This is a genomic window from Hyphomicrobium sp. 2TAF46 (assembly GCF_052114865.1).
Taxonomy (GTDB): Bacteria; Pseudomonadota; Alphaproteobacteria; order Rhizobiales; family Hyphomicrobiaceae; genus Hyphomicrobium_B.
The window spans coordinates 1-227132 of record NZ_JBFRFO010000008.1 but is presented as its reverse complement, the minus strand read 5'-3'; the positions used below and the strand labels follow the sequence as shown (position 1 = coordinate 227132).

215 protein-coding genes, 1 tRNA gene, 1 other RNA gene and 1 pseudogene (1 of these 218 running past the window's edge) are annotated in these 227132 nt (G+C 60.3%); 104 read left to right on the top strand and 114 right to left on the bottom strand.

The genetic code is table 11. The features are described from left to right. From AB4Z24_RS17735 to AB4Z24_RS17715, 5 genes are all read right to left on the bottom strand, one after another. A protein-coding gene (locus AB4Z24_RS17735; protein WP_441710373.1) for a Tex family protein crosses the window boundary here: on the bottom strand, nucleotides 1–505 show its 5' portion. The gene continues 1796 nt to the left of window position 1, outside the view; 505 of the gene's 2301 nt are visible here — the first part of the coding sequence; it begins with the start codon at nucleotides 503–505; its stop codon lies off the left edge, out of view. Nucleotides 506–707: 202 nt separating this feature from the next. Next, nucleotides 708–872, bottom strand: coding sequence for a hypothetical protein (locus AB4Z24_RS17730; RefSeq protein ID WP_441710372.1), 165 nt, complete (start codon nucleotides 870–872; stop codon nucleotides 708–710). A gap of 98 nt (nucleotides 873–970) precedes the next feature. Further along, a complete protein-coding gene (locus AB4Z24_RS17725) occupies nucleotides 971–2014 on the bottom strand; it encodes a cupin domain-containing protein (protein WP_441710371.1) in 1044 nt (347 codons plus the stop codon). Between the two features lie 236 nt (nucleotides 2015–2250). Further along, nucleotides 2251–2667 carry a response regulator gene (locus AB4Z24_RS17720; protein WP_441710370.1) on the bottom strand — a complete coding sequence of 139 codons (417 nt, stop codon included), beginning with the start codon at nucleotides 2665–2667 and terminating at the stop codon, nucleotides 2251–2253. 6 nt (nucleotides 2668–2673) lie between these two features. Next, nucleotides 2674–3033, bottom strand: a complete 360-nt coding sequence (locus AB4Z24_RS17715) for a response regulator (RefSeq protein WP_441710369.1) — start codon at nucleotides 3031–3033, stop codon at nucleotides 2674–2676. A gap of 284 nt (nucleotides 3034–3317) precedes the next feature. Here AB4Z24_RS17715 and AB4Z24_RS17710 point away from each other — a divergent pair, with 284 nt between their 5' ends. Continuing rightward, complete coding sequence (locus tag AB4Z24_RS17710; protein WP_441710368.1) at nucleotides 3318–5711, top strand: PAS domain S-box protein; 2394 nt, start codon at nucleotides 3318–3320, stop codon at nucleotides 5709–5711. A gap of 30 nt (nucleotides 5712–5741) precedes the next feature. Continuing rightward, on the top strand, nucleotides 5742–6086 hold the full coding sequence (locus AB4Z24_RS17705; protein WP_441710367.1) for a response regulator: 345 nt from the start codon (nucleotides 5742–5744) through the stop codon (nucleotides 6084–6086). On the opposite strand, the gene AB4Z24_RS17700 is transcribed toward AB4Z24_RS17705, so the two are convergent. The 3 genes from AB4Z24_RS17700 to AB4Z24_RS17690 are packed head-to-tail and all read right to left on the bottom strand — an operon-like array spanning nucleotide 6081 to nucleotide 9038. After that, nucleotides 6081–7109 (bottom strand): response regulator, encoded by a 1029-nt coding sequence (locus AB4Z24_RS17700; protein ID WP_441710366.1) that lies wholly within the window; start codon nucleotides 7107–7109, stop codon nucleotides 6081–6083. The genes AB4Z24_RS17705 and AB4Z24_RS17700 overlap by 6 nt on opposite strands. Before the next feature lie 2 nt (nucleotides 7110–7111). Then, complete coding sequence (locus tag AB4Z24_RS17695; protein WP_441710365.1) at nucleotides 7112–7525, bottom strand: response regulator; 414 nt, start codon at nucleotides 7523–7525, stop codon at nucleotides 7112–7114. A gap of 31 nt (nucleotides 7526–7556) precedes the next feature. Continuing rightward, entirely contained in the window at nucleotides 7557–9038 is a 1482-nt protein-coding gene (locus tag AB4Z24_RS17690; RefSeq protein ID WP_441710364.1) for a sensor histidine kinase, read from the bottom strand. 229 nt (nucleotides 9039–9267) lie between these two features. Here AB4Z24_RS17690 and AB4Z24_RS17685 point away from each other — a divergent pair, with 229 nt between their 5' ends. Next, the gene (locus AB4Z24_RS17685; protein WP_441710363.1) at nucleotides 9268–9537 is read left to right on the top strand and encodes a hypothetical protein; all 270 of its coding nucleotides are present in this window, start codon (nucleotides 9268–9270) and stop codon (nucleotides 9535–9537) included. After that, nucleotides 9534–9809 (top strand): hypothetical protein, encoded by a 276-nt coding sequence (locus AB4Z24_RS17680; RefSeq protein ID WP_441710362.1) that lies wholly within the window; start codon nucleotides 9534–9536, stop codon nucleotides 9807–9809. The genes AB4Z24_RS17685 and AB4Z24_RS17680 overlap by 4 nt, the downstream gene beginning before the upstream one ends. Nucleotides 9810–10033: 224 nt before the next feature. On the opposite strand, the gene egtD is transcribed toward AB4Z24_RS17680, so the two are convergent. The 9 genes from egtD to AB4Z24_RS17635 all read right to left on the bottom strand — a co-directional run bounded on the left by egtD (nucleotide 10034) and on the right by AB4Z24_RS17635 (nucleotide 18314). Then, the gene (egtD, locus tag AB4Z24_RS17675; protein WP_441710361.1) at nucleotides 10034–10999 is read right to left on the bottom strand and encodes an L-histidine N(alpha)-methyltransferase; all 966 of its coding nucleotides are present in this window, start codon (nucleotides 10997–10999) and stop codon (nucleotides 10034–10036) included. Further along, a complete protein-coding gene (gene egtB, locus AB4Z24_RS17670; RefSeq protein WP_441710360.1) occupies nucleotides 10999–12333 on the bottom strand; it encodes an ergothioneine biosynthesis protein EgtB in 1335 nt (444 codons plus the stop codon). Before egtB ends, egtD begins: the two co-directional genes overlap by 1 nt. 119 nt (nucleotides 12334–12452) lie before the next feature. Beyond that, nucleotides 12453–12635, bottom strand: coding sequence for a VOC family protein (locus AB4Z24_RS17665; RefSeq protein WP_441710454.1), 183 nt, complete (start codon nucleotides 12633–12635; stop codon nucleotides 12453–12455). Beyond that, a complete protein-coding gene (locus AB4Z24_RS17660) occupies nucleotides 12620–12895 on the bottom strand; it encodes a VOC family protein (RefSeq protein ID WP_441710359.1) in 276 nt (91 codons plus the stop codon). The genes AB4Z24_RS17665 and AB4Z24_RS17660 overlap by 16 nt, the downstream gene beginning before the upstream one ends. Next, complete coding sequence (locus AB4Z24_RS17655) at nucleotides 12865–14319, bottom strand: glycosyltransferase (protein ID WP_441710358.1); 1455 nt, start codon at nucleotides 14317–14319, stop codon at nucleotides 12865–12867. The genes AB4Z24_RS17660 and AB4Z24_RS17655 overlap by 31 nt, the downstream gene beginning before the upstream one ends. 36 nt (nucleotides 14320–14355) lie before the next feature. Beyond that, a complete protein-coding gene (locus tag AB4Z24_RS17650) occupies nucleotides 14356–15381 on the bottom strand; it encodes a glycosyltransferase (RefSeq protein ID WP_441710357.1) in 1026 nt (341 codons plus the stop codon). Nucleotide 15382: 1 nt separating this feature from the next. Beyond that, entirely contained in the window at nucleotides 15383–16132 is a 750-nt protein-coding gene (locus AB4Z24_RS17645; protein WP_441710356.1) for a class I SAM-dependent methyltransferase, read from the bottom strand. Between the two features lie 81 nt (nucleotides 16133–16213). Beyond that, entirely contained in the window at nucleotides 16214–17479 is a 1266-nt protein-coding gene (locus AB4Z24_RS17640) for an ABC transporter ATP-binding protein (protein WP_441710355.1), read from the bottom strand. A gap of 19 nt (nucleotides 17480–17498) precedes the next feature. Next, nucleotides 17499–18314: an ABC transporter permease gene (locus AB4Z24_RS17635; RefSeq protein WP_441710354.1), complete on the bottom strand. Its 816-nt coding sequence runs from the start codon at nucleotides 18312–18314 to the stop codon at nucleotides 17499–17501. Between the two features lie 547 nt (nucleotides 18315–18861). On the opposite strand from AB4Z24_RS17635, the gene AB4Z24_RS17630 reads away from it, so the two are divergent. Further along, nucleotides 18862–19893, top strand: coding sequence for a hypothetical protein (locus tag AB4Z24_RS17630; protein WP_441710353.1), 1032 nt, complete (start codon nucleotides 18862–18864; stop codon nucleotides 19891–19893). Here AB4Z24_RS17630 and AB4Z24_RS17625 read toward each other — a convergent pair. Together AB4Z24_RS17625 and AB4Z24_RS17620 are read right to left on the bottom strand one after the other, a co-directional pair. Next, on the bottom strand, nucleotides 19877–20917 hold the full coding sequence (locus tag AB4Z24_RS17625) for an LLM class flavin-dependent oxidoreductase (RefSeq protein ID WP_441710352.1): 1041 nt from the start codon (nucleotides 20915–20917) through the stop codon (nucleotides 19877–19879). The two genes, AB4Z24_RS17630 and AB4Z24_RS17625, sit on opposite strands and share 17 nt — an antisense overlap. A gap of 169 nt (nucleotides 20918–21086) precedes the next feature. Beyond that, on the bottom strand, nucleotides 21087–21755 hold the full coding sequence (locus AB4Z24_RS17620) for a TetR/AcrR family transcriptional regulator (protein ID WP_441710351.1): 669 nt from the start codon (nucleotides 21753–21755) through the stop codon (nucleotides 21087–21089). Between the two features lie 197 nt (nucleotides 21756–21952). Here AB4Z24_RS17620 and AB4Z24_RS17615 point away from each other — a divergent pair, with 197 nt between their 5' ends. From AB4Z24_RS17615 to AB4Z24_RS17600, 4 genes are all read left to right on the top strand, one after another. Beyond that, on the top strand, nucleotides 21953–23986 hold the full coding sequence (locus AB4Z24_RS17615) for an FUSC family protein (RefSeq protein ID WP_441710350.1): 2034 nt from the start codon (nucleotides 21953–21955) through the stop codon (nucleotides 23984–23986). Further along, nucleotides 23983–24186 (top strand): DUF1656 domain-containing protein, encoded by a 204-nt coding sequence (locus tag AB4Z24_RS17610; RefSeq protein ID WP_441710349.1) that lies wholly within the window; start codon nucleotides 23983–23985, stop codon nucleotides 24184–24186. The genes AB4Z24_RS17615 and AB4Z24_RS17610 overlap by 4 nt, the downstream gene beginning before the upstream one ends. Then, nucleotides 24186–25088: an efflux RND transporter periplasmic adaptor subunit gene (locus tag AB4Z24_RS17605; RefSeq protein ID WP_441710348.1), complete on the top strand. Its 903-nt coding sequence runs from the start codon at nucleotides 24186–24188 to the stop codon at nucleotides 25086–25088. Before AB4Z24_RS17610 ends, AB4Z24_RS17605 begins: the two co-directional genes overlap by 1 nt. A 119-nt stretch (nucleotides 25089–25207) precedes the next feature. Beyond that, entirely contained in the window at nucleotides 25208–26098 is an 891-nt protein-coding gene (locus AB4Z24_RS17600; RefSeq protein ID WP_441710347.1) for a dienelactone hydrolase family protein, read from the top strand. A 109-nt stretch (nucleotides 26099–26207) separates the two neighbouring features. On the opposite strand, the gene AB4Z24_RS17595 is transcribed toward AB4Z24_RS17600, so the two are convergent. The 3 genes from AB4Z24_RS17595 to AB4Z24_RS17585 all read right to left on the bottom strand — a co-directional run bounded on the left by AB4Z24_RS17595 (nucleotide 26208) and on the right by AB4Z24_RS17585 (nucleotide 30244). Further along, on the bottom strand, nucleotides 26208–26615 hold the full coding sequence (locus AB4Z24_RS17595) for a hypothetical protein (RefSeq protein WP_441710346.1): 408 nt from the start codon (nucleotides 26613–26615) through the stop codon (nucleotides 26208–26210). Nucleotides 26616–26754: 139 nt separating this feature from the next. Beyond that, the gene (locus tag AB4Z24_RS17590; protein ID WP_441710345.1) at nucleotides 26755–27846 is read right to left on the bottom strand and encodes a TonB family protein; all 1092 of its coding nucleotides are present in this window, start codon (nucleotides 27844–27846) and stop codon (nucleotides 26755–26757) included. Nucleotides 27847–27949: 103 nt separating this feature from the next. Continuing rightward, complete coding sequence (locus AB4Z24_RS17585) at nucleotides 27950–30244, bottom strand: TonB-dependent receptor domain-containing protein (protein ID WP_441710344.1); 2295 nt, start codon at nucleotides 30242–30244, stop codon at nucleotides 27950–27952. Nucleotides 30245–30693: 449 nt separating this feature from the next. On the opposite strand from AB4Z24_RS17585, the gene AB4Z24_RS17580 reads away from it, so the two are divergent. From AB4Z24_RS17580 to AB4Z24_RS17540, 9 genes are all read left to right on the top strand, one after another. Beyond that, a complete protein-coding gene (locus tag AB4Z24_RS17580; protein ID WP_441710343.1) occupies nucleotides 30694–32136 on the top strand; it encodes an HlyD family secretion protein in 1443 nt (480 codons plus the stop codon). Nucleotides 32137–32148: 12 nt separating this feature from the next. Then, nucleotides 32149–34119 (top strand): glycosyltransferase, encoded by a 1971-nt coding sequence (locus AB4Z24_RS17575; protein ID WP_441710342.1) that lies wholly within the window; start codon nucleotides 32149–32151, stop codon nucleotides 34117–34119. A gap of 365 nt (nucleotides 34120–34484) precedes the next feature. Further along, nucleotides 34485–34781, top strand: coding sequence for a hypothetical protein (locus tag AB4Z24_RS17570; protein ID WP_441710341.1), 297 nt, complete (start codon nucleotides 34485–34487; stop codon nucleotides 34779–34781). 12 nt (nucleotides 34782–34793) lie between these two features. Next, entirely contained in the window at nucleotides 34794–35180 is a 387-nt protein-coding gene (locus AB4Z24_RS17565; protein ID WP_441710340.1) for a hypothetical protein, read from the top strand. Between the two features lie 9 nt (nucleotides 35181–35189). Further along, complete coding sequence (locus AB4Z24_RS17560; RefSeq protein ID WP_441710339.1) at nucleotides 35190–35375, top strand: hypothetical protein; 186 nt, start codon at nucleotides 35190–35192, stop codon at nucleotides 35373–35375. Next, entirely contained in the window at nucleotides 35372–36757 is a 1386-nt protein-coding gene (locus tag AB4Z24_RS17555; RefSeq protein ID WP_441710338.1) for an APC family permease, read from the top strand. The genes AB4Z24_RS17560 and AB4Z24_RS17555 overlap by 4 nt, the downstream gene beginning before the upstream one ends. 61 nt (nucleotides 36758–36818) lie before the next feature. After that, nucleotides 36819–37499 carry a hypothetical protein gene (locus tag AB4Z24_RS17550; RefSeq protein WP_441710337.1) on the top strand — a complete coding sequence of 227 codons (681 nt, stop codon included), beginning with the start codon at nucleotides 36819–36821 and terminating at the stop codon, nucleotides 37497–37499. Next, on the top strand, nucleotides 37496–37789 hold the full coding sequence (locus AB4Z24_RS17545) for a hypothetical protein (RefSeq protein WP_441710336.1): 294 nt from the start codon (nucleotides 37496–37498) through the stop codon (nucleotides 37787–37789). Before AB4Z24_RS17550 ends, AB4Z24_RS17545 begins: the two co-directional genes overlap by 4 nt. 28 nt (nucleotides 37790–37817) lie before the next feature. Further along, on the top strand, nucleotides 37818–38747 hold the full coding sequence (locus AB4Z24_RS17540; protein WP_441710335.1) for an ankyrin repeat domain-containing protein: 930 nt from the start codon (nucleotides 37818–37820) through the stop codon (nucleotides 38745–38747). Nucleotides 38748–38749: 2 nt separating this feature from the next. Here the strand turns inward: AB4Z24_RS17540 and AB4Z24_RS17535 are convergent, their stop codons facing one another. The 3 genes from AB4Z24_RS17535 to AB4Z24_RS17525 form a co-directional block, all read right to left on the bottom strand. Continuing rightward, nucleotides 38750–39361, bottom strand: a complete 612-nt coding sequence (locus AB4Z24_RS17535) for a c-type cytochrome (protein ID WP_441710334.1) — start codon at nucleotides 39359–39361, stop codon at nucleotides 38750–38752. A gap of 94 nt (nucleotides 39362–39455) precedes the next feature. Further along, entirely contained in the window at nucleotides 39456–41180 is a 1725-nt protein-coding gene (locus tag AB4Z24_RS17530) for a pyrroloquinoline quinone-dependent dehydrogenase (RefSeq protein WP_441710333.1), read from the bottom strand. Between the two features lie 242 nt (nucleotides 41181–41422). Beyond that, nucleotides 41423–41980, bottom strand: coding sequence for a histidine phosphatase family protein (locus AB4Z24_RS17525; protein WP_441710332.1), 558 nt, complete (start codon nucleotides 41978–41980; stop codon nucleotides 41423–41425). A gap of 203 nt (nucleotides 41981–42183) precedes the next feature. On the opposite strand from AB4Z24_RS17525, the gene AB4Z24_RS17520 reads away from it, so the two are divergent. From AB4Z24_RS17520 to AB4Z24_RS17495, 6 genes are all read left to right on the top strand, one after another. After that, a complete protein-coding gene (locus AB4Z24_RS17520; RefSeq protein ID WP_441710331.1) occupies nucleotides 42184–42396 on the top strand; it encodes a CbtB domain-containing protein in 213 nt (70 codons plus the stop codon). An 18-nt stretch (nucleotides 42397–42414) separates the two neighbouring features. Beyond that, nucleotides 42415–43131 (top strand): CbtA family protein, encoded by a 717-nt coding sequence (locus AB4Z24_RS17515; protein ID WP_441710330.1) that lies wholly within the window; start codon nucleotides 42415–42417, stop codon nucleotides 43129–43131. A 106-nt stretch (nucleotides 43132–43237) separates the two neighbouring features. Further along, nucleotides 43238–44110 (top strand): DUF1289 domain-containing protein, encoded by an 873-nt coding sequence (locus AB4Z24_RS17510; protein ID WP_441710329.1) that lies wholly within the window; start codon nucleotides 43238–43240, stop codon nucleotides 44108–44110. A gap of 143 nt (nucleotides 44111–44253) precedes the next feature. Further along, nucleotides 44254–44712 (top strand): hypothetical protein, encoded by a 459-nt coding sequence (locus AB4Z24_RS17505; RefSeq protein ID WP_441710328.1) that lies wholly within the window; start codon nucleotides 44254–44256, stop codon nucleotides 44710–44712. A gap of 91 nt (nucleotides 44713–44803) precedes the next feature. Further along, a complete protein-coding gene (locus AB4Z24_RS17500) occupies nucleotides 44804–45115 on the top strand; it encodes a hypothetical protein (RefSeq protein ID WP_441710327.1) in 312 nt (103 codons plus the stop codon). A 44-nt stretch (nucleotides 45116–45159) separates the two neighbouring features. Continuing rightward, nucleotides 45160–45453, top strand: a complete 294-nt coding sequence (locus tag AB4Z24_RS17495) for a hypothetical protein (protein ID WP_441710326.1) — start codon at nucleotides 45160–45162, stop codon at nucleotides 45451–45453. 52 nt (nucleotides 45454–45505) lie between these two features. On the opposite strand, the gene dxs is transcribed toward AB4Z24_RS17495, so the two are convergent. After that, a complete protein-coding gene (gene dxs, locus AB4Z24_RS17490; protein WP_441710325.1) occupies nucleotides 45506–47440 on the bottom strand; it encodes a 1-deoxy-D-xylulose-5-phosphate synthase in 1935 nt (644 codons plus the stop codon). Nucleotides 47441–47702: 262 nt separating this feature from the next. Between dxs and AB4Z24_RS17485 the strand changes: the two genes are divergently transcribed. After that, nucleotides 47703–48338 carry an ABC transporter substrate-binding protein gene (locus tag AB4Z24_RS17485; protein WP_441710324.1) on the top strand — a complete coding sequence of 212 codons (636 nt, stop codon included), beginning with the start codon at nucleotides 47703–47705 and terminating at the stop codon, nucleotides 48336–48338. Between the two features lie 191 nt (nucleotides 48339–48529). Here the strand turns inward: AB4Z24_RS17485 and AB4Z24_RS17480 are convergent, their stop codons facing one another. Beyond that, nucleotides 48530–49480, bottom strand: coding sequence for an MlaA family lipoprotein (locus tag AB4Z24_RS17480; RefSeq protein WP_441710323.1), 951 nt, complete (start codon nucleotides 49478–49480; stop codon nucleotides 48530–48532). Nucleotides 49481–49611: 131 nt separating this feature from the next. Here AB4Z24_RS17480 and hpnI point away from each other — a divergent pair, with 131 nt between their 5' ends. Continuing rightward, nucleotides 49612–50745 (top strand): bacteriohopanetetrol glucosamine biosynthesis glycosyltransferase HpnI, encoded by a 1134-nt coding sequence (gene hpnI / locus AB4Z24_RS17475; RefSeq protein WP_441710322.1) that lies wholly within the window; start codon nucleotides 49612–49614, stop codon nucleotides 50743–50745. Nucleotides 50746–50756: 11 nt separating this feature from the next. Further along, complete coding sequence (gene hpnJ / locus AB4Z24_RS17470) at nucleotides 50757–52181, top strand: hopanoid biosynthesis associated radical SAM protein HpnJ (RefSeq protein WP_441710321.1); 1425 nt, start codon at nucleotides 50757–50759, stop codon at nucleotides 52179–52181. Between the two features lie 163 nt (nucleotides 52182–52344). On the opposite strand, the gene AB4Z24_RS17465 is transcribed toward hpnJ, so the two are convergent. After that, nucleotides 52345–54966, bottom strand: a complete 2622-nt coding sequence (locus AB4Z24_RS17465) for an MMPL family transporter (protein ID WP_441710320.1) — start codon at nucleotides 54964–54966, stop codon at nucleotides 52345–52347. Nucleotides 54967–55318: 352 nt separating this feature from the next. On the opposite strand from AB4Z24_RS17465, the gene ispH reads away from it, so the two are divergent. Together ispH and hpnH are read left to right on the top strand one after the other, a co-directional pair. Continuing rightward, the gene (gene ispH / locus AB4Z24_RS17460; RefSeq protein ID WP_441710319.1) at nucleotides 55319–56248 is read left to right on the top strand and encodes a 4-hydroxy-3-methylbut-2-enyl diphosphate reductase; all 930 of its coding nucleotides are present in this window, start codon (nucleotides 55319–55321) and stop codon (nucleotides 56246–56248) included. Nucleotides 56249–56294: 46 nt separating this feature from the next. After that, nucleotides 56295–57443: an adenosyl-hopene transferase HpnH gene (gene hpnH, locus AB4Z24_RS17455; protein ID WP_441710318.1), complete on the top strand. Its 1149-nt coding sequence runs from the start codon at nucleotides 56295–56297 to the stop codon at nucleotides 57441–57443. On the opposite strand, the gene AB4Z24_RS17450 is transcribed toward hpnH, so the two are convergent. From AB4Z24_RS17450 to AB4Z24_RS17410, 9 genes are all read right to left on the bottom strand, one after another. Beyond that, complete coding sequence (locus AB4Z24_RS17450) at nucleotides 57387–58067, bottom strand: phosphorylase family protein (protein WP_441710317.1); 681 nt, start codon at nucleotides 58065–58067, stop codon at nucleotides 57387–57389. The genes hpnH and AB4Z24_RS17450 overlap by 57 nt on opposite strands. Before the next feature lie 47 nt (nucleotides 58068–58114). Beyond that, on the bottom strand, nucleotides 58115–60115 hold the full coding sequence (gene shc, locus AB4Z24_RS17445; protein WP_441710316.1) for a squalene--hopene cyclase: 2001 nt from the start codon (nucleotides 60113–60115) through the stop codon (nucleotides 58115–58117). Between the two features lie 30 nt (nucleotides 60116–60145). Continuing rightward, nucleotides 60146–61399 carry a hydroxysqualene dehydroxylase HpnE gene (hpnE, locus tag AB4Z24_RS17440; protein WP_441710315.1) on the bottom strand — a complete coding sequence of 418 codons (1254 nt, stop codon included), beginning with the start codon at nucleotides 61397–61399 and terminating at the stop codon, nucleotides 60146–60148. Beyond that, nucleotides 61400–62242 carry a presqualene diphosphate synthase HpnD gene (gene hpnD / locus AB4Z24_RS17435; RefSeq protein WP_441710314.1) on the bottom strand — a complete coding sequence of 281 codons (843 nt, stop codon included), beginning with the start codon at nucleotides 62240–62242 and terminating at the stop codon, nucleotides 61400–61402. Next, nucleotides 62232–63122, bottom strand: coding sequence for a squalene synthase HpnC (gene hpnC, locus AB4Z24_RS17430; RefSeq protein ID WP_441710313.1), 891 nt, complete (start codon nucleotides 63120–63122; stop codon nucleotides 62232–62234). Before hpnC ends, hpnD begins: the two co-directional genes overlap by 11 nt. Further along, entirely contained in the window at nucleotides 63119–64282 is a 1164-nt protein-coding gene (locus AB4Z24_RS17425) for a glycosyltransferase (RefSeq protein ID WP_441710312.1), read from the bottom strand. The genes hpnC and AB4Z24_RS17425 overlap by 4 nt, the downstream gene beginning before the upstream one ends. Further along, nucleotides 64279–65280, bottom strand: a complete 1002-nt coding sequence (hpnA, locus tag AB4Z24_RS17420; protein ID WP_441710311.1) for a hopanoid-associated sugar epimerase — start codon at nucleotides 65278–65280, stop codon at nucleotides 64279–64281. Before hpnA ends, AB4Z24_RS17425 begins: the two co-directional genes overlap by 4 nt. A gap of 33 nt (nucleotides 65281–65313) precedes the next feature. After that, a complete protein-coding gene (locus AB4Z24_RS17415; RefSeq protein WP_441710310.1) occupies nucleotides 65314–66624 on the bottom strand; it encodes a PQQ-dependent sugar dehydrogenase in 1311 nt (436 codons plus the stop codon). A 131-nt stretch (nucleotides 66625–66755) separates the two neighbouring features. Continuing rightward, on the bottom strand, nucleotides 66756–67373 hold the full coding sequence (locus AB4Z24_RS17410; protein ID WP_441710309.1) for a TetR/AcrR family transcriptional regulator: 618 nt from the start codon (nucleotides 67371–67373) through the stop codon (nucleotides 66756–66758). A gap of 469 nt (nucleotides 67374–67842) precedes the next feature. Between AB4Z24_RS17410 and AB4Z24_RS17405 the strand changes: the two genes are divergently transcribed. The 5 genes from AB4Z24_RS17405 (at nucleotide 67843) to AB4Z24_RS17385 (ending at nucleotide 74849) form a co-directional block, all read left to right on the top strand. After that, a complete protein-coding gene (locus AB4Z24_RS17405; protein WP_441710308.1) occupies nucleotides 67843–69051 on the top strand; it encodes an efflux RND transporter periplasmic adaptor subunit in 1209 nt (402 codons plus the stop codon). 33 nt (nucleotides 69052–69084) lie between these two features. Beyond that, the gene (locus tag AB4Z24_RS17400; RefSeq protein ID WP_441710307.1) at nucleotides 69085–72300 is read left to right on the top strand and encodes an efflux RND transporter permease subunit; all 3216 of its coding nucleotides are present in this window, start codon (nucleotides 69085–69087) and stop codon (nucleotides 72298–72300) included. Between the two features lie 52 nt (nucleotides 72301–72352). Next, complete coding sequence (locus AB4Z24_RS17395; RefSeq protein WP_441710306.1) at nucleotides 72353–73102, top strand: SDR family NAD(P)-dependent oxidoreductase; 750 nt, start codon at nucleotides 72353–72355, stop codon at nucleotides 73100–73102. A gap of 62 nt (nucleotides 73103–73164) precedes the next feature. Beyond that, a complete protein-coding gene (locus AB4Z24_RS17390; RefSeq protein ID WP_441710305.1) occupies nucleotides 73165–74091 on the top strand; it encodes an ABC transporter ATP-binding protein in 927 nt (308 codons plus the stop codon). Beyond that, nucleotides 74088–74849 (top strand): ABC transporter permease, encoded by a 762-nt coding sequence (locus AB4Z24_RS17385; protein WP_441710304.1) that lies wholly within the window; start codon nucleotides 74088–74090, stop codon nucleotides 74847–74849. The genes AB4Z24_RS17390 and AB4Z24_RS17385 overlap by 4 nt, the downstream gene beginning before the upstream one ends. Before the next feature lie 51 nt (nucleotides 74850–74900). Here AB4Z24_RS17385 and AB4Z24_RS17380 read toward each other — a convergent pair whose 3' ends face one another. After that, complete coding sequence (locus tag AB4Z24_RS17380) at nucleotides 74901–76238, bottom strand: aminotransferase class III-fold pyridoxal phosphate-dependent enzyme (protein ID WP_441710303.1); 1338 nt, start codon at nucleotides 76236–76238, stop codon at nucleotides 74901–74903. A 258-nt stretch (nucleotides 76239–76496) separates the two neighbouring features. Here AB4Z24_RS17380 and AB4Z24_RS17375 point away from each other — a divergent pair, with 258 nt between their 5' ends. The 8 genes from AB4Z24_RS17375 to fabG all read left to right on the top strand — a co-directional run bounded on the left by AB4Z24_RS17375 (nucleotide 76497) and on the right by fabG (nucleotide 85009). Further along, nucleotides 76497–78779, top strand: coding sequence for a propanediol/glycerol family dehydratase large subunit (locus AB4Z24_RS17375; RefSeq protein ID WP_441710302.1), 2283 nt, complete (start codon nucleotides 76497–76499; stop codon nucleotides 78777–78779). Beyond that, the gene (locus tag AB4Z24_RS17370) at nucleotides 78776–79204 is read left to right on the top strand and encodes a diol dehydratase small subunit (protein WP_441710301.1); all 429 of its coding nucleotides are present in this window, start codon (nucleotides 78776–78778) and stop codon (nucleotides 79202–79204) included. The genes AB4Z24_RS17375 and AB4Z24_RS17370 overlap by 4 nt, the downstream gene beginning before the upstream one ends. Before the next feature lie 10 nt (nucleotides 79205–79214). Beyond that, entirely contained in the window at nucleotides 79215–79910 is a 696-nt protein-coding gene (locus tag AB4Z24_RS17365; protein ID WP_441710300.1) for a cysteine hydrolase family protein, read from the top strand. Between the two features lie 231 nt (nucleotides 79911–80141). After that, the gene (locus tag AB4Z24_RS17360) at nucleotides 80142–81296 is read left to right on the top strand and encodes an ABC transporter substrate-binding protein (protein WP_441710299.1); all 1155 of its coding nucleotides are present in this window, start codon (nucleotides 80142–80144) and stop codon (nucleotides 81294–81296) included. Between the two features lie 133 nt (nucleotides 81297–81429). Beyond that, the gene (locus AB4Z24_RS17355) at nucleotides 81430–82494 is read left to right on the top strand and encodes an ABC transporter ATP-binding protein (protein WP_441710453.1); all 1065 of its coding nucleotides are present in this window, start codon (nucleotides 81430–81432) and stop codon (nucleotides 82492–82494) included. Beyond that, nucleotides 82491–83351: an ABC transporter permease gene (locus AB4Z24_RS17350; protein WP_441710298.1), complete on the top strand. Its 861-nt coding sequence runs from the start codon at nucleotides 82491–82493 to the stop codon at nucleotides 83349–83351. The genes AB4Z24_RS17355 and AB4Z24_RS17350 overlap by 4 nt, the downstream gene beginning before the upstream one ends. Before the next feature lie 4 nt (nucleotides 83352–83355). Then, nucleotides 83356–84165 carry an ABC transporter permease gene (locus AB4Z24_RS17345; protein WP_441710297.1) on the top strand — a complete coding sequence of 270 codons (810 nt, stop codon included), beginning with the start codon at nucleotides 83356–83358 and terminating at the stop codon, nucleotides 84163–84165. A gap of 64 nt (nucleotides 84166–84229) precedes the next feature. Further along, nucleotides 84230–85009, top strand: a complete 780-nt coding sequence (fabG, locus tag AB4Z24_RS17340) for a 3-oxoacyl-ACP reductase FabG (protein ID WP_441710296.1) — start codon at nucleotides 84230–84232, stop codon at nucleotides 85007–85009. 31 nt (nucleotides 85010–85040) lie between these two features. On the opposite strand, the gene qhpR is transcribed toward fabG, so the two are convergent. From qhpR to AB4Z24_RS17305, 7 genes are all read right to left on the bottom strand, one after another. Then, nucleotides 85041–86120: an AraC-like transcriptional regulator QhpR gene (gene qhpR, locus AB4Z24_RS17335; RefSeq protein WP_441710295.1), complete on the bottom strand. Its 1080-nt coding sequence runs from the start codon at nucleotides 86118–86120 to the stop codon at nucleotides 85041–85043. Nucleotides 86121–86249: 129 nt separating this feature from the next. Then, nucleotides 86250–87314: a phosphotransferase enzyme family protein gene (locus tag AB4Z24_RS17330; RefSeq protein WP_441710294.1), complete on the bottom strand. Its 1065-nt coding sequence runs from the start codon at nucleotides 87312–87314 to the stop codon at nucleotides 86250–86252. A 162-nt stretch (nucleotides 87315–87476) separates the two neighbouring features. After that, on the bottom strand, nucleotides 87477–88904 hold the full coding sequence (locus tag AB4Z24_RS17325) for a gamma-aminobutyraldehyde dehydrogenase (RefSeq protein ID WP_441710293.1): 1428 nt from the start codon (nucleotides 88902–88904) through the stop codon (nucleotides 87477–87479). A gap of 23 nt (nucleotides 88905–88927) precedes the next feature. Beyond that, a complete protein-coding gene (locus tag AB4Z24_RS17320) occupies nucleotides 88928–89746 on the bottom strand; it encodes an ABC transporter permease (protein WP_441710292.1) in 819 nt (272 codons plus the stop codon). Continuing rightward, nucleotides 89736–90641 (bottom strand): ABC transporter permease, encoded by a 906-nt coding sequence (locus tag AB4Z24_RS17315; RefSeq protein ID WP_441710452.1) that lies wholly within the window; start codon nucleotides 90639–90641, stop codon nucleotides 89736–89738. The genes AB4Z24_RS17320 and AB4Z24_RS17315 overlap by 11 nt, the downstream gene beginning before the upstream one ends. 29 nt (nucleotides 90642–90670) lie before the next feature. Further along, the gene (locus tag AB4Z24_RS17310; protein WP_441710291.1) at nucleotides 90671–91681 is read right to left on the bottom strand and encodes an ABC transporter ATP-binding protein; all 1011 of its coding nucleotides are present in this window, start codon (nucleotides 91679–91681) and stop codon (nucleotides 90671–90673) included. A 56-nt stretch (nucleotides 91682–91737) separates the two neighbouring features. Next, nucleotides 91738–92889 (bottom strand): ABC transporter substrate-binding protein, encoded by a 1152-nt coding sequence (locus tag AB4Z24_RS17305; protein ID WP_441710451.1) that lies wholly within the window; start codon nucleotides 92887–92889, stop codon nucleotides 91738–91740. 337 nt (nucleotides 92890–93226) lie between these two features. On the opposite strand from AB4Z24_RS17305, the gene AB4Z24_RS17300 reads away from it, so the two are divergent. Continuing rightward, entirely contained in the window at nucleotides 93227–93619 is a 393-nt protein-coding gene (locus AB4Z24_RS17300) for a winged helix-turn-helix domain-containing protein (RefSeq protein WP_441710290.1), read from the top strand. Nucleotides 93620–93626: 7 nt separating this feature from the next. Here AB4Z24_RS17300 and modC read toward each other — a convergent pair whose 3' ends face one another. The 5 genes from modC to AB4Z24_RS17275 form a co-directional block, all read right to left on the bottom strand. Further along, on the bottom strand, nucleotides 93627–94313 hold the full coding sequence (gene modC, locus AB4Z24_RS17295) for a molybdenum ABC transporter ATP-binding protein (RefSeq protein ID WP_441710289.1): 687 nt from the start codon (nucleotides 94311–94313) through the stop codon (nucleotides 93627–93629). Next, a complete protein-coding gene (gene modB, locus AB4Z24_RS17290; RefSeq protein ID WP_441710288.1) occupies nucleotides 94310–95008 on the bottom strand; it encodes a molybdate ABC transporter permease subunit in 699 nt (232 codons plus the stop codon). The genes modC and modB overlap by 4 nt, the downstream gene beginning before the upstream one ends. 43 nt (nucleotides 95009–95051) lie before the next feature. Beyond that, nucleotides 95052–95858: a molybdate ABC transporter substrate-binding protein gene (gene modA, locus AB4Z24_RS17285; RefSeq protein WP_441710287.1), complete on the bottom strand. Its 807-nt coding sequence runs from the start codon at nucleotides 95856–95858 to the stop codon at nucleotides 95052–95054. Nucleotides 95859–96113: 255 nt separating this feature from the next. Further along, a complete protein-coding gene (locus AB4Z24_RS17280; RefSeq protein ID WP_441710285.1) occupies nucleotides 96114–97061 on the bottom strand; it encodes a carbon-nitrogen hydrolase family protein in 948 nt (315 codons plus the stop codon). 26 nt (nucleotides 97062–97087) lie between these two features. Then, nucleotides 97088–98476, bottom strand: a complete 1389-nt coding sequence (locus AB4Z24_RS17275; RefSeq protein ID WP_441710283.1) for an aminotransferase-like domain-containing protein — start codon at nucleotides 98474–98476, stop codon at nucleotides 97088–97090. Nucleotides 98477–98718: 242 nt separating this feature from the next. On the opposite strand from AB4Z24_RS17275, the gene AB4Z24_RS17270 reads away from it, so the two are divergent. From AB4Z24_RS17270 to recQ, 3 genes are all read left to right on the top strand, one after another. Then, nucleotides 98719–99108 (top strand): DUF983 domain-containing protein, encoded by a 390-nt coding sequence (locus tag AB4Z24_RS17270; protein WP_441710281.1) that lies wholly within the window; start codon nucleotides 98719–98721, stop codon nucleotides 99106–99108. 48 nt (nucleotides 99109–99156) lie between these two features. Then, the gene (locus tag AB4Z24_RS17265) at nucleotides 99157–99804 is read left to right on the top strand and encodes a pyroglutamyl-peptidase I family protein (protein WP_441710279.1); all 648 of its coding nucleotides are present in this window, start codon (nucleotides 99157–99159) and stop codon (nucleotides 99802–99804) included. 364 nt (nucleotides 99805–100168) lie between these two features. Next, nucleotides 100169–102352, top strand: coding sequence for a DNA helicase RecQ (recQ, locus tag AB4Z24_RS17260; RefSeq protein ID WP_441710277.1), 2184 nt, complete (start codon nucleotides 100169–100171; stop codon nucleotides 102350–102352). 1 nt (nucleotide 102353) lies between these two features. On the opposite strand, the gene hisG is transcribed toward recQ, so the two are convergent. The 12 genes from hisG to AB4Z24_RS17200 all read right to left on the bottom strand — a co-directional run bounded on the left by hisG (nucleotide 102354) and on the right by AB4Z24_RS17200 (nucleotide 116237). Then, on the bottom strand, nucleotides 102354–103079 hold the full coding sequence (gene hisG, locus AB4Z24_RS17255; protein ID WP_441710275.1) for an ATP phosphoribosyltransferase: 726 nt from the start codon (nucleotides 103077–103079) through the stop codon (nucleotides 102354–102356). Then, nucleotides 103076–104257, bottom strand: a complete 1182-nt coding sequence (locus AB4Z24_RS17250) for an ATP phosphoribosyltransferase regulatory subunit (protein WP_441710274.1) — start codon at nucleotides 104255–104257, stop codon at nucleotides 103076–103078. The genes hisG and AB4Z24_RS17250 overlap by 4 nt, the downstream gene beginning before the upstream one ends. Nucleotides 104258–104414: 157 nt before the next feature. After that, nucleotides 104415–106034 carry a histidine--tRNA ligase gene (gene hisS / locus AB4Z24_RS17245; RefSeq protein ID WP_441710272.1) on the bottom strand — a complete coding sequence of 540 codons (1620 nt, stop codon included), beginning with the start codon at nucleotides 106032–106034 and terminating at the stop codon, nucleotides 104415–104417. Nucleotides 106035–106176: 142 nt separating this feature from the next. Next, nucleotides 106177–107349, bottom strand: coding sequence for a GNAT family N-acetyltransferase (locus AB4Z24_RS17240; RefSeq protein ID WP_441710270.1), 1173 nt, complete (start codon nucleotides 107347–107349; stop codon nucleotides 106177–106179). Nucleotides 107350–107387: 38 nt separating this feature from the next. Further along, nucleotides 107388–108155: an adenosylcobinamide-GDP ribazoletransferase gene (cobS, locus tag AB4Z24_RS17235; RefSeq protein WP_441710268.1), complete on the bottom strand. Its 768-nt coding sequence runs from the start codon at nucleotides 108153–108155 to the stop codon at nucleotides 107388–107390. Next, nucleotides 108152–109198 carry a nicotinate-nucleotide--dimethylbenzimidazole phosphoribosyltransferase gene (cobT, locus tag AB4Z24_RS17230; RefSeq protein WP_441710266.1) on the bottom strand — a complete coding sequence of 349 codons (1047 nt, stop codon included), beginning with the start codon at nucleotides 109196–109198 and terminating at the stop codon, nucleotides 108152–108154. The genes cobS and cobT overlap by 4 nt, the downstream gene beginning before the upstream one ends. Continuing rightward, nucleotides 109195–110559 carry a glycolate oxidase subunit GlcF gene (glcF, locus tag AB4Z24_RS17225; protein ID WP_441710264.1) on the bottom strand — a complete coding sequence of 455 codons (1365 nt, stop codon included), beginning with the start codon at nucleotides 110557–110559 and terminating at the stop codon, nucleotides 109195–109197. Before glcF ends, cobT begins: the two co-directional genes overlap by 4 nt. A 26-nt stretch (nucleotides 110560–110585) precedes the next feature. After that, complete coding sequence (locus AB4Z24_RS17220; protein ID WP_441710263.1) at nucleotides 110586–111809, bottom strand: FAD-binding protein; 1224 nt, start codon at nucleotides 111807–111809, stop codon at nucleotides 110586–110588. 2 nt (nucleotides 111810–111811) lie between these two features. Continuing rightward, on the bottom strand, nucleotides 111812–113284 hold the full coding sequence (locus AB4Z24_RS17215; RefSeq protein ID WP_441710261.1) for an FAD-binding oxidoreductase: 1473 nt from the start codon (nucleotides 113282–113284) through the stop codon (nucleotides 111812–111814). A 189-nt stretch (nucleotides 113285–113473) separates the two neighbouring features. Beyond that, nucleotides 113474–113875 carry a hypothetical protein gene (locus AB4Z24_RS17210; protein ID WP_441710259.1) on the bottom strand — a complete coding sequence of 134 codons (402 nt, stop codon included), beginning with the start codon at nucleotides 113873–113875 and terminating at the stop codon, nucleotides 113474–113476. Between the two features lie 130 nt (nucleotides 113876–114005). Next, nucleotides 114006–115388, bottom strand: coding sequence for a glutamate--cysteine ligase (locus tag AB4Z24_RS17205; RefSeq protein WP_441710257.1), 1383 nt, complete (start codon nucleotides 115386–115388; stop codon nucleotides 114006–114008). Nucleotides 115389–115490: 102 nt separating this feature from the next. Then, nucleotides 115491–116237 (bottom strand): 16S rRNA (uracil(1498)-N(3))-methyltransferase, encoded by a 747-nt coding sequence (locus AB4Z24_RS17200; protein WP_441710256.1) that lies wholly within the window; start codon nucleotides 116235–116237, stop codon nucleotides 115491–115493. A gap of 126 nt (nucleotides 116238–116363) precedes the next feature. Here AB4Z24_RS17200 and ubiA point away from each other — a divergent pair, with 126 nt between their 5' ends. The 3 genes from ubiA to AB4Z24_RS17185 all read left to right on the top strand — a co-directional run bounded on the left by ubiA (nucleotide 116364) and on the right by AB4Z24_RS17185 (nucleotide 119689). Then, entirely contained in the window at nucleotides 116364–117326 is a 963-nt protein-coding gene (ubiA, locus tag AB4Z24_RS17195) for a 4-hydroxybenzoate octaprenyltransferase (protein WP_441710450.1), read from the top strand. A gap of 276 nt (nucleotides 117327–117602) precedes the next feature. Then, the gene (locus tag AB4Z24_RS17190; protein WP_441710254.1) at nucleotides 117603–117881 is read left to right on the top strand and encodes a DUF4170 domain-containing protein; all 279 of its coding nucleotides are present in this window, start codon (nucleotides 117603–117605) and stop codon (nucleotides 117879–117881) included. Next, nucleotides 117878–119689 carry an ABC transporter ATP-binding protein gene (locus AB4Z24_RS17185; protein WP_441710252.1) on the top strand — a complete coding sequence of 604 codons (1812 nt, stop codon included), beginning with the start codon at nucleotides 117878–117880 and terminating at the stop codon, nucleotides 119687–119689. The genes AB4Z24_RS17190 and AB4Z24_RS17185 overlap by 4 nt, the downstream gene beginning before the upstream one ends. Nucleotides 119690–119740: 51 nt before the next feature. Here AB4Z24_RS17185 and AB4Z24_RS17180 read toward each other — a convergent pair whose 3' ends face one another. Beyond that, entirely contained in the window at nucleotides 119741–120481 is a 741-nt protein-coding gene (locus AB4Z24_RS17180; RefSeq protein WP_441710250.1) for a fused DSP-PTPase phosphatase/NAD kinase-like protein, read from the bottom strand. Between the two features lie 207 nt (nucleotides 120482–120688). Here AB4Z24_RS17180 and AB4Z24_RS17175 point away from each other — a divergent pair, with 207 nt between their 5' ends. Both AB4Z24_RS17175 and lpxK read left to right on the top strand, forming a co-directional pair. Next, nucleotides 120689–122692, top strand: coding sequence for a glycosyltransferase N-terminal domain-containing protein (locus AB4Z24_RS17175; protein ID WP_441710248.1), 2004 nt, complete (start codon nucleotides 120689–120691; stop codon nucleotides 122690–122692). A gap of 3 nt (nucleotides 122693–122695) precedes the next feature. Continuing rightward, a complete protein-coding gene (gene lpxK, locus AB4Z24_RS17170; protein WP_441710247.1) occupies nucleotides 122696–123721 on the top strand; it encodes a tetraacyldisaccharide 4'-kinase in 1026 nt (341 codons plus the stop codon). A 13-nt stretch (nucleotides 123722–123734) separates the two neighbouring features. Here the strand turns inward: lpxK and AB4Z24_RS17165 are convergent, their stop codons facing one another. Further along, nucleotides 123735–123980 carry a DUF2093 domain-containing protein gene (locus AB4Z24_RS17165; RefSeq protein ID WP_441710245.1) on the bottom strand — a complete coding sequence of 82 codons (246 nt, stop codon included), beginning with the start codon at nucleotides 123978–123980 and terminating at the stop codon, nucleotides 123735–123737. 108 nt (nucleotides 123981–124088) lie between these two features. Next, complete coding sequence (gene xseA / locus AB4Z24_RS17160) at nucleotides 124089–125495, bottom strand: exodeoxyribonuclease VII large subunit (protein WP_441710243.1); 1407 nt, start codon at nucleotides 125493–125495, stop codon at nucleotides 124089–124091. Between the two features lie 152 nt (nucleotides 125496–125647). Here xseA and purD point away from each other — a divergent pair, with 152 nt between their 5' ends. Next, nucleotides 125648–126925, top strand: coding sequence for a phosphoribosylamine--glycine ligase (purD, locus tag AB4Z24_RS17155; protein WP_441710241.1), 1278 nt, complete (start codon nucleotides 125648–125650; stop codon nucleotides 126923–126925). A 42-nt stretch (nucleotides 126926–126967) separates the two neighbouring features. Beyond that, on the top strand, nucleotides 126968–127960 hold the full coding sequence (locus AB4Z24_RS17150) for a patatin-like phospholipase family protein (RefSeq protein WP_441710239.1): 993 nt from the start codon (nucleotides 126968–126970) through the stop codon (nucleotides 127958–127960). 88 nt (nucleotides 127961–128048) lie between these two features. Here the strand turns inward: AB4Z24_RS17150 and AB4Z24_RS17145 are convergent, their stop codons facing one another. Beyond that, the gene (locus tag AB4Z24_RS17145) at nucleotides 128049–128510 is read right to left on the bottom strand and encodes a nucleoside deaminase (RefSeq protein WP_441710237.1); all 462 of its coding nucleotides are present in this window, start codon (nucleotides 128508–128510) and stop codon (nucleotides 128049–128051) included. Nucleotides 128511–128632: 122 nt separating this feature from the next. On the opposite strand from AB4Z24_RS17145, the gene AB4Z24_RS17140 reads away from it, so the two are divergent. Continuing rightward, nucleotides 128633–129427 carry a pseudouridine synthase gene (locus tag AB4Z24_RS17140; protein ID WP_441710236.1) on the top strand — a complete coding sequence of 265 codons (795 nt, stop codon included), beginning with the start codon at nucleotides 128633–128635 and terminating at the stop codon, nucleotides 129425–129427. Next, complete coding sequence (rsmD, locus tag AB4Z24_RS17135) at nucleotides 129427–129993, top strand: 16S rRNA (guanine(966)-N(2))-methyltransferase RsmD (RefSeq protein WP_441710234.1); 567 nt, start codon at nucleotides 129427–129429, stop codon at nucleotides 129991–129993. Before AB4Z24_RS17140 ends, rsmD begins: the two co-directional genes overlap by 1 nt. 9 nt (nucleotides 129994–130002) lie before the next feature. On the opposite strand, the gene AB4Z24_RS17130 is transcribed toward rsmD, so the two are convergent. The 4 genes from AB4Z24_RS17130 to AB4Z24_RS17115 form a co-directional block, all read right to left on the bottom strand. Next, nucleotides 130003–130599: a DUF2239 family protein gene (locus AB4Z24_RS17130; protein ID WP_441710232.1), complete on the bottom strand. Its 597-nt coding sequence runs from the start codon at nucleotides 130597–130599 to the stop codon at nucleotides 130003–130005. 97 nt (nucleotides 130600–130696) lie between these two features. Further along, on the bottom strand, nucleotides 130697–131419 hold the full coding sequence (locus AB4Z24_RS17125; protein ID WP_441710230.1) for an HD-GYP domain-containing protein: 723 nt from the start codon (nucleotides 131417–131419) through the stop codon (nucleotides 130697–130699). 66 nt (nucleotides 131420–131485) lie between these two features. After that, entirely contained in the window at nucleotides 131486–131767 is a 282-nt protein-coding gene (locus AB4Z24_RS17120) for a response regulator (RefSeq protein ID WP_441710228.1), read from the bottom strand. Between the two features lie 115 nt (nucleotides 131768–131882). Further along, nucleotides 131883–133169, bottom strand: coding sequence for a sugar MFS transporter (locus tag AB4Z24_RS17115; RefSeq protein ID WP_441710226.1), 1287 nt, complete (start codon nucleotides 133167–133169; stop codon nucleotides 131883–131885). A gap of 275 nt (nucleotides 133170–133444) precedes the next feature. Between AB4Z24_RS17115 and AB4Z24_RS17110 the strand changes: the two genes are divergently transcribed. Both AB4Z24_RS17110 and bfr read left to right on the top strand, forming a co-directional pair. Continuing rightward, the gene (locus AB4Z24_RS17110; protein ID WP_441710224.1) at nucleotides 133445–133780 is read left to right on the top strand and encodes a (2Fe-2S)-binding protein; all 336 of its coding nucleotides are present in this window, start codon (nucleotides 133445–133447) and stop codon (nucleotides 133778–133780) included. A gap of 149 nt (nucleotides 133781–133929) precedes the next feature. Then, a complete protein-coding gene (gene bfr, locus AB4Z24_RS17105; RefSeq protein WP_441710223.1) occupies nucleotides 133930–134427 on the top strand; it encodes a bacterioferritin in 498 nt (165 codons plus the stop codon). A gap of 22 nt (nucleotides 134428–134449) precedes the next feature. Here the strand turns inward: bfr and AB4Z24_RS17100 are convergent, their stop codons facing one another. The 10 genes from AB4Z24_RS17100 to AB4Z24_RS17055 all read right to left on the bottom strand — a co-directional run bounded on the left by AB4Z24_RS17100 (nucleotide 134450) and on the right by AB4Z24_RS17055 (nucleotide 146855). After that, the gene (locus AB4Z24_RS17100; protein ID WP_441710221.1) at nucleotides 134450–134590 is read right to left on the bottom strand and encodes a hypothetical protein; all 141 of its coding nucleotides are present in this window, start codon (nucleotides 134588–134590) and stop codon (nucleotides 134450–134452) included. A gap of 61 nt (nucleotides 134591–134651) precedes the next feature. Further along, the gene (gene mutL / locus AB4Z24_RS17095; RefSeq protein WP_441710219.1) at nucleotides 134652–136484 is read right to left on the bottom strand and encodes a DNA mismatch repair endonuclease MutL; all 1833 of its coding nucleotides are present in this window, start codon (nucleotides 136482–136484) and stop codon (nucleotides 134652–134654) included. Nucleotides 136485–136511: 27 nt separating this feature from the next. After that, nucleotides 136512–137867, bottom strand: coding sequence for a glucose-6-phosphate isomerase (locus AB4Z24_RS17090; protein ID WP_441710217.1), 1356 nt, complete (start codon nucleotides 137865–137867; stop codon nucleotides 136512–136514). 101 nt (nucleotides 137868–137968) lie between these two features. After that, entirely contained in the window at nucleotides 137969–139264 is a 1296-nt protein-coding gene (locus AB4Z24_RS17085) for a M16 family metallopeptidase (protein WP_441710215.1), read from the bottom strand. 128 nt (nucleotides 139265–139392) lie between these two features. Beyond that, a complete protein-coding gene (locus AB4Z24_RS17080; protein WP_441710214.1) occupies nucleotides 139393–140754 on the bottom strand; it encodes a M16 family metallopeptidase in 1362 nt (453 codons plus the stop codon). 302 nt (nucleotides 140755–141056) lie between these two features. Next, nucleotides 141057–141533, bottom strand: coding sequence for a hypothetical protein (locus AB4Z24_RS17075; protein ID WP_441710212.1), 477 nt, complete (start codon nucleotides 141531–141533; stop codon nucleotides 141057–141059). A gap of 62 nt (nucleotides 141534–141595) precedes the next feature. Further along, complete coding sequence (gene lspA / locus AB4Z24_RS17070) at nucleotides 141596–142105, bottom strand: signal peptidase II (protein WP_441710210.1); 510 nt, start codon at nucleotides 142103–142105, stop codon at nucleotides 141596–141598. Beyond that, a complete protein-coding gene (gene ileS / locus AB4Z24_RS17065) occupies nucleotides 142102–145251 on the bottom strand; it encodes an isoleucine--tRNA ligase (protein WP_441710208.1) in 3150 nt (1049 codons plus the stop codon). Before ileS ends, lspA begins: the two co-directional genes overlap by 4 nt. A 185-nt stretch (nucleotides 145252–145436) precedes the next feature. Next, a complete protein-coding gene (locus AB4Z24_RS17060) occupies nucleotides 145437–146363 on the bottom strand; it encodes a bifunctional riboflavin kinase/FAD synthetase (protein ID WP_441710206.1) in 927 nt (308 codons plus the stop codon). Between the two features lie 54 nt (nucleotides 146364–146417). Next, nucleotides 146418–146855 carry a MaoC family dehydratase gene (locus tag AB4Z24_RS17055; RefSeq protein ID WP_290995010.1) on the bottom strand — a complete coding sequence of 146 codons (438 nt, stop codon included), beginning with the start codon at nucleotides 146853–146855 and terminating at the stop codon, nucleotides 146418–146420. A gap of 244 nt (nucleotides 146856–147099) precedes the next feature. Here AB4Z24_RS17055 and AB4Z24_RS17050 point away from each other — a divergent pair, with 244 nt between their 5' ends. Further along, a complete protein-coding gene (locus AB4Z24_RS17050; protein WP_441710204.1) occupies nucleotides 147100–147849 on the top strand; it encodes a DUF1013 domain-containing protein in 750 nt (249 codons plus the stop codon). Here AB4Z24_RS17050 and AB4Z24_RS17045 read toward each other — a convergent pair. Further along, entirely contained in the window at nucleotides 147834–149576 is a 1743-nt protein-coding gene (locus AB4Z24_RS17045) for a SulP family inorganic anion transporter (RefSeq protein WP_441710202.1), read from the bottom strand. The two genes, AB4Z24_RS17050 and AB4Z24_RS17045, sit on opposite strands and share 16 nt — an antisense overlap. A 73-nt stretch (nucleotides 149577–149649) precedes the next feature. Next, nucleotides 149650–149967: a helix-turn-helix domain-containing protein gene (locus AB4Z24_RS17040; RefSeq protein ID WP_441710200.1), complete on the bottom strand. Its 318-nt coding sequence runs from the start codon at nucleotides 149965–149967 to the stop codon at nucleotides 149650–149652. 237 nt (nucleotides 149968–150204) lie between these two features. On the opposite strand from AB4Z24_RS17040, the gene AB4Z24_RS17035 reads away from it, so the two are divergent. Beyond that, a complete protein-coding gene (locus AB4Z24_RS17035; protein WP_441710198.1) occupies nucleotides 150205–151830 on the top strand; it encodes an acyl-CoA synthetase in 1626 nt (541 codons plus the stop codon). A gap of 20 nt (nucleotides 151831–151850) precedes the next feature. On the opposite strand, the gene AB4Z24_RS17030 is transcribed toward AB4Z24_RS17035, so the two are convergent. Then, complete coding sequence (locus AB4Z24_RS17030) at nucleotides 151851–153806, bottom strand: acyltransferase family protein (RefSeq protein ID WP_441710197.1); 1956 nt, start codon at nucleotides 153804–153806, stop codon at nucleotides 151851–151853. 656 nt (nucleotides 153807–154462) lie between these two features. Further along, nucleotides 154463–154768, bottom strand: coding sequence for a hypothetical protein (locus tag AB4Z24_RS17025; RefSeq protein ID WP_290995023.1), 306 nt, complete (start codon nucleotides 154766–154768; stop codon nucleotides 154463–154465). Nucleotides 154769–155064: 296 nt separating this feature from the next. On the opposite strand from AB4Z24_RS17025, the gene AB4Z24_RS17020 reads away from it, so the two are divergent. The 3 genes from AB4Z24_RS17020 (at nucleotide 155065) to AB4Z24_RS17010 (ending at nucleotide 158500) form a co-directional block, all read left to right on the top strand. Then, nucleotides 155065–155871 (top strand): DUF1236 domain-containing protein, encoded by an 807-nt coding sequence (locus AB4Z24_RS17020; protein ID WP_441710195.1) that lies wholly within the window; start codon nucleotides 155065–155067, stop codon nucleotides 155869–155871. Nucleotides 155872–156026: 155 nt separating this feature from the next. After that, the gene (gene zigA / locus AB4Z24_RS17015) at nucleotides 156027–157286 is read left to right on the top strand and encodes a zinc metallochaperone GTPase ZigA (RefSeq protein ID WP_441710193.1); all 1260 of its coding nucleotides are present in this window, start codon (nucleotides 156027–156029) and stop codon (nucleotides 157284–157286) included. Between the two features lie 227 nt (nucleotides 157287–157513). Continuing rightward, the gene (locus AB4Z24_RS17010; RefSeq protein ID WP_441710191.1) at nucleotides 157514–158500 is read left to right on the top strand and encodes a catalase family peroxidase; all 987 of its coding nucleotides are present in this window, start codon (nucleotides 157514–157516) and stop codon (nucleotides 158498–158500) included. Between the two features lie 68 nt (nucleotides 158501–158568). Here the strand turns inward: AB4Z24_RS17010 and AB4Z24_RS17005 are convergent, their stop codons facing one another. The 3 genes from AB4Z24_RS17005 to AB4Z24_RS16995 form a co-directional block, all read right to left on the bottom strand. After that, entirely contained in the window at nucleotides 158569–159582 is a 1014-nt protein-coding gene (locus AB4Z24_RS17005; RefSeq protein ID WP_441710189.1) for an SRPBCC family protein, read from the bottom strand. Beyond that, entirely contained in the window at nucleotides 159560–159919 is a 360-nt protein-coding gene (locus tag AB4Z24_RS17000; RefSeq protein ID WP_441710187.1) for an ArsR/SmtB family transcription factor, read from the bottom strand. Before AB4Z24_RS17000 ends, AB4Z24_RS17005 begins: the two co-directional genes overlap by 23 nt. A gap of 558 nt (nucleotides 159920–160477) precedes the next feature. After that, complete coding sequence (locus AB4Z24_RS16995; protein WP_441710449.1) at nucleotides 160478–160654, bottom strand: YdcH family protein; 177 nt, start codon at nucleotides 160652–160654, stop codon at nucleotides 160478–160480. 246 nt (nucleotides 160655–160900) lie between these two features. Here AB4Z24_RS16995 and AB4Z24_RS16990 point away from each other — a divergent pair, with 246 nt between their 5' ends. Genes AB4Z24_RS16990 through AB4Z24_RS16980 form a run of 3 tightly spaced genes read left to right on the top strand, consistent with a single transcriptional unit; the run spans nucleotide 160901 to nucleotide 164179 of the window. Next, entirely contained in the window at nucleotides 160901–161107 is a 207-nt protein-coding gene (locus AB4Z24_RS16990; RefSeq protein WP_290995038.1) for a DUF465 domain-containing protein, read from the top strand. A gap of 49 nt (nucleotides 161108–161156) precedes the next feature. After that, nucleotides 161157–162176, top strand: coding sequence for a ligase-associated DNA damage response exonuclease (locus tag AB4Z24_RS16985; protein WP_441710185.1), 1020 nt, complete (start codon nucleotides 161157–161159; stop codon nucleotides 162174–162176). Between the two features lie 2 nt (nucleotides 162177–162178). Next, entirely contained in the window at nucleotides 162179–164179 is a 2001-nt protein-coding gene (locus tag AB4Z24_RS16980) for a cisplatin damage response ATP-dependent DNA ligase (RefSeq protein WP_441710183.1), read from the top strand. Nucleotides 164180–164484: 305 nt separating this feature from the next. Here AB4Z24_RS16980 and AB4Z24_RS16975 read toward each other — a convergent pair whose 3' ends face one another. Then, nucleotides 164485–165687, bottom strand: coding sequence for a pyridoxal-phosphate-dependent aminotransferase family protein (locus AB4Z24_RS16975; RefSeq protein WP_441710181.1), 1203 nt, complete (start codon nucleotides 165685–165687; stop codon nucleotides 164485–164487). 233 nt (nucleotides 165688–165920) lie between these two features. On the opposite strand from AB4Z24_RS16975, the gene AB4Z24_RS16970 reads away from it, so the two are divergent. Then, complete coding sequence (locus AB4Z24_RS16970) at nucleotides 165921–167267, top strand: amidase (protein WP_441710179.1); 1347 nt, start codon at nucleotides 165921–165923, stop codon at nucleotides 167265–167267. A gap of 12 nt (nucleotides 167268–167279) precedes the next feature. On the opposite strand, the gene AB4Z24_RS16965 is transcribed toward AB4Z24_RS16970, so the two are convergent. The 3 genes from AB4Z24_RS16965 to AB4Z24_RS16955 all read right to left on the bottom strand — a co-directional run bounded on the left by AB4Z24_RS16965 (nucleotide 167280) and on the right by AB4Z24_RS16955 (nucleotide 169743). Then, nucleotides 167280–168188 (bottom strand): NAD(P)/FAD-dependent oxidoreductase, encoded by a 909-nt coding sequence (locus AB4Z24_RS16965; RefSeq protein WP_441710177.1) that lies wholly within the window; start codon nucleotides 168186–168188, stop codon nucleotides 167280–167282. Then, a complete protein-coding gene (locus AB4Z24_RS16960; protein ID WP_441710175.1) occupies nucleotides 168178–168642 on the bottom strand; it encodes an RrF2 family transcriptional regulator in 465 nt (154 codons plus the stop codon). The genes AB4Z24_RS16965 and AB4Z24_RS16960 overlap by 11 nt, the downstream gene beginning before the upstream one ends. 132 nt (nucleotides 168643–168774) lie before the next feature. Beyond that, entirely contained in the window at nucleotides 168775–169743 is a 969-nt protein-coding gene (locus tag AB4Z24_RS16955) for a 2-hydroxyacid dehydrogenase (RefSeq protein WP_290995051.1), read from the bottom strand. A gap of 193 nt (nucleotides 169744–169936) precedes the next feature. Between AB4Z24_RS16955 and AB4Z24_RS16950 the strand changes: the two genes are divergently transcribed. The 9 genes from AB4Z24_RS16950 (at nucleotide 169937) to AB4Z24_RS16910 (ending at nucleotide 179551) form a co-directional block, all read left to right on the top strand. Continuing rightward, entirely contained in the window at nucleotides 169937–170326 is a 390-nt protein-coding gene (locus AB4Z24_RS16950) for a hypothetical protein (RefSeq protein ID WP_441710173.1), read from the top strand. 213 nt (nucleotides 170327–170539) lie between these two features. Further along, nucleotides 170540–172195, top strand: coding sequence for a Wzz/FepE/Etk N-terminal domain-containing protein (locus AB4Z24_RS16945; RefSeq protein ID WP_441710171.1), 1656 nt, complete (start codon nucleotides 170540–170542; stop codon nucleotides 172193–172195). Nucleotides 172196–172516: 321 nt separating this feature from the next. Then, nucleotides 172517–172975 carry a hypothetical protein gene (locus AB4Z24_RS16940; RefSeq protein ID WP_441710170.1) on the top strand — a complete coding sequence of 153 codons (459 nt, stop codon included), beginning with the start codon at nucleotides 172517–172519 and terminating at the stop codon, nucleotides 172973–172975. A gap of 15 nt (nucleotides 172976–172990) precedes the next feature. Beyond that, nucleotides 172991–173656 carry a MotA/TolQ/ExbB proton channel family protein gene (locus AB4Z24_RS16935; RefSeq protein WP_441710168.1) on the top strand — a complete coding sequence of 222 codons (666 nt, stop codon included), beginning with the start codon at nucleotides 172991–172993 and terminating at the stop codon, nucleotides 173654–173656. After that, nucleotides 173656–174105, top strand: coding sequence for an ExbD/TolR family protein (locus AB4Z24_RS16930; protein ID WP_441710166.1), 450 nt, complete (start codon nucleotides 173656–173658; stop codon nucleotides 174103–174105). Before AB4Z24_RS16935 ends, AB4Z24_RS16930 begins: the two co-directional genes overlap by 1 nt. 17 nt (nucleotides 174106–174122) lie before the next feature. Then, nucleotides 174123–174848: an energy transducer TonB family protein gene (locus tag AB4Z24_RS16925; RefSeq protein ID WP_441710164.1), complete on the top strand. Its 726-nt coding sequence runs from the start codon at nucleotides 174123–174125 to the stop codon at nucleotides 174846–174848. A 300-nt stretch (nucleotides 174849–175148) separates the two neighbouring features. Beyond that, the gene (locus AB4Z24_RS16920) at nucleotides 175149–175985 is read left to right on the top strand and encodes a sensor histidine kinase (RefSeq protein ID WP_441710163.1); all 837 of its coding nucleotides are present in this window, start codon (nucleotides 175149–175151) and stop codon (nucleotides 175983–175985) included. A gap of 19 nt (nucleotides 175986–176004) precedes the next feature. After that, on the top strand, nucleotides 176005–177945 hold the full coding sequence (locus AB4Z24_RS16915; protein WP_441710161.1) for a helicase HerA domain-containing protein: 1941 nt from the start codon (nucleotides 176005–176007) through the stop codon (nucleotides 177943–177945). Between the two features lie 160 nt (nucleotides 177946–178105). Continuing rightward, on the top strand, nucleotides 178106–179551 hold the full coding sequence (locus AB4Z24_RS16910) for a mannose-1-phosphate guanylyltransferase/mannose-6-phosphate isomerase (RefSeq protein WP_441710159.1): 1446 nt from the start codon (nucleotides 178106–178108) through the stop codon (nucleotides 179549–179551). A gap of 47 nt (nucleotides 179552–179598) precedes the next feature. Here the strand turns inward: AB4Z24_RS16910 and pssA are convergent, their stop codons facing one another. The 7 genes from pssA to AB4Z24_RS16875 all read right to left on the bottom strand — a co-directional run bounded on the left by pssA (nucleotide 179599) and on the right by AB4Z24_RS16875 (nucleotide 186027). Beyond that, nucleotides 179599–180546, bottom strand: a complete 948-nt coding sequence (gene pssA, locus AB4Z24_RS16905) for a CDP-diacylglycerol--serine O-phosphatidyltransferase (RefSeq protein WP_441710158.1) — start codon at nucleotides 180544–180546, stop codon at nucleotides 179599–179601. 47 nt (nucleotides 180547–180593) lie between these two features. Then, complete coding sequence (locus tag AB4Z24_RS16900; protein ID WP_441710156.1) at nucleotides 180594–181307, bottom strand: phosphatidylserine decarboxylase; 714 nt, start codon at nucleotides 181305–181307, stop codon at nucleotides 180594–180596. A 44-nt stretch (nucleotides 181308–181351) separates the two neighbouring features. Next, nucleotides 181352–182818 (bottom strand): Do family serine endopeptidase, encoded by a 1467-nt coding sequence (locus AB4Z24_RS16895; RefSeq protein WP_441710154.1) that lies wholly within the window; start codon nucleotides 182816–182818, stop codon nucleotides 181352–181354. A gap of 156 nt (nucleotides 182819–182974) precedes the next feature. Next, a complete protein-coding gene (locus AB4Z24_RS16890; RefSeq protein ID WP_290995075.1) occupies nucleotides 182975–183160 on the bottom strand; it encodes a DUF2065 domain-containing protein in 186 nt (61 codons plus the stop codon). Continuing rightward, complete coding sequence (gene hflC, locus AB4Z24_RS16885; protein WP_441710152.1) at nucleotides 183157–184056, bottom strand: protease modulator HflC; 900 nt, start codon at nucleotides 184054–184056, stop codon at nucleotides 183157–183159. The genes AB4Z24_RS16890 and hflC overlap by 4 nt, the downstream gene beginning before the upstream one ends. Before the next feature lies 1 nt (nucleotide 184057). Beyond that, on the bottom strand, nucleotides 184058–185257 hold the full coding sequence (gene hflK, locus AB4Z24_RS16880) for an FtsH protease activity modulator HflK (protein WP_441710149.1): 1200 nt from the start codon (nucleotides 185255–185257) through the stop codon (nucleotides 184058–184060). Nucleotides 185258–185502: 245 nt separating this feature from the next. After that, the gene (locus AB4Z24_RS16875) at nucleotides 185503–186027 is read right to left on the bottom strand and encodes a dihydrofolate reductase (protein ID WP_441710147.1); all 525 of its coding nucleotides are present in this window, start codon (nucleotides 186025–186027) and stop codon (nucleotides 185503–185505) included. Nucleotides 186028–186268: 241 nt separating this feature from the next. Here AB4Z24_RS16875 and AB4Z24_RS16870 point away from each other — a divergent pair, with 241 nt between their 5' ends. Then, the gene (locus tag AB4Z24_RS16870) at nucleotides 186269–186682 is read left to right on the top strand and encodes a hypothetical protein (protein WP_441710145.1); all 414 of its coding nucleotides are present in this window, start codon (nucleotides 186269–186271) and stop codon (nucleotides 186680–186682) included. 7 nt (nucleotides 186683–186689) lie between these two features. Here AB4Z24_RS16870 and AB4Z24_RS16865 read toward each other — a convergent pair whose 3' ends face one another. After that, nucleotides 186690–187484 carry a thymidylate synthase gene (locus tag AB4Z24_RS16865; protein WP_441710143.1) on the bottom strand — a complete coding sequence of 265 codons (795 nt, stop codon included), beginning with the start codon at nucleotides 187482–187484 and terminating at the stop codon, nucleotides 186690–186692. Nucleotides 187485–187531: 47 nt separating this feature from the next. Then, the gene (locus AB4Z24_RS16860; RefSeq protein ID WP_441710141.1) at nucleotides 187532–188314 is read right to left on the bottom strand and encodes a CPBP family intramembrane glutamic endopeptidase; all 783 of its coding nucleotides are present in this window, start codon (nucleotides 188312–188314) and stop codon (nucleotides 187532–187534) included. A 180-nt stretch (nucleotides 188315–188494) separates the two neighbouring features. Between AB4Z24_RS16860 and ssrA the strand changes: the two genes are divergently transcribed. From ssrA to AB4Z24_RS16840, 4 genes are all read left to right on the top strand, one after another. Continuing rightward, nucleotides 188495–188873, top strand: a transfer-messenger RNA (tmRNA) gene (gene ssrA / locus AB4Z24_RS16855). Between the two features lie 104 nt (nucleotides 188874–188977). Then, entirely contained in the window at nucleotides 188978–189661 is a 684-nt protein-coding gene (locus AB4Z24_RS16850; protein ID WP_441710139.1) for an SspB family protein, read from the top strand. Nucleotides 189662–189849: 188 nt separating this feature from the next. Continuing rightward, entirely contained in the window at nucleotides 189850–190083 is a 234-nt protein-coding gene (locus AB4Z24_RS16845) for a hypothetical protein (RefSeq protein ID WP_441710137.1), read from the top strand. 402 nt (nucleotides 190084–190485) lie between these two features. Continuing rightward, nucleotides 190486–191163 carry a class I SAM-dependent methyltransferase gene (locus AB4Z24_RS16840; RefSeq protein ID WP_441710135.1) on the top strand — a complete coding sequence of 226 codons (678 nt, stop codon included), beginning with the start codon at nucleotides 190486–190488 and terminating at the stop codon, nucleotides 191161–191163. A gap of 90 nt (nucleotides 191164–191253) precedes the next feature. Here the strand turns inward: AB4Z24_RS16840 and AB4Z24_RS16835 are convergent, their stop codons facing one another. Both AB4Z24_RS16835 and AB4Z24_RS16830 read right to left on the bottom strand, forming a co-directional pair. Further along, a complete protein-coding gene (locus AB4Z24_RS16835; RefSeq protein WP_441710133.1) occupies nucleotides 191254–191967 on the bottom strand; it encodes an energy transducer TonB family protein in 714 nt (237 codons plus the stop codon). A gap of 457 nt (nucleotides 191968–192424) precedes the next feature. Continuing rightward, entirely contained in the window at nucleotides 192425–192727 is a 303-nt protein-coding gene (locus AB4Z24_RS16830) for a hypothetical protein (RefSeq protein ID WP_441710131.1), read from the bottom strand. A gap of 202 nt (nucleotides 192728–192929) precedes the next feature. On the opposite strand from AB4Z24_RS16830, the pseudogene AB4Z24_RS16825 reads away from it, so the two are divergent. Together AB4Z24_RS16825 and AB4Z24_RS16820 are read left to right on the top strand one after the other, a co-directional pair. Further along, nucleotides 192930–193016: pseudogene (locus tag AB4Z24_RS16825) on the top strand (MarR family transcriptional regulator); the annotation flags it as partial. Nucleotides 193017–193548: 532 nt separating this feature from the next. Then, a complete protein-coding gene (locus AB4Z24_RS16820) occupies nucleotides 193549–194769 on the top strand; it encodes a CHASE2 domain-containing protein (RefSeq protein ID WP_441710129.1) in 1221 nt (406 codons plus the stop codon). A gap of 75 nt (nucleotides 194770–194844) precedes the next feature. Here the strand turns inward: AB4Z24_RS16820 and AB4Z24_RS16815 are convergent, their stop codons facing one another. From AB4Z24_RS16815 to AB4Z24_RS16805, 3 genes are all read right to left on the bottom strand, one after another. Further along, a complete protein-coding gene (locus AB4Z24_RS16815; protein ID WP_441710127.1) occupies nucleotides 194845–195369 on the bottom strand; it encodes a hypothetical protein in 525 nt (174 codons plus the stop codon). A gap of 802 nt (nucleotides 195370–196171) precedes the next feature. Further along, nucleotides 196172–196870, bottom strand: a complete 699-nt coding sequence (locus tag AB4Z24_RS16810; protein WP_441710126.1) for a hypothetical protein — start codon at nucleotides 196868–196870, stop codon at nucleotides 196172–196174. A gap of 169 nt (nucleotides 196871–197039) precedes the next feature. Next, on the bottom strand, nucleotides 197040–197942 hold the full coding sequence (locus AB4Z24_RS16805; protein WP_441710124.1) for a LysR family transcriptional regulator: 903 nt from the start codon (nucleotides 197940–197942) through the stop codon (nucleotides 197040–197042). Nucleotides 197943–198077: 135 nt separating this feature from the next. On the opposite strand from AB4Z24_RS16805, the gene AB4Z24_RS16800 reads away from it, so the two are divergent. Then, entirely contained in the window at nucleotides 198078–198851 is a 774-nt protein-coding gene (locus AB4Z24_RS16800) for an SDR family oxidoreductase (RefSeq protein WP_441710122.1), read from the top strand. A gap of 170 nt (nucleotides 198852–199021) precedes the next feature. Here the strand turns inward: AB4Z24_RS16800 and AB4Z24_RS16795 are convergent, their stop codons facing one another. Beyond that, nucleotides 199022–199411 carry a GFA family protein gene (locus AB4Z24_RS16795; RefSeq protein ID WP_441710120.1) on the bottom strand — a complete coding sequence of 130 codons (390 nt, stop codon included), beginning with the start codon at nucleotides 199409–199411 and terminating at the stop codon, nucleotides 199022–199024. A 291-nt stretch (nucleotides 199412–199702) separates the two neighbouring features. Here AB4Z24_RS16795 and AB4Z24_RS16790 point away from each other — a divergent pair, with 291 nt between their 5' ends. Continuing rightward, complete coding sequence (locus AB4Z24_RS16790) at nucleotides 199703–200383, top strand: YoaK family protein (protein WP_441710118.1); 681 nt, start codon at nucleotides 199703–199705, stop codon at nucleotides 200381–200383. Nucleotides 200384–200504: 121 nt separating this feature from the next. On the opposite strand, the gene AB4Z24_RS16785 is transcribed toward AB4Z24_RS16790, so the two are convergent. Then, nucleotides 200505–201338 carry a DUF4304 domain-containing protein gene (locus tag AB4Z24_RS16785; protein ID WP_441710116.1) on the bottom strand — a complete coding sequence of 278 codons (834 nt, stop codon included), beginning with the start codon at nucleotides 201336–201338 and terminating at the stop codon, nucleotides 200505–200507. Nucleotides 201339–202363: 1025 nt separating this feature from the next. On the opposite strand from AB4Z24_RS16785, the gene fumC reads away from it, so the two are divergent. The 3 genes from fumC (at nucleotide 202364) to AB4Z24_RS16770 (ending at nucleotide 204403) form a co-directional block, all read left to right on the top strand. Continuing rightward, the gene (gene fumC / locus AB4Z24_RS16780) at nucleotides 202364–203755 is read left to right on the top strand and encodes a class II fumarate hydratase (RefSeq protein WP_441710114.1); all 1392 of its coding nucleotides are present in this window, start codon (nucleotides 202364–202366) and stop codon (nucleotides 203753–203755) included. Between the two features lie 189 nt (nucleotides 203756–203944). Further along, nucleotides 203945–204172 (top strand): DUF4169 family protein, encoded by a 228-nt coding sequence (locus AB4Z24_RS16775; RefSeq protein WP_441710112.1) that lies wholly within the window; start codon nucleotides 203945–203947, stop codon nucleotides 204170–204172. Next, nucleotides 204173–204403: a ribbon-helix-helix domain-containing protein gene (locus AB4Z24_RS16770; protein WP_441710110.1), complete on the top strand. Its 231-nt coding sequence runs from the start codon at nucleotides 204173–204175 to the stop codon at nucleotides 204401–204403. 31 nt (nucleotides 204404–204434) lie between these two features. Here AB4Z24_RS16770 and AB4Z24_RS16765 read toward each other — a convergent pair whose 3' ends face one another. Next, a complete protein-coding gene (locus AB4Z24_RS16765; protein ID WP_441710108.1) occupies nucleotides 204435–204692 on the bottom strand; it encodes a hypothetical protein in 258 nt (85 codons plus the stop codon). 227 nt (nucleotides 204693–204919) lie between these two features. Continuing rightward, on the bottom strand, nucleotides 204920–205381 hold the full coding sequence (locus AB4Z24_RS16760; RefSeq protein ID WP_441710106.1) for a hypothetical protein: 462 nt from the start codon (nucleotides 205379–205381) through the stop codon (nucleotides 204920–204922). A gap of 415 nt (nucleotides 205382–205796) precedes the next feature. On the opposite strand from AB4Z24_RS16760, the gene AB4Z24_RS16755 reads away from it, so the two are divergent. The 3 genes from AB4Z24_RS16755 to infA all read left to right on the top strand — a co-directional run bounded on the left by AB4Z24_RS16755 (nucleotide 205797) and on the right by infA (nucleotide 207137). Next, entirely contained in the window at nucleotides 205797–206252 is a 456-nt protein-coding gene (locus AB4Z24_RS16755) for a D-Ala-D-Ala carboxypeptidase family metallohydrolase (RefSeq protein WP_441710104.1), read from the top strand. Nucleotides 206253–206537: 285 nt separating this feature from the next. Next, the gene (locus tag AB4Z24_RS16750; RefSeq protein ID WP_013214405.1) at nucleotides 206538–206744 is read left to right on the top strand and encodes a cold-shock protein; all 207 of its coding nucleotides are present in this window, start codon (nucleotides 206538–206540) and stop codon (nucleotides 206742–206744) included. Between the two features lie 93 nt (nucleotides 206745–206837). Next, nucleotides 206838–207137, top strand: coding sequence for a translation initiation factor IF-1 (gene infA, locus AB4Z24_RS16745; protein WP_441710102.1), 300 nt, complete (start codon nucleotides 206838–206840; stop codon nucleotides 207135–207137). Between the two features lie 59 nt (nucleotides 207138–207196). Here the strand turns inward: infA and AB4Z24_RS16740 are convergent, their stop codons facing one another. Next, entirely contained in the window at nucleotides 207197–208501 is a 1305-nt protein-coding gene (locus AB4Z24_RS16740; protein WP_441710100.1) for an NTP/NDP exchange transporter, read from the bottom strand. A gap of 288 nt (nucleotides 208502–208789) precedes the next feature. Here AB4Z24_RS16740 and AB4Z24_RS16735 point away from each other — a divergent pair, with 288 nt between their 5' ends. Then, entirely contained in the window at nucleotides 208790–210175 is a 1386-nt protein-coding gene (locus AB4Z24_RS16735; protein ID WP_441710098.1) for a polyhydroxyalkanoate depolymerase, read from the top strand. Here the strand turns inward: AB4Z24_RS16735 and polA are convergent, their stop codons facing one another. Further along, nucleotides 210176–213160: a DNA polymerase I gene (gene polA, locus AB4Z24_RS16730; RefSeq protein ID WP_441710096.1), complete on the bottom strand. Its 2985-nt coding sequence runs from the start codon at nucleotides 213158–213160 to the stop codon at nucleotides 210176–210178. 255 nt (nucleotides 213161–213415) lie between these two features. Between polA and AB4Z24_RS16725 the strand changes: the two genes are divergently transcribed. The 4 genes from AB4Z24_RS16725 (at nucleotide 213416) to AB4Z24_RS16710 (ending at nucleotide 215289) form a co-directional block, all read left to right on the top strand. Then, complete coding sequence (locus AB4Z24_RS16725; protein WP_441710094.1) at nucleotides 213416–213733, top strand: hypothetical protein; 318 nt, start codon at nucleotides 213416–213418, stop codon at nucleotides 213731–213733. A gap of 141 nt (nucleotides 213734–213874) precedes the next feature. Then, nucleotides 213875–213951: transfer RNA gene (locus AB4Z24_RS16720), tRNA-Arg, on the top strand. Nucleotides 213952–214092: 141 nt separating this feature from the next. Further along, a complete protein-coding gene (locus tag AB4Z24_RS16715; RefSeq protein WP_441710093.1) occupies nucleotides 214093–214281 on the top strand; it encodes a hypothetical protein in 189 nt (62 codons plus the stop codon). Nucleotides 214282–214374: 93 nt separating this feature from the next. Continuing rightward, nucleotides 214375–215289, top strand: a complete 915-nt coding sequence (locus AB4Z24_RS16710) for a phosphotransferase family protein (RefSeq protein WP_441710091.1) — start codon at nucleotides 214375–214377, stop codon at nucleotides 215287–215289. Between the two features lie 119 nt (nucleotides 215290–215408). Here the strand turns inward: AB4Z24_RS16710 and AB4Z24_RS16705 are convergent, their stop codons facing one another. Next, nucleotides 215409–216278: a DMT family transporter gene (locus AB4Z24_RS16705; protein WP_441710089.1), complete on the bottom strand. Its 870-nt coding sequence runs from the start codon at nucleotides 216276–216278 to the stop codon at nucleotides 215409–215411. Between the two features lie 204 nt (nucleotides 216279–216482). On the opposite strand from AB4Z24_RS16705, the gene AB4Z24_RS16700 reads away from it, so the two are divergent. Beyond that, nucleotides 216483–216650 (top strand): aldehyde dehydrogenase family protein, encoded by a 168-nt coding sequence (locus AB4Z24_RS16700; RefSeq protein WP_441710448.1) that lies wholly within the window; start codon nucleotides 216483–216485, stop codon nucleotides 216648–216650. A 126-nt stretch (nucleotides 216651–216776) separates the two neighbouring features. Here AB4Z24_RS16700 and AB4Z24_RS16695 read toward each other — a convergent pair whose 3' ends face one another. Then, complete coding sequence (locus AB4Z24_RS16695; protein WP_441710087.1) at nucleotides 216777–218906, bottom strand: molybdopterin-containing oxidoreductase family protein; 2130 nt, start codon at nucleotides 218904–218906, stop codon at nucleotides 216777–216779. A 221-nt stretch (nucleotides 218907–219127) separates the two neighbouring features. Here AB4Z24_RS16695 and pdxR (AB4Z24_RS16690) point away from each other — a divergent pair, with 221 nt between their 5' ends. The 5 genes from pdxR (AB4Z24_RS16690) to AB4Z24_RS16670 all read left to right on the top strand — a co-directional run bounded on the left by pdxR (AB4Z24_RS16690) (nucleotide 219128) and on the right by AB4Z24_RS16670 (nucleotide 223318). Then, nucleotides 219128–220594 (top strand): MocR-like pyridoxine biosynthesis transcription factor PdxR, encoded by a 1467-nt coding sequence (pdxR, locus tag AB4Z24_RS16690; RefSeq protein ID WP_441710085.1) that lies wholly within the window; start codon nucleotides 219128–219130, stop codon nucleotides 220592–220594. Between the two features lie 168 nt (nucleotides 220595–220762). After that, on the top strand, nucleotides 220763–221131 hold the full coding sequence (locus AB4Z24_RS16685; protein ID WP_441710084.1) for a nuclear transport factor 2 family protein: 369 nt from the start codon (nucleotides 220763–220765) through the stop codon (nucleotides 221129–221131). Between the two features lie 74 nt (nucleotides 221132–221205). Continuing rightward, entirely contained in the window at nucleotides 221206–221544 is a 339-nt protein-coding gene (locus AB4Z24_RS16680) for a DUF362 domain-containing protein (protein WP_441710082.1), read from the top strand. Nucleotides 221545–221564: 20 nt separating this feature from the next. Next, a complete protein-coding gene (locus AB4Z24_RS16675; RefSeq protein ID WP_441710080.1) occupies nucleotides 221565–222980 on the top strand; it encodes an FAD-dependent oxidoreductase in 1416 nt (471 codons plus the stop codon). Between the two features lie 143 nt (nucleotides 222981–223123). Continuing rightward, on the top strand, nucleotides 223124–223318 hold the full coding sequence (locus tag AB4Z24_RS16670) for a hypothetical protein (RefSeq protein WP_441710078.1): 195 nt from the start codon (nucleotides 223124–223126) through the stop codon (nucleotides 223316–223318). A 91-nt stretch (nucleotides 223319–223409) separates the two neighbouring features. Here the strand turns inward: AB4Z24_RS16670 and pdxR (AB4Z24_RS16665) are convergent, their stop codons facing one another. Then, nucleotides 223410–224876 carry a MocR-like pyridoxine biosynthesis transcription factor PdxR gene (gene pdxR, locus AB4Z24_RS16665; RefSeq protein ID WP_441710447.1) on the bottom strand — a complete coding sequence of 489 codons (1467 nt, stop codon included), beginning with the start codon at nucleotides 224874–224876 and terminating at the stop codon, nucleotides 223410–223412. A gap of 182 nt (nucleotides 224877–225058) precedes the next feature. Here pdxR (AB4Z24_RS16665) and AB4Z24_RS16660 point away from each other — a divergent pair, with 182 nt between their 5' ends. Genes AB4Z24_RS16660 through AB4Z24_RS16650 form a run of 3 tightly spaced genes read left to right on the top strand, consistent with a single transcriptional unit; the run spans nucleotide 225059 to nucleotide 226918 of the window. Then, entirely contained in the window at nucleotides 225059–225850 is a 792-nt protein-coding gene (locus tag AB4Z24_RS16660) for a YggS family pyridoxal phosphate-dependent enzyme (RefSeq protein ID WP_441710076.1), read from the top strand. Next, complete coding sequence (locus AB4Z24_RS16655) at nucleotides 225847–225999, top strand: hypothetical protein (protein ID WP_441710074.1); 153 nt, start codon at nucleotides 225847–225849, stop codon at nucleotides 225997–225999. Before AB4Z24_RS16660 ends, AB4Z24_RS16655 begins: the two co-directional genes overlap by 4 nt. 16 nt (nucleotides 226000–226015) lie before the next feature. Next, on the top strand, nucleotides 226016–226918 hold the full coding sequence (locus AB4Z24_RS16650) for a dihydrodipicolinate synthase family protein (protein ID WP_441710072.1): 903 nt from the start codon (nucleotides 226016–226018) through the stop codon (nucleotides 226916–226918). Nucleotides 226919–227132 lie beyond the last annotated feature (214 nt).

Here is a 227132-nt window from a genome sequence, read left to right as displayed (position 1 = left end):
CGATGCGCTCGATCAGTATGGAACGCGCGCCTTCAAGCGCGGCCTTGGCGTCGCTCACGCCCTTCTCGGTAGAGACATATTTTTCTGCCTCTTTCGCCGGATCCAGCGATGGATTGCCGATGAGCGCATCGGCCAGCGGCTCGAGGCCGGCCTCACGCGCGATCTGGGCTTTCGTTCGACGCTTGGGCTTGAAGGGTGCGTAGAGATCCTCGAGCTCGACCTTGGTGTCCGCAGTGGAAATCGCGCGCTGCAATTCCGGCGTCAGCTTGCCTTGCTCGTTGATGCTCTTCAGCACCGATGCGCGCCGGTCTTCGAGTTCGGTCAGGTAGCCAAGGCGCTCTTCGAGCTTGCGGAGCTGGGTGTCATCGAGTCCGCCGGTCTTTTCTTTGCGGTAGCGCGCGATGAAGGGGACGGTCGCGCCTTCTTTGATCAGGTCTACGGCCGCGCTGACTTGAGCGGTCTGAACGCTAAGTTCCTTGGCAATGCGGGTGTTGATCGAGTCCAAATGCTATTCCTCTGAGAGGCCGTTCCGTTCGCCTCATTTCAAATCAACCCTGACGGATTTTTTTGCTGATGGTCAAGTCAGCCGTGCGGTCGCAATAAGCGCGCCACGACGCTCCAGTTCAGACCGGGCGAAAATGTCTCTTTCGGCTGCGTCGATCAGCCAATTCTCTCGCATGCCGCCGACAATTCCCGGCAAAGCGCGTTCAAACCAAGCCGGGCAGTCTCGTCGCCGCCCAAATGATGACGACGACCGCAAGAATGCCGAGCCAGATGTTCTCCCGGCGCACAAATGCAGCGATAGCAAGCGCGACGCAGGCGATAATCGCTATGACATCGATCGCCTTTACGTAGTCCATCAGGAAGTTCATTTGGGTTTCTGACGCATGTTAGATGTGAAGTTCTACTTTCTCGGCATCACAGCGCTCACGTCACGATGAGGGTTAGCCCCACCGCGAATTGATCACCGCTATCGTCCTCGAATGAAAAAGTTCTCCTGCTTCGGCAGCCGTTCGGCATCGGCAAAAGGTATGTTGAGGTTTGTCGCAAGGACATCGATCGGATTTGTGCTGATCCATGCAGACAGATCATTGGACTGGTAGTGACCGTTGTTGAATCCGACGAGCACTTTCAGCAGGTCATGTCCAGTGTTCTTGATGTAATGGCCCGTTCCCATCGGCACGTAACCCACATCGCCTTTTTGATATTCGTTCATGACGACGTCGCCTTCGGCAAGGAAAACCGCCATTTCCGCCGATCCCTCGAGATAATACTGCCATTCGTCGGCGGCGGGATGCCAGTGGAGTTCGCGCATGCTTCCCGGTTCGATTTCGAGGACCGATCCTGCCATTGTGGTACTTATAGGAAACTCGTCGACGCTGACGGTACGCTGCGTGCCGCCGCCGGGCGTTCGCCTCGGCTGCTGTGCCATGAGCGGATAGCGATGTGTGGTCAGCAGGGCCGGATCGTGACGCGGGGCGGAGTATGGCGAGAGATCATTCGGGATCGGGCCAGGTCCCGCGAAATAGACCTCACCCTTCGGCATCTTGGCAATGAACTCCGGACTAACTCCTAGGCTTTGCGCGGCCACATCAACCGGCGTACGGGAAAGCCAATCGGTTATGCTGAACGTGTGGTCCTCGGAAAAGTATCCGTTGTCGAAGATGAGAATGAAGTGGCTTTCGCCGGGGCCGAGGCATTGTATCGAATGGCCGAACCCTCTTGGAAAGAACCAGACGTCACCCGGGTTGAAGGTATCGATGTACGATGAGCCATCGGGGTGCAGGCAGGTGGTGCGGACGCTGCCGGTAACGACATAGCCCCACTCTCCCGCGTTGGCGTGCCAGTGCAATTCACGCATGCCTCCCGGCGCGAGACGCATCGAGACGCCGGCGATGCCCTGACTTATCGGAAATTGCTTCGCAGAAGCTTCGCGGGTCGATCCGCCAGGCTTGACGTGACTGGGCGGCTCCTTTTCCAACTGAAAGCGATATGTATTTTTTGCATTTTTCATAATTCGTCCTCCGCGGGAGGGAAACACTTCCGGCTTGATGTGTGCTTCCGCTTCGACAGAAAGTGGATGACTATGAAGATGACATCGATATCCGCGCGGTGCCCGCGTAGCGATATCTAAAGATGGTATGGCTTAATGAATTCCGCGTTTTGCCAGTACATTTGCCATCATCGGTACAATGATCGCCGACAATCAACGCCTAGAATAACCCGGCTTCGGGAGACCGATCGTACGCCCTAACTCGACTCTTCAATGCTTTGAAGGGCGAGTAGCCGGCGAATATAATCTTCGACGGCTTGAGGCTCATAAGGTTTGGCCAAATAGGGACCTTCTTCGCAAAGTTTGCCAGCGGCTACCGCAGCGCCCTTTGGAGATGCGGCCATGACAATCTTGGTCTCTGGCCGATTTTTTCGCGACCACTGGCAAAGGGAAAATGCGTCGAGCGCGCCCGCGACGTCCGCATCACTGAACAGAATGTCGATCGTTGTCGCACTTTGCTGCAGAACGAGAATCGCTTCATCGCTGCTTGCAGCTTCGATGACGCGGTAACCGCAATCGCGAAGATACGCAGCGATCGCTAGGCGAACAAGCACGGTGTCTTCGACGATGAGGACCGTCGCCGGGCCCGGATTTTTTGTATCTGATCCAGTCACCAAGCCTTAACGACTTGGCGAACTCCCCTGTTCCGCCTGTGGCAGCAACTGGCGCACGCGACGCAAAAGGTCGCCAATGCGGATGGGCTTTGTGAAGCCACCGTCGAATTCGGCGAACGTTTCCGAATAATATTCGGCGGAGACGAGAATAATTTTGATTTCTGGGAACTTTCCGCGCACCCAACGCGCGAGATCGATGCCATCGATACTGCCGGGCATTCGAATATCCGTTAGCACGAGACCGATGCTCTCGACGCTTGTCAGCAACGTCATTGCTTCGTGGCCATCCGCCGCCTCGATCACCGTATATCCAGCGTCGCGCAGCTCTTCGGCGAGGTGCAGCCGAATGAGAACCTCATCCTCCACAACGAGTATGGAGCGCGGTACCAGGACTTCGCCTTTTCCTGCAGGCGCCGGTTCGATTGGAGGTCTCCTTTTTTGCCCGCGGACACGTAAATGGCGTCAGGCTGTTTCAGTTCCCGCGTGCGGGTATCTCTTAAGACGATATAGCGGTCCGGAAATTCGACGGTCGGGATAAGGTAGACAGCAAATCCAGCTGCATTCCGGCTCAAGCGAGACTATGGTATGCTTTACTATCTACGCAAGCCCTGCCAGTACCCCGATTGCTTGCAGAAATCGAGTAATCGTCCATGTCGCTTTCCGATAGTGCCAAAGCTCGTCAGTTCGATCGCGGCCAACAGTTCGAACTCCTGGTTCAGACTCTCAGTGACTATGCCATCTATATGATCGATCCGGATGGCTTCATCGCCACCTGGAATGCCGGTGCGCGGCGGATCCAAGGCTATGACGCGCACGAAGTCATCGGACAACACTTCTCGCGCTTCTTTTCCGAGGATGATCAGCAGCGGGAGCTACCTCAGAAGATACTTTCGATTGCACGCGGCGTCGGGCGATACGAGACCGAAGGTTGGCTCGTTCGCAAAGATGGAAAGAAGATTTGGGCTCTCTCTGTCATCGAAGCGATCCGGGATGAGAAGGGTACGCTTCTTGGGTTCGGCAAGGTCACACGCGACATCACGGACCAGCATGAAGGGCACCAAGCGCTCATCGAGAGCGAACGGCGCTTTCGCCTACTCGTCGATAGCGTCGTCGACTATGCCATCTACATGCTCGATCCAAGTGGTGTGATCACCAATTGGAATGCAGGTGCGGCGCGTATCAAAGGTTTCAGCGCCGATGAGGTCGTAGGCAGCCATTTCAGCAGGTTCTACACAAAGGAAGACCGTTCGCGCGGTCTGCCGGCGATAGCGCTCGAAACGGCCCGTCGCGAAGGCAAGTTCGAAACCGAGGGTTGGCGCCTGCGCAAGGACGGCGGCCGCTTCTGGGCGTCGGTCGTCATCGAACCCATTCGCAACGAAACCGGCGATCTCATCGGATTTGCCAAAATTACACGGGACATCACGGAACGCCGAAGCGCGCAAGAAGCCCTGCGCGAAAGCGAGCGGCAGTTTCGCATGCTCGTCTCCGCCGTTATCGATTATGCCCTCTTCATGCTTGATCCGAATGGGGTCGTCGTCAGCTGGAATGCGGGCGCCGAAAAGATAAAGGGCTATCGAGCCGAAGAGATCATCGGCAGCCACTTCTCGCGATTTTACAGCGAGGAAGACCGCCTCACCGGCATGCCGGCGCGGGCGCTCTTCACAGCTGGCAACGAAGGCCGCTTCGAGGGCGAGGGCTGGCGCATTCGCAAGGACGGCACTCGATTCTGGGCGAACGTGGTTCTCGATGCGATCCGTGACGAAAGCGGACATCTCGTTGGCTTTGCCAAGATCACGCGCGACATCAGCGAACGGCGCGATGCGCAGATTGCGCTCGAGCGCGCGCAACAGCAGCTTGCGCACGCGCAAAAAATGGAGGCCTTGGGTCAGCTGACTGGCGGCATCGCGCACGATTTCAACAATCTGCTGACGATCGTTGGCGGGCACGCACGCATTCTTAAATCCCAGGTAATGAGCCCGCGCGGAACCAAGGCCATTGAAAGTATCGACGCAACCGTCCAGCGCGGTGCTTCATTGACACGGCAGCTCCTCGGGTTCTCGCGCATGCAGCGACTGGAGCCGCAACCGATTTCGCTCGAGGAGCGCCTCCCGGGCCTGCAATCCATGCTCGCGACTTCGCTGCCGAGCAATACGCATCTCATCAACGCCGTGCTGCCGGGCACGTGGATGATCATGTCCGACGCGAACGAACTCGAACTCGCACTCATGAACCTCATTCTGAATGCGCGCGATGCGCTACAATCGGGCGGCACCATCACCATAACCGCCGACAACGTCACGCTATCGCGCGACGAGAGTGGAGAAGGACTGGAAGGAGAATTCGTGGCGCTCAGCATTTCCGACACGGGCGCCGGAATTCCCAAGGACGTCATCGACAAGGTCTTCGATCCGTTCTTTACGACCAAGGCCACCGGCAAGGGGACGGGCCTCGGTCTTTCGCAGGTTTACGGCTTCGCGCACCAATCCGGCGGCATGGTCTCGATCGACAGCGAAATTGGGAAGGGAACGAGCGTTACCATCGTGCTGCCGCGGGCGCTTCCTCAAGGCCAGACGGCAACGGGCGCAAAGGATCAACCCGCCGAACGCAAGCATGCACGGGTTCTGATCATCGAGGACAACCCCGACGTAACCGAGGTCACGGCCGCACTTGTCACGCAGCTCGGCTATACGATCCGGCTGGCGAGTAATACGGACGCAGCGCAGCGCATTCTCGAACAGGAAGCATTCGATCTGGTCTTCAGCGATATCATGATGCCTGGCAAATTGGATGGATTGGAGTTTGCCAAATACATCCGGCGCACATGGCCGACGCTTCCCGTGCTGCTCGCGAGCGGCTCCAACAAGCGGGTTGAAGAGGCACAAAACCACTTCACCACGCTGCAAAAGCCGTATCAGATCGCTGAACTCGACCGCGCCATGCAAAAGCTATTGCACGCGCGCAGCGAAAGCTTAAGCGATCAAAATCTGGTGGATCTGCAAGACGCCAAGAGGCTCCGCGCGGTGAAGACGGACAAAGACAAATGACCCCGGATCGAGCAAGCGAGAGCTGAACAGTTGGCGCGCATTCTGATCGTCGAAGACGAGGCTCTGATCGCAGAGCTGCTGGCTATGTACATCGAAGAGATGGGGTATCAATCAATCGGGCCCGCGGCGACGGTCGCGCAGGCTCTCGCGCTCGTGGATGGCGAACGCCCAACGTGTGCCATCCTCGATTGCTTGCTTGGACATGAAGACAGCGCACCGGTTGCAAAGGCCCTTGCGAACGCAGGAATTCCCTTCGCATTCGCCACTGGGCGCGGCCCGGGTTCCTTGCCGGACGGCTTCAAGCAACGTCCTATGATCAACAAGCCCTACATTTTTGAAGACGTGCAACGTGTGTTGACGTCCATCATTTCATAGCGGGAATGAGAGCGTGGCGCGCGTTCCTTGCGCGACTGTCGCAAACTTCAGCTCGCCACCGAGGTTCAACGCCATCGAGGCGATAACCTTCGATCCGAGACCGGTCCCTCCTGCCGACGCCTGCGCCTCCAGGCCGACGCCATCGTCTTCGACGGCGAGGAGGCCTCGCCCGTTTTCCGTCGTGAGGCTGATGCGGATCTCGCCCTCGCGACCTTCGGGATATGCATATTTGTAGGCATTCGTAACAAGCTCGGTCGTAATGATCCCGAGCGAAACGGCTTTGTCGGTTGGAAGAAGCACTTTCATACAATCGAGCCGGATGGGATGGTTTCGCCCCTCGTCCGTCATCGCTGCTTTCAGATCTTCGACGAGCCCGTCCAGGTAGTCGCATACGTCGACGCTGCGCACATCAGGAGACGTATAAAGGCGGCGATGGACGCTTGCTATGGCGATGATCCTCGCCTGCACGCGAGCGAGAAGATCCCGTGCCGACGTATCGCGGATCGAATTGCGCTGAAGTCCGACGAGACCCGCCACAATCGCAAGCGAATTGGCGACGCGATGGTTCACCTCCTTGAGCAACAGTTCGGCCCGATCGCGCGCGAGGCGCACCTCGTTGTCGGCCGCTTCCTTCTCGCGGCGAAGCTTTTCCTGATCCAGCGCCGTTGCGATGGCCTTCGCGAGCAGCTCGCGGAAATGGCCCTGAACGTCCTTCCAGACGTAGTCCACGGCGCCGGACTTGAGGGCGGTGACAGCGATGTGACTGTCTTCCGATCCCGTCACGTAGACAACCGGCGGAGGGTTGGAGAGCGCGCGAATGCTTCTCAGAATTTCGAGACCCGTGTGTCCGGGCATGTGATGGTCCAGCGCGACAATGTCGAAGCGCGTGTGCGTGAGAAGCGCCAAGCCTTCCGTGCCCGACGGTGCGGTAACCACTTCGAAGCCACGCGCCTCGAGAGTCTTTTGAATGAGCCGCGAGATGCCGGCATCATCGTCAATGTACAGGACTTTCGAACGTGACATCGTCACTTGGTTTCCGGAACCTGTATCACCGAGAAGAACATCCCGAGCTGGCGAATGGCGTTGGAGAAGTTGTCGTAGTCAACGGGCTTCGTAATGTAGACATTCGCTCCAAGGTCATAGCAGCGCTTGATTTCGCGCTCGTCATCGGTCGTCGTCAGAACGACCACGGGAATTCGGCGGGTATGTTCGTTCGCCTTGATCTTCTCTAGGATGCCGACGCCCGTCATGTCCGGCAAATTGAGGTCCAACAACACCAAGAGATGCCGTTTGGCACTGACTTCGCCGCTGCCGTCAGCTCCGAAGAGATAGGCCAGAGCATCCGTCCCGGTGGCAAACGGTAGAATTTCGTTGTTGACTCCGGCGCGGCGAATATTCCGCTCGATGAGCCGAGCATGTCCGGCGTCATCTTCGATCATTACGATCCGTACTGCATTTCCACTCACGCTATCAGTCCCTTCGGATAATCAATTTGGTTGGCAGGGTTACGCGAAACGCGGTCCCGCGGCCCAATTCCGATGTCATCGTTATTTCCCCGCCGAGCCTTCTGACGAGAGCTCGGACGTGTGCCAGACCGATGCCCTCTCCCTGCTGATCCTGGGGACCGGCCCGGCGGAAAAGGTCGAAGACCCTTTCCTGATCCTCGGCGGAAATTCCACGTCCATTGTCTTCGACGACAATGTCGATCATCCCCCAACGGCTGGAGACCTGGCGGACCGTCACTACGGGCGGCCGGTCCTTGGCACGGTACTTCAGCGCATTATCCACGAGGTTCCCAAAGATTTGCTCAAGAGCAAGCCTGTCGCCCTCAATAATGGCCAGGGGCTTCACGATGCGAATTTCTCCGCCGGCAGAGGAAACTCGGTGCTGGACAAGATCGGCAATGGAATCGAAAAAATCACCGAGGTCTATGCGTTCCGGCGAAAGCACTCGCTGCCCTTCACGGGATAGCTTCAATATAGCTTTTATGAGGCCATCCATCTTCTGGGTCGAGGTGCGAATGAACCCGATGGACTCCGGCAGATCGCTCTCGATGGCAGCTTTTGTAGCTTCAGCATTCGCGAGCGCGTTGAACCCGGGATCGCCCGTCAACGCCTGCAGCGTTTCGAGACTCGACTCCAACTCGCTCGTGTAGCCCATTACGTTAACGAGGGGCGCCCGCAGGTCGTGACTGACGATGTAGGCGAACCGCTGGATCTCTTCGTTGGCGCGTTGCAGGTCCGTTGTCCGTTCCTTAACGCGACTTTCAAGGCCGGTGTTGAGGTCCCCGAGTTCATTGCGGGCTGCAACCAGCTGTCGGGTGTACCTAACGATCGTTGCGATGGCGCCCAGAGCCGTCAGAAGAATGAAGGCGCCCGCCAAAAGCGAGAACTGACGGGCCGCGGCGGCGTCGACACGCTGCTCTTCGACGCCTTCGCTCAAATTTCTATCGACCTCCTCAAGGACCTTTCCAATCGAAACGCGGATCTGGTCCATCAGGTTCTTGCCGCGGTCCGTCTTGACGATATCGAGGGCTTCGGACGTTCTTCCCGCTTTGAACGCCAGGATGGTCTCCGCCAACTCGGAGAGCTTTTGAGCGATCTCCGTTTCGATATGCTCGATTTGTGAATTGTCCTGCGGCCTCTCAGCGAACGCCGCACGAACCTCTGCAAGCCGCTTTCCTAAATCTGCAACGGCGGTCTCGTAAGGTTGGAGATAGCGAGGCTCACCCGTCAGCAGATAGCCTCGTTGGCCTGTTTCCGCATCCTGCACTGTTGATAGAAGCCGCACGAGCGCCGTGCGCTGGAAGCGGGCCTTCAAAACGCTTTCCGTGGTGGACTGAGTTCTCTGAACGAGCCAGAACGAGGTGATCATTAAAAGCACGAGAGCCACGAGAGCGGCCACGCCAAACGTATACGTCGTACGAAGAAGTCTTTGCGGATCGGGGGGCATTTCGCTCTTAGGCGATCATTCAAGGGACGGCCTTATTACCAAGCGCCTCTCCCGATGACCAGCCATCACTGCGTCCCGCCACGGATAATATTAAATAGATCATGCAGTAAGATACGCCGACTGCTCATCCTGCGCTTACAGTCTTTCACAAGACCGGCTTGCACTTGAGCGTCCTTCTCACGCTGACCCCGCCTCGGGAACTGGCGCTGACGAGAGCGATTACATAGTCATGAGCGATCATATTCGGGATGACGCCCAGAAGGCGTTTTTGTTCGTTAATTCCGCCCGCACGTTGAGCGCCGTGACGTTCGACCGCGACGGCCGAAATCTGCCGCACCCCCGAGTTTGCCAATGGAACTTTGCTCAGGAATTCCAACTCGGCGTTCAGGAAGTCACGCCGTTCGGAATAGACCCTGAACCCATTCTCCGCGGCATGGCCGCAAACGGGTATTTTGTCTGGCCAGTCGAGAACATGCAGCCATTTGGAACATCGCAGTGAGCTTGAGTAAGTTGAGTAACCGGCGCATCGAAAGCGATCCATCGGGATCAATCGCGCGACGCGAGCCGCAGCGAGACTGGGTCGAGATCTTCACCGATCGAATAACGGAGCGCCTGAAGGAGATCCTGCAAGAAGACATGGATTGGATCACCTCGCGGCCGATCCTCGAGCGTCTTAACCGACTGTACGACATCGAACTGGCGCGCGACACCGATGTTGAAACTCCGGACATCATTAGTCGTTCTGTCCAAAGACAAAAATCCAGCAAATGACCGCAGCGGTAATCGTCTGTAGTGCGAGGATGATTTCAAGCGGCAAAAGGTTTGCGTTCATTTCGTCCGTCCTCCCGTTCCTGAGAAAAACGGCAGCATGCCTGCGCCAGTTCCGACTTTGGACAAAGGCCGTTGTGGATAAGCGTTCGCCACAACATTCAACCGGCCGCTGCGCGACAGCAACGGCGTGCGAAGATGATTTCTCCGCACGCCTTGTATTGACCTTAGATCAGCTCGTGAACGCTGAATTGCTCGTTGGCATCGGTCAGCACACGACTGGTTTTCCAGCTGGCCTTTTCGGCGAGCGCACGAAACTCCGATACCGTGTACTTATAGGAGTTTTCGGTGTGGATGCTTTCGCCATTGGCGAAATGAAAGCGCCGCCCGCACACCATGACATCCTGCGCGCGATCGCTGACGAGGTGCATTTCGATACGGCCGGAGCGGGGATTGTAGATCGCCCTATGATGAAAGGCGGTCAAATCAAACGTGCCGGCGAGTTCGCGATTGATGCGAACCAGAAGATTCAGATTGAAGGCGGCGGTGATACCGGCCGCATCATTATAGGCTCGAACGAGAACGCGCGCGTCTTTTTTTAGATCAACGCCGATGATTAACCGGCCGCGTTCTCCCAAGACTTTTCTGAACTTTGCAAGCAAAGCGGCAGCGTCACCCGGCGCAAGGTTGCCGATTGTCGAGCCCGGGAAAAAGCCCGTTCTGCGAGAGCCAGAAAATTCATGCGGAAGTTTCGTCAGACTTGAGAAGTCCGCGACGAGCGGCCTGATCTCGAGTGCGGGATATCTCTCTTCCAGGCGGAAAACTGCCTCAGCCAACGCCGCCTCAGAAACGTCTATGGGAACGTAGACAACACGATCGGCGATACGGTCGAGCAGGATTTCCGTCTTCCGGCTTGAGCCCGATCCGAATTCCACGAGAACATCGCCGCTTGAAAAGCCCTTCACGATCTCCGCAGCACGTGCATTGAGGATTCCGATCTCGGTTCGCGTCGGGTAATACTCCGGAAGCTGCGTGATTTCCTCAAACAAGCAGCTACCGCGCGCGTCGTAGAAGAAGCGGCACGGCAGTATTTTTTTTGCGCGCGACAATCCTTCAATGACGCTCAGCGAAAAATCGCCGGCCACTGCCGTTACGCTTGCCGGTAATCTTTCGAGCGTTGGAACGTGACGCATTACTCGGCCTCCGCCGCGAGGCGCAAGCCGAGGAACTGCCAGCGCTGGTGGGGATAAAAGAAATTCCGGTAAGTCGCGCGGGAATGTCCGGAGGGCGTGACGCACGAGGAGCCGCGCAGCACGTGTTGCCCGACCATGAATTTCCCGTTGTATTCGCCGATTGCGCCAGCGGGCGGGCGGTAGCCCGGATAGGGAAGATATGCGCTCGCAGTCCACTGCCAGACCTGCCCAAAAAGCTGTTTCGGACTTTTGGGAGCGGTCGTTTCGCATCGCTGCGGCCGCAGCACGCCTGACGATTCCTCCGCTTCGGCGCCATGAGAGAGCGCCGACACTTCCCATTCGAATTCGGTCGGCAAACGCTTTCCCGCCCATCGGGCGAACGCATCGGCTTCATAGTAGGAGATATGCGCAACCGGTTCGGCAGGGGCGACGGGAAGCAGGCCTTGAAGCGACATCTGCGACCAGCCGCCGTCTGACTTCTCCCAATACAGCGGAGATTCCCAGCCCTCGCGATTGACGGTCGACCAGCCGTCCGCGAGCCAGAGCGCCGGCGTGCTGTAACCACCATCCTCCATGAAGGCGAGCCATTCCGCGTTCGTGGCGAGCCTATTCGCAAGCTTGAACGGCTGAACGAGAGCATCATGCGCTGGCCGCTCGTTGTCCCAACAATAGCCTTCGACCGTATGGCCTATTCCAACAATGCCGCCCGGATATTCCGTCCACGTCAGCGGCTCAGGCTCTGTTAGATTGATGGCGAACGGCTTTGCATGATAGGCGGGGCGCAACGGATTTGCCGCAAAGAGTGCGAGGATATCCGTCAACAACAACTCTTGATGCTGCTGTTCGTGATTAATTCCGATTTCAATCAGCCGTTCAATTTCGCCATTTTTACTCTCGTCGCTCGAAAGGAGCCGCCGAAGGGCCTCGTCGACGTAGGTCCGGTAGGCGAAAACGCGCTCCGACGCCGGCCGCGTCAACAGACCTCGCTTCGGGCGCGGATGCCGCGGCCCCAGGCTTTCGTAATAGGAGTTGAAGCAGTAGTTGAAGGCCTCGTCGAAAACCCGATAGCCAGCAAGATGCGGCCTTAGAACGAAGTTTTCGAAGAACCAGGTTACGTGCGCGAGGTGCCACTTAGTAGGACTGGCATCATCGGAGGCTTGCACGACCATGTCTTCGGCTGAGAGCGGCTCTGCCAAAACCAGAGAATACCGCCGTGTCTCGAACAGGCGGGAAGCAAGCGCATCACGGCTGTTTGAAAGCGCCTCTTCTCCAAACTGCGAGGGAGAGGCGACATTTTCGCTTGGGGGCGCCGTGTCGGCCGCAGGATGTTCCAAACGCACTCTCTGGATTTTTCGCCCGCGCAGCCGCGCAGATCACCGGGACCAAACCGCCAAACGCTATACCATCCGGTATGGTTCCCTGGCCAGCTGCCATAGCGAATGGAATAGCGGCTTCACGCCTTTGCGTGGCCCTTACTCTGATGTTTCGCTTCGGCTTTTTCGTGCTTTTCGCCGTATTTCATACCCTCGAGCTTGATGCCGTCAGGATCCAGAAAGAAAACTGCATAGTAATCGTCATAATATTCACCGGCTGGATCTACGATCTCTATGCTGTGCTTTTTCAAATAGTCTTGCAGATCATCAACGTCCTTTCGGTTGCGCAGCTGGAATGCATAATGGTGAAGACCGACATCGCCGGTGCGGTGTTTGTGCTTCCGTCCGCATCTGCCAGACTAATCCAATACCTGGTCTTACCGTTGGTCCAACCGATCGAGTCCTCGTACTCGTCCAACACCTCGAAACCCAGAAAATCGAAAAGACCTCCGTAGAAGGCCTTCGATTTCGGAAAATCGCTCACGCGGACCGCTATATGGTCGATCCCGACGACACGCGACATCGTTCGGTCTCCGATTGAACCTCAGACTTGCCGTGAAAACCCGCCGCCGCTCGTGACGTTCCTTCGTCCAATTCATCCGTCGCCGTACCATGCGCGGTCTTGCACCGATAAATCGCGTCCAGTTCACGCGCCATATGATCAAAGGTGCGTTGCGGACGAATATTGCGCCGGAGCCTCTGGAGTTCGCGGGGAGAAGCGAGCAGGCGTTTGATCAGGGCTGCCAAATCCTTCGCGTCTCCTGGCGAGAACAGCAGCCCGTCAACATTGTCCCGAATGCGTTCCGCTATGCCGCCGAGACGGCTGCCGATGACCGGAAGTCCGGCGGCCATGGCCTCGTACACTGCGAGGGGTCCTGTCTCGAGCCATACCGACGGTACCAGGCACGCATCGAACGCGACGAGTTCGTGGAGTATTGCTTCGGCATCGACGACCCGTGGCGGGAGCAGCCGCTTGTCGCCAGCGAATGGCCGCAGGAGCCGCGCTCCGTAATCGGAATTCCAGCCCGAGCCCAACAGCGAAATAGTCAGCGGAGCGCGCGGGTCAATTCTCTTCAGCGCGCCGAGGATCGTTTCGATGCCTTTGATGTCGCTACAGCGGCCCGCAAACACTAGCCGCAGCGGCCGGGCCTCGTTGAATTCCTCAGGCGAGCCGGCATCGAAGGCTACGGGATTTTGCGAAATGCCCATCTCGACGAACGCGATCTTCTCGGCAGGCACTCCATTGCCGCGAAGAACGTCGGCGATCCATCGGGATTGGATGTGAAATACGTCGATCAGTTCGATTGCCGCTTGAAACGACTTGATGAAGGTCCTGGTCATCGAACGCGATGAGAAAATGCGGCCGATAAGACCCTCGCGGCTTTGGCTGCCATCCGCTACTTCGACTCGCGCGAGCAGCTCAGCCAATCCCACCGGCATTCTGCGATTGGCGAGCCGGCAACGGGTGCAGCGGGTGACTTCGAGACGGCCGTCGCATGGCGATACGCCATTTTCGAGCAGTCCGGTTTGCGGACATGAAATGCCGCCCGTGTGATAGGTGACGATTGTCCGCGCGCCGGCAGCCTTCGCGGCTTCGAGGTGCAGCAGTCCCGCGGTCAGACCGAGCGTGTGAAAGTGCGCGACGGCCGGCTTCAGCTCCTCGAAAAGTTCACGAACGCCGGGGGCCGCATCCGGACGGCGGGCGTAATAGGCCCTTCTGTTCGTCCCGAGCACCGGCGGCAACACGCGAACCTCAAAATCGCCATGTGCCGAAGCCGCTATGGCGCGATCAACGTCTTCCGGATTTTTATTGAGGATGACGACCGGCCGCCAACCAAGACCGGTCTGGCGCCTTGCCAAGGCGCGCACGAATGTGTTGGAGCCGCCGCCGCCCGTAATGCTCGAGGCTCCAGCCAAGTGGATGCAGACCGGACGTTCAGCTCGCAACGGCCGCTGCTCCACGTCAATCAGATTCATGAAGCGCTAGGCCGGACTTTCCGATCCGACGTTCTGCAACACCTCCGTCGAGACGTTCTGCGAGCGGAGCATACGCAGGCTCCGCACCGTCTCGTATATTCGCCGTTGATCGCTCGTCATCAAGGCCGGCAGGCGAAGCGCCGCGAGCAACGAGAGCAGAGATTCACGGGTCAGCCGGCCGAGGAGCATGTGCTTGATGATGCGGGCGCAGCCAACGCTCGCGGCTCGCAACGGAGTTTCGAACGCTCCGATCATTTTCGTATATTGTCCGTGCACCACAAAGCCTCGTTCAAAATTGGCAAAGAGGCGCTTTGCGTAAGCCGTCTGCAGCCGCTTCGGCGCGATATCGTGCTTGAACCGCAGGCTTTCGCTGAAAAGCAATCTGTATCCTGCGCTCAACAGACAGGCTGATATTTCGAGATCTTCGCCCGAGAGGAGTTCTGCTCCCTTTCGACCACTGAGCGCGGGAAAGCCCGGCAATGTGTACAGATATTTGATGATGTCTCGCCGGGTCACGAGGCCCGCACCCCAAAGTGCATCGACGCTCCTCGCCGCTGCCGGCTCGTCCGGCAGTTGCGCAATTCGCGATAGCGGGACACCGACGGCGAAGCCCCACGAGAATGTGTAAAACCAGGGCGGCAAGTTTTCCGGATTTGCCGGCGTCGAGCAGCCGCCAGCGGCACCCACTTTGGGATCGCGCATGATGCGCTTGGCATGCATCAAATAGTCTTCGGCAAGCCAGTTATCATCATCGCAGAAGACGACGATGCCGAACGATGCGGCTCGCACTCCAGCGCGGCGCGCATAGGCGAGACCGGCTTGCGGCTCTTCGACGATCGAGAACGCAAAACGATCATTGCCGCATGCATCCCATGCTTCTCTGGCGCGTCCTGCGGTTCCGTCGGTCGAATTGTTATCGACGACAATGATTTCGACTGGGAAATTCGCCCGGCAGCGGGCGAGCGCATCGATCGTCGGCCGGATGCGCTCAGCGCTATTGTGTGCGCAGATGATGACTGAGATTCCGTCCATATCAGCGAACCGGCAGGCACACGCCATATCGTTGGCCTACCGAGCGATTGAGAAGACGCAGGTAATGGGCCGGATGATATTTTCCTTGCGAGAGATCAGAATGCCGCCGCGCGATGGGCGAATCCGGGAAATCCATGTGAGGCGTCATCTCGGGATGAATGAGGTGTTGGATGCGGGGTTCCTTTCCTGCTCTTTCGGGGTCACGACGCGCCGAGAAAATGTTCTGCCGGTACCAAGGTTCGATCATAGTGTCGTTCCAGATGATCGGGCGCATATCGTCGTGGCACGCGTAACCACGCGCGTTGAACAAGGCTTGCCAGTATGTCGGCCATTGGCAATTTACATGATGCTCGCCGTGTTGACCGGGCGCCGCGGCCGAAAAGAATATGTAATCGCCGTGCGTGCATAGCGTCTCCACGATCGCGCTCGCCCATTGCTCGTGAAGGTGTTCAGCAACCTCGAGACAAAGCACGACATCGAAGCACCTTCCGAGAGACAGCGGCTGGCGCAGATCGAAGGTTTTGATGCGGCTGGCTTCGACATGGAGATCAGCCGGATCGGCAGCGACGCCGTCAACGCCCAGCACATCGCGGATGCCCATCTCGCGAGCGGCCCTGAGCCAAGTTCCAATACCGGCGCCGACGTCGAGGAGACTCGCATATGTGCCGCCCGATAGAAGATAGGCCAGCGCGTGCCTCGCGCCCGCAAGCGAGTGAACATTGCGGTGAAAGTGGTAGGGAATTTCGCTCATGTGTGTTCCAACCGGCGTTGGTTCCTCCGAAGCATCTGAATTCTCCTGCGCCTTTGCTGCGAGGTCGCGGCGTCGCACGGCTCATGCGATTGCGGCATCTCCGATCTCGACGGCCGCGCCCCATTCCGCGGGCCAATCGAGATGGCCCACAGCCGAAGCCGGCGGAAGCAGGCTATGCGCGTCATCCGCACCGACGGTGAAATTCAGAACGTCAATCCTGGCGTCATAATCTTCATGCCAATCACCTAACCACGCCGATAGCGAATACCGGCCGGGGCGGATCGGCAATCGGCGCGCTTCGCATCTGAGAACGCCGCGCGCAACGCCCCTGACCGGATTCCGGCTCGGATGAAAGCGGCTATTCGATCCCCAGACGGCATCGCCCGTGTCGGCTCGCAGGACGATGCCACCGACAGCCGTGTGCAGAGCCTTCGGCGACGCAAAGTGGATATCTACGATGAGATCCCGTTCCGCGAGTGCTTCCCTATCGACGTCGATCGCAGAGATCGCGGGCCGCGACGCGTTCGCTTCGAAGGAAATCGAATAGGCGGCATCACTCGTATTGACGTATTGCCTGATCACCGCATCGACCGTGTCATCGCGCGCAACGCGACCACCTGCGAGGAGAAGGCCTCGGTTGCAAAGAGCTTTGACAGCCGCCAGGTTGTGGCTCACGAAAATAACGGTGCGCCCCTGCCCTGCGACATCCTTCATCTTGCCGAGGCATTTTTTCTGAAATTCTGCGTCGCCCACGGCCAGCACTTCATCGACGACGAGAATTTCCGGCTCCAAGTGCGCGGCGACCGCGAAGGCCAGGCGGACATACATTCCGCTCGAGTAACGCTTGACCGGTGTGTCGAGGAATTTCTCGACCTCGGCGAAGGCGACGATTTCGTCGAATTTCCGTTCGATCTCGGCGCGCCGCATGCCGAGAATTGCGCCATTGAGGTAGATGTTTTCGCGCCCCGAAAGCTCGGGATGAAAGCCGGTTCCGACTTCGAGCAAGCTCGCGAGGCGTCCCCTGATTTCAACACGCCCACGCGTCGGTTCGGTGATGCGCGACAGGACTTTAAGTAGCGTCGATTTCCCGGCACCGTTGCGGCCAACGACGCCGACGACATCGCCGCGCTTCAATTCGAAAGAGATATCATTCAGCGCCCAGAACTCTTCCCTTTCGTCGCCGTCGACCAGTTGCTGGCCACGCGCGACGTCCAAGGCGGTGCGCAACAGTCGCGTGGTCGAACGCGCCAGCACATCGCGCAGTGCGGTGTAGCGCTCGCGCTCTGTCCGATGTCCGAGGACGTAGCGCTTGCCGAGCCGATCGGCACGAATGACGATGTCGGTCACTTTTCGGACTCGTCGCGCTTCACACGAGATCCGCGAAAGCGCGCTCGGCGCCGCGAAAATATCTGAGGCCGTACCACATCATGAAGACTGCGACGCCGATGCTTGCGAGGAAGCCGGGCATATAAAGCCGGCTTCCATCGCCGAGGAGGCTCCAGCGAAATCCATCTATGACGCCGACAACCGGGTTCAAACTGTACCAGAACCGAAATTCCGGAGGGATGATCTCGCTCGAAAAGCCGACCGGTGAAATGTAAATCCCAAACTGGATTGCAAAGGGGATGGCATACCGGACGTCGCGATATTTGACGTTGAGCGCGGTGATATAGAGCGCGGGCCCGAGGCTCGCGATAACCGCGAATGCGATGAAAATCGGAAGAAACACAATGTGCCAGCTCGGGTGATACCCGTGCCAGGCCATCAAGCCGAAGAGAATTGCGAGGTTGATCGTGAAGTCGACGAGAGCGACGACCCCAGCTGAAGCCGGTACGATCAAGCGCGGAAAATAGACCTTGCCGATCAAGCTCGCGTTATTGATGAGACTGCTCGACGCTTCGCTGAGGATGCTCGAGAAGAGAAACCACGGCAGCATGCCCGCGAACACCAAGATCGGATACGGCACATCTCCATTGCTTGGAAGCTTCGCGAGCTTGCCGAATATGACCGTGAAGATGACCATCGTCAGCAGTGGCCGGACGACTGCCCATGCGATGCCGATAATCGTCTGCTTGTAGCGGACCGCGACGTCTCGCCAAGCAAGGATGGCGAACAGCTCGCGGTAATGCCAAAGATCGGACCAGTAATTCCGTTCGCTGCGCGAGGCTTCGAGGACGCGCACATGCGTTTGCTCAGTTTGAGAAATCGGATGATTCCCCCACTCTCTTATTGGAAGGGATATTTCTGTGATGGCATCGGAGATCCATATCGCCAGCGGATAGGCGAAGCGGCAGCACCGATATTTGCTTGGAATAAATCTACCGAACGACGGGTGAAAGCTGTTCACCCGATCTTAGATTGTGGGCTTGGTTAAATTGCCCGGCGCGAACATCCGTCCTTCGTTCGCGCATATTCGCTTTTTGCAGAAAACGGCCTTCACCGTCAACTTATTTGACCTGATTATCCTGCGTCTGTGGACATTTGGCCACCCACGGTGCGGTTACGAATCCGGTGGAACGAACATCGTTTAGTTCGCGACCAAATGCGGCGAAAAATCGGCACCAATTTAATTATACGCTGTCTACTGACAATTGGAAATAAACCGTCAACCTTTTCGATCAAATCCCCTGCAGCATTACGTTTCGCGGCTTATTGCTTTCCGGAGCGCTTTAAATTTTTCGCTAATTTACGCCCGAATAGAGCATTTTCTGTAATCAAGGACTCGCAACGTGGCGGCCGATGCTCACAACGACGATGGCACCGGTGCTGTTCGACGTCTTCGTAGCCAGCGGTTCACGCGCTCATCGCGGCCGAGCGAAGCCACACCCGCACGGGGCGACGACTTTCCTATTCGTTTCTCTTACTTCCCGCCTGAGGAAGAAAGCGCTCGCGCGCGTGTCTTTTCCAGTGCGGCTGCGGCCGAATTTGCCGAGACCTTCGCGGAAAGGTCGCAAGCGTGGATCGATCGCGTCAGTCAATCTTTCTCGAGCCTTTCAATTCGCCGTCCCACGCCGAGCGAAATGGAGATCAGTGCGCGGGTCGGATTGGTTCTGCTCTTCCTACCGCTCGCAATCCTAATCTCGCCCATTGGCCTGCCGCGAACGGAACACTTAAAAACAGCGCCGCCTTTTAGCTTGGTAGATCGCCTGAGTTTTGGCGACGGCCTGCGACTGGTGCTTGCGTCGCAGCCTGGCTCGCTTCGTTCGGAAAACGTCGACGACGTCGCGGAATTGAAGATTGCGGCTTCGACGCCCCTTGCCGAGGATCCAGCAAAGCCGGCCTCTTCACCGGAGGTACCGCAAGCGACTGTAAGTCAATTGCCGTTGCTCGTGATGGACGAACGGCGTTGGAGTTTGCCGTTCAATAGCCAGGATTACGCGATCGCTGATTTGCCGACGAACCCACAAGAGTCGTTCAGGACAGAGGTCATCGCGGCGAGCCTTCCGGAAGGGATAGAAAGCTTAGCTGCTCAAAGCGATATGCCGGTAGCCGCGCCACTCGTACAGGCGAAGCGTCCTGTTGAAAGGGGCAAGCGCGTTCTTGCTTATTCGCGCCGCGTCCCCCGGGGCAATCGCATGCCGCCAGCGGTTGTCGAAACGGTTGTTGTCGAGCAACAGGAGCCGGCTTTCCCGCCGCTTCTCTTTTTTCTAGGTGGTCCTCCGCCGCAGGAGGAGGTGCCGCCTCAGGCAAAGACTCCACCGCCAAAGAGCAAATCGTGGATCCCGAATTCGCTGCAGGAAATCTTCAGCGACGAACCTTGACGCTTTCGCGGACCAGGGGCGCAACCTTCGTTCCCAGTAGCTCTATCGATTTCAACATCGCCTGATGTTCCGTTGCTGCGGAACTCATTTGAAACGTGAAACGCGAAACACCGCCGAGATCGTCGCTCGCTTCGCGTAATTTCCAGGCTACCGTTTCCGGATCGCCAATCAGAAACGCGCCGCCAGGGCCGCACTGGGCATCGAACTGGGCGCGCGTAACAGGAGGCCATCCCCGTTCGCGTCCGATCTCGGTGAACATGTGAGACCATCCCGGGAAAAAAGTGTCCCTTGCTTCGGCCGAAGTCTCTGCGACGAAGCCGAGTGCGTGCACGCCGACTCTTTGGTGTTCCGGCGGGTGCCCGGCACGGCGCCACGCCTCGCGATACAAATCGATGAGCGGGCGAAAGCGCCGGAATTCACCGCCGATGATTGCAACCATCAAAGGCAGTCCCAGGAGACCGGCGCGTGCGAACGATTGCCTTGTGCCGCCCACACCCAACCAAATGGGAATCTCCTCCTGATACGGCCGTGGATAGATACCTTGTCCGGAAAGCCCGGGTCGAAATTTCCCCGACCAGTGGACTTTCTCTTTCGCGCGAATTTCGAGCAGCAGCTCTAGTTTTTCGGCGAACAGCGCGTCGTAGTCCTCGAAGCGCAATCCGAATAATGGATAGGCCTCGCCGAACGAACCGCGACCGACGACGATCTCGGCACGGCCTTTCGAAATCAGGTCGAGAGTTGCGAACTCCTGAAAGACGCGCACGGGATCGGCCGCGCTTAAGACGGTGACTGCGCTGGTCAGCCGGATCGACTTGGTCCGCGCCGCTGCGGCTGCGAGAATGACGGCGGGTGCGGAGTCGAGAAACTCGGGACGGTGGTGCTCGCCGATGCCGAAGACGTCGAGGCCGCAGCTGTCGGCCGTTTCGATTTCCTCGATGAGATTTGCTATCCGGTCTGCAGGCGACGGCTGAGCGGCGAGAGTGCCGGACATAGTCGCGGCAAAGCTATCGATGCCTAGTTCCAAGCGAAGTGCCTCCAACCGAACGCTGCCGCAGTTGCGTTCTCCTTACCGGCAATGCGATCACGTTGCCAACCATAAGCCGAAAAAACTCCTGTCTCGCGTGGAGCGGATGGCGCAACCATGCGCCAAATAGCGTGGGCGCTAACGATCCCAGCGAAGGAAGGCGCTAAGGCTACTTATTACGTTCGCCGGAAAAGATCATGTCGAGTTGCACTTCAAACATCTCGCCGATATCGACAGGGTTTGCCTTATCCAGAAATTTGTTGATCACGATGCCGGCCCAAATCGGTGCCAGAAGAAGATGCGGATTTTTGAGAACTCGGCCGTTCACCGGCTCTCCTGACTTTTTGGCCGAGACTGCAAGGCGTTTGATTTTCTCGGTGAGCGGATCGATGACGTCCCGGCGATAGATCTCGACAAGCGCCGGAAACCGCGCGCCTTCGGCGATGACGACGCGTGCGATGTCCGCGCGGCTTTTCTTATCGATGTTGCGAATGGATGCGAGGAGAGTTCGACGCAGAAAGGCTTCCACGCTCTCCCCAGGACTTCTTTTCGACTCATCCACATCGATATGCGCGTGGACAATCTCCTGCTGCACCACTGCGGAAAAGAGAGCTTCCTTGGCTTCGAAATAGCGGTAGATCAGCCCCTTTGCGACGCCCGCACGCTTCGAAACGCTTTCAATCGTCGCGTCAGCAAAGCCTTTCTCGAGAAATTCAGCTAACGCCGCATCAACGATCGTTTGCCGCGTCTGAGCCGTTTTCTCTGTGCTGGCGCCACGCCGCCGAACCGCTGCGGGACGGCGGCTCGCTTGGCGGAGATCCTGCGCGCTCTTTTGCATATGCCCTCATTTCAGCCCGGACGGACTTTTCCTGTCGAGGTCTTCCGTTTGCGATTATGACCCATGCATTTTACGCAAGCTCAAGGCAACCGCACCACATTGACAAAAGTGACCGCAAGTTCATTTATACCCCTGCGGGGCGACAATCAAGTTTCAATCGCGGGTACGAGACCTGCTCCCCGATTTCGGGACGTGCGATGGGCCTGCCCACGACACAACAGTGGTTGTTCTCCGTAAAGACGTTCGCGGCTGCTTCGCTGGCGCTGTTCGTCAGCCTTTGGATATCGCTGCCCAATCCTTACTGGGCGGTGGCAACCGTCTATATTGCGTCCAACCCGCTGTCGGGTGCGACGCGATCGAAGGCCATCTTTCGCGTGATGGGAACGCTGATCGGCGCGGTCGCCGCCGTCGTCATGGTGCCCAATCTCGCAAATGCGCCGGTGCTGCTCGTGCTCGCCATGGCAAGCTGGGCAGCCCTCTGTCTCTATATATCCCTGCTCGATCGGAGCCCGAGGAGCTACGTGTTCATGCTGGCGGGCTATACCGCGGCGCTGATCGGCTTTCCGACCGTCAACGTACCTGACACGATATTCGACGTCGCGCTTGCGCGGACGGAGGAGATCATCCTCGGCATCGTGTGCGCAGCCGTGGTCTCGAGCGTCGTATTTCCGCGCCCCGTCGTTACGGCGGTCACGCAACGGCTCACGGCGTGGCTGAAGAATGCCGATGCGAGTGCACGTGACTCGCTTGGAGCCAAGGCGGGGCCTGGGGCTGACGCGCACCGTCTTCGTCTTGCCGCCGATACGGGTGAGATCGAAAATCTCGCGAGCCACCTTGTCTATGATGCGGGTGGCCATCCGGAGCTGCCGCGTCTCATTCGCGAAACCCAGCCGCGAATGCTCATGCTGCTTCCTGTTTTGTCGTCGCTTTCGGACGGGCTCCGCGAGCTTGCTGCGCTTGGCGGCCCGTCAGGTCACGTGCAGGCTTTTGTGGAACGCGTGGATCGCTGGCTCACGCCGGAGCGGTCGACCGATTCACACGAGCTCGATCGCTTGCGCAAAGATATCGACGAGCGCATCGAGTCGCCCAGCGTTCAACGGACGTGGCGCGATCTGCTCGAACTCACCCTGCTGATGCGGCTGCGCGATCTCACGGCAATCCGCAGCGATTGTCTCCACGTGATGGCCGCTATGGCCGCAAACACTGCGCCTCGCTCGACCGGCTTCGCCTATAAGACTGGCGGCGTTGCCAATCCCGCGCGCCACAACGATCGCGGTCAGGCGTTCGTGTCAGCCATGGTCAGCTTTGCGACGATCGCCGTCTGCTGCACCTTCTGGATTTTTCTTGCCTGGCCGGAAGGCGGCGTGGCGGCGATGATGGCCGCGGTCGCCGGAAGCCTGTTCGCGGCTCAAGACAATCCGGTGCCCTCTATCATCGCCTTCGCCAAATGGGCCGTGGTCGCTTCGGCAATGGCAGGACTTTACGTCTTTGGTGTTCTTCCGCATGTCCACAACTTCGAAACTCTGGTGCTGGTGCTTGCGCCGCCGCTCCTGACGATCGGTCTGCTCATGTCTAAGCCAGAGACTTTTCTGATCGGCCTGTCTTTGGGTGTTAATGGCATCGCTACCGTCGGCATCCAGGCACACTTCAGTGTGGATACTGCCGGCTTCCTGAACGCAAGCATCGCGACGATCTGCGGGGTGGGGCTTGCCGCCGTCATGGCTTCCCTGCTGCGCACGGTTGGCGCGGAATGGAGCATTCGCCGGCTTGCCAATGCGAATAGAAAAACGCTCTCCGAAATTGCGAATACTGAGGATGCATCGCAGGACGCGCGCTTGACGGGCGTCATGCTCGACCGGCTGATCCTCCTCGCTCCACGCGCGAAAGCTGCCGGCCGCAGAATTCCCGATGCGATCGGAGAACTGCGGCAGGGGTTCAATATCATCGACCTTCGGCGCGCACGTCTCGAGCTCACGACGTATTCAAGACGCCGCGTCGATGCTGTTCTCATGATGTTGAAGCGGCATTATACCGGTGGCCCTTCTGCACAGGTGCCGGCCGCACTTCTCGACGGTATCGATCGCGCTATCGATGCCGTGCGCGACCAGCGCGATGCTTCCGCCCGCAAGGCCCTGCTTGGGCTTATCGGATTGAGGCGGAGCCTCTTCCCGGGGCAACCGGCGCCGCTGGCTCTCCCACACGCCCCGCAAATACTTGAGGCCGCCGAATGAACGCGGAACTCAACATCTTCGGCATCTTCGTGCCGTCCATTCTCGCATGCGCAATCATTGCCTACGTTGCGATGAGCATGACCGCGCGCGGATTGCGATACCTCGGCATCTACCGTTTCGTTTGGCACCCGTCGTTGTTCAATCTTTGCATTTACGTCTGCTTGCTTGGCGCGAGCGTTATTTTTTTGAAGGTTTACTGATGAATTCCCTCTTATCCAAGCTCGGCCGTTTTACCGTGACTATTGTTGCGATCGCATTTGCGATCTTTGCCGCGTGGCGGCTCTGGGTCCATTACGAGATCGAGCCCTGGACGCGCGATGGCCGCGTGCGCGCGGATATCATCGCAATTGCGCCTGACGTATCCGGTCTCGTCACCGACGTTCTCGTACGGGATAATCAGGTCGTTCACAAAGGGGATGTTCTCTTCCGCATCGACCGCGACCGGTTTCTGCTGGCACTGCGACAGGCGGAAGCCAACGTCGAGGGGCAGAAGGCGACACTAGAGGCTGCCCAGAAGGATCTGGTCCGCTACCAGACCATGAGCAGCGTTGCGGTTAGCCAGCAGAAGGTCGAACAGGTGACGGCGACAGAAGCGAAAGCCCAGGCGGATTTACATCAGGCGGAGGCGGATCGCGACGTGGCGAAGCTCAATCTCGCACGGTCGGAGGTTCGCGCTTGGGTCAATGGTCCGATTACGAACTTCGATTTAAAGCCCGGAAACTACGTGACGGCAGGAAAGGGCGTCGCGGCGCTCATCGATCAGGATTCGTTTCATGTCGACGGCTATTTCGAGGAAACGAAGCTGCCGTTGATCCACGTCGGCGACAAAGCGACGGTTCGCATGATGGGCGAAGACCGGCCGATCATCGGTCATGTCGAGAGCATTGCCGGCGGCATTGAAGATCGCGACAGAAGCAATGGCAGCAACTTGCTCGCCGACGTCAATCCAACCTTCAGCTGGGTGCGCCTTGCTCAACGCATTCCTGTGCGCATCGCGTTGGACGATGTTCCGGACGGGCTGCGTCTCGTTGCCGGCCGGACATCGACGGTGGTTATCAACCCCTCACCGGATGACCGAAAAAGCGTTGCGAACGGGAAATAAATCGCAGAGGCCTCCAACGTGCTTCCGCCGTCATTCTGCCGCGCAGCCATCCAACATATCGTGAGGAGCCGAACGGCTGCGATCGATGTAGATTAGGTGGCGTCGAAAGGGATCTGGAAATGACTGCTCATCAACACGTCGCGTCCGACCTTCTTGGGCTTATCCGGCGTGCGTATCTCTCGAGGCGCCGCTTCATGACGGCATCCGCGGCGGCTGCCGCGGGCTACACGCTCGCAGCCGGGCCCGTTCGCGCGAACCCAATCACGACGAGCGCCGAAGGTCTCGATACCGGCACCGCGAATGTGGAAACTTCCGAAGGTGCCATGCCGGCCTATTACGCAAGGCCGACGGGCGTGCGCAATCCGCCAATCATTCTAGTCTGTATGGAAGTCTTCGGTCTTCACGCCTACATCAAGGACGTGACACGGCGTCTGGCAAAGCTCGGCGCTTTTGCAATTGCTCCGGACTATTATTTCAAGCTTGGCGACCTTACGAAGATCAGCGACATCAAGGAGCTGATGCCGCTCGTGAACTCAAAAGCCGATTCCGAGCTCATCGCGGACCTCGATGCGACCGTCCGCTGGGGCAAGAGCCAGGGCGGCGACGCATCGAAGCTCGGCATTTTGGGCTTTTGCCGCGGCGGCCGGACCGTATGGGTCTATTGCGCGGCCAATCCCGATGTCAAAGCGGGCGTAGCGTTCTACGGCTCGCTCGTCGATCCGGAAGCGCAAAGAAAGGTCTGGCCGAAGAGTCCTATCGAGCTTGCAGCCGCCATGAAGGCTCCCGTGCTCGGTCTTTACGGCGGCGACGATCAAGGCATCCCGCCGGCACAGGTCGATATGATGAAGGCCGCCTTAGCAGCTGCGGGAAAAACAGCGGAATTCAAAATTTATCCCGGCGCGCCTCATGGTTTCCACGCCGATTACCGTCCTAGCTACCATGCAGAAGCAGCCAAAGATGCCTGGATCCAGGCGGAGAACTGGTTCAAGCGATGGTCTGTCTTGCCGTGACTGTTTTCGTTCAACATTGCGGGTGCGTTGTAGGAACTTCGCAGTCGGCTCCCGGGTTCTCCAGACTAGTGGCACCAAACTGATGAGGTCAGACATGTGCGACTATTCTCTAGAAATGTTTCAGAGCAGGCCGGCGCGACGGGGCGAGGAGTACATCAGCAATAAGTTTCCGAGCGGAACCGTGGGTTTCGTAGCCCGTGGTGATCAGTCGGTCGCTATTTGCATGGCGTGCGATATGGAGCTTCAGCTTTCCGGCATTTCGTCGTTCATTCAAGAGCATGCGGATGTATCGGACCGTGAGAGCGCTACGTTCACGCAGGTGGACGGGCCATTTCACCGTGACGCTATCCGCTTTAGGAACGGCCGAGTGATAACGCTTCAGGCTCTGGGGCCTGGCGTCGTGGCCCGCGTTTGCGACACGCAGATAGAACGCCCACTGGCTATGCCGGTGAAGGAAGAAGCGGCTATGCTGGCGAAGGAAGAAGCCCTCGTCTGACGGCCCGGCTTCAACGATCATTACCGGGAGCACTCGAGTGGACTCGGGTGCTCTCCTGGTATTCTGGTTTCAAATTGGTTTTCAGCGCGGACCGCATTTGTGCAATGTGCGGTCTTCCGCCTCTAGGGCTTGTTGGCCAATCGATCGAGCCCGCTAGGCCTCAACGGAAGTAAAACGGGATCACGTAGCTCAGCTGAGTTGGCGTCAGCCCGGAAGGTGGTTCGCCGAACGGCGCAGCCTGCCGAACAGCATCCATCGCCGCCTGATCGAGTTTAGCGCTGCCGGAGGACTCCGACAGCCTCACATAGCTTAATTCGCCCGTAATCGTAATCCCGAACGAAACGCTGACCGTACCGCGGAGCCCATCGCTCGACGGCTTGTTGCGCTCGACGCGGGACCGCACGCCAGCCGCATAGCTCAACGCATTGCCGCGGCTTGCAGAAGCCCTGCCGTCGACGGCCGCATTCGAGGTGCTCGAACGCGATACTGCGCCGCCTGCCGTCTGATGATGCGATTGCTCCTGCGCGATCTTGCGTTCTTTCTCGACCTTCTGTTCCTGCTTTGCCTTTGCCGGGGCGTCGTCTTTCGTCTCGATGGCATCCGGCATTTCTTCGACGGGCTTTTCAGAAAACTCCTCGGCTTTGATCTCGCTTGCCGCGTCGGGTTCTCCGCCACCCCTTATGACCGGCAAAGGGTCTTCCGTCGGTGCGACGGCCGATGGCGTCACGTCGGCGACTTTGATCGGCTTCGGCGGTGGCTGATCGGTGAGAGGCGTTTCTTTGACCTCCGCCATTTCCTGCGGCGCGGATTCCGCGGATTCTACGCTTCCGGCCTGGGAGGCCGCGGCGGCTGCAGAAGCCATTTCCGCTTCCTGGGTGGAGATCGATTCAAGGACGATCGACTGGGTCGTCGAGAGGCTGAAGGTTTCGGTCTTGCTGTCGAGCATCCCGAATTGCTCGCCGGCGTCGCCCGACATAATCGACGCGATCGCAGCCGCATGAATTGCCGCGGAAATTGCGATCGTGGCGACGAGCAGTTTCCGGGATTCCGGTTTCGCTGGGATTTGTGGCGGCGCTGCTGCTGCCGCTCCAGAGATCCCTCGATTGGGCGCTCTCCGGTCGTTGCTGACGGTTTTATCAAATGCAAAGGGGACGACGTTGCCTTGCGGCCGCCGCGCTTCGAAGGCGTGAGATCGGGAATCTGACGAGCGCATTTCGCGCGACCGGTGATCCTGCCGTTCAAGGAACGTCAATTTTCGCTGGTCTCCCTGGTACCCGTTGCCTCGAAACTCATCGGCGGAAGATGCCTCCCGCCGATGCCGAACTTTCTCGATGCGTCCCGCTTTCGCGAGGCGATTAGAATTGCGCCTTGGCTGTCAGGAAGTAGGTCCGGCCCATTCCGGTGGCGTTGCAGCCCGGAAGATTCGAGCCGTAGCAATTCGGGCCGTCGAAGAACGCCGTGGTCAGCGCTCCGGTATATTCTTCGTTCAAGAGGTTGTTGATGTTGAACCCAACCTCCAAGTTTTCGGTGACTTTGTAGCTCGAGAAGAAATCTAGGAGCGTGTACGCTGGCATATACTGGCTGGCGTAGAAGCCGCCAACGTTCACCGCACCCACGTCACTTTCAGAGAAGTGGGAAACGCGGCCGCCGAGTGTCAGCTTGCGGTCGAGCAGCCGGACACCACCCGAAGCCACAACTGTATGTTCCGGAAGATAGCTATGTGCGCCGAGGCCGTCCGTTTGCGACGGCAGATCGGTATTGGTGTAAGTATAGCTCAGGCCCGCGAACAGATAGCCTGCGTCGTACATTCCCTGTAGTTCCACGCCCTGCACCGTCGAATTACCAGGCACGTTACAGAAATACATAGCTCGGCCGAGGGAGCATGCCGCGATATAGTCTTCGACATCCATGTGATAATAGTCTGCCTTCAGGCGGAAGGAATCGGCAGGGGTGAAGATGCCGTCACGCATGATGTTGGCGCCAACCTCAATGCCGCGCTGACTTTCCGGATCGAGAAACGGATTTGGCAGGAAGCTGACATTTGCACTCCCAGGGTGGTTTCCGCCGACGAACAGCTCTCTAGGGGTCCCAGACCGTTGAGATTCCGAATATGTGATGTATGGCTGCAGCCAATCGGTAACTTTGGCTGCGAGAGTCACCTTGGGATCAAACGCGCCGCCCGACTTATCAACCTTGAAGGGGCCTGGCTCGACGCCGGGAGGCAATACGACCCCCGTGGCGTTGCCACTGGCGTTGATGTCATACATATCGTACTTCAGACCGACGATAAGATCGAATATACCCTTCGAAAATGTGGTCTCGGAGAACACAGCGCTCTTCGACATGTAACCGGACGGGTTGACGCCGCCCCCAGCGCTAGGCTGGAAGCGATTGTAGGCATTGACGTCGTCGCCGAAGAATTCATAACCGTACTCCGACTTCACCCGGATACCTCCGAGATAGAAGCGAGAAATATTCGAGACGTCGAAGCCTAGGCCTTTGTCATCGATTACTCGACCCCAAGCGCTTCCCTGAGGCACCGGCGATCCAGTCGTCGGCGTCGAGTCCGTTCCGTACCTCATCGTGACGTCGTTGTAGTAACCGTTGAGCCTGAAATCGATCAGGTCGTTGTCGATCGGCTTGTAGGCATACTTGGCCGTGTAGGTCTGCGAGCGAACGTTTTGGAAGTAGGAGTTGGCAAAGAAATCGTTGTCGTAGATCACGCCGCCGAAGCGCAAGCTCTGCTCTTCCGTCGGCCGCAGGTTCACCTTGAACAGGCCTGAGGTAAGGTCCTGGAACGTTCTTGGGATTTCTACGCCATCGGCATTTTCGTAACTACCTGGGTCACGATGGCTGATTGCGCCAGCGATGCCGATACCGCGTGTCTGAACCGCGGCCGCTGCCGTTTCGGAAAATCCAACGTTATTGCTTCCCCAGGTCGAGGTGACGAAGCCGCCAACATTCTGGCCCGGCCGCAGGATGTCTTCGACATCAAGAGTGCGTAGGTTTGCGACACCCGCAAGCGCGCCGGCACCGCCAGCTGTCGTAACAGCGCCGCGGGCTATGTCGATGCCCGCAACAAGGCCGGGATCGATGTATGTGAATCCTTGCGCCTCATGGCCGGTGAAACTGAAGTTCTGTGGTACGCCATCGATCAGCGTGTTCACGCGGCCCGATCCTTCGAAGCCGCGAATGTTGACCGCCAATCCGGCATTCTGCGGGCTCGTGCGCGTGAATGTACCCGGCTGAGACCGGAGCGCATCGTCGAGATTCGTTCCGCCGTATGTGCTCAGGTCGCTTGACGTCACGACGCTGATTCCGGCCGGCGTGGTATAGGGAACGTCTGACTTCGCAACGCCTTGGCCCTCGCTCTCCGGCGGAGGCGCAACAGGCTCCGATTGAGCGGGCTGAACGGGTTTCGGCTTCGCCTTGGCTTTCGGTGCGCTGCTCTTCTTCGCTTGAGCGCCCTGCACGTTGATACCCGGCAGCTGCGTCTCTTGCGCAAATGCCGGTACGGCCAGCACAAGCGCGGCGGCCGAAACCGTCAGCGCAAGTGCGGCCTTACCGAACGTTCCCCCCGGTTGGGTCTGCCCCCCGGCGCCGATGCGTATCGGTCTCGAATTCGAAATTTGAAAGCTATGCACAGCCATTGCCAATCTTCCCCGTGATTCCAGATTGTTACGGGCTGGCTGGCTTAGCGCTTTAGCGCTCAATGGCGGGCTTGCCTCCTTCTCTGCGAACCTCCCCCGGAAGCGCACGCTAAGAAGACCCGACGGATCGGGTTACGCCACACTATGAAAGTGTACATCAATAGTCAACAAATGATGTAAAGGCTTGGATCAGAAGGATGTTGGTGGCCGAAATGGCCTTAGACTCTCCGGCTTATGCCTGCTTCCCGCCGACGATTTGGCCCAGTCATTCCTGTAACGGCACCGGGCTCGCAGGGCATGGTGCTTATCGGACGTCTCTGATCCGGTCAGTCGTAAGAACTAATTAAATCAAATCCTCAGCATTACGTCATTCATTGCACGTACCATGGCGTCTCCCGGAACTCTCCAACCGAGCGCGTGGGCCCATGTCGTCCAATTCGGCGTCTAGCATGATTGTCACTACAAGGTCTCCGAGGCTGCGCGCCTCGGCGTCGACCGATCCGGCCGACGCTGCAGTATTGGAAGCGGCGCGCGAAAGCGAGTTCACAACCGACGTGCAGCTCGCCTACCTCGACGCCGTGGTCAAGAACTTGCGCGGCGACGCTCCCAGTGAAACTCCAGAGCCGCGTGTCGTTCCGGCTCCTGAGCCTGCTGAAAGCCCCACCAAAGGGACTGGACCGATCGCCCTGCCTTCCGATATCCGCCCGGCGACGATCATCAAATCCCTATTGGCGGTCGCGCTTGCATTGGCACTCGGCTGGCTTCCGGTTCAACGGCTCCTTGCAACGACAAGTGCCGAAGCCGTCGTCAATGCGCGGGTGATAACACTCAGGGCGCCCATCGAGGGCGAGGTCAGCATGCAGGATGCCGATACCGATGTCGGCAGCATGTTCAGTCATGATCAAAATATTCTCGTCGTTCGCAACCCGAGAGCGGATTCCTCGCATCTCGCGAACTTGACGAGAGAGCGCAACCAACTGCGAACGAATATCGGTGCGCTGGAAGGCAAGAAGCAACTCCTCATCACGAGCCTCGAAGAGCTGTCAGTGCAGCAAGAGCGTTTCCGTATCGGGCGCATCGAGCAACTCGAACAGAGATTGCGGCAGGCCGACACCGACTCGGCGTCGGCGGAGGCGCAATACTCCGTCGCTGCCGATGCGATGAAGAGAGCGATGACGTTGCGCAAGACGGACGCGGTGAGCCAGGCCTTTCTCGATAAGGCCGCGGGCGATGCGCATGTTGCGGAGCAGGCTGTGAAGGGTCAGGCCGAGCGCCGCAAAGGCATGCTCGTTGAGCTCGATGCCGCAAAAAGGGGAACGTACGTCGGCGACAGCTATAACGACACGCCTCAGTCGGCGCAGCGCAAGATGGAGGTCTCGCTCGAGCTTTCGGACGTGCAGGCGCGCCTTGTCGGCAGCAGGGCGGAACTCGAAAGCGTAGAGGCGGAACTCGTCAAAGAACAGGAGCGTCACGACGAACTTTCGCAAGTGGCTATCCGTTCGACCGTCAACGGGCGCATATGGGAAATGCTGACCGCACCGGGCGAGCACGTCAACGCCGGACAAGACCTGGTCAAGCTTCTCGATTGCGGAAGCGCAATCGTCACGGCGAGTGTCAGCGAAACTGCCTATCAAAGATTAGCTGTCGGACAGACGGCCACGTTCAGGCCTCGGGACGGCGGCGAAGCGCTGAAGGGCACCGTCGTCAGCCTGAACGGCCTTTCTGCCGTCGCATCCAACAGCGCCATCCAGCAAAATGCGCTCAGCCGCGAGCCCTATCACGTTACCCTCAGATTTCCGGATCTCCTGAAGCACACCGACTGCCGCATCGGACGTTCGGGGCTCGTCCAGTTCGATACTGCCAGCGCCGCCGACTTTTCACGCACGTATTGAGCGAGCGCCGGAATGACGTCCGCTGCAGGAATGAACTATTTCGACGCCTTGCTGCCGGCCTTCATCATTGGCCTGCTTGCGGCGGCAATCCTGCCGTGGGTCAATCGCAACAATACCGTCGTCAGAACGTGCGCCATCGTCATCTGCCTCGGTCTCGGCTGGCGGTACATGACGTGGCGAATGTTCAGCACCATTCCTTCGCCGAGCGATCCTGTCGATTTTATCGTGGGCTTTCTTTTCACAGCTGTGGAAGCCGTCACGATGTTCGGCGCCACGGCATCGCAGATCTTCCTGACGCGAACCCGCAATCGCACCGCCGAGGTCGAACGCAATCTTCCGAAGCTTCTCGCTCAAGCGAGGCTGCCGAAGGTCGACGTGCTCATATGCACGTATAACGAAGATGAAAGCATTCTCGAGCGCACGATCATCGGAACGCTCGCGATCAACTATCCGAACTTCCGCGTCTGGGTTTGTGACGACGGACGACGGCCTTGGCTTCAATCTCTCTGCGAGCGGCATGGGGTTGGCTATCTTACGCGAAGCAACAACGCGCACGCCAAGGCCGGAAACATTAACGCTGCGCTGAAGAAGCTCGCCGCGCTCGAGGAAAAGCCGGATTTCATCTCGATCCTCGACGCGGATTTCGTGCCGCTTCCGGAGTTCCTGACGCGGGGACTGGCGCTTGCACTCGACCCCAAAGTCGGCGTCGTGCAGACACCGCAGCACTTTTTCAATCCCGATCCCATTCAGAGTAATCTGGCGCTGACGCGCGTGTGGCCCGACGAGCAGCGCTTCTTCTTCGACATCGTCATGGCGTCCAAGGATGCCTGGGGTGGCGCATTCTGTTGCGGCACGTCCTCGATCATCAGATTCGACRCCTTGCAGAGCATCGGTGGCTTCCCCACGGATTCGGTAACCGAGGATTACCTCGTTTCGCTGCGGCTGCGTGAGAAGGGCTATGGCACGGTCTATCTGAACGAGGTGCTTTCGCTCGGTCTCGCGCCGGAAGGACTAGCAGAGTACACCGGTCAACGGGCGCGGTGGTGCCTTGGCTTCGTACAAATTTGCCGTGGCCCGAGCGGTCCCTTGAAAATCGGCAATGGACTTCCCTTCGTCGATCGCGTCATGCTTTGCGAGACGTTTCTTCACTGGTCGGCGACCCACCTTTTTCGTGTACTCGGCGTCCTCGTACCGGCGCTTTATCTGCTTTTCGGGATAGAGGCCGTCCACGCCAACGTCATCGATGCGATCTGGTATCTCGCGCCATTTCTCGCCGCGCAAATCGCGATTTTCCTGTGGCTGACCGAAGGGCGCGTGCTGCCGCTGATGCAAGACCTCTATCAGATGCTGTGCTCGACCGAAGTCCTGAAATCCGTCGTTGCCGGACTTTTGCGTCCGAACGGTCAGAAGTTCAAAGTGACGGCCAAGGGCGGTGACCGCAGCAAGCAATTCATCCAATGGCCGCTGCTTAAAATATTCGGCACTCTGCTCGCGCTGACAGCGGCTGGAATCGTCACCGCCTTTCTTGTCGATCCCTCGCGACCGCTGGCGGAATCGAGCGCCATCGCGCTCTTCTGGAGTTGGTACAATATCGTTGTGCTCACGCTGTGCTGTTATGTCTGCAGCGAGCAGCAGCAACGACGCAACGGCGAGCGCTTCGACGTTCGCGTTCCGGTCAAGCTCGGCGCCGACGGACAATTATTCGAATTTTATGCGTCCGACGTTTCTGTCAGCGGCATGCATCTCTTGGGCAGCCCACCTTTGCCACTCGGAAGCGGGGTTCGTGTTCGGTTCGGGGACGTGTCGGTTGAGGCCTATATCCGGCGAAAAACCGAGCATGGCTTTGGCGTTGAATTCGAAAATTCCTCGGGCTCGAAAGCGCATCTTTTGAGGTTCATTTTCTCAGGTAGGACATCCACTTCGGTCGGCAACATCAAGCCGCATTTAGTTGTATCCGCCCTAGCCGCGCGCGTTTTTCGATAGGGATCTGAGGCTTGATCGCTTTGAATTTGAAAAGCTCGAATGCGAAGCGTGTGCTGGCGAATAGAAATTCCGTTTGATTAAACTTTCGGCGCTTATTTGCAGCGCACTCATACTAAGCCATTGATTTAATTGATTCTATATGCTGCGAAGCAGCATATATTTTTGCGCCGCGCCATCGAATTCATGTTTCGTCGTACGAAAAAATGTTGACGAACGGCCGCCTCCCTGCGTCACCTAATGTCGCAGGACGAAACAACTCTCAGGGGCGCGAGCGGACCTCGGACCGACCATGACATTGATCCCGTCAATGCTTCAATCGCCGAATCCGAACTGTCAGCGGACGCCCCGACCCAAAAGGAGGGAAAATGCAAAAGTTGAACACCGATCCTCGCATCGCCGGCAAATTTTCCGGTGACCGTGCATGGTCACTGGTTGCGGTTGCCGTCCTGTGGGCGCTCTACGCCTTCGTCTTCGTTGAAGTGAAAGACTACCTAGGCGACCAACAAGTTGTTTGGACGCTCGCGGCCTTTGGCGGGCTCGTCCTTCTTTTCAATACGGCCGCCATTTTAGCGATGGTCGCGCATCTCAGCGAGGAGCGCGAAGAAATCTACGGGCTAGATCTGCACTACATCGATCTAGCAAAGAAAAAATCTTTTAGCTGATAGGTGGGAACCGTGGAAAAGCCTCACTACGAACCTCCAAAACAATCTGCTTTCGGGCAGCTTTTCGACAGTCTGTTCCTGCTCATACTCGTGTTCGCCGCTCTCTTCACGCCTCTCTACCTGAAGCTCGCCGGCGGCGGCAAAATCGATATGTCAGTCGCCGATAAGTCGACGTGGGCCGGACTCGGCCAGAATGCAGTGCAAGCTGCACAATGGGAAAAGCTCGGATTTCATCCGGACACCGCTGCTCCGCTTATCACATCAAGATTTGATTACAGCTTCAGCCCGCTTGAACTCGCCATCACTGCGATCGTCGTGATCGGCTATTTCATGCTGCTGTTTGCGTTCTCGAAGAAAGAGTACATCGAAGTCATCGAAGAACGTTTCGGCAAAAAGTGAGTCTCCTAGATGGACAATTGGCAACTCCTCGAATACGGGGCCTGGGCCCTGTCGGCTGTGCTTGGTCTCTACATGCTCTTCGATACGATCAAGACCAACCGTGCGTACAGTGAAGACCTTCTGACTTCCTCCAAGGAAGGCGAAATCGACGATGCGCTCGTCATCGATCCACCACATCAAGGGGGACACAAGTGACTCAAACAACTGCTGTTCACGGAGAGAAGATTTCTCTTCTCCGCGTGCTAGGTCCTGCGCATGTGTGGGCACTGGGCGTCGGGATCGTGCTTGTTGGCGAGTACATGGGGTGGAACTTCGCCGTCGGCAAGGGCGGTGCAATCGCCGCTCTTATCGCCTGCTGGGCTGCCGGCCTTCTTTACACCTGCGTCGCTATGATCGACTCGGAAGTGACGTCCACCGTCGCTGCCGCCGGCGGTCAATATGCGCAGTCGAAACACATCATCGGACCGTTGATGGCGTTCAACGTCGGCCTCTATCTCGTGTTCGCATACACGATGCTGGAAGCCGCGAATGCCATTACGCTCGGTTATCTCGTCCAAACAGTGGGACAGATGGCCGGATTCGCTGAAGCTCACGACAAGCCGTTCATCGTCTTGACTATCGTGTTCCTGGCCTGGCTCAACTACCGGGGCGTCTACGCGACCTTGACGGTGAACCTGATCCTCACCGCCATAGCGTTCATCGCCGTCGTCATCCTGTTCATGGGCGTGAAGCCTTGGTCGACCGAGTTGCTCAATCATAAGGAAATCCTGAACGGACTACCCTATGGCTGGATCGGCGTCCTGGCATCGCTGCACTTTGGTCTCTGGTACTATCTGGGCATCGAAGGAACGTGTCAGGCGGCCGAAGAAGTCCGGTCACCGGCACGATCGCTTCCGCTTGGAACGATGACCGGAATTATAACGCTGCTCATCGCAGCAACGATGACGTGGTACCTCTGCTCAGGCTTGATGCCGTGGGAATACCTCGGTCAAGCGACGACGCCGTTGTTCGATGCCGCGCGGCTGACGAACTCGACGCCGTTGATGGTGCTGCTGTTCATTGGAACGATGTTCTCGACGCTGGCCTCGGCCAACGGCTGCATCAACGATGCATCGCGAGCATGGTTTTCGATGGGCCGCGACCGTTATCTGCCGACATGGTTCGGCGCGGTGCATCCGAAGAACAGGACGCCATTCCGGTCGATCGTGTTCCTGGTGCCCGTCGCGCTGATCTTCGCGTACTTCGCGCCACTTGATCAGGTCATCACCTTCTCGATCCTGTCAGGTCTGCTCGAATACACGTACATGTCGATCCAGGTGCTCTTCTTCCGGCGGATGTGGCCGCTTGACTCGATCAAGCGCGGATACGTGCATCCGTTCCATCCGCTGCCGGCACTTGTGCTCCTGGCCATTTGTTCGACGACGTATTTCGCAGTGTTCCTCGGGTATGGCACCCAGCTCGTCGCGATGATGGTGTTCTTCATCGTCGCCTCGCTCTGGTTCCATTTCCATCGCTACAAATACGTTCGCCGCGGCGACCAGTTCACGATGAACTGGCCGCGACCGGTAGGTTACTGAGGTCCCGAGGTGGCGCATCCTCGCGATGCGCCACCTCGTTTTGAGAGAGAACCATTCATTCATGCCTCTTGAGCTCGCCGCTTTGCTGCTGGCCGCGGCCGTTTCAATTCTCGTCCTGTTCGGCCGCCGCGAAGCGCGCATGGCCGCAGCTGTCCGTCATTCCATGCTCGATCCTTCCTTGAATGTTCTCGACACGCCGAAGGTCGAAATCGACACTTGCGGCTTTCCGAAGATGGAAGGGAAATTTCGCGGACGCTCGTTCCGCGTCGCTCTCGTTCCCGACACGCTAACGTTTCGCCGCTTGCCGCAGCTTTGGCTCGACGTCACGCTGAAGCGCAAGCTGCCAGTCGACGGGAGCGTTGCAATCCTCGTCCGACAATCGGGCGCGGATTATTTTTCGCTGACCGATCACTTCAACGAACGGCTGTCGCCGCCTGAAAACTTTCCGTACGTGTGCCTTATAAAGGGCGATGGCCCGGGTGCCCGTCACGTTCTCGACCGGATCGCCCCTTACGTAGCGAGCCTTCTTCGCGACCCACATTTCAAGGAGATCGCTGTCACTCCGCGTGGCATCCGCATCATGCGCCAGCTTGCGGAAGGCAAGCGCGGCGACCATCTCATTCTCCGGCAAATCGTCTTCGAAGGCGCCCGGCTCGACCCTGAAGGGCTTGAGGACGTCATCGCAGCGGTGCTAGAAATCGAAGATCTCCTTCTCAACGTCAAGCTGGTGTCTGCCGCATGAATGCACTGCAAGCCGAGCGCAAGCCGATGAACCCCTATCTGGTTCTCGCTCTGGCCATTGTGCTGCCCGGCATGGGGCACGTTGCAATCGGCCAACAGCAGCGCGGTTTTATGTTCGCGATGTTCACGCTGCTACTCGCGCTCATCACCTGGCAAATCTCGCCACCGGACCGGTCGATAATCGGGCGATCCGCATTGGGACTATTCGTCTGGGCTCTGTCGATACCGGACGCCTACAAGCTCGCGCGGATGCAATACGAAGAGTGGAAATCGAAAGGATTGCGGCGGTAAACATTTGGCTCCAGCAATGGAGCCTCTCGTGCCCAACAGCCTCCGCAATTCAGTAACCGCCGCCCTTGTTGTTTCTGTCTGCTGCATGGCCTCCGCCAGCGATGCGCTCTCGAAAGTGCGCGTCTGTCAGGAGCAGGAACAGCATTACGCTCAAATCAAGCAATCTGCCGGACCGCTGGAGATCAACGCCGCGCTTTCCGCGGCAGCCAACAAAGGTTGCATCGAGCTTGCACGCCGGCTGCTCGATGATGGCGCTTCGCTCGCCTCACGCGATCGCAACGGCGCGATGCCGCTCTTTCACGCGGCCGAGACTGGTCATGCGGAGGTCGTCGAGCTTTTCCTCGCCCGTGGTGCCGAGATCAACGCGCGCGATCTCGATGGTGGGACCGCGCTTTTCGCGGCATCGGAGCGGGACAATGCTTCAACCGTGCAATCCCTCATCGGACACGGCGCGGACGTGAATATCGCCGGCCGGACCGGCCTCACGCCGATCGCGGCGGCTGCATTTGCCGGCAACGACCAGATCATACGGCTGCTCCTTGACAAAGGGGGCGACCCGAAAAAGTCCGACGGCACCGGAAAGGCGCCCATCTGCTATGCGGTCGCCCGTGGCTTCCCGAATGTCGTGCGCTTGCTGCTCGACCATGCCATCGACGTCAACGCACGCTACGGCAACGATCTGACCGCGCTCATGTGGGCCGCAGGGCATGAAGATGCGGCCGGTTCAAGCGACGTGGCGGACGTGCTCGCGCAGCTGATCGATCATGGCGCGCACATCGACGCTCAGGATAATCGCGGGCGGACGGCCTTGATGATTGCCGCTTCACTCGGGCACGAGACGGCCGTCGATGTCTTGCTGGCCAGGGGCGCGAACAAAACCTTGCACGATCATGCCGGCAAGACGGCAGCCGATCTCGCTACCAGCGACGCGCTGCGCAAGAAACTCACGGTCAGCTAGCGCTATTGGTTGTTGCCGCCGATGACCTGAAGGCTCGCAAGATAGTCGGCGATGGGTTTGAGGTCGGGCGGCTGCACTGCCTTCATCAGATCCGACATGCCGGGATTGTTCCCGCGTGACCCGTCGCGAAAAGCGGTCATGGTATTCAAGAGGTATTCGGGCTGCTGGCCGGCGAGCCGGGCCGTTGTCCCATCACCCTGAAATTGATCGAGGTGGCAGGAGGTGCAGCCGATAGAGCCGATAACCGTCAGCGCCTTTTTCGTGTCGTCCTTCGATGGTGAAGGTTGTGCGAGGTTAGGCCACTTCAGGCCCGCGAAGTGCGCGGCCAATGCCTTGAAATCGGCTTTCTCGAGGCTAGCGACCACGGCGGACATCTGATCGTTCTTCCGCGCGCCGCTCTTAAAGTCGCGCAACTGAAGATAAAGGTAGCCTTCGTTCTGGCCCCAAATGATTGGCGTCGTCTTCTCTTGTGGAATGCCGTTTTCGCCGTGGCAGCTTGCGCAGATCTGTGCGGTTTCCTCGACGCTGGCTGCCGATGCGTTCTCGGTGGCCAACGGCAATGCCGCCGCGAGTGCCACAACTGCGATCGGCAAAGAAGATTTAATACCCATCATGGGCCAAGCTCCGGTGCGCGAATAACTGGTCACGATTTCTTTCGCCGGGGTTCGGAAGGAGCGATTGGCGCTCCTTCCGGCGCTCACCAATCGGTCAATCAAGCGTGAAGGCGATGATATTGTTGCCGCGCTTGAAATCGATCTGCGTGTTTCCGCCAGCGCCGACAACGATATATTCCTTGCCGTCGAGCGCGTAGGCAGCTGGAGGAGCGTTGACGCCTGCTCCGGCCTGGAACGACCATAGGATCTTGCCGCTGTCTGCGTTGTAGGCACGGAACCATCCGTTTGCCTCGCCCGTGAATACGAGGTCTCCAGCCGTTGCGAGAACGCCTCCCATCATCGGTTGCGGGGTGGTGACCTGCCACTTGATCTTGCCGGTGTTGTAGTTCACCGCCGAGACATTGCCGAATTGCTCTTCACCCGGGATGACTTTGAATGCGCCGCCGAGCCAGAGCTTGCCATCGGGATAGGGGCTCGACTGCACCTGATACGTCATCGGCTGATGAAGGTTCGCGGCGTACGCAAGGTTGAGTTTCTGATTGACCGCCATTGGCGACCATTCCACGCCGCCGTTAGCGCCGGGGAGCATGCGCGCGCCTTCCGGCGTCGGCAGGGTCCACATGTTCTCCTGCGCCACCATCGGCTCCGAAAAGCGGATCATGCTGCAATCGTCGCGTCTGTTGACGTAGACGTGTCCGGTTTTCCCAGCGTGAAGCACGCCAGGGACGGTCTTTCCGTCCTTATCTTTGACGTCGACAAGGATAGGCGGACTAACGGAGTCGAGATCCCACACGTCGTGAGGAATGAACTGGAAATGGCAAACATATTTGCCGGTATCGAGGTCGAGAGCGACGAGCGAGTCCGTATAGAGGTTGTCGCCGGGCCGCAGTGAGCCGTCGAGGTCGGGGGATGGGTTGCCGACCACAAAGTAGATCCGGTTCAGCTTGAGATCGACCGCGGGATTTTGCCAAACGCCGCCTCCGAGCTTTTTGTATGGATCTCCCGTCTTCGCGAGTTGCGCCTTTTCAGCCTCGATATCGCGATGCAAATCCTTGCCGGTCGCATCTTTTGTGGCCCAGACCCCGACCGTATTTTCGGGGATCGTATCGAAATTCCAGACGAGTTTGCCGGTCTCGGCGTCATAGGCGCGGAAAAAGCCGCGGATGCCATATTCGCCGCCGTTGGTGCCGATCAAAATCTTGCCGTTGACGGCCGTCGGCGCCATCGTTTCGCTGTAGCCCAGCTCTGGATCCGCGATCTCCGTCTCCCAGACGACGCTCCCCGTTTTCGCGTTAAGAGCGACGAGCTTGGCGTCGAGCGTTCCAAAATAAACCTTGTCACCGAGCACCGCGACACCGCGATTGTTAGGGCCGCAGCAGTAGGTCGTGATCGGACCCATCTTGTGCTTGTAGTGCCAGTACTGTTCACCCGTCTTGGCGTTGAGCGCATAGACATGATCGAATGACGTCGTCACGTACATGACATCGCCAACGATGATCGGCGTCGTCTCGAGCGACTCTCTCACGTCCATCTGGAAGATCCACGCCGGATGGAGCTTTGTGACGTTCGACGTGTTGATCTGCTTGCCAGGATAGAAACGGGTCTGCTCGTAGTTGGCGTTCGTGTGCAGGAACTGCTTGGCGTCGTTCGCAGCGTTCGTCAGCATCTCCTGGGTAACAGTCGGAGCGGGCGCTTCGACTTTCGGCGCCTCCTTCTTATGGTGCTCGATTTCCTGTGCGGACGCGGGGGTCAAGGCAGCGTATGCAAGCGACGCGAACAGCGCCGCCGCGTAAGCGTGGCTACTTTTCATACGGACCATATTGTCCTCGCTTAACTGAGGGGCTCAGCTCGCGCGCCGACACAGTGTTGGAGTGGAATCGTGCCGAGCGTTCCTATCGGTGCACGCTCTCATTAGTGTACGCGCCAGTTTTTCCCGACAATCGCGTATGATGTTCTAGGTATTGAGACCGTTATCGGAGCGTCCTTTCCGGGACAAAGCTTGCGTGCTTATTGTCCGTCGTCGGATCTTTAGCCGTCGATCGCGATCGCCAAGGCAGCTCACTATTTTAGTGCTCGAAGGGTCCAACGCTGCCCGTTGGAGCCGAGTTCGACAATGCTCAACGGCGCAATATCGACATGCCAGAACGATGCGGGTCCTGCGGCGATTGCCGAGACAAGCGCTGCGCGCATTACGGCTGAATGCGTAATTGCGATAATATTTTCCTCTCGTCGCAACGCCGCATTCAGCCAAACTGCCATGCGCGCGATGAGCCCTTCCACGCTCTCTCCGCCATGAGGGGCGACGCTTGGATCTGAAAGCCAGCTCTTGAGAGCCTCGGGTTCGCGCTCTGCGATCTCGGTCAACGTGCGTCCTGCCCAGCGACCGAGGTCGAGGTCTCGCAGACCTTCGTCGATCACCGGCTCGAGGCCGAGTGCCATCGCGGTTTCCACCGCCCGTGCCGCCGGGCTCGACAGGGCTCTACCCGAGCGGCGCAGTTCCTTGGCTAGGGCCATTGCATCTCTTTTCCCAAAGTCGTCAATGCCCTCGTCCAGGGGGAAGGCTGCAGCCCGGACGGCAGCGGTCGAGGCATTAGCGATCAACGTGAGGCGCGACTGCATGCTGGCGGTTGGTTACATTGACAAAATTATGGCCGGGCTTATGGTGACTTGCGCATCGTCATAGGCAGGAAGCCGGTGAAATTCCGGAACGGTCGCGCCACTGTAATCGGGGACGCCTAATACCGTCCACCGAAAGTCAGACCCTCCTATGATCAGCGCCGGAGCTTGAAACGGGACGCGTAATCCCAAGGAGGCACTTGCCTATGTCACAATCTGCAATCGTTTCGGGCGGCTCGCTAGACGCGCCCATTCCTCTCAAAGAGATTTTGCCCTGGGCGATTTTCGCCGGATTGCTGTTCGTTCTCGCGATGTACTTCGTTGGCGTCGAAGAAGGCGCTATGTCGATCTTCAACGGCATGTATGTGCACGAATTCGTGCACGACGGACGCCATCTCCTCGGCTTCCCCTGCCATTGACATCGGGGAGATCTAGACATGGGAAGTCTTCTCGTGCGCGGCATGATTGCCGGGCTCATCGCTAGTTTATTGGCTTTCGGATTTGCGAAGGTTATCGGCGAACCGCAGGTCGACCGCGCCATCGCGTTCGAGGAAGCGTCGCATACACCAGTTCCCGGCGAGGCTGCGGAACCGGAAATCGTCAGCCGGGAAGTGCAGGCAAGTGTCGGGCTTCTGACCGGCGTCGCCCTTTACGGAACAGCGCTTGGCGGTCTTTTCGCACTCGCATACGCGTTCGTCAGCGGCCGTCTTCTTCATCTTTCGCCGCGCAGCACAGCGCTCGTGATCGCAGCCGTCGGCTTTTTGGCGTTGTACTTCGTGCCTTACATCAAATACCCGGCGAACCCGCCTGCCGTGGGGCAAGGCGAGACGATCGGCTATCGAACGCAGCTTTATTTCGGGATGATCGTCTTCTCGCTCATGGCGTTGGCGATTGCCATCAGCTTCGGACGGCAAGCCATCGAGAAGTTCGGCGGCTGGAACGCATCAATTCTCGGAACTGCGGTCTATCTCGTCTTGGTCGTCATCGCTGCCTACGCTCTACCGGTGATCAACGAAGTGCCTGAGAAGTTTCCGGCCGATTTGCTTTGGAACTTCCGCATCGCCTCGTTGGGTACTCAGTTCATCCTCTGGACGGCGATCGGGCTGCTGTTCGGCTGGCTCATCGCCGGCGATCGCGAAAGACTGGCACGCTAACGCCGGCGTCGAAGTTCAGAACGAAAAATGGGGGCGCGCCGAGGGTGCTGCCTCCATTTGAATATCATCTCCTCGCAATCCTTCGTTTGAAAGACGTTCCGCACCGATGCGCCATTCGCCTTGCATTGGCATCTGCAAGCTCGACGACGCCACAGGCTATTGCCTTGGATGCGGCCGCACCGGGCGCGAAATCGGCGACTGGATCGCCATGAGCGAAAGCCAGCGCGACGCTGTCTGGTCAGAGCTGCCGAGCCGGCTTGCCAATCTTTCCGTTCGCGTGCGTCTTCTTCCCTGGACGCGCGAGGAACTCATCGCGTGGGCCAGCGACACCATAGGTGCGCGGCGCGGCACATGGGTGACCGGCGCGCCGGGTGCCGTCGCAGAGTTCCCATGTACCGCCGAACGCACAATCGACGTCGAGGCACGTGCGGATGCAGTCATAGCGCGCGCGCCGGATGCTTCGTTCCGTCTCACGGTCAGCGACAAGGTTCGGGCGTTTTCGTTCAGCGAAGGCGGCCCCATCGTTCTTGGCCTGCCGAAGGCGCGTGCCGCGATTACGTCATCGCCGGTTTTGCAATTCCTTGGCCCGGACTCGCATGCGATCGATGCCCATCATCAGGCAGACCAGCTTTTTGATTATGGCGTCGGCCGCAAATACTCGCGGTTCTGCGTCCGTACGGGCGATGCCGCTCTCGCATCCTCTTTGTCAGCCCAGGGTGGCCGTCACTGGTCCGAAGTCATGATGGCAATCGGCATGCAAGTCATTGCCGCCAGTCCGAACCGGGTCGTCGAGAGCGCGGCCGCGCGCATTGAGGTCTTCGCCAAAATTCCCATGCCTGGGGACCAATCTCCGGGTGGCGCCCATACGCATTTCCTGCCTGATTTCCTCAAGGGTGGCGAAGAGATCGCCTCAAGCCTAGCTCTGCCGGACTATGCGGCTCCCGTCGCGATTTTTTATCCTCGGGAAGCTACCAACTAGCGCCGCCAATCGTTGTCGCTGAACGGCTCGCTTGTCCCCAAGTCTGAATGCGGCCCGAGCGTTGTCATATTGAGGGGTTCACCGCGCCGTAGTAGTGACGTTTTTACGAAATAACGGATGTCCCTCTGAGCAGTGAGGATCTTATGCGCAGCATTGGCCCCGGAATCGCATTTGCCGCCATCATGGGATTGCTCCCCGTCGCGGCTTCGGCGGATGAGCGGATGCAATCTTCGTTTACTGCACTCGTCGCCAAAGGCTTCGAAGTCAAATCCGTAACGCTCATACCTCTCGATGTCGCGAAGCGTGTGACGGAAAAGGTGAAGACCGACAACGTCATCGTCACCCTTCAGAACAAGGAAGCCGTCGCGGTATGCTACGTCGCGTTCGCGAACTGGGCTTTCATGAACAAGGCCTCGCTCGACTCGGCGACGCTTTGCGAGGTTCGTTCGGCGGCATCGGAGGAAAGTGCAGCTCCGCCATCGTCGGCCCCAAGCTCGACATCGAGCACGGAGCCCCCGGCCACTCCTGCACCTTCGACGACCGAGGAACCGCCGGCAGCCGCGCCTACGCCCAGCGCTCCGTCGCCCGGAACGGCTCCGTAAGCGACCTATGAACCCGGCAAACTTGGTAAAATGCTCAGCGGGCACCGTTCTCTGAGCACGTTGCCTTAGTCTCAACACGGGTTCTAGGCATATGCCGAAGCCACTTCCCTTTCATCAGCGAGAGATTGGAAAAGTGAAGAATTCGGGGGTACTGGGGGCATCGTTGGCGCTGGCCGGCGCCGCTCTCATCTTTGGAATTTCAGCCAAGAGCTACGCTCACAGCGGCACGCAGCAAGAGCAAGAGGCGTGCACGCCTGATGTCTTCCGCTTCTGTTCGGCCCAGATTCCGAACGAAGACCGCATCGTTGTCTGCTTAAACCGCCATCTCGCCAAACTCAGCCCGGCCTGCCGCGCCGTCATGGCGGGAGATACAGCCAACAAAAAATCCCGCGAGGCACGTTGAGCGCCTCGATATTTTAGGAAAGTCAGTTCTTGCGAGGACAGAACGTGYGGGGCAGAATTTTGATCGAGAAAATATTCGTCGCTGGCGTTGCGGCTGCGCTGATCACGTTCGCCCAAACTGGCGTTTCCTTAGCTCATAGTGGAACGGCTGAAGAGCAATCGGCTTGCACCCCGGACGTGCTCAGCCTCTGTTTCTGGGATATTCCGAGCGAGGACCGCATCGTCGCGTGCCTCAACAAAAACATCAAGAAACTGAGCCCGGATTGCCGGAAGGTCATCGAGGGACCGTCAGACAAAGACGCCCCACCAGACAAAAAAGATGATCACAGCAAACGCTGAATAGTTCGGGCGCGGCTCTAGCGGATCGCTTGAGAGGACGCGCCCGATACTGTCAGGCGCGACCGCGGGCGACTGCAGGCTTGTTCAGCTGGAGCGCCTCGCAAACCGTCTCGACGATCCCCTGGGCCGAGAGCCCGGCGCGCTGATACATGACTTCAGGCTTGTCCTGATCGACGAAGACATCCGGCATGACCTTGCTGCGGACCTTGAGTCCCCGCTCCAGCAAGCCGTTCTCGGCGAGATAGTGCAGCACATGACTGCCGAAGCCGCCCACCGAGCCCTCTTCGATCGTAACCAGGACATCGTGGTTTTCGGCAAGCTGCCGGATCAGATCGGTATCGAGAGGCTTCATGAAGCGCGCGTCGGCGACTGTCGCCGAAAGTCCAAGCGCCGCCAGCTGATCGGCCGCCTTCAAGGTCTCTTGCAAGCGCGTGCCGAACGAGAGCAGCGCAATCGTCGAACCCTCGCGCAAAATGCGACCTTTACCGATTTCGAGGGGGATGCCGACTTCGGGCATGGCAACGCCAGTGCCCTCGCCGCGCGGATACCGGAAGGCGCTCGGACGGTCGTCGATCGCTGCCGCCGTCGCGACCATGTGCTTCAGTTCGGCCTCGTCGGCCGCAGCCATAATGACGAAATTCGGCAAGCATCCAAGAAATGCAAGGTCAAACGTGCCGGCGTGCGTCGCGCCATCGGCTCCGACGAATCCAGCGCGGTCGATCGCAAATCGCACGGGCAAACTCTGCAGCGCGACGTCGTGCACGACCTGATCGTAACCGCGCTGCAAGAACGTCGAGTAGATCGCGGCAAACGGCTTCATGCCTTCAGTGGCAAGGCCGGCGGCAAAAGTCACCGCGTGCTGCTCCGCTATGCCGACATCGAACGTGCGATCGGGAAACTCGCGGCCGAAGATGTCGAGCCCCGTTCCGTCGGGCATTGCCGCGGTGATAGCGACGATTTTGTCGTCCTTCTTGGCTTCGGCGATCAGGCTGTCGGCGAATACGCGCGTGTAGGACGGCGCCGACGCTACCGGCTTCGCTTGCACGCCCGTCACGACGTTGAATTTGGCGACGCCGTGATATTTGTCTGCCGATGCTTCGGCCGGGGCGTAGCCTTTACCCTTCTTCGTCACGACGTGAACGAGGATCGGTCCCTCGCCGGCGTCTCGAACGTTCTTCAGGACCGGCAGCAGCTGACCCAGATCGTGACCATCGATCGGGCCGACGTAATAGAAGCCAAGTTCCTCGAACCAGGCGCCGCCCTGCCAGAGGCTCCGCGTATACTCCTCGACCCTTGCCGCGCGCCGTTCCCAGCTCTTCGGCAAACTCTTTGCCAGCTGTTTGGCGATGTCGCGAACGTAGAGGTATGAGTCGCTCGACGTCAGCCGGGCAAGATAGGACGACAGCGCGCCCGTCGGGGGTGCGATCGACATATCGTTGTCATTCAGAACGACGATGAGCCGTTCGCTCCGCGCGCCGGCGTTGTTCATCGCTTCGTAGGCCATGCCCGCGCTCATCGAGCCGTCGCCGATGACGCAGACGACGTTGTTCGCGCCGCCCGATAATTCGCGCGCCACGGCCATGCCGAGGCCTGCGGAAATCGACGTCGATGAATGGGCAGCGCCGAACGGGTCGTATTCGCTTTCGGTGCGCTTCGTGAAGCCGGAAAGCCCGCCGGGCTGGCGCAACGTTCTCATTCTGCTGCGACGGCCAGTCAGAATTTTATGGGGATAAGACTGATGGCTGACGTCCCAGATCAAGCGATCGCGGGGGGTGTCGAAAAGGTAGTGCAGAGCCACCGTCAGCTCGACGACGCCGAGGCCAGCGCCAAGATGGCCGCCCGTTTGCGATACGGCATCGATCAGCTCCGCGCGAAGTTCCGCGGCAAGCTGAGGCAGCTCGCTTTCGGACAGCTGCCGCAAATCGGCAGGCGTATCGACTTGGTCCAATAGCGGTGTTTTGGATACCCGAGGCATCACTGCGTCCATTGACTGAACTCCCCCAAAAACCCGCTTGCCCGAGTCCTTTTAATCCTTCCAAATATGAACCTATGACACGGCGCAAAAAATGGAACATGCGCCATGAACTGGACTCTGTGGGGAAGTGTTGCAGCCAAGCCTCACAAATGGCAGACAACTGTGGGCAAATTGGCTAAATGCCGCCACCGTGTCCACTTAGGACATGCGCCGCCGCTGAGAATTTTAACTCGCCGTCGGCACACAAAATTTGAAATCAATCGGGGGATGGGCCATGGTCCAGGCCAAGAAATTACGTGTTTTTGGAGCGTCGATCGCTGTTTTGATGGCGACGCTTCTCACCTCACCTCAGCTTGCAACTGCGCAGGCTTTCGATGCACCTGAGAAGACGATCAACGGCCTGAACGCCAAGCTTCTCGACACGATGAAGCAGGCGCAGGCACTCGGCGTGCAAGGCCGCTTCAACGCGCTCGCACCGGTTCTGTCGAGTACCTACGACATTCAATCGATGTCCCGCGCGGCGGTCGGACAAAGCTGGGATGCGTTTCAGCCGGAGCAGAAAGCAGCCGTGACCGATGCGTTCGCCCGCATGATGATTGCGACCTACGCAAAGCGCTTCGATGGCTTCTCCGGCGAGACATTCGAGATCGCCGAGATTACGGACCGCCCGCCGTCGGATAAAATGGTGAAAACCCGGATTGTTCAGAGCAGCGGCAAGCCGGTCGCGATCAACTACTTGATGCGCAAGACCGGATCGCAATGGAAGATCGTCGATGTCTATCTCGACGGCACGATCAGCGAACTTGCCAGCCGCCGCGCCGAGTTCACATCGATCCTGAAAGCCGGCGGAGCCGATGCGCTCATCGCTTCACTCAAGAAGCAGGGCGATAAGCTGCTTTCCGGAAGCTGATTGCACGTTATTCGCGGCCGGACTCGTTGACGACGAGCTGGCCGCGATTTTTCCTGCCCTTACCCGCCGCCTGTCGTGCGGGTCGAAAAAACATTTTCACAAACATCAGCAGAGAATACGTGTGCGGGCAGCGCGGACGCGTTGCAAATGCCGCGTTCGCTGCCGTTTTGACCAGCTAAATTCCGAATTGATCAGTGCGCTTCGACCGGGGTCGGCGGACCGACGACGACAATCGTGCCGCCGTGATCGGAGGCGCTCGACAGTTTCGGCACGTCAGTCATTCGACGCTTCTGCAGCATCGTCGGCGACGAAACGAGTTCCATAACCGGCTCGATCGCGTTGGGATCCGGCGGGACCGGATCGCTCGTCAACACGCTCGTGTTCAAAGCTTCCTGCAGCTCGGCCTGGCGCTTCTGATCCGTCACGCTGCGCAGCATCGAATAGAAGTCGATCGAGCTGTCCTCGAGCGTCTGCATATCTTCGGCTTTGCTGAGGTTCGTCAGCGGACTGGTGATGCTGCCTGCGAGATTGACTCGGCTGGCAAGCGTCGCAGCCCTTGCCGGGATCAACGCGCCAGCCGGAATCTGTGCGGCAAATTCTACGCCAGTGCCGATCGCATCTCGCACGTTTGTCGGGCCGAGGACCGGCAGCACCAGATAGGCGCTATCACGATAGCCCCATACGTACATCGTCTGCCCGAAGTCGCCGGACTGATGAGCCATGCCTTGTGTCGCCGCGACATCGAAGAGGCCGCCGAGACCAAGCGTCGAATTGAGTACGAAGCGGCCGAGTGTCGTCGCCGCGGCAGCGGGCCGAACCTGCAAAACGTTGTTCGCAAATACCATCGGCTCGCCAAGATTGGTCGTAAATGCGTCGACGCGGTCGCGGACGCTTGCCGGCACATTCTCGTTATAGGCCTTGGCAGTCGGATACAGGACGTTGTGATTGAAGTCCTGGTTGCTCTCGAAAACCGAGCGATTGAATTTCTCGTTGGGGTCCGCGATGGTTTTTGGCTCGTCGTCGCTAGCGGTCGATGCCAAGTGCTGCGGCGCGATTGAAGGCGCAGATGTGCTGGCGCAAGCCGACAGACCCACACCGGCTAAAATACAGCCGACCCAGTTCGCGATGGTAATTACTTTCACGTCCCGATATTCCCCCATGCCTAGCCATGCGGCCGAGCAAACTCAGATCTATCGCAGCTACGTGCAAAACGCTAGCTTTAGTACGGTGCCAGTAGGCTTTCCCCCACCTCAAACCAGAAAGTAACGTCTGAATGACGTCCTGTCTGTGGCTTGTATGCACCCTCATTGCCATTATCGGCAGCATTTACGCCATGTTGGCTGCTTTCTTGGTGGCACGATTTGCGCGCCGGCCCAAGTCGATTTTAGGGCCGGCGGAAAATGTCGCTCTGATCAAGCCGCTGTACGGAGCCGAATCAGGCCTTGGCGATAATCTCGGATCATTTGTTCGGCAGGACTACCCCGGCGATGTCCAGATGATTTGTGGCGTGCAGGACGCCGCCGATCCCGCCATTCAGATCGTTCGCAACCTTGAAGAGAGATTTCCGTCCGCAGAGATCGAACTCGTCACCTCTTCCCGAAGAGCCGGCGGCAATCCGAAAATTGCCAATGTCCTCAATATTTTTCCGCGAGCGCGGCACGATGTTCTGATTCTCAGCGACAGCGACATGCGCGTCGAGCCTCACTATGTTCGGGATATAGTTGCCACATTGCAGCAACCCGAGGTTGGGCTTGTGACGTGCCTATATCGGGGGCGCGCGATCGGGGGCTTCTGGTCTCGCCTCGCCGCAGCGGCCGTCGATCAACACTTCCTGCCGAGCGTTTTGGTCGGAGTTCAGCTCGGCCTCGCAAAGCCGTGCTTTGGATCGACAATTGCAATTCGTCGCAGCACGCTGGCCGAAATTGGCGGATTCGAGGCCTTCGCCGATACGTTGGCAGACGACTACGCGATGGGCGATGCGGTCCGTCGAGCGGGGCTGAAAGTCGCAATCGCACCCTTCACCGTCGGGCACACTTTTTCCGAAGATAGTTTTGCGGAATTGCTCGGGCATGAACTCCGGTGGGCGCGGACAATTCGTCTCGTCGATCCCGCAGGTTATGCCGGTTCTGTGATTACGCACCCGCTGCCATTCGCTCTCGCCGCGTTGCCGTTTGGTGGCTTCAATGCCATAGCGTGGATGATCCTGCTTCTGACGCTTGCATGTCGGCTTTTCGTTCCGTTACAAGTTGAGCGACTGTCCGGTGGGGGAAAGAGTTCGGTTTTGCTCGCTCCTTTGCGCGATATCTTGAGCTTCGCGATTTTTGTCGCGAGCTATGTGCCCGGAGCTGTCAGTTGGAGGGGCCGGCGCTATAGCGTCGGCGCCGATGGGACCGTTAGGCCTATATGAAAGGCGCGCACATGCGCACACTATTTTTGCAGGCTCCTTCGTTCGATGGTTTCGATGGCGGAGCGGGTTCGCGCTATCAGGCGCGTCGCGAAATCCAGTCGTTCTGGTACCCGACGTGGCTCGCGCAGCCGGCAGCTCTGGTCGAAAACAGCAAGCTGATCGACGCGCCGCCGCATCGCACCAGCCTGCAGGACGTGCTCGCTGAAATACGCAATTATGACCTCGCGGTGCTGCACACCTCGACGCCGTCATTCGATTCTGACGTCAAAGTCATCGAAGCGATGAAGGCGACAAACCCAAACCTCAAGGTCGGTCTGATCGGCGCCAAGGTCGCGGTGCAGTCCAACGAGAGCCTGGTGGACGCGCCGATTGTCGACTTCGTGGCCCGCAACGAGTTTGATTTCACGATCAAGGACGTCGCCGACGGCATAGCTTGGAGCGACATCAAGGGTCTTTCCTACCGCAACGCGCAGGGCGTCATCGTGCACAACGAGGACCGCGCTGTGATGCACGACATGGACACGCTGCCCTTCGTTACGCCGGTCTACAAGCGCGACCTCGTGATGGAGAATTACTTCATCGGCTATCTGAAACACCCGTACATCTCGTTCTACACGGGGCGCGGCTGCAAAAGCCGCTGCACGTTCTGCCTGTGGCCGCAGACCGTTGGCGGCCATCGCTATCGGACCCGCTCCGTTGGGCACGTCATCGAGGAAGTGAAATACATCCTCAAGGCGTTCCCGCAGATGAAAGAGCTGATGTTCGACGATGATACCTTCACCGACGACCTGCCGCGCGCGGAAGCAATCGCCAAGGAACTCGGCAAGCTCGGCGTCACGTGGTCGTGCAATGCCAAGGCGAATGTGCCGCGCGAGACCCTAAAGGTGCTCAAGGACAATGGTCTGCGCCTGCTGCTCGTCGGCTACGAGAGCGGCAACCAGCAGATCCTGCATAACATCAAGAAGGGCATGCGCGTCGAGGTCGCGGAGAAGTTCACGAAGGACTGCCACGAGCTCGGTATCAAGATCCACGGCACCTTCATCCTCGGCCTTCCGGGCGAGTCGAAGGAGACGATCCAGGAGACCATCAAGTTCGCGACGCGGATCAACCCGCACACGATCCAGGTCTCGCTCGCCGCGCCGTATCCGGGAACGTTCCTCTACAAGCAGGCGTCGGAGAACGGCTGGCTCGACGTCGACAATGCCGAACTCATCAATGCTAACGGCATCCAGATCGCGCCGCTTCACTATCCAGGTCTGTCGCACACCGAGATCTTCTCTTCGGTCGAGGACTTCTATCGCAAGTTCTACTTCCGGGTGCCGAAGATTGCTTCGATCGTCGGCGAGATGATAACGCAGCCCGACATGATGAAGCGCCGCCTCAGAGAGGGCGTCGAATTCTTCCAGTTCCTGCGCGAGCGCCGCAGCGCCGCGTAGTTCTTGGGCTGCCGTCGGCTTGGATGGATCCCGGCCTTCGCCGGGATGACGGGGGGTGGGTGACCTTCTTCCAATAACGCGTCATCCCCGCGCAGGCGGGGATCCGCCGAAGTAGTTAGTTCATCGCAAGTCTTGGCTTGAATGACTAGCGTGGCCGGGTTGGTTAGGGCGCGGTTTGGGGGGCCTTTTCGTTTTCGTGCTTGGCCGGGTTCCGAGGCGGCCCCATGAGGATCGGCTGGAAGAGAACGGCGGCTGCCAGTGTCGTCACCAGCGAGAGCGCCAGCAGCTCGCCCATGCTCGACGTCCCCGGGTGACTCGAGAAAAACAGGCTCCCGAATGCGACGGCCGTCGTCATGGCGCTGAACATGACGGCGCGGGTCAGCGGCGAGGCCAGCAAGCTCGTTTCGCCGTCACGCCAAGCCAGGACGTAGTAAATCTTGAACGCGACGCCGACGCCGAGAAGAACCGGCAGCGCAATGATGTTCGCGAAGTTCAGCGGCAGCCCGATCAGCACGCAAAGCTCGAGCGTCACGACACCTGCTAGCAACAGCGGCACAAGCGTCAAAAGCACATCCGACACGCGGCGCAGCGCCACGAACAGGATGATCGTTATTGAGACCAGCGCCAATAGGCCCGCCTGGATAAACGATCGAACCACGGTCTTCGCCGATTCCTGGATGAGGATCGGGACGCCGGTGGCTTCGGGCGCGACGGCGAGGACGGCGGAGGCGAAACGACGGAGGTTGGCGTTGTCGTTGCCATCTCCCTTCGGCGCGACTTCGACGCGTGCCCGGTGATCGGCGGTGATCCAGTCGGCAATGATCTCAGGCGGCAGATTATCGAGTGTAATCGGCTCGGCCTTCAGAGCCGCGCGAATTTGCGAGAGGCGCAACTTCAGACCGTCGAGCAACGATTTCTCGACCTTTGCACGCGCATCCGGCGCTGCGTCGGCGAGCTTGTGGAGCGTCGCTGCCATGTGGGCGGCAAGCGGGGGCGCGCCGGGAAGCTTGGCGACATTTTCAAATTCCGTCGCCGTCTCCTTCAGCCTCGTCTGCGTATCCGCGTCGGTCGGCGTCGGCGCCATTTCGTCGGGCTCAATCGTCGGGCCGAGCAGGTCTGCCGCGTCTCTAATGACTGCGAGCTTTTCCGTTTGCTGGTCGGGTACGAAGCTTGCGAGCGTCACCGTGTGCGCGGCTTCCGGCAATTTCTCGAGCTTGGCAGCGAGCGCTTCGGCACCGGCCAAGTTCGGCGCAAGGACCTCGATGGTGTTCGGAGCGGTCGCGGGATCGCGCATGAGATCGTTGAAGGTCGAGACGGACTCGACCTTGCTGCTGCGAAGGTTGATCGGATTGAAATCGAACTCGAGCTTCGCGAGCAACGGCAATCCAGCGAGGACACCGAGCACCGTCAGCGCCAGAATGACGTGCCGGTGACGCGCCATGAAACGATCCACGGGCGCAAGCGCGCGGTAGCCGACGTCGTGCGCCTCGCCCGGCGGATTGAACAGCGAGAGCATCGCCGGCAACAACGTGATGCTCGTCAGGAACGCGATGACCATGCCGCTGCCGGCAATGAGGCCAAGCTCAGACACGCCGCGGTAATCGGTTGGCAGGAAGGCGTAGAAGCCCGCGGTGGTCGCGGCCGCAGCGAGCGCGAGCGGCTTGCCGGCGTTGGTGCCCGCTGCGATCAAGGCGTCCCGGAGGCCGTGCTTGCTGAAGCGCTCATGGCGGTATCTGACCGAGAATTGGATGCCGAAATCGACGCCGATACCGACGAACAGCACGGCAAAAGCGACCGAGATGAGGTTCAGGGCGCCGACGAGGTAAAGTCCCAGCGCCCCCGTCATCGCAAGTCCGGCGAATAGGCTGACGAGAACCGCGACAATGATGCGGCCCGATTTCAGCGCCAGCCACAAAATGAAAAGAACGGCCGCGATGGTAACGGCCGTGTTGACGACCGCGCCTTCGGCAACGGTTCCAAACTCCTCATCCGCCATCGGAACCGAGCCCGTGAGCCGCACGCGCACGCCATTCTCAGGGGTCAGTCCAAGCCGTTCGGCGGTTTTGCGGATCAAGGCCGTCGCATTGGCGCCGGGCTCCAGGTCGGAATAATCGAGGACGGGCTTCACCTCGAGGAAGCGGCGCAGTTCGGACGCCGCCGGACGCCCGCCCGTCAGCAACTCGCCCCAAGAGAAGTTCGTCTCCTTGCCTGCCATCAGATTGTCGATGGCATCGACCATCACGCCGAGCGGCTTTTCAAAGTCCGACCACTTCGCACGTTCATCCTTGATGCCGAGCGGAACAAACGAGAGCGCCTTCGCCAGGCCGTTAAGGGTCGGGTCGGCGGCGAGTGTGCCGAGAACCGGCTGGGCCTTGATCAGTCCTTCGGTCGTTTCCTTGAGTTCCGGCAGCGAGAGATAAAGCAGGCCGTTCTTTTCGAAGAACGGGCCACCATCGCGCCGCCTCACGATCTGGAAGGGATCGGGCTTCGATTCGCTAAGGGCGGCAGCGAGACTGGCGGCAGCGGCCTCGGTCAGCTCAGGCGTTTTGCCGTCTACGACGATATCGATCGTGTCGGTGTGCTGCGGGAATGCAAGATCGAACTGGCGTTCGCGCTGCCGCCAATCGAGATCCGACGCGATGAGCTGGCTCGTATCGGTGGTGATGGCGAAATGGTTGACGACGTAAAAGATGGCGCCTGCCGTGAGCGCCAGCCCCAGCACGATGGTCAGCCAGCGCAGGCGCACAGCGATGGCAACGATACCGGCGACGACGCGCTCGATCATGCGGTCGCCAATGGTTGTCTGGGACGGTGTTGGAAATTGAATTTGTGAAGGATCATTCTAGACCGGACTCGTGATAACCTTTGATGGGTCGCATCTCTTAGCAGCTCACCTACGATGCCGAACCTGTCGAGCAGATGAATAATGGGCCTGCCTAGTGTGTTGCTTTTGAGACACGTCGCGTCAACAGCATGAATGCCGCGACGTTACCCCGGCTGCCGATCATTCACGATTGCGCGTAAAAGTCGGGGACGAGTGGGGCGCTGCGCGTTGAACGTCATGAATCGGGACGCGTTGAGGTATTAGGTCTTCCACAGCGCAAAGCAATTGCGCGTCGGCAGGACGGGGTTTCTGCATGAAAGTCATCTTGGCGCAGCCCCGGGGTTTTTGCGCAGGCGTGGTCCGGGCGATCGACATCGTCGAGCGTTCGCTCGCGCGGCGCGACGGGCCTGTCTATGTGCGCCATGAGATCGTTCACAACCGGCATGTCGTCGAGGACCTCAAGGTCAAGGGCGCCCGTTTCGTCGAAGATCTCGCGGAAATCCCCGATGGCGCCGTCACGATCTTCAGCGCCCATGGGGTATCGCGTGACGTCGAGGACGAGGCAAAATCGCGCCCACTCAGGATCGTCGACGCGACATGTCCCCTCGTTTCAAAGGTTCATAAGCAGGGCCAGCGCTATTCCTCGCTCGGGCGGACCGTCATCCTGATCGGGCATGCCGGTCACGTGGAGATCGAAGGCACGCTCGGACGCATTCCGGGGCCCGTTTACCTTGTCGAAAATAGCGAGGACGTCGAAAACCTCGATTTGCCGGACGATACGCCGGTTGCCTACATCACCCAGACGACATTGAGCGTGGACGATACCCGGTCGACCATCGAGGCTGTCAAAAGCCGGTTTACCGACGTCATCGGGCCCGAAACGCGCGACATCTGCTATGCTACGCAAAACAGACAAACGGCCGTGCGGGAACTTTGCCGGTTCGTCGAGGCGCTTATCGTCGTAGGCGCCAGCAACAGCTCCAACTCAAACAGACTTCGCGAGATCGGCGCCGAATGCGGGATACCGAGCTATCTCGTCGCAGACGGTAGCGCGGTCGATCCGGCATGGCTTGCCGGAAAGAATGTAGTTGGCGTAACAGCAGGTGCTTCGGCGCCTGATGTTCTTGTCGAAGACGTCCTCACCGCTATCGGACAGATCTCGCCTATCGAGATTGAAATGCTCGATGGCGTCGAGGAGAAAATTACGTTTCGTCTGCCGCCTGAATTGCTCGAAGCATCATGATCGACGATAGTGCTGGTTCGAGCGCCGCTAGAAGGAGCCCAATCGGGTGGGAATTCCATTAAACCAAGCATTGTCGGTAGGTGCCTACGTCATCGGACAGCACCTCAGGGGCCGCAAACGTTATCCGCTGGTATTGATGCTGGAACCGCTCTTCCGCTGTAACCTCGCATGCGCGGGCTGCGGTAAGATCGACTATCCCGATAAGATCCTCAATCAGCGCATCTCGGTCGCCGACGCGCTGCATTCGATGGATGAATGCGGGGCGCCCGTCGTCGTGCTCGCGGGCGGTGAACCGCTGCTTCACAAGGAGCTGCCGGAGATCGTCGAAGGTGCGCTCAAGAAGGGCAAGTTCGTCACCGTCTGCACGAACGCGCTGCTGCTCGAAAAGAAAATCCATCTCTACAAGCCGCACAAGAATTTCAACTGGTCGATCCATCTCGACGGCGACAAGGAGATGCACGACAGGTCGGTTTGCCAGAAGGGCGTGTACGATCGCGCGGTTGAGGCAATCAAGGTCGCGAAGGCGAAGGGTTTTCGCGTCAATATCAATACGACGCTGTTCAGCGATGCAAAGGCCGAGCAGGTCGCGAAGTTCCTCGATGAGATGAAGAAGCTCGACATCGGCGGCGTAACCATTTCGCCCGGCTACGCTTACGAGCGCGCGCCGGATCAGCAGCACTTCCTCAATCGTACTAAGACGAAGCAGCTCTTCCGCGATATCTTCAAGCTCGGGAAGGGCGGTCGCGCGTGGCCGTTCTTCCAGTCGGCCCTGTTCCTCGATTTCCTCGCGGGCAACCAGACCTATCAGTGCACGCCGTGGGGCAACCCAACGCGCACCGTGTTCGGCTGGCAGAAGCCCTGCTATCTGCTCGGGGAAGGCTATACGAAGACCTTCAAGGAGCTGATGGAAAGCACCGACTGGGACAAGTACGGCACCGGCAATTACGAGAAGTGCGCGGACTGCATGGTGCACTCGGGCTTCGAAGCGACAGCCGTCATGGACGCGGTGAAGAAGCCTTGGAAGATCGCCGCCGTTGCGCTTAGGGGCGTGAAGACGGACGGTCCGATGGCGCCCGAGATCGCACTCGACAAGCAGCGTCCGGCCGAGTTCGTGTTCTCACGTCACGTCGAGAACAAGCTAGCGGAGATCAGCGAAGCCGAGGCCCGGGCCCAGAAACCGGTGGCAGCGGAATAATCCCTGCATCGCGCGCCGGGTCGCCGCAGCGGCCCGCAAGAGATCCGGGAGCTGGCCCGGGTGATACAGCAATGACTTGAGGACGCCGGCAATGTCCGGCGTTCCATCCGGCTTCAGGCCGTTTATAGCGGCCGGCGGAAGCTTTTGACTCGCGGGATCGGCAATCACCCGCAGCACGGCGAACGGCAGGCCATATTGCTCTGCCAAGTGCGCAACAACATGGCTTTCCATGTCGGCCGCAAAAGCGCCGGTCGTCATATAGAGGTCTTGCTTTTCGGCGGGGCGTGCGACGACCGCATTCGATGCGGCGATTGCACCGGACTCTGCTCTCGGCAGCGATTCGAACAGGCGATCGCTCCAGCGTTCGTCCGCAACATAAGATGTGCCGTTTGCCACGACTGACGTGCCGACGACAATCGTTCCCGATGGCAGACCCGGCCTCAATCCCCCGGCAATCCCGAAGCTGATGAGGCCGCGAATGCCTCCGCCCCGGATGGCTTCCTCGATCAAGGAGACCAAGCGTTTCTCATTACCGCCGCAAGCAAGCGCTTTCACGTACCCGGATCGTTGTGCGACCCGAGCTTCCGCTCTCAGCCCTGTTGCGGCGAGCACGCCCCCCCTCATCCCCTTACATCATCCCCTCAGACTATCCCCGTCCCCAGACTAGCCCTTCACATCCCAACTGTCACGGACCTCGAATTTGAGGCCTTGAGGTTCCGATAACGGGCCAAGGCCCACATCGGGAAGAATTTCGAGTAGCCGTGATATCTGAGATAAAATACGCGCGGAAAGCCCGTCGCCGTGAAATGCTTTTCGTTCCAAAAGCCGTCGGAGCCCTGTGACGAGGCCAAATACGCGATCCCTTTCTGAACGGCTGGATGGTCGACCTCACCGGCTGCCATCAGCCCCATGAGTGCCCATGCCGTTTGCGATGCCGTGCTCGGCGCCGGTTCGTAGGCCTTGTAGTCCATCTTATAGCTATCGCCGGCCTCGCCCCAGCCACCATCGGGATTCTGGATCGACAGCAGCCAATTGGCCGCCTTGCGGACGACGCTCGACGCCGGGTCGACCCCGGCCGCGTTCAGGGCGCACAGCACCGACCATGTCCCGTAAACATAGTTCATGCCCCAGCGGCCATACCAGCTGCCGTCCTTCTCCTGCGTCCGCTCGAGGTAGCTGATCGCATTGTCGAGCACATAGCTTTGTCCTCGGCGCTCGCCGAGTTGTGCCAACATTGAGACGCAGCGGGCGGAGACATCGGCCGTCGGCGGATCGAGCAGAGCTCCATGGTCGGAAAATGGAATCTGATTGAGATATTCATATGTGTTGTCGGCGTCGAAAGCGCCCCAGCCGCCATTTTTGCTTTGCATGCCGACGATCCATTCGCGCCCGCGTTCGATCGCTTCGCGATAGGAATTGTCTGCTTGTGGCGCGCGGCCCAAAGAGCGGTCCATCGCCATGACCACTACGGCGGTATCGTCGGTATCGGGATAATGAGGATTGGCGTACTGGAACGCCCAGCCACCAGGGCGAATGCCGGGCCGGCTCGCCGCCCAATCGCCGACAGTGTCGAGCACCTGCAGCGGCTTCAGCCATTCAAGCGCACGACCTGCGCTCGCTTCAGCTTCCGTGCCGCCCACTTCCATCAGCGCATGCGTCGAGAGCGCCGTATCCCAAACCGGCGACAAGCACGGCTGGCAGTAGGCTTCGTCGTCCTTGACGATCAGCAGCTTCTCAATCGATCCCCGGGCGATCAGATAATTCGGATGATCATGCGAATACCCGAGCGCATCGTAAACCAGCAGCGAGTTGACCATCGCGGGGAAAATTGCGCCCAAGCCGTCTTCGCCATTCAGGCGTTCGTCAACGAACGCAACGGCCTTGTCGATCGAGCGCTTGCGTATCGCCTTCGGGAAAAACGGCTCGGTCGCACGAAGCACCCGATCGATCGCGCCGAAAATTTCCGACCATGGCGATTTCTGGTGTGGTCCCTTCGGCCAGATTTGGACTTGGTCCGGCGGAATCGTGAAAAGCTCGGGTATACCGACGCCTTTCGGATTTCGTGCTCTCGGCTTCAAGGCATTGAGGACTGTGAGCGGCACCACCACTGTGCGCGCCCAATAGGAAATCTTGTCGAGATGAAACGGAAACCAACGCGGCAGCACCATGATCTCGACGGGCATCACCGGAACGCCTGTCCAAGGCACCTGACCAAAGAGCGCCAGCAGGTTGCGCGTGAAGACGTTGCTGTGAGAAGCGCCGCCTTGCGACAAGATCCAGCCTCGCGCCTTTTTCATGTACGGCTCTTCGGTGCCGACACCGATCATCTTCAGCGCAAAATACGCTTTCACGCTCGCGCTGATATTCGACTCGCCATCATGAAAAAGCGGCCAGCCACCATCGTCGGATTGAATGCGACGGAGATAGTTGGCGATCTTGGCTTCGAGAGCAGCGTCGACTGGCTCGGCCAGGTAATGACGCATCAGAACATATTCGGCCGGGATCGTCGCGTCGGCCTCGAGTTCGAACACGAAATGACCGTCGTCCCGCTGCAGCGACAAGAGCGCATTCTTGGCGTTGGATATCGCGTTTTCGATATCGGGCGTGCCGATCTCGCGCGTCGGGTTGCCGGACGCCAGCCGCACGGACTGCGCTACAGAGTCGAAATTCATAGATGCTCTCCCAGAGGTTCGAGCGTCCTATCAGATGTGCGCCGACATCGCCAGTTTCGCAGCCCCCTCGCCTGACCGTAGCGCGCCTTCGATCGTCGCCGGAAGTCCGGTATCCGTCCAATCACCTGCCAAAACCAGGTTTTTCCAGCGCGTGCGCGCTTTCGGACGCAGGGCATTCTGTCCGGGAGTTGCGGCGAAAGTGGCGCGCCGCTCTTTCACGATCTGCCAGCTGGGAAGCTCTGCATCGAGGCGAGCGATTTTCGCAACCTCGGTCCAGACCTGCCGCGCGAGCGGTTCTCTCTCGGCCTCGTTGAAGCGATCTGCCGAACTGATGGTCACCGACAAACGATTATCAAAAGCGAACAACCATTCTGTCGTCGCGTTGACTATCCCCGTGATCTTCGGAAGGTTGGCGGGCGGCGCGATGGCGAAGTGGACATTGCAGATCGCGCGATATTCGGTTGGCACGACGATGTCCGGAACAAGAGTCCGGGCGACCCACCCGGGCACCGCCAGGACGACGTCATCGTTGCCTTTGAGCTCGATGGTGCCGTCCCCGAATTGCAGCGCGCCGACACGACCGTCGGCAAATTCGATCGCCCGCAATGGATGGTCGAACCGCAATTCCGCGCCACGCTTGCCGAGAAACGAAAGTGCGGGATCGACWAGCGCCGGTCCCAATCCGTTGGCCGCGAACAACGGGCGGCAGGCTTTGCCGCCGCGCCCCAGCGTTTCGCGAACGACCGCGCCGGCTAGCTTTGCTGAGCCTTCCGACGGCTCGCAGTTCAGTGCGGCGAGCAACACCGGCTGCATGAGACGTGCGAAAACCGCCGAACCGGAATCGATCCTGTCGGTTACTGTGTCGCCGTCTTTCGCTTGGAGAAGATTTCCAAGGCGCACGTAGTCAATCGCGCGTGTGCCCGGTACGCGGCGGCTTTTCGAGAGGATCCACCACGGCAGCCGCCCGTCGTTCGGCCTCAGCGTCCACCGCTCGCCGGACGCAAAATCGCAAAAAGCGAATTCCGCGTGTTTCGGATCATCGAGCAGACCCCTGCCACCGACCACTTTCAGATAGCGCAGCGCGCTGTCATTGCCCGAGAGCAGCAGATGGTTGCCGTTGTCGATCATCATTCCGAGCGCGGGCTCGAAGTATGAGCGGCAGCGGCCGCCGGCATGGCGCGCCAGCTCGTGGATCACGACCTTGCGTCCGCGGTTGACGAGCGTGACCGCCGCCGAAAGACCGGCGAGACCGGCCCCGACGATGTGAACAGTGCCGTTGCTCATTTAAAAGATGCCGTCACGCAGGACCGCCCAGAGGACGGTGCGTTTTGAGCGCCGCACATCGACGCGCGGGGCTTGCCATCCCCGTGCGATCAGCTTCTCGAGGATGCCCCGATAGACGGTTGCCATCATTCGCGGCGATCTGACGGAACGGCGGGAACTCCGCGCCATGATGGCTTCCGACACGTCGTAGTACTTCCGCGCCTTTTCCGCGATGCCGCGGCAGACGCGATCAAGTCGAGGATCAGCGAGAATTTCGGCAATCGAAAGGTCCGCGAGGCCGCATTCGCGCAGGGCTTCCTTCGGAAGATAAAGACGGCCCATCGCTGCGTCTTCATCGATGTCGCGCAGGATGTTCGTCAGCTGGAGGGCGCGGCCGAGGTTGTGAGAAAGCTCAATTCCCGGGCCTTCCTCCATGCCGAAAATCCGCACGGACAATCTTCCGACCGCCGAGGCCGCGCGATCGCAATAAAGGTCGAGAACCTTCCATTCGGGCGCGCGGAGATCGCGGACGATATCCATCTCCATGCCGTCGATCACGGCGATGAAATCATCCTTCAACAGACCGAATTGCGCGATCGGGCCGGCGAGGTCGCGCGTTCGCTGCGTCCGGCGTCCCGTTGCATAAAGTTCTTCGATGTCTTCGCGATACTGAACGAGATCGGCAAGGCGAACCTCTCTCGCGCCGCCGTTGTCGGCGACATCGTCAACGGCCCGGCAAAATGCATAGACGTGATACATCGCCTCGCGCTGCGGGCGCGGCAGAACCCGCATTGCCGCATAAAACGAGCTGCTTGCCGCGGCGGGCGTTTCTTCAGCAACGAGGGTGTCGATTTCAGCGCTCATGCGGCATCATCCTTGACGACTTTGTAAACGCAGCGCGTGTGAAAGCCCGACCCATAAGAGTGGCGGCCGCCGTGCGCGCAGCAATCGCCGCTGCGTGTGGTTTTGACAAGTGGACAGTCTCGGAAAGCGGATCCCGGGTCTTCAGCAACCCGATCAACTTGCGTGCTAAGCCGACAATTACAGAAGTTTCGACGGCAAGCCGCGTATCAGCAACGCTCGGCGGCAGAAGGGCCGCATTGGGAATGAGGCCCTCGGTCCGCGTGGCCAGCGTCCGCAAACAGGCGCGCAATTCGGGTGATGCTTTGGGCGCCGCCAGAGCCGCGACGCTTGTTCCATGCAACGAAAGCTCATCGAGCGGAATGTAGACCCGATCGATATTGCGGTAGTCCTTCGCGCAATCCTGAAGGTGGTTGATGATCTGCAAGGCCGTGCACAATGCGTCTGAATGCTGCCAAGTCGACGCCGGCTCGCCGTGGACGTCGAGGACGAACCGGCCGACCGGCATCGCCGAATAGCGGCAATAGTCGAGAAGCTCGTCCCACGTCTCGTACCGGTTCTTCGTAACATCCTGACGAAACGCTTTGAGAAGATCGAGAGCGTGCTGCGCGCTCAAATTTCGCAAGCGCAGCTGTTCGCGGAGCGCGAGCGCATCGGTCGCGGCATCGGATCGGCCGAGAAGCGTTTCTTCGAGCGCATCGAGGATTGCGAGTTTGGATTGAGTATCAAGCGTCGGGTGATCGGCGGCGTCGTCGGCGGCCCGCGCAAAGCGATAGTATGCGAGGATCGGCGCGCGGTGACGTGCGGAAACAATACGCGACGCGACAGGAAAATTCTCGTCACGCTCGGACTTGCCGGATTTGTACTTGCCGTCGACCGTCATTGCCTTCCTACTTCGGCCTGTACTCGGCCCTTCCATAGACCTCCGCGACCGCGCTTATGCTGATACGCCGAATCTAGCGTGAAACCCACATAGGTCATCGCGATAACTGGTAGTGCTACGCCCCAAAGTGGCGAACGGTTGTAAAAGCGCAACGTCGGTTGGAAGGCAATTATCATTAACAGATACGCAGTTCCCGCGAGTACGTTCGCCGGGAAACCGGCGAAAAAGACAAATGCGGGCGGCACTAAGTAGATAGCGGCCATGCCAACGACTGTTCCGAGCAGCAATAACGGGGAATAATGCAGTTGGGCATAGGCTGACCGCGCAACCATTCGGCGAATATCGTCAAACTTGGGATAATCGCGGAGGCTGACCACATTGTTCGAAAGTCCAAGCCAAATCGGCCCCTGCTTTTTCAACAGTTTTCCGAGCGCACAATCGTCAATAAGCGCACCGCGAATTGCGGCAATGCCGCCGGCTCGTTCGAGTGCGCCGCGATCAACCAACATGCAACCGCCAGCAGCTGCAGCAGTTGCAGCGCGTTGGCGGTTTACCCAGCGAAATGGATAAAGCATCTGAAAGAAAAAGATGAAGGCAGGAACCAATGCTCGCTCAGCGAGACTTTGGCATTTGAGCTTGGCCATGACGGACGTCATGGCGCGGCCATTTGAGCACGTGCTCTTCACGAGCGACTGAAGCATCCCGGACGCGTAGCTGATATCGGCATCCGTCAGCAGCAGGTAATCCGGTTTCGATTTTGATAGGGACGCCGCGGCGATGCCCTGATGCATCGCCCATACCTTGCCCGTCCAGGCAGACGGTAGCGGCGCGCCGTTGATGATCGTTATTTCCCGTGTCGAATTCGCGGCTATGGATCGCGCGACTTCGGCAGTGCCGTCGGTGCTTTGATCGTCGACGAGAACGATCGAGAATTCGCCGGGATAGTCCTGGGCCGCCAGCGACGCGAGCGAAAAGGGCAGCATATCGGCTTCGTTGCGCGCGGGAATGACGGCCGTGACTCGCGGCCATGCAGCAGGAGCGGATGCCTTCTCGCGCTCGGTTTCCTCGCGCTCGCTCGTCAGCCAGAACCCGCCGTTGAAAAGCAGAAGGTAGGCCCAGGCCGCGAGACTAAGCGCCGCGATCCAATCGACGGCGGTCACTTGAGGTACCCCGCGTCACGAAACCAGCGATAGGCCTCGGCCAAGGCATCCGTGGCGGGGCGCGCGCGGTAGGAGAGTTCGCGCTCGGCTTTGGCGGATGAAAAAAACATTTTGTATTTGGCCATGCGCAGACCATCGACGGTGGCGAAGGGCTCGCGTCCCGTAAAACGAGCCACCGCTTCCGCGCCATAGGCGATCGGATAGATCATCTGACGCGGAAGCTTGATCGCCGGCGGCCGTCGACCCGCGAGGCGAGCGATTTCGGCGAGCATTTCTCCGAGCGTCATGTCCTGTCCCCCCAGAATATAACGTTCACCAATTCGCCCGTGTTTCAAGGCCGCAAGGTGGCCATCGGCCACGTCATCGACATGCACGAGATTTAATCCCGTCTCAACATACGCCGGCATTCTTCCCGATGCAGCCTCGACGACGATGCGTCCGGTCGGCGTGGGGCGAACATCACGCGGTCCGATCGGAGTCGAAGGGTTGACGATCACTGCCTGCAGCCCTTCGTCCGCAACCATGCGCTCGACCAGACGTTCGGCGAGAACCTTGCTTCTCTTGTACGCGCCGATGGCATTCGCGGCATCGAGAGGCATGGTCTCATTGTAAGGCGAACCGTTGCCCGTCAGCCTCAGCGTCGCAACGCTCGACGTGTAAACGATGCGTTCGACCCCGGCCTTGAGAGCCGCGTCCATGACCGCTCGCGTGCCCGCGGTATTGGTGGCGACGATCTCTTCCGGATCCGGCGCCCATAGGCGGTAGTCGGCGGCAACGTGAAAAACGTAACGTGCACCCTGCACGGCTTTGGCCAACAGGTCCCCGTCGCGAATGTCGCCTTCAACGACTTCAAGGCCGATATCTCTGAGGTTCGCACGGTTGCTGGTTCGCCGAACCAGCGCGCGGACGGAAAATCCTTCATCGATCAGGCGACGCGCGACAGCTGAGCCTACAAATCCCGAGGCGCCGGTCAGAAACGCGATGTCTTTTGCCGCCAACGGTCGCTCGCCCCCTTGCGTCGGAAATGCAGATTAGCCTCTGTAGACGATCCGCCAGATTCGGCCAGCCGCGTCGTCGCTGACGTAAAGCGCGCCGTCGGGTCCCACCGCAAGCCCTGTCGGACGGTGCTCGGTCCCTTTTGCGTTCCCACCCCGGAAGCCTTCGGCAAAGACGGTGTATGGACCGGAGGCTTTGCCGCCGGTCAGTGGCTGGAACACGACGTTATATCCCTGCTGCGGCCCATCTGACCGGTTCCAGGACCCGTGGAAAGCGATGAAGGCTCCGCCGTGGTATGCCACTGGAAACGCCTTCGCCCTGTAAATCTTGAGATCGTTCGGCGCCCAATGGCCGGGAAACGCCGCGACCGGCGGAAGTTTATCGGCACAACGTCCGACCGCCTTGCCACCGTCGCCACCATATTCGGGCGCGAGGACATTTTTCTGCTGGATGGCGTCGTAATAGCAATATGGCCAGCCGTAGTCGCCGCCCTGCTGCAGCTCAACCAGGACTTCGGCCGGTTGATCTGATCCCTGTTTCGACGAATAGAGTTTAGGCCAGTTCTCATGGAGCTGATCGCGGCCGTGTTGGGTTGCGAAGATCCGGCCATCGTCGTCGAAGTCGATGCCTTCGGCGTTGCGAAGGCCAGTCGCATAGCGCTCGGCAGGGGAAAACACCTGCCCGGTTTTGTTGGCGTCGAAGCGCCAAATTCCAGCATTCGTTTCGAGTTCGACACAGGGATCGATGCCTGGCGATTCCTCCGCACGGTTGTCTTGCTGGCAGGAGTTCGTCGCCGAGCCGAGATCGAGGAAGAGGTTGCCTTTCGGATCGATTGAGAACGGCCGCGATTTATGATCGCCATTGAGCGGAATGCCGGAGACGACCGTTTCGGGTTGGCCCTTCGGCGCAATGTCGCCGGGCGCGAGTTCATAGCGAATAATCTTGCCGCCGATGTCTACGAACAGGCCATTTTTGTAGACGGCGATGCCGGTGCCACCGGTGTCCGCGGGGCCGAACCGTTCGATGATATCGGCGTGGCCCTCGCCCTTGCTGTCTTTCAAGGCGAGCAACGAGCCGCCTGGCGACGGCTTACGGCTACGATTGTTGACGTAGACGGTGCCATCCGGCGCGACGGCCATGTGGCGGGGTGCTCCGACGTGATCTGCGAAGATCGTGGCGCAGAAGCCCTTCGGCAAGGTTATGCCGGCATTCGTGTTGCAGGATTTCTCTGCCGCCTGGGCGCCGCCTGCCGGCGACAACGCTGTCAGGGAGACGATGGCGAGTAGCAGGCCGATCAAGCCGCGGATCGTTCTTCTTCCAATGCCAATGACGTGCCCCTGGGCCATTGAAGAACTCCGCAAATGAAAATTTCACCAGACCACTCGAGCGTTACACGCGGGGCGGCTCGAGCGTTCCTGCGACCGCTTGCGACGCGGGCTACAGGACCTCGCGCGCGGCGACAAGCCCATTACGTGAACTAGCTCTTAGACGAGGACCACGCTTTCAAAGCCATGTCCACAACCGCCAGGAGGTCGGCGCGGGATGCTCCGCCCGCCGCCTGCACGGACATGCCTTGCATCACGGTCATGACATACCGGGCAAGGCCCGCAGGATCCGAATCCGGTCCGAGGTCGCCTTCGGCCTTGGCGCGCTCGAAGCGCTGACGAAGCTGCTGCTCACCGAGCGACCGGCGTTCGCAGAGCTCCTGCTTGATCGATTCCGAGGCCTCACCGCAGGAAAGTGCGCCCTGCACTGCGAGGCAACCAGGGGGATTTGACGGGTCGGTCAACATGGTCGCCGAGGCCGTCAGGAGGCTTTCAACAACAGCCCTCGCCGTCGGCTGCTGAAGGGAAGCGCGATGGACGGAGCCCGGACCTTTCTCGACGTAGCGGTCGAGAGCCAGCTTGAAGAGCTCTTCCTTGTTACCAAAGGCCGCATAGAGGCTCGGGCGGTTGATGCCCATGGCTTCCGTCAAGTCTGAAAGCGACGTTCCTTCGTAACCGCGCTTCCAAAAGACGTGGAGAGCCTTATCGAGCACCTGCTCCTTGTCGAACTCCCTGGGGCGGCCTTTTTGCACCGCTTCTCTCCCGATCATTGCTTTCTCTGTCATACACCTGTAGATTTTCATACTTATCGATACAAATAACGGTTGACACTCGCAGCAGCCACCCTATATCGGTACCGCTCGGTACATAATATATAGGGAAACTGCGCACGATGAAAAGATCTTTCAGTAGCGCGACTGCAATCCTCCGGGGATTGGCGGGATGGGTTTCAGGACGTACCTCCGGTCAAACCTACGACGAAGCCCACGTTCCGTTCGTCGTATCCGCCTGCGGATATAAATCGCGGGACGAAGGAGATTCCGTCGAAAGGACTGGCCAGTTTGACGCATTGCGCGATCGCTGGCCGCCTGGACTCAACGTCGACAACTTCTCCTAACGACGCGCGCCACCCTGACCTTTCGCTAGCGCACATCGGCCTTCCAACGCTTTCCACTTTGTCCGCCGGCCCACTGCTGGCCGTCCGGCGAGCGCCAGACGCGTACATTCGAAGGATTGATCATGAAACTTCGCTTTTCCTCCAAATCTCTGGCGAGACTGACCGGTCCGGTCGCCCTCGCATCCCTTCTTTTGGCAGCCCAAGCTCACGCGGCGCTTGCCCAGGAACATCCAGCTGTGCCCGTCTCCGTTGCGACGGTCGAAGCACGTGAGATCGATACGTGGGATGAATTCTCGGGCCGGCTCGAAGCTGTCGAGCGCGTCGAGCTTCGTCCTCGCGTTGCCGGTCAGATCCTGAACATTCATTTCCGCGAGGGCGCGCTGGTGAAAGCAGGCGATTCCCTGGTGACAATCGATCCCGCGCCGTATGCGGCAGAGGTCGAGCGTTTGAATGGCCTGGTCGGTGCGGCGGAAGCACAGCTCGTTTTCACGAAGGCCGACGTCGAACGCGCCCGTAAAATCATCGGGAATGCCCTTTCGGAACGCGAACTCGATACGCGCGCGAACGCTTACGATGCCGCGGTCGCAAACCTCAAAAGCGCGCAGGCAGCGTTACAAACCGCCAAACTCAATCTCGCCTGGACCGAGGTTCGCGCGCCAGTGTCGGGGCGCGCCGGCCGCCGCGAAGTCACCGTCGGCAACCTCGTCGAGTCCGGTCCGAACGCTCCAGTCCTGACGACGATCGTATCGGTCAATCCTATCTACGCGGGCTTTAACGCCGACGAGAACGTCGTTGCGCAGGCACTTGCAACGCTTTCGCCCGAAGCTAACGCCACGGCGCGCGTCGAGCAGATCCCCGTTGCGATTTCGACGCCTGCAACCGCGGACCAATGGCGCCGCGGCACTCTGCAGCTGATCGACAATAAGGTGGACGTTGCGAGCGGCACGATAAGGCTCCGCGCAACCCTCGACAACACCGACGGGCGCCTCATCGCCGGTCAGTTCGTCCGCGTGCGGATGGCAAAGCCTCGCTCGGCTCCGATCATTGCGATCACCGAGCGCGCCATCGGAACCGACCAGGACAAGAAGTACGTCATCGTCGTCGGCAAGGACAACAAGACTGCCTATCGCGAAGTCAAACTCGGGACGATGGCCGACGATCTTCGCATCATAACGAGCGGCCTCAACGCGGGTGACCGGATCGTCGTCGCTGGCTTGCAACGGGTGAAGCCGGGTGACGAGGTCGCGCCTGAGCCCGTCGCCATGAATGGCCGTCCATTGTCAGAAGAGCATGCGGCAGCCGACAAATCTTCAGCGACTGCGCAGCAATAGATCCTCTCGCAAAGCCAGTAAGGCACGCCAGCCATGAACATCTCGAAGTTCTTCATCGATCGCCCGATCTTTGCAGGCGTGCTTTCCACGCTGATTTTCCTCGGCGGCCTCTTGGCTTTGCCCGCAATGCCAATTTCGGAGTATCCGGAAGTCGTGCCGCCACAAGTGGTGGTTCGCGCGAACTACCCGGGCGCCAATCCGAAAGTCATCGCGGAGACGGTTGCCACACCGATCGAAGAGCAGATCAACGGCGTCGAAGGCATGCTCTACATGAGCAGCCAGGCGACGACCGACGGTTTGATGACGCTGACCGTCACGTTCCGGCTGGGTACCGATCCCGACAAGGCGCAGCAGCTCGTTCAGAACCGCGTCTCACAGGCTGAACCGCGTCTTCCTGCCGACGTGCGCGCGCTCGGCATCACAACCGTCAAAAGCTCACCTGACCTGACTATGGTCGTGCACTTGCTGTCGCCGAACGACCGTTATGACATGACGTACCTGCGCAATTACGCGGTTATCAACGTCAAGGACAGGCTTGCACGCATCAACGGCGTCGGCGACGTCCAGATCTTCGGATCAGGCGACTATTCGATGCGGGTCTGGGTCGATCCGGCAAAGGCCGCCGAACTCGGACTTTCGGCAAGCGATATCGTCAATGCGGTTCGGGCCGAGAACGTCCAGGCCGCCGTCGGCGTCGTCGGATCTTCTCCCTCGCTTCCGAATCTCGATTTCCAGCTATCCGTCAACGCGCAAGGCCGCCTCGCGAGCGAAGAAGAATTCGGCAACATCGTCGTCAAGGCCGGCGCGAACAATCAGGTCACGCGCTTGCGCGACGTCGCTCGCATCGAACTCGGCGCGGCCGACTATTCGCTGCGTTCGCTGCTCAACAACAAGCAGGCGGTCGCGATCCCGATCTTCCAGGCTCCCGGTTCGAATGCGATCGAGATCTCGGACAACGTCCGCGCGACGATGGCTGAGCTCAAGCAATACATGCCCGAGGGCGTCGACTACAGCATCGTTTACGATCCGACGCAGTTCGTGCGTGCTTCGATCGAGGCGGTCATTCACACGCTGCTCGAAGCCGTGGCGCTCGTCGTGCTGGTCGTCATTCTCTTTCTTCAAACCTGGCGCGCGTCGATCATTCCGCTGATCGCGGTTCCCGTGTCGATCATCGGCACGTTCGCGGTGATGCATGTTTTCGGCTTCTCGATAAATGCGCTGACACTCTTCGGACTTGTGCTCGCGATCGGCATCGTCGTCGACGACGCGATCGTCGTCGTCGAGAACGTCGAGCGAAACATCGAGAACGGTTTGTCTCCGCGCGACGCGACCATTCAGGCCATGCGCGAGGTTTCCGGGCCCATCATCGCGATCGCGCTCGTGCTGGTCGCCGTTTTCGTGCCGCTTGCTCTGATCACCGGCCTGACGGGGCAATTCTACAAGCAGTTCGCGCTTACGATCGCGATATCGACGGTGATTTCGGCCATCAACTCGCTGACGCTGTCGCCCGCGCTCGCCGCACTTCTGCTGAAAGGTCACGATGCGCCGAAGGATTGGCTAACTCGGGCGATGGACTTCGCGTTCGGCTGGTTCTTCAGGGGCTTCAACCGCGCCTTCACCAGCGGATCGAATGCCTACAGCGGCGGCGTCAAGCGCATCCTGTCGCACAAGGCGGCGGCGTTTCTTATCTACCTGGTTCTGATCGGCGCCGCCGGTGCGATGTTCAAGGCTGTGCCTGGCGGCTTCGTGCCGGGTCAGGACAAGCAGTATCTCGTCGGCTTCGCGCAGCTTCCGGACGGCGCCACGCTCGACCGCACCGAAGACGTCATTCGGCAGATGGGCGACATCATGCTGAAGACTCCTGGTGTCAGGGACGCGGTGCAGTTTCCTGGCTTGTCGATCAACGGCTTCACCAACAGCTCCAATTCCGGGATCGTTTTCGCCGGTTTGAAGTCGTTTGACGAGCGGCGCTCGCCGGAACTCAGCGGTCCCGCAATCGCGATGAAGCTCAATCAGCAATTTGCGGGCATCAAAGACGCGTTCATCGTGATGTTTCCGCCGCCGCCCGTTCAGGGTCTTGGAACCATCGGCGGATTCAAGCTGCAAGTCGAAGACCGCGCCGGCCTTGGCTATGACGCCTTGAGCGATGCGATGAAGAATTTCACTGGGGCGCTCTACAAGGCGCCGGAGCTTGCTGGCATTTTCACCTCGTATCAAGTGAACGTGCCGCAGCTTTACGCTGCGATCGACCGGACGAAAGCGCGTCAGCTCGGCGTCGCCGTGACCGACGTGTTCGAGACGATGCAAATCTATCTCGGATCGCTCTACGTCAACGACTTCAACAAATTCGGCCGCACGTATTCGGTTCGCGTTCAGGCCGATGCGAAGTATCGTGCGCGGCCTGAGGATATCGGGCTGTTGAAGGTTCGCTCGAACACCGGTGCGATGATCCAGCTTTCGGCGCTGCTCAACGTGAAGCAAGTCGCAGGACCGGAGCGTGCCATGCGCTACAACGGCTTTCTCACGGCCGACGTGAACGGCGGCGCTGCGCCGGGCTACTCATCGGGCCAGGCGAAGGCGGCCGTCGAAAGGATCGCAGCCGAGGTCTTGCCGAAAGGCATCGGCTTCGAATGGACGGAGCTGACGTACCAGGAGATCCTGGCGGGCAATTCCGGGATCTGGGTTTTCCCGCTTTCGATCTTTCTTGTCTTCCTGGTGCTCGCCGCACAGTACGAAAGCCTCGTGCTGCCGCTGTCGATCATCATGATCGTGCCGATGGGACTGCTCGCAGCGATCACGGGCGTCTATCTCTCGCATGGCGACAACAACGTCTTCACGCAAATCGGCCTGATCGTTCTCGTGGGGCTGTCGGCGAAGAACGCCATTCTGATCGTCGAGTTCGCGCGTGAGCTTGAACTTGCCGGGAGAAATCCCGTGCAGGCGGCGATTGAAGCGAGCCGGTTACGGCTGCGGCCCATTCTGATGACGTCGATGGCGTTCATCATGGGTGTCGTTCCGCTCGTGACCTCCATTGGAGCCGGTTCCGAGATGCGGCGTGCAATGGGCATTGCCGTCTTCTCGGGAATGATCGGCGTCACGATCTTCGGCATTTTTCTGACGCCGGTCTTCTACGTGATCTTGCGAAAGCTCACCGGCAACAAACCTTTGAAGCATACCGGCGAGATCATTGCGCCTACGGCTGCGGCTGCGGGCTCACATGGCCACCCGGTACCGACACCTGCGGAATAACACGACCGAAACTTGGCGCTTCCCCCTGAAGTCCCACGAATGGAGAAAAGCAATGACTGATCTCAAAGGCAAAGTCGCAGTCGTAACTGGCGCTTCGAAAGGCATCGGAGCCGAAATCGCGAGAGCCCTCGCAGAGGCGGGCGCGGCCGTCGCCGTAAACTATGCCTCGAGCAAGGAAGGCGCCGAAAAGGTCGTCGCCGATATCAAGAGCAAGGGCGGCAAAGCCATTGCCGTGAAAGGCAGCGTCGCAAAAGCCGACGACATCAAAAATATCTTTGCAGAAGCGAAGAAAGCGTTCGGCTCGGTCGACATCCTCGTCAACAACGCCGGCGTCTATTTGTTTCAGCCTCTCGAATCCGTGACAGAGGCGGAGTTCCATAGGCAGTTCGATACAAACGTTCTCGGAACCATTCTCGCCGCACAGGAAGCAGCGAAGCATTTCGGTCCGGAAGGCGGCAGCATCATCAATGTCGGTTCCGTCGTCAGCTTGGCGGCGATACCAGGCTCGGCCGTTTACTCGGCGACGAAAGGGGCCGTCGATGCGGTTACGCGGGTCTTAGCCGCAGAGCTTGGGCCGAAAAAAATTCGCGTGAACACGATTGCTCCCGGTCTCATCGAAACCGAAGGCGTTCATGCGATGGGAATTCTCGGCTCCGATTTCGAGAAGCAAGTTGTCCAAGACACGCCGCTGGGACGCGTGGGTCAGCCGGATGACGTCGCCAAGGTCGCCGTTTTCCTGGCGTCCGACCAGTCTGGCTGGGTCACCGGCGAAAGAATAGTCGTTGCTGGCGGATCCCGTTGACAACAATAGCAGACGCTGCGATGCGTGCCGGGTCGAGGCACGCCATCGCACAGAGCCAATTGATGCCAGCAGTTATCCGTGTCGAACACCTTTTCAAGACTTATGCTTCGGGATTTTCAGCTCTCAAAGACATCAATCTCGAAGTCAACCGAGGGGAGATTTTTGCTCTTCTCGGTCCCAACGGCGCAGGCAAGACGACGCTGATCAGCGCCATCTGCGGGATCATCAATCCCACGGCAGGCACAATCAGCGTCGACGGCATGGACATTGCCGCCGATTATCGCACCGTGCGCGCGATGATCGGTCTCGTGCCGCAGGAACTTTCGACGGATATGTTCGAAACGCCGTGGGCGACGGTCAACTTCAGCCGGGGCTTGTTCGGCAAGCCGCGGAATTACGCCTACGTTGAGAAGGTGCTTCGTGCACTCTCTCTCTGGGACAAGAAAGACAGCCGCATCATGACGCTTTCGGGCGGCATGAAGCGGCGGCTCTTGATAGCGAAAGCGCTGGCGCATGAGCCGCGCATTCTCTTCCTCGACGAGCCGACGGCCGGCGTCGATGTCGAGCTTCGCCGCGAGATGTGGGGCGTCGTTCGGGATCTGCGCGCGGAAGGCGTGACGATCATTCTGACGACACACTATATCGAAGAGGCGGAAGAGATGGCCGACCGCGTCGGCGTCATCGCCAAGGGCGAGATCATCCTCGTCGAAGAAAAGAACGAGTTGATGCGCAAGCTCGGCAAGAAGCAGCTCGTCCTTCAGCTGTCGTCGCCTTTGACGGAAATTCCCGGAGCGCTTGCCGCCTACAATCTGCATCTCGCCGCCGATGGCAACGAGTTAACCTATACCTACGACACGCGGGCCGAGCGAACGGGCATTACCGCGCTCCTCAACGACATGCGCACCGCCGGGTTGGCGTTCAAAGATCTCTCAACCATGCAAAGCTCGCTCGAAGATATTTTCGTCGACCTCGTGAGGGAAAACCGATGAATATTGAAGCCGTCCGAGCCATCTACGGTTTCGAGATGTCCCGCTGGGGACGCACCTTGATGCAGAGCATCGTCTCGCCGGTGCTGTCGACATGTCTTTATTTTATCGTCTTCGGCTCGGCGATCGGTTCACGCATTTCCCAGGTCGATGGGGTCGACTATGGAGCCTTCATCGTACCCGGTCTCGTGATGATGCTGCTCTTGACACAGAGCACTCTCAACGCCTCGTTCGGCATCTACTTCCCACGCTTCACGGGGACCATTTACGAGCATCTTTCTGCTCCGATCTCGGCCTTCGAGATCGTTCTCGGATATGTCGGAGCGGCAGCGACAAAGTCGGTCATCCTTGGGCTGCTCGTCCTGGTCACGGCAAGCCTGTTCGTCGATCTTCGTATCGCACATCCCTTCTGGATGATGTTGTTTCTGGTACTTACAGCGCTGACGTTCAGCATGCTCGGTTTCATCATCGGGATTTGGGCCGATGGGTTCGAGAAGCTTCAGATTATCCCGCTGCTCGTCATCACGCCGCTGACGTTTTTGGGCGGCACTTTCTATTCGGTGAAGATGCTGCCGCCTTTTTGGCAAACGGTGACGCTCTTCAATCCTGTCGTCTATCTGATCAGCGGATTTCGCTGGAGCTTCTTTGAGATTTCCGACGTGAATGTTGGCGTCAGCCTTCTGATGACTACCGTGTTTCTTGCGATCTGCATGGCCATAGCCTGGTGGATCTTCCGCACGGGCTACCGCCTCAAGGCCTGACGAGAGGCCTCGATTGCATTGCGGTTTTGGCTATACGTGCTCGCGGCCGGCTCAGGTCGCCGCGGCGAGTGCGCCTTTGAACGCCTCGACGAAGATGCCGACGTGCTCGCGATTGAAGCAGAGCGGCGGCCGGATCTTCAAGACGTTGCCATGGCCACCGGCCGTTCCGATGAGGACGTTGCGCTCGCGCATGCCATTGACGATTTTCTCGGCAAGCTTGCGGTCGGGTTCACGTGACGCCTTATCCTTCACGACCTCGACGCCGATATAAAGTCCCGCGCCGCGGACATCGCCGATGCGGTCGCCTTCGGCTCCGGCATTACGAAGCTCCGCGCGCAGATAGGCACCGGTTTCGAGACTATTCTGCTGCAGCCCTTCGTCCTTAAGAACGTCCAAGACGGCCAGTCCGGCAGCGGCCGCGACCGGATTGCCGCCGAATGTGTTGAAGTATCCCGACTTCGAGCCGAATGCCTTGAGCATTGCTGGTTTCACCGCGACGCCGCCCATCGGGTAGCCGTTACCCATGGGCTTCCCCATGACGATCATATCGGGCACCAGGCCGTGGCGTTCGAACCCCCACATTTTTTCGCCCGTGCGGCCGAATCCGGGCTGTACCTCGTCGGCGATGTAAACGCCGCCAGCATCGCGAACCGCCTTGACCGCTTCGGCCAGGAATCCCGGCGCGCCCGGGAAAACGCCATCGCTCGAAAAGATGCTGTCGGCGTTGAACCCGGCGAGTCGAATGCCCGCTGCCTTCATTGCCGCAATCGCCTCGCGAACCTCCTGGGCAAAGCGATGTCCGATGGCCTCGCTGCCATAGCGGTAGGTGTCCGGCGCCTGCACGAGGAACACATAGGGCGGTCTCGGCTCGGCGCTGGCGGATGACGGCGAGATCTCCGTCATGGTCGTTGTGTTGCCGTGATAGGCATTATCGGTGACGATGAAGCCGGTGCCTCCAGTGACCGCGCGGGCGATACGGAGCGCAAGATCGCCGCTTTCGCTGCCCGTGCAGGTGAATACGATGTTCGAGACGGCCTTCGGCATGGTGCCGAGAAGCCGTTCGGCATACGTGTAGATATTGTCGTAAAGGTATCGCGTGTGCGTGTTGAGCGTACCGAGCTGGCGCGAGATGGCTTCGACAACGCGCGGATGGCAGTGCCCCACGGACGGGACGTTGTTGTAGGCATCGAGATAGCGTGTGCCGTCGGCATCGTAGAGCCAGACCCCCTCGCCTTTGACGAGATTCAACGGGCGCTCGTAAAATAGCATCGAGGTCGGGCCGAACGTTTTTTTCCGGCGTTTGACGAGGCTCGTCACCGCGGGCGCAAGCGTGTCGGCCGCGTTCATGTCGAAGGCGTTGAGATCAAGAATTTTTCGCGTAGATTCCATAACGCCCCCTAGGGCAAGCTCCCTGGCAAATGCACGATTTTTCGCATCGGTTTCGTTTAGTATAGGGTAGACCGAGGGCAGCGGCTTGACCCTTCGTGGCCGGTCTGTTCAGTTTACGCTCGGGCGATGTCTCTAAACGTGGACTTGAGCCCGAAGACCCGTCAACTTCGAGGCGGCTCTGGTCAAACGCCCTGACTGCGCTCAGGCTATCGTGACGTCCGCCTGCAATCGCACCACCCATCGTCGAGAGTGCACCCCATGACGGAAGAATCGCACGCACGGCCAAATCGCTGGAAGCGGTTTTCCGATTGGGACGAACGCCCGCTCCGGCTCGACAAGTTCGCGGCCGAGGATGCGGCAAACGGCTTTTCGGCGTTTAAGAGCCCATTCGATCCGAAGCCGGGTTTTTCCGTCGGCGCAGGCGTCGTCGAATCGATGGATGGGATCGGGTCCGAAGATTTCGACATGATCGATTTTTTCATTGCGCGGTATCATCTCGATCCTGAAATCGCGCCGGAAGCCATGGCGATGCCATCGCTCGAAGTGGCGCGCATGCTCGTCGATATGAATGTGCCGCGAACGGCGCTCGTACGCCTGGCTCGCGGCATGACACCCGCCAAACTGGCTGAGGTCGTCAGCCATCTGTCGTCGCTCGAGATCGCATTTGCCTACAGCAAGATGCGGGCGCGCCAGACACCCGGCAACCAGGCGCACGTGACGAACGCCAAGGATGACCCTTTGCAGATGGCGGCCGACGCCGCGACAGCCGTGGCGTTCGGCTTCGACGAAATCGAGACGACGATGCGGGTCGCCCGCAACTCCTGGTCCAATGCCGTTGCCTGTGCAGTTGGGGCTGCTGTCGGGCGTTGGGGTACGCTCTTTCAATGCTCCAGCGAAGAAGCGGAAGAACTCAAGATCGGCATGGCGGGGTTCACTTCGTATGCCGAGACCGTGTCAGTCTACGGAACCGAAAAGAGCTTCGTCGACGGGGACGACACGCCCTGGTCCAAGGCGTTTCTCGCAGCAGCATACGCCTCACGCGGCATCAAGATGCGGTGCACATCCGGCGCGGGCTCGGAGTTGCTGATGGGATTTCACGATCGCAAATCGCTTCTCTATCTCGAAGCACGGTGCCTCTGCCTGCAACGCGCCATGGGCGCCCAGGGCACGCAGAATGGCGGCATCGACGGGGCTCCCGTGACGTGCACGGTTCCCGGCGGCATGCGCGAATTGATGGCGGAAAACCTGATCGCCGTCTGGCTCGATCTCGAATGTGCATCCGGAAACGATGCGCGCGCGACAGAATCGGAAATCCGCGTCGGCGCGAAAATCCTGCCGTATCTCGTCGCGGGGTCCGACCTCATCTGCTCCGGTTTCGGTTCGATCCTGAAGTATGACAATTCGTTTAACGCTTCGCTCCTCAATGGTGAGGAACTCGAGGATTATCTGGTTCTCCAGCGCGACTTCGAGGCGGACGGCGGGCTCACCCCTGTTGGCGAGACGCGCGTCATGGAACTCCGCGCGCGCGCCGTCGACGCCATCAGCGCCGTTCTCGAAGAGCTCGGGCTCGCGAAACCGACCAGCGACATGAAGCTGAGTGTCGTCGCAGCATCCGGCTCCGATGAAACGCGGACGTTCTCGGGCCGCGACGTCGCCATGATCAGCGAAGCCATCCATGCGCGGTCGATTACTGTGATCGACGTGATCAAGGCGCTTGCGGCGCGTGGATTCACCGAAGAGGCGGAAAATCTTTTGAAGCTCGTGCGGCTCCGCGTTTCCGGCGACTACTTGCAAACCTCGGCTGTGGTCCGGGATGGGCGCATCGTCAGCGCCGTCAACAATCCGAACGATTATCAGGGTCCGGGCACGGGCTACCGTCTCAGCGAAGAACGACGCGAGGAAATCGTTGCCATCCGGGATGTGCTGACGCGGCAAGAGGTGTTGAGGGTCGAAGCCGCCTACCGTCCGGCGGAAGTTACACGAATTTCTTACAGGGCAATCGGCCCCGCCGCGGCGACGCGCAATGAGCGGGAGGTGGTGATCGGCATCAGCCCCGCCTTCGGGCTAAAGCTCTTCCAAACGGTTGCGGGGCATCCACTCTCGGCCATTCTGCGTGTGCTGATCGCGGGCATTACGGAAGGCGGGTGCACAGCTCGTGTCGTTCGCATGCGCCATACGGCCGATACCTCGTTCCTGGGGCTCAGCGCGGCGCGGCTCGCAGGCTCCGGTATCGGGATTGGGATCCAGGCGAAGGGAACTGCCGTCATCCACCAGAAAGACCGGCTGCCGCACAACAATCTCGAGCTGTTTTCAAACTCGCCGATCACCAAGCTCGAACATTACAAGCGCATGGGGCTCAACGCGGCCGCTTACGCACTCGGCGAGATGCCGGAGCCTGTCATCGTGCCGACGCGGGGCGAAGCGATGGGCTCGCGCTATCATGCCAAAGTTTCGCTCATCTACGCGATCGAGACCGAAATGACCTCCGAAGGCGCCGAGCCCGAAGAGATCGACGTGACATTCATCGGAGCAGCGGCATGACCCGGAAGCCTCTGACGGTTGCCGACTATCCGCTCGCCGAAAATCGCCCCGACGTCGTCGAGACGAAGGCCGGCAAAACGCTCGACGACATCACGCTCGAGGGCGTGCTCTCCGACCGTGTGACCCTCCAAGATCTTCGGATCACGGGCCGGGCGCTTCGTCAGCAGGCGGAGATTGCGACGGCGGCCGGACGACCGACGCTTGCCGCCAATTTCGAGCGCGGCGCCGAGCTCGTGGATGTGCCTCAGGACGTGATCATGCGGGTCTATGAGCTGTTGCGTCCGGGCCGCGCGAACTCCAAGGACGAGCTGATCGCGGTCGCGAGGGATCTTCGCGAAACCTACGGCGCCGATGGCGTCGCGGCCTTCATCGAAGAGGCCGCAGACGTCTACGAGCGCCGCTCTCTCTACAAAAAACGTTTCTGAAAGGACGGGCATGAGCTGGAAGACGGCCTATCGATCCATCTATTACGACGGCGCTCCGGAGCCAGACGATCCGGATCTTTCCAAGCAAACCACCGCCCTCCTCGTTATCGACGTCCAAAATACCTACCTCGCCCGGCCGGATCGGGCCTCGCTCCGGCCGGAAGAGCAACGCTGGTTCGACGCCTGGACGCCGTTTCACGACCGCATGCACAATATCGTTCTGCCGCGGACGAAGGATCTGCTGCAGACGTTTCGGAAAAACGGCATCGAATGCCTGTTCGCCCGCATCGCCTGCCAGACCAAGGATGGCCGCGACCGGTCACTGTCGCAAAAAATGCCGGGCTGGAACAACCTGCTGTTGCCCAAAGACGAGTCGCCGTCGCAGATCGTCCCGGAGCTTCTCCCTGTCGGCGAGGAGATCGTGGTTACGAAGACGACGGACAGTGCGCTGACCGGAACCAACCTGCGGCTGATCCTGACTAACCTCGGCATCAAAACCGTCGTGTGCTGCGGGATTTTTACCGACCAGTGCGTTTCCTCGACCGTCCGCAGTCTCGCCGACGAGAGCTTCGCGGTGGTCGTGGTGGAGGATTGCTGCGCGGCCGGCTCCGACGAGCTTCACCACAAAGAGCTCGAGATCATGAACATGATCTACGGCCACGTCATGTCGAGCGCGGAACTCAAGGCTCTGATGGGGCTAACGTAAACGGCTTGACTCGTCCCAGAGGGTCAAGTTTCCGTAGGAGAAAGTCAAATCAACTTGGCACACGCGCGCCTACAGTGATTTTGTCATAGGGGGATTTGAATATGACGTGATCGACTGTTGAAGCGCTCCTTCCGACTCGCGCTCGCCCGTTGGCGAGCCCCCTCGATCGCTTTCGTTCGGGCCCAATTTTTGGGCAACAACATCATCTTTCGCCCACCAGGAGTGACAGACATGTTTGACAGCCACCTAACGCGCCGCAACTTCATGAAAACGTCAGCGTCTGTCGCGGCGACGCTTGCCGCCAGTCAGATGGGTCCATTCTCACGTCCCGCTTACGCGGCCCGTGACAAGGAACTCAATATCCTTTGTTGGGAAGGTTACAACTCCGCCCAGGTGCTCGACCCGTTCCGCTCATCCAAGAGCGCGAACGTCAAGGCCGAAAGCCTGACCAACGATCCGACGATGATCAACCGTCTGCGCGCCGGTGAGATCAACGTCTGGGATCTCATCAACGTCAACAATCCTTGGGCACGCAAAGTGATGATGCCCGAGAAGCTGATCAAGCCGCTGAACCGCGCGAAGTTCGAGCCATACTTCGAAAAGATGCTGCCGCAGTTCAAGCCGCCCTACAAATGGGCAATGGATGACTCGGGCAAAGAATTGCTCGGCATGGCTCAGCGCTTCGGGCCCTATTCCTTCGTCGTCAATACCGACAAGATCAGCCGGAAAACGGCCGAGGATCAGGGTTGGGATCTTTTCAACGATCCGAAACTGGCGGGCCGCTTCGGCATTCTCGAATCCGACGACTGGAACGTCTTCGGCATCTGCGCAATCGCCGGCTTCGATCCGTACAAGCCGCATTCGCCCGAAGAAGTGGCCAAGTTCGAGGAAACCGCGAAACGCGTCCTCAAGAATAAGAAGGTTGTCGGCGATATCGCGACGATGAACCAGGCGCTGATTTCCGGCGAAATCGATTGCCACCTCACGGGCGGATCGTACTCTGTATCTCCGGCACGTGCAGACGGTCACCTGAACCTGCGTGCCATCACGCCGAATAAGGGCCCCTTCGCAGGCGGCAAGGGCGGCATCGCGTGGATCGAAATCACGTCGGTCGTCAATAACCCCGTGAGTTCACCGCTCGCCGAGCAATTCCTCGAATACGTACAGGATCCCGTCGTCGCGCACACGGTCGCATTTGCCGAGGGCACTTTCAACCCAGTCGCCCAGATGGGCAATCCGGAGTGCTTCAAGCTCTTCTCGAAGGAGCAGCTCGAGGCCATCCAGTGGGACAGCCTTGACGAGGAGATGGCGCGCTCCGTCGAATACGATATCGTTCCGGATTACGACAAGTTGCTCGACATCTGGAATGCAGCGAAAAAGAGCTGAGGCTAATGCGCTGCGCCGTTGCTGAAAAAATGGCGTAGCACACAACRCATGGGCCTTCCGCCGTCGATAAGCGGAAGGCCCAAACCATTTCTCATCAGCGTCCGATAAAGTTGGAACTCCACCGTTGACCGCAATGTCAAAGCCCATCCTGCAATTGAAGAACGTCCGCAAAGCGTTCGGCACCCTCGCCGCCGTAGATGACGTCAATCTCTCCATCGGCGAAGGTGAATTCTTCACGATCGTCGGTCCCTCTGGCAGCGGCAAGACCACCTTGATCCGCATGCTCGCGGGAATGGAGAAGCCGACATCGGGCGACATTCTGCTCCACGACAAGCGCATCAACGACACCCCGGCCAACGAGAGGCCGACGTGCATGGTGTTTCAATCGCTCGCACTCTTCCCGCACCGGACGGTCGGGCAAAACATCGAGTTCGCGCTGAAGATCCGAAACGTCGATCCGGCAGTCCGCGAGAAACGCGCGCGCGAACTGATGCAGCAGCTGCATCTGCCTGCCGACTACTATTCCAAGAACGTCACACTGTGCTCGGGCGGCGAACGCCAGCGTGTCGCGCTTGCGCGGGCGCTCGCCTTCGACCCGCAAATCCTGTTCTTCGACGAGCCGCTGTCCGCGATTGACTACAAGCTTCGCAAGACGCTCGAAAAGGAACTCAAGGACATTCATCGCGAAACCGGCAAGACGTTCGTCTACATCACGCACAGCCTCGAAGAGGCGATGGTGATGAGCGATCGGATCGGCGTCATGCGCCGCGGCAAACTCATTCAAGTCGGCTCGCCCAACGAAATCTATTCGACGCCGCGCTCGCGTTTCGTCTCCGAGTTCATGGGTGACGTCAACGTCATACCCGTCGAGGCAAACGGCGCGGGCTCCGTGCGTTCGCAGTCGCTTGGCGCGAGCTTCAAGGTTCCGGCGAATTCCGTCGAAGCCAAAGCGCAGTGCCTTGTCGTTCGTCCAGAGTTCCTGCGTTTCCTCGAGTCGCCGGCCGAGGCGCAGAATAGCCTCAAGGGAATACTCTATAACGAATACGCGCTCGGCTCGCGTATCCAGTATCAGGTGCGCGTCGGCGAAAAGGTATTCCTCGTCGAGAAGCTGCGCCAACAGCCCTTCAAGGGCAAGCTCGACGACGAAGTGCTGATCGGATGGGACCCGGAAAACGCTATTCTGGTGGCCGACGAATGAGCGGAGATAGTTCCTTTCTTGCCCAGCCAGGGCGCCGGGCCGCAATACCGATCATGGTATTGCTGTTGCTCGGGTTTGTAGCGCCGCTGCTCGCCGTCGTCGGCTTCAGCTTCATGCCGCCGCGGACCTTCGGGCTCTGGCATGAACCTTCTCTCGAGAATTACGAGAGGATCTTCAGCGACAACACCTACGTCTCGTTGCTGTGGTCGCTCGGCCTCGCATCGTTGACCGTCGTTCTGCTGGCGCTCATCTGCTACCCCGTCGCCTACGGGCTCGTGCGCGTGTTCGGCCGCTGGTCGACGGCGCTGACGCTGCTCTTCACGATTCCTCTCATCGTTTCGGAGAACATTCGCCTCTACGGATGGGTGTTGTTCTTCATCAAGGGGGGCGTGCTTCCGGGCACATTGAAAGCCCTGTTCGGCGTGGAGATGGGCGACTTTCTCTTCACTCCGGCGGCCGTTCTCTTCGGCATGGTCTACGTCTATCTGCCTTTCATGCTGTTTCCCATGACGCTCGGAATCGCGATGGTTCCGAACCAGATGCGGGAAGCCGCGCGGGATCTCGGCGCTACGCGGTGGCAGGTTTTTCGCGAAGTCGAACTGCCGCTCTCCACCCCGGGCTTGATGATCGGCTCGCTCCTGACCTTCGTGCTTGCGGTCGGCGCGATCGCGGAAGCAAAGGTCCTCGGCGGCCAACGCATCATCCCCATCACGCACGATATCGAGATTGCCTTCACGTATGCCCAGAACTGGCCTCTGGGCGCGGCGCTGGCGGTGCTGCTGATGCTCGTCGTCAGCGTACTGGTGCTGACGGTGCTGAAGCGTTTCGATCTCGATCAAATTCTTGGAAAGCGGTAACGCGATGTCCGACAACAATTACAGCGTTCGTCATATTCTTATTGGGGTCTGGACAGCCGCAGTCCTGATGTTCGTGTTTCTTCCGAGCGCGACGATCCTGATCGCTTCGATGACGGCCAGCCGCTACTTCACATTTCCGATCACGGCTTTCGGCTTCGACTGGTGGTCCAAGACGATCAACTCTCTCGAAGTGAGGTCGTTGGCCTATACGTCGCTGTCGATCGCGGCGGTCGTGACTGTGATCGCGGTCGTGCTCGGGTTCTTCGGCGCGCTCGCCTTTGCCCGTTACGATTGGCGCGGCCGAAAGCTCTATCAGAAGTTCATTCTGCTGCCGATCTTCTTTCCGCAATCCGTTCTCGGCCTCGCGCTGCTTCTCTGGTTCAACGCCTTGGGCTTCACATTGTCTTGGAAGACGGCGGTGCTGGCGCATCTCGTCTGGATTGCACCCGTTGTGACACTCGTCATGGCGATCCAGGTCTATTCGTTTGATCCGTCTCTCGAAGAAGCAGCCACGGATCTCGGCGCATCGCGATGGCAGACGTTCCGCGAGGTGACGCTGCCCGTTCTCATGCCAGGCATTTTCTCGGGAAGCCTGTTCGCCTTCCTGCTGTCCTGGGGCAACTTCCCGCTGTCGCTATTCACGACAGGGGCCGACAACACGCTGCCCAAATATCTCTACGCAAAGATGGTGGCGGGCTACACGCCCGGTGTCCCCGTCCTCGGAACGATATCGACGGCGGCCGCCGCAATCGTTCTCTTCGGAGGCTACCTGGCGATGCTGCTTCTCACGCGCAACCGCAAAGCCGCGATTTAGAGAAAACTCGCAATAGCTGAGACTTCAACAAGACAAAAAACACGTCGCTTAGGAGATTTTGTTCATGCTCACGTCTATCGCAGGCCGATCCGTCATCGTCACGGGTGGAAGCAAGGGCATCGGCAAGGGTATCGCCCGCGTCTTTGCGAAGAGCGGCGCCAAGGTCGTCGTCGTCTCGCGCAATCTCGCCGAAGCCGAGGCCGCAGCGGAGCAGTTTCGCGTCGACGGCGGCACGGCGATGGGCTTTGCTGCCGACATCACGAGCATGGGCGACATGCAGATGCTCGCCGAAGCCACCGCGCGGACTTACGGCGGCATCGATATCCTGTGCGCGAACGCTGGCATTTTCCCACAAACCAAGATCGAGGAACTGTCGCCGGAAGATTGGGATTTCGTTTCCGATACGAACCTCAAGGGAACCTTCCTCTCGGTGAAGGCCTGCCTGCCGTATCTGAAGAAGTCCGATCAGGGACGCATCGTCATCACCTCTTCGATTACGGGACCAGTCACCGCCTTTCCGGGCTGGGCTCACTACGGTGCGACGAAGGCCGGACAGCTCGGCTTCATGCGCACGGCCTGCATGGAGTTCGCGAAATACGGCATTACCGTCAATGCGGTGCTGCCGGGCAATATCGCAACGGAAGGGCTCGCCGCGCTCGGACCTGAGTATGAAAAGTCGGCGGCGGCTTCCATTCCACTGCAGAAGCTCGGAAAGGTCGAAGACATCGGCTACGCGGCGCTGTTTTTTGCTTCCAAAGAAGCCGCCTATATCACCGGGCAGACGATCATCGTCGACGGCGGTCAGATCCTGCCCGAGAGCATGGATGCGATCGCGCAGGCCTAGCGCCTTGCGCAAGCCTTAGACCAGTCGTCGATCAGATTTGATTGCGTAGAACCTCCGCGCGGAGCGCGCGCGGAGAGAGGCCCGTCCACCGGCGGACGGCACGGCTGAACGCCGAGAGCTCAGAATAGCCGACGAGGAAGGCAATTTCCGAGAAGGAGAGCTGGCGCTGGCGCACATAGGACAGGGCCAGGTCCCGCCGCGTGTTTTCGACGAGGCTGCTGTAGCTCAGCCCGTCGTAATGAAGCTCGCGTTGAATGGTCGAGAGTGGCAGGCGCAGCTCGGCGGCGACGCATTCGATTTGCGGGAAGCCTTCCGGCAATCTGGCGCGCACGGCGCTGCGTACACGGTCAGTGATACTGAAACGCACATCGCGACGCTCTGAAAGCCTTTCGAGGCACAGTTTCATCGCGCACATGAGCCGCGGATCAGCTGCCGGCATGACCTGCTTCAGGATCTGCGGGCGGAAGACGATGGCATTCGTCGGCTGCGAGAAAAAGGCCGGCGCTGCGAAGGCGCGTTCGTGCTCACGCCAACCTTCGGGCTTTGGATGTTCGAAGTGAACTTCCTCCGGCGCCCAGCTCTGGCCCATCGCTTCACGAATGAGATTGAGGAACATGCCGAGCGACAGTTCCGCGTCCTGGCGGCGTTCGACGATCTGCGGCGCGTCGACTCGATATTCCAATCTCACCAAGCCGTCGGATGACGTATTGAGCGCCATCGATGACGATTGCTGGTGCAGCGGAAAGAGTTCGACGAGGGTTTCGAGAGCAACGCCGAGCGAGGGAGCGGAAAGCGACGCGTACCCCCAAAGGCCGAGGTCCCGTGGATCAAACGCATTACCGAACCACAGGCCGAAGTTATCGTTACGCGTCAGCCTGGCGCTTTCCTCGAACAGGCGACAGTAGGAGCTGAGACTCAATTGCAGCGTTGGCGAGCCGGCCATCTCAGGTGAAATGCCAGCGCTACCGAAAATGCGATCGACGTCACCACGCTGCCGCTCGATGAATTTCACGATACCGGTCGCGGCCGAAGCGAGAACAGACGGATCAGCCGCCTTCCCGATGGAGGTCGCGGCGCCACTCGCTGCAAAGTCGATAATCCCCAGTCCCATCGTTTCCTGGTGCGCAGGTGCGAATATCACGGAGAAAAAAGCTAGCAGAAGCGGCTCGCGGGTCAACCATCAAGCGCGATGAATTATTCGGCATTGATGCACGCCGATTGCTTATTTGCGGTGCAGCATTCAGCCGAAAATACGGCCCAGAATGCCCTTTTTTCGCGGTGCAGCAGCGTCGTTTTTGGCAGCGTTGCCATAGCGAGAAAGATACTGCTCGCAAAGCGGAATCGAACTCGCCGTGTACTCAACACCCATGGATTTCGCGAGCTCCGTTTCCGAATGCGAACCGATCCAGGCGACGAGAAGAAGCCTGCGGAGCATGACGAATGTCGCGATCTCGTTTTCTTCCGCGTCGCTCAGCGCGCCGATCCGGCGATAGCCACGTACCCAGGCTTTCAGAAGCTCCGGCACCTCGGGCGCGTGCTCGAAAAACGAAACGGTCGTCGCGCAATCGTAAAGAAGCCAGGAGAAGCCGCAGTCGTCGAAATCGATCACCTTAACGGTCGGCCCATCCATCAGCAGGTTGGCGAGACGCATATCGCCGTGCACGAGATTGAAGCGATCGGGTGATTGGCCGAAATTCTCGAGTCGCTGCTTGATCAGCGCAACCGCTTCAGTGATGGCCGCCAACGCCTCCGGCGTCATGCCCATCCCATTCTTCCAGTTGCCCCAATGGGGACGACTACCGAGGCTGGTTTCGAAGTCCCATGAGAAGCGCTCGAACCAGGGCGGCCGCTGCCACTTGCGAACATGCGCATGCATGCGGGCCGCGGTTTCGCCGAGCAGCTCGAAACCGGCGACGTCGGTCTGTGCCGGCTCGGCGCCATCCTCCCATTGGAACAATACGACGTTTCGCGGATTGGCCAGCCCTTCGACCGCAACCGTCTGAATGAATTCGCCGTCGAGGCCCCTCACCGCCGTCGGGGTCGTAACGCCGGCGTTTTCGCGAAGAGCCGAAAGCCATGCGAGTTCCGAGGCAATGCCGGTGCGCGAATGATAGCGTTCGCGGTGAACGCGCAGCGCCCACTTTTGTCCCGAGCCGCTTTCGACACGGTAGGTTGCATTCTCGGAGACGTTGATCAGCTTGAGGGTGCAGTCATTGGAAAGGCCGTAGCGCTTCGCAGCGCGCTCAGCCAAAACCTGCAACCGCTGCAGCAGCTCTTCGTGTGTCAGCTCATCCGTGCCCGTCATTCCTGGCCTTCAATCCCAAGTGCTTCATTGAGGAGCGGCCTTTCGACCGCTTCCTTGCCATTTTTGAAAACACTACGGGGCGGCGGAAAAGCGAACTTGACCTCGCCGCCACGCCAGTTGACAGGCCGGACGGGCATCCGGTGCTGCTCTGCGAAAGTGAAACTACAGCTTCACCATCACGTGACGCGGGACGGTGTAGTCTTCAAGCGCGTACATGGAGAGATCCTTGCCGTAGCCCGACATTTTCAGACCGCCGTGCGGCATCTCGCTGATCAGCATGAAATGGGTGTTGACCCAGGTGCAGCCGTATTGCAGCTGAGACGCAGCCTTCATGCCCTTCGCGATGTCTTGCGTCCAAACGGAAGACGCCAGTCCATAATCGCTGTCGTTGGCCCAGGCGATGGCTTCGTCGGCGTCGTCGAACGGCGTGATCGAGACGACGGGGCCGAACACTTCCTTGCGCACGATCTCGTCGTTCTGCGTGGCGCCTGCGAGGACCGTCGGCTCGAAGAAGAAGCCTTTTCCGGCTGCGGGCTTGCCACCTGCGGCCGCCGTGATGTGGCTCTGCTGGCTCGCCCGTTCGACGAAGCCTTGCACGCGCGCCTTCTGAGCGGAGGAAATCAGCGGGCCGATGTCGTTCTCGTCGTCGTTCGCCAGATTGTACTTCAGACCGTTCACTGCGCTCGAGAGATCGGCAACGAGATTGTCGTAGACTTTCTTGCCCGCGTAGATACGGCACGCGGCAGTACAATCCTGACCAGCGTTGTAGTAGCCGAAAATTTTCACGCCCTCGACAACGGCCGAGATGTCGGCGTCGTCGAATACGATGACGGGCGCCTTGCCGCCGAGCTCGAGATGCGTGCGCTTGATGTTGGACGCTGCTGCCTGCAGCACCTTCTGACCGGTGCCGATGCTGCCCGTGAGCGATACCATCGAGACTTTCGGATGATTGATCAGCGCCGAGCCAGTCGTTGACCCCTTGCCGACGACGATGTTGACGACGCCTTCGGGAAAAATGTCGGCGATGATCTTACCGAGCTTCAGAAGCGTCAGCGGCGTCTGCTCGGAAGGCTTCAGAACAATCGTGTTGCCGCCAGCCAGCGCCGGGCCAAGTTTCCAGGCCGCCATCATCAGCGGGTAGTTCCAGGGTGCGATGGATCCGACGACGCCCACGGGATCGCGGCGGATCATCGACGTATGACCGGCCAGATATTCGCCGGCGACGGGTCCGTGCATGTTGCGAACGGCTGCCGCGAAGAAGCGGAAGCAGTCCGCGACCGCTGGCATCTCGTCCTGCAAGACGCGGATGCGCGGCTTGCCGGTGTTCAGTGCTTCGAGCGCCGCGAAGCTTTCAGCGTCGCGTTCTATCGCGTCGGCGAGCTTCAAGAGCAGGGTCGAACGTTCGACCGGCGTCGTCTGCGACCAGGTTTTGAAAGCCTTCGCCGCCGCGTTGACTGCCGCATCCACCTGCGCAGCAGAAGCATCCGGCAGATTGGTGATGACCTCTTCGGTCTTCGGGTTAACGATGGGTTCCGGCGCGTCCGTTCCGGCGACGAAGTCGGAGCCGATCAGCATATTGGTGTCGAGCATCTTATCCTCCAGTCTCAAGTCCGCTATTTCGAAGAGCCACCCGTGTGTTCGCCTTCTCGCGTCAGGTAGTAGGCTGCGAGTATCGGCAAGAGCGTTACGATGAATACGAAGACGGCGACGACGTTCGTCACCGGCCTCTGCCGCGGCCGAATGAGTTCACCCAGCATCCAGATCGGCAGCGTCGTTTGCTGCCCGGCTGTGAACGTCGTGACGATCACCTCGTCGAACGAGAGCGCGAACGCCAGCATGCCGCCCGCGAGAAGCGCCGTACCGATTTGCGGAAGGATGACGTGACGGAAGGTCTGAAAAGCGTTGGCGCCAAGATCCATGGACGCCTCTACGAGATTGCCGTTGAGCCTGCGAAATCGCGCGACCGCATTGTTATAGACGACGACGATGCAGAACGTCGCGTGGCCAAGGATAATCGTCCAGACCGAGAACGGTATGCTCATGATGTCGAAGGCGGAGCGGAGCGCGATGCCGGTGATGATGCCGGGCAGCGCAATCGGCAGAACGAAAAGCAGCGAGATCGTTTCGCGCCCGAAAAAGCGCGTTCGCGAAAGGGCTGCGGCTGCGAGCGTTCCGAATATCAGGGCGAGCACGGTCGCAATGGCCGCGACCTGCAGGGATAGATAGAGCGGCGGCCAGATATCCGGCCGCGACGTCCACGCGGTTGCGAACCACTTTGTGGTGAGGCCCGGTGGTGGAAACTCGAAGCTCTTTTCCTCGGTCGTGAAGGCGTAAAGAAAGATCAGCGCCAGCGGCAGATGGAGGAACAGCAATCCGGCGATTGCGGCGATCCGAAGCCCAAACGGCGTCGAGCGGTTGGCATTAGAGGACATCGAAAGCCCCCATGCGTTTCGCCATCCAGAGGTAGGCCGCCATGATCAGCATCGGCACGACGGTGAAGGCCGCCGCGAGTGGAATGTTGCCGGCGGTCCCCTGCAGCGTGTAGACGGCCTGCCCGATCATGAGACGGGAATTGCCGACGATCTGCGGGATGATGTAGTCGCCGAGCGTCAAGGAAAACGTGAAGATCGATCCGGCGACGATGCCGGGAAGCGCGAGCGGGAAAATCACGGTCCGGAAGGTCTGGCGAGGATCGGCGCCGAGATCGGCGGACGCTTCGATGAAGTTTACCGGAACGCGTTCGAGCGCCGCCTGCGTCGGCAGGATCATGTACGGCAGCCAGATGTAGACGAAGACGAGGAACGTGCCGAGATAGCTGAACGACAGCGACGGGCCGCCGACGATGGGCAACGCCAGAATGCCGTCGAGCAGCCATCTGAGATGCAGCACGTTTGCGAACCAGGTGATGATCCCCTCTTTGGCGAGGATCAGCTTCCAGGCATAGACCTTGACCAGATAGCTCGACCAAAGCGGCATCATCACCGCGAGATAGAACAGCGCCTTGCTCCAACCGCGCGCGTATCGTGCTGCGTAGTAGGCGATCGGGAACGCGATGATCGCGCTTGTGACGGTGACGAGCGCCGCCATGGTGACGGTGCGCAGAATGATCTGGGCGTTCGACGCTTCGAACAGCTGCTTGTACGTCGACAGCGTGAATTCGTGAACGACCACGCCTGAGAAGTCGTCGAGCGAGTAGAAACTCTGCAGCAGCAGTGCGAAGAGCGAACCGATATAGACGACGCCGATCCAGAGAAGCGGCGGCATCAGCAAGAGGAACGTCAGAAGTTGCGGACGCACGAAGAAGACGTCCGAGATCGCGCTGCCGATCCCTCTTTGTCTTTCTGCAACGGCGGCGGTCACGCGTCCTCTCCCATTGCCACCATTGCGGATTTCGGCCAGATGAGAGTGACGCTGTCACCCTTGCGGACGTCCGTTCCTGTCGGCGTTGCCGCTATCAGCGCCTGCTTTCCAGTCGCGACTGTGATGCGCGTCACCGCGCCTTGATAGCTGATTGCTGTGACTGTTCCCGTCGCGTGAGCGCATGCGGCCGGGACCAAGTTGTTCTTGGACGAGACCTGGATTTTTTCGGGTCGCAGGCTCGTCCACATGGCGTGACCGCCGTGGGCGGCCGCGAACTCCGGCGGCAGCACGTTCGACGAGCCGACGAAATCAGCGACGAAGCGCGATGCAGGGCGTTCGTAAACGCTGGAAGGCGTGCCGACCTGGACAATCTTGCCTTCATTGAAGATCGCGACGCGATTGGCCATCGACAGCGCTTCGCCCTGATCGTGCGTCACGAAAACAAATGTGATGCCGAGGCTGGTTTGAAGCGTCTTCAATTCCTCCTGCATCTGTTCGCGCAGCTTCAGGTCAAGCGCGCCAAGCGGCTCGTCGAGCAGGAGGACTTTCGGTCCGTTGACCAAGGCGCGGGCGAGAGCCACGCGCTGGCGCTGGCCGCCCGAAAGTTGCGCCGTGCGGCGGACCTCGTAGCCCGCGAGCTTGACCATTGCGAGGGCGTCTTTCGCCTTCGCTTCCCGTTCAGCCCTTCCGACGCCCTTGATCATCAGACCATAGGCGACGTTCTCGCCAACGGTCATGTGCGGGAAGAGCGCATAGTCCTGAAATACGGTGTTGACGTTGCGTCTATAGGGCGGGACGCCGTCGGCGCGTTCGCCGAATATTTCGATGTGGCCCTCATCGGGCTGCTCGAAGCCGGCGATGAGGCGAAGACATGTCGTCTTGCCGGAGCCGGATGGGCCGAGAAGGGCGAAGAATTCGCCCGGCTCAATGTCGAGAGACACGCCGTCGACGGCACGCACGGAGCCGAAGCGACGCGATACGTTTTGAAAGCGAACTGCTGGAGACATGAAACTCATCGGATGCCTGCGGCCAGCCAGAAGCGGCCGACCGCAGGGAATGTCGATTACTTACCGAGAATGGCGATGTAGTCTTTCGCCCATTGTGAGTACGGCACGCAAGAGCTTTCCTTCTCGCACTTCGCCGTCGGCGTGCGCCAGAACCAGATCTTGTCGAAGTTTTCATAGCCGTTCGTGGCACAGCCCGCGTCCGTCAACAGCGCGTTGCCCTTACAGGCGGCGGGGACTGTCGGTACCGAACCGAACCACGAGGCCAGATCGCCCTGAAGCTTCGGGTTCAAGGAATGCTCGAGCCACTTGTACGCGCAGTTCGGATGCTTGGCATCGACGTGCAGCATCGTCGTGTCGGCCCAGCCCGTCGCTCCCTCTTCCGGGATCGTCGAGGCGATCGGCTTTTTGTCAGCCTGCAGCAGGTTCACCTGATAGGGCCACGCCGATGAAGCAACGACGCCTTCGTTCTTGAAGTCATCGACCTGCACAGTTGCATCATGCCAGTAGCGGCCGATCAGACCGCGCTGCGCCTGAAGCAGCGCGATGGCCGCATCGTACTGCTGTTTGTTCAGCTCGTAAGGATTCTTGATGCCGAGCTCCGGCTTCTTCTTGCTGAGGTAGAGAGCGGCGTCAGCGATGTAGATCGGGCCGTCATAGGCCTGCACACGGCCTTTATTGCTCTTGCCGTCGGGGAGGTTCTGTTCCTCGAATACGATCGACCAACTCTTCGGCGCTTCCTTGAAAACGTTGGTGTTGTAGGCAAGCACGTTGGGTCCCCACTGATAGGGAACGCCGTAATGAACGCCATCGACGGTGTGCCAAGGCGCATTCTGCAGCCGTGGATCGAGCGTCTTCCAGCTCGGCACCAGATCGATGTTGATCGGCTGGACTTTCTTGCCCGCGACCAAGCGCAGAGAGGCATCACCCGACGCCGTAACAAGGTCGAAGCCGCCCTGATTCATCAGCGTGACCATTTCGTCCGAGGTCGCCGCCGTCTTGACGGTGACCTTGCAGCCCGTTTCTTTTTCGAAGCCTGTCACCCAGTCGTAGTTCTTGTCCGACTCGCCCCTCTCGACGTAACCGGGCCAGGCGACGATATCGAGCTGACCTTCTCCTTCGCCGACGGACTTAAGCGGATCGCCTGAGACGGCAAAACCGCCAAGCAAAAGAAACGCTCCGGATATAACAAGTGTCTTCCGGCTGGGCATCATGTGTGCTCACTCCTCCGATTGCCACGCCAAGGCTGAGGCCATGAGTTTCACCCCTCGCGCCCCATCACCGCGTATACGTTGCTGATGTTAGTTCAGGAGTTGACCTTGCGCTAGCGACGCCTCATCGATCTGTTCGCTTGAGGAGTCGATTGCATTGAGTTTCGGCAGCGCAGACCTCGAGCGCCATATTTTCGGCCGCAATTTGCGAAGGGACTCAGCATATTGGTTGGCGGTCAAGATTGGTTTTGGTTTAGGATTTTACCAAGTATAGAGGCGGCGGGGTCCTGCGGGAGACGCCGCCGGGATCGGTTTTTGAAAGGCGGAGCGGAAGCAAATGACTGTCATAAAGATCCGCATCGACTTTGATGGCGATCGTTACATCGGACACGGGCGGATTCAACTTCTCGAGTTGATCGGTCAGCACGGTTCGATTGCGCAGGCGGCGAAGGCCATGGGCATGTCGTACAAGCGCGCCTGGTATTTGATGGATGAGTTCAGCGCGCTGTTCGTCGATCCGCTGATTGAACGCCAGCATGGCGGCCGCGGTGGCGGCGCTGCAAAGCTGACGCCGTTCGGCGCCGATCTCGTCCGGCAGTATCGCGACATGGAGGCGAAGGCGCTGAGCACCTTCGCCAAGCCGCTGGCGTCGATCGAAAAGCACCTGGCGCAAAACGGGAAGAGCAGTCCGAAGCCCGCGAAGAAGCCGCCGCAATCGGCGCGCGCATAAGCGTGGTCTATGAGCCCAACACTTCGGCGGCGTCGCCAACGGCGACGACGTGCCCTGCATTGATCCGTATGACACGCGATGCAAGCCGGCGCACTTCATCGACGCGATGGGTGACGTAAACGATCGGGACGGCAAACTCGTCGCGGATTCGCTCGATCAAACCCATGATCTCGCCGCGGCGCGCGTCATCAAGGGCGGCGAGCGGCTCGTCCATAAGCAGAATGTGCGGCGAGGACAGGAGCGCCCGCGCCAGGGCAACACGATGCCTTTCGCCGCCGGAGAGCGTGGCGGGGCGCCGCTTCAGCAGCGCTCCGATCCCGAGGACGTCGACGATCGCATCCAGCGGCAGCGTATGTTTTTCGCCGCGATTGAACCATTGCCCGAACTTGATGTTCTGCTGCACGGTCAGATGCGGAAAGAGCTGCGCGTCCTGAAAGACGAAGCCGACGCGGCGCTTATGCGGGGGGATGAAGATCCGCGCGTCCGTGTCGGTCAGCACGTTGCCCGCGACAACGATACGGCCGCTATCTGGGCGCAGTATGCCTGCAATCATGTTGAGGATGGTCGACTTCCCCGATCCTGACGGACCAAACAAAGCCGTGAGCGCGCTATCGCTTTCGAAGGCAACATCGAGCGTGAAGTCCGGCCGCTTCTGCAAAGTCCGGACGCTCAGAAGTGGTTTCAAGCCTTTCATTCGAATACGGCGATACGCTTTTGGATGCGGCGGTTCAACACTTCGGACACTATGAGCGCCACCATTGCGATGGCGATCGATATCAACGATAGCCGAAGCGCCTGAGATTCGCCGCCCGGAATTTGCGTAAACGTATAGATCGCCGAAGGAATGGTCTGAGTTTCGCCCGGGATATTCGAAACAAACGTGATCGTCGCGCCGAACTCGCCGAGCGCTTTGGCAAAACACAGGATGACGCCGACGAGAATGCCGGGAAGCGCCAGCGGCAACGTCACCAGAAAGAATGTCCAGTACGGGTTGGCGCCGAGAGTCCCCGCGGCCTTCTCGAGCCTGCGGTCTATGGCTTCGAACGAGAGCCGGATGGCGCGCAGCATCAACGGAAAGCCCATGACGCCGCAAGCGAGCGCGGCGCCTGTCCATCGGAACGAAAACGTTATGCCGAAGAGATCGTAGATTCCCTTTCCGAGAAAACCCTGCCGCCCGAATGTCAGCAACAGAAAATACCCTGTTACGACGGGCGGAAGAACGAGCGGAAGGTGCAGAATGCCATCGACGATGATCTTGCCCGGAAAGCGCCAGCGCGCCAGCGCATAGGCGGCGAGAAGCGCGACCGGCAGGCCAACCAGTGTCCCAACGGTGGCGACCCGCATACTCAACTCAATCGCCTTCCACTCGTCAGGTGAAAATCCAAACACTGGTGTGCCTTTCCGTTCGCCGCTCCGTCGCTCGAACCGTTTGCTATTTGAGGATCGTGAAACCCTGCTTCGTAAAGAACGACTGGGCTTCGGGCGATTTCAAATAGTCGATGAAAGCTTTGGCGGCGTCGCCATTCTTGGTCGCGCCGATAATCGCGATTGGATAGATGATCGGCGGGTGGGAGTCTTCCGGGAAGACGTCGACAATCTTAACTTTGGGCTCCGCCGCGGCATCGGTTTCGTAAACAATTCCGAACGGCGCTTCGCCCTGCGCGACAAGCGCGAGCGCGGCACGGACGTTGTCAGCCTGCGCGACCTTCGGCTCGATGGCTTTCCAAACGCCGAGCTTCTCCAGGGCTGCCGAGCCATACTTTCCTGCCGGAACGGACTTCACGTTCGCCATTGCAAGATGACCATCGCCGAGCGCTGCCGCGAGCGGAAAATCCTTACCGATCTTGAGCGAAACGGTGCTGTCCTTCGGCGCGATCAAAACGAGGCGATTGCCGAGCAGATTGAAGCGCGTGTCATCCTTGATGAGCTTCGCCTTCTGAACGTAATCCATCCAATCGAGGTCAGCGGAAACGAAGATATCGGCCGGTGCCGCCTGCTCGATCTGTTTCGCGAGCGCCGACGATCCGGCGTATGAGATGACGGCCTTGTTGCCCGTGCTCTTCTCATATGCGGCTGCAGCACCATCCAATGCGTTCTTGAGGCTCGCGGCCGCAAAGATGGTGAGCGTGGTCGTGTCCGTCTTCTGAGCTTGGGCCTCGACGAAAAGCGCCGAGACCAGCATCATGCCGGCCAGAGCTATCTTGAGTGATAGACGCGAAAAATTGAACGCTGCCTGCATTGCGGACAGTTCCTTTTGCCAGTTGCGATATAGCCGCGAAGATATCTGGCTTCCGGGCGTTTGCAACTGGCCTTTGAAAGTCTGTCTCCGCCCGCTCAAAACACTTGCCGGACAACACCAGCCATCATTCAGGTCCGGCTCAACCGGCCCCGCCAGACGCGTGGCTGTGCTTACTGGCGACTATAGCGGAGAACGACTGGATTTGCCGAGACATCGGCTTGCGGATGACGGTACTGCCGTCGGGCCATCGTTCGTTCAGATTGGCGGAAGGGGTTCGAATTTTACCGGGGCTTGCGTCGCGGTATTGACGCTCAAGGCAAACACGTCGGGCCGCGCATAATGTCCAACGACGTCGAGATCGTATTTGGCACGCGGAATTTTGCGCCGATCGAGTTCGGCAACACGTACCGAAGGTCCATCGAAGTCGGGGGTCAACAGGACGTTGCCAAGTGGATCGACGATACAGGAGCCTCCGCGGATCAGAACGGCGGGCGGTTCGCCGCCAAGCAATTCGCTGTAGGTTTGGGGGCAGTCCGCGCGCGTAAGATATTGGCCCGCAGAGAGGACGAAGCAGCGGCCTTCGAGTGCGATCATGCGCATCGTCGGCAACCAGGTTTCACGATCGTCCACTGTCGGCGCGCAATATAACTCGATGCCCTGCGCATACATGGCCATGCGCAAAAGCGGCATGTAGTTTTCCCAGCAGATGACGCTTCCGATGTGGCCGATCTCGCTGTTCACGACAGTCAACGTGGAGCCATCGCCCTGCCCCCAGACAATGCGCTCCAATGCCGTCGGCATCAGTTTTCGATGCTTCCCGAGGAGACGACCATCCGGTCCGAACATGAGGGCCGTGCAGTAAAGCGTACCGCCGTCCCTCTCGATTATGCCGATCACGAGATGCATGCGAGATGTCTGCGCCATCTCGCCAATCAGAGCGCATTCTGGCCCCGGCACCTTGATCGCGTTTTCAAAATATCTGCGGTAGGCATCGCGGCCTTCGGCGCTTCGCATTCCAAGGCGGGCGCCAAAATCGAGACCCTTGGGATAGCCTCCGACGAAAGCCTCCGGAAACACCGCAATGTCGGCTCTTTGCCCGGCGGCTTCGCGCACCAGATTTTCGAGCCGGGCGAGTGTGGCTGAAGTATCGAAAAGAACAGGCGCTGCCTGAACCACGGCAGCTCTGACTATCGGCCTTTCCATGCGTCGATGATTCCTTCGAGCCGTCGCTAAACGATTGCCTTCGCGGCGCCGGAGGGCTGCGAAAGCAGATACGCCAGCTGCTTTAATGCTCCGAGAAGCGCGTCCCGGTCCGGCGCGACCCCGAGCGAGAGCCTCAGTGCTTCGGGCTCGGCCGTGCCAATGGCAAAGACGGATGCCGGGACGACCGAGATCCCTGAGCGGCCTGCGTGCTGTACAAAATCTGTCGCGCGCCAATGCGGCGGCATGCGCATCCAGAGGTGCGAACCACATTTATCTGCCGCGATCTGAGCATCGCCAAGCGCCGCCTTCGCGATCTTCTGGCGCGCGATATTCTCGTCACGGATGGCGATCGTAATATCATCGAGAATTCCGGTTGCGATCCAGCGCGAAGCCAAAGCCGCATTGATTGGAGGCACCATGAGATTGACGGCCCTGATCACCGCCGCGAGACGTGCCGCCCGTGCCGCATCCGGTGCGACGACATATGCGATCCGCAGGGCGGGCGTTGCGCATTTCGACAACGTTGCGATGTGCCAGGTGATCTCCGGAGCCATGGCGGCAATGGGGAGCAGCGGATCGGTTTGCAGAACCGAATAGGGATCATCTTCGATAATCGCGACATCGTACTTGCGCGCGATGGCCACGATTTCATGTCGGCGGTCTTCGGATAGCGTCGCCGTCGTCGGATTATCGATTGCGGGTATGACATAGAGAAGTTTTGGGGCGTCCGTCACGCAGCAGGCTTCGAACGCTTCCGGGATGATGCCCTGTGCGTCCATCGCCAGTGGCCGAAGCTTCAGGCCGCGCTGCTGCGCGACCGCCTTCAGGCCGGGATAGGTGGCGAAACCGGCGGCGATGACATCGCCGGGCCCAGCGAGGCATTCGCAGATCGCAAAGAGCGCGCTCTGCGCGCCGTTGGCCAAAACGATCGATGCTGGCTTCACGTCGGCGATACGCCGCTCGAGCCATACTGCGGCGGCGGCGCGATCGGATTCGCTCCCTGTGCTCTCCTGATAATGAAGGTTCAGCATACCGTTCTCCTCAGCGAGGAGCGTGGCGATGGTTTCGGGGATGAGACGCTTCAAGTTGGCGGCCGCCGGTTGCGGCGGAATGTTCATGCTGAGATCGACGGCCGGTGCCGCCGGGGCGCCGAGGAAACGGCCGTCATCCGTGCGCCGGCGAACGAAGGTGCCGCGCCCGGCATTGGCCTCGACGAGGCCCCGCCGCCTTGCTTCGTTGAACGCCCGGGTCACCGTCGTCAGATCGACGCCGAGGAGTTCCGCAATCATTCGCTGGGGCGGCAGGCGATCACCGGGCTGGATCCGTCCAGCCCGCAAGTCCGCCTCGATGGCTTCGACTATGCCACGGTATTTGAGCTGCTCACCTTCTGCCAGCCAGGGCTCCCAGGAAGACATAGCTTTGGACTTCTCCATTTTTTATCCATACATTCTCTAACATGTATGGGTGAATTCAAATAGCCGAGCGGCAGAAATTCCGGATCCTCAGCCGTTTTATTATCTCAACATACTGATAAAACTAGATAATGCCGAGAAATCCGTCATTGTGGCGCAGGGCGCATACATTGCTTTTCTGATCACTACATTTGCCATACAATGGCTTAACGCCCATACATCGAGATATTAGAAAGGATAGCCTAATGTGCAGCGAACATCACTGGCCAAAGCTGTCTCCTCTACAGACAGGGATAAGAGGGCTTTGCCCACGATGCGGCAAGGGCAAGATTTTCGACGGCTTTCTCACGCTTAAGAAGGCATGTCCGGCCTGCGGCCTGGATCTTTCCTTTGCCGATCCGGCAGACGGTCCGGCGTTCTTCGTGATTTGTTTCGCGTGCATTCCGAGTGCGGCCTTTGCCTGCTGGTTCGAGGTCGTTTACGGGCCGCCGTTCTGGATGCACTTGCTGACCAGCCTGCCCATCATCCTACTGACGTGCATCCCGCCCCTTCGCCCCCTGAAGGGCTGGCTTGTTAACAGCCAATTCTTCCACAAAGCTGAAGAGGGCCGCCTGGTCTTCGATCAGAAAGCCTAAGCGAGCCGCGGCGGTGCCGCGCCCGTTGAGACGGCCTATATTGAGGCCATGCTGACTGGTTCCGAGCGACGTTTCACCGTACTGCTGACCGGCTTCGGACCTTTTCCGGGCGTGCCGGTCAACGCATCGGCAGATCTGGTGCGCCGGGTTGCCCGGAAGGCGCGTGTTGCCTTCCCGGACGCGCGCGTCACGGCCGCGATCCTGCCGACCGAATGGGAGCGAGCGCCTCGCCTCGTCGCCAAACTTCATGAGCGGCACCGGCCCGCCCTCGCCTTGCACTTCGGTGTCGCCGCCGGAAGCAAGTGCATTCGGCTTGAAACCAAAGCGCGCAATTTCTGCCGAAATACCGTGGATGCCGCGGGGGTGCTCCCATGCCAACCGATGTTATCGGCCAACGGACCGGTCGCCCGCTTATCGTCGATTGCAGTCCCGAGGATCGTTGCCGCGTTGGCGGCGAAAGGTTACCCCGCCTTTCTTTCAAAGGACGCGGGCAGCTATATTTGTAATGCCGTCCTCTATCACTCATTGGCGCTCGCGGCAGCGCGCGGCGGCTGCCAAGTCGGATTCGTGCATATTCCTTCCGATCTCGCGGAGCCTCCTCTCCGGATTGAAGATGCTACGGCTGCCGCGCTCGAAATCATCAAAATTGCGCTGGAAACGGCAACCGCGGAGACGTCGGCCAACGTCGCCGTCTGACGGCTTGCGCGACGGCAAAAGCCACGCGCTCGGTCTAGCCGATCATTCCGAGCCGAATATTTTGGGGAATTTTTAGGGCTGGCCCGGCCAAGCGGGGAAGACGGGGGGATGTCTCAGGGCTTGGCCGGGCTCAGCAGCATCTGGTGTGCACGGGGGGAAGTGACATCACCAGCTTGAGAGACACACTAGACCGACAAAGATGAACTCATTCTGAACGCCGGGTTAAAAAGTCGCAACATTCGGCCGACTCAAAAGCTCTCAGGAAATCAACGGGTTTTTCGGGTTGCAGGGGCCGAAACCGCCATTGCCCGGGTCGAATCATATTAGCGTTTCGGCATCGATGTTCTGAGCATAGGTCATTCCGATGCCGGCCACTGCCGTGCCGCTTTCCCTTCCGCTTTTGCCGGTTGCAGACAACGACATGGCGGCGGCGCGCGCGACGCTCGAGGAGGTGTTCGGGTACAAGGGCTTCCGGCCGCTGCAGAGCGATATCATCGGCACCCTGCTTGCGGGCGGCGATTGCCTGGCGCTGATGCCGACGGGCGGCGGCAAGTCTCTCTGCTATCAGATCCCGGCTTTGATCCGGCCCGGCACGGGTATCGTGGTCTCGCCGCTCATCGCCCTGATGCAGGATCAGGTGGATGCGCTGCTCGACCTCGGCGTCAAGGCGGCTTTTCTCAATTCGACGCAGGATCGTGCGACGCAGGACAAGATCGAGCGTGAATTCGCCGCCGGCGCCCTCGATCTTCTGTACGTTGCGCCGGAACGCCTCGTGCAGGAGCGCACGCTCAATCTTTTCGAGCGTAGCGACATTGCGATCTTTGCGATCGACGAGGCGCACTGCGTCTCGCAGTGGGGCCATGACTTCCGCCCCGAGTATCGCCAGCTCAAGGTTCTCGCCAAACGCTTCCCGAACGTGCCGCGCGTCGCGCTGACCGCCACGGCGGACGAGCGCACGCGCCAGGACATCATCTCGGAGCTATCCCTCGAAGATGCCGCGTGCTTTGTCGCGAGCTTCGACCGGCCGAACATTCGCTACACGATTGCGGAACTTGGAAGCGCGAGCGCCAAAGAACGGCTTTGGCAGTTCATCGAAACGGAGCATCCGGCCGACGCGGGAATTGTTTATTGCCTCTCGCGGAAGTCGGTCGAGGAAACGGCCGCGTGGCTTTCGTCCAAGGGACGCAAGGCGCTTGCCTATCACGCGGGGCTCGAAGCCCACATTCGCGCCGGGGCGCAGTCGAAGTTCCTGACGGAAGACGGTCTCATCATCGTCGCGACGATTGCCTTCGGCATGGGCATCGACAAACCGGATGTGCGCTTCGTCGCGCACTTGAACCTGCCGAAATCCATCGAGTCCTACTACCAGGAGACCGGCCGCGCGGGCCGCGACGGCGAGCCTGCCGACGCGTGGATGGCTTATGGCTTTCAGGATATCGTTCAGCTTCGGCAGTGGATCTCGCAATCGGAAGGCTCGGAAGCCTTCAAGAAAGTTCAGCGCCAGAAGCTCGATGCGCTCATCGGGCTCGCTGAAATGCCAGGGTGCCGGCGGCAGGCGCTCCTCGCCTATTTCGGCGAAACGCGGCCCGAGCCTTGCGGCAACTGCGATAATTGCCTCAACCCGCCGCACACGGAAGACGGCACCGTCGTCGCGCAGAAGGCGCTCTCGGCCGTTTATCGCACGGGTCAGCGTTTCGGCGTCACCTATCTCACCGACGTTCTGACCGGCGCTGCGGATGAGCGGATCATCCGCAACGGTCACGACCGGCTGACCGTTTACGGCATCGGCAAGGACGTTCCGCAGACGACTTGGAAGGGGCTTTTCCGGCAGCTCACCGCGCAAGGCTACCTGACGATCGACGATGAGGGCCTCGGCTCGCTGGTGCTGACGGAACGCGCGCGGCCGCTGTTGCGTGGCGAAGAGCGTTTTCTCCTTCGCGTGACGCGGCAGGTTGCCAAGGGCTCGAAGCGCGCCGCGTCTCTCGCATCGCGGGTGGCGCGCGAAAATCAGCCGCTGTTCGACGCGCTGCGGGCGCTTCGCCAGAAGCTCGCCGCCTCGGCCAAGCTACCGCCCTATGTGGTCGCGCAGGACAAGACGCTCATCGAACTCGCCGAGAAGCAGCCGGCGACGGAGAGTGCGCTGCACGACATCCTTGGGCTTGGCGCCAGCAAGATCGCGCGTTACGGCGCGGCCTTCCTCGAGGTCATTACTCAGTTCAAGAAGCACCCGGCACTCAACAACAGGTTATCGGCGACCGTGAACCTCACGCTCGCGGCGCACCTGCGCGGTCTCGATCCAGAGGCGATCGCGACGGAGCGAAAGATCGAAATATCGACGGTCTACGGTCATCTCGCCGAGGCAATCGAAGCCGGGCTCATCACGGCAGCGGACGCATTGAAGCTCGACGCCGCCGAGATCGACGAGATCGAAGAGGCGTTCGAGCGCTGCCAGACGCGCGAGACGGGCAAGCTCGGTCCGGCCTTTTCCGCGCTCGGCGGCCAATATGATTACGGCATCTTGAAATGCCATCTCGCCGATAGCGTCTGAGCTACGAGCGCGACGCCGATTTTTCCGGAACGGACTGAGACAGCGTTGCCGCGAGCTCGGAGCAAATCTTCTCGAGTTCGGGCGTCCAGGCAGCGGCGTTCGAGGCGCAGAGGTTCGCTTGCGATTTCAGAATGACGCCGTCGTCGAGAATTTTAAGACCGTTGGCGCGCAGCGTTTCGCCGGTCGTCGTAATGTCGACGATCAGTTCGGCCGTGCCGGCGGCGGGTGCGCCTTCGGTTGCCCCCGCGCTCTCGATGATGCGGTAGTCGCCGAAGCCTTTGGCGCCAAAGAAACGCCGCGTCAGGTTCGCGTATTTCGTCGCAACGCGCGGCCAGCGTCCGTGCAGGTGACGAAACGGAAGCGCGATTTCCTCGAGGTCCTGAACCGTCGCCACGTCAACCCAGCATGTCGGCACCGCCACGATCACGTCGGCGAAGCCGAAGCCGAGCTTCTGCAGGAACCGAATCCGCGTTGCGGCATCGGAAATGCTTTCGCGGATGAGATCCTCGCCCGTGATGCCGAGATGGACACTCCCGGCCTTCAAGGCGGCTGCGATCTCTCCGGACGAGACGTATGCGACATCGACCCCGGGAAGGCCATCAATCTCGCCACGATAGCCGCGAACGTGTCCGACTTTGCGCACGACCAATCCGGCGCGCGCGAACATATCGGTCGTCTGCTCCATCAATCGGCCCTTCGAGGGGATCGCGAGCGTCAGCTTGCTCATTGCGCCCCCTTGAGCGTCGCTGCGAGAAGACGCTCGGAATGAATGGCTGCGCCGACCGCCGGAACTTCGGTGCGCGCTCCGGCCGCCCGCATCAGTCCATCGTATCGGCCGCCGTTGGCGATCGGGCTTTTCGCGTCAAGACACGCCGAATTCACTTCGAACACCAGCCCCGTGTAATAGGCGAGCGTCCTGCCGAATTCGGCCGAGAACGTCACGCGTTCGAGATCGACACCGGCGTTGGCCAGAAGCGCCAGACGCCGGTCATAGGTTTCCAAGGCAATGCCGGCGCCGTTCGCCGCGCCCTTGAGAAGCGACGCGATCCTGTCGCCCGCCGTCGTCGCCGGGCCTGAGACCTCGGCATAACGCGCGATCAATTCGATGGCACGGGCGTCGAGCGGCTTTTCGTGGCGGTCCTCGGCAATGACGATGAGGTGCTCGGTGATATCTGACAGCGTGCGTGTGCCGAGAAGCTCGATGGCATTTTCCTCGAGATAGACGGCAACGGCTGCTTCGCTCTTTTCCCAATCATCGCGCTGGAGTGACGCCAGCAGCTCCTCGGGAATGCCTGGTGACGTGACGCGAGCGCCGGAGGCGAAGGTCTTCAGGGCTTCGCGAAACGACAGCGGCTTCAGGAACGCATCGTCCAGCCGCTTTTTCCAATTGGGCGAGACGCCGGCCGCATCGAGAACGCTCGAAAACAGTCCGAGGTCGCCGAGCCTCACCGTCCATTCCTTGAGGCCGACTTTTTCGATCGCCTTGACGACGATGGACACGGTCTCGGCTTCCGCGGCTTCGCGCGCGTGATCGCCGAACCGCTCAATCCCCGCCTGGCGGAATTCGCGCGGGTGGGACGCAGTGGCGCCTTGCGGCTGATAGCGGAAAGCAGGGCCGCTGTAGCAATAGCGCGCGGGCGTCGCGGGAAAATCGGCGTAGCGCTCCAAATGGAGGCGGCATGTCGGGACGGTGATATCCGGCCGGAGGCACAGCTCGGCGCCGTCCTGATCCGTGAAGACATACGTGCGCGCGCGGAGACTCTCGCCGATGACGTCGAGAAAGACATCCGCCGGCTGAATGATCGACGGCGCAACGGCGTCGTAACCGGCCTTCGTGAAGACCGACATCAGCGTCTGCGCTTGCGATGCCAGCGCTTCGAGATTTGAGACCGTTTCGGCGGTCATTGCTTATCTCCCGAGCGCAGGTATCTCGATCCCCCCACCCCTAACCCCTCCCCGCGTTGGGGGAGGGGAACAGTGCGGAAAGCGAGATAACTCCCCTCCCCTTTACGGGGAGGGGTTGGGGGTGGGGTGGCGAACGGCGACAAGATCAGCATCGCGCTCAGCCCTGGTGAAGCTTGATGAGCTTGTGGACTTCCTGGATCAGGTTCGCCTCGGAGACAGAGAACTGCGCCGGGCGTGCTTCCTTCCATTCCTTATTGTCCTTGATCGCGGCCGCGGCTTTCGCGCCTTCGATCAGATCCTTGATCGTTACCTCGCCCTTCGCGCGCTCGTCGGAGCCTTGGATGATGACACACGGGCTATTGCGCTTGTCAGCGTATTTCATCTGCGCCTTCATACCCGACGAGCCAAGGTACATCTCGGCGCGGATACCGGCGTTGCGCAGCGCTTGCGTCATTTTCTGGTAGGTCGCGATTTCGGCCTTGTCCATCACGAGGACGACGACGGGGCCGAGGGCTTTGGCTTTCCTGTCGCCGATCAGCGACAGCGCGGCTTGCAGGCGCGAGACGCCGATCGAGAAGCCTGTCGCCGGAACCTTCTCGCCGGTGAAGCGGGCGACGAGATCATCGTAACGGCCACCGCCGCCGACGGAGCCGAAGCGCACGGGCTTGCCCTCGTCGTCTTTGACCTCGAAGGTCAGCTCGGCTTCGAAGACAGGTCCGGTGTAGTACTCGAGGCCGCGGACGACTGAGGGGTCGAAAATGATTCTGCCATCATCGTAGCCACAATGCTTCAACTGCCTTTGCATTGCTTCAATTTCCGCGATGCCCGCGTTTGTGGCGTCTGACTCATAAGTCTCGGTCGAATAGTCTTTATTGAACCTACCTCTCACAAGCCAAGAAATAGCGGAGGTCATCGTCTGCTCTACAAGGTCTTCTTCCGATGATCCGTCATATCCGGTTTTAACCGTGGGATTGAACCTCCGCGCATCGCGCGTCGCGTGCTTGTCGACGTTCGGCCTTGCTGTCAGCAGATTCAATATCGCGCTGATTCCCTGCTCTTGTAGTCCGGCTCCTGGCGTGAAATCTCCCTTTCCAATTGCACCGCCGTCCCAACGGCCCTCTCCCAGAAGCAGGCGCACACCGTCAACGCCCAAGCGATCAAACTTATCGATCGCACGGAGAACTGTTAGCCGACGAGACGAGTTGGATGCGCCGGAAAGGCCTACTACATCCATCAACTCGTCTAAGATTTTTCTATTATTGACCTTGATCACGTAGTCGCCGCGCTTGACGCCCAGCGCTTCGAGCGTGTCGGCGGCGAGCATGCACATTTCGGCGTCGGCTGCGATGCTTTCTGCGCCCACCGTATCCGCATCGAACTGCATGAACTGGCGGAAACGGCCTGGACCCGGCTTCTCGTTCCGATAGACGTTGCCGAACGCATAGCGGCGGAACGGCTTCGGCAAATTTTGAAAATTCTGCGCGACGTAGCGGGCGAGCGGCGCGGTCAGATCGTAGCGCAGGCTCATCCACTGCTCGTCCTCGTCCTGGAACGAGAAGACGCCGGCGTTCGGGCGGTCTTGATCGGGAAGGAATTTGCCGAGGGCGTCAGTGTACTCGATCGCGGGCGTCTCGAGCGCCTCGAAGCCGTAGCGCTCGTAGACCTCGCGGATCTTACCCGTCATGTCGTTCAGGCCCCGAAGCTCCGCCGCCTCGATATCGCGGAAGCCTTTTGCGAGGCGCGCTTCAGGGCGCGTGCTTGTATTCACTTTTGACATGAGGATGTTGGGGACCAGACCGCAAATAAATAAGTTGCCTTGACACCTTACGGGCGTCCGGCGCGTGAGCCCGCCTTATATCGGATGGACCGGCACGAGGAAAGTCGCCCCGGAATCCTTAAAATCCGCGCAGGTCAGCGAGTTAGCCGAGACCGGCCCACCGGGATGCCCATTTGGCGCGGAGGCGTCCTTTCAGGGCATGAAACAGGGCCCTGGGGGCAGCGATCCCGTTCATCGGCACCGCCAGATCGTAAAGGGGCACCGGCTCGGCTCCGAAGCCCCGGGCCAAGGGGTGCTCGCGGATGCCCATATCGAAGCGGTGGACGCCCGAGGCTGTGAGATATTTCATGGCCTCGATAAGGGCGAGCCTGCCCGGCGAGAGATGGCCCCACTCGTCTCCGGCGGTCGAAATGAAGAGGCGGGTGAAGGTGCCACCGTGGACGATGCCAAAAAGGGTGGCGATGATCTCGCCGTTCACTTCGAGCGCGAAGAGCGCGCTCAGGCCGGCGTTGGATCCGTCGATCGCCAAGCGTTCGTAGAAGGAGCGATAGCTCGGCTCGTCGAGGATGTTTTTCGTATGCAGCGTGACGTGGCGGCGTGCCTGCTGTTCTTCGAGCGCGAGGTAGACGTGCGCGATTTCCTCGGCCGTGGTGGCGCGGTAGAAGCGCGACGCTTTTTCTTCCTGCCATCGCCGATGGCAGCGTTCGATTTCCTTGCGGCATTTATTGTCGATGCCCGCAAGGTACGCTTTGACCGTGAAGGGCACACTCAGAGAGCTGCCGGAATGTCTTGCTGGCGAGATCCCGTGGCGTGTCAGAAGCGGATTGGGTCGGCCGCCGATGTCCGCCGGCATCCGCTCGAAGCGGATGAGATCGATATCGCTCATCGCGCGGCGCACTTCTCGCCACAGACGGCGGATCGCGCGTTTATCGGCCAGTTGCGCGGGGCCCAGAATGGGTCCGCCATAATCCGAGACGCCGAGGTCAGCGAAGCTCGCGCTACTCAGCGTGCGCTCTCTTGTTACGACCAGCGGAAGTACGAGCGCGACGTCACCGCTATCACGTTCCGTCACGACAACGAGACGCGGCATGGCTTTCCGCGACGGCGCCAATTCCTCGTAGAGCACCGTCAGCCAGTCGAGTGTCTGGAAACCATTCGAGATGAGGCCTGGTTCGACCGCTTCGAAGGCGGCGAGCGCGTCGTCGGCGCCATCGAAAATTTCGGCAATGAAATGGGCCCTGCGCGAGTCGAGCACTCGCGACCAACTACCCCCGGCGCGCACAAATGCGCCACCCCCCGTTTCTATCGTCGCCATACGCAATACACTCAGAGGCGAACTTATTTTGGAGGATATTAGCCGGGACCGGCGATTACAGTCACGGTGAATATTATGAAGGCAGTCTCGTAAACCTGCTCTATCGCGCCCAGGACGTCGCCCGTATAGCCGCCGATTTTCTGGTTCGCAATCAACGCGACAACAGCTGCGGCCACGCCGGCGAGCAGGCTCGAGAGCAAGAAGACGAGCGGACTGAGACAGATAAATCCGAATATCAGACCGCCCGCGAGCGCCACCCATATTTCGTTTGCGGTCATATCGGACGTCGTTCGGCTGACCTTGGCGGCTTCGCCCCCGGCGTAGGAGAGGGTCGCCAGTGCGAGAACGGCTGCCAGGCGCGCGCCTGCAAATCCGGCAATGACAATTTTCGCAGCGTTAAGCGGATCGACGTGAGCGAGCGCCGACGCCTTGAGCGCAAACGTTACGATCAGGGCGAGCGTTCCGAACGTCCCGATGCGGCTGTCCTTCATGATTTCGAGACAGCGCTCGCGGGTATGTCCGCCGCCGAATGCGTCGGCGGTGTCCGCCAGTCCGTCCTCATGGAGACCGCCCGTCAGCAGGATCGCGAACGCGAGACCGAGTATTACCGGCAAGGGCGAAGGGAAGACGTGCGACGTCAGCAGGATGACGCCGCCCGTGGCAATACCGATCAGGCCGCCGACCACCGGCAAATATTTCGCCGCCCGCACCAGCCAATCTCTCGGCAACGGATCGATGTGCTTCAGCGGAAGCCGCGTCAGGAATTGCAGAGCGATGAAAAACCGCATGCCTTCGAGCGAAGTCATACGGGGTGTTCGCCCGGCAGATCCGCCATTTCGCGGAGCAGCAGCTCGGCGGCCCTGATGATCGGAATGGCAAGCGCTGAGCCTGTTCCTTCGCCGAGCCGCATTTCGAGTTCGAGCAGCGGCTTGACGCTCAGATGCTTCAGGAGCGCGGCGTGGCCGGGCTCGGCCGAGCAATGCGCGAAAATGCAGTTGTCGATCGTTCCGGGATTCAGGGCTTCGGCGGCGATCGCGCCGGCGGTCGAGATGAAGCCATCGACGACGATCACGCGTCCCGAAGCAGCGGCGGCCGTCATCGCGCCGGCCATCATCACGATTTCAAAGCCGCCGAACTGGCGAAGAACTTCGAAGGTGCGTCCCGCCGACGTCGACGGTTCGATCGCGGCGCGGGCGACGGTCTCGCTCAGCACTTGGTATTTGTGATCGAGACCGAGTACCGGTGCGCCGGCTCCCGGTCCGACGAGCGATTTGAGATCGAGCCCGGTCAAGGCGTGGGCGATCAATGCGGCGGAAGACGTGTTGCCGATGCCGATTTCGCCAAAGCCCACGATCCCGGCATTTTCTGCGCCCAAGTGGGCGTCGAGGGCGCGACCGGCTTCGAGCGCCGCCGTACATTCCTCTTCGGACATCGCCGGTTCGCGGCGCGCGTTCCGCGTTCCGTTTGCGATGCGCCGGTCGAGAAGACGATCGTGCGGCGGTAATGGTTCGAGCATTCCCGTATCTACCAGCTCGACGCCGACGCCCGCGGCGCGCGCCAGCACATTGACGCCTGCGGTGCCTGCCAGAACGAATTTAGCAATCTCGCGCGTCACGACCGACGGATATGCGGTTACACCTTCGGCGGTGATACCGTGGTCGCCCGCGAACACCAGGATTTTCGCGACACCGAGATCCGGATGTGTCGAGCCCGCGATCAGGCCGATCTGAACCGCGAGATCCTCGAGGCGCCCGAGCGACCCGACCGGCTTCGCCTTGCCGCGCAGACGAGCGCGCAGCTCGTCGGCGAGCAGTGTTTGGGATTGCTTTACGCCGGCTTTGACTGTCATGCGCCTATGTAGTCCTCAACACTGCGTTTGGGCTGCGGTACGTCGGTAGAATAGCGGGCGAGATGTTCGATGCCCGGCGGAATAGGGCCCCCGTGCGCCCAGTCGAGCAATTCGACCGTATGCACTACCGGCACGTCAAGCGCGGGTGCGAGCTGCGTCATGCAGCCGATATTACCGGCGGCAACGATGTCCGGCCGCAACGATTTGATGTTCCCCACCTTACGATCCCGCAGCGCGCCTGAAATTTCGGGCTGGAGAATGTTGTACACGCCCGCCGAGCCGCAGCAGAGATGACCTTCGGGCACATCCAGAACCGTGTAGCCTGCCTTCTTCAGCAGCGACTTCGGCTGGGCCGTCACGCGCTGCCCGTGCTGCAGCGAGCACGCGGAATGATAGGCGACCTTGAGGCTCGACCAGCGTTTCGGGGCGCCGATATCGTAGGCATCGAGAAATTCGCTGACGTCCTTGGCCATCGCGGCGATGTCCTTGGCGCGCTTGGCGTATTCGGTCTCGTGCTTCAGCAGGTGGCCGTAATCCTTGACCGTGGTGCCGCAGCCCGACGTGTTGATGATGATGGCATCGACGCCGCCCTTGGCGATTTCCTTGCTCCAGGCATCGACGTTGATCTTGGCGGCTTTGATCGCTTTCTCCTCGTGTCCGATGTGCTGGCTCAAGGCTCCGCAACATGCGGCGCCCGCAGACACGATCACATCGATGCCGCCGCGTGCGAAAAGCCTGATCGTTGCGTCGTTGATCTCCGGCCTCAGCACTTGCTGCGCGCAGCCCGCGAGCATGATGACGCGGCCGGTTCTAACACCCGTCGGCGATGCTCTGCCCGGTCCGCGGAAACGGCCCGAACGCGGCGCGTCTGCCGGGGCGAGGTTCACCATCGCGGCGAGTTCGGGAAGGTTCAACGCGCGCAATGTGCGGGACATGCGCCGGCCTAAAGGCGCGGCCTTCATCGCCCACCTGAAGCGTTTCGGATAGGGCACGATCTCCGTCAGCGCACGGCGGATCAGGCGGTCCTTCAGGCTGCGCTTCCCGGTCTTCTCGATATGTTTCCGCGCGATCTCGACGAGATGCATGTAGTCGACACCCGAGGGGCAGGTCGTCATGCAGGAGAAGCAGGAGAGGCACCGGTCGATGTGAACCGAAACCTCGGGCTTCGCGTCGAGCCCTTTCTCCAGCATGTCCTTGATCGCGTAGATGCGGCCGCGCGGACTGTCGCGCTCATCGCCGAGCACGACGTAGGTCGGGCATGTCGCGGTGCAGAACCCGCAGTGTACGCAACGTCGGAGAATGCGGTCTGCTTCCCTGACTTCCGGATCTTCCAGCTGCGATTTCGAAAAATTGGTTTGCATTGCGCCTTGTTGTCGAAAGGACGTGTCTAGAAATTGGCGTACATCCGCCCGCGATTGAGCAATCCACTTGGATCGAACGCGGATTTGATACCGCGAGTCAATCTTTCGATCTCGGGCTTCAGGGGTTCGAAGACATCCACCGTCGAGCGAATTTCGGGCTCTGCACGGATCAATGTCGCGTGACCGCCGCGCACCGCGACGGCGCGGCGAACGTCGGCTGCACCGGCATCGGCGGCGGCCGGAACTTCCAGCCAGACGAGCGCTCCCGACCAGTCGTAGAAAGCCACCGCATGCATGAACTTCTGTATCGCGGCGACGATTTCGTGGGCTTTCGTCGGCAGCGTCGAAATTCGCCACAGGCTCGTGTCGGTCGAGAACGGCATGACGGATAGCGTGCGGAATTCGCTCCACAAGCCGAATGTCTCTTCCGGATCGAGTTCGATCGGCTTGCCGTAGACCTTGAGCGCGGTCTTCAGCTTTTCCTTGCGCTCGTCGATCGACGTCGAAAAGGTCTCGAGGCGCAGCAGCGTCAGCGACTGACCGATACCTTTGAGCTTCGGCACCTTGAGCCGTTCGGCGCAATTCTTCGGAAGATGGACGGCGCCTGAAATTTCGAGCGGGGTCGCCATCGCAATGCCCAGCGCCTCGATCGCCAGATCGTCGGGCAGGCCGACGAAAGCCAGCGTCTGCATGGTTTGCGGCAGCGGCGCGACTTTGAACGTCACTTCCGTCATCACGGCGAGCGTTCCCCAGCTGCCGGTCAATCCACGCGCGACATCGATGCCGGCGACATTCTTCATCACGCGGCCGCCGGATTTAAAAAGCTCGCCGCGGCCGTTGACGGCGCGGACGCCGAGCAGGTTATCGCGTGCGCTTCCGACAGCGATGCGCCGGGGGCCTGAAAAATTCGTTGCGAAGACCCCGCCAATCGACAGGGCGCCGCCGGGCGCGCCGGTCGCCGGGCCGAGATCGACGGGCTCGAAAGCCAGCATTTGTCCGCGTGCGGCCAGGATCGACTCGATTTCAAAGACAGGCGTGCCGGATCGCGCGGACATCACAAGCTCTGTCGGTTCATAAAGCGTCACGCCTTTGAGGCCCGACGTCGTCAGCACGACATCCGAACTTGCAACGCGGCCGGTGTTGCGGAGCGCGCCGTGGCCCACGACCTCGATGCCGCGCTTCTCGCGCGCGAGCCTTGCGATCATCGACTGCAATTCCCACTCGGCGGCGGGACGAAAAAGTTCACTCACGATCAGGCTGCCTCCGGCGTGCTGGCGGCGTTGCCGGCACGCATGACGTCCGTAATGGCGAGCGGGAAGACCTTCGCCGGGTTCAGCCGCCACGTCGGATCGAATACCGTCTTTATCCGCATCTGCACGGCGAGATCGGTCGCTGAGAACTGGGTCGTCATCAACTCGCGTTTTTCGATGCCGACGCCGTGCTCGCCCGTGAGACAGCCGCCAAGCTCGACGCAAAGCTTCAGGATCGCTTCGCCGGCTATTTCGGCGTTGCCGGCCTGCTCGGGGTCGTTGGCGTCGTAGAGGATCAGCGGATGCAGATTGCCGTCGCCGGCATGGAAGATGTTTGCGACCTTCAGACCGTACTCGGCGCAAATCTGGCTGATCCGCGTCAATGCGTGCGGCAGCTGCGCGAGCGGAATCGTACCATCCATGCAGAGGTAATCGGAAATGCGTCCGATCGCTCCGAAGGCCGCCTTGCGGCCTGCCCAGATGCGCGCGCTCTGGTCGGCATCGGCGCTGATCTGAATGGTCTTTGGATCGAAGCGGCCGGCGATTTCGGCGATGCGGCCGAGCAGGATGCCGATTTCCGCTTCCGAGCCTTCGACTTCGACAATCAGCAAGGCTTCGACGTCGAGCGGATAACCCGCTCCGGCAAAGGCTTCGCATACTTCGATCGCCGCATGATCCATGTATTCGATTGCGACCGGAATGATGCCGGCGGCGATGATGGCCGACACACAGCTGCCCGCGGCTTCTGGCGAACGGAACCCGATCATCATCGGCCGCGCGCCTTCCGGCGCCGGGACGAGTTTGACCGTGGCTTCGGTAATGACGCCTAACTGGCCTTCCGAGCCGATCACCAGGCTCAACAGATCATAGCCGTTGCGTTCGAGTGCGGAGCCGCCGATCTCGACGACGGTGCCATCGATCAAGACCATTTTCACGCCGAGAACGTTGTGTGTCGTCACGCCGTATTTGAGGCAGTGCGCGCCGCCGGAATTCATCGCGAGATTGCCCGCCAGCGTGCAGGCTAATTGCGACGAGGGATCGGGGGCGTAGAAAAAGCCTTCCGCTGCGACATTCGCCGTGATCTGAAGATTTGTTATTCCGGCTTCGAGACGCGCCAAGCGGTTGGCGTAATCGATCTCGAGCACGCGGTTCATCTTTGAAATGCAGAGGACGATGGAATCCTCCGTCGGCAGTGAACCGCCGCACAGAGAGGTGCCGGCGCCGCGGGGAACGACCTTGACGTCGTTCTCGTGGCAGTACTTCAAGATCTTCGAGACCTCTTCGGTCGTGCGCGGCAGCACGACGAGCATCGGCACACGGCGGTAAGCCGTGAACGCGTCCGTCTCGTAGGCGCGGCGTCCGTCCTCGTCGACGATCAGAAGATCCTTGCCGACCCGGCTTTTCAGGCCCTCGATCAGAATTGGCAGCCGCCGCAGGACGCCAACATCGGGCTCAGGCAGCTCGATATGCGGCATCGTCTTCAGTCTCCAAGCCAATAGTCATGCCGGCTGTTTCGCTCTCGGAGCGACAGCTCAAAACGAGGCGCCCCGAATTCGCGCCCGTGGCAACCTGGACGCGTGGCCGCGGACGTTAATCATCCTCGCACGTGCGCCTCTGAGCGGCAATATGGGCCTCGGTTTCCTCCATGGGAAGAAACGCGAAACTCAGCGGCGATCGCCCGCTCCGAGCCAGCGCTGGCCGCCCTGGTCACGGGGATCGTGAAATTCGCGCGGCGGTCCTCGCATATCGTGTGGTTCGCCCGGTCCGCGCGCGTTGCCGCCCATGCCACGGGGTTCGCGCATATCCGGAGGACGGCCATTGTGGCTATCGCGCCCCTCCCGCATGCGGGCGCCCGAGAAGCATTGGGTGATGCAGGACTGCAACTGAGCGTCGCAATGCGATGAAAACAGAAGCTTTGCGGCCATCCGGCAAGAGTTGTGCTGCGAACGGCAAGCCTCGGCGCACGGATCGGCATTGGCGCTGCCGGCAGCAAAAGCCGACATCGCCAGGACAGCCAGCAAGGCTCTCCCGACCGATTTTATCGACTTTACCGCAGCCTGAAACACCTACCGCCTCCTCATCATCCCCGGGCCGTGCTGGGCGGCTGAGCCTAGGCAAGCCGTGGAGGCTAGTTTCGGGTCCATGAACATGGCCTGAACCGGAGGACGCACGCGTTTCCGTCGGATGGCGGCGCCATCAGAAGGCGAATTCTTCGAAAATACGATCAATGTTACCGTGCCACTCCCCCGAATAGCGACGAAGCAACTCGTCCGATACGGTCTGGCCGCTGCCTGCGATTTTGTCGAGCGGCGTAAGGTAGACTGTCTCGTCCTGGTTTTTCCCGTTGATGCGGGCTCGGTTTTTGAGACCGGTCCGCGAAATGCGCAACGCCTGGCGGGCAATGTTTCCGACGGTCGTGTTTCGAAATTGAGCCGCGAGTGCCATTTTTGGAACGTCCGCCCGCAGCCTATCGCGCTCTTCTTCCGTCCAATCACGAACGAGCGTCCAGGCCTGGTCCAGCGCAACTTCATCGTAAAGAACGCCTGCCCAGAAGGCCGAGAGCGCCGTAATTGTTCCCCAGCGCCCGCCGTCGGCGCCGCGCATTTCGAGAAAACGCTTTAGGCGGACTTCCGGAAAAAGCGTGGTGAGGTGGTCCGACCAATCATCGACGGTCGGAAGCTGGCCGGGAAGGCCCGGAAGGCGGCCGGCCAGAAAATCGCGAAACGACGAACCGGCGACGTCGATGTAATTGCCGTCGCGATAGACGAAGTACATCGGGACATCGAGCGCGTAATCGACGTAGCGCTCATAACCCATGCCGTCCTCGAACACGAATGGCAGCATGCCGGTGCGGCGCTTATCGGTGTCGAGCCAGACTTGACTGCGCATCGACTGGAAGCCGTTGGGGCGGCCTTCGGTGAACGGAGACGAAGCGAAAAGCGCGGTTGCGATCGGCTGCAGCGCCAGCGACACCCGCAGCTTTTTCACCATGTCGGCTTCTGACGAAAAGTCGAGGTTCACCTGAACCGTCGCGGTCCGGTACATCATGTCGAGACCGCGGCTGCCGACGGTCGGCATGTAGCGCGTCATCACCTGATAGCGCTTTTTCGGCATATGCGGGATCTGGTCGAGACGCCACTTCGGCGAAAAGCCGACACCCAGAAATCCGATCGCCAGATCTTCGCCGACGTCGAGCACCTCGCGCAGATGCTCGTCGGTTTCCGCTGCTGTTTCATGAAGCGTTTCGAGCGGCGCACCGGAGAGTTCGAACTGGCCGCCGGGCTCGAGGCTGATCGTGCCGCCCTTCTCGCCGTCCGGACGCTTCAGGGCGATGACGTTGTCGCCCTCTTTGATCGGGAGCCAGCCGTAGCGGCGGATCAGCTCCTCCATAAGCGCGCGGATGCCATCGTTGCCGCCGTAGGGCACCGGGTCCAGCGTCACCGTGCGAAATACGAATTTCTCGTGCTCGGTGCCGATGCGCCAATCGGCTTTCGGCTTCTCGCCAGCCGCGATCCAGCGCACGAGATCCTCGTGGCTCTCGATCGCCTTGCTTGCAGCGCCTTGTTCTCGCGTCGACATTCCCGAGCGACCTAGCCTTGCTGATCCTGCGCGGAGCACGCTCCGCAGCCTGAGCCTTATGGCGGTGACCGGCGGGAACGGCAAGCGTCCCCGGAAGCGCGGTTAGCGGCGGCGCCAATCACCCAGGACAGCACCTACAAGGGCGAGCGCGGCTACGGCTGCGGTATCGGCGCGCATGATTCGCGGGCCGAGCGACAGCGGCACCACGTAGGGTTTGCCGACGAGCCGGTTGCGCTCGCGAGGAGAGAATCCGCCTTCCGGTCCTATGAGCACAGCCAGCGGCCCGGCTTCGAGCTTCCCCAAGGTCTCGATCGGATCGGAAAGTTGCTCATGCTCGTCGCAGTAGATGAGGCGGCGTGCTTCGTCCCAATCGTCGAGAACGTCATCGAGCTTGGCCGGCTGTTCGACAACTGGCACTTGCAGGATGCCGCACTGCTCGGCCGCCTCGATGACATTGGCGCGCATGCGCTCGCTATTAACTCTTTCGGCGACCGTTCTTTCCGTAATCACGGGCCGGAGGCGCGCGGCGCCCATTTCCGTCGCCTTCTGGACCATATAGTCGAGCCGCGACCGCTTTAGCGGCGCAAACAGATAGTCGATGTCGGGGCTCACATCTTGCGGCCGCGTCTGGCGTTCGATGGTGAGTGTCGCACCCCGTTTTTTCGTCTCGGCGAGGGTCGCAACCCATTCGCCGTCCCGGCCGTTGAAGACCAAAAGCTGCGCCCCGGGCCGGAGGCGCAGGACGCCGGTCAGATAATGCGCCTGCGGCGGCGCAAGCTCCAAGAGCCTGGCGGCGGCAAGGTCGTCCTCGACAAAAAGACGCTCTGAGGTCAGATCGCGGATAGCCATGGTGCGGTCTTATCGAAGCCTCGCTTGCAGGCAAAGGTATGTCATCGCGCCGCTGGTCCGTATTGCGTCGCCGCGACGGGCCGGATAGGTCTCTTTTCAAAGTTGCCGGAGAAACATCAATTGACGATGGGTGCCGAGATTTCGCCCAAGCCCAACTTGCGTGTTGCGGATGCACCGCCCTCGAACTGGGTGGACCGATGGGCCCCGGCTTCGTGGCTGCCCTATCTTCGGCTTGGCCGCCTGGACCGACCCATCGGCACGTGGCTGCTGCTCTTTCCCTGCTGGTGGTCGCAAACACTGGCGCAGGTCAATTCCGGCGATCATCTGCCGAATTTCTGGTACCTCCTGCTTTTCGCAATCGGCGCCCTTGCGATGCGCGCCTCAGGTTGTGCCTATAACGACTTCCTCGATCGCGACATCGACGGCCGGGTCGAGCGGACGGTCAATCGTCCACTGCCGTCCGGGCAAGTGTCGCCGGATGCCGCGCTCGCTTTTGTCGCTCTGACGGCGCTCGTCGGGCTCGTCGTGCTGCTCTGCTTCAACAGCTTCACGATCTGGCTGACGATCGCATCGCTCTTGATCGTCGCAGTCTATCCATTCGCGAAGCGCGTCACGTCCTACCCGCAGCTGGTGCTGGGGCTCGCCTTCAGTTGGGGCGCACTTTCAGGCTGGGCGGCGATCAAAGGATCGATCGGGCTTCCCGCGCTCGCACTCTTCGCGGGATGCGTGTTCTGGACCGTCGGTTACGACACGATCTACGCGCATCAGGACAAAGAGGACGATGCGCTGCTGGGTCTCGGCTCGACTGCGCTGCGCTTCGGCGAAGACACGGTTTCGTTCGTCGGCGCGATGTACGGATTGGCCGGAATTCTGTGGCTCACGGCGGGTGCGCTGGCGGGCGCACACCTCGTCTACTTCCTGGCCGTCGTGCTGGTGTTTCTGCAGATGTCGTGGCAGGTCGCGACGCTCGATATCCACAATCCGACGAACTGCCTCTGGCGCTTCAAGTCGAACCGCGATGTCGGTCTCGCGGTGTTTGCCGGACTCGTCGCGGATATGGCGCTTTCGTGGTTCGCCGGTCTCAGCTGAAGATCATGCAGCCGCATACAGGAACGCGGCCCGAGAGGTCCCGCGCCGCGCTGTTCGGTCTCACTGTTGACGTTTCGAGCCACTTAACTTGGCTTTGCAGGCAAGCTTGCCAGAATTCTCTTCCGATCGGCTTAAGAAATAGCGTAAACAAAAGCTTACGCTCAATGTAATCACATTCCTGGTTGCCTGAGGACGCTTTGCGCCGTTGACGGCCGTCAGACCACGCGGTTTTTGGGAAATCGCCGGAGCATTTGTTCAGGAGACGAACAGTCGTCCATGTCTGAGACCCCATCTTCATCGAATTCAAAACCGCAGCTCCTGCATCTCGTTTTCGGGGGCGAACTCGAATCGCTCGAAGGCCACGAATTTCGCGATCTCGAGGGGCTCGATATCGTCGGCATCTTTCCGGACTACCAGTCGGCATATGCGGCGTGGAAGAACGCTGCGCAGCGCTCGGTCGACAACGCCATGATGCGGTATTTCATCGTGCATCTGCACCGGCTGCTCGAGCCGAACGGCGCCAAGCCCGCCCAGCCGGCAACGTCCGCCACGTGACGGCAAATCTTCTCAAACCTGAGAAGAAGCCGCGGCCCCGCCTTCGTCTCGACGCTCAGTCGCGCGAGCTTTTTCGGCGTTTCGTCCACGACTGGGTTTGGCCGCGGCGCTGGCAGCTTGCGTGGACACTCTTTTTGACGACATGCCTTGCCGCGGTGACCGGCGGCTATCCCGGCGTCATCAAAAAATCGTTCGACATGCTGATGGGCGGCGAGCGCAACGCGTTGCCGTTCGTACTTGCGGCGATCGTCGGTATCACGCTTGCTCGCGCGTGCCTCCTTTACTTGCAGTCCGTCGCGACGAACCGTTTCATCTTCCGCATCACGTCCGACATGCAGAAGCTCGCCTTCCGGCATCTCATCGGCGCCGATTTCGCGCGGCTGTCGCGAGAGACGCCCGGACGGCTTATGTCGCGGCTGACGAACGACATCGGGTTCATTCAGAACGCCATGATGGCGTCGCTGAACTCGATCTTTCGCGACACGTTCTCGGTGATCGCGCTGGTGATCGCGATGCTCTATCTCGACTGGGCGATGACGCTCGTCGTGTTGAGCGTCTATCCGCTCGCGGCGCTGCCGGTTGCCGCCATCAGCCAGCGCCTTCGCCGGGTCGCCAAGCAAACGCAGAGCGGGCTCGGCGATATGACGTCGCTGCTGTCGGAAAAGCTCGGGGGTGCGCGGCTGATCAAGTCGTTCCAGCTCGAGGGGTACGCGGCGGACCGTTTGGATCAGAGCTTCGAGCAGCTCTACTCGCTGAAGATGAAGTCGGTCAAAACGCGCGCGCGAATGGATCCGATCCTCGAGGTGCTCGGTGGCCTTGCGATCGCGGGCGTCGTCGCGTTCGCCTATCTCCGCATTTCGAACGGCATCTCGACGGTCGGCGATTTCATGGGATTTGTCACGGCGTTGCTGATGGCCGCGCAGCCCATTCGTGCGCTCGGCAATCTTGCCGGCCGGCTTCAGGAGGGCTTGGCGGCGGCTGAAAGTTTCTATGGGCTGATCGACGAGATGCCGAAGATCGGCGACAAGCCGAACGCGAAAAGCCTCAATGTCTCGGAAGGCCAGATCGCATTCCGCGACGTCGGCTTCGCCTACGATGCGGCGTCGGACGAACGCGCGGTGCAGGACATCACACTCGATGTGCCGGGCGGATCGACCGTCGCGCTCGTCGGACGCTCGGGCGCGGGCAAATCGACGATCATCAATCTCGTTCCGCGCCTCTTCGACGTCACCGAAGGCCAGATCCTCATTGACGGCCAGGACGTACGCGACGTAACGCTCGCGTCGCTGCGCAATCACATCGCCATTGTCAGTCAGGACATCACGCTGTTCGACGACACGATCGAGGCCAACATCGCGCTCGGCCGCCTTGGCGCGAGCCCGGAGGAAATAGCAGAGGCTGCGAAAGCGGCTGCAGCGCATGACTTCATCATGGCGTTGCCGGATGGCTATAAGACGATGATCGGCGATCGCGGCAGCAGGCTCTCCGGCGGCCAACGGCAGCGTGTCGCTCTGGCGAGGGCCATCCTCAAGGATGCCCCGATCCTACTCCTCGACGAGGCGACGAGCGCGCTCGACAACGAGAGCGAGCAGCTTGTTCAGGAAGCCCTCGGCAAGTTCACGCGTACGCGCACCACGCTCGTCATCGCGCACCGGCTTTCGACGATCCAGAATGCGGACATGATTTGCGTGATGGATAACGGCCGGATCGTGGAGCGCGGGACGCATTCCGAGCTTCTTGCGCGCAACGGTGCCTATGCGCGCCTCAGCCGGTCGGCGCATGGACCCCAGGCGATGATCGCCGACTGACGGCAATCCCATGTGGCCGGGCCGCGCGGCCGGCCGATCCGGCGGCTTCGGCTATTCGCGGTGGAGGATGTTGTTGACGAGGCGGTTTGCCCAACCGCGGGCCTTGAACGTTTTGTTCACCTCGCGGGCATCGTAGACCGTTTCGATCCAATCCCAGAACGCGATGCCGGTTCGTGCCTCGTCGGCGAGGTAACGGTGGAAAACGTCATCGAGGACGCCGGTATCGGCGCTACGGACGTGCCCGTAGCGCAAGGACAGCTGCTTGAGTGCCTTTCGAATGGGCAGCCCATCGTGAAGATGGCTGATCATCACGCTCATCAAGCCGGCGCGGTCGGCGCCCGATTTGCAGTGGACAAGGATCGGGTACTCGACCTTCCCCAACACCTCTTTCATCGCTTCAAACTCGGCGCGCGTCGGTGCGGCCCGCGACTTCAGCGTCAGGTCGACAAGTTTAATGCCCTGGCGAGCGCATGCCTGCTGCTCGAGCCAGCGCGTGCCGTAGGACTGCTCGCCGCGAAGATTAATGACCGTCCGTACTCCGCGCCTTCCGGCCCAGGCGATATGATGGGGAGCGGGCTGCGCCGATCGCCACGCGTCCGGTCCGACACGATGGCGATTGTTGTAAACCATCCGTACGATGCCGTAATCGATCAACAGCATCTCGACGTAGCAAAGTGCTGAGGCGAATCGCGTGCCGAGCCAGGATGGCGGCGAGTGCACCGCATTGTGCAAAAATGCACCGCTGGTGCGGCGCAATCCACGCTTAGCTTCTTTAAAGGGGCTTGTTGCCATCAGGAGTTGTCTCGATGCTCCCGATTCGCGGGCTGCCTTGCCGATAGCGCCAGCCTTCAATCGCTCTCGTTGTTCACAAGAAGCCGCGGTCCATCGTGATTGAACTTGCTAAGTATTAGCTATAGCAACGACCTGCAAGGGGCTTGAGCGCACACAAGCTTCATCTATCACATTCTCGCATACCAAAGATAAGGCAGCCATTGCCGCATGGCAGAGACTAAGAAGACGCTTCTGCGACTTGGCGGCCAAACGCTTGCACGCCTCATCCGGCACGTTGCCAGCTCATCGAAGATCATTCACGAGCCGCCGGATCTCCTGGAGCGGCTCAGCGATACACACCCCTGCATCGTGGCATGCTGGCACGGCCAGTTCATGATGATCGCGACGCTTCGTCCGGAGAACGTCAAGATTTCCGCTATGGTCGCGCGGCACGGCGATGCGGAAATCATCAGCGAAACATTAAAGGCCATCGACGTTGACCTCATTCGCGGCGCCGGTGCCGGCTGGCGCAAGCGCGACCGTGGCGGCGCTGCGGCACTCAGGTCGTCGCTGCAGGCACTCTCCGAAGACCATTCTCTGGTGATGACGGCTGACGTTCCCCCGGGGCCAGCACGCGTCGCCGGCGCCGGCATCGTCACGATCGCTCGCATGTCGGGCCGGCCCATCGTTCCGGTCGCGCTGGCGACGAAGCGTTTCGCTTCGTTCGATACATGGAGCCGGCTGACGATCAACCTTCCGTACTCGACACTCGCGGCGGTCGCGGGCGATCCGATCGAAGTTCCGAGCACGGCCGACTCCGCGATGATGGAACAAAAGCGCGTCGAGCTCGAGACCGCTCTCAATTCCGCGACGCTCCGCGCCTACGAACTCGCTGGCGCCGACATCAAGCGCGCAACGCCGCTCGATGTGCTCGCCGCAAATTCGGCGCCTGCGCCCGGTCTCATTCTCAAAACATATCGCGCTGGAACAGCGGCGCTTCGCCCGGCAGTGCCGCTGCTTCTCAACATGCGCGGACAGCAGGGGAAGGAAGATCCGGCCCGCCGCGGAGAACGCTTGGGCTTTGCCGGTCAGCCGCGTCCCGAGGGACAGGTGGTGTGGATCCACGCGGCCAGCGTCGGCGAGACGAATGCGATTCTGCCGCTCATCGACAGCCTGCTCGAAGCCAATCCGCACATTCACGTTCTGCTGACGACGGGCACGAAAACGTCGGCGGAAGTTGCGGGCCGCCGCTTGCCGCGGCAGGCGCTGCATCAATACGTGCCACTCGATGTGCCGCACTACGTCAACCGCTTTCTTGATCACTGGAAGCCGTCTATCTCGATCTTCACGGAATCCGACATCTGGCCGAATCTCGTTCTCGGCACGGCGGAGCGTGGAATTCCGCTCGTGCTCGTCAACGCGCGGATGTCGCCGCGCAGCATCAACCGCTGGCGCAAATATGCGGGCGTCGGCCGGCCGCTCTTCTCGCGCTTCGCCGCCGTGCTGTCGCAGAACCCGCAAATAACGCGCGCCATGAAGCGTCTCGGGGCGCCGAACGTCATTACTGCCGGCAATCTGAAAATCGATTCCCCGCCGCCTCCCGTCAACATCGACGCCTTGGCAGCGCTACGAAACGCAGTCGGGCAGCGGCCTCTCTTTCTCGCCGCGAGCACGCACCCAGGCGAAGACACGATGATCGCGGCCGCGCACTCGCTGATGCGCCGCGATATCGAGGGACTGCTGACGATCATCGTGCCGCGCCATCCCGAACGGGGCGGCGGGCTTGCGGCGTCGCTCGGCGGCCTTGGGCTTCGGACGCAATTGCGGACGCGCTCCAACACGCCCGACAGCAATACCGAGATCTACGTCGCCGACACGATCGGTGAGCTTGGAACATTCTATTCGATCTCACCCGTTGCACTCGTCGGCGGGTCGCTCGTCGAGCATGGCGGCCAAAATCCGATCGAAGCCGTTCGTCTCGGATCATGCGTTCTCACTGGTCCGTTCACGCACAATTTCCGCGACGCCTACAGCGCGCTTTTCCGCGAGGGCGGCGCCGTCGAAGTCCGGTCGTCCGACGACATCGCGCGGCAAGTCACTCTGCTGCTCGCGGATCAGGCCGCCGCGAAACGCATGCGCCACGGCGCGGACCTGGCGCTGCAATCGATGGGCGGCGCGCTTGCGAAGACGCTCGGCGCCATTCAGCCATTACTCGAAAAACAGCGAGCGTAACGCGTGCCAGCCTCCGAACCGAGCTGGTGGTACGGGCCGGACGGCGGGTGGCAGAGGTCACTTCTTTCTCCGGTCGGCGCTCTCGTCGGTAGGATCGCAAGCCGGCGGATTGAAAACGCAAAGCCCTATCGCTCATCGCTGCCGGTCATTTGTGCCGGTAACTTCACCGCGGGCGGTTCCGGAAAAACTCCGCTGGCGTTGTTCCTCGCCAAGCTCGTCGCAGACGAGGGCCGCGAGCCATGGTTTCTCTCGCGTGGCTACGGCGGGAAGCTCGAAGGTCCGGTTCGTGTTCTCCCAGCGCGCCACGCGGCTCGCGACGTCGGAGACGAACCGCTGCTCCTTGCGCGCTCCGCACCGGCTGTCGTTTCGCGCGATCGCCGCAAGGGTGCGGAAGCCATCGAGGCGATGGCCTCGAAAAACGCCGTCATCATCATGGACGACGGCTTGCAAAATCCCGCGCTCGCGAAAGATCTTGTCATCGCCCTCGTCGATCAGCGGCGCGGCTTCGGCAACGGCCTCGTCATTCCGGCGGGACCATTGCGAGCGCCGCTCGACATTCAGGGAAAACTCGCGCAGCTGATCGTGCTCACGGGACAAGGCCCCGCGGACCCATCCCTCCTGCAAACGCTGAAGGCGATATCGAGTGCGCCGATCATCACCGCCGAAACGCGTGCCCAGGGAGACGTCGCGCGCTATCAGGACAAGAAGGTGATTGCCTTTGCAGGCATCGCAAATCCCGAGCGATTTTTCTCGACGCTCGGTTCGCTTGGCGCCGATATCGTCGCGCGAAAGGCGTTCGCCGATCACCACGAGTTCAGCGAAGCGGAAGCCCGCGATCTATTGAATATCGCAGAGCGTGCACGGGCTTCTTTGGTGACAACGGAGAAAGATCTCGCGCGGCTTGCCGGAGCGACGGGTGTTCGCGCAATGCTCAGAGAGCGGGCGGAGAGCATCGCCATTCGCACGACGATCGAAGATGGAGATCTCGATATTTTGCGCCAGTTGATCCGAGGCGCGATCGTTCGCTAGCGCGCGAACGCACTCAGCGCGCGGAGGCGTTCGCGTTTTCTTTAGCGCTCAGCTCCAGGTAACGCTTAACGGAGATTTCGGCCGACGCATAAGCTTCCTGCGCGTCGACGCTCCAGTAACGAAGATCGGGAAGCGCGATCGGCTGGCCGGTTACTGCGCAGCGCACGAAGTCGCCTGGAGATAGAACCTCGAATTCGCCATCCAAGTAGCGAATCTTGGCTTCGTTGCGCAGACCAAAAAATTTCTCAATCCGATTCATCAGCTTCCGAGCCGTATCGTTCTCTCGCTACCGGACTTCATCCGGCATCCGACGATATGAATGCCGCATTTCCGGCAGCGCGCCAATTTCCAATTTATCCCAAGCGTATCAAAAAAGTGAGCCTTGTCCGCCGCGGCCGCCGGGCTTTTGGCGCGACGTTTTAACCGGACCTTTGGCCGATTTAGGATCATCGGATTGTACCGGGCCTTCGGCTCTCGCCGCAATGCTGCCGTCGGAAAACTCGACATTCAACGTCGTCCCGGCAACGACGCCCGCTGCCTGACGGATCGTCTGTCCGGCCTCGTCCCTGACGAGCGCAAAGCCACGCGACAGGATGCTGTGATAGCCCAGGGACTTGAGCAATGCGGCTTTACCATCAAGCACTCTGCGGCTGACCGCCACGCGGTTAAGCAAGGCGCGGCCGGCGCGCCTCTCCAGCGCCTCTAGGCGCTCGCCGCATCGCGCGTGTTTCTGAAGGATCGGAGCGGGCGAGAGCCTTCCGCTGACGCGGGCAAATCGCGTTGCATGAGCACGCGTGTTGGCCAGCAGCGCGCGCGACAGCCGGCGATCGATCGAGTCGAACCGCTGCCGGGGAAGCGCCACCAGATCCTGCAGTTTCGGGAGGCCGCGCGACGATGCCTTGAGGTGCGTCTTGGCGCCGTCGAGCGAGCGGCGAACGGCGGTGCGCTTGCGCAGCATGAGCTTTTCAAGCCCATCAATCAGCTCGGAATACTTCGGCACGGCCCATTCGGCGGCTTTCGTCGGCGTCGGCGCGCGGGCGTCCGCGACGAGATCGATGAGCGTCCAATCAGTCTCATGGCCGACGGCGGAAATGAGCGGAATGAGGCTCTCGGCTGCGGCCCTGACGACGATCTCCTCGTTGAAGCTCCAGAGATCTTCGAGGCTGCCGCCGCCGCGCGCGACGATCAGTACGTCGGGACGCGGAATACTGCCGCCCGTTGCGAGCGCGTTGAAGCCACGGATCGCAGCGGCGACTTCAGCGGCGCTGCCTTCGCCCTGCACGCGCACCGGCCAAATCAGAACGCGGGCCGGATAGCGCTCGTTGAAGCCATGCAGCATGTCGCGAATGACGGCGCCTGTCGGTGACGTCACGATGCCCACGACCTTCGGCAGGAAGGGACGCTGTTTCTTGCGCGCCTCATCGAAGAGGCCTTCGGCAGCGAATTTGCGCTTGCGCTCTTCGAGCAGCGCCATCAGCGCGCCGGCGCCTGCGGGTTCCAGGGCCTCGATGACGATCTGGTATTTCGACGAGCCGGGAAACGTCGTGATCTTGCCCTGGGCGATGACTTCCATGCCCTCTTCGGGCTTGAAGCGGAGCCGCCCGAACGAGCCCTTCCAGATCACGGCTTCGATCTTCGCCTTGTCGTCCTTTAGGGCGAAGTAGCAGTGGCCGGATGCGTGGGGCCCGCGGTAGCCCGAAATTTCGCCCTTGAGGCGCACATAGCCGAAGCCGTCCTCCAGGGCGCGCTTGATCGCGCCGGAAAGTTCGGACACCGAAAATTCCGGGGCGTTGGCGCCCGGGCGGGCTTCGTTCGTGTTGGGAATGGAATTCAATAGCTTACTGTTCTGTTTCGCGGTCTTGCTTGTTTCACGTTCGATGCTACACCCGATGCTACACCGAGGCCCGGATTGCAACAGGCGACCTGATGAACGTCCTTCTCCTCGGCTCGGGCGGTCGCGAGCATGCGCTTGCGTGGGCCCTGAGCGCGAGTCCTCTTCTGACAAAACTCTTCTGCGCCCCCGGCAACGCCGGGATCGCCGAGGTGGCGCAATGTATCCCCATCGATCCGGGCGACCAAGCACGCATCATTCAGTTCTGCCGCGATGAGCGTATCGAACTCGTCGTGATCGGGCCCGAAGCGCCACTGGTCGCGGGCCTGGGTGATGCCCTGGCTGAGGCCGGTATTCGCTATTTCGGCCCGTCGAAGAGCGCGGCGCAGCTCGAAGGCTCCAAAGGTTTCACCAAAGATCTTTGTCGCGCTGCGGGCATCCCGACGGCGGCATATGGGCGCTTCAGCGACGCGCAATCGGCGAAGACGTATCTCGCCAGCCAGAGCCAGCCGATCGTCGTCAAAGCCGACGGCTTGGCCGCCGGCAAAGGCGTCATCATAGCCGCCACTCGCGAAGAAGCAGAAGCAGCGGTCGACGCCTGTTTCTCGGGCAGCTTCGGCTCGGCCGGAGCCGAACTCGTCATCGAGGAATTTCTGCACGGCGAGGAAGCCAGCTTCTTTGCTCTCTGCGATGGGACGACGGCGCTAGCGCTCGCAACGGCGCAGGACCACAAGCGCGTCGGTGACGGTGATACCGGCCTAAACACCGGCGGAATGGGAGCCTATTCCCCGGCTCCGATCGTCACCCCCGAAATGCACGACCGCGTGATGCGCGAGATCATCGAGCCGACGGTGAAGGAAATGGCGGCGCGGGGCATGCCGTTCAAGGGCGTGCTTTTCGCGGGGCTCATGATCACCGCGACCGGGCCAAAGCTCATCGAATACAACGTGCGTTTCGGCGATCCGGAAACACAGGTTCTGATGATGCGGCTCAGATCGGATCTGCTCGCGGCTTTGCTCGCGACGACCGACGGCGTGCTTGCGAACTTCGATCTGAGGTGGAGCGATGACGCTGCCCTGACGGTCGTGATGGCGGCCAATGGCTATCCTGGAACGCCGCAAAAAGGCACGGAGATCAAGGGCCTGGATCAAGCGCGCGCGGTTCCTAACGTAGAAATATTCCACGCTGGCACCCGTCGCGATGGCGGGCGTCTTATTGCGGACGGCGGCCGAGTGCTAAACGTCACCGGCCGCGGCAAGACAATTGCCGAGGCGCGCGATGCCGCTTACGCAGCGGTTGCGAAGATCGACTGGCCCGGTGGCTTCTACCGCAAGGACATCGGCTGGCGGGCGTTGCAGCGAACCGAGACTTAAGGCAGGTCGCCTCGGCGGCGGACAATAGGATAACGGCACCGCATGACCGTTCTGAAGCCGCAAGCATCGTCGCCGAACGGCAGCCAGCCGGCACGAAAGCCGACGATCGGTCTCGCTCTCGGCGGTGGCGGCGCACGTGGGCTCGCCCATGTTGCCATGATCGAGGCTTTCGACGAACTCGGCATCAGGCCCGATGTGATTGCGGGAACGTCGATCGGCGCTGTCTACGGCGCCGCTTATGCATCAGGAATGTCGGGCCGCGATTTGCGCGACCATACGCGGTTCATCCTATCGCAGCGCTTCGGTCTGATCCGCGATCTCTTCACGAAAACGGCGCAGCCCTTTCAACGGCTGCTCAGCGTCTTCGGCGCGCGGAACGCCATTCTCGACCCGTTCACCGTTCTCGACGTCATTCTACCGAAAGAGGTGAAGGACACCTTCGCCGATTGCAAAATTCCGCTGAAGGTCGTCGCGTCCGACTTCTATGATCAGGAACCGAAGGTTTTTACCGAAGGCCCGCTCAGGACGGCGATTGCTGCGAGCATGGCGCTGCCTGTCCTCTTTCAGCCCGTCGTTCTCGAGGGCCGGGCGCTGATCGATGGCGGCTTGACGAACCCATTGCCGTTTGACCTGCTGCTTCCCGAAACGGACATCGTCGTTGCGATCGATGTTTCCGGCTCGCCTGTCGCGGACGGGAAGCGCGTCGCGCCGACGGCGTTCGCAGCGCTCTTTTCGAGCGCATTTCTGTTCGAGCACACCATCGTCAAGGAAAAGCTCAGGGCCAGGCAACCGGACATTTTCATCCGCGCCGGAACCAGCAATTTTCAAGTCCTGGATTTCCTGAAGTGCGACGACATTCTCGCAGCGGCGCAGCCCGCGAAGGAACGGCTGAAGCAACAGCTCGCGCGCGTGCTGTCGGTCGAGACGTTGCCCGTGCTTGAGGATGCCGCGCCCATTCAAAAGATGATCGCGGCGCCGAAACGTCCGAAGCGCCGGCTGCTTCCGCGTCCGCGCAAACGCCCTGAGCCTGAGTAAGCCGGTACGTCATCCTCGACCGAGCGCGGCATAGCCGCGTCGAAGGTCGGAGATCCAGCGCACGACTTGTCGAAGACGCAAGGGCGGATCAATCGCGGCGCAGTTCGAAGAAGGTTTTCAGCAGGGTGCTGGCGTCGTCTTCGCCGATGCCGGGGTAGACTTCGGGGACGTGATGGCAGGTCGGCTGGCTGAAGACGCGGGCGCCTTGCTCGACGCCGCCGCCCTTCGGATCGCTCGCGGCATAGTAAAGGCGCTTGAGGCGCGCGAAGGAGATCGCAGCCGCGCACATCGGGCATGGTTCGAGCGTGACGTAGAGACTGCAGCCGACGAGACGCTCATCCTCGACCTCTGTGCAAGCGGCCCGGATCGCGAGGATTTCGGCGTGGGCCGTCGGATCGCAGAGTTCGCGTGTCCGGTTCCCGGCGGCTGCCAGAACCCTGCCCTCGGCGGAGACGATAACGGCGCCGACCGGCACCTCGCCGCGGCTCGCCGCCGCTTTCGCCTCTTCCAGCGCAAGGGACATATGGCTTACGGCGTCCTTCGATGTCATAAGCTCGCTTCGCTCCCGAAAGCTCAGTGTTACCGATGGCCAGACCACCAACCAGACCAACAAAATCCAAAGTCGCCGAACCTGCCGCTCCCGCCTCCGCGCCTGAGAAGCGGGATGCGCCAATGCGCATCGCCAAAGCCATGGCCCGCGCCGGGCTCTGCTCGCGCCGCGAGGCCGAACGCTGGATCGCCGATGGCCGCGTCAGCGTCAACGGCAAGCTGCTCAGAACTCCGGCCGTGGAAGTCGGTCCGGCCGACAAGGTGTTCGTCGACGGCAAACCGCTGCCTACCGCCGAGCCGCCGCAGCTCTGGCGTTATCATAAGCCGAAAGGCATCGTCACTACGCATTCCGATCCCGAAGGCCGGCCGACGGTTTTCGACAAGATGCCGCCCGAGATGCCGCGCGTGATCTCTGTCGGACGGCTCGATTTCAATACCGAAGGCCTGCTGCTGCTGACCAATGACGGCGCGCTGGCCCGGCATCTTGAACTGCCCGCGAACGGTTGGGTCCGGCGGTACCGGGTGCGCGCAAAGGGTCGCGTCTCGCCGGACGATCTCGCGAAGCTCAAAGACGGCATCACGATCGACGGCACCGTTTACGGTCCCATCGAAGCGACGGTCGACAGCGTCCAAGGTGCGAATACCTGGCTTTCAATCTCTATTCGCGAAGGTAAGAATCGCGAAGTGAGGAACGTGCTCGCGCACCTCGGGCTGACGGTGAACCGCCTCATTCGCGTTTCATTCGGGCCGTTCCAGCTTCTCGATCTTGCGCCCGGTGCGGTCGAAGCCGTGCGGCGGAAAATACTCGTGGCGCAGCTCGGGCCCAGAGCGTCCGAAGCGCTTGGATTTTCGGAAAGTCAGGCCGAGCGCAAGGCGCGTCACGCGCGCGGGAAAGCGGCGAGCGAGGCGGACGATTGATGCGGGTGGTTGCTGGACGGTTTCGCGGCCGCGCTCTGCAAGCGCCGGACGACATGAAGATACGGCCCACTTCCGATCGCGTGCGGGAGAGCCTTTTCAATATCCTCGCGCACGGCATCGCGGATTTCTCGCTCGACGGCGCGCGCGTGATCGATCTCTTCGCGGGGACGGGGGCGCTCGGCATCGAAGCGGTGTCGCGCGGCGCTGCCTACTGTCTCTTCGTCGAGGAAGCGCCGGATGCGCGCGCGCTCATTCGCACGAACGTCGAAAATCTGGGTCTCACAGGCGAAACGCGCATCTTCCGCCGCGATGCGACGGACCTCGGTCCTGCCGGCAATATGGAGCCCTACGATCTGGCGTTTCTCGATCCGCCCTATGGCAAGGGTTTGGGCGAGAAAGCGCTGGATGGGCTCGCTCGCGGCAACTGGCTGAAGCCGGGCGCGATCTCAGTGCTCGAAGAACGCGCGGGCGTGACGCTCACGTTCTCCGACGGCTTCCAAGTGCTCGACGCCCGCACCTACGGCGATACCGAAATCACGATTCTACGGTTTGGCGCGCCGGACTAAGACGTCGGCTTACCGAGCCGCATTTTCCGCATCGGGTGCAAATGCGCCGTCGGCCAGACTGTGCATGTAATCGCGGACATCGCCCGCCCATTTCCCGGTGAGTTTTTCGAACTGCGCGCGATCGCCGGCGAAGAGTGCGCGCGTCGCTTCTTCGAAGCCCGCGAGGTTGCCCGCCATCGCCGACATGAACCGATAGGCCCGCTCCCTGGCCGCGCGAATGATGTCCGCATCCGCATTCTTGCGGCGCGCATCGTCGACAAGTTTGCGTAGCGTCACCGACGCGCCGCCCGGCTGCGCCGCCAGCCATTCCCAGTGGCGGGGCAACAGCGTTACTTCGCGAGGCACCACGCCGAGTTTCGGCCGTCCGGGGCTACGTGTCTCCTCTCCGCCTGCGGGCGACGATGGAGACTTGGGAACACGCGTGGCGGGGACATCTGCCGATTCCCGCAAGTCGAAATCAATCTGGCTGCCGGTGCCGTCATCGAAGATCAGCAGCGACATGTTCGGCTGCTTCGACGAGCGTAGTCGGATGGCCTCAATCACCTCGGCGCGCGAACCCGAGACAAAGCGGCGGGGGCCGTCGAAGGCGGTGAATTTTTGGTCCATGTCTTTTGCTCCAGGATCATCTGGAGGCAATATTACCCGGATAAAACTTTCCGTCAATATACCCGGGTAAAATTATCGTGCGCGCCACCCGCGGCCATCAAGCGACCGATGCCGCGTCTTGATCAATCGGCGCCTCCGATAATGAGACAGCCCCGCGTTGCACCCCGACAATGGCATCCCAGCGACGGACAAAGGCATCAACGCAATCGGGATCGAACTGGGTGCCGCTGCCTTTGACGATCGCGTCGCGCGCCTCTTCCAAACTCCACGCCCGCTTATATGGCCGCTCCGACGTCAGCGCGTCGAAGACGTCTGCAACTGCCGCGATCCGCCCGGAGATTGGAATTTCGGCGCCCTTCAGACCTCTCGGGTAGCCGCGACCATCCCAACGCTCATGATGAGAGCCTGCAATCTCTGAGGCGACCTGGATTAGACGCGAACCGCTTCCCGCGAGGATCTCCTCGCCAAAAAGCGTGTGCTTCTCCATCAAGTCTCTCTCGGCTGGCGTTAACGCCGCCGGCTTCAACAGTACGGCATCGCTGACGCCGATTTTTCCGACGTCGTGCATCGGCGCAGCACGATAAATGAGCCGGCATAATTCCGAGTCGAGGCCAAGGCCCTTCGCGATGATGAAAGAATATTTGGCCATCCGGAGGATGTGCGCGCCGGTCTCGCTGTCGCGGAATTCTGCCGCCCGTGCCAGCCGAAGAATGATTTCTTCCTCGCGTTTCACGATGAGCCGGGTGGCGGATTCCACCTCCGCCGCGAGCCATGCGGCTCGATCCTTGAGCTTCTTTTGTGCCTCTCTCAGCTTCAGCAAGTTTCTAAGCCGGGATTTCACATCGATATGATCGAAGGGCCGTTGCAGAAAGTCGGTGGCTCCGAGTTAAAGGGCTTTATATCGGACCGTCGTTTCCTCGCTGGCGGTGAGCATGATGATCGGGATGTCGGCGGTCCACGCTGCCTTTCGCAGCGCGGCGATGACTTCGAGGCCATCCATTTGCGGCATGTTGTAGTCGACCAGAAACAGATCGACATCGAGATTTGGCGCGTCGGCCAGTGCGCGGGCCGGGTCTGCATAGGTCAGTGGGGTCGCGCCGACGGCGCGAACGAAGTCGCTCATAAATGCTAGATTGGCGCGGCTATCATCAATAATAAGAATATTCATGAACGGCATTTAGATCATGAACGTGTGAAATATCTCTTTCCGTGGTATATCAGGAAGGAAAAATGGCCATAAGCCTTGGGATTTGATTGGTTTTTTTGTTATTTCGCCCGCAGATCTATTTCGAATTAATTCGGCCGAACCCCTGCATTCCGTAATAAAGGATGTACAAATAACTCGGCACTGCGAGCAGCAGATACGCGAGTTGGAAATCGACGTGCTGTTTCAATATGCCGAACACATAAGGCATCAGCGCGCCGCCCGAAATCGCCATGATCAGGAGCGCGGAGCCCGTCTCGGTATGGGTGCCGAGGCCGCGGATCGCGAGCGGAAAGATGGCAGGCCACATCATGGCGTTGGCGAAGCCGAGCGCGGCGATGAACGCGACCGACGCGTATCCGGTCGTGAGATAAGCGCCGATCGTCAGCACGACGCCCAATGCCGCTGACAGCGCGAGATAGGTTTGTTGCGAGACGACGCTCGGCACGACGAGCAGGCCTGCAAGATAGCCGAGTAGCATCGCGAAGAGCGTGTAGGACGTAAAGAAGCGCGTCGCCTCGAGCGAAAGGCCGAAACCCGTTCCGTAAAGTCCAATCGCATCTCCTGCCAACACTTCGACGCCGACGTAGAGGAAGATGCAGAGCATGCCGAGCCAAAGATGCGGAAAATCGAAAATGCTCGGCGTTCCGGATTTCTCCTCCGCATCGGCCCCCGTCGCATCGGCCGGTGCGGTTCTGAGATCGGGCAGCCCCGAGCGGGCAATCCATAGTCCGAGCATCGCGAGCAACACTGCCATCAGCATGTACGGCCCGTAGACACGCGCGGCGAAAGCATCGAGCAACGCTTCGCGGGCTTCAGGCGTCGGCGCGCTCGCCACTTCGGCATCGAAGCTATCGAGACCCTTCAGCACGAGCGCCGCGAAGACGAACGGCGCGATGACGCCTGCAAACTTGTGGCAGATACCCATGAGCGCGATGCGGCGTGCGGCGCTCTCATGCGGACCCAGGATGCACACATACGGATTCGCAGCGGTCTGCAGAAGCGACAGTCCAGCGCCAATGACGAACAGCCCTGTGAGCGTGCCGGAATACTGGCGCATCGTTGTGAATTCACCGAACACAACGGAGCCGATGGCCATCACGAACAGACCGATCGACATCCCCTGCTTCATACCCGTCCGGCGGAGAACGGCGGACGCGGGCAGCGCCAGGAAGAAGTATGAGAGGTAGAACGCCATCGGCACGAGGAAGGCGTTCACATCATCGAGATTGAATGCGAGTTTGACGAAGCTGATCAGAGGGCCGTTTAGCCACGCCACGAAGCCAAAAATGAAGAAGAGGATGGCGATTGTGGCGATGCCTCTCGCCTCATCATCCTTGGCCGTCTGAACCTTCGGTGAGCTCATCAGGCACTCGCATTCGCGTTGGTAAACGACAATTGCCGTCGAAAATTCCTGCAAAACCGGGGCCTAGCGTGTTGGCGAGACGCCGCGACGCAGGTAAAATCTGACTTCTATGCCCGCAGTCGCTTAGAATCTTTTGATTATTCTCTGCAGCCGTACTATCTCCAAGTGGCAAAAAGGGTGCTTGACGAAAGTATACTTTTTTGACCAACTATCACGTGTTACCCTACCGGGTATCCGATGCCGGGGCCTTGAACCCCGTTTGATTGGAGCCGAAAGTGATCGTCTGCTCGTGCGCCGTAATATCTGACCGCGATATCGATGTCGCCGTCTCCGAAATCATGAGCACGGGACCTGGCATCCTCCCGACTCCGGGCGTCGTGTTCCGGCACCTCAACAAAAAGATGAACTGCTGCACGTGTGCGCCTGTAACGGTTGCAGCAATTTATGCCGCCATGGACCGCTTGGCCGAGACGACCCGCGTTTGTCCCTTCGTTCTCGCCGAAGCCCGCGCCAAGCTCATCCGCATCGAAGAGCGGCGGCAGCAGCGCCAACAGCGCATCAATGCCGAAATTGCGCGGCGCGGCCGCCGCCCTCAGCGCGCAATCGCGTAAAATCTCGTCTTCAGAACAGTTTATGCATTTCCCTCCGCCAAGTTGGCGGAAGGCTCTGGTTTAGCCCGCCCTAATCCGCTAGTTGTCTACTTTAGAATGTTTCTGGACTTCGAGGCCAGAAGCATCAAGGCAGATTTTTGGAGCGGCGCATGAAGGGTAACGACGAAATTATCACCCGTTTGAACGAGGCACTTAAGCTCGAACTGGGTGCCGTCAACCAATATTGGCTACATTACAGGCTGCTGGACAACTGGGGCTTCAAAAAGCTCGCCAAGAAGGAACGGGAAGAGTCCATCGAAGAAATGCACCATGCGGATCGTCTGATCGACCGCATTATCTTCCTCGAAGGGCATCCGAACCTTCAGTACGTCGCCCCGCTGATGATCGGCGAGAACATCAAGGAAGTTCTCGAATGCGATCTCAAGGGTGAGCAGATCGCCCGGGAGTATTACAAAACCTCGCGCGAGATCTGCTTCAACCACGGCGATTACGTGACGAAGATGCTGTTCGATGACCTCCTCAAGGACGAGGAGAGCCACATCGATTTCCTCGAAACGCAGCTTGAGCTTTTGAACACCATCGGTGTCGCGCTTTACGGCCAGCTCAATGCGGCAAGCGCCGACAAGGCGGAAGGCGACGCCTCGTAACTTTTTCACGCGGGCGGCCGTCTCATCTGAGGCGGCCGCACGCGTTTTCCGTCTCCATGGTCGGCGGGGTAGCCACCACAACAACCGTCATGCCGACGTAGGTCGGCATCCAGACAAGCTTCAGAAGAACGACAGACGCGGTCCGTTCGAGGGCAAACAGCAATCGCGAACGCCTTGCTCGTTGCCTGGATCCCGGCCTTCGCCGGGATGACGACGTTGCGGGATTACCGCCGCCCGAACAGGCGCTCGATGTCGGATAGCTTCAGTGCGACGTAGGTCGGGCGGCCATGGTTGCATTGGCCAGAATAGGGCGTCGCTTCCATCTGGCGAAGCAGGGCGTTCATTTCCTCGACTGTTAGCCTGCGTCCCGAGCGGACGCTGCCGTGGCAGGCCATCCGCGACGCGACGCTGTCGAGCCGGTCCTTCAAGGCACGCGCGGTGCCGTCGCTCCGAAGCTCCGCCGCGAGATCCTTGACGAGGCCTTCGACGTCGGTTTCGCCGAGCAGCGCCGGGACCTCGCGAACCGCGACCGCGCCTCCGCCAAAGCTTTCGATCACAAGGCCAAGCTCCGCCAGCTCGTCGCTGCGGGCGACGAGACTATCGGCGTCGTCATCGTCGAGTTCGATGATGGCCGGGATCAGAAGCCCTTGGCGAGCGACGCCGCCACTCGCGAGCGATGCCTTGAGCTTCTCGTAGACGAGGCGTTCGTGCGCGGCGTGCTGATCGACGATGACCAGACCGTCGCGCGTCTGCGCCACGATATAATTCTCGTGGACCTGCGCTCGCACGGCGCCAAGCGGCTTGTCGACCGTTTCGCCTGCCGCGACCGGCTCCGCCAATGTCCGCGCGTCGGCGCTTGGGGCGTCGAGCACGGTAAAGGGCGCCTGCGCCCCTGCAGCGAAGCTTCCGTTGAAGGTTGGCGAGGCGCGCGGCGGCGCCCATTGGTAAGCCGCATCCGATGAAGGCGGCGGAGGCATTGCAGCATTCGGCAAAACTCCGGCGGCGAAGCTTTCGACCGTCAGCACGCCGCCTTGCGCGGATGCGCGATGTCCGGCCGTCGCCAGCGCATCCGACAGCGCCCGGACCATCAGGGCCCGCACGCGTCCGGCATCGCGAAAGCGGACCTCGGCCTTGGCGGGATGGACGTTCACATCGACATCGGACGGCGCGACGTCGAGAAATAGCGAGAGCAACGGCGAGCGGCCGCGGGGAATGAGATCGCCATAGGCCGCGCGGACGGCGCCGATCAGCAGCTTGTCCCTCACGGGGCGGCCATTGACGAAGAGGAACTGCTGCGTGCTGTCCTGCCGGTGAAGCGTCGGCAGACCGGCGAAGCCGAAGACGCGCATCGGCGCGGATGCACCGTTTCCCGCACCCGAGACTTCGAGCGCATCGTCCATGAATTCGCGCCCCATGATGGCGCCGATGCGTTCGAGCCAAGCCGCGGACGAGCGGTCGCCGCGCGCGAAGATCGCGGGCTTCTTTTCACCGGTCTGCAGCGTGAAGCCGATATCGGGATGCGCCATCGCGAGACGGCGGACGATGTCCGTCACGGCCATGGCCTCGGCGCGCTCGGATTTCAAAAATTTGAGGCGGGCGGGCGTCGCGGAAAAGAGATCGCGCACTTCAACGACAGTGCCGCGATTGACGGCGGCAGGGCCGACCGGCGCTTTCGCGCCTCGCGTGACGACGACGGCCGCGCCCTGGTTCGCATCCGCAGGGCGCGAGCGGATTTCGAGACGGGCGATCGAGCCGATGGACGGCAGAGCTTCGCCGCGAAAGCCGAGACAGCGAATGTCGAAGAGATCTTCCTCATCGAGCTTCGACGTGGCGTGTCGTTCGACGGCGAGAAGCAAATCCTCGGGCGTCATGCCGGAGCCGTCGTCCGTCACGCGGATGAGCGACAGGCCGCCGGCGGCGATGACGATCTCGATCTGCGTTGCGCCCGCGTCGATCGCGTTCTCGACGAGTTCCTTGATGACGCTTGCGGGGCGTTCGACGACCTCGCCGGCCGCAATGCGGTTGACCGTTTCTGGCGAAAGCTGCCGGATCGCCACCGCTAACGTCCCCCGATCGAAAGCTTCTTAAGCGCCTTTCGCGAGGCGCTCCTTGGTCAGGATTTTCGCAAGCTCGACCGCCGGTTGATCGAACGGATCGACGCCCAGCAGGCGGCCCGCGAGAATCGTTTCGATCATAAAGTGCATCACGATCGCGCCGATGGTTTTTTCATCGAGTTTTGCAATGTCGATTGTTCGCACCGGGCGGCCGGCGCGGGCCAGAGCCTCGGGAACGGCGTGCGATTGGGCCGCGACGATGTCGCCGACGGTGTGGCCGCCGAGCATATCGGCACCGGCTATGCGTGCGAGCTCGGAATCGATTCGCAGGCCGACACCCTCACTCGCGACGCGAACGACCGTCAGATAATGGTCGCGCGGACCGTCCATGAAGAGCTGGAGCTGGCTGTGCTGATCGAGGGGCCCGAGCGCGCCGAGCGGCGTCGTGCCCTCACCGCCCTTGCCCAGGCTTTCCGCCCAGAGTTGCACGAACCATGCGGCGAGGCGTCCGAGCCTGTCGTTGTACGGCATCATGACGAGCGTCTTGATGCCCTTCTCTTTCGAGAGCGCGACGGCGGTCGCGGCACCGACGGCGGGGGCGAAATCCTGCGGTTTGCCCGATGCGAGGAGTGCGTCGACCACGCTTTTGGCGCCTGCCCGGATGGCGCGCGGATCGAGGCCGCGGGCGATGGCTGGCAGCAGGCCGACGTTGGTCAGGCATGAGAAGCGGCCGCCGATGCCGGTGTGATGCTCCAGCAGCGGAATGGCGAACTTCGAGAATAGCGTTCTGAGGCCGTTCGCCTTGCCGGGCTTATCCGGCTCGGTGATGCCTAAGAAGAGTTTCGGAATTTCAGCTTCGAGACCGGCCGCCTTGACCGCCGTCAGCGCCGCGATGGCCTGTGCCAATGTCTCGGCGGTGCCGCCGGACTTCGACGTCACGATGAAGCGCGTCGATGCGAGGTCGAGGGATTTGAGAACGCTCTCGAGCGTGCCGCCGTCGAGGTTGGCGTAAAATCTGGTGCGCGGGCGATTGCGCTGACCCGGCAGGGCGACGCCTGCGATATTCCAACCGGCGAGCTGCGCGAACAATTCGCCGCCGAGGCTCGAGCCGCCGGTGCCGAAGAACACGATCGTCTTCGCGCCTTCGCTGAGCTTCGCGTATGCCGCTTCGGCGTCGGCGATGTCCTGCTCGTCTTCGGCGATCCGAAGAAGCGGGAGCTTCCCAGTGCGATATTCATCTTTCAGCGTTTCGACGTGAGGCGCGATGCGATCGACCCATGCCGAATGCTTGGAAGGCGCGAGGCCGTATTCGCCAATCGCGCCTTCGAGACATCCGTCAATGCTCTGTCGAAACGTACTTTCTTCGTGCCGGTGCCCGTCTTGCATCGCCGCTCAACGCTCCTTGTTCAAATCTGTTCCGGCCTAGCCGATTTCAGATGTGCGGCCAAGAGCGCAAGATGCTCTTGGCCGTTTCTGGAGCAGTGAACTTAGCCGCGGTCGGGACCTGCGAGCACCGGTTGCAGCGCCGCCGGGGACGCCTGCTTCAAGCCGGCCGGCTTGCCCACGATTGTGACAACCAGATCGTTCGGCTTCAGAAGCCGTGCGGCGACGCGCTTGGCATCCTCAACCGTGACAGCATTGATCAGCTTGTTGCGGTTCTCGACATAATCCGGTCCGAAGCCTTCCTGCATCAGCCCCAAGAGCTGAGAGGCGATCTTCGAGTTCGTGTCGAAGCGCAACGCGTAAGAGCCGGTGAGATAGGCCTTGGCCGCTTCGAGATCCTCTTTCGAGGGACCGTTCTCGGCCATCTTCTTCAGCTCGTTGCGGATGATGTCGAGGCTCTCGCCCATCGCCGCGTTCTTCGTCGCGACGCTGCCGACGAGGATCGAGGTTTGCTGATAGGGCTGAATATAGGTGTAGACGGAGTAGGCAAGGCCGCGCTTCTCGCGCACCTCTTCCATCAGCTTCGCCGAGAAGCCGCCGCCGCCCAGGATGTGGTTGACGACGAATGCCGTGATGAAGTCGGGGTCCTTGCGCGGCATCGCGCCGAGCCCGAACACGGCGACCGACTGCGGCACGCCCATCTCGACGATCTTCTGGCTTCCGCCCTTCGCCGGTTCCGTCTGCGCGACGGGGAAGAGATTGGCCTTCTCCGGCAACGCGCCGAACACATCGTCGATGAGCTTGCCGAGCTGCTCCGGCGTGATGTCACCGACGGCGACGACTTTCAGATTGTCACGCGCGAACGTACGCTTGTGATAATCGAGGAGATCTTCGCGCGTGATCTTCGAGACCGTGTCCACCGTGCCATTCGACGGGCGCGAATAGGCATGACCAGGGAAGGCCTGCGCGTACCATTCACGCATCGCGACCTTCTCGGGGTCCTTGTCGGCATAGATCAGGTTGGCGATGAGCTGCTGGCGAATGCGCTCGACGGCGTCAGTGTCGAAGCGCGGCTTCTGCACCGAAAGCTTCAGAAGATCGACGGCCTTGTCACGGTTCGCCGACAGCGTTTCAAACGATCCGTAGAGCGAATCCTTGCTGTCGTCGTAGCTCATGCGCATGGCGATATCTTCCATGCGCTCTTGATATTGCTCGGATTTGATGTCGCCAGCGCCCTCATCCATCATCGCGGTGAGGAAGTTGGAGAGTCCCTCCTTGCCCGGCGGGTCCTGGGTGTTGCCGCCATCGAAGGCGTAGCGCAACGAGATGAGCGGAACGCTGTGCTCTTCGACGAGCCAAGCTTCAATTCCGCCGGGTGATTTGATTTTCTGAATGTTCATTGCGGCTGCTTGGTGACTGACGGATGCAGTGAACAACACAGCCAGCACCGGAAGGGCCAAGGCAATGTTGGGACGGACTGCTTTGCGAGCAAGCACAGCAGCCGTTCGATAAAAACCTATCATCAATTTCACCTCAATTCGCCGGACGGTGATGGGGCGGGAAGATCTTGGGCCTGCGCTACGCCGGACTGATCAGGAATGAGATAGCCGGTAACCGAGTCCTTGAGATCGAGATACTTGGCGGCGACTTTCTTGACGTCGTCCGCCGTCACCTTCGAGATGTTCGCGGGCCAGGCCTCGACGTCGGCGACGGTGCGGCCGACCGCGAGGTTCCAGCCGTAGCGGCGCGCCAGCGTCGCCTGGTTATCGCTGTCGTAGACGTAGTCGGCGAGGTAGCTGTTCTTGGCGCGGGTCAGCTCGGCGTCGGTGACGCCGTTCTTGACGATGTTGGCCAGAACGTCGTCGGCCGCGGCCTCGACCTTCTCCAGCGGCACGCCGTCGGCGGCAACCGCGTAGAGCGAGATCGTTCCGCCATCGAGGCCGTAGCCCGAATAGTCGCCGCCAGCGCTCGATGCGAGTTTCGATTCAACGACAAGCTTCTTGTAGATGCGGCTGGTCGACCCCGAGCCTGCGATTTTCATCAGGATGTCGAGCGCTTCGGCTTCACCCGGCTTAGCCGTGACGTAGCTCGGCGTCTGATAATAGCGCTGGAACGAATAGTTGCCGGCCCGCGGATCTTTGAGCGTCAAGCGGCGTGCCACGAGCTGCGGCGGATCGGTCGGCCGCTGGCGCGTCGACGGCACCGTCGGGTTTGCGGGGATCTTGCCGTAGGTCTCGTCCGCAAGCTTGCGAACTTCGTCGGCCGTCACGTCGCCCGAGACGACCAGGATGGCGTTGTTCGGCGCGTAATAGTGCTTGTAGAAATCGAGCGCGTTCTGGCGCGAGAGCTTCGCCATCTCGTGGTACCAGCCGATGACCGGCTTGCCGTAAGGATGGTTCTGATAAAGCGCCGCGTTCATCTGCTCATCGAGGATCGACGACGGATTGTTCTCGATACGCGAGCGGCGTTCCTCGAGGATGACGTCGCGCTCGGTCAGCACTTCCTTTTCATCGAGGCGAAGATGGACCATGCGGTCGGCTTCCATCTCCATCATCTTGCCGAGACGGTCTTTCGAGACGCGCTGGAAGTAGGCCGTCGCGTCGTTGCCGGTGAAGGCGTTGTCCTGGCCACCGAGACGGCCAACGATCTTCGAGAATTCGCCGACGGGAATCTTGTCCGTCGACTTGAACATCAGATGCTCGAGGAAGTGGGCGATGCCCGAGGTTCCGCGCACTTCGTCCGCGGCGCCGACCCTGTACCACACCATGTGCGTGACGACAGGCGAGCGATGGTCGGGGATTACGACCACGTCCATGCCGTTCGCGAGCTTGAACTCGCTGGCGCGGGTCGTGCCGTCGGCGGCGTGGGCTTGTGGATTCACTGCGAGCATGAGCATTGCCAATAGGGTTAAGAGGCTAAATCGGGAGGACGTCGCAAGACGCATTATGGAGATCCTTCGATCCGTAAGCGTTAAAGCGCTGCCTGACGTTTTTCATCCTAAACCGAAAGCGAAAAGCGGGGATTACTTTGAGTCTAGAATGACGTTCGCCAGTGCGAAAAGTTTCGCCAATGAGCGGCGCTTGGCAGATGAATGTCAAATGACAAGGCGTTCATCTCGGGCCGGAAATATGCGGCCGAATCAGCATTTCTATGCGGCAGAAAAGAATTGATTATGAGGCGGCTGAACAGAACTTACTGGCTCTGAGAATCGTCGTCGCTGTCGTCGGAGTTGGTTGATCCGGTCGTCCACTTCTTGACGGAAGAGAGGATCGACGGCGCGCATGAGCCCAACGGGCCTTTCGCAGAATCGGCGGAGGAATCGCCACGGAACTTCGCTTCTTCGTAGTTCTTCTTGCAGTATTCGGCCTGCTGCCGTTCGAGATCCGCCTGCGACACCTTCAGCTTTTTGTCGGGGTCTTGGATTTCGGCGAGCGACGGCTGTTCTGCCTTGCCGCTACCCGGAGGCGGCAGGGCCTCGAGGCCCGGCGGCACGACGAGAGGCTGGCGCACAGCCATCTTGGGATCACCCTTCGGGCCACCGTCGCCGTTCAGGCCCATGGCGTCGAAAACCTTGCCGTTGAGCTGGACGCCGTCAATGCCGCCACAGCCCGCCACGAACAGCGAAAGCGCGATGGCAAGACCGATTTTGTGCACCGAATTCAATGACATGCTTATTTGCCCGTGTCTTCGATCGACACGCCCCCGAGCCCGGATAAGCCGACTTTGCGGCGCTAATGCGACTCGCCCCTGAATGACTCATACAACAGGCCAATAACGCCAGCAACGATAGCTACGTCAGCGACATTAAAGACATACCAGTGGAAACCGAAGGCGTGCAGCGAAATGAAATCGGCGACGCCGCCGATTCGCAGGCGGTCGATGGCGTTGCCGATGGCGCCGCCGATGATCAGGCCGAGGCTAACCGCCATCAGCCGGCTCCCCTTGCTCCAATTCAACCAGAACCAGAGGCCGGCGCTCGCCAGAACCGCGAACGCGACCAGCATGTATTGGCCCTCGGCGCTTTCCTGATTGAACAGCGAATAGCTGACGCCGATGTTCTTCACGAACACCAGATCGAGAAACGGCGTGACCTCGACGCGGCCCTTCGCCTCGATGCCATAGATCTCCAGCATCCAGAACTTGTGCGCCTGATCGACGGCGACCGTCGCGACGAGGACAATGAGCGCCAGCAGCGCCCATCTACTCCAGACGACGCTTCTCGATTCCGCCGCCTCGCTCATGCCGCCGCTCCGGAATCGATCTCGCGCATGGCTGCCGCATCGCGCGCGGACAGCTCGGGGTAATCGGGATCGGAGCCGACGTCCTTGGTGATGCGCCACGAGCGTGCGCACTTCCTGCCTTCCGCGCGTTTGACGACGACGCCGACACCGGGCTCGTTCGGAAGCGTGAACGCGCCTTCCGGGGGCTGCTGGGTCGAAATCGAAATGTCCGACGTGATCGAAACTTCCGCCATATCGACGCCGTCGAGCCCCGACATCAGATCGGGATCGGTGACGTAGACGTCAGGCGCCGCTTCGAGCGACGAGCCGATTTTCTTTTCGGCGCGGGCGATTTCGAGTGCGCCGGTGACGACGCTTCTGACTTCCTTCACGCGGTCCCACTTGGCGGCGAGATTGTCGTCGCGCCATTCGCGCGGAATTTTCGGGAACGGCAGCAGGTGGACGCTTTCGGCTTCGTCGGGCCGATAGAGAAGCCAGGCTTCTTCCGCCGTGAACGAAAGGATCGGCGCGAGCCACCGGATCAACGTGTCGCAAAGTTTGTCGATGACGGTCAGCGCCGCCTTTCGCTTCATGCTCGACGGCGCTTCGCAATAAAGCGCGTCCTTCCGAATGTCGAAATAGAACGCCGACAGCTCGGTGTTCATGAACTGCGACAGCAGGCCGACGATCTTGCGATAGTCGTAGTGCTCGTAAGCCTTGCGGATTTCATGATCGAGCTCGGCGAGACGATGCAGCATCAGCCGTTCAAGCTCGAACGGCTTCATGTCCTTCAGGCTAACGGCGTCCTCGGGTTTGAAATGCGCAAGCGCGCCGAGCATCCACCGCAGCGTGTTCCGCAACTTGCGGTAGGTTTCGGAGAACGTCTTCAGGATTTCGTTGCCAATGCGAAGGTCATCCGAATAATCGGATGCCGCCACCCAGAGCCGCAAAATGTCCGCGCCGGACTTTGCCATCACGTCCTGCGGCGCGACGACGTTGCCAAGCGACTTCGACATCTTCTGACCCTTCTCGTCGAGGACGAAGCCGTGAGTCACCACGATGTCGTAGGGCGCTTCTGCGCGCGTGCCGCAGCTTTCGAGCAGGGACGAGTGGAACCAGCCGCGATGCTGGTCCGAACCTTCGAGGTACATCACCCGGTCCTGACCGCCATCGCGTTTGCGCTTCAAGCCTTTGAAGCCCGGAAACGCCGTCGGATCTTCGAGCGTGAAGGCGTGCGTCGAGCCTGAGTCAAACCAGACGTCGAGCACGTCCTTGACCTGCTCCCACTTTTTCAGATCTTTCGCGGGAACGAAGCCTTTGAGGAAGCGCTCCTTGGCGCCCTCCTCGAACCAGACGTCGGCGCCCTTTTCGGCGAAGGCTTTTTCGATGCGCGCGATCAGTTCGTCCGACTTTTCAAAGCCCGGTCCGGGGATAACCTGATCGGTCTCCGTATTGCGGAAGACGGTGATCGGCACGCCCCAGGCGCGCTGCCGGGATACGACCCAGTCGGGCCGGTTCTCGATCATGCCGGTGATGCGGTTCTCTCCTGCCGCCGGCACCCACGCGACACGCTTGATTTCGTCGAGCGCAATCTGGCGAAGGCTTGGCGCGTTATGATTTCTTCTGATCGCGTCGGCCGGTTCGCCTTCGGAGCGCTGGTCATCGAGCGCGGAAAGGGACTTATCCATCGCGATAAACCACTGCGGCGTGTTGCGGAAGATGACCGGCTTCTTCGAACGCCACGAGTGCGGATACTGATGCTTCAGGCGGCCGCGCGCGATGATGTTGCCCGCTTCAGCCAGCGCCTTGATGACGGCGTCGTTGGCATCGCCCTTGTCGCCGTTGTCCTTCAGCACGCGCTTGCCTTCGAAGCCCGGCGCGGCCTTGGTCATCACACCGTCGGCGTCGACGGTGAACGGCACGGTCGTGTCGATATCGCGATCGCGCAGCGCCTTCTGGTTCTTGATCCAGATGATGTAGTCGTCGGCGCCGTGGCCGGGCGCGGTATGGACGAAGCCCGTGCCGGTATCGTCGGTCACGTGATCGCCATCGAGCAGCGGCACGTCGAACGTGTAGCCCAGATCGCGCAGCGGATGCTCGCAGACGAGATGATTGAGCTCGAAGGCGCTCACGGGCCAGCGGCGCTCATAGGCTTCGATCTTCGCCGCTTTCATCACATCGGCGGCGAGCTTGTCGGCCAGGATGTAGCGATCGCCTTTCTTCGCCCAATTGTTCTCCGGCGCTTCGGTCACCTCGTAGAGGCCGTACTGGATGCGCGACGAGAAGCTGATTGCGCGGTTGCCGGGGATCGTCCATGGCGTCGTGGTCCAGATGACGACGGATGCGCCGAGCAAATTCTCGGGCGTCGCCTCGGGATGGATCTCGGGGGGCGTTTCGGCGGCGGCGTACTCTTCGTTCTCGATGACCGGCTTCACCGGGAACTTCACCCAGATCATGTCGGACTGATAGTCCTGGTATTCGACCTCGGCCTCGGCCAGCGCGGTCTTCTCGACGACGCTCCACATGACCGGCTTCGAGCCGCGATAGAGCTGACCGGTCGCCGCGAACTTCATCAGCTCGCGGGCGATGATGCTCTCGGCGCGGTAGTCCATCGTCGAATAGGGACGCTCCCAGTCGCCGATGACGCCCAGGCGCTTGAACTCGTCGCGTTGGATGTTCAGCCAATGGGCGGCGAACTTGCGGCACTCGTCGCGGAAGGCATTGATGGCGGCCGGATCGGAGAAGTTCGGCTTCTCCTTGCCCTTGGCGCGGTATTGCTCCTCGATTTTCCATTCGATCGGCAGGCCGTGGCAATCCCAGCCCGGCACGTAGTTGGAATCGTGGCCGAGCATCTGCTGCGATTTGACGACGAGATCCTTCAGGATCTTGTTGAGCGCATGGCCGATGTGGATGTTGCCGTTGGCGTAGGGCGGGCCATCGTGCAGCGTGAACTTCACGCGGCCTTTCGACTGCGTGCGTAGCTTCTCGTAGAGGCCGATTTCGTCCCAGCGCTTCAGAAGCTTCGGCTCGAGTTCCGGCAAGCCGGCGCGCATCGGAAATTCCGTCTGCGGCAGATACAGCGTCTTGCCCCAGTCGCGGCCGCCCTCGGCCGGCGAAGCTTCAGTTGCAGCGCCAGCTTTTCCGGCAGCCTTTGAGTCTTTCGACATCGGTTAAACTTTCAAATCCAATGGAAATCTGCGCGGGTTCTAGCAAGGTGCGCCCGTCAAGTCATCCTGCGCGGCCCGGTCACGCCGGAACCGCTTTTTAGAACGTCATCCCGGCGAAGGCCGGGATCCATCCAGGCCGGTAAGTTGGACGGATCCCCGCCTACGTGGGGATGACGGGTCAGGGTTTAAGCCTTCGCCAGCACCGCCCGAACCTTGGCGATGTCTTCGTCCATCTGGGCGACAAGTTCGTCAACCGAGTGGAATTTGCGGTCGCCGCGTATGAAGTCGATGAATTCGACCTCCATCTCGCGGCCGTAGAGGTCGCCGGTAAAATTGAACAGGAAGACTTCGAGTACGGGCATTCCATCGTCGAAGGTCGGCCGGGTGCCGAGATAGGCAGCCGCGTCGTGCGGAATGCCGTCGAAATATGCCCGGACCGCGTAAATCCCGTGGCCGAGCGTCGTGCCTTTCGGCATCGGCAGGTTGGCGGTCGGATAGCCCATGCCGGTGCCGCGCTTGGCGCCGCCGACGACCCGGCCTGTGACCCGCCAATTTTCGCCGAGCACGTGGGCTGCGCCTTTGACGTCGCCCTGGGCGAGATAGAGCCTCACGGCGGAGGATGAGAACGGTTCGCCTGCTTCAGCAATCGGCGGCATGACGGTCACTCCAAAACCGAGTTCTTCCCCTGCGCGAACCATCAGCTCCGGATTGCCGCCGCGCTTATGGCCGAAATAGAAATCGTAGCCGATGACCACGTGAACGACGCCAAGCCCGGCGACGAGAACGCGCTCGATGAAGTGCTCGGCGGTGAGCGCGGCGAGCTCGGCGTTGAAGGGCTCGACGAATGCGACGTCGATCCCCAGCGTCTCGAGCAGCACGATCTTCCGCTTCAGCGGCGTCAAACGAAAGTGCGTTTCGTCCGGCTGGAAGAATTCGCGCGGATGCGGCTCGAAGATCATCACGGCCGAGGGCGCTTTTGCGTCGCGCGCGTGCCTCTTGGCTTCAGCGATCAGGGCGCGGTGGCCGCGATGCACGCCATCGAAATTTCCGATGGCGATGGCGGAGCCGCGAAATTCCGGCAGAACGTGCTTGTGACCATGGATGACGTGCATGCTTGATGCGGCCTCGCCCCGGTCCTCTCGAGTACTGCGGAATGGTATCTGCGCTTATCGCGGCCGTGCCGGCACCATCAATACCGCTTCGCCCGTGAGGACGGGCTTGCCGGCAACCGTGCAGATGCACTCGAACCGCGCCCGTTTTTTGTCGGGGATCAGTTCGACCAGTCTCACGAGAGTTTCAACGCGATCGTCGATCTTCACCGGGCCTTTGAAGAACAGCGACTGGGACACGTAAATGGCGCCGGGGCCGGGAAGCTTCATCCCGAAAATGGCCGAGATGTAACCGGCGGACAGGATGCCGTGCGCGATGCGCTCCTTGAATATCGTCTTGGCGGCGTACTCGGAATCGAGGTGAACGGGGTTGTAGTCACCCGAGAGAGCGGCATAGGCGACGATGTCCGCCTCTCCGACAATCCTCGACATCGAGGCTTCCTGCCCGACCTCTAAATCCTCGAAATATTTTGTCCGGCCGGCGGTTGCGAGCATTCAGGCATCCCTGCACGTTATGTGGGCCAATCGACGAACGGGCCCTTTTTTGGGTGACAGTAACCCGTCACAAACGCCTGCTGCAACCGCGGCGGCTCGCTTCTGGCTGCGGCCTTGTTGCAGGCACGGTGGCTTTGAGCCTTGCGTCAGGGCCTCGTGACGCGTTATAAAGGGCAATTCCCTTAATTTACCGTTTTAAGTGGCTTTCGCGACCCCCACCGCGAAAGACCGAAAGAGGACACCCATGAGCGACCGCCGCCCCCTTATGCCGAAAGCCACCGCCGTTTGGCTGGTGGAAAACACGGCGCTCTCATTCGATCAGATTGCCGAGTTCTGCGGTCTTCATCCGCTCGAGGTCAAGGGTATCGCCGACGGCGAGGTCGCGCAGGGCATCAAGGGCATGGATCCCGTCACGAACGGCCAGCTGACGCGTGAGGAGATCGCGCGCGCCGAGAAGGATGGGAAGTACAAGCTCCATCTGGCGGAAAGCAAGGTGCAGCTGCCTCCGCTGCCGCAGACGCGTAAGGGTCCGCGCTATACGCCGGTCTCGCGCCGTCACGACCGGCCGAACGCGGTTCTCTGGCTTCTTCGCAACCACCCGGAGCTCAAGGACAGCCAGATCATGCGCCTCGTCGGCACGACCAAGCCGACCATCGCCCAGATCCGTGACCGGACGCACTGGAACTCGGCTCAGCTGACGCCGCAGGACCCGGTGACGCTCGGCCTCTGCTCGCAGATCGACCTCGACGCGGAAGTGAAGAAGGCCGCTCGCCGTACCGACCGGGCGAAGGATGCGGGCGACGAGGAAAAGGCGGGCACGCTGCTGCCGACGTCGGAGACCACCGGCGCCGCACCGGCACGGGCGGAGATCCTGACGCCGAAGGGTCCGGAAGAGGCTGCGGAAGAGACGCCGGAGCAGGAGCAGGCCCGCGTTCTCGCAAAGCTCAAGGGTTTGACCTCGCCCACCAAGAACGAGGATCAGGAGGACGAGTAATTCGCGACGTTGCGACGGTCCGGTCTTTCTCCGCGGCTCATCGCGACGGCGTCCTCGATTTGAGCCGCATATTGCACGAGTGGCTTTCTCAGACCCGCGGCGAGGAGCGTCCGGCGAACGCTCCGGGTCGTGGAGGTGAAATATAGTTTTGTGCCACCCCGATTGAGCTTTTTGGCAAAAGCCTCGAGGGTGCGGGCGGCGGTGCTATCAACGATTGGCACGTCCGCAAAGTCGAGAATGAACGCCTTCGGATGGGCCCCGATCCGGTCGAGCACGGCACTGACAGAAGCCGTCGCGCCGAAGAAGAATGCGCCTGAAATCCGGTAGACCATGACGTCACCGGCGGCACCTGCAGGCTGACCTGAAGGTTGTTCCGATTCCGGCGTGTCCGCCACGTCGCCGGCGATGAGCGTGCGACCGGTCTCGACGTCGACCGCTTCTGCCATCCGATGCAGAAAGAGGAACGCCCCGAGCGCAACTCCGACTGAGATGGCCGTCGTCAGGTCGACGAAGATCGTCAGCAGGAATGTTGCCAGCAGAACGGCGGCATCGCCCCAGGACGATCTCAGAAGCGTTACAAATTCTTCCTTCTCGGCCATGTTCCAGGCGACCACGGCGAGAACACCGCCGAGGCTCGCAAGCGGGATGTATGCGGCGAGTGGCGCCGCAACCAGCATGAAGAGCAGGATGAACAGCGCATGCAGGACACCTGAGACAGGCCCATGCGCGCCGGCACGGACGTTGGTCGCCGTGCGGGCGATCGTGCCCGTCACGCACATACCGCCGAATGTGACAGCGGCAACGTTGGCGACGCCTTGGGCCACCAGCTCACAATTCGAACGATGCCTGCGTCCGGTCATGCCGTCGGCAACGACCGCAGAAAGCAAGCTCTCGATGGAACCAAGCAAAGCGATCGATATCGCGTCGGGCAAAGCGGCCTGCAGCTTGGCTAGATCGAAAGCCGGCACATGCGGCGCGGGCAGCATTCGCGGCACCTCGCCGAACCGCGAGCCTATCGTCGCCACGTCGAGACCCAAGGCCCAGGCGACGGTCGCCGTGGCACCGACTGCGATGAGCATTCCCGGCCAGTTCGGCCTGATGCGGCGAAGACCGACGATAATCGCTATCGAGAGCAGGGAGATCGCGATCGTTGCGGGTTTGAGCGTTCCGAGGTTCGAGGCGATCGCGCCAAGCTTCGGGAGAAGCTGCGCCGGCTCATGCGCCATGTCGAGACCGAGCAGGTCTTTGATCTGGCTTGCAAAGATAATGATGGCGATACCGGCAGTGAATCCGACCGTCACCGGGAACGGGATGTATTTGATGTAGGTCCCGAGCCGCAGGGACCCTGCAGCGATCATGATCAGGCCCGCCATCATCGTCGCGAGAACCAATCCGTCGTAGCCTCGTTGTTCGACGATTGTCGCGATTAGAACGATAAAGGCTCCCGCCGGGCCGCCGATCTGATATCGGCTGCCTCCGAGTGCCGAGATCAGGAAGCCGCCGACGATCGCGGTAAAGAGACCCTTTTCGGGCGATAGACCGGAGCCGATGGCAATTGCCATCGACAGCGGCAGCGCCACGATCGCGACCGTCAAGCCGGAGATCGTATCGGCGCGCAGATCACCTAAGCGATAGCCCTCGCGCAGAACCGTGACGAGCTTTGGCGTAAAGAGCTCAGCCAGACTCGGACGGGCCCGAGTGGCTTCGCGTCTTGCCGGCATATCCATTGTCCGTCCCCATCATGGAGCGGCGAGATCGTCGGTCAAATCGTCGGCGGTCGTCGTCGCAGTGGTGAAAGTGCTACGAGCGCGCGAACAGGCCTTTCTTTCTGCGCCCTGGCGCCAGGGCCGGTGCTGAAGTCCTGACCGGAAGACGTTCCTTGAAACGCACGCCGCGCCCTTGACCCATGCTCGGCATATTCTCGCCGATGAGTTCAATGCCGGCCGCGTCGAAGGCCGCAACGACCTTCGTCAGCGTATCGACGACGCCGCGAACATTGCCTTCGCTTGCCTCCATGCGCTGGATCGTCGGCAACGAAACACCAGCACGATCCGCCAGCGTCTGCTGGTCGATACCGAGGAGCGCACGCGCAGCCCGCATTTGCGCGGCAGTAATCAAGTGCTGTCCTCCTCGCGAAAAGTCATCGAAAAAATCTAAATTATGATGCTTTATACATCAACTTAAACTTTTGAAACATGACATGGATTGGACGCGCCGAAACTTGACCTGCCGGAGCCTCGGCGGTCATAAATCCGGCATTGTCGGACGTTTCCGGTTTCGCTAGCGTCAATCGCAATCAAAACGCTTTCGGCAAACGAGAGCTTGGAGCTAGGCAGGAACCCCGGGGCACTAACCGTGACGAATCCATTTGAGCAGCATCTCGATAAGAACGCGGCAAACTTTCAGCCGCTGACGCCCCTATCGTTTCTCTCCCGCTCTGCCGTCGCCGCGCCAAACCACACGGCCATCATTCATGGCAAGGCGCGCGTCTCCTACGCACAATTCTACACGCGCAGCCGGCAGCTCGCGTCGGCTCTCAGCAATCGCGGCATCGGCGTCGGCGACACGGTATCGGTCATGCTCGCCAATACGCCGCCGATGCTGGAAGCCCACTTCGCCGTGCCGATGACGGGCGCCGTACTTCACTCGATCAACACGCGGCTCGATCCGGCGGTCATCGCGTTCCAGCTCGATCACGCCGGTACGAAGCTTTTGATCACGGACCGCGAATTTTCGTCCGTCATCAAGGCCGCTCTCGCGCTCGCGACAGTGAAGCCGATCATCATCGACTATGACGATCCGGAATTTCCGCAGACGGGCGAACCGCTGTCGGCGGACGATTACGAAGCGTTCCTCACCAAGGGCGATCCGAATTTCGAATGGCGATGGCCGAAAGACGAGTGGGAGGCGATCTCGCTCAACTACACTTCGGGCACGACGGGCAACCCGAAGGGCGTCGTATACCATCACCGCGGCGCGGCGCTGATGTGTTATGCGAACGCCATATCCACCGGCATGACGCGGTTTCCGGTGTACCTCTGGACGCTGCCGATGTTCCACTGCAACGGCTGGTGCTTCCCGTGGACGGTGACGATGGTTCAAGGCACGCATGTGTGCCTGCGGTGGGTGCGCGCCAAGGCGATGTACGAGTCCATCGTCAACCATAAGGTCACGCACCTGTCCGGCGCTCCGATCGTCATGTCCACGCTTCTCAACGCGACGGACGAGGAGAAAAAGACCATCGATCATGTCGTCGCGTTCAACCACGCAGCGGCGCCGCCTCCCGCGTCGGTCATGGCCGCGATGACGGATGCCGGGTTTGAGCTGACGCACCTTTACGGGCTGACCGAAACCTATGGCCCGGCAACGATCAACGAGTGGGACTCATCGTGGAACGACCTGCCGCCGCTCGAACGTGGCGCGAAGCGGATCCGCCAGGGCATTCGCTATGTCGCGCTCGAAGGCCTCACCGTGATGGACGCCGAGACGATGAAGGAAGTTCCGGCCGACGGCGAGACGCTCGGCGAGGTCATGTTCCGCGGCAACATCGTGATGAAGGGCTATCTCAAGAATCCCAAGGCAACGGATGAAGCGTTCGCCGGCGGATGGTTCCATTCGGGCGACCTCGGCGTCATGCATCCCGACGGCTACATTCAGCTCAAGGATCGTTCGAAGGACATCATAATCTCGGGCGGCGAAAACATCTCGTCGATCGAAGTCGAGGAGGTGCTTTACAAGCATCCGTCTGTCGCGTTCTGCGCCGTCGTCGCGAAGCCCGACGAAAAATGGGGCGAGACACCGTGCGCCTTCGTCGAGCTACGCCCTGGAACCTCGGCGACGGAAGACGAGATCATCGAGTGGTGCCGCGCGGGCCTCGCGCGCTACAAGGTGCCCCGGCATATCGTCTTCGCGGAAGTGCCGAAAACATCGACCGGCAAGATCCAGAAGTTCAAGCTGCGCGAGCTGGCGAAGGAGGCGTGACGGGCGCGTGCGCTCGTCACCTACGGCAGCGGATGGGTGCCGGCCAGGATCGGAGCGTTGGCATCCGGCCATAGAAGCGGCGCCAGCAGTTTCTTTGCAATGATGCCAGCGCCGCGCACCGACAGGTGGTTATCATCATAATAGAGCACGGCGTCCTCGATGTACGCGCTGCACCACTCGTCCTTGCACAGCGCAGGGGCGAGCGGCACATAGGTCGCGTTCACGTCCGAGGCGATGCTCCGCAAGTTCGCGTCGACGTCGTGGAAACGATCGTCCTGCGAAAATTTGAAGTCTGCCGGGTCATGGCCCCGGCCGGTCCATCGGGCGATGGCCGCCGGCGCCTGCATGTGATTGGGAAGATGCGGGATCGGTCCCAACACGATCAGTCGGTGTCCGGCGCGGCTCAACGCCGTCAGTGAGTTGCGCAGCCCCTGCCAATATTGACCGGGCATTTCCGTTGACCAGGCGCTGGAATTGGCAGCGATGATGATGGTCGCCGGGTTGAGCGTGACGAGTTTCGCAAGCATAGCGGCATTATACCGTCCACACTCCTTCCGGGTCGGCAGTGAAAAATCCGCGGCCGGCGGACACGCAGATGCCGTGATCTGGCGAACGCTTTCGCTCCTCGTTTTTGCGAGCGACCCGAGCACGGCGCTGAACTCGACGCCATGGCTATCGCCATAGACAATGGTCTTCGGCGGAACGGCCTCGCCGAGAACGCAAGTATCTTCGTAATTGCCTTTCGCCGTTCCGTCGAAATGGCACTTCTCTCGAAGCGGGCTCGAGTCGTGTTCGGCATCGGCGAGATCGAGAACCTGCTGCGAAAAGCGGCCGGGCATGCCATGCCCCAAATGGAGGACAAGCGAGGCGGCCACCAGGGCTCCGAGGCTCAAGCCGCCGCTCCAAAGGATCGCCGGGCGCGAAAATCCTTCTGCACCACGCCGCCGGAATGGCTGCTCGATGAAGCGCCATGTGAGCGCCGCCAGGGCTATCGAGGTTCCCGCGACGGCGGTCTTTTGAAGTCCGGTCGGCGCCTCGACGTTCAATAGGTTCGCGAACACGATCAGCGGCCAATGCCATAGATAGAGGCTGTAGGAAATCAGCCCGAGAAAGACGAGCGGCCGGGCGGTCAGCAGCAGCCGCCCTGGCGTGTTTTCGCCTTGCCCTCCCCAAATGACGAGGGCCGCCCCCACGCATGGGAGGAGCGCTGCCAATCCGGGAAACGGTGTTTTCGATGTGTAGCTGAAGACGGCAATCGCGATGGCGAGCAGGCCCAGCGCAACGGCCGCATCGGACTCCAGGCGGGATGCCGGCTTCGGAACGAGGCCCATCGCGATGACGCTTCCGGCCAACAATTCCCAGGCGCGCGTTGGAAGCAGAAAGAATGTGCTTTGGGGATGCGCGTCGAGACGAACCACGCTCAAGAGCAATGAGGCCGCCAGCAGGAGCCAGATGATGACCCCGACCCGATCCCTCCGCCACTTGAAGGCGGCCATCAGAAGCAGCGGAAAGACGATATAGAACTGCTCTTCGACGCCAAGGCTCCAGGTGTGAAACAGCGGCTGCGTTCCGGCTGCGTGGTCGAAGTAGCCGGAATGGAGAAGGCACCAGAAATTGCTGACGGATAGCGCTGTCGCGATCAGGCTCGAGGCGAACTGTTTCAGTTCACCAGGCAGAAGAAACATGTACGCCAGAACGGCCGCGCAGGCGCAGACGAAGACGAGCGCGGGCACGATCCTGCGAATGCGCCGGTCGTAGAAGCTCACGACGCTGAAGGCGCCAGCTTTCAATTCGGCAGCGATCAAGCTGGTGATGAGAAAGCCGGACAGTACGAAGAAGACGTCGACCCCGACGAAGCCGCCAGGCGCGATGGGGAGGTCCAGGTGATAGGCGACGACGACCGCGACGGCGATGCCCCTCAGGCCGTCCAGGTCGCGGCGATAGAGGAGACCCTGATGAGACTTGCGATCAGACACGCACGCTCGCGACGCGCATGACACGAGTTGTCATGTGGAAATTCCCCCGTCCCCTCGAACCGACCAATCTTGCGGAGCTGAATTTCACTATGCCGCGACCCTCCGGGGATTTGAACCCGAAGATGTCATACATCTGTGGATAGATTAGTTTATTTTACAACAATCATTGGTTGTTATCTTCGCGACCCTCTTCGCTGAAGATTCCAACGGCAAACGGGAGCGACGGAGACCTACCCCGCCGCGCGAAACTTCATTTTGTCTTGGAATAGCGGCCGACCTTCGACGCGGCCTTGCCGCGGTTGGCCGAGGATGACGAAGAAATCCCACTCTCCCCGCGAGCGGGGAGAGGCCGGGGTGAGGGGCGGCAACAAATGCCGGCGTGCGGCCGCCCCTCACCCTAGCCCTCTCCCCATTGAAGAAATGGGGAGAGGGGATGCCCCATCCCCGTCATCCCGGCGGAGGCCGGGATCCATGCAACGGGCAACGCATTCGGCGCGCGTTGTTCACGCAGAGCGGACCGCACCTGTCGTTTTGTTGGACATTGTCTGGGTGCCGACCTTCGTCGGCATGACGTTGAGGAAATATAGGAGCACCCCTCTTCACCGTCATCGCGGCCGGAGCGGAGCGCCGAGCCGAAATCGCAAAAGGCGACTTCGCTATTTCACCCAGACCTTATGCTGGCAATCCAGCCATTTGGCGATGACTGAGCGGTCGTGAAATTGGATCGCGCCGCAGTTCTGGCAGACGATCATCAGGACATTGACCGGCGCGTTGCTCGACGAAGATTTGCGCTCGCAGGTCAGCATGTGAATGTCGACGTCGCAGTTCGAGCGAAACCGTCCGCACACGGGACAGCTTGTGATGTGCTTGCCGAACAGGAAGCGGTCCACCTCGGCTTTCGTCAGGTCGCGGGTGGGCGTGCTCGTTTCCGCTGGGCGAGTGGCTGTTGCAGTGTCGGTCATTGCAGTCGCCATTTGGTTAGTTCGTTTAGCCGGAATCGTATGATGAGAACGCTCTTCTTACAAGTCGAGTTCGAATGACGTTCGAATATTTGATGCCTTTTTTTCAACGATTGTTCTTGTGCGGCGCAGTATTGCGCGCTGCAATGGCTCGAAATTTCTCGCCTCTCCGTTCGTTGCTGAAGCTTCTTCCGTCGCGCACTCTGATCTGGAACAGCACGCGCGTGAATACGTTGACCGGTTAATCGCGGGGGCAGTCGCGATCAAACAAAATAGGTCAACAAAGGAGAGACTCCCTAATGCTGAAATACTCGATTGCAGCCCTGGCGCTCGTTGCGGGATCGACGTGCGCGCTCGCAGATCCAAACGGCGGCGCGGGGCCGTCCTCGCCGGGTGCTGGCGCCGGTGGCGGCGCGGCGATGGAACGCTCCGGCGGTTCCTCGGTGCGCGGCGACGCGATGGAAAAGGGCGCTGGACCATCCAGGGAATTCGGTGGTTCGATGAAGGAAGATCGCGGTTTGCGAGGCGCGGCGCATGGATCGGCGCGAGAAAATTCGGCTGCCGATGAAGGCGCGCGCGATCATTCGAAACATCAAGCCAGCGATAACGATCGTCAGCTCAAGAACAATGAAAGACAGGCTGGTGATCGCGAACGGCAAGGCCGGGATCGGCAAGCCAAAGATGAAGACCAGAACGCCAAGCATAAGTCATTTGACCGCGCCGACCGGAATGATCGCAACGACCGCAACGACAGGATGGGCGCTTCCGAGAAGTCGAGAAACGACAGATCTTCCACCGGCGCGAGCGAAGGCACGGAAGGCAAGGGCGCCCCAAAGGGCTCTCTCACCAGCGTCAGCCCCGAACAGAAAACGCGCGTCAGGGCGGCCTTCGCGGGCCATCGTGTAGCGCCCGCGCATAATATCGGCGTCGCCGTGAACGTCGGCGTCAGGATTCCGCGATCGGTTCACATCTATGCCGTACCCCTCGAGATCATCTCGATCGTTCCGAGCTATCGCGGGTACGAATATTTCATGATCGACGAGGACCACGTCGCGATCGTCGATCCGGATACGCTCGAGGTCGTCGACATCATCGTCGTCGCGTAGCGAACCGTGCGCCAACAAAGCAAAAAGCCGCCGGCCCGGTGCTGGCGGCTTTTTTTGATGAGAACTTCGCGTCGATTCCCGGGCCCAGACCGTTGGAGTTGACGGATGTTATAACATCCGAATATATGAGCGTCTTCAAACCCGGGAGATTGCCCATGGACTCCGACATCATCGCTCACTTGAAATCGACGGCCGCGACGCCGGACCGACGCTTGCCTGTTACCGTCCTTTCTGGATTTCTCGGCGCGGGGAAGACGACGCTTCTCAATCACGTGTTGAACAACCGCGATGGTCTCAAGGTCGCGGTGATTGTCAACGACATGAGCGAGGTCAACGTCGATGCCGATCTCGTCGCGATGGGCGGGGCCAATCTCTCGCGGACGGACGAGACGCTCGTAGAGATGTCGAACGGTTGCATCTGCTGCACGCTGCGCGACGACCTCTTAAAGGAAGTGCATCGGCTCGCGGGCGAGCGCCGGTTCGATTATCTGCTGATCGAATCGACCGGCATCGCGGAACCGCTTCCCGTTGCGACGACATTCGAGTTTCGCGATGAAGCGGGACGCAGCCTGTCGGACGTCGCGCGCCTCGACACCATGGTGACGGTGGTCGATGCCGCGCATCTCCTTAAAGATTATTCCTCGCGGGATTTTCTAAAAGATCGCGGCGAAATCGCAGGCGAGGATGACGAACGCCCGCTCGTGCAGCTGCTGGTCGAGCAGATCGAATTTGCCGACGTCATCATCCTCAACAAGGTCGATATTGCGAAGCCGGAAGACATCGCAGCGGCGCGGACGATCATTCGGTCGCTCAATGCCGATGCCCGCATCATCGAAACGAGCCACGCGCGCGTCGATCCGCGCGATATTCTCGATACCGGCCTCTTCAACTTCGAACAGGCGCATCGTCATCCGACTTGGCTCCGAGAGCTCAACAGCTTCGACCAGCACACGCCGGAAACCGACGAATACGGCATCGCGAGTTTCGTCTACCGCGCGCGGCGGCCATTCGAACCGGCGAAGCTGCACGCGTTCTTCAACACATCGTGGCAAGGCGTCGTGCGGGCAAAAGGATTTTTCTGGTTGGCCTCGCGTCCTCAATGGGTCGGGGAGCTCAGCCAGGCCGGGGCCCTCGTCCGCCACGAGGCGATTGGCTACTGGTGGGCCGCTGTGCCGAAAGAGAATTGGCCGAGCGACGAAAGCCTCGTCGCGCGCATCGACAAGGGCTGGCACAAGATTTGGGGCGATCGCAGGCAAGAGATCGTCTTCATCGGCACGCGCGACATGGACAAGGAGAAGATCAAGTCGGATCTCGACGCGTGCTTGCTTCCCATCTCCGAGAGCGGACCGATCGACACCTCAGCCTGGAGGCGGCTTGCCGATCCCTTCCCGGAATGGCGGCGGGACGCAGCATAACGGATCGGTGACACAGAAATGATCGAACTGAGCCGGGCGTTCTCTAACGTCCGGCCATACATGAGTATTTTAAATTGATTTGATCTCACGGGGCGGGGCAAAAACGCGCGAGGCGCCCTGCTCCCATCGTAACCCTCTGTGCACAATCCATCGTGCACGTTATGACGATAGTGTCTTTCGACCAACGTCCTTGCCTACGACAACCCCCTGCAATGGAGTGTGTCTCGATGGTTTCCAACCGGCTCATTGCCGCCCTGGCCGCCGCGGCGGTTATCTGTGTTCCGATGGCTCGTGCCTTTGCCGAGGCCGACGCGGAAAGTCTCGTCAATGCGCTCAATGCCGTTTTCGGCAAGCATCCCGGCGTACGCGCCGCGCACACGCACGGCATCTGCGTCAAAGGGAACTTCGTGCCGTCGGCCGACGCCGCGAGCCTCACCAAGGCCCCGCATTTCAATTCGAAGACGCCGGTCGGCGTTATCGGCCGCTTTTCGATGGGCGGCGGCGATCCCGATGCGCCAAATGCGCAGAAGGATAACGTGCGCGGCATTGCCATGCATTTCGACCTCGGTAAGGGGAACAACACGGACCTTCTGCTGATCTCGGCCCCTGTATTCGTCGCGAAAGATCCCGATCAATTCCTGAAGCTGCTGACGACCGTCGCGACGAAAGACAAGGACAAGATCGGAGCCTATTTCAAGGACAACCCGAACTCGACGCGGCAGGGCGAGTGGCTCAACGCGCGTCCGGTGCCGGCGAGCTACGGGACAGTCAACTATTGGGGCGTCCACGCTTTCACGTTCACGAACGCGGACGGCAAGAAGCAGATTTTCAAGTACAAGGCGCTGCCGGTTGGCGGCGAAGCCGGCATCTCGGACGATGAAGCGAAGAAGAAGGACGCCGACTTCTACCGGCCAGAACTCAAGGACCGCCTAGCCAAGGGGCCCGTGCAATTCACGTTGACGGCAATCCTCGGCGAGCCTGGCGATCCGCTCGACGATCCGACCGCGCTCTGGCCGGAAGACAAGCGCAAGTCGGTTACTCTCGGCACGATCTCGATCACCGATTTCGAGGATGCGAAGACGTGCGACGAGGCGATCTTCGATCCGACGAACGTCGTCGACGGCGTCGAAGGTCCGGCGAACGATAAGATCTTCCCGATGCGCTCACAGGCCTATGCGGTATCGTTTTCACGCCGAGAAGCGCCGCAGCAATAATAGCAAAAAGAAAGCCGTCATCCTCGGCGTGAAGCCGAGGATGACATTCCGTGCAGTTGCGTTGGCGCTCAGCGCTTCTGAATGCGCGCCAGGTAAGCTTCGAGCTGCTCCAACGTGCCGGACCAGCCTTGCGTCATGCTCGGGCGGCCCTTGTCGAAGATTCCGACCTCTTCGTCGCTGGCATTGTATGGCGACCAGTTTACGGTCAGCTTCGTGCGGCCATCGTCGAGTTCTTCGAGCGTAAAGACCGATAGCAATTCGAGCGGCCAATCGGGGCTCATAGGGTGGCGCGTGATGCCGCCCTGCGCATCCGAGAACGAATTGATGAAAACGACGCGGTCGGGAGCGGAGATTTCGCGATAGACGAAGCGTCCCCACATCGTCGAGCCATCGGGCGCCTGCATCCCGTAGTGAAACGTACCGCCCGGACGTAGATCCATCTTGGCGCTGATGACCTTGAAGCCCTTCGGGCCCCACCAATGTTTCATGTGCTCCGGATCGGTGAACACCTTGAACACGAGGTCGCGCGGGGCATCGAAAATGCGCGAAATGACGAACGGCTGCACCTTCTGATTTTCGGTACTTTTACTCACGGCGTTTCCTTCCTTGCCTGTTAAATGGAGATCGAGGCGGGCGAGCGTCTGGTGAGCCCCTTCGATGGCACCGAATTTCGCCATCTCGTCGCGCTGTTCGCGCGTCGCCGCGAGGAGGCGCAGTGTGACACGTGTCTTGCGTCCTTCACTTTCGAACGTGATCCAGACCTTGAACACCTGAAAGTCGGGCCTCTCTTCGCCGGCGTCGTGATCGTAGGCGAGAAGCTCCGGAGCCTTCACTTCGTTGTACCGAACCCGGTTCGGGTAATCCGTGCCGTCAGGCCCGTGCATCGTAAATAGCCATTGGCCGCCGGGGCGAACGTCCATCGTATACGTCGTCGTGGTGAAGCCGTTCGGCCCCCACCAGTTGCTGATGTGATGGGGATCTTTGAACGCCGCGAACACGAGTTCGCGCGGTGCATCGAAGACGCGCGTGGTGACAATTTCTCTCTCGGCTTCGCTCCCATCATTTCGATTTTTTGCGGCCACCCTTTTTCTCCTTCGCCTGCAACACACGTAGGTACTCATCGAGCCGATCGAAGCTCTGTTCCCAGAACTTGCGATAGTGCTCGACCCAGTCGTCGACTTCCTTCAGCGGCCCCGGCTCGAGGCGGCAGGGGCGCCACTGTGCTTCGCGTCCGCGCGCGATCAGTCCCGCGCGCTCCAGAACCTTGAGGTGCTTGGAAACGGCCGGAAGGCTCATGTCGAACGGTTCGGCGAGATCGGTGACGGACGTTTCGCCCAGCGCCAGCCGCGCCAGGATCGCGCGCCGCGTCGGGTCGGCAAGCGCCGCAAATGTTTCACTCAGCCGGTCGGCGGTTGGCATGTATTTAGCCATCTAGTTAAATAACTATTCGGTTAAATACAGGCGATCGGAGGGAAGGTCAAGTCGTCACCATGACGTCATCCTCGCGCAGGCGGGGATCTGTCCAAACATCAGATTGTGATGAACTTCCGGCTCGGATGGATCCCGGCCTTCGCCGGGATGACGGAGGTGAATGCGGCCCCTATATTTCCTCAACGTCATGCCGACGAAGGTCGGCACCCAGACAAGCTTCAACAAAACGACAGGTGCGGTCCGCTCCGCGGGGACAACGCGCGCCGAATGCGCTGCGCCTTGCCTGGATCCCGGCCTTCGCCGGGATGACGGAATTGGCGGGCTGTGCCGTGGTATGCACGCGATATTGTCATCCGGGAGAGCCACACGCGAGATCCGTATCTTTTCGCGGCGTTCTGGGTCCCGGCTGCGCAGCGCTTCGGCCGGGATGACAGGAGGTATGATGTCGGGAGGTTTGAAAATCGACTAAAATATAAAAGCCCCGCACGGAGCCGATGATGAGTGCTCCGGTGCCAGGGCTTGGAAGGGAAATTTATGCGCGCTGGTCTAGTGGCGCGTTTCCCGTCTCAACCGCTCCATCTCGTCCTTGAGCTTCAGTTTTTCTTGCTTCAATCTACGTATTTCGATGTCGTCAGATCCGGGACTCGCAGCAGCTTGATTTATTTTTTGTTCGAGAGCCCGATGCTTCTCCGCGAGTTCAGCCAGATGAGCCGTAATCGTCATCAGTTGCCTCCTATAGAGTTGCAGACGTTGAAATCGTGCCACACGTTTTCCGGGTTGTCCAACGCCTCCTGCGGCAAAGCCGCGATGTTTGATTTTTGTTACGAAGCCGAATTTTGCCTTTAGTGATTCGTAAAATAAATTCATAGGATTAGAAAGATCGTCCCGGATCGCGCTTTTGCCCTGTTGCCATCTCGTGGGCAATCACCCAAAAGGCTGGATCGACCGGGCAGCGGGCAGGGAATCGAAATGGAGCGGCGCGACGAACGCGAGCTCAGAGAAGAGCTAGTGACTTTGCGGGGCGAGCACCGTCAGCTCGACTGCGAAATCGCCGCTCTTGAAGGCAACCCCTCGGCCGACCAACTTCTCATCAAGCGGCTGAAAAAGAAGAAGCTTGTCCTGAAGGACCGGATTACGCAGATCGAGGACAAGCTGCTTCCCGACATTATCGCGTGAACGACGTTTCGCGCTTGGCTGCTTTGCAGTTCAGCGCGTTTAATGGTTCATGACCCCGACACCATCTCCCGTCGATACGTGGCTTTACCCGGTCGGATCCGGCATCTATTGCGAGCCCGGCGATTTCTATATCGATCCCGGCCGCGCCGTCGATCGCGCCGTGATAACGCATGGACACAGCGACCATGCGCGCTCTGGCCACCGCGCAGTGCTCGCGACGGCTGAAACCATCGAGATCATGAAGGTGCGCTACGGCGAGGACTGCGCGGGCGCATTCCAGCCCTTGGCCCTTGGCGAAACCATCAGCATCAACGGCGTTGGCGTGCGCCTGGTGCCCGCGGGACATATCCTCGGCTCGGCGCAGGTCGTCATCGAGTGGGCCGGGCGGCGCGCCGTCATTTCGGGTGACTACAAGCGCGCGGCCGACCCGACCTGCGCACCGTTCGAACTCGTGACGTGCGACGTGTTCGTGACGGAGGCGACATTCGCGCTCCCGGTTTTTCGCCACGAGAAGGCGGAACACGAAGCCGCGAAGCTGCTTTCTTCGCTCAAGGCCGAGCCGGACCGAACGCATCTCATCGGCGCCTACAATCTCGGCAAGTGCCAGCGCATGATCCGCGTCGTTCGCGATGCGGGCTACGACCAGCCGATCTATCTGCATGGCGCGGTGATTGCGTTGACGGAGCTCTATCAGAAGCTCGGCATCGATCTCGGTCAGCTGCAGCCGGTGGCGGACACGGATCCGAAATCCATGCGCGGCGGTATCGTCATGTGTCCGCCGTCGGCGCTCGGCGATCGCTGGTCGCGCCGCTTCGGCGATCCGGTCAATGCCTTCGCGAGCGGGTGGATGCGCGTGCGCGGCCGTGCCCGTCAGCTCGGCGTCGAGCTGCCGCTCGTCGTCTCGGACCACGTCGATTGGCCGGAACTCATTCAAACCGTCATCGAAACGGAGGCCGAAGAAATCTGGGTGACGCACGGTCGCGAAGACGCGCTCGTGCATTATCTCGGCTCGCTCGGCCGCAAGGCCCGTGCGCTCGCGCTTGTCGGATACGGCGAGGAGGCCGAATAGCGATGCGCGCGTTCGCCAGTCTTCTCGATTGTCTCGTCTACACGCAGAGCCGAAATCGGAAGATCGCGCTGCTCGGCCATTACTTCCGCACGGCGCCCGATCCCGATCGCGGCTGGGCGCTTGCTGCTTTGACCGACGGCGTGCCGATCCGGCTGCCGCTGAGACGCATGCTCACTGATCTCGTCACCCGCTTCATCGATCCGACGCTCTACCGGCTGTCGCGCGACTATGTCGGCGATACGGCGGAAACTGTCGCGCTGCTTTGGCCGGATGATCGCGCTGTGGTTCCTTCGTTGGGAAAGGAGATGGCGGAAAGCCGACTTGAGAAAAGCGACAACGATAGCGAAAAGCCGAAGCAGCTTGTTCTTGATCTTACCCCCACCCCTAACCCCTCCCCGCAAGGGGGAGGGGAATTGGCAGCGGAGAGTTCTTCTCCCTCTCCCCGCGTGCGGGGAGAGGGTCGGGGTGAGGGGCAGACCGAAGCGCCGTCTCATGTTGTCGCCCCTCACCCTAACCCTCTCCCCATGAAGGATGGGGAGAGGGAAAAGCGGGCTTCCCCAGACAGCGGGACGAACGGGTCGAGGGGAAAGTCCGACTCTCCCCTCCCCTTGACGGGGAGGGGTAGGGGGTGGGGTGAGATCGGACACAACTCCGGCGAGCTGCCAGAACTCTCGCTCGGCGCCGTTATCGATGCGATGACGAACGGCACAACGGCGGAACGGACCGAGCGTCTCGGGCACCTTCTCGATCAGCTCGATGCGTCGGGCCGATGGGCGATCCTGAAGCTGCTCGGCGGCGCACCGCGCGTCGGCGTTTCGGCACGTCTGGCGCGCACGGCACTCGCCGAGAGCTACGGCCGCGACGTTTCCGAGGTCGAAGAGATCTGGCATGCGCTCGCACCGCCCTATCTCGAACTTTTCCAATGGCTCGACGGCAAGGCGGAACGTCCGGACCCCGGCGCGAAACCGGTTTTCCGGCCCGTCATGTTGGCGCATCCGATCGAAGAGGAAGATTGGCCGCGCCTCGCGCCAGAAGACTTCGCGGCCGAATGGAAATGGGACGGCATTCGCGTGCAAGTCGCGGCGCGTGGCGGCGAGGTCCGCATGTTCTCGCGGCAGGGCGACGACATTTCGGGCGCGTTTCCGGAAATCCGCTCAGCGTTCCAGGGCCACGATTGCGTCGTCGACGGCGAGTTGCTCATCATGCGCGATGGTGCGATCGCGCCGTTCAACGACTTGCAGCAGCGTCTCAATCGCAAGTCGGTGACGGCAAAGATGATGACGGCCTACCCGCCGCATGTGCGTCTCTACGATCTTCTGTTCGATGGTCAGGAAGATCTTCGGGCGCTGTCGTTCGGCGAGCGCCGCCAACGGCTTGAAGCCTGGCACGCGAAGCATCATCCGCGGCTGACGGACGTTTCGCCCCTCGTCGACTTCAAGTCGTTCGACGAACTCGGCGCGCTTTGGTCATCGGCGCGGTCGGAGGGCATCGAAGGGTTGATGCTGAAGCGGCGCGCAAGCCCCTATCAGGCGGGGCGCGTCAAGGGCGAGTGGTTCAAGTGGAAACGCGCGGCGCTGACGCTCGACTGCGTGCTGATGTACGCCCAGCGCGGCTCCGGCAAGCGATCGTCGTACTATTCGGATTATACCTTCGGCGTCTGGCGCACGGACGAGAACGGCGATCGCCAGCTCGTGCCCGTCGGCAAGGCGTATTCGGGTTTCACCGACGAAGAGCTGTTGCTGATCGACAAGTGGATCAGAGGCCACACGACCGAGACGTTCGGTCCGGTGCGGGCCGTCGAGCCGGAACTCGTTTTCGAAGTGGCGTTTGATGCGGTTCAGGAATCGACGCGGCACAAGTCCGGCGTCGCGATGCGCTTTCCGCGCATTCATCGCATCCGCTGGGACAAGCCCGCTGCGGAGGCCGATAGTCTCGAGACGGTGCTGAAGCTCTCCGGGAGTGGTGCCACTGCCAATGCAGCGGCACCTTCCGATCTCGTTTAGGCGCAATCCCAATCTTACGGCGGGATCGCGGCGGACGTTTCCTTCTCCCGCCGGGAGAAGGTGGCCGGAGGCCGGATGAGGGGACTTGATGCCGACGGCGGCGCCCCGGCTGACGGAAAGTCCCTCACCTGCCCATCTCGCCGAAGGCGAGCCTCCGGCTCACCCTTCATAAGCGAGCCTCCGGCTCGACGGGCATCCTCTCCCGTCCCGGGAGAGGAAAGTGAAGCGGCGAGCCTGGTGCACGGACATTCTCTCCTGTCCCGGAGAGGAAAGTGCGCCGCTTCGTTCGTCTCGACCGCTTGGTCTTAGGCGGCGGCGGCCTTCACCGAGGCTGCCGTTTCGGCGATGTAGCTCATCGCGGCGGCGACGCCACCCTTCTGGTACGGAACGCCCGCAAGCTCGAAGCCCATCTCGACGCCGGTCAACGCGCCGAGGACCGTCAGCTCGTTGGTATCGCCCAGATGGGCGATGCGGAAGGCCTTGCCCGCGATCTTGTTCAGGCCGGTTCCGAGCGACATGTTGAAGTTGTCGAGAACGAGCTTGCGATAGTTATCGGCGTTGTGGCCTTCGGGCATGACGACCGTCGTCACCGCGGGAGAGTAGTACTTCGGATCGCGGCACTGGATCTCGAAGCCCCATGCCTCGACGGCGCGGCGCGTCGCTTCGGCCAAGCGGCGGTGACGCGCGAAGACGTTCTCGAGGCCTTCCTCGTTGATCATGTCGATCGCCTCGGCGAGCCCGTAGAGCAAGCCGGTCGCGGGGGTGTACGGGAAGTAACCCGTCGCATTAAACGACAGCATGTCGTCCCAGGCGAAGTAAGACTTCTTGAGCTGAGCCGTCTTCGTGGCTTCGATCGCCTTGGCGCTGATGGCCGTGAACGACAGGCCCGGTGGCAGCATCATGCCCTTCTGCGAACCGGAAACGGTCACGTCGATGCCCCACTCGTCGTGACGCAGATCGGCGGCGGCGAGCGACGAAATCGCGTCGACCATGAGCAGCGCCGGATGCTTTGTAGCATCGAGGGCCTTGCGCACCTCGTCGAGTCGCGTGAGGCAACCCGTCGACGTCTCGTTGTGGACGACGCAAACCGCCTTGATCTTATGAGACGTGTCGGCCTTCAGCCTCTTCTCGATGAGATTGGCGTCGGCGCCGATGCGCCAATCGGTCGGGATGACTTCCGTCTCGAGGCCGAGGCGGCGCGCCATGGCTTCCCAGAGAACGGCGAACTGGCCCGTCTCGCACATCAGGACCGTGTCTCCGGGCGACAGCGTGTTGCTGAGACCGGCTTCCCACGCTCCCGAACCGGACGACGGATAGATGATGACGTGGCCCTGCGTCTTGAACAGGCCCTTGATTCCTGAGAGGACGCGCCTGCCGAGCTGACCGAACTCAAGGCCACGATGATCGAGAATCTGACGCGACATGGCCGCCAAAATGCGCTCCGGCACGGGCGTCGGCCCTGGGATCTGCAAGAAGTGGCGGCCGGGGCGGCGGTTTTCTCTCGTCATTATTTATAGTCCTCAAGGATCTTCTTATTCGTCTCCGGGGTGTCCTAGTACCGAACCGCGCCGGATACAATTGTCTGAAAGCCCGATTTCGGCCGATCCGCGGCGCTTTTTGTCTCGGCTGGGTCCTCGAACAGAAAAAATGCTTCTTTCCTGTAAATGCCGCGATATTGACACGCGCGCTGGCTTGCCGCGCCCGCACAGCCGGCAACCGTTCGAAACAAGGGGACAAACCGTTGAGCAAGGTACATGTCGGCCGAGACAACCTCACGCGGCTCACCGCTTCGGAAGCGCGCGAGGCTCTGATCGCGGGTGACGTCACGTCGGCGGATCTTGTGGGTGCCTACATTTCCCGGATCGCCGAGCGCGACGCAGACGTTTGCGCCTGGACACATGTCGATGCCGATCGTGCGCTCGCGGCTGCGCGCGAGAGCGACGCCAAGCGGGCCCGTGGCGAAGCGATGCCAGCGCTCGCGGGCATTCCTGTCGGCGTCAAGGACGTCATCGACACGAAGGACTTTCCGACGGAACTCGGCTCGGAAGTTTTCGCCGGTCGGCAGCCGTTGCAAGATGCGTTCGTCGTGACGGCGCTCAAGGCCGCTGGCGCCATCATCCTCGGCAAAACGGTGACGACGGAGCTGGCGTTCTTCGGCCCTGGCAAAACGCGCAATCCGCACGATCCCGAGCGGACGCCCGGCGGCTCCTCGTCAGGGTCGGCTGCGGCGGTCGCAGACGATCAGGTTGCACTGGCGCTCGGCACGCAGACGGCGGGATCGGTCATCAGGCCCGCCTCCTATTGTGGCGTCATCGGTTTCAAACCGACGTTCGGCTACACGTCGCGCACCGGCGTTCTGGCTCAGTCGCCGCCGCTCGATACGATCGGCGGCTATGCTCGGTCGGTCGAGGACATCGCGCTCTTGTTCGACGGCATCAGCGACACCGACGCTGCCGATTCCGACATGACGGACGAAGCGAAGCCTTCACTTCTGGCGGCGCTCAAAGCATCCGAGTTGCACGCGCCGCGTCTGGCTTTCGTGAAAACACCGGCATGGCAGCACGGCGATGACGCCATGCGCGCGGCGTTCGAACAGTTCGCTTCGCGCTTCGGAATTGCTGAGGTGCCGTTGCCGCCGGAGTTCGACGAGATCCTGCGTCTCCAGCAGATCGTACAGTTTTCGGATATCGCGCGAAACTATGGTCCGATTGCCGACGCCAATCCGGATCGCGTGTCTGGGAAACTCAAGGAGATCATCGCGGAGGGGCGGACGTTTTCCGAGGCGAACTACAACGCCGCGCGGAAGAAGCAGACCGCGCTCTACGACGCGCTTCGTCCGATCCTCGCGACGTGCGATGCCATTCTGACGCCTGCTAGCCAGGGCGTCGCTCCCGTCGGACTCGGCAGCACGGGCAGTCCGATGTTCAACGGCCTTTGGACCTATCTCGAGATGCCGTGCATTTCGCTGCCGCTGTTGAACATCGGCGGCCTTCCGCTCGGCGTGCAACTCGTTGGCGCGCGTGGCGACGATGCACGGCTGCTCCGCGCCGCGGCGTGGATGATGAAAGAACGCGGTCCGAAGCCGTAACGGACGACGCGTTCAAGCGGCCAGCGGCTCGAAGACCAACGATTGATGCAAGAACACGCCCGCCGTAATGCCATCGGCGACCGCCCAGTTCGCGTTGTGCGGTACGCGCGCGATATCTCCCGCGGCGTAGACGCCCGGCACGGTGGTCTGCTTTCCGGCGTCCGTGCGTATGACGGGTCCGAGAGGCGTCTCGTCCACAGCGCAGCCGAGTTGCTCGGCGATCGTGCTGTTCAATCTTGACTGCGGCGCGAGGTAGAGGGCGTCGATCGGCGCGCGGCGTCCATCTTCAAGATGCAAGGACGACAATGCGGAATTCTTGCCTTCGAGAGCCATTATCCGCGCTGGCTCGATTGTCACGCCGCGCTGCGCGAGCTTCGCCAGGGTTTGCTCGTCAGGAGATTCGCCGCCGTTGAGGTACAAGGTCGTGGGTCCCCATTCGGCAATGAGAAGTGCCTGATGCGATGACATCGGCATGGTCTGGAGAACTCCGAGGCGGTGCCCCGCATATTCGAAGCCATGACAATAAGGGCAATGGAGCACGCTCTTGCCCCAACGCTCGGCCAGGCCGGGCAGCTCCGGTAGGCTGTCTGAAAGACCGAACGCGAGCACCAGCTTTGTTGCCGTCAGTATTGCGCCACTCTTGAGAGTCACCTCGAAACCGCCAGCAACGGCGCGGGCGCCGCTCGCTTCGTCGAAGAGCGTTCGCACAGTTGGATAGCGCTGCACCTGAGCACGAGCCGCAGCAACCATCGTGAGCGGGTTCGTTCCGTCCTGACCGAAGACGCCGTGCGCTGCTTCGGAGAAGCGATTGCGCGGCCTGCCAGCGTCGATGACGCAAACCGATCGGCGTCCTCGCGCTATTTGAATGGCTGCAGACAATCCGGCAAAACTACCGCCGATGATGATAGCGTCATGCTGCATGGATCGTCCCCAAATCGATTGCTTTGCCGCTCGCGAGCATGCGAGCATGAAAGTCGGCGCTGAGATCGGCCAGCGTCACCTTGGCGAACCGGTCAAGCAGAAGCGTTTCAGCATCACGGAAGGCGCCATCCAGCGCTGCATTCACGGCCTGCTCCACGATGCATCCGGGTGTTTCCGTTCGATTGCCCATCGCGAAAAGCTCCGGCGTCCCCACCGCGACGTAGATGTCGCGCATCGTGATCGCGGAAAGCTCGCGGGCGATGGTCCAGCCGCCGCCGTGGCCTTTTCCCGAGCGGACGAAGCCAGCCTCGCGCAGCCCCGCCATGATCCTGCGGACGACGACGGGGTTCGTCTGCATGGCCTTCGCCATTGCTTCGGATGTAACCGGCGCTTTTGCCTCCGCCATGTGGAGGAGGACATGAAGAATGCCCGACAGCTTGCTATCTCGCTTCATGTAACTTCATATGTTACGTGATGGCGCGGATGTCAACTCGAAAGCGATCCGAAGGCAGTGAATCTGCCTGACAGCGGACACAAAAAATGGCCGGGGCAAGCCCGGCCATTTGGAGGTCGTGACGAAACGAATTCAGGCCAGCTTGAACGGCATGTCCTTGCCGGCGAAGAAGGCGTCGATGTTGTCGAGCGCTTCGAAGCCCATCTGGTTGCGCGCTTCGATCGCCGCCGATCCCAGATGCGGGAACAGGAACGTGTTCGGCAGATCGTAATAGCCTTCGTTGATCTTCGGCTCGCCGGCGAAGACATCGAGGCCTGCGTAGGCCAAGCGTCCGGACTTCAGCGCCGCGATCATGTCCTCGTCCTTGACGAGGTCGCCGCGCGCCGTGTTCACGACGATAGCGCCTTGCGGCAGCTTCTCGATCACGTCCTTGTTGAAGAAGTAGCGCGTCTCCGGCGTCGAAGGCGCGTTGATCGAGAAGAACTGCGAGACCTTCAAGAGACTGTCGAGGCTGTCGTGATAGGTGGCGTTGTACTTCGCCTCGACCTCGGGCTTCGCGCGATAGATGTCGTAGTAATGGATTTCCATGTCGAAGCCGCGCGCACGCTGCGCGAGGGCCTGGCCGATCTTGCCGAAGCCGTAGATACCGAGCTTCTTATTGTCGAGGCGCTGGCCCACGAGCTGCAGCGGCTGCCAGCCGGGCCATGAGCGCGTGCGGATCATCTTCTCGCCCTCTCCGGCGCGACGGGCGGCACCGAGTAGAAGAAGCATGGCGATTTCCGCCGTCGCGACGGTAACGCCGTGCGGCGCGTTGCCGACCTTGATGCCGCGCTTCTTGCAAGCTTCGAGATCGATGTGATCGAAGCCGATCGAGAACGTCGAGATGCACTTGATGTTCTCGGGGATCTTCTCGATCACCGGCGCCGGGCACTTCTCGTTGAGGGTCAACAGAATGGCGTCCACCGACTTCGCCGTCTCGAGCATCTCGTCGACGGTGATCTTCGGGTTGTCGCCGTGCGCGATAACATCATAAGTCTCTCGGGCGCGGGCCATGGCAGCTTCAGGCAAAGGCCAGGTGATCAGGATCTTCTTTTTCGACATTGGTTGAGTGTTCTCCGGGAGATCGGACGTTGATCGCAGGCACCGCTTTTGCCCGACCGGGGCGGTCCTGACAAGCCCGGTGCGCCGCTGCACTGCACCGCAAACGGCCGAAGCGAAACGCTTTTTTCACCAAGGGGGCCCAGAATGGCGCTCCGCCAACCGTTGGCCCGCTTTCTCGTTCGAGACTCTCGTCATGCGTAAGATCCTGCTTGGTTTGGTCCTGCTTGCAGCTGCCAAGGTCTGGTATCAGGACCATGCGTATCGCACCGCCATGGGCGAGGCCGTAGTCGAGGCCTATCGCGAGCGCGCCATCGAGGTCTGCCGGCGGAACGCTCCGAAGCGCCCGGCCGGGGCGCGCGTCGATGCGACGGTCGCCTCGACAGTTTCCTCGACAGCTTCCTGGGGACCGGCCTCGTCGATCGAGGCCGTCATCGGCAATCCCGATATCAACGTCGCGATCTGGGATACGCAAAACCCGCTCTGGACCCAGCGCTTCCGCGATCCGCACCTCATCCTGACCGCCGGCAGCGCCCGCTGCGCCTATGACGTGCACGAGGGCGGCGCCAAGCTTTCGCTCCGCTAGCCGCCCGGACCCACTCCCCCCTCATCCCCGCATAGGCGGGCATGACGTTCTTGATAGGGATCGCGGGACCGTTGCTGATGCATGTATTGCGCAGAAAACGTTAACCAAAAACGCCCTGTTCATAATTGATCCTGACAATGGCCGAGTGAGTCGGCGTTCGCGGCTCGGGCACGAACGTATTCGGCGACCGGATTTCACCGGCGTTACAGGACGATGGATCAAGTAGCGGCACCTAAGGCAAAGCGAGGAACCCGGTTCGGGCTTTCGGGTGCCCGTTCGGCCGTCGTCAAGCGCGCCAGGGCGGTCGCCGGCGTGCCTCTCGCCGCCGCCCTCATCGCTGCGGCCATCGTCGCCGTCATTCCCGATCGATATGTCGCCTCGACCATGATCCAGACGGATCCGCTGCGGAAGGCTCCAACCCCAGCCGTCGAAGAAGAGGACCCGGCTCTGTCCGATACGCTCGCTTCGGAAGCCGAGCGGAAGGAGATCGACAAGCAAATGGAATTCCTGCGGTCGGCGTCGATCCTCGATGCCGTCATCACCGAGTTGCATCTTGCGGACGATCCCGAATTCAACAAGCGATCGATGCTCTCGCGGGTCATGGGGCTTTTCCGCAGCCCGGCGCCCGGCGAAGAACTTCGCGCGGCGATTTCGAATAGGCTCAGCATCAACCGCGTGCGCAGCACTTTTCTCGTCTACGTGCAATTCACGTCAACCGATGGCGCAAAGTCCGCGCGGATCGCCAATGCCATCGCGAACCAATTCCTCGCGCAGAGACCGTCGCCTATTGCGAAAGCCGCCGTGGCCGTGCGCAAGCCGGGTGAACTCAGCGCTTCGGAGCGGATGTTTTCATCGCTTGTCGAGAAGTACGGCTCGGCCGTGACCTTCGCGGGTCCGCGCATTGTCAACATCGCGGGTTCACCCGACCGCGCTGCAGGACCGAAGCGCATCCGCATCGTCGCGATTACGGGCGGATTGACGCTGCTGCTCACCATCATGCTTGCGCTATGGCTCGAACGCGAAGCGCTGCTGCGTACGCGGAAGGTCGAGAAGACGCTCGCCTGCCCGCACATGATCTCCATTCCGGCGATGGCGCCGCCGAGCGATCCGTTGGCCAGCGCTCGCGGCGCGCGGATGATCGTCGCCGAGCCCCAGGGCATTTATGCCGATGCGGTTCGGAAGGTCTGCAACGAACTCGGGCAGCGGAAAAGCGATGAGGCGGGGCATGAGACTGGACATGAGACCGGGCGCGTGATTTTGGTCGCGTCGGCGTTGCCTGACGAAGGCTCGGAAATATTCGCGTCGAACATCGCGCACTATTTCGCAGTCTCAGCTCTGCAAACGCTCCTCGTCGATTGCGATTTTCGCGGCAAGGGCCTGACGCGCGAGCTGACGCCGCAGATTTCCGGCGGTCTTCTCAATCAGATCGCGGCACGGGCCCCGATCGAAGATGCGATCCTCCGGGATGGCCTTACGGGGCTGCATTTCTTGCCCGCTTCCGGACCTGCGCCCATTCCGCTCGCGGTGCCGACCGCCATCCGCTCTCAAGAATTTTCGAGCGCAATCGCCGGCCTCAAATCGCGCTTCCCGATCATCGTGCTCTCGGCGCCGCCGTTGCTGCCGATCTCAGACGCACGCGTGCTCGCGGAACTTGCCGACGACATCGTGTTTCTCACCGCCTGGCACCGGACTCCGCAATCGCTCGCACGAAAGGCGCTGACGTTGCTCGAGGCCAATCAGAAGAAAGTCGTCGGCGCAGTACTGACGGATGTCGCCGAAGATCAGGCCACCGGCATCATGAGCTTCGCCGCGATCTTCGACGAGATCCGCCGAGCTGCCCGCATATCGACAATCGAGCGCGCTGCCTGACGATTGCATCGGCACCACAACCGTCCAAAATGGATTTGCGGCCGATTACAGCGCGCAAAACGACCTTCCGCAGCGGGTGACGAGATGCCAATTTTGGGAAGTTTTTCCCGAATGCTCGGGAAAAATTCTCGATGCGGCGCAATTGCAGAAATCCCGTACTCGGATTGTCGTTTGGCGGCACCTGAAAACTGTTCTAAATCAAATTCCCACGGGCTGAACTCAACCTTCTAATCTTACGAATTTCACACTGGCAACCGACGGCCAAAATCGCTACACGCGTTTCGCAAATCCGACATCCTTTCGATAAGAAAAGGTCATCGCGTGATCAGAACTTCCAAACGTTCCTGGCTGGCCTGTGCGCTCGCCTTGCCGATCGGTGCTTTCGCGACACAGGTTGTTGCTGATCCCGCTCAAACACCGGCTGCCCCGGCGTCCGGGACCCACGTAGAATTGAACAAGCTCGAGGCTTCGGAGAAGGGCTGCCGAGCCTATATGGTGGTCAATAATCCGGGCGAAACGACCTATCAGTCGTTCAAGATCGATCTCGTTCTGTTTCAGACAGACGGTGTTATCGGCAAGCGCTTTTCCATCGATCTGGCGCCGCTCAAGCCCAAGAAGAAATCCGTGAAGCTCTTCGAGATCGACGGAATTCAGTGCGATAAAATCGGCTCGCTCCTCATCAACGACGTAATGGAATGCAAGGCTGAAGGCGGTGCGGTTTCCGGCTGCCTCGATAACCTCAAGACGTCGACACTTACGAACGTTCAACTTTCAAAGTAATGCGGTGACCGCCTAATGACTGAAGAAATTGCCGGAAGAGACTTGTCGATCCTCGGCCTCTTCCAACATGCCGATATCGTCGTGAAGTGCATCATCATCGGGCTGTTGCTGGCCTCGGTCGTATGCTGGGCGTTAGCGTTCGAAAAGTTCATTCGCATATGGCTGGTCAATCGCGAGATCCGCACTCTCGAGAAAGGCAGCGCTTCGGCCACTCTTCCTGCAGGCCGCGCCAGCAGCCTCGTTGGTGCCGTGGGTGATGCCGCCCGTACAGAGTGGGCAGAAAACTCGGACAATGCGTCGTCAGGCGAGGTGCGCGACCGTCTCGAAGTCGCCATGCGTGCCGCCGTCAAACGCAAGTTGAAGAGCATCGAACAGGGGTTGCCGTTTCTCGCGACGCTCGGCTCGGCCGCGCCGTTCATCGGACTGTTCGGAACCGTCTGGGGCATCATGAATTCGTTCACGGCCATCGCTCAGCAGAAAGACACGAGCTTGGCCGTCGTTGCGCCCGGCATTGCCGAAGCCTTGTTCGCAACGGCCATCGGTCTTGCCGCCGCTATCCCAGCCGTCATTTTCTACAACCAGATCACGGTCGCGCTCGGCCGCGCGTCGGAACGCGTTACGCCCGTTATCGTCGCGTTGGCGCGAACGCTTTCCCGTCGCGGCGTTGAGGGTGTGAACTGATGGGAATGTCCGTTGGCGGTTCGTCGGGCGAAGACGGCGATAACTACAAGCCCCTCGCCGAAATCAACGTCACGCCGTTCGTTGACGTAATGCTCGTGCTGCTGATCATCTTCATGGTCGCGGCACCGTTGATGGTGCAGGGCGTGCCCCTTGATCTGCCGAAGACGTCCGCCTCGAAGCTCGGGGCGCAGAAAAAGCCGATGGTCGTTTCGCTGGCGCCGGACGGCAAACTCTACATCCGCGACGAGGAAGTGACGCGCGAGTCGCTCGTTTCCCGTCTCATGCAGATCAAGTCGAGCGAGGGTGACGGCATCGTCTATGTCCGCGCCGACAGGAAGATTGCTTACGGCGACGTGATGGAGCTGTTGGGACGGGTTGGAGAGTCGGGTTACGCCCGTGTCTCGCTACTCTCGCAACCGTCGCCATCGGGAGCGACTGTGAAGAACTGATGCCGAGAACCGCCGGAATGAACGCATTGCGAGCGATTGCTGTTCTGCTGTCCGTGCTCGTCCACGGGACGATCGGCTACGCCATGCTTCCGGAACTGCAGAATTCCAGTATGGAGGCTCTCGATCTCGGCAAGGGCATGGACGTCGTGCTTGTCCAACAGGGCATTGCGACCGAGGGCATTTCGAAGCTCGGCGACGCGATGGAGACCATCGAGACGAGCGAGATCGTTCCGATCCAGGAGCAGCGCGCCAAGCCACCCGAGGAGGTCAAGCCGGACGAGCTTCGCGACGTCATCACGTCGGATGCCAGCGAGGTTCAGACCGAAACAGTCAAGACGGACGAGCCGCCGCCTCCCGATAAGCCGCCGCCGGAGCCGCAGGTCGTCGAGACCAAGTCGCAGCCGGAACAGGTCGCCATCGTGACCGAGCAGAGTTCGGGCGAAGCGAAATCGGGCGGTGACGCCAAGGCGTTCGGCCAATATCTCGGCCAGATCAACGATCACGTGCAGCGCGCCAAGATCAATCCGCGGTCGGCCGTCGCCGGTACCGTGGTGATGAGATTTACGGTCGACGTCGATGGCAAGCTGCTGTCGAAGGAAGTCGCCACAAGCTCGGGCTCGAAGCTTTTGGACGACGCGGCGACGGCGGCACTCGACCGGGCAGCGCCATTTCCGCCCATCCCGCCGGAGGTCAGCATCAAGCCGCTGGCGTTTACCCAGCCGTTCAAATTCATAATGCGCTGAATTTTGCAGGATTTGATTAGAGCCGGTGGCGCAGGTGAGGCGTGCCCGGGAGCCACGTGCTGGTGCGCGCTTCCGACGCCCCACCTTGTAACAACCCGCAACCGCGAATTGTACCCGCCGGAAAATCCAAGCAATTTTGCTAAAACGCCGACGATTTGCTGCGGTGCGCCGTAGTTTTCACGGCTTTTGGATTAACCTTGAGTTAGGTACTCGCCCCTAGATTGAATCCGCTGCAGCCTGTGCGTTGGGTTCCGCGTTATGATTTTTGGATCAGTTGGAAACGCCAAATCCAACTCCTTGATGAATGAGTATGCCACGCTTTTGAGCGATGCCGTATTGCGTCACCGCGCCGTCATTGCAGAGCAATCGGCACGTATCGACGCTGAGCTCGCCGGTAAGGTGAAATCCGAGTTCATCGCCAACATGAGCCATGAGCTCAGGACGCCGCTGAACACGATCATCGGATTTTCCAAGCTCCTGACGCAGCATCACGTGCGGCGCCTGCCCGATAAGGAGATCGTCGAGTACGCGACGCTCATCCAGGATGCGGCGGGGCAGCTGCTCTCCGTCATCAACGATATTCTGGATATCTCTAAAATTCAGAGCGGAAAATATACGCTCGAGGCGCGCGAAGTTAATGTCGGCGAGATTCTCGCCGGCAGCATCAGCGCGTTCCGGATGATGGCTACCGAGGCGCATGTCGATTTGCGCTTCGCTATCGCGCCCGATCTGCAGCCGATCCGAGGCGACGCCGAAAAACTGCGCCAGATCTTCACGAACATCATTTCCAACGCGCTGAAGTTCACGCCGGCGGACGGCACCGTGGACGTCAGTGCGCGGCGGACCAACAACGGGGGCGTCATCATCGCCATCCGCGACAGCGGCGTCGGAATGACGGACGAAGAAATCAAAATCGCGATGACGCCCTTCGGACAGGTGGACGGCGGCCGTTCGCGCTGGCGCGAGGGCGCGGGCCTTGGATTGCCGATCGCGAAAGCGCTTGTCGAGCTTCATGGGGGTTCGGTCGAACTCCGTTCGAGCAAGGGCACCGGCACCGAGGTCATCATCAACCTTCCCGGCCGGAACAGCGTAAGCGCGGTCGATACCAGTTACGTTATTTCCAATGGCAGTGAATGAGCCCGAGATCCGGATGGGAATGTCAGGCAATCACAACCAGAACCAACTGAACGGCGGCTCCAATGCCTCCATCGGGCGCATCGTTTCGGTTACCGGATCGAAGGCGATCGTTCTGCTTGACGGCGCCGGCGAGCTGCGCGCGCGCTCGCCCGACGGGCGGCCCGAAATGGGCACGCTGCTCGCCATCGAGACAACGCGTACGACCGTCCTCGCCATCGTTTCGGCGCTGAGCGTTCCGGTTCCCTCGCAGCGCGAAGGCGACAGCGAAGTCTGGATCGCAGAACTCGGAATGGTCGGCGAATTGACCAGCGCGGGCGAAGGCAAGCCGCCGAAATTCAACCGCGGCGTCAGCGGCTATCCGGGGCTCGGCGACCGCGTGCGGCTGGCATTGCGCACGGAACTCGAGGCGACATTCTGCGGCGATAGCGAAGCCGTGGTCCGCGTCGGCTCCATCCGGCAGGACAGCTCGATCCCGGCAATGGTTCGGGTCGACGAACTGCTCGGCAAGCACTTCGCGATCCTCGGCACGACCGGCACCGGCAAGTCGTGCACGACGGCGCTGATCCTTCGATCGATCGTCGAAAAAAATCCGAACGCCCACATCGTTCTGCTCGATCCGCACAACGAGTATGCCACGGCGTTCAGCGAGTGGGCCGAGGTGATCTCGCCGCGGAACATGCAGCTGCCGTACTGGCTGCTGACGTTCGAGGAGATCCAGGAAGTTCTCGTCGGAGACGGCGACCGGAAGGCCGAGATCGAGATCCTGCAGGAAGTGATCCCGATCGCGAAGGCGCGCTACAACAGCAGCCGCTCGTCGGAACCGGCGAAGCTTCGCCGCGGCTTCAGCGACGCCAGCCGCTACACGGTCGACACGCCGGTTCCCTATCGCATTTCCGATCTGCTGCTGCTGATCGACGAACGGCTCGGCAAGCTCGAGAACAGAAAAGATCTCGCGCCCTACCGAATACTCAAGCACCGGATCGAGACGATCTCGCAGGACGGCCGTTACGCTTTCATGTTCGGCTCGCTGACCGTTTACGACGGCATGACGCAAGTTCTCGGACGCATTTTCCGGGTTCCGGTCAACAGCAAACCGATTACGATCCTCGAGCTGACCGGCATTCCGTCGGAAGTCGTCAACGTCGTCGTCTCGGTGCTGTGCCGCATGACGTTCGACTTCGCGCTGTGGAGCGAAGGACAAGTGCCGGTGACGCTGGTTTGCGAAGAGGCGCACCGATACGTTCCGGCGAATTCGACGCTCGGCTTCGAGCCGTGCAAGCGCGCCATCGCCAAGATCGCGAAGGAAGGCCGAAAATACGGCGCTTCGCTGTGCATCGTCACGCAGCGTCCCGCAGAAATCGATCCGACCATTCTTTCCCAGTGCAATACGGTCTTTGCGCTCCGCATGTCGAACGACCGCGACCAGGAGATCGTCGCGTCGGCGGTCGCCGATACGGGCGCCGGGCTCCTCGAATTCCTGCCATCGCTCGGCCAGCGCGAAGCCATCGCGTTCGGCGACGGCATGGCTTTGCCGGTTCGCATCAAATTCGACGAATTGCCGAAACGCGCGCTGCCGAAATCGTCATCGGCGAATTTCTCCGAGCGGTGGCAGACGTCGCTCGGCGACGAAGGCTTCCTCGATCAAATCGTCGAGCGTTGGCGCGCTTCGGGAATTCCGGCGACCGCCGACGGGCCGCAGCAACTCGCTATGATGGCCGATGCACTCGGCCTTCATGCGCACGCGCACCCGGCAGAGTCGGAGGTTCGTGAACAACCGCTACCACATGCTGGCACATCGTCCGTCTCGCCGCCGCGGTCCAGCGCGCCGTTGCCGCGTCGTGAGGCTCCGCCGCCTTTGCCTTCGAGCAACGTTCAAGCCTCGCAACAGGGCAGCAAGCCGGCAACATCGGCCGAAACACTCCGGTCGCTACGGGAACGGCTGACCCGTCCCATCGGCTGATTGAAGTAAGATTTGCAGAAGATTTCCATGCGAATTGGGCATTTCGGCCGTACACATTGCGTCAGAATGGCGTTTGGAGCGGAACGGCTTCTCCCTATTATCTTTCGCTCATGAGCGCGGCCGGACATCAGACTTTTAGATTTGGGGGGTATCATTCCTTATGAGCAATATTCACCCAGTCATTTTGTCAGGCGGATCGGGCACGCGGCTGTGGCCGCTTTCGCGGGCGATGTACCCGAAACAGTTCATTCGCTTCTTCAACGGCCAAAGCGCGTCGTTTCTCGGAACGGCTCTCGGCAGGCTGCCGCCGCACGCGGGCTTCGAGCGGCCCATCCTCCTTTGCAATAACGATCATCGCTTTCTCGTGCGCGAGGAACTGGAACGCGCGGGCCTCGAGCCGCGTGCGATCGTGCTTGAACCCATCGCGCGCAACACCGCGCCCGCGATCGCGGTGGCGGCTCTGATTGCCTTGCAGAATGATCCGAACGCCATCCTTGCGGTGATGCCGTCCGACCACGTCATCGAAGACGGGGCGGCGTTCGCGGAGAACATCCGCCGCGCTGCCGAAGTCGCGGCAAGCGGCAAGCTCGTCCTCTTCGGCATCAAGCCGACGGAGCCGCACACGGGTTACGGCTACATCAAGCGCGGCGCGGCGCTGCCCGGTTTTGATGGCCATGCATTCAGCGTCGAGAGCTTTGCGGAAAAGCCCAACCGAGCAACGGCGGAAAGCTATCTCGCAGACGGGTCTTATTTCTGGAACAGCGGAATTTTCGCGCTCAACGCCAAGACGTATCTTTCGGAGATCGAGCGCCTCGAGCCGAAAATTCTCGAGGCGGCGCGCGCGGCTCTCGCCGGGGCGACGGAAGACCTCGGCTTCCTGCGCCTCGATCGCAACGGCTTTGCGGCGGCTCCCAACATCTCGATCGACTATGCGGTGATGGAGAAGACGCGGGCGGCGGCGATCCTGCCGATGAACGTCGGCTGGAACGACGTAGGCTCGTGGTCGTCGCTGTGGGAAATCGCGCCTCGCGACGACAAGGGCAACTTCATCAAGGGCGAAGCAGTGCTTGAAGACACGTCGGGATGCTACGTGCATTCCGAGCGCGCGATGGTGTCGACGCTCGGCGTCAACGATCTCGTCATCGTCAATACGCCCGACGCGCTGCTGGTCGCCGACAAGGGCCGGGCGCAGGACGTTTCGAAGATCGTACAGCGGTTGAAGCAGTCGAACCGCAAGGAGCATGAGCAGCACCTCAGGAACTACCGGCCGTGGGGCTATTTCGAGACGCTCAACATCGGGCCGCGTTTCCAAGTGAAGCTTCTGCACGTGAAGCCCGGCGGCAAGCTTTCCATGCAAATGCATCATCACCGGTCGGAGCACTGGATCGTCGTGCAGGGAACGGCGCAGGTTTCGATCGGCGAGAAAGAGCAGCTCGTTCGCGAGAACGAAAGCGTCTATATTTTTGCGACGCAGTGGCACCGCCTGCAGAACCCGGGGAAGGTTCCCGTCGAAATCATCGAAGTGCAGATCGGTTCGTACCTCGGCGAGGACGACATCATGCGGACCGACGACATCTACAATCGCCAGCCCGAAGAGACGAAGTGAGCATCCGGCGCGGTCGACTCGCGTTCCGCGAGCCGGCCGCCAGCCCATTACTTCGGCGGGTCGGTCGGGCGGAAGGTGAAAATCCGCCCTGAATTCTGCTGTCCTGCGGTTTGCTCGCCGCCGTTTTGCGGTCCGGCCGCCGTGCTGCTCGCGCCGGAGGCCGCCTCAGCCGCAGCCGCTGCTGCGGCCGCACTCTCACCCTCACAGCGGTCACGGAAGTTCCGCCAGCTCGCCGGAATAAAACCGAGATAAAGGAGCGTCAGTGCCGTCAGCGTTTCGTAGGGATACGTGAACAGGAACGCGACGATACCGATGGCGACGACGAAGATCGGCAACACCCATTCGCGTCCGACGCGCTCGCCGACGAGCTTGCCGGAGTAGGTCGGGATCGACGACACCATCATGAAGGCGATGAATACCGTGTAGACGAGCACGATCTTCAGCCCCCACTGCGCCTTGATGTCGGCGAGGCCGAGCTGATCAAGATAAAGCGGCAGCAGAACCGCAATGGCGGCCGCAGGCGTCGGCATGCCCATGAAGTAGTTCGATTGCCACTTCGGCTTGTCGTCATCGAGTGCCGCATTGAAGCGCGCAAGGCGGAGCGCCGAAGCCAGCGCGAAGATCATGACGCAGATCCAGCCGGCGCTCTTCAAGTCGCCCAATCCCCAATTGAAAATCAGGAACGCGGGCGCGACGCCGAAGTTCACGAAGTCGGCGAGGCTATCGAGTTCGGCGCCGAAGCGCGAGGATGCTTTCAGCAGGCGCGCGATGCGGCCGTCGATGCCATCGAGACAGGCGGCAAAGACGATCGCCGCAAGCGCCAGATCGTAGCGGCCTTCGATGCCCATGCGGATCGATGTCAGGCCGGCGCAAAGGCCGAGGAGCGTGAAGAAATTCGGCACGAGCATCCGGACCGGAACGCGCCGGTGACGAAACAGAGACCGGCGTCTGCGGCGGCGCGTTTCGGTCTCGATGAATGGCTCATCCGTATCCATGGCAGGCTCCTTATGGCCTTCGCCCGTTTGCAACGGCGCGCCCGAGATCAGGCGCGGCGCGACTCGCGTTCCGGTTCGACGGACTGAAGATCTGCCAAAACCGTCTCGCCTGCAATCGCACGTTGCCCGACACTAACAAGTGCCGTTTTGCCGGGTGGCAGATAAACGTCCACGCGCGACCCGAAGCGGATCAGGCCGAACCGCTGGCCGACGCCAACGGCGTCGCCAACCTCGACGAAGGTCACGATACGCCGGGCGACAAGTCCCGCGATCTGCACCACGCCGACGTCGCCCTCGGCAGGGGTCTCGATGACGATAAGGCGGCGCTCGTTGTCTTCGCTGGCCTTGTCGAGGGCAGCGTTCACAAAGGTGCCGGGGACGTAAACCGATTTCAGGACGCGACCGGCAACGGGAGCGCGATTGATGTGAACGTCGAACACGGAGAGGAATGTCGAAATCCGGGTCCGTGGCTCCGGTCCCATGCCGAGCTCGACGGGGGGGACGACCTTCTCGATGCCGGAGATCTTGCCATCGGCGGCGGAGACGACCAGGCCCGGCCGTAACGGCGTGACGCGCTGCGGATCGCGGAAGAAGTAGATGATCCAGGCGGTGATGCCGGCGCAGAGCCAGCCGAGCGGCGGATAGAGGAAGAAGAACAGCAGCGTCACCGCCGCGCCAATGGCAACGAACTTGTGTCCATCGGGATGCACGGGCGATAGCTGGTCGAAGATCGTATCGAGAATGCCGTGACCGTTGGACACGAATTACCTCCTGAAGAGAATTTCTGACTGCGATAGCACGCGGATCATGACACGGGCACTGCGACGAAGCGGAGGTCGCCTTTGCCGTTCTCGACACGGAGCAGCACGGCCTTGCGACCGGCCTTCTTGACCTTCTCGATGCTCTTCGCGACGTCGTCGGGCTCGGAGACGCTGTCCTGCGCCGCTTCGACGATGACATCGCCCACTTTCAGGCCCTTGCTGGCGGCGGGGCTCTGCGGATCGACCGCTTCGACCACCACGCCTTTGATCTTGTCGTCGAGGTTGTATTTCTTGCGCAGATCATCGTTCAGCGGCGAAAGCTGCAGGCCGATGATGGCCGAACCCTTCGGATCGTCGTCTTTGCCGGTGTCGCTCTTCAGGTCGCTCGCATTGTCGTCGTCGTCTTCAAGACGTCCGACGGTCACTTGCGTGTTCTGCTTCTGACCCTTGCGTAAAAGCTCGATATCGACCGCCTGGCCGACGGCGGCCTGGGCGACCATCTTCGGCAGGCCGCGCATGCTCGTCACGTCCTTGCCGTCGAACTTCAAAATGACGTCGCCGGCGACAAGTCCGGCTTTCGATGCCGGACTGTCGGGCGTCACGGCGGCGACGAGCGCGCCAGTGTTTTCCGGCAATCCCAGCGTCTCGGCGATGTCGCCGGTGACCGTCTGGATTTTGACGCCGAGCCAGCCGCGCCGCACTTCGCCGTACTGCTTCAGCTGCGCGATGACTTTCGAGACGGTATCGGAGGGAACGGCGAAGCCGATGCCGATCGAGCCGCCGGTCGGAGAGATGATTGCGGTGTTCACGCCGATCACTTCGCCGTTCATGTTGAACAGCGGGCCGCCAGAGTTGCCTTTGTTGATCGCGGCATCGGTCTGCAGATAGTCGTCGTAGGGGCCGGAATTGATGTCGCGGCTTTTCGCCGAGATGATACCGACCGAAACGGAGCCGCCGAGGCCAAACGGATTGCCGATCGCCAGGACCCAATCGCCGACTTCGATGTCAGCAGAGGAGCCGAATTTCACATCGGCGAGCGGCTTCTTCGGCGAGACCTTCAACAGCGCGAGGTCGGCCTTGGTATCGCGGCCGAGGATCTTGTCGACGACGAGCTTGGAGCCGTCGTGAAAATTGATGTCGATCTCCTCGGCGCCTTCGATGACGTGGTTGTTGGTGACGATCAGGCCTTCCTTGCCGTCAATCACGAAGCCTGAGCCGAGCGAGGAGATCTTGCGATCGCCGTGGGGCACGCCGCCGCGCTTATTGAAGAAATCGTCGAAGAAATCTTCGAAGGGCGCTCCCTTCGGCACTTTCGGCAGGGGGACGCCAGCTGGGCCTTTGACGGTTTGCGATGTCGCGATGTTGACGACGGCGTCGGAGAGGCGCTTGGCGAGCGGCGCGACGGACTGCGGCCCATTGGCGAATTCGGCGAGAGCCGGCGTTGCTGCTCCGGCTATCAGCAACGCGACGAAGCCGATACCGACAAAAAGCGCCGAAGGTTTATTGATCATCGCGAGGGCTCCAGGATCTGATCGGGTCGCATGCCAATTCGGCCCCGTTCCAGGGGACCGGGTTCAGCCGGACAGGCGTTATTGGCGCAACATCCGAGCGTCAACATGGCGACGTTAGCACACCGGTGCGCCGCGGGGATAAGGTGGCCGTGCGGCTTATCCCCGTGCCAGCCAAACGACAAAAACGCCGAGCGCCACGGCGGCGACGGCGCAGACCTGAATCCGGGTGGTATTTAAACTTGCAATTTCTTCAACAGCCCGCCGCGCCTGGTGAGGCGCGGCGGCCCAAAGCAGGCCCTCGAGCACGAGGGCGATGCCAAGCCCGGCGAGAAGATCGTTCATCGCCCGGCGGACGGCGCGGACGCGGCTGGCGCCTTGCCGTTAGGGTCCTGAAAATACCGGAAGAACTGGCTGTCCGGGGATAGCAGCATGCGGGTGTCGTCGGGCTTGATGGCCGACGTGTAGGCCTGCATCGAGCGATAGAACCGGAAGAATTCAGGGTCCTTGCCGAAGGCATCCGCGAAGATCCGGCTACGCTCGGCTTCGCCGTCGCCGCGGATTTCGTCGGACTTCTGCGTCGCCGTCGCCTTGATGATCGTCACATCCTTATCGGCGTTGGCGCGGATGCGGTTGCTTTCCGCTTCGCCCTGGGCGCGCAGCTCGGTCGCTTCGCGAACACGGTCTGCCCGCATCCGGTCATAGACCTTAACGAGGTTTTCCTTCGGAAGGTCGGCGCGCTTGATGCGTACGTCGACGACTTCGAGGCCGTAGTCGCGGCCTTCCTTGTTCACCTGCGTCGCGATCTGCTTCATCAGGCTTTCGCGCTTGTCCTTGACCACTTCCTGCAGAGTTGCAGAGCCAAGAACACGGCGGATTTCGGATTCGATCAGCGGGCCGACAACCTCGCGGACGCGATCCTCGTAGCGGACGTTCTGATAGAACTTCAGCTGGTCGATGATGCGATAGCGGGCGTAAGCGTCGACGATGAGCCGCTGCTGATCCGACGCCGTCACTTCCTGCTCGGTCGTATCGAGATCGAGGATGCGCTTGTCGAACTTTTCGACGGTGTCGATGAACGGCACCTTCCACTTGAGACCCGGCGTCGTGATTGACTGCTGCGGATTACCGAAGCGGAGCACGAGCGCCTGCTCGTTCTGGTGGACGATGAATGCGGAAGCATAGAGCCCCAGCGCGGCGAGACCGAGAACGGTCAGGATAAATGCGAAGAACGCGCGCATATTATTTCGCTCCGTCGGTCTGTTGCTGGTCGCGCTGTCTCTGGAGCTGCTCCAGCGGCAGGAACGGCACAACGCCCTGGCCGGTGTTCTTCTGATCGAGAATGATCTTGTCGGCTCCGGACAGAACGCGCTCCTGCATTTCGAGATAGAGCCGTTCGCGTGTCACGTCGGGCGCCTTCTTGTATTCGTCGTAGACCTTGAGGAAGCGGGCAGCCTGACCCGTCGCCTCGGCGACCGTCTGATCGCGGTAGCCTTCGGCGGCTGCGATGATGCGGTCGGCATCGCCGCGGGCACGCGGCGTCACCTGATCCTGATAGGTTTGCGCCTGCTTGATCAGGGTTTCCTTCTCCTGGCCCGCCGCCGCAACCTCGCGGAACGAACCGATGACCTCCGCCGGCGGGTCGACTTCCTTGAGCTGGATCTGATCGATCTTGATGCCGGCGCGATAGTAATCGAGGGTCTTCTGCATCAGAGCGCGCACGTCTTCCTGCGTCTTTTGACGGCCGCCCGTCAGGAGCGGCTGAAGGCTCGACTGGCCGACGACCTCGCGCATGGCGCTTTCGGCGACTTCGCGAACGGTCGTCTCGGGCTGAGCGATGTTGAAGAGGTATTGCTCGACGCCCGTCTCGCCTGTCGTGGCATCCGATTCCGGGCTGATACGCCAGAAGACGACGAAGCGAGCGTCAACGACGCTGCCGTCGCCCGTCAGCATCAAACCGCTGTCCTGGCCGCCGATGACGCTGCGACCGGCGCCGACCTCGATCGTACGCTGTTGCGTGACCTTCGGCAGGCGAACTTCCTCGATCGGATAGGGCCAGCGGAAATGCAGGCCCGACGGCTCCCAACGGTCGAACTTGCCGAAGCGGAGGACGATGCCCTGCTCGTCCGGATTGACGCGGAAGAAGAAGCCGTAGAACGCGACGCCTGCCAGAAGCAGCATCGCGATGAAAAAGATGAAGGGTTTCGGGACGCCGCCGCCGAAGCCGTCGCCGCCATTGCCGTTGCCGCCGCCGCCGCGCATCACCTTGCGCACGCGATCCTGGCCACGCCGCAGAATCTCGTCGAGATCAGGGGGTTCCTTACCGCCGCCCCCGCCGCCACCGGATGGACCCCATGGCCCTTGGCCCCACGGACCACCGCCGCCCTTGCGGCCGCCATTCCCACCGGGGTTGCCGCCACCGCCTTGATTACTCCAGGGCATAAGTCAGGGCCTCATTTGCATTTGAGCTGAAAGGTGAAATCGTGACCCCCGCTTTGAAGATGCCGGCAACGTTTGGCTGTCGCCGGACGTTAGTCATGCCTGCAAAGGCTTGAGCCACGCCGTAAAAACAGATTTTGCGGGAGCTTATAGGGCAGTGCCCGATTGATCGCAAATTCCGCTTAAATTGGCTAATCCGCAATTTGGGGCTTTGTGGCGCCGCTTCAAGTGCTTCGAGGCCCGAAGCCTCATGCTTTTGCGATCCGGCGGTCGTAAACGTAAAGCGTCGACGCATGATCGTCGCGCGGGCCCTTCGGCAGCTCTTCCCGGCTCGCCTCGATCCATTCCGAGGCATCGAGGGCTGCGAAGTGGCGGTCGCCTTCAACGACCGCGTGCACGCGCGTCAGATAGATGCGATCTGCAACGGGAAGCGCGACGTCATAGACCCCGGCCCCGCCGATAACCATGATTTCCTCGGCGCCGCGGGTCCTCGCGAGAACGCGGGCGAGCGTCAGCGCGTCGCGCACCGTATCGCATGCCGAAACGCCGGGGACCTCGAATGACGGGTCCCGCGTGACGACGATGTTGTCGCGGCCATCGAGCGGCTTGCCGATCGACTGGAACGTTTTGCGGCCCATGATGATGGGCTTGTCCATGGTCAGACGGCGAAAGGTCTTCAGGTCTGACGAGAGCCGCCACGGCAAGCCGCCGTCGCGGCCGATGACGCCGTTCTCGGAGACGGCGACGATGAGGGAAACAGTGATTTCATTCATGGCGACCGCATAGCAACGACCGCGGCAAGAAGCAAACAGGCGGAATGAACGGCGGAAACGCAAATTCCGTTGAAACGATCCTTTCTGCAACTTGCTCTTTGTACAGAGTGCGCTCTACCGTTAGTCTCAAAGACGGGACAACGGGGAAACCGGGGCAATGCAACGGCGCTTGGTCTATGGGTTGGCGGCAGCCACCCAATTTTTTTTGACCGGTCTTATCGGGAGCGGATGCGCTGTCTACATGGCGGCCAACCAACCGAACGCCAAAGACCTCACGGTCCTCTCACCTGGCCAACCGCGGGCGAGACTGATCGCCGAATTGGGTCCGCCCGTAAGCACCCAGACAGACAAAGGTGTTCGCACCGATATCTTCAGTTTTACTCAGGGCTACAGCGGCGGGGCGAAGGCGGGCCGTGCGATTCTGCACGGCGCCGCGGACGTCTTCACGATGGGCTTATGGGAAGCGGTCGGCACTCCGACGGAAGGCTATTTCAACGGAACGCCAATGAGCGCCCAGGTGACCTACGACCAGAATGACATCGTCACCGCAATCGTGCCTCTCAAGGGCTCGGAGCAACTTCAGGCGGCCACGACTGAGGCCAAAACAGACACCAAACCTCAGGCTCGCGACATTCAAACGTCGAGCACGCACTGAACCGGGACTAAACCGCAACGGGCGCCTTGATGTGGGGCCAGGGGTCGTAGCCGGTCAGTTCGAAGTCTTCGTACTTGAAATCGAAAATCGACGAGACGGCGGGATTTATTTTCATCTGAGGCAGGGCTCGCGGCGTGCGCGAGAGCTGAAGATCAGCCTGCTCGAGGTGATTGAGATACAGGTGCGCGTCGCCGAAGGTGTGCACGAAGTCTCCCGGCTTCAGGCCCGTCACTTGCGCCATCATCATCGTCAGAAGCGCGTAGCTCGCGATGTTGAACGGCACGCCGAGGAACACGTCGGCCGAGCGCTGATAGAGCTGGCAGGAAAGCTTGCCGTCGGTGACGTAGAACTGGAAGAGACAGTGACAGGGCGCGAGCGCCATCTTCGAAAGATCGCCGGGATTCCACGCGGTCACGATGATGCGGCGCGAATCCGGATTGCGTTTCAGATCGGAGACGGCGGTCGCGATCTGGTCGATCATCGCGCCATCCGGGGTTTCCCAACTCCGCCACTGCTTGCCGTAGACGGGACCGAGGTTGCCTTCGGCGTCCGCCCATTCGTCCCAGATGCTGACGCCGTGCTCTTTCAGATACTGGGTGTTCGTCGCGCCTGACAGAAACCAGAGAAGCTCGACGATGATGGACTTCAGGTGCAGCTTCTTCGTCGTGACCAGCGGGAAACCTTCGGCAAGGTCAAAGCGCATCTGATGGCCGAAGACCGATAGCGTGCCGGTACCGGTGCGGTCCGTTTTCTTCGCGCCTTCGGTTCGCACGCGGCGCAGCAGGTCGAGGTATTGTCGCATCCCAAGAGCACTAATCGATTCTAGACCGCGGATCTAACCCGGTGGGCTCAGCCGAGCGAGCCGCCGCCCGAGAATGCCATCGCGAGAATGATCAGCGAGTTGTAGGCGCCATGACAGACGACCGGAGTCAATAGCGTTCCGGTGCGCTCGCGAAGCCAGGCCAGATAAAGTCCGATCAGCGTAATCGCGGCGACGCCGTAGGGCGAATAATTGGCGTGCAGGACTGCCCACGTAATGGCGGTGACGAACGCGGTGCCCGCAAACCCCAACGGCGACGGGCGCAGGGCTTTGAAGAGCAGGCCCCGGAACAGGCACTCTTCGGCAAGCGGGGCGCCGATCCCGGCCGCGATGAGGATGAGCCACCACGTCCGCGAGGTCATCATTTCGGCGAAGGGTTGCAGGTCGTGTTTCAGCGCCTCCGGATTGAAGACGAAAACGAAGGAGGCGAAGGCCATGGCGAGCGCCGCCAGGGCAACGATGGAGAGCAGAAGCGTCTTGATGCCGCCGGGAGGCATGCCGAAGTTCAAAAACGGCAGGCCCGAAACGCGGCGCCGAAGGGCGTTAAGCAAAAGTAGCGAGCCGACCGTCACTGCCTGAAATGCGAAGAGCGATGCGGCGACTCGGCCCGTCAGCAGGGCTTCGGGTTCGCCAGCCTTGAAGGCGCGCGCCTCGTTGATCTGGCTCCAGCTGTCGAAAACGCGCGCCGCAACATCGCCTGAGGCCTTCGCCGCTGCGACGATTACGACGGCGAGGCCGACCGCGACGGCGACCCCCTTCCAAATCTCAGACGGCGTCTGCACCGGAACCTTATCTTGCGACGAAACGCTCACTCTATAAGTTCTCTGGATAAGTCCTCTGGCGCGTTTCGCGCACCTCGATCAGATCACCGCGTCAAACTCGCCAAACTGAACGACAACGCCAGAATAAGGCGGTTCCTTCGGCCCCTCCCTGTCTAATCGTCGCCCGCCGGCAACAGATTTCCACGTCAGGACACGAGCATAGGCATCGAAACGCTTTTTTTCGCAAGGATTGCGCCTTATATTCAGGGTGCTGGCTCTGCCAGCTATGGCGATAAACGCGGTCGTAATAAGCCGATCGGACCCGGGGGCGGTACCCGGCGCCTCCACCATATGCCGCCTTTCCTCGCACATCGGGCGAACAAGGCGGCATCTGCTGGGGGCGAAATAGGATCGACGAAGGCGTAAAGGACTTAGCTTTTGCCCGGCATGATACCACCGTTATCGGGTCATACAGAATAGTTGCCAATGACAACTATGCTGAGGCCGCTCTCGCTGCGTAATGCAGCGCGACTAGCCTGAACTTGAAGCCCTTATCCCTAGCCGGATAAGGCGCGGTCCGGAGGGCACCGGGCAACAGAAGCCCTCCACTTCTTTTACTCCGTTCCTCGCGGGGTCCCATGGCACTTGGACTTGACGGGACGGCAAATCTGATTTCAGAGGTCAGGCGAGGAATTAGCTATTGAAGGCTGAGGCATGGCATCGGGGCCGTCCATAGATTACGCAAAGCTGCAACAGGAGGCGATGCGGGGCGTTGTGCGAGCGGTTCTGCAACAGGTCGTGAAGACCGGGTTGCCCAACGAGCACCATTTCTACATCTCGTTCCACACCCAGGCGCAGGGCGTCATCCTGTCGAAGCGGCTGAAGGAAAAATATCCGACCGAGATGACGATCGTTCTCCAGCACCGGTTCTGGGATCTGATCGTGTCCGATGACCGCTTCGAGGTGAAGCTGACGTTCGACGGCATCCCTGAAAGGCTCGTCATTCCCTTCGCCGCCATCAAGGTCTTCATCGATCCGAGCGTGCGCTACGGCCTGCAGTTCGACGAGGAAGCCAGCGATCGCGATGCGCCGCCGGTTCCGCGTGCACTGACTGCGGATGCCACCTACGAGCACACGGGCGACGCGACGGACGTTCCGCGCACGCAAACCAAAAAGCCGCGATCGTCGCGCAAGCCGCGTGGCGACAAGGATGCGCTCGCCGGCACGCCGCCGCTGGCCGCCGTGAAGTCCGAGCATTCGATACCGCCCAATCCGGAACCCGCAACGCGCGCCGGAGAAGACGTGCCGAAGGAGGGAGACGACGCCGAGGCCGCGAAGGAAGCGCCTCCCGAAGGCGGCGCCAAGATCCTAAGCCTCGATCAGTTCCGGAAGAAGTAGCGGGCCGCGCCCCTAAGACCGTCGCAAGAGCCGAGCGAGCTTAAGCCTGGCCCATATGATCGATATGGAGCGGTGGAGGCGCAAGCCCATCGAAGAGCCGTCAGCCGCTCAAGCGTTCGGCCCTCGACGCGATGAGCAATCGTGCCCGCAGAAACCCGGCGTCCATTTCAGACCAACCTTAATGGCCCATGGTCATCACAATGATCACCGTGCGGATGATGCAGATGCCCGTTCACCAGATAGCAGATATGGTCGCCGTGGGGCACGGCCTCGTGACCACAGCCGGGTCCATGCACGTGGTCTTTATCGTGTCCGCCGCATTGATGTTTCGGCGTGCAGCGGTCAGGGTTGGTCGCAGAGACCTCGATTACGTGCTCAACAACCTTTTTGCCTTCGACGTGCTGAAGGTGGCCGCCTTCTAAATAATCCACGTGATCCTTGTGCTGAACCGCGAGATGGCCACATCCCGGTCCGTGATGGTGAGGATGTGGAGAGTGGGAATGTTTGGAGCTGGTCGAAGTACTCATTCGCGCCTCCATTAACAGACCGACGGAATTATAGGTCTTTGAACTCAGTCTGCTAAATCCGTTGTGCGGACTTCAGTTCCTGGCCCAGAGCAAATGTAATTCCGCCCGCAAACCGTCCCACAAACTGCGCCGCCGAAACTTCTCCCCGCCGTGCGGCGAGACATGTGGGGCGAGGGCCGAACGCGTCGTCAGCATTCAGCCCAAGGAGCCTTGTCCGAAAGCACTGGTCAAACTGCCTTGTCTTGTAGTTCTATCCTCGCCCATCATATCCGGCCGAGACCGAGCCAAAGGTAGTATATGGACGCGCCTCCGTTCTCCGGACAATCCGTCAACGCTTACGCCGATGGTCCGCCTCGCCAGGTACCTGGTTTCGCGGACTTGCACCGAATGACGACGATGCTGCTCGCGGAGCGGACGCCTTCGAATGGCCGCGTGTTGGTCCTCGGCGCGGGTGGTGGGCTAGAGCTCAAGGCGTTTGCTGAAGCCCGTCCTGGCTGGTCGTTCGATGGCATAGACCCTTCGGCCGACATGTTGCGATTGGCCGAGCAAACAGTTCGCCCACATGCTGCCCGCGTCCGCCTTCATCAAGGCTACATCGACAGCGCGCCGACGGGCCCGTTCGATGCCGCCACGTCGCTGCTGACGTTCCACTTCATCCCTCGCGACGAGCGCCTCGCAACGCTCAAGCAGATTCATCGCCGCCTGAAGCCCGGTGCTCCCTTCGTCGTCGCTCACATCAGCTTTCCGCAGGGCGAACCGGAACGGTCTCTATGGATCGCTCGCCACGTCGCCTTCGGATCACCGGACGTAACGGACCCGGCTCGGCTCGAAAACTCCCGGCATGCCATTGCCACGAGGCTCTCGATACTGGCGCCGCAGGAAGAAGAAGCACTGCTAGCCGAAGCAGGCTTTTCAAACGTCAGCCTGTTCTATGCAGGCTTCAGCTTCAGAGGATGGCTGGCCTATGCCAACTGATTGCGTTGGCTCCCGCTGCTCCTGATCCCGGGCCGAACTCGCCTCCCGAAGATCGATCCCGGCGAAAAGCAAGCTTGTGGACAGGGTCTATTACCTGCGTGAGCGAGGTGATCTTCCACCTACGAGCATCGCCTCAAATGTGAATTGCTGCGTAAGTGAGATGGGGCTTAGGCTGACTTTCGGCGGGATCGGAGGAAAAGGTGCCCCCCGGTCGAGTGCGGCTACGGCGGCGTCATCGAGTATTTTAATGCCCGAGCTTGATATGACCTCTCGCGACAAGAGCTTGCCGTCGAGACCGATCGTAAAGCGCATGACGACAGTTCCGGACCGCCGCGACGGTGGGCTCACTTTCGCGCGCTCAACGTGCTTTTGGATCCGGCCAAGATAGATACCGATCGCTTTCGCATCGGCGCCTGTCTTCGCCGGGCCGGAACTTTCCTCAGTGAAGACCGCAGCTTGAGGCGGCCGCTGTTCCTTGACCTGCACGGCATCCGGCTTGGGAGGCGCCGGCAGTTCTTGCGTGTTGACCACGACTTCCTCGACACTGCTCGCATCCGAAGAAATGACGTCGCGCAACTCGTCCGGCTTTACCTCAGCCGATTGGGGCGGCGGTCGAAGAGGGAAAATTTTAGCCGGCTCGATCGTCTGCATCGCGTCGCCGAGATTCACAAGTCCCTCGGCCGCGATACCTTGCTCGACAAGTACAATGTCGACGCCTTGCCCGAGGTCGAGCGCATCTGCGACGGACTTCCGCGACGAAGCCAGCATGAAGTCACCGATCGCGGCGTGGATCAGCACAGACATCGATATTGCGATTAATCGCAGCCGGCTCATGCTGACGTAATTTGTTGCAAACTGTGCCCGTATCCGTGCCGATATTCGCACCTTGAGGCGCCTTTTAGGCCACCGCCTTGATCACGTATCGCGACGGTTGCCGTTGCATACCCCATTGCGATGCCCAGATCGGCCTAAAGTCGCTTATGCCGATTCTGGCCCTTAGCAGACGAATGGGCTACGTCCGTTTACCAGCGAACGGCCCGCATCCCCGACCGAGCACGAATGACTGCGTTCTCTGCAAAGACGATCGCAACTTTAAACTCGGTGTCGCCAAGCGTTCTGGGTCGAAAAAGGTTGGGCCCAACGCGATGAACTTCACCGCTGGCCTACAATCCTTTTCCGACCCAGTGGACGAAGCGTCCCTAAAACGGATCGAAGCCCTCTTCCGAAGTCGCGCTATTCTTCATTTACGCCAAGCAGCGGGTCACAACGGGGCGCACAACCAAGCGCCTAAGCAGGTCTTGGGTGTCGTCACCTTGCAAGCCATCTGCGAGGAGTGACACGTCGTCATGCCTGAGCCGTCATCGCATTTCGTGTGGACCGGGCCCTTGCCCACGCGGCCCTGCCCATAGATGACGTTTGCAAGACCGTGCGTCGAGAAGAGGTAGGCGATATCGTGGGTCACAGCTTCGCCGACCGCTCCGACCTTGACGCAATCAGCCTGAGCCGTTGCCGAAAGTGCACAGAAGGCCGCCGCGGCGGCTAAGCCTAGTTTCAAAGAACGCATTTGCCCCTCCAAAAAATGAGTCATCCCCGTCTGGAAACTAGTTGAGCGCGTGGCCTCGGACAACAGAATCGGGCTGCGGCAAGCCGGTTCTCCCGAAAGGAACTGGAAAGCGTGCCGCATTTGCCACCCAGCCGACGGCCCGGAGTGCCGGGCAAGACTTATGCGGAGTAAAACCTTATGCCCCCAGGGAGACAAGGTGGTTGGTTCCATCGCCATCGACGGCGAAAATCTAGGCGAGAATATCGCCCATCTGCGCTGGTTTATCGTCGACGATGCTGCTCGCGGAGGGGACGCCTTCCAATGGCCGCGTGTTGGTCCTCGGCGCGGGTGGTGGGCTAGAGCTCAAGGCGTTTGCTGAAGCCCGTCCGACTGCTCAGGACCCGAAGCGGAACACTCATACGGACAGCTAATTACGACTTTGAAGACCTCGGTCCACCAAAGAGCCCCCATTCAAGGCGATACATTTCTGCACATTCCTCCCGACCATTTGAAACGTGTACGGAAAGTTCGTTGACAGCATTCCGTCTGCTTCGTAGCGTTTGGTGCACAGTCAGTCGCCTAACCTACAAGTAAGTAGAATACGGGAGAGTGCTCATGCGCCTCGAAAAGACTGTCATCGCACGCCTAATCCTTATTGTTTCTCTGGCATTGGGTGCGAGCGCATTGACGCTCGGATCAGCTGGCGCCGATCCCGGCGGGCCTCCAGGCCCCCAGCCGGCATCGCCACCTCCATGATCTGAAGGACGTCCGCAAATCGGAGTGTCTACGTTGCCGCAGCGGTGGGTCTCGATGAGCACCGAGGTGAAAGCGATGGACGTGCAATGAGCAATCGAGAAGCAGGGTGCTCTCGGCTGCCAAAGGTCTCCATCGCTATTTGCGTCGCTTGCGCTGTGGCGCTCGTCGCACTTTTTTATCCTCCTCTGCGCGCCAAAATTTTGACGATCGAGCCTTGGACGGCGGACTGGCGCACAGTGCTCCTCTCCGATCGCACCGCCGCAGACTATCCAGAGATTCTTGTCGTCCTCATCAACAACAAAACACTCGAAGGCTATCCCTATACCTCGCCGACACCGCGCGATTTGATCGCTAAAGTTGTACGGGCAGTCGATGCCGCAAATCCGGCCGCTATCGGACTAGATTTCTATTTCGCCAAGGCGACCGATAAGGACACAGACCTGATAAGTGCGCTCCGTGATGCAAGGTCACCGGTTGTCATCGGCGCCATCGATCGTCGTTACCCACAATTCACGACGCCGGAGTTTGATTTCCAGAAGCGCTTTCTAATCGCGACGGGCCGGAGCGCAGGCTACAATGAACTGCTGCATGAGAAGGATGATGTCGTCCGCTACACCGCAGCGCCGGCCGATCCCGATTACCCCGAAAGCTTTGCCCTGCTTGTTGCGAAGGCTGTGAAGCCCATTGACCATCCGAACCCTACGCGCATCGCGTGGCTTCTGGGCCCGAATGCCAACCTTGATCCGTTCGGGACGGTACCCGCCGAAACACTCTTTCAGGACACTGGCATGGACGCGGCCACTATCGGTCGCGCGAAAGAGCAAGCAAAAGGTCTCAAAGGGAAAATCGTCCTCATCAGTGGCGAGTATCCATATCTTGACCGGCATCGCACGCCTTTGTCGCTCTGGACCGGCAGCAATATGCTCGGAGTCAAGATCCACGCGAACATCGTGGCACAGCTCATCGATGGACGCAGATATTTCGCGCTAAATTCAGTACAGCAGGAGATTCTGCTCGCGGCGTTGTCTCTCCTGGGATTTGCGCTCGGCTGGTACTTTTGGCGGCGTCGCGTGGATTTTCTAAGCCTCGGCGTAGCGACGGTCGGCCTAGTCGTTATCGACGCCATCATCTTCAAAAGCGCGCGGATCGTCCTGCCCTTCACGCTCGCGTTGTGGGGCTGGTTCATAAGCGCAACGCTAGGACATCACCTGCATGCGGTCTGGCATGCCGCGAAGCTTCGGCAAACGATTCCCGCCCGGTCGGCCGATGAAATGAAGCCCTTAACGGTGCCTACCCGAGATTTTTAAAAATTCAATGCGGCAGCGCCGGCTAGAAGAGAGGGCGTCCATACCTGCGATGTCTTAACATGCGCATCTCGGGCGTTATCGCTGAACCAAGGCAGGATTATCTTGTCCGCGCGTTCGAAGCCAAGTTCCGCCCTTTTGATCCGCCTCCGCCGCGCATGCATTCGCTAGAGCAATGAGTTCTCCAGCTCGTTGCTGCAAGTGAACCAGCTTGATGACCCGCTCCACCTCCATCAGGCGGCCGGGCTGATGCGGGAAGACCGTCCTCCCATTTCGATCAATATTCCAATGGCAGAGAATCTTGAGATCGCCGTCGCCAGCTGCGCCTTCCTTGATGACTTCGGCCACGATGTCGTCGACCGGCAGGACTTCAGAAAAGCCACCACCGTAGCCGACGAACAAATGAATTTGCGCGAGGTTTTGACGTTTGCGCAGCGCGTTCGACAGGATGACGTGACCCTGCATCGCCCGGAGCGCTTCCTTAAACTCGCTGCACATCATTCGCAGCAAAGATGTTCCGCGATCCTGATCCAGGGTGCTTCCTCGCCGATTCTCGCCATCGGCCACGCTACGCCACATGATCCTCTCGACATCGTATTCCATGTCGATTGCATGTGCGGTGAAATTGGAAATTTGAATGTAAGATGCCGACATATCCAAGCCCTTGAAATGAATCCTAAATGGCTTTCGATGCTCAGTTATCCGTTCAACCAAAGAAGGTCAGCTTTGGAGAGTTGACCATAGTCACGAGGGGCTCGGTGCCGGACTGGACGCGGTGCATTTTCCAAGCTCCGAGCAAGGGGCCGCTGTGTTTGCGTACGCCGCGCAAGGCGTCGTTGTTTTTTCGTGTGCTTGAGAGAAGCGCTCTCCGGTTGGACAGGACTTGGTTCGAAAAGGGCAGCTTCGAAAATATAGGGTCGATGAACGTCGCTATTTGCCAACGTTGCGGCAGGGGCCGGGCTTGCGGGCTCTTGGCTTGCAGGTTCCGGGCTTTCAGAAACGTCACGCCTGATCTGCGCGTCGTCGAGAAATCTGGCGCTGATGGCTTCCGCAGCCGTACGGCTTTCCGACGTGATGAAAGTTGCCTCACGCACTGCCGTCAGAAATGCCCCGAGGGTTCCCGGTGAAACGAAGGCCGGCAAGATATTTCCCGGCGCAGCAAGGGATTGTTGCGATCCCAATGGGTCGACGACAGATCGCGCGGTGCTGGTCTGAGTAACGCAAATGACCGCAAGCGCGGCCAATAGTAGAAGGGGAAGAATACGCATAGCGGGCTCCGGATACGCTCGCAAACGCGGTGTGCTTTTGAACACCGTCGCGCAATTCTCAGATATCCCGCAACGACACCCTTATAGGCAAACTGGGTCAAAAGAATGACGCGATGCGAGCATTACGGTTTTCCTTTTCACTTCGGCGGCGGCGCTTGATCCTCGGTCTTCTCATCCTTGCCAAAAAAATACTCGTATGCCGCGTAGGTCATGAGCGCCACGCCGACGACCGCCGCTCCGCGACCCGTTTTGGCGATGCCGGAGCTCGCGAGCGCACCAACAGCGCGGTCCGCTGCAGATATTTCGACGGCCTTCGGCAACAGACCGATGGTCTTCTCGCTGAGCAATCCCTTCACCTCACCCGAGGTGAGCAATCCCTCGGCTGCGCGTCTGCTCAGCTCGGCCGAGCGGCTGCCGCCAAGATAAAGTGTTACGCCCGCTTGTCCCGGACCTACGCTGGTGAGGTCGTCGATCAGGCGACAGGTGTGAAAATGCTCGTCTTTCGGACATGCCACGGTGACGGGAGCGGGCGCCGCGAGCGGCGGCGCGGGAACTGCGGGCTTTAATTGTTGCTGCCCCAAATCCGGCAAGGTGTGATCGGCGCCTCCCGGAAGCGGCTTCAAGACATCCGGTATCGCGAACAGGTGGCAGTTGGCGGGCGGTTGAAGCAACGCGCAAAGGGGTGTGGGTTTAGGCGGCGGCGACTGCTTCAACTTCGCCAGGAGGTCGGCGAGTTCTTGCTGGGTCATAACCGGCGGCGTGCGTTCCTGAGCGATGGCCGTCGAAAACAGCGCCGCGACGCCGATACCTGACGCGATGATTGCCAAACGATTCATCTGAGGCCTCAGGCGCGATCAACCGACAAAATTAGTCTGACGACATCCTATTACAGCATTGTGATGCTCAGCGCAGCGCCGGTTTTGGATATGGAGGACGCGAGGCACTGTTTTCGCCGCTCCAGGACCTTGAGCTTGCTCTGCCTACTCGCGCTCAACTTGCCGCCTGCTAGACAACGATTTCCTTTTTCAGGAGCCCTTCCAGCCAGTCGGTAAAGACCTGCAGCCGGCGCGAGAGATGCCGGCGATGCGGATAGATGAGAGCGATCGGCATGGGCGCGGCCCGATGGTCTCGCATCACCTCCACAAGCTCGCCTGAAGCGAGATATTGCTTCACGTCGTAGGCCGGGATTTGGATAAGGCCCAGACCCGCGAGACAGCAGGCGATGTAGCCTTCCGCGCTATTGACCGTCACGCGACGGGGGACCGGACAAGAACGAAGCTCACCATTCTCCGTCCACTCCCAATCATCGACGCGCCCGGTCGACGGCGATGCATAGCCCACTGCCCAGTGCTTCTGCAGACTGTCGGGCGAGCGGGGCCTGCCGTGGTCCTTGATGTAGGCTCGGCTCGCGACATTGATCAGACGCAGTTCTCCGATCGACCGCGCAATCAAGCCAGAGTCTTGGAGGGGCCCGACACGCAGCGCACAGTCGATATTGTCCTCGACAAGATGGACGGCGCGATCGGTCATGCCGATCTCGAGATCGATGTCACGATAGCGATCGAGAAACTCGGGCAGCGCCGGCGCAATGATGATCCGGCCAATGCGGCCCGGCACGTCGACCCGCAATTTTCCGGAAGGAAGCGCGGTGGACTTCAAGAAGAGTGTCTCGGCCTCCTCGACATCCGTGAGCAGGCGCGTGCAGCGCTCGTAGAACGCTATTCCGTCGTGGGTCGGAGAGACCTTCCGCGTCGTGCGGTTGAGCAACCGGGTGCCAAGCCGCATTTCGAGTTCCTGAACGGCTGCGGAAACCGACGACCTCGGCAGATCAAGCGTATTTGCGGCGCGGGTGAAGCTCGCGCAATCGACGACGCGCGTGAAGATGCGAAACCGGTCGATGCGGTCCAAAGGCGCCCCCTTCAATTGTTCGCCAATTCTGACATGTCATGCCAGAAAACATGGGTTTATATCGATTTTTTAGACGATATCTTCCGCAGTGGAAAGCGCGCCAACGTGGCTGCGTTTGAAGCCAGGAGGGGCCCCTTGACTGATCACGGCATTAAAGGAAAGACCGCACTTATCGCAGGCGGCGGGAAAAATCTCGGCGGGCTGATCGCGCGGGATCTCGCGGCGCAGGGCGCGAAGGCGATCGCGATCCACTACAACAGCGCCTCGAGCAAGGCCGAAGCCGAGGCGACCGTTTCCGCAATCAAGACTGCAGGCGCCGAATGCGTGGCGTTTCAGGCCGATCTCACATCGGCGGGCGCGGTCGAGAAACTTTTCGCAGACGTCGTGCGCGGCGTCGGCCAGCCAGATATTGCGATCAACACCGTGGGCAAGGTTCTGAAGAAGCCAATCGCGGAGATCAGCGAAGCGGAATACGATGAGATGAGCGCGGTGAATGCCAAGGCCGCATTCTTCTTCCTCAAAGAGGCAGGCAAGCACGTCGCAGACAACGGCAAGATCTGCACTCTGGTGACGTCTCTGCTCGGCGCATACACGCCGTTCTATTCTTCATATGCGGGCACGAAGGCTCCCGTGGAACACTTCACGCGGGCGGCATCAAAGGAATTCGGGTCACGCGGGATCTCGGTCACGGCCATTGGCCCAGGTCCGATGGACACGCCCTTCTTCTATCCGGCCGAAGGCGCCGAGGCCGTCGCATACCACAAGACCGCCGCCGCCCTTTCGGCCTTCACCCCAACCGGCCTGACCCACATCGAGGACATCGTTCCTTGGATCCGCTTCCTGGTCTCGGACGGCTGGTGGATGACCGGGCAGACGATCCTGGTCAACGGAGGCTACACGACGAAATAGTTCGCCTTGGCTCCGCCTGCAGTTTGTTTTCAAGTGCGGCAGCCGCGGATCGCGGCCGGGCGCTCAGCACGTGTGCACGCGTCGCACATTGCTGTAGATCCCGGCCTTTGCCCGAATGACTGGACGGGGAAACAACGCCGGAGAAAGCCGCGACGCATCGAGCGAGCTTGCTAAAACCATAAATCCCGAATGCACCGCCCATCGCGGGCCAGATCATCAAAACTCACGAGCCCATCGAAATGGTCGATGGGAATTGGGGCAACGGCATCCGGCTCCGTGAGGCGCAGATTGACCGCGATGCGGCGACGCCCGCCCTCGCTGACAGCAAGAGCGCGCCAATAGGCGACGCACCCGCATTCGGGACAAAAATGAAAGCTGGTCGCTTCGCCGCGAACGTAGGCCTTCGTCGGACCCGTTACGTGGATACCTTCGCCTTCATAATCGTATGCCCAGAGCACGCCGTAGCGTCTGCAGACCGTGCAATTGCAGGCGGTTGCCGATTCCGGCATGCCTGCGAATGTCCAGCGCACCGCGCCGCAATGACAGGATCCTTCGAGCATTTTTTCCCCTAACGCCGCTCGCCATTCGCGAAGTTTCTCGTCGGAACTTATCCCGCACGCGCAGATGCTCGCATACTCGCGCTCATCTTGCCACGCAGACAAAGGGCATGAGATACGACCTCAAAGCTGCCGAGGATGTCGAACGTCATCGCCACGTCGTCTGCTTCTTTCAAGTCCGGCGGGACCTCGACGAGCTTGCCGCCTTTAGATCTGGATCGGCGAGCCAGTCGGTCCGGCGGTCCAGGCAGGCGTCGTGCCTTTAGCGAGCGTTGCTCGAATGAGACGTGTCATATGAACTGGAAATTTTTAAACCTGCCCATCGTATTGAGCATCAATGCCGGTTACGTGGATACGGCGGGCTTTCTTTCGCTGCACGGACTCTTCACATCCCACGTGACGGGCAACTTTGTAACTCTCGCCGCCTCTCTTCTGCATGGCACTTCTGGCGCGGTCACCAAACTCATGGCGTTGCCAGTTTTTTGTCTTGCGATCTTCGCTGCCCGGCTTGCCCATTATCGTCTCGGACGGTTGCAGTCTTCTGCCCTGTCGATATTTCTTCTTATCGAAATCGCGGCCTTAACGATCGCCGCGTTTCTGGCGTTCCAGTTCGGCCCCTTCCCTGATGCAGATCTGCCGATGGCATTTGCGACCGGCATGTCGCTTGTGGTCGCAATGGCCCTGCAGAACGGATTGCACCGAATGCACCTTTCGTCGGCTCCGCCATCGACGATCATGACGGGCACGACGACCCAGCTCATGCTGGATTTGGCCGATGTCGTCCAGGGTCTGCCACCTGAGGCCCGTCAAAAGCTCAATCCGCGCCTCGCCAGCATGCTTCTGAGCGTCGTGGCCTTCGCGCTTGGTTGCGCATTAGCGGCGTTATTCTTCGCCCTATACGGCAACGGGTCGCTTGTGTTGCCGCCGGTGTTTACAATTGCGGCGCTGCTTCTGCATTTATCGGCTTCCAGTTGACTGCTATAGCCGTCGGAAAGCGTACCGCATACAAACTGTCCGAAAGCTCCAGACATAAACGGCAGCTTCTGGTCCAGAGCAGTCGTAATTCGGCATAGGCGTCTGATCCAAACAATGATTACTAAACCTGCCAATACCTCCTGATCTCACTTATTTCGTCGGCAAAACCCGGTCCATTGAGAACCTGCCGCGAAAGGCCCTTTTGCCTGAATGTTTGAAACCGCTGCTCGACCTCTGTCCCCGTCAAGTTCGATAGCAGCTTCTTACGCCGATGCAGGATGGCGCTCGCTTGCTCCAACGTTCCGAAGCAGAGCGCATACTCGATAGCTTCGGTAATATCGAGGCCAGGAATGCTCGTTAGGCCCCGGCAGTCCTTGTCGCCAACAATCAACGCTTCCAGCACGTTCTTTCGATCCAAGAAGAACTCAAAATAGGGTAGGACATACTCACGAATGAAGGCTTCGATATCGTCGACAATCCTGCCCCTTGTTTCGATGTAAGCTACATTCCAGCTGCACGAGACCGGGTAAGTTCGACCCACAGTTTCGGTCAAAATATTGTTTAGGCCGCCACAAGCTAAGCCAGACCATATTGCTGCGTTGAACGGCCCATGGCCATCAAAGATTCGCCTTTGACGGCGCCAATCTGCGAGAACTGATGAGTAAATTTCTACGCTAGGCGAAAAGCGTACGTTTATCCCGCGAATGTTCCATCGAGAGGTGTCAAACTTTAACACGAAGGTGAGATCACCCTGCGTCTTGCTTATCGACTTCTTGCTCTTGAAATACCTAAACCCTTCGCCTTTGAAACGAGCAGCGAAATCTAAGCACACTTCTTCGTAAACCTCTCGCGGCGCTCGCACATCACTGCTCGGCGGCGGCAAATGGGTAGGTGGAGGGAGTGATCGCGGATCGACTCCATAATATTCCATCAAATGACCGGGTCTGTGAGACATCAGATGCAGATATTGTGCGAGTCCAACAATGTGGGGGAGTATTAAGGGTTCAACCGTCCAAAGGCGACTCAAATTGGCCATTGGCCCTATTGGCCCATAGTGCCCCCACTAACCATTCCACCAATCTCGCTGCCGAAACTTATCCCCGCTCTCGCCCGCGCCCGCGCCCGCATACTTCTCCGCATCTTGCCACGCTGACAAAGGGCATGAGCTCGTGCCGCGAGACGTGTGTGGACAAGAGCATGCGGGGTCGCGCGGAGAAATCGGTATGCCGCGGGTTCGCTGCCTGCCGCGCTTGGGCCTCTCAGGAGGCGGCGCGGTGAAACGCCTTCTCGAAAGGAGATGCGGGGGCGGATGGCGGGTTCGACGGCTCAGGGATCGCCGTTCATCGGTGGTCCGCACTCATACGAGAGGCGACGGACGCAAGGGCCGGAGCCGAGGCGGAGAGTTGGCATGCACGGGGCGGCGCTGGTCCGCATCCCTAAACCATTTGCAAAGAGCGAGGCCACGCTGCCCCGTCCCTTTGAGTTTTTGTTTGCGATCGGCGACTCCCCTCCGGGGAGCCGGCCGCCGATCGCGTTTGTTGTTTCTCTGTTCGAGATCCGCGAGCCGGCCGCCGTGGACGCTTGCCGTCGCGCCGGGCGGATGCGCGCGGTTTCCCTCTCCCCGCAAGCGGGGAGAGGGTTAGGGTGAGGGGCGACCCATTCGCCGGCATTTGTTGCCGCCCCTCACCCCGGCCCTCTCCCCATTCGAGTGCAGGGAATGGGGAGAGGGAGAGATTTTCGTCATCCTCGAACGCGTGAGCGGAGCGAGGCGCGTTCGGGGATCCAGCGCCAGGAGCGCTGGAGGCTCGTTATTGCGTCTTCTGACCAAGTCTTCCGCTGGATCCCCGGCCTTCGACGCGGCGCGGCCGCGCTCGGCCGAGGATGACGGGTGGCGTATGAAAATGCTCGACAAAGCGCGCCCCATGCGCGACGAAGCACGAAAATTTTCGTCCGCGAACCATCAACGGGACTGAGCACACCATGACCAAGACGCGCACCGAGACCGACACCTTTGGCCCCATCGAAGTCGCGGCCGATCGCTATTGGGGCGCGCAGGCGGAGCGCAGCCTCGGCAATTTCAAAATCGGCTGGGAGAAGCAGCCCGCTCCGATCGTCCGCGCGCTCGGCGTCGTCAAGCGCGCCGCGGCCGAGACAAACATGGGGCTCGGCAGGCTCGACCGGAAAATCGGCGAGACGATCGTCATGGCGTCGCAGGAAGTCATCGACGGCAAGCTGGACGCGCACTTCCCGCTCGTCGTCTGGCAGACGGGCTCGGGCACGCAATCGAACATGAACGCCAACGAGGTCATCTCGAACCGCGCGATCGAGATGCTCGGCGGAGAGCAGGGCTCGAAAAAGCCCGTGCATCCCAACGATCACGTCAACATGAGCCAGTCGTCGAACGACACCTATCCGACGGCCATGCACATCGCGTGTGTCGAAGAGATCCATCACCGCCTGCTGCCCGCGCTTCATCATCTGCACAAGGGGCTCGCCGACAAGGCGCGCGCCTGGTCCAAGATCATCAAGATCGGGAGGACGCACACGCAGGACGCAACGCCGCTGACGCTCGGCCAGGAGTTCTCAGGTTATGCGCAGCAAGTTGAGAACGGCATCGCGCGCATCGAGCAAACGCTTCCGGCGCTGATGGAACTGGCCCAGGGCGGCACGGCTGTCGGCACGGGTCTCAACGCGCCCATCGGCTTCGCGGAGAAAGTTGCCGAGCGCATCGCGACCATCACAGGGCTTCCGTTCAAGAGCGCGCCCAACAAGTTCGAGGCCCTCGCCGCGCACGATGCGATGGTGTTCTCGCACGGCGCCATCAACACGGTCGCCGCGTCGCTCTTCAAGATCGCGAACGACATCCGGCTGCTGGGCTCGGGTCCGCGTTCGGGCCTCGGCGAGCTTTCGCTGCCGGAAAACGAGCCGGGCTCGTCGATCATGCCGGGCAAGGTTAACCCGACACAGTGCGAGGCGTTGACGCAGGTTTGCATTCAGATCTTCGGCAACAATGCCGCGATCTCGTTCGCCGGCAGCCAGGGACATTTCGAGCTCAATGTTTACAATCCCGTAATGGCCTACAACTTCCTGCAGTCCGTCCGCTTGATGAGCGATGCGTCGGTATCGTTCACCGACAATTGCGTCGCCGGCATCGAGCCGAGGGAAGACAACATCAAGGCGGGTCTCGAGCGTTCGCTGATGCTCGTCACGGCTTTGGCTCCGAAGATCGGTTACGACAATGCTGCCAAGATCGCCAAAACTGCGCACAAGAAGGGGACAACTCTGCGCGAGGAAGCCGTCGGCGGCGGCTATGTGACGGACAAGGAGTTCGATGAGATCGTCCGGCCGGAGAAGATGATCGGTCCCGAGTGACGCAAACGATTTTCGGCACTCTCTGCTATGTTCGATGCATTCGCGGAGAGACTTACATTGACGCCCTTATCGCGACCGAACGGCGCTTGCTGCAGCGAGTGCCGCGTCGCCGTTTGACGGATTTGCATTGCTGCAGATAAAATGGCCGAAACTCTGGATGTGATTTGCATCCTTTGCGGAGTGCATTTTATGACCGCCGAGATCATCAATCTCAACAAGGTCCGAAAAGCCCGCGAGCGCGCCGACCGCGAACGCGAGGCACAAGAGAACCGGATTAAGTTCGGGCAATCGAAGTCGGAACGCAGTCTGGCCGACGCGCAACATCGCAAGTCCCAGACGGAACTCGACAGGGCGCGGCGCGACGACAATCGCGGCTCCGACGACAGCGACGATATCGATCCCGGCACAGCCTCTTAAATGAGGCCTGAGAAGCGCTCGTTTTCGATCCAGGGGCATCGAACGTCGGTCTCGCTCGAGGAGGCGTTCTGGATCGCACTGAAGGAAGCTGCCGCGGAAGACGGCACGACCATCGCGAACTTGATCAGCTCCATCGACAAGGGGCGCGGCGAAGCGGGGCTTTCGAGCGCCGTGCGTGTCTGGCTACTCGATCGGCTGAAAGCGCGCGCGCAGGCGAGAGCGAGCGACTAACCGAAAGGAAACCCTCCGGGCACTTCGCAGCTTAGCGATACCGCAGCCTGTGACGCTCACGAAATTCGATATCCGGCGGACGGCTCGAGCCGGTGTCGCACCAGGGATTGCCGTAGTATCCGAAACGGCCGTTGATCGGCGTACAATCGCGTTCGGCGCGTTCGTACGGCGGCGGCGCACGCCAACCTTTCTCTTTGCTCTTTGCAGCGTGGCCGGCGGATGCCTGCGAAGTTGCAGCGACCGCGGCCATAGCAAAAGCGATGCCGATGACGACCAAAGGTGTTTTCACGACGGATGTCCTTTGTTCGGCCGCCGCGTTCCTGGCGCCACGCCTTTGAACTTAGGCATTCCGCAGGACAACCGCCAGTGAGGCGGGCGCTTGACGGCGCAAATGTCTCGGGCGCCTCGGCGCGTTGCCGGCAAAATTCGACCGCGTGCGGAGCATGGCCGCCGCGCCGATTGCGAGTTGCGCCGTCGAGAGCCGGAACGTCGTTCCGGCTCTTATCGGATCCTATGTCAGGGCAGGCGACCCCAGCTGAAGAGGCCATACAGCCAAGCCGCAACTGCGCCGAAGCCGGCTGAAATGCAGAGGATCGGGACGACCTGGCTGACGTCGAGGTTGCCTTCGAGCAGCGGCGACGGCCGATGCGCGAGATAAGGTATCACGATAAACGCACTGATGAGGCCCGGCCCGAAGAGGCCGAGGATGGCGCCACGAATGGTCATCATGCCCTGAGGTCTCCAACCGAGGATCAGACCGAACAGCGCGCCCCAGAGGCCGCCGGTCAATGCGGTGCCGACGATCCAAGGCAATTCGACTGTCGGCACGAGCAGGCTCGGCACAGGTGCAGTGCTCCAGGGCACGGCGTCCCAGCCAGTCCAATAGTGCACGAATATCCAACTGATCGCCTCCTGGGCGGTGGCTGCCGCAATCGCCCCGGCGATGAAGCCCAAAACGATACTCTTCAAGACATTCATGGTCGTCCCCTTCCCCGACTATCCCCTTTTGCGCAAAGCGCCCCTCACGCCCCTTGCTACATTGCCTTTGCCAACTACGCCATGGCCCGATACTCGATTTGCGGATTTCGGCCACAGGGCTGTTCGCGGGAAGCAACGGTTTTACTCAGGGCGATACAACACGCCTTATTTTGGCCGATCGCGTCAGGCTTTCAGTAGACGCCGCACAAACGATGCAACTTGTCCTTGGCGACAGGGCATCTCCGGTCTCATCGAGATCACGGTCGTGAGGCGCTCCGGGGGGCTGGCGCTCGCGGTCCCTTGCCCATTCCAATCACTTCGCCGCATGAGCTTCGCGCTCGTCCCAAGCCGCCTCCGCATGGAAGCGGGCCGACGTCGATTGGCCATTTCACATCATCAATCACGAGGACCTCCCATGCGTAAGGGATCAACTATTGCTGTGCTTTCTCTTGGACTTGCCACAACGACGGCGCCGAGCTTGGTCGACGCAAGATCGTACAATGGCGACGGATACCGCCTCAGGGACCGGGCGATGACCAGCCGCAACGTCAGATCGACCGGCGACAGCATCACGTGCCTGACATCGGAAGCACGTAACCTCCTCGCGCGAATCCGCAGCAAGTTCAACAACGTCCAGATCGTGTCGACCTGCCGTCCCGGCGCCAAGATCGCAGGCACGAACCATCCCTCGAAGCATGCATCGGGACAGGCGATCGACTTCCGCGTTCCGGGACGGAAAGCCGAAGTGGTGCAATGGCTGATCGCCAATCATAAGAACGGGGGCACCATGACTTACAACGACATGGACCATATCCATGTCGACGTCGGCGCTCGGTTCGTGGCTCTTAACCGTCCGAGCGGGCGTACCTGAGGGCTCGAGGCGGTCCGTGCAGTACGCCTTATTTTCAATCAGGCGTTGTCGACAGAATGGTGAAAGAGCATGCATTTCAGGGCTCTGAAGCATGTTCCGGTAGCCCTCCGGCCGCCTGCGACGATCTTGCCTTTCTTGAATTTGCAAGGCATATAGGTCGCCATCGAACACGCCTTGGCTTACTCTTCGACAGCGCTACCGCCTGCCCTAAGACGTCTCCATCGCGCGATTTGATTCACTCCGGTCATTCTGCCGGAGCGTGCATGTTTGCTTTGGAGGCAATTGATGTCGAACGGGACTGTGAAGTGGTTCAATGGCCAGAAGGGCTACGGTTTCATTCAGCCGGAAGAAGGTGGAAACGACGTTTTCGTTCACATCTCCGCAGTTGAGAGAGCCGGTCTTCAGTCGCTCCGCGAAGGCCAGAAGATCTACTTCGAAACCGAGCGTGGACGTAACGGCAAGATCGCTGCCGTAAACCTCCGTCCGCTCTAAGGTTTTCGAGGCCACTCCACTCATGCGGGGAGCAGCTCGGCTGCTCCCCGCTTTTCTTATCCGGTTATCAAACAAAGAAGTTCGGGAGATCGAATGGCGAAAGAAGAGATGCTCGAGTTCGAGGGCGTGGTGGACGAAGTTCTGCCAGACGCCCGCTGTCGCGTGAAACTCGACAATGGGCATGAAGTGATTGCCTACACATCGGGGCGCATGAAGAAGAACCGCATCCGCATTCTCGCAGGCGACCGCGTGACGGTCGAGATGACCCCTTATGACTTGACCAAGGGCCGCATCAACTTCCGTCACAAGGACGGTCGTCCGGGCGCTGGCGGCGGCGAACAGACGGGCGCTGCGCGCACGAGCGGCGGTCCTCCTCGTCGCGGTGGACGCTAATTGAACGACGGATTGCGCGCTGCCTTCAACCGCAGTGCTCTCCCGTGACGTAACGGGATTCAGTCGCCAGCGGAAAGTTCGGCGACGCGCTCCTTGTGATTGGCGCCGAGGCGCCTCGCGATCCAGAGCCACGCGACGACCATCGGGACGGCGATTGCGCCGGTTGCTCCTCCGGCAAATCCGAGGCTGCCGCCAGCAAGCGCATAAAGCCATCCGGACGTTGCGTCGCCACCGCGGAATACGACCGTGTCGATGAAATTCTGCACCTTGTATTTATCCGCGGGCGTGGCGAGCGTGTAGATCACCTTGATCGCCGGATTGGCAAGCGCGAACGATACGATCCGTTCGGCGACCATCACGGCGGCGACGATCCAAAGGGCCGCGTCGAACGTCAGCAAAAGCACGCCGATCGCGCCGGTCACGGGCAACGCGAGCAGTGCGGCCGTCACGCCGAAGCGGCGCAAAATCCGAGCGGTGCCGAACACTTCGATCAGGAAGGTGACGACGCTGACGGCGAGGTCGCGGCTGGAGAAGAACAGCACTCGGTCGGCGCTGTTTGCAATCGACGCCGCGACAAGCCGCGCCTGCTCCAAATAAAAGAACGTGCCGATGATGTTCGCGATGAAGATGAAAAGCGCTATGCGCGCGAACATCGGGTTCGTGAACACCTTCATTGCACCGTCGAGTATGCCGCCGCCGGCGGGTTCTGCGCTTCCCTTCGCTTCCGCCGGACGCAGACGGCGCAATTGCAAGCTCGCCAGCATCGAGGCGACCAGGAGCGCCGACGACACGAGCATCAAATCGACCGGCTGGAAGATCCGCACCAGGCCTTGCGTCACCAAGGGGCCGGCGAGTGCGCCAGCAGTGCCGCCGGCGGAGATGAAGCCGTAAAGCCGCGTCGCCTCTTCGTGCGACCAGAGCTCGGACATCAGGCTCCAGAAGAGCGACACGACGAAGAGATTGAAGACGCTTGCCCAGACGAAGAACGATCCCGCTGCCCAACGATCCTCGGGCGACGCTTTCAGCACCAGCCAGAAGATCACGAGGTTGGCGGCGAAGAAGACGTAGATCGAGGGAAGCACATAGCGGCGCGGGAAACGCGTGGCGACGAAACCGAAGAGCGGCACGAGAACGAGCATCACCACGAAGACGACGGTGAAAAGCTGGTGCAGAGAGTCTTTGCCAAGCGCTACGCCCATTTCATCGCGTACGGGCCGAATGATGTAATAGGCAGACAGCAATGCGAAGAACATCGCGAACGATGCAAGAAGCGCCCCGATCTCTCCGGGCGCAACGTCGACAAAGCGCCGGACCCACGAGCGGTGAAAAATTGTCGCTGATGACGGTGACGGGTCTGACGACATGCTGCTCCGAGTTCTCGCTGCACTCTGCCTTGTGGTCTTCCGGGAACTATCCGTGAAGGGCGCGCGTCAATCTGATTGATGCGACGCAGCAGAAATGCGCAAGCGGACATGCTGCCTGCAAGTGTACCTTTCCTGCATAAGCCTGCCTTATCATTAGGCAAGCAAAGCTTTTCTAGATTGTGACAATGTATATTCGTTCTATACTGACGCAGTGCAGCAACAACGTGTTGCCATGCGATCAAACGGACAGTAGGAAATCCTTTTTTAACACAAGGACTTGCGACCGATATGAACTATTACGCCTATGAAATGGCCCATGCGTTCATGTCCCCTGTCCGATTCGGTGTGCAGGCGCTCCGTCAAACGCTCGGATGGCCCCTCAACCCCATGAGCTACACGGCCGCCGGAAAGAACATGATCGCGGCATGCGAGGTGTTCGAGAACATCACGCGCCGGTACGGAAAGCCCGAATTCGGCATCAAGAGCGTGCAGCTCGCGGGACTTACAGTCCCCATCCGCGAAAACGTCGTTCTCTCCAAGCCCTTCTGCAATCTCCTCCATTTCGAACGCGACCAATCGGAAACGGGCAAGCGCTACGACCCGAAAGTCCTGATCGTCGCGCCGATGTCCGGCCACTACGCGACGCTGTTGCGCGGCACGGTCGAAGCCATGCTTCCCGAGCACGACGTCTACATCACAGACTGGGCGGATGCGCGTGACGTGCCGCTTGCGGCCGGTCATTTCGATTTCGACGACTTCGTCGATTACCTCATCGACTTCATGCGTTTCATCGGCACGAACACGCATGTCATGGCGGTATGCCAGCCTGCGGTTCCGGCGCTCGTCGCTGCCGCGGTAATGGCCGCGCGCGATGAACCGTGTCAACCGGCGTCGCTCGTGCTGATGGGCGGCCCCATCGACACGCGCCGCAACCCGACGAAGGTCAACGACCTCGCAGCGCAGAAATCGATTTCATGGTTCGAGTCGAACGTCATCTCGACCGTGCCGTTTCCGCATGCGGGATTCATGCGGCCGGTGTACCCGGGCTTCATGCAGCTCACGGGCTTCATGACGATGAACCTCGAGCGGCACATGAACGCTCACGTCGACCTCTTCAACAATCTTGTCAAAGGCGACTGCGATAGCGTCAACCAGCACCAGACCTTTTACGAGGAATATCTCTCGGTCATGGATTTGACCGCCGAGTTCTATCTGCAGACCGTCAAAACGGTGTTCCAGGACCATCTGCTGCCCGACAAAAAACTGATGCATCGTGGCGAGCTCGTCGATTGCTCGGCGATCCAAAAGACGGCGCTGATGACGATCGAAGGCGAGCGTGACGACATCTGCGGCCTCGGGCAAACGGAAGCTGCGCACGATCTCTGCCTCGGCGTTCCCGAAGATGAGAAAGTCCACTACGTGCAGCAGGGCGTCGGCCATTATGGCGTGTTCAACGGCACGCGCTGGCGCACGGAAATTCAGCCGCGCATTCGCGAATTCATGCGGACGATCAATTACAAGCGGCTGACCGGCAGCCAGACGACGCGCATGCCGAAGCCCTACCGCGTGCTGAAGGATGCGCCGGACGTCGCGCCCGATTGGCGTTCGCCCGCAACGAACGGCGCGCTCAACGGTGCGAATGGCAAGCATCCGCCTTCCGCCGCCGGCGAATGATTAGTGCGCCTCGTCCCAGTTGTTTGCGGCTTTCGCATCGACGTGGATCGGCACCGATAGTTTGACGGCGGGCTCTGCTGCCGTTTCCATCACGCGGCGCGCGACCTCGATCAGCTTCGGTGCGTCGGCTTCGGCCACCTCGAAAACGAGTTCGTCGTGCACCTGCAGCAGCATGCGGGCCGTATCCAATTTCGCCTTCTCGAGCGCATCCGGTATGCGGATCATCGCGCGCCGGATGATGTCGGCGGCAGAGCCTTGGATCGGCGCGTTGATCGCAGCGCGCTCGAGAAAACCACGCATCGACGGGTTCTTCGTGTTGATCTCGGGATAGTGGACCTTCCGTCCGAAGATCGTCTCGACGTGCCCGTGTTCGTGCGCGAACTTTTTCGTTGCGTCCATGTAATCGCGGATGCCAGGGAAGCGCTGGAAATAGGTCTTGATGTAGTCGCCTGCTTCCTCGCGACTGATGCTGAGCTGGTTCGCCAAGCCGAAGGGCGAGATGCCGTAGATGATGCCAAAGTTGATCGCCTTGGCGCGGCGGCGGACTTCACCCGGCATATCCTTGATCGGCACGCCGAACATTTCGGACGCCGTCATGGCGTGAATGTCGAGGCCTTCGGCGAAAGCCTTCTTCAGCTGCGGAATGTCGGCGACGTGGGCGAGAACGCGCAGCTCGATTTGCGAGTAGTCGGCCGAGATGAGCTTCATGCCCTTATCGGCGATGAAGGCGGTGCGAATTTCCCGGCCTTCCTTCGTGCGGATTGGGATGTTCTGCAGATTGGGATCGGATGAAGCGAGGCGGCCCGTCGTCGTCGAAGCGAGCGCGTAGCTCGTGTGGATGCGGCCGGTGGCGGGATCGATGAACTCCGGCAACGCGTCGGTATAGGTCGAGCGGAGCTTCGAGATCTGGCGCCATTCAAGCATCGTGTTGATGAGCCGGCGGGCGTCGCCGTCGAGTTCCTCATTGGCTGCAAGTTCGTCGAGCAGATTGGCGCGGGTTTCCCATTGGCCAGTCTTCGTCTTCTTGCCGCCGGGCAGCTTCAGCCGGTCGAACAGCAGCTCTCCGAGTTGCTTCGGCGAGCCGAGATTGAATTTGTGTCCGACGAGCCCGTTGATTTCTTCTTCGAGCCGAACGGCGCGCTGCGCGAACGCGCTCGACAGCCGCGCGAGGATATCGCGATCAACCTTGATGCCCGCGTGTTCCATCGCGACGATGACGGGAACGAGCGGCCGCTCGAGCGTCTCATAAACCGTCGTCACGCGCTCTGCGGCGAGGCGCGGTTTCAGAAACTTCCAGAGTCGGAGCGTCACGTCCGCATCTTCGGCGGCGTATTCTGTCGCCTTGTCGAGAGGCATGGCAGCGAACGTCTTTTCGGACTTCTTGGCGCCTGGAGCCTGGCCCATCGCCTGCGCGAACGTCATGCAGGCGTGACCGAGGTGGCGCTCCGCGAGCACGTCCATGCCGTGGGCGTTGCGGCCGCCATCGAGCGCGTAGGAAATCAGCATCGTGTCGTCGAACGGCGCCACGGCGATGCCGTAACGCTTCATCACCAGTGCATCGTACTTGATGTTCTGGCCGATCTTGAGAACTGACGCGTCCTCGAGCAGCGGACGCAGAAGATCCAAGGCTTCGTTGATTGCAAGCTGGGGCGGACGGTTGTCATCGCCGCCGAAAAGATCGTTGCTCGGTCCCGTGTGGCCGAGCGGGATGTAGCAAGCTTCTCCCGGCGCGACGCTCAGCGAAATGCCGACCAAGCCGGCGCGCGTCGCGTCGAGGTCGGTGGTTTCGGTATCGAAGGCAACGAAACCTGCTGCACGGGCCTTGACGATCCATTTCTCGAGTTCTGCGCGCGTCACGACCGTTTCATACTTGGTGCGGTCGATCGCCTTCCCGCGTGCGATTGCGCTTCCGGCGGCGACGGCTGCTGCCGGTGTCGCTTCCTCGAACGACGTTTCTTCAGCCAGCGCTTCGATCTGATCCGACGTCGCCTGCGGCTTGGGCTTGATGCTCGAGCCAACCGAAACCGCAAGCGGCGGCGGGGGCTCGGCGCCCAAACCTTCGGCGATGCGCTTGGTGAGCGTGCTGAATTCCATTTCGCGAAGGAAGCCAAGAAGCGAATCGGCCTTCGGGTCGCGAACGCCCAGGTCAGCGATTTCGATCTCGAGCGGCACGTCCTCTTTCAGAAGAACGAGCTGACGGGAAACGCGCGCCTGCTCGGCGAATTCGATGAGCTTCTCGCGCCGTTTGGGCTGCTTGATCTCGCCCGCCCGCGCCAGCAGGGAATCGAGATCGCCATACGTTGAAATAAGCTCTGCCGCCGTCTTGATGCCGATGCCCGGCACGCCCGGAACGTTATCGATCGAATCGCCCGCAAGCGCCTGAACCTCGATGACCTTTTCCGGCGGCACGCCGAACTTCTCGATGACCTCGTCGCGGCCGATGCGCTTGGCTTTCATGCCGTCGAACATCGTGACGCCGGGGCGGACGAGTTGCATGAGGTCTTTGTCGGATGACACGATGGTGACATCGCCGCCGGCTTCCACGGCAACCTTGGCGTAGGTGGCGATCAGATCGTCGGCTTCATAGCGGTCGAGTTCGATGCAGGCGACGTTGAAGGCCTTCACCGCGTCGCGAATGAGCGGGAACTGCGGAAGCAGCTCCTCGGGCGGCGGCGGACGATGCGCCTTATATTGGGGATAGATATCGTTGCGGAACGTTTCGCGCCCGGCGTCGAAGATGACGGCGATGTGCGTCGGCGCTTCGGATGCCTTCGACTCCCGCAGGAGTTTCCAGAGCATGGCGCAGAAGCCGTGCACGGCGCCCACAGGTAACCGGTCGGACGGGCGCGTCAAGGGCGGGAGCGCGTGGAACGCACGGAAGATATAGCCCGAGCCATCAATCAGGTAGACGTGGCTTCCCTTGATGACCGGGACTTTTTCCGCAGCGCCCTCGACTGGCGGTTGATCGACTTTTTTCTGCTGCATCTTTGCTCTTTTGGCCATGGCGCGAGGCCGACCGGATGACTTCGTGCGCGGCAATTAATAGGTCGCGAGATTGTCCCAGAAAACACGTTTCCCGGCGAAACCGCAGCCATTATCGCATGCTAGCGGATCAATCTGCCCATTGGGACCGGCGGTCCGTTGACAGCTGCCTCTGCCCCATGGCTGATGTCCGTCAGCACCTATGTAGGATGCAGGCCGGCATAGTTGCAAACCGTCGCTATGGGGAGACTATTTGTCATGCGCACGACCGTCAAATTTGCAGGCCTTCTCGCCGCTGCGGCGGCCATCGTTTCAACTTTCGGCGTTGTCGAGGCAAACGCGTTGCCTCGCTGCCGCGCCCCGGTCGAGGGCGTCGCGACCGCGACCGGTATTCTCGGAACGGGTTCGGAAAAGGCCCGAATCGAGGCCCGCGAAAACTGGAGACGGACGGTCCGCAGCCTCTATGGCCCCCGTTATTCCGACTTCTGGAACGCGCAAGGCAAGCAGTGGGATTGTAAGAAGGGCGCGATCCTGCTCGCGAAATGCGTGGTCGTCGCCAAACCCTGCCGTTACTGAGGGTTGTAGCACCTCGGAACGCGTCGCAGGCGTGTGGTGCGCCACGGGCGCCACACGTGCGCCGTCCACTTTATAGGTTACCGGGCCGCAGGTGACTGCATTTGCGGCCCATCGACGAATGGGCTATCAGTCTCGCCGAAGGCACCCGTAGCTCAGCTGGATAGAGTGTCGCCCTCCGAAGGCGAAGGTCGCAGGTTCGAATCCTGCCGGGTGCGCCATTTCAGTACAAAACCACTAACGCCGAATGCCGCCGATTTCCCGCTAGAAGCGGCAACAAGCGTGCGTAGCAGTTCCGATTTCGATCCCATGATGCGAACTTCGCTGTCCGCGACCTCTACGCGCTGCGCCAGGGCGCGTAGGTGATCCCGCCGATAGCCGCCTCCTTCCAGCCGCAGTCCATCGCGAGCCGCCCTGGAGATGGTTTCAACCATATCCAGCGTGATCGCCTGGTTGCCGGTGCTGTCGAGCGGCGCCTGGGTTCGTTCGGCATCGGCTTTGGCCTGGTTCCGAATCGCTTTGAGCCCGGCCATACGCTCTTTGAGGGCTGAATCGTCCAGATCGGCGAGCCCGGCTTCGATCGCATCGTAAACCCGAATCGCAACAGCTTTGCTGGGCCGCAAGCATTCAACAGGGAGGAAGTTATGAGACCTGCAATCTCCGAAGACACCATATTGGCGGCTGTGACACGCGACTTTGGTTATGTGTCCGCCGTGCACCGCGTTTCCCCAGGTGAGGAGTCGCTGGCTTTCGGCATTCGTGTCGGTGGCGAGGAGTTCATCGTCCGCGCAAACCGATCCCCGTCAGGATTCCATAAGGATGCATATTGCTATCAACAGTTCGGGTCAGCCGTTCTGCCGATTCCCGAAATAGTTTTGATAGGTGAGACAGAAGATCTGCCATATTGCATTTCAAGGCGTGCGGCAGGCGTAACACTGCAGGACCTGGCGCCAGCCGCGTTGCCGGGCGTGACCGCGGCGGTGGCCCAAGCCATGCAGGCGATCGCCGATGCGCCACTTCCCGAGACAACAGGCTTCGGTCCGTTCGATTCCCGTGGCGTCGGTGAACACACGCACTGGAGGGATTTCTTGGCGGCAGTCGCCGACCCACATCGGTATGACTGGAGCCGCGTCAATGCGCTGGTGAGCTCGCGCTGGTGCGCAGAGCATATGAGCAAGTTACAAGACCTGTTGTTACGATGCCCGGAAACACGAAGGCTGGTTCACGCGGATTTTGGGTCAAACAACGTCCTGACTGATGGCGTGACAATCACGGGTGTCATCGATTGGAGCGAGGCGATGTTCGGTGATCCTCTATATGACGTTGCTAGCATCTTCTTTTGGCGTCCATGGCTTGCCTGCATGGAAGCGCAAGCGTGCTTCCTTGAGGACCATTTCCCCGACCTCTCCCACGATACGCTGGTGCTGGGTTGCTACCAGCTGCGGATCGGCCTCGCGCAAGTCTATGAATGCGCCATCGCGGAAGAAATTCCTGACCTTTGCTGGGCCATGAAGCGCTGTGACGAGGTGGCAGCGAAACTGAACCAAAAAATCGCGTGAGACAGTCGCGCAGCTGCAGGGTCGGAGACGAGGCCCACCTCGCAGCGAACAATTCGAGCGTTTCGAAAAACCACAAGCAGCATGAGCCTTCAATAGCGGCAAGGATTCTTGAAAGACGATCAGGAAAGTCGTTTGCGCTGTGGCAACGGCCCGCCGCTGGCGAGATAGACCCCGAGCGAAACGGCGAGCACACCGACCCAATCTGTCGTCGATGGGATTTCATGCATGATTGGGATGGCTAGTAACGCCGCAAGCGCGGGCACAAGCGCTCCGAATGCCGCTCCCGCCGATCCGCCAAGGATTGTTATCGCCTTGCCATACAGAAATAGAGAAAGAACAGTTGCGGCAATACCCTGAAACGTGGCTTGGAAGAGAATGTCCGAAAGCGGAGCGGCGGGAACGCGAAAGCCGTTTACGACGAGATATACCGGCAAGAATAGGACGGCCGATCCGACCGACACGATTGCCGCTCCGTGCAATGGAGCCAATCCAGACTGTCTTAGAGTAACCGTATAGCAGGCCCACATAAACGCAGCCGAAAGAAACAGGAGAGGTCCGAGTATTCGGCCTTCGGATGACATCAGCGTTTGGATGCCAGCGACTACGATGATCCCAAAGCCGATTAGAATGTAGCCGGCCTTCCGTCTGGCCGAGAATGTCTCTTTGAGGAATACCGCCGACAAGAGTGCCACAAACAGCGGCATCACTCCGGGGATGAGGACGCCGCCATGAACGGCCGGCGCAAAACGAAGACCACTTGCTGCGACAAGTGAGTATGGTGCCCCCGCTCCGAACACAAGCACGACCAGCCGCCACCACCCAAGGCGTTCAAGCGCCAACCCTTTCTGGAAAAGCACGGGAAGCAGCAGAAGCCCGGCCGTTCCAAAGCGGAGCATCGTTAGATCGTAGACCGTAAGTGAGGTGGTCACCCCTAACCTGGTGATGGCCATCCAGCCGGCCCAAATGCTGACGGCAGCAAGGCCGCACAACGCGCCCGCTACATAGGGGGTTCTTCTTTTTCCCGGTTTGTTCGGTCACGTTGGCCATCGCGCATCCCTTGATCTGCTACGCGCGAAAATAGCCGCTCCTTGTTCATTAGGAACTTGTTCATTAGGAAAATGAATGAGCCGGCGCACATGGGCATCGACATAGCCCTCATAGTCGCCGCCGGGAACGCGGCCCTTGAATTTCGCCTGCTCCAGACGGCGGCGTTCTTCAATACTGGACAGGTCTGTTTGGCGCTAAAACGGCTCTACGTTCATGTAAGCCAATACGATGCGATGTGCGCTGAGCTTGCAAAGTTGGCACGCGAGACAGTTTATGATGACGGTCTCCAGCAAGGAACGGCTATCGGGTTCTAAGAAAATCGCGCCAGCTGGCGTAGATTCAAGCCATTGACTGCGCTGTTGAGTGGAGAGAGTGAACAACGATGTTCAATCAGACCCGCGGGGAGATTCCCCGCGAGTCTACCACTCCGTACCCGCTGCCTAATTCGCCAGCGCGACTTCAACAAGATTGTCGGAGAACGATGGGGCGTGACCCATGTCCGTAAATTCCGCCGAGCTGATACTGTTGACAGTCCCGTCGTTGAGCTGACGCCAGTATCCGAGCGTCGCAACAACAATGCCAGAATTGACATCGCCTGTTATTCGCGCGACGCCCTTGAAAGCACCTCGGCTATTCGACACTTGTACTCGATCGCCGTCTCTAATGCCGCGTGCTGATGCATCTGTTGCATTGATCATGACAAACTGCTCGCCCTGAGCCCGAAGTTTTCTATCCATATTGGCGTAGCAGGAGTTCAGGAACCCGTGGCTTTTTGGAGAAACGATGCTGAGTGGATATTTCTTCGCGAGTTCCGGATTGGTAGCTGGTGATTCACGGCCTGGAAGGTAGTCGGGCAAAGGATCGAGATCTTCACCCGGTTGGAAACCCTCGTACATCTGCCGGAACGGCCCAGCGACGAAATTCTTGGCCCCTTCAACCAAGAACTCGCATTTCCCGGACGGTGTCGGAAAGTTGCCCTCACGATGGCGCGCGCGATCGTCTTTGGTACCGACCTTAAGGCGCGCAAAGCCCTTCTCTTTGAGGTAGTCGAGGGTAATGCCCTCACAGGCAGGCGAATCCCAATCGACGTAATGCTGCAAGCATTCAGTGTCGGACCATTTGAAGTTCTCCTCCTGGAAACCCATGCGCGCGGCTAGTCGGCGGAAAATTTCATTATTCGGAAGGGCCTCGCCTGGCGAGACGGCACACTTGCTATTGTAAGTGAGATGTAGGTGGCCCCAAGACAGGATCATGTCTTCCATCTCCGCGCCCATCGCAGCAGGAAGAACGATGTCCGCATACGAGGCGGTGTCGGAGATGAAGTGTTCCGCCGAGACGAGGAATAGATCGTCCCGCATCAGGCCTTGCACGATTTTGTCGGTTTCGGGGGCCTGTGTGACCGGATTTGAATTCCAGCACATCATCGACATGATAGGAGGGTCGAGCTTTATCTCGCCAGTAAGCGCGCGCCCAATCTGCAGATTGTTCACGACGCGAGTACCCTCTGGAATGAGATCTGGACGACAGATGACGTCGAACTTGTAAGGGTGCTCCCAGACCGGAAACTGCGTAATGCCGCCGCCAACATGACGCCAAGCCCCTGTCAGGGCCGGGATGCAAGAAACCGCACGGATCGTTTGGCCGCCACCGTAATGTCGTTCAAGCGCGACACCCATTCGGATTGCAGCCGGCTGCGCGATGGCAAGTTCATACGCAAGCTTCCGGATGTCCGCTGCTGAAACGCCCGTGATCGCTTCGGCCCATTCTGGCGTGCGTGTCTTCGCACGCTCTTTGAGTTCCTCAAAACCCAATGTGTAATTGCTAACGTAGTCCTGATCTACGAGCCCCTGCTCGATGATCGAGTGAATGACTGCCATCGCAAGCGCGCCATCCGTGCCGGGCTTCGGACAAATATGCCAGTCCGCACCTTTTGCAGTTCTGGATGCGTAGGCATCGATCACGACGACTTTCGCACCTTTGGCCTGGGCCTCTTGAACAATGGCCCAGTGGTGCAGATTTGTGCTGACACTGTTACATGCCCAGATAACGATGTACTTGGAATGGATGTAGCTTTCCGGATCAAGGCCGGCAGTCGGCCCCAGCGTGAGTAGCCAGGCAGTACAAGAGCCCTCTCCACAAAAAGTGCGCTCGCAAACTGTCGCGCCTAACCGATTGAAGAACGCATCTCCGCCGTTCAATCCGTGGACAAGACCCTGATGACCGAGATAGCTGTACGGGATGATGGCCTGAGATCCGTACTTAGCAATGATATCCTTCCAACGCGTTGTAATCTCATCCAACGCTTCGTCCCAGGTGATCCTTTCGAACTGCTTGGCACCCTTCGGACCAACGCGGCGCATAGGGTAGAGGATTCGGTCAGGATGATAGTGGCGCTGCTCGTAATCTTTCAATTTTACGCATAGGCCACCGCGGGTAATTGGGTGGTCTGGATTTCCTCGGACCCGTAACAGCTTCCCCGACTGGTCGACCTCGAACACCATAGAGCAGGTGTCTGGGCAGTCGTGCGGGCACCCGCCATAAAATGTCTGATTGGTGACATGCTCGTTCATCGGCGCCTCCTGCAAACTCTTTGGTTCAAGGTCTGGACCCTGAACACTGACGGAATTCACGAAGGGGTGTAGATCCAAGAACCTCCGCGCACTTGAGGCCATTGCAAAATTGCTCGCCTTGGCACCATAGACGATCGTCGACTTGGCACTAAGAATGGGCGCGAAAGCACGCTAAATTTGGTGCCAAGGTTCGTATCGTGCAATTGTCAGGTGAGGGCCGTATGGAACTGCCTTTGCATCTCGAGCCCGATCTGGATCGGACTCTTCAGGTCCAGATATTTGAGCAGATCCGCCAAATGATACTGGACGGGCTTCTAAAGCCGGGCATGGCGCTCCCACCTAGCCGGCTCCTATCTGAGCGATTCTCGATATCTCGCAACACCGCGACCTTGGCCTACGACCGCCTCGCATCGGAGGGCTACGTTGAATCGCGCGGCACTGCCGGAACCTTCGTCAGCTCTACGCTTCCTGATGACATGCTGTCCGTTCCGAGCGACAGCGCGCGATCCAATGGTCCATTGCCGGGTAGTGCAGATCCATTGTTATGTTTTGCAGGATCTCCCGGGGGTGGAAACGATCGGCCCCGCTATGATTTCTGGGTGGGCCGCTCCGATCCACACAGTTTTCCGCTCAGGATTTGGCGGCGATTGATCAATCGGCGATTGATCGGGGGCTCATCGAGGTTTCTGACCGATTACTGCGACCCTGCTGGCCTACCCGAGCTTAGAGAAGCCATTGCCGCTCATCTTGGTCGAAGTCGCGGGATGGCCGTAACCCATGATCAAATCATTGTCACCACCGGCGGTCAGGACGCACTCAATCTCATCTGCGGGCTTGTCCAACCGGACATCTCCCAATTGTGCATCGAAAACCCGTGCTATCTCGGTGCATCGATGTTGTTCAAAAGCACGGGTAAGCCAATCGTTCCGATTCCTGTAGATTCGGAAGGCGTAAAGGTCGAACAACTCCCCACAAGTCCTCGCAACCTCCTGTACGTGACGCCTTCGCATCAATTTCCGACGGGAGTTACGATGCCGCTGGGCCGTCGCTTGGCGTTGCTTCGTTGGGCCGAGGAGACCGACAGCTACATCGTGGAGGACGACTACGATAGCGATTTTCGCTACGATGGGCCGCCCATCACTTCCCTGTCGGGACTCGGCCGTTGCAGACGTGTCTTCTACATGGGTACGTTTTCGAAATCTATCGGCGCGGGGCTCCGAATTGGCTACGCGGTGGTTCCGAGGCTCTATTGGGACGACGCCAGGCTTCTTAAGGCACAGATGAGCAACGGACACTCGTGGCTCGAGCAAGCCGTGCTTACAGACTTTCTCACAGAAGGTCATTTCGAGCGGCACCTTCGAAAACTGAGGCAGCTCTATAAGGCGAGACGCGATTGTCTTGAACGAGAGCTTCGATCCAGATTTCGCGATACCAACATCAGCGGCGCGGAATGTGGACTGCATTTCATTTGGCGTTTAGCGCCGCACTTTCCACCAGCACAAAAAATTCAACTCGCTGCGCGTGCGGCCGGTGTCGGCGTGTATGCACTGCGAAGCGGCGCCGCTTTCGATTTCCGTGATGATTCAAAAGACGACGTCTTGGTATTCGGCTTCTCATCACTTGACGAGGCGAGCATTCTCAATGCTGTCGGAATTTTAAAGACGACATTGCAAAATCTCGGCGCGTGAACGCCGTCACATGGCGCAGAATGTGAACTCATTGAACAACCGCTACTCGCTAGCGCACTCGGCACCAGGGACGTTTCAATCGTTGGATCTATGCGGTCGCTCATGGTGGGTCTAAGTGCAAGCATTGACGCACATGCGTGCGCGACTAGCGAGAACTGGAGTGGACAGATGGGCAACACGGCTGCTCAAGACTACGATGACATCACGAAAGCAATTCAACCGTATCTCGACGGTGCAAAGGCCGGCAAAGGCGATACGATGAAGCCTGCTTTCCATGCGAATGCGACCGTCTACGGCTACCTGGGCGACACGCTAGTGTCAGGGCCGATCAAGCTCATCTACGACTGGGCGGATTCCATCGGTCCTGCTCCAAAAGTGACGCCTCGCGTTGTGAAAGTCGACGTCGCTGGAACAGCTGCGAATGTGCGCATCGAGGTCGACAATTGGCAGCAGCATCGTTTTACCGATGTTTTCAACCTTCTGAAAATCGATGGCAAATGGGTGATCGTGAACAAGATCTTCCACACGCATCAGTGATCTCGAGAAGGTGGGGCGCATCCTTAAAGGTGCGCCCGTCTTTGCCTCGGAAAAATCTTCGAGCCTGCACTGCGATGGAACAATATCTGACCCAAGGAAAAAACTGCATGCCCCATATCGTGACGGACAATTGCAGCAGATGCCGCTTCACCGATTGTGTAACCCACTGCCCGGTCGCGTGCTTCCACGGCGATGCGGAGAGGCTATATATCGATCCCGATGTCTGCATCGACTGCAGCGCGTGCATCGACGCGTGCCCCGTTCGCGCGATTTATGATGTCTTAGACTTGCCAGAACCTTTGTCGGTCTGGGTCAGCATCAACGCACAACGCTCAGCAGATCTCCCGGTTATTAGGGACCGTCAGCAGCGTTTGCCAACCGCAGATGCACGTCGCGCCGAGCTTGGCTTTTAGTTCTTATCGGGAATATGTGCATGCACGACCGCGAGCGCCTGCAGATCGCCATCGTCGGTAGCGGCCCCAGTGGTTTCTACGCCGCCGAGGCGCTCCTAGGGTCTGCCCTTCAAATTCAGATCGACATGTTTGAGCGCCTCCCGACACCTTTCGGGCTGGTGCGAAGCGGCGTTGCTCCCGATCATCAAAAGCTCAAGCAGCCCATTCGCGTCTTTGAGGAAATCGCTCGCTCTCCCCACTTCAATTTCGTGGGGAACATCGCTGTCGGATCGCAGATCACCGTCAAGGAACTACAGAGCGCCTACCATGCAATCATCTTTGCATGCGGGGCTTCGAACGATCGACGCATGAACATTCCAGGCGAGGATCTCAAAGGAAGCCATACCGCCACGGAGTTTGTCGGATGGTACAACGGACACCCCGACTACCGCGACCGCACATTCGATCTCAGTCAGGAAGTCGCCGTCATCATTGGCCAGGGCAACGTGGCAGCCGATATTTGCCGTATCCTGATGCGACCTGTCGACGAGCTCAAAAGCAGCGACATAGCCGGCCATGCTCTTGAGGCGCTGGCAGAAAGCAAAGTGCGTGAAGTACACATTATCGGCCGCCGTGGTCCGGTCCAGGCAAAATTCACAACCAAGGAACTGCGGGAACTGGCGAGCCTCGCAGGCACTATATCCACCATAGAACCTGCCTACCTCGAGTTATCAGAGACCTGCAACGCGGAATTGGCCAACAAAAGAAGCACCGTCGCTCAAAAAAATCTCGAGGTGTTTCATTGCTTGACCGCAAACGTCCCGGACGGAAGCCGTCGCCGCATCCATTTCCGGTTTCAGGCAAGTCCTGTCGCACTGCTCGGAGAGGATCGTGTTGAGCGTATTCGTCTTGTCCACAACCGACTCAACGGAGAGCCTTTCAACCAGTGCGCCATCGCAACCGAGCGACGCGAAGATCTTTCCTGCGGACTTGTCTTTCGCAGCATCGGCTACAAAGGCGTTGCAATACCGGACTTGCCCTTCGACCCTATCCGCGGCGTCGTGCCGAACATGGCAGGCCGCGTCCATGCTGATGGCGTCGTACTCCCAGGTTTGTTTGTGACGGGTTGGCTCAAGCGCGGCCCAAGCGGCATCATTGGAAGCAACAGAGCAGATAGCTTGGAGACTGTCGATGTGATGCTGGAGGATCTATCAACGACTGTACCAGCTCGTGCGCCAGGACTAGAGGGCGTCCTTCCCATTATCAAGCGCCGCTCAGGGCGCATAGTCTCGCTCTCCGACTGGTTCGGTGTCGATGCAGCAGAGGTGCAACGAGGCAGAAAATTGGGAAAACCACGCGAGAAATTTACGCGGATCGGAGAAATGCTTTCGATCATGTCGCATCAAGATGAGCAAGGCCAACCTATTGGCTTATCGAGCACAGACACCATCGATTAATACCGCCCGGAACTAACAGGTGGTGGGCRTGAATCGCCATTGCATCGAGAGTCCGCTTTCACAAAGATATCGCCGCCTGCTCAAGACGCCGCCCGCAAGGCTGTTTCCAAGGCACGAACTGCCGCATCGATAGCACCAGTGCCATGAGGAATTCTCATGCGGGTAAGATCAAGTTCAATGGCGCCGAGCGTGCCCAACACCGTCGGTTCATTGACGTGACCCAAGTGACCGAGCCGGAAAACGCGCTGCTTTTGATTTCCAAATCCGATAGCAAGGGTAACAGCGAGTTCATTGTGCATCAGATGGCGAAAGCGCTCAGCTTCAAAAGCCTCCGGTAGCACGACCGCGGTGACGACGGGCGACGCGTCGCGCTCTTCACAAACCAAAGCTTCTATGTCAGTTGGCGACCGTCGATACGGACTTGCGCTTTCAACGTTGCTTCGGCTGACGTGTTTTCACCGCAGCATCGATGCGGACCCGCTTCACGGCGTCGGCGAGAAGATGCGTCCCTCTTTCGATCCACCTCAGGTCCAACGCCGAATAGCCCATCACGAGCCCGACTTGATCCGGACGACCGCCTGGCAACGCCGGATCGTAGAGCCTGGAGATCGAATGGACACCAACGCGTTCGCGGCGGGCGCTTTCCAACAACGCAGGCTCTAGCGACAGCGGTAGGTTCTTGAACCATACAACCATATGCAATCCTGCATCCGCGCCCTCGATTTCAATCTTGTCCCCGAACCGGTGGCGAAGCGCGTTCAGTAATGTCTGGCGTCGTTCGTGATTGAAGCGTCGGACGCGGCGTACGTGGCTCTCATACGCGCCGCTCTCGATGAGGGCGGCCAACGCTTCCTGCTCGGCAACAGGAGAGTGCCGGTCCGCAAGCTCCTTGGCGGTGGCGAACACGTCCTGCAATCCAGGTGGAACAACCAGGTAACCAATGCGCAGCGTCGGTGAGAGTGTCTTAGAGATCGTGCCGAGGTAAATAACGTTGTCGCTGTCCTCCAAACCATGCAGGGGCGCGACCGGATTTATGTCGTAGCGGTACTCGCTGTCGTAGTCGTCCTCGATCACATGAGCGTTGCGGCGCTTGGCCCATTGGAGCAATTGATGACGCCGTGAGATCGGCATCACACCACCAAGCGGAAACTGATGGGACGGCGTGACATAGGCGAGCCGGGCATCAACTTCGGCGAGAAGGTCCGTATTTAATCCAGCGTCGTCCACCGGAACAGAAACAGGCGAGGCGCCCGTGCCGGAGAAGATCTGACGCGCCATGGCGTAGCATGGGTTTTCGATCACGAACTTGTCCGTGGCGTCCAGGAGCAGCCTGGCACACAAGTCCAACCCCTGCTGCGAGCCGTTGACGATAATGATCTGGTCCACGTCGCATCTGATCGTCCGCGCGCGCCAGAGATAACCTTGCAACGCCATGCGCAGACGTCGCGATCCGCGAGGATCGTCATAGGATAGCCGTTCGGGACGCTGCTCCAGCGTCCTATTCATCAGGCGCTTCCAAAGCATGATCGGAAAATCGGAAGAGGCGAGGTCGCCATGGCGGAAATCGACGACGAGTTTGCCGGGCTCATTATCGGACCATGGCGGAATCGTTCGAACGTGCTCGCCATAGGCTGAGAGCCGAGTCCGAACGGAGCGTTTCGACGCCGACTTGTGCCGGGCTTCACTCACCACGGAATGTGCGACACGCGGCCGTGCCCCCTGGTGAACTTCGATAAATCCTTCCGCCAGCAGTTGCTCATAGGCGGCTGTCACGGTCGTGCGCGAGACGCCAAGTTCGTGGGCCAAGGCACGCGACGACGGCAATTGCCCCGCTGTCTCGAAAACCCCACGGAGGATTTGGCCTTTGATCTCCTCGTAGATCTGTAGTGCGCCCATGGCCTGCGAGCGCGCGGCACTGTGCTTGCTCAACTGGACCACCTCAATATTCGTCAACTGGACGTTCTATATAAGCCAGTTTGGCGGTATTCGCGACTGAATCCAAGCGAAACCGTCGGGCGCCGTTGCGCACGACGGTCTAGGGTATCGCGCCGGCCGTCATAGGATGCGGAAGTATTAGAATGATTATGGATCACGGCAATATTCGGTTGTCGGTCGCGGACACGGAGCGCTTCGGCCGCGATCCGCTCTCCAGCTTCCGCGCCAATCTCGCTTCAGTCGAGGAACGTATCGATAGGGCCTGCGCGCGCGCAGGGCGCGATTGCGGCTCGGTGCGATTGTTGCCCATCACCAAGATGGTGCCGGCTCAAATTCTGCGGTTTGCCTATGAGGCAGGTATCCGTTCGTTCGGTGAGAATAGAATTCAGGAAGCGGCCGAAAAGCACGACGCGCTCGCCGAGCTCGATATCGACTGGAGTATCGTCGGACATCTCCAGACCAACAAGGTGAAATACCTCGCGCGCTTCGCCAGGGAGTTCCATGCGCTCGACAGCCTGCGACTCGCCGATCTCCTCAACAGCAGGCTGGAGCAGGAGGGGCGCTTTCTCGATGTCTACGTCCAGGTCAACACCTCGGGCGAGGAAAGCAAGTTCGGTCTGCACCCGGATGCCCTGATACCGTTCGTTGACACGCTCGGACGGTTTCCGCGTCTAAAGCCGCGCGGTCTGATGACCTTGGCGCTGTTCAGTGCCGATATGGCAAAGGTGCGGCCCTGCTTCGCGTTGTTGCGCCGTTTGCGTGATGAAGCCGTCAAGCGCAATGCCGCGCTGAGCGAGCTATCGATGGGCATGTCGGGCGACTTCGAGGAAGCGATCGAGGAAGGCGCCAACGTCGTGCGCGTCGGTCAGGCAATTTTCGGCAAGCGCCCCACCCCTGACAGCCGCTATTGGCCTGGATTTGTGGGAGCCGCATGACGCGTGTGATCACAATCCAAAGCGCGGGAGAGGAATTGCAGAAGGCGGGTGCTGGTGCGACAGCCGAGATTTTCTCAGTCCTCAAGCGGACACAGGCCGAAGCCTCCCAGGAGATGAAAATCATCGGCTTCCCCTTCACCATCCCCTGATCGCAGGAACAATGTCATGTCGTTTCTGAGCGGTTTGTCCGCCTTTCCGATTACCCCGAGCAACCGCGATGGTCGCGTCGACATCACCGCGCTGCGCAGCTTGGTGGCTCGCCTTAGCGCAGCCCGCGTCGATTCCATTGGCCTGCTCGGCAGCACCGGCGCCTATATGTATCTAACGCGCGAGGAACGGCGCCGGGCGCTTGAGGCCGCCCTGGATGAGAGCGCCGGCCGCACACCTGTTATCACCGGCGTTGGTGCGCTGAGGACGGACGAAGCGGTAAAGCTCGCCCAGGATGCCAAAGCTATTGGTGCAAGCGCTGGACTGCTCGCGGCCGTATCCTATACGCCGCTTACAGATGACGAAGTGTTCGAACATTTCGCGGTTGTGGCGAATGAAAGCAGTCTGCCGATCGTCATCTACGACAATCCCGGCACCACGCATTTCCGCTTCACGCAAGCGCTGGTCGGTCGCCTTGCGAAGGTGCCCGGGATTATCGCCGTCAAGAACCCGGCCGGAGCGCGTGAGGAGACGCTGCACCATCTGGCCGACCTGCGCGCCATAGTGCCGACCGGCTTTTCGCTCGGCTCTAGCGGCGACTGGAACTCGACAGAGATGCTGATCGGCGGAGCCGACACTTGGTACAGCGTGTTGGGCGGACTGTTTCCGATCGTCTGCCTGAAGATCGTCAGGGCGATCCAGCAGGGAAACGTAGCGAAAGCGCGCCAACTCGACGCCGAGCTCGCGCCGATCTGGGAGCTGTTCAAGCAGTTCTCCAGCCTGCGCGTCGTCTATGCGCTTGCCGACTTGCTTCACATCGCCCGTACCGAGCCTCCCCGACCGATCCTCCCCCTGCCTGCTTCAGCCAGGACGCTGGTCGAGGAGACGCTCGCGCGACTGCCTGCTGACGTAACTCACTAGGCCGGAGCGAGGAGCGACGATGAAAACGTGCAACCGCCACTCTTCGCATCGGTCTCGCGCTGTCAAAAAACAAGGCGAAGCCACGTAATGGCAAGCGATCGTAGAGATAAGTTGCCGTCACTCGCGATGGTCCGCAGAATTGAGTCCTCGGCTGCTGACGTTTTTCAGGCTTGGACGCAGCCGGATCTCATCGCCCAGTGGCTAGCTCCCGGTT

What these genes read in the sequence shown, in the direction of transcription:
- AB4Z24_RS17730 (WP_441710372.1), bottom strand. Translation starts at nt 872, where the DNA reads ATGAACTTCCTGATGGACTACGTAAAGGCGATCGATGTCATAGCGATT.
- AB4Z24_RS17725 (WP_441710371.1), bottom strand. Translation starts at nt 2,014, where the DNA reads ATGAAAAATGCAAAAAATACATATCGCTTTCAGTTGGAAAAGGAGCCG.
- AB4Z24_RS17710 (WP_441710368.1), top strand. Translation starts at nt 3,318, where the DNA reads ATGTCGCTTTCCGATAGTGCCAAAGCTCGTCAGTTCGATCGCGGCCAA.
- AB4Z24_RS17700 (WP_441710366.1), bottom strand. Translation starts at nt 7,109, where the DNA reads ATGTCACGTTCGAAAGTCCTGTACATTGACGATGATGCCGGCATCTCG.
- AB4Z24_RS17695 (WP_441710365.1), bottom strand. Translation starts at nt 7,525, where the DNA reads ATGATCGAAGATGACGCCGGACATGCTCGGCTCATCGAGCGGAATATT.
- AB4Z24_RS17690 (WP_441710364.1), bottom strand. Translation starts at nt 9,038, where the DNA reads ATGCCCCCCGATCCGCAAAGACTTCTTCGTACGACGTATACGTTTGGC.
- AB4Z24_RS17685 (WP_441710363.1), top strand. Translation starts at nt 9,268, where the DNA reads ATGAGCGATCATATTCGGGATGACGCCCAGAAGGCGTTTTTGTTCGTT.
- egtD (WP_441710361.1), bottom strand. Translation starts at nt 10,999, where the DNA reads ATGCGTCACGTTCCAACGCTCGAAAGATTACCGGCAAGCGTAACGGCA.
- AB4Z24_RS17660 (WP_441710359.1), bottom strand. Translation starts at nt 12,895, where the DNA reads ATGTCGCGTGTCGTCGGGATCGACCATATAGCGGTCCGCGTGAGCGAT.
- AB4Z24_RS17650 (WP_441710357.1), bottom strand. Translation starts at nt 15,381, where the DNA reads ATGGACGGAATCTCAGTCATCATCTGCGCACACAATAGCGCTGAGCGC.
- AB4Z24_RS17645 (WP_441710356.1), bottom strand. Translation starts at nt 16,132, where the DNA reads ATGAGCGAAATTCCCTACCACTTTCACCGCAATGTTCACTCGCTTGCG.
- AB4Z24_RS17620 (WP_441710351.1), bottom strand. Translation starts at nt 21,755, where the DNA reads ATGCAAAAGAGCGCGCAGGATCTCCGCCAAGCGAGCCGCCGTCCCGCA.
- AB4Z24_RS17615 (WP_441710350.1), top strand. Translation starts at nt 21,953, where the DNA reads ATGGGCCTGCCCACGACACAACAGTGGTTGTTCTCCGTAAAGACGTTC.
- AB4Z24_RS17610 (WP_441710349.1), top strand. Translation starts at nt 23,983, where the DNA reads ATGAACGCGGAACTCAACATCTTCGGCATCTTCGTGCCGTCCATTCTC.
- AB4Z24_RS17605 (WP_441710348.1), top strand. Translation starts at nt 24,186, where the DNA reads ATGAATTCCCTCTTATCCAAGCTCGGCCGTTTTACCGTGACTATTGTT.
- AB4Z24_RS17600 (WP_441710347.1), top strand. Translation starts at nt 25,208, where the DNA reads ATGACTGCTCATCAACACGTCGCGTCCGACCTTCTTGGGCTTATCCGG.
- AB4Z24_RS17595 (WP_441710346.1), bottom strand. Translation starts at nt 26,615, where the DNA reads ATGATCGTTGAAGCCGGGCCGTCAGACGAGGGCTTCTTCCTTCGCCAG.
- AB4Z24_RS17585 (WP_441710344.1), bottom strand. Translation starts at nt 30,244, where the DNA reads ATGGCTGTGCATAGCTTTCAAATTTCGAATTCGAGACCGATACGCATC.
- AB4Z24_RS17580 (WP_441710343.1), top strand. Translation starts at nt 30,694, where the DNA reads ATGATTGTCACTACAAGGTCTCCGAGGCTGCGCGCCTCGGCGTCGACC.
- AB4Z24_RS17570 (WP_441710341.1), top strand. Translation starts at nt 34,485, where the DNA reads ATGCAAAAGTTGAACACCGATCCTCGCATCGCCGGCAAATTTTCCGGT.
- AB4Z24_RS17560 (WP_441710339.1), top strand. Translation starts at nt 35,190, where the DNA reads ATGGACAATTGGCAACTCCTCGAATACGGGGCCTGGGCCCTGTCGGCT.
- AB4Z24_RS17550 (WP_441710337.1), top strand. Translation starts at nt 36,819, where the DNA reads ATGCCTCTTGAGCTCGCCGCTTTGCTGCTGGCCGCGGCCGTTTCAATT.
- AB4Z24_RS17545 (WP_441710336.1), top strand. Translation starts at nt 37,496, where the DNA reads ATGAATGCACTGCAAGCCGAGCGCAAGCCGATGAACCCCTATCTGGTT.
- AB4Z24_RS17535 (WP_441710334.1), bottom strand. Translation starts at nt 39,361, where the DNA reads ATGATGGGTATTAAATCTTCTTTGCCGATCGCAGTTGTGGCACTCGCG.
- AB4Z24_RS17530 (WP_441710333.1), bottom strand. Translation starts at nt 41,180, where the DNA reads ATGGTCCGTATGAAAAGTAGCCACGCTTACGCGGCGGCGCTGTTCGCG.
- AB4Z24_RS17525 (WP_441710332.1), bottom strand. Translation starts at nt 41,980, where the DNA reads ATGCAGTCGCGCCTCACGTTGATCGCTAATGCCTCGACCGCTGCCGTC.
- AB4Z24_RS17520 (WP_441710331.1), top strand. Translation starts at nt 42,184, where the DNA reads ATGTCACAATCTGCAATCGTTTCGGGCGGCTCGCTAGACGCGCCCATT.
- AB4Z24_RS17515 (WP_441710330.1), top strand. Translation starts at nt 42,415, where the DNA reads ATGGGAAGTCTTCTCGTGCGCGGCATGATTGCCGGGCTCATCGCTAGT.
- AB4Z24_RS17510 (WP_441710329.1), top strand. Translation starts at nt 43,238, where the DNA reads ATGCGCCATTCGCCTTGCATTGGCATCTGCAAGCTCGACGACGCCACA.
- AB4Z24_RS17505 (WP_441710328.1), top strand. Translation starts at nt 44,254, where the DNA reads ATGCGCAGCATTGGCCCCGGAATCGCATTTGCCGCCATCATGGGATTG.
- AB4Z24_RS17500 (WP_441710327.1), top strand. Translation starts at nt 44,804, where the DNA reads ATGCCGAAGCCACTTCCCTTTCATCAGCGAGAGATTGGAAAAGTGAAG.
- dxs (WP_441710325.1), bottom strand. Translation starts at nt 47,440, where the DNA reads ATGGACGCAGTGATGCCTCGGGTATCCAAAACACCGCTATTGGACCAA.
- AB4Z24_RS17485 (WP_441710324.1), top strand. Translation starts at nt 47,703, where the DNA reads ATGGTCCAGGCCAAGAAATTACGTGTTTTTGGAGCGTCGATCGCTGTT.
- hpnI (WP_441710322.1), top strand. Translation starts at nt 49,612, where the DNA reads ATGACGTCCTGTCTGTGGCTTGTATGCACCCTCATTGCCATTATCGGC.
- hpnJ (WP_441710321.1), top strand. Translation starts at nt 50,757, where the DNA reads ATGCGCACACTATTTTTGCAGGCTCCTTCGTTCGATGGTTTCGATGGC.
- AB4Z24_RS17465 (WP_441710320.1), bottom strand. Translation starts at nt 54,966, where the DNA reads ATGATCGAGCGCGTCGTCGCCGGTATCGTTGCCATCGCTGTGCGCCTG.
- ispH (WP_441710319.1), top strand. Translation starts at nt 55,319, where the DNA reads ATGAAAGTCATCTTGGCGCAGCCCCGGGGTTTTTGCGCAGGCGTGGTC.
- AB4Z24_RS17450 (WP_441710317.1), bottom strand. Translation starts at nt 58,067, where the DNA reads ATGAGGGGGGGCGTGCTCGCCGCAACAGGGCTGAGAGCGGAAGCTCGG.
- shc (WP_441710316.1), bottom strand. Translation starts at nt 60,115, where the DNA reads ATGAATTTCGACTCTGTAGCGCAGTCCGTGCGGCTGGCGTCCGGCAAC.
- hpnD (WP_441710314.1), bottom strand. Translation starts at nt 62,242, where the DNA reads ATGAGCGCTGAAATCGACACCCTCGTTGCTGAAGAAACGCCCGCCGCG.
- hpnC (WP_441710313.1), bottom strand. Translation starts at nt 63,122, where the DNA reads ATGACGGTCGACGGCAAGTACAAATCCGGCAAGTCCGAGCGTGACGAG.
- AB4Z24_RS17415 (WP_441710310.1), bottom strand. Translation starts at nt 66,624, where the DNA reads ATGGCCCAGGGGCACGTCATTGGCATTGGAAGAAGAACGATCCGCGGC.
- AB4Z24_RS17410 (WP_441710309.1), bottom strand. Translation starts at nt 67,373, where the DNA reads ATGATCGGGAGAGAAGCGGTGCAAAAAGGCCGCCCCAGGGAGTTCGAC.
- AB4Z24_RS17405 (WP_441710308.1), top strand. Translation starts at nt 67,843, where the DNA reads ATGAAACTTCGCTTTTCCTCCAAATCTCTGGCGAGACTGACCGGTCCG.
- AB4Z24_RS17400 (WP_441710307.1), top strand. Translation starts at nt 69,085, where the DNA reads ATGAACATCTCGAAGTTCTTCATCGATCGCCCGATCTTTGCAGGCGTG.
- AB4Z24_RS17395 (WP_441710306.1), top strand. Translation starts at nt 72,353, where the DNA reads ATGACTGATCTCAAAGGCAAAGTCGCAGTCGTAACTGGCGCTTCGAAA.
- AB4Z24_RS17390 (WP_441710305.1), top strand. Translation starts at nt 73,165, where the DNA reads ATGCCAGCAGTTATCCGTGTCGAACACCTTTTCAAGACTTATGCTTCG.
- AB4Z24_RS17385 (WP_441710304.1), top strand. Translation starts at nt 74,088, where the DNA reads ATGAATATTGAAGCCGTCCGAGCCATCTACGGTTTCGAGATGTCCCGC.
- AB4Z24_RS17380 (WP_441710303.1), bottom strand. Translation starts at nt 76,238, where the DNA reads ATGGAATCTACGCGAAAAATTCTTGATCTCAACGCCTTCGACATGAAC.
- AB4Z24_RS17375 (WP_441710302.1), top strand. Translation starts at nt 76,497, where the DNA reads ATGACGGAAGAATCGCACGCACGGCCAAATCGCTGGAAGCGGTTTTCC.
- AB4Z24_RS17370 (WP_441710301.1), top strand. Translation starts at nt 78,776, where the DNA reads ATGACCCGGAAGCCTCTGACGGTTGCCGACTATCCGCTCGCCGAAAAT.
- AB4Z24_RS17365 (WP_441710300.1), top strand. Translation starts at nt 79,215, where the DNA reads ATGAGCTGGAAGACGGCCTATCGATCCATCTATTACGACGGCGCTCCG.
- AB4Z24_RS17360 (WP_441710299.1), top strand. Translation starts at nt 80,142, where the DNA reads ATGTTTGACAGCCACCTAACGCGCCGCAACTTCATGAAAACGTCAGCG.
- AB4Z24_RS17355 (WP_441710453.1), top strand. Translation starts at nt 81,430, where the DNA reads ATGTCAAAGCCCATCCTGCAATTGAAGAACGTCCGCAAAGCGTTCGGC.
- AB4Z24_RS17350 (WP_441710298.1), top strand. Translation starts at nt 82,491, where the DNA reads ATGAGCGGAGATAGTTCCTTTCTTGCCCAGCCAGGGCGCCGGGCCGCA.
- AB4Z24_RS17345 (WP_441710297.1), top strand. Translation starts at nt 83,356, where the DNA reads ATGTCCGACAACAATTACAGCGTTCGTCATATTCTTATTGGGGTCTGG.
- fabG (WP_441710296.1), top strand. Translation starts at nt 84,230, where the DNA reads ATGCTCACGTCTATCGCAGGCCGATCCGTCATCGTCACGGGTGGAAGC.
- qhpR (WP_441710295.1), bottom strand. Translation starts at nt 86,120, where the DNA reads ATGGGACTGGGGATTATCGACTTTGCAGCGAGTGGCGCCGCGACCTCC.
- AB4Z24_RS17330 (WP_441710294.1), bottom strand. Translation starts at nt 87,314, where the DNA reads ATGACGGGCACGGATGAGCTGACACACGAAGAGCTGCTGCAGCGGTTG.
- AB4Z24_RS17325 (WP_441710293.1), bottom strand. Translation starts at nt 88,904, where the DNA reads ATGCTCGACACCAATATGCTGATCGGCTCCGACTTCGTCGCCGGAACG.
- AB4Z24_RS17320 (WP_441710292.1), bottom strand. Translation starts at nt 89,746, where the DNA reads ATGTCCTCTAATGCCAACCGCTCGACGCCGTTTGGGCTTCGGATCGCC.
- AB4Z24_RS17310 (WP_441710291.1), bottom strand. Translation starts at nt 91,681, where the DNA reads ATGTCTCCAGCAGTTCGCTTTCAAAACGTATCGCGTCGCTTCGGCTCC.
- AB4Z24_RS17305 (WP_441710451.1), bottom strand. Translation starts at nt 92,889, where the DNA reads ATGCCCAGCCGGAAGACACTTGTTATATCCGGAGCGTTTCTTTTGCTT.
- AB4Z24_RS17300 (WP_441710290.1), top strand. Translation starts at nt 93,227, where the DNA reads ATGACTGTCATAAAGATCCGCATCGACTTTGATGGCGATCGTTACATC.
- modC (WP_441710289.1), bottom strand. Translation starts at nt 94,313, where the DNA reads ATGAAAGGCTTGAAACCACTTCTGAGCGTCCGGACTTTGCAGAAGCGG.
- modA (WP_441710287.1), bottom strand. Translation starts at nt 95,858, where the DNA reads ATGCAGGCAGCGTTCAATTTTTCGCGTCTATCACTCAAGATAGCTCTG.
- AB4Z24_RS17280 (WP_441710285.1), bottom strand. Translation starts at nt 97,061, where the DNA reads ATGGAAAGGCCGATAGTCAGAGCTGCCGTGGTTCAGGCAGCGCCTGTT.
- AB4Z24_RS17275 (WP_441710283.1), bottom strand. Translation starts at nt 98,476, where the DNA reads ATGTCTTCCTGGGAGCCCTGGCTGGCAGAAGGTGAGCAGCTCAAATAC.
- AB4Z24_RS17270 (WP_441710281.1), top strand. Translation starts at nt 98,719, where the DNA reads ATGTGCAGCGAACATCACTGGCCAAAGCTGTCTCCTCTACAGACAGGG.
- AB4Z24_RS17265 (WP_441710279.1), top strand. Translation starts at nt 99,157, where the DNA reads ATGCTGACTGGTTCCGAGCGACGTTTCACCGTACTGCTGACCGGCTTC.
- recQ (WP_441710277.1), top strand. Translation starts at nt 100,169, where the DNA reads ATGCCGGCCACTGCCGTGCCGCTTTCCCTTCCGCTTTTGCCGGTTGCA.
- hisG (WP_441710275.1), bottom strand. Translation starts at nt 103,079, where the DNA reads ATGAGCAAGCTGACGCTCGCGATCCCCTCGAAGGGCCGATTGATGGAG.
- AB4Z24_RS17250 (WP_441710274.1), bottom strand. Translation starts at nt 104,257, where the DNA reads ATGACCGCCGAAACGGTCTCAAATCTCGAAGCGCTGGCATCGCAAGCG.
- hisS (WP_441710272.1), bottom strand. Translation starts at nt 106,034, where the DNA reads ATGTCAAAAGTGAATACAAGCACGCGCCCTGAAGCGCGCCTCGCAAAA.
- AB4Z24_RS17240 (WP_441710270.1), bottom strand. Translation starts at nt 107,349, where the DNA reads ATGGCGACGATAGAAACGGGGGGTGGCGCATTTGTGCGCGCCGGGGGT.
- cobS (WP_441710268.1), bottom strand. Translation starts at nt 108,155, where the DNA reads ATGACTTCGCTCGAAGGCATGCGGTTTTTCATCGCTCTGCAATTCCTG.
- cobT (WP_441710266.1), bottom strand. Translation starts at nt 109,198, where the DNA reads ATGACAGTCAAAGCCGGCGTAAAGCAATCCCAAACACTGCTCGCCGAC.
- glcF (WP_441710264.1), bottom strand. Translation starts at nt 110,559, where the DNA reads ATGCAAACCAATTTTTCGAAATCGCAGCTGGAAGATCCGGAAGTCAGG.
- AB4Z24_RS17215 (WP_441710261.1), bottom strand. Translation starts at nt 113,284, where the DNA reads ATGCCGCATATCGAGCTGCCTGAGCCCGATGTTGGCGTCCTGCGGCGG.
- AB4Z24_RS17205 (WP_441710257.1), bottom strand. Translation starts at nt 115,388, where the DNA reads ATGTCGACGCGAGAACAAGGCGCTGCAAGCAAGGCGATCGAGAGCCAC.
- AB4Z24_RS17200 (WP_441710256.1), bottom strand. Translation starts at nt 116,237, where the DNA reads ATGGCTATCCGCGATCTGACCTCAGAGCGTCTTTTTGTCGAGGACGAC.
- ubiA (WP_441710450.1), top strand. Translation starts at nt 116,364, where the DNA reads ATGGGTGCCGAGATTTCGCCCAAGCCCAACTTGCGTGTTGCGGATGCA.
- AB4Z24_RS17190 (WP_441710254.1), top strand. Translation starts at nt 117,603, where the DNA reads ATGTCTGAGACCCCATCTTCATCGAATTCAAAACCGCAGCTCCTGCAT.
- AB4Z24_RS17180 (WP_441710250.1), bottom strand. Translation starts at nt 120,481, where the DNA reads ATGGCAACAAGCCCCTTTAAAGAAGCTAAGCGTGGATTGCGCCGCACC.
- AB4Z24_RS17175 (WP_441710248.1), top strand. Translation starts at nt 120,689, where the DNA reads ATGGCAGAGACTAAGAAGACGCTTCTGCGACTTGGCGGCCAAACGCTT.
- AB4Z24_RS17165 (WP_441710245.1), bottom strand. Translation starts at nt 123,980, where the DNA reads ATGAATCGGATTGAGAAATTTTTTGGTCTGCGCAACGAAGCCAAGATT.
- purD (WP_441710241.1), top strand. Translation starts at nt 125,648, where the DNA reads ATGAACGTCCTTCTCCTCGGCTCGGGCGGTCGCGAGCATGCGCTTGCG.
- AB4Z24_RS17150 (WP_441710239.1), top strand. Translation starts at nt 126,968, where the DNA reads ATGACCGTTCTGAAGCCGCAAGCATCGTCGCCGAACGGCAGCCAGCCG.
- AB4Z24_RS17145 (WP_441710237.1), bottom strand. Translation starts at nt 128,510, where the DNA reads ATGACATCGAAGGACGCCGTAAGCCATATGTCCCTTGCGCTGGAAGAG.
- AB4Z24_RS17140 (WP_441710236.1), top strand. Translation starts at nt 128,633, where the DNA reads ATGCGCATCGCCAAAGCCATGGCCCGCGCCGGGCTCTGCTCGCGCCGC.
- rsmD (WP_441710234.1), top strand. Translation starts at nt 129,427, where the DNA reads ATGCGGGTGGTTGCTGGACGGTTTCGCGGCCGCGCTCTGCAAGCGCCG.
- AB4Z24_RS17130 (WP_441710232.1), bottom strand. Translation starts at nt 130,599, where the DNA reads ATGGACCAAAAATTCACCGCCTTCGACGGCCCCCGCCGCTTTGTCTCG.
- AB4Z24_RS17120 (WP_441710228.1), bottom strand. Translation starts at nt 131,767, where the DNA reads ATGAATATTCTTATTATTGATGATAGCCGCGCCAATCTAGCATTTATG.
- AB4Z24_RS17115 (WP_441710226.1), bottom strand. Translation starts at nt 133,169, where the DNA reads ATGAGCTCACCGAAGGTTCAGACGGCCAAGGATGATGAGGCGAGAGGC.
- bfr (WP_441710223.1), top strand. Translation starts at nt 133,930, where the DNA reads ATGAAGGGTAACGACGAAATTATCACCCGTTTGAACGAGGCACTTAAG.
- AB4Z24_RS17090 (WP_441710217.1), bottom strand. Translation starts at nt 137,867, where the DNA reads ATGCAAGACGGGCACCGGCACGAAGAAAGTACGTTTCGACAGAGCATT.
- AB4Z24_RS17085 (WP_441710215.1), bottom strand. Translation starts at nt 139,264, where the DNA reads ATGAACATTCAGAAAATCAAATCACCCGGCGGAATTGAAGCTTGGCTC.
- AB4Z24_RS17080 (WP_441710214.1), bottom strand. Translation starts at nt 140,754, where the DNA reads ATGCTCGCAGTGAATCCACAAGCCCACGCCGCCGACGGCACGACCCGC.
- AB4Z24_RS17075 (WP_441710212.1), bottom strand. Translation starts at nt 141,533, where the DNA reads ATGTCATTGAATTCGGTGCACAAAATCGGTCTTGCCATCGCGCTTTCG.
- lspA (WP_441710210.1), bottom strand. Translation starts at nt 142,105, where the DNA reads ATGAGCGAGGCGGCGGAATCGAGAAGCGTCGTCTGGAGTAGATGGGCG.
- ileS (WP_441710208.1), bottom strand. Translation starts at nt 145,251, where the DNA reads ATGTCGAAAGACTCAAAGGCTGCCGGAAAAGCTGGCGCTGCAACTGAA.
- AB4Z24_RS17060 (WP_441710206.1), bottom strand. Translation starts at nt 146,363, where the DNA reads ATGCACGTCATCCATGGTCACAAGCACGTTCTGCCGGAATTTCGCGGC.
- AB4Z24_RS17055 (WP_290995010.1), bottom strand. Translation starts at nt 146,855, where the DNA reads ATGCTCGCAACCGCCGGCCGGACAAAATATTTCGAGGATTTAGAGGTC.
- AB4Z24_RS17050 (WP_441710204.1), top strand. Translation starts at nt 147,100, where the DNA reads ATGAGCGACCGCCGCCCCCTTATGCCGAAAGCCACCGCCGTTTGGCTG.
- AB4Z24_RS17045 (WP_441710202.1), bottom strand. Translation starts at nt 149,576, where the DNA reads ATGGATATGCCGGCAAGACGCGAAGCCACTCGGGCCCGTCCGAGTCTG.
- AB4Z24_RS17025 (WP_290995023.1), bottom strand. Translation starts at nt 154,768, where the DNA reads ATGACCGACACTGCAACAGCCACTCGCCCAGCGGAAACGAGCACGCCC.
- AB4Z24_RS17020 (WP_441710195.1), top strand. Translation starts at nt 155,065, where the DNA reads ATGCTGAAATACTCGATTGCAGCCCTGGCGCTCGTTGCGGGATCGACG.
- zigA (WP_441710193.1), top strand. Translation starts at nt 156,027, where the DNA reads ATGGACTCCGACATCATCGCTCACTTGAAATCGACGGCCGCGACGCCG.
- AB4Z24_RS17010 (WP_441710191.1), top strand. Translation starts at nt 157,514, where the DNA reads ATGGTTTCCAACCGGCTCATTGCCGCCCTGGCCGCCGCGGCGGTTATC.
- AB4Z24_RS17000 (WP_441710187.1), bottom strand. Translation starts at nt 159,919, where the DNA reads ATGCCAACCGCCGACCGGCTGAGTGAAACATTTGCGGCGCTTGCCGAC.
- AB4Z24_RS16995 (WP_441710449.1), bottom strand. Translation starts at nt 160,654, where the DNA reads ATGACGATTACGGCTCATCTGGCTGAACTCGCGGAGAAGCATCGGGCT.
- AB4Z24_RS16990 (WP_290995038.1), top strand. Translation starts at nt 160,901, where the DNA reads ATGGAGCGGCGCGACGAACGCGAGCTCAGAGAAGAGCTAGTGACTTTG.
- AB4Z24_RS16985 (WP_441710185.1), top strand. Translation starts at nt 161,157, where the DNA reads ATGACCCCGACACCATCTCCCGTCGATACGTGGCTTTACCCGGTCGGA.
- AB4Z24_RS16980 (WP_441710183.1), top strand. Translation starts at nt 162,179, where the DNA reads ATGCGCGCGTTCGCCAGTCTTCTCGATTGTCTCGTCTACACGCAGAGC.
- AB4Z24_RS16975 (WP_441710181.1), bottom strand. Translation starts at nt 165,687, where the DNA reads ATGACGAGAGAAAACCGCCGCCCCGGCCGCCACTTCTTGCAGATCCCA.
- AB4Z24_RS16965 (WP_441710177.1), bottom strand. Translation starts at nt 168,188, where the DNA reads ATGCAGCATGACGCTATCATCATCGGCGGTAGTTTTGCCGGATTGTCT.
- AB4Z24_RS16960 (WP_441710175.1), bottom strand. Translation starts at nt 168,642, where the DNA reads ATGAAGCGAGATAGCAAGCTGTCGGGCATTCTTCATGTCCTCCTCCAC.
- AB4Z24_RS16955 (WP_290995051.1), bottom strand. Translation starts at nt 169,743, where the DNA reads ATGTCGAAAAAGAAGATCCTGATCACCTGGCCTTTGCCTGAAGCTGCC.
- AB4Z24_RS16950 (WP_441710173.1), top strand. Translation starts at nt 169,937, where the DNA reads ATGCGTAAGATCCTGCTTGGTTTGGTCCTGCTTGCAGCTGCCAAGGTC.
- AB4Z24_RS16945 (WP_441710171.1), top strand. Translation starts at nt 170,540, where the DNA reads ATGGATCAAGTAGCGGCACCTAAGGCAAAGCGAGGAACCCGGTTCGGG.
- AB4Z24_RS16935 (WP_441710168.1), top strand. Translation starts at nt 172,991, where the DNA reads ATGACTGAAGAAATTGCCGGAAGAGACTTGTCGATCCTCGGCCTCTTC.
- AB4Z24_RS16930 (WP_441710166.1), top strand. Translation starts at nt 173,656, where the DNA reads ATGGGAATGTCCGTTGGCGGTTCGTCGGGCGAAGACGGCGATAACTAC.
- AB4Z24_RS16925 (WP_441710164.1), top strand. Translation starts at nt 174,123, where the DNA reads ATGAACGCATTGCGAGCGATTGCTGTTCTGCTGTCCGTGCTCGTCCAC.
- AB4Z24_RS16920 (WP_441710163.1), top strand. Translation starts at nt 175,149, where the DNA reads ATGAATGAGTATGCCACGCTTTTGAGCGATGCCGTATTGCGTCACCGC.
- AB4Z24_RS16915 (WP_441710161.1), top strand. Translation starts at nt 176,005, where the DNA reads ATGTCAGGCAATCACAACCAGAACCAACTGAACGGCGGCTCCAATGCC.
- AB4Z24_RS16910 (WP_441710159.1), top strand. Translation starts at nt 178,106, where the DNA reads ATGAGCAATATTCACCCAGTCATTTTGTCAGGCGGATCGGGCACGCGG.
- pssA (WP_441710158.1), bottom strand. Translation starts at nt 180,546, where the DNA reads ATGGATACGGATGAGCCATTCATCGAGACCGAAACGCGCCGCCGCAGA.
- AB4Z24_RS16895 (WP_441710154.1), bottom strand. Translation starts at nt 182,818, where the DNA reads ATGATCAATAAACCTTCGGCGCTTTTTGTCGGTATCGGCTTCGTCGCG.
- AB4Z24_RS16890 (WP_290995075.1), bottom strand. Translation starts at nt 183,160, where the DNA reads ATGAACGATCTTCTCGCCGGGCTTGGCATCGCCCTCGTGCTCGAGGGC.
- hflC (WP_441710152.1), bottom strand. Translation starts at nt 184,056, where the DNA reads ATGCGCGCGTTCTTCGCATTTATCCTGACCGTTCTCGGTCTCGCCGCG.
- hflK (WP_441710149.1), bottom strand. Translation starts at nt 185,257, where the DNA reads ATGCCCTGGAGTAATCAAGGCGGTGGCGGCAACCCCGGTGGGAATGGC.
- AB4Z24_RS16875 (WP_441710147.1), bottom strand. Translation starts at nt 186,027, where the DNA reads ATGAATGAAATCACTGTTTCCCTCATCGTCGCCGTCTCCGAGAACGGC.
- AB4Z24_RS16870 (WP_441710145.1), top strand. Translation starts at nt 186,269, where the DNA reads ATGGCGGCCAACCAACCGAACGCCAAAGACCTCACGGTCCTCTCACCT.
- AB4Z24_RS16865 (WP_441710143.1), bottom strand. Translation starts at nt 187,484, where the DNA reads ATGCGACAATACCTCGACCTGCTGCGCCGCGTGCGAACCGAAGGCGCG.
- AB4Z24_RS16850 (WP_441710139.1), top strand. Translation starts at nt 188,978, where the DNA reads ATGGCATCGGGGCCGTCCATAGATTACGCAAAGCTGCAACAGGAGGCG.
- AB4Z24_RS16845 (WP_441710137.1), top strand. Translation starts at nt 189,850, where the DNA reads ATGGTCATCACAATGATCACCGTGCGGATGATGCAGATGCCCGTTCAC.
- AB4Z24_RS16840 (WP_441710135.1), top strand. Translation starts at nt 190,486, where the DNA reads ATGGACGCGCCTCCGTTCTCCGGACAATCCGTCAACGCTTACGCCGAT.
- AB4Z24_RS16835 (WP_441710133.1), bottom strand. Translation starts at nt 191,967, where the DNA reads ATGTCTGTGCTGATCCACGCCGCGATCGGTGACTTCATGCTGGCTTCG.
- AB4Z24_RS16830 (WP_441710131.1), bottom strand. Translation starts at nt 192,727, where the DNA reads ATGCGTTCTTTGAAACTAGGCTTAGCCGCCGCGGCGGCCTTCTGTGCA.
- AB4Z24_RS16820 (WP_441710129.1), top strand. Translation starts at nt 193,549, where the DNA reads ATGAGCAATCGAGAAGCAGGGTGCTCTCGGCTGCCAAAGGTCTCCATC.
- AB4Z24_RS16815 (WP_441710127.1), bottom strand. Translation starts at nt 195,369, where the DNA reads ATGGAATACGATGTCGAGAGGATCATGTGGCGTAGCGTGGCCGATGGC.
- AB4Z24_RS16810 (WP_441710126.1), bottom strand. Translation starts at nt 196,870, where the DNA reads ATGAATCGTTTGGCAATCATCGCGTCAGGTATCGGCGTCGCGGCGCTG.
- AB4Z24_RS16795 (WP_441710120.1), bottom strand. Translation starts at nt 199,411, where the DNA reads ATGCTCGAAGGATCCTGTCATTGCGGCGCGGTGCGCTGGACATTCGCA.
- AB4Z24_RS16790 (WP_441710118.1), top strand. Translation starts at nt 199,703, where the DNA reads ATGAACTGGAAATTTTTAAACCTGCCCATCGTATTGAGCATCAATGCC.
- AB4Z24_RS16785 (WP_441710116.1), bottom strand. Translation starts at nt 201,338, where the DNA reads ATGTCTCACAGACCCGGTCATTTGATGGAATATTATGGAGTCGATCCG.
- fumC (WP_441710114.1), top strand. Translation starts at nt 202,364, where the DNA reads ATGACCAAGACGCGCACCGAGACCGACACCTTTGGCCCCATCGAAGTC.
- AB4Z24_RS16775 (WP_441710112.1), top strand. Translation starts at nt 203,945, where the DNA reads ATGACCGCCGAGATCATCAATCTCAACAAGGTCCGAAAAGCCCGCGAG.
- AB4Z24_RS16770 (WP_441710110.1), top strand. Translation starts at nt 204,173, where the DNA reads ATGAGGCCTGAGAAGCGCTCGTTTTCGATCCAGGGGCATCGAACGTCG.
- AB4Z24_RS16760 (WP_441710106.1), bottom strand. Translation starts at nt 205,381, where the DNA reads ATGAATGTCTTGAAGAGTATCGTTTTGGGCTTCATCGCCGGGGCGATT.
- AB4Z24_RS16755 (WP_441710104.1), top strand. Translation starts at nt 205,797, where the DNA reads ATGCGTAAGGGATCAACTATTGCTGTGCTTTCTCTTGGACTTGCCACA.
- AB4Z24_RS16750 (WP_013214405.1), top strand. Translation starts at nt 206,538, where the DNA reads ATGTCGAACGGGACTGTGAAGTGGTTCAATGGCCAGAAGGGCTACGGT.
- infA (WP_441710102.1), top strand. Translation starts at nt 206,838, where the DNA reads ATGGCGAAAGAAGAGATGCTCGAGTTCGAGGGCGTGGTGGACGAAGTT.
- AB4Z24_RS16740 (WP_441710100.1), bottom strand. Translation starts at nt 208,501, where the DNA reads ATGTCGTCAGACCCGTCACCGTCATCAGCGACAATTTTTCACCGCTCG.
- AB4Z24_RS16735 (WP_441710098.1), top strand. Translation starts at nt 208,790, where the DNA reads ATGAACTATTACGCCTATGAAATGGCCCATGCGTTCATGTCCCCTGTC.
- polA (WP_441710096.1), bottom strand. Translation starts at nt 213,160, where the DNA reads ATGCAGCAGAAAAAAGTCGATCAACCGCCAGTCGAGGGCGCTGCGGAA.
- AB4Z24_RS16725 (WP_441710094.1), top strand. Translation starts at nt 213,416, where the DNA reads ATGCGCACGACCGTCAAATTTGCAGGCCTTCTCGCCGCTGCGGCGGCC.
- AB4Z24_RS16710 (WP_441710091.1), top strand. Translation starts at nt 214,375, where the DNA reads ATGAGACCTGCAATCTCCGAAGACACCATATTGGCGGCTGTGACACGC.
- AB4Z24_RS16695 (WP_441710087.1), bottom strand. Translation starts at nt 218,906, where the DNA reads ATGAACGAGCATGTCACCAATCAGACATTTTATGGCGGGTGCCCGCAC.
- pdxR (WP_441710085.1), top strand. Translation starts at nt 219,128, where the DNA reads ATGGAACTGCCTTTGCATCTCGAGCCCGATCTGGATCGGACTCTTCAG.
- AB4Z24_RS16685 (WP_441710084.1), top strand. Translation starts at nt 220,763, where the DNA reads ATGGGCAACACGGCTGCTCAAGACTACGATGACATCACGAAAGCAATT.
- AB4Z24_RS16680 (WP_441710082.1), top strand. Translation starts at nt 221,206, where the DNA reads ATGGAACAATATCTGACCCAAGGAAAAAACTGCATGCCCCATATCGTG.
- AB4Z24_RS16675 (WP_441710080.1), top strand. Translation starts at nt 221,565, where the DNA reads ATGCACGACCGCGAGCGCCTGCAGATCGCCATCGTCGGTAGCGGCCCC.
- AB4Z24_RS16670 (WP_441710078.1), top strand. Translation starts at nt 223,124, where the DNA reads ATGAGGAATTCTCATGCGGGTAAGATCAAGTTCAATGGCGCCGAGCGT.
- pdxR (WP_441710447.1), bottom strand. Translation starts at nt 224,876, where the DNA reads ATGGGCGCACTACAGATCTACGAGGAGATCAAAGGCCAAATCCTCCGT.
- AB4Z24_RS16660 (WP_441710076.1), top strand. Translation starts at nt 225,059, where the DNA reads ATGATTATGGATCACGGCAATATTCGGTTGTCGGTCGCGGACACGGAG.
- AB4Z24_RS16655 (WP_441710074.1), top strand. Translation starts at nt 225,847, where the DNA reads ATGACGCGTGTGATCACAATCCAAAGCGCGGGAGAGGAATTGCAGAAG.
- AB4Z24_RS16650 (WP_441710072.1), top strand. Translation starts at nt 226,016, where the DNA reads ATGTCGTTTCTGAGCGGTTTGTCCGCCTTTCCGATTACCCCGAGCAAC.